The 230,686-nt window shown below is 60.7% G+C and carries 202 protein-coding genes, 3 tRNA genes and 7 pseudogenes (2 of these 212 only partly in view); 101 read left to right on the top strand and 111 right to left on the bottom strand.

What is annotated here, in order from left to right; genetic code table 11:
• A protein-coding gene (locus CAQUA_RS06280) for a hypothetical protein (RefSeq protein WP_196824029.1) crosses the window boundary here: on the bottom strand, positions 1–346 show its start. The gene continues 620 nt to the left of window position 1, outside the view; only the first 346 of its 966 coding nucleotides appear in the window; it begins with the start codon at positions 344–346; its stop codon lies off the left edge, out of view.
• A gap of 357 nt (positions 347–703) precedes the next feature.
• Here CAQUA_RS06280 and CAQUA_RS06275 point away from each other — a divergent pair, with 357 nt between their 5' ends.
• Positions 704–985 carry a hypothetical protein gene (locus CAQUA_RS06275; RefSeq protein WP_196824030.1) on the top strand — a complete coding sequence of 94 codons (282 nt, stop codon included), beginning with the start codon at positions 704–706 and terminating at the stop codon, positions 983–985.
• Between the two features lie 215 nt (positions 986–1,200).
• Here the strand turns inward: CAQUA_RS06275 and CAQUA_RS06270 are convergent.
• Positions 1,201–1,274: transfer RNA gene (locus tag CAQUA_RS06270), tRNA-Leu, on the bottom strand.
• A 396-nt stretch (positions 1,275–1,670) separates the two neighbouring features.
• Between CAQUA_RS06270 and CAQUA_RS06265 the strand changes: the two genes are divergently transcribed.
• Both CAQUA_RS06265 and CAQUA_RS06260 read left to right on the top strand, forming a co-directional pair.
• Complete coding sequence (locus CAQUA_RS06265; RefSeq protein WP_196824031.1) at positions 1,671–3,266, top strand: hypothetical protein; 1,596 nt, start codon at positions 1,671–1,673, stop codon at positions 3,264–3,266.
• Between the two features lie 150 nt (positions 3,267–3,416).
• Positions 3,417–4,481, top strand: coding sequence for a CAP domain-containing protein (locus CAQUA_RS06260; RefSeq protein ID WP_196824032.1), 1,065 nt, complete (start codon positions 3,417–3,419; stop codon positions 4,479–4,481).
• 105 nt (positions 4,482–4,586) lie between these two features.
• Here the strand turns inward: CAQUA_RS06260 and CAQUA_RS11200 are convergent.
• From CAQUA_RS11200 to CAQUA_RS06240, 5 genes and pseudogenes are all read right to left on the bottom strand, one after another.
• A pseudogene (locus tag CAQUA_RS11200) lies at positions 4,587–4,673 on the bottom strand (IS3 family transposase); the annotation flags it as partial.
• Positions 4,674–4,781: 108 nt separating this feature from the next.
• Positions 4,782–5,540, bottom strand: a complete 759-nt coding sequence (locus CAQUA_RS06255; RefSeq protein WP_070839886.1) for an ATP-binding protein — start codon at positions 5,538–5,540, stop codon at positions 4,782–4,784.
• Positions 5,541–5,554: 14 nt separating this feature from the next.
• Positions 5,555–7,162, bottom strand: coding sequence for an IS21 family transposase (gene istA / locus CAQUA_RS06250; protein ID WP_196824033.1), 1,608 nt, complete (start codon positions 7,160–7,162; stop codon positions 5,555–5,557).
• A gap of 155 nt (positions 7,163–7,317) precedes the next feature.
• A pseudogene (locus CAQUA_RS06245) lies at positions 7,318–8,579 on the bottom strand (IS3 family transposase); the annotation flags it as partial.
• Between the two features lie 101 nt (positions 8,580–8,680).
• Positions 8,681–9,937, bottom strand: a complete 1,257-nt coding sequence (locus tag CAQUA_RS06240) for a sialidase family protein (protein WP_196824034.1) — start codon at positions 9,935–9,937, stop codon at positions 8,681–8,683.
• A 28-nt stretch (positions 9,938–9,965) separates the two neighbouring features.
• On the opposite strand from CAQUA_RS06240, the gene CAQUA_RS06235 reads away from it, so the two are divergent.
• From CAQUA_RS06235 to CAQUA_RS06210, 6 genes are all read left to right on the top strand, one after another.
• Positions 9,966–10,229, top strand: coding sequence for a hypothetical protein (locus CAQUA_RS06235; RefSeq protein WP_196824035.1), 264 nt, complete (start codon positions 9,966–9,968; stop codon positions 10,227–10,229).
• A gap of 649 nt (positions 10,230–10,878) precedes the next feature.
• On the top strand, positions 10,879–11,760 hold the full coding sequence (locus CAQUA_RS06230) for an EamA family transporter (protein WP_196824036.1): 882 nt from the start codon (positions 10,879–10,881) through the stop codon (positions 11,758–11,760).
• Between the two features lie 4 nt (positions 11,761–11,764).
• Positions 11,765–14,494 (top strand): DNA polymerase I, encoded by a 2,730-nt coding sequence (gene polA / locus CAQUA_RS06225; RefSeq protein ID WP_196824037.1) that lies wholly within the window; start codon positions 11,765–11,767, stop codon positions 14,492–14,494.
• Between the two features lie 898 nt (positions 14,495–15,392).
• Entirely contained in the window at positions 15,393–16,865 is a 1,473-nt protein-coding gene (gene rpsA, locus CAQUA_RS06220; protein WP_196824038.1) for a 30S ribosomal protein S1, read from the top strand.
• A gap of 121 nt (positions 16,866–16,986) precedes the next feature.
• Positions 16,987–17,586 carry a dephospho-CoA kinase gene (coaE, locus tag CAQUA_RS06215; protein ID WP_196824039.1) on the top strand — a complete coding sequence of 200 codons (600 nt, stop codon included), beginning with the start codon at positions 16,987–16,989 and terminating at the stop codon, positions 17,584–17,586.
• A 110-nt stretch (positions 17,587–17,696) separates the two neighbouring features.
• Positions 17,697–18,071 (top strand): DUF4259 domain-containing protein, encoded by a 375-nt coding sequence (locus CAQUA_RS06210; protein WP_196824040.1) that lies wholly within the window; start codon positions 17,697–17,699, stop codon positions 18,069–18,071.
• A 93-nt stretch (positions 18,072–18,164) separates the two neighbouring features.
• On the opposite strand, the gene CAQUA_RS06205 is transcribed toward CAQUA_RS06210, so the two are convergent.
• The 9 genes from CAQUA_RS06205 to CAQUA_RS06165 form a co-directional block, all read right to left on the bottom strand.
• Positions 18,165–20,015: a choline/carnitine O-acyltransferase gene (locus CAQUA_RS06205; RefSeq protein ID WP_196824041.1), complete on the bottom strand. Its 1,851-nt coding sequence runs from the start codon at positions 20,013–20,015 to the stop codon at positions 18,165–18,167.
• 145 nt (positions 20,016–20,160) lie between these two features.
• Positions 20,161–21,834, bottom strand: coding sequence for an ABC transporter ATP-binding protein (locus CAQUA_RS06200; RefSeq protein WP_196824042.1), 1,674 nt, complete (start codon positions 21,832–21,834; stop codon positions 20,161–20,163).
• Positions 21,835–21,837: 3 nt separating this feature from the next.
• Positions 21,838–23,067: an ABC transporter permease gene (locus CAQUA_RS06195; RefSeq protein ID WP_196824043.1), complete on the bottom strand. Its 1,230-nt coding sequence runs from the start codon at positions 23,065–23,067 to the stop codon at positions 21,838–21,840.
• Complete coding sequence (locus tag CAQUA_RS06190) at positions 23,067–23,990, bottom strand: ABC transporter permease (protein WP_231375365.1); 924 nt, start codon at positions 23,988–23,990, stop codon at positions 23,067–23,069. The genes CAQUA_RS06195 and CAQUA_RS06190 overlap by 1 nt, the downstream gene beginning before the upstream one ends.
• Before the next feature lie 27 nt (positions 23,991–24,017).
• Positions 24,018–25,568, bottom strand: coding sequence for an ABC transporter substrate-binding protein (locus tag CAQUA_RS06185; protein ID WP_196824045.1), 1,551 nt, complete (start codon positions 25,566–25,568; stop codon positions 24,018–24,020).
• A gap of 2 nt (positions 25,569–25,570) precedes the next feature.
• Positions 25,571–26,380: a TetR family transcriptional regulator C-terminal domain-containing protein gene (locus CAQUA_RS06180; protein ID WP_196824046.1), complete on the bottom strand. Its 810-nt coding sequence runs from the start codon at positions 26,378–26,380 to the stop codon at positions 25,571–25,573.
• Positions 26,381–26,496: 116 nt separating this feature from the next.
• On the bottom strand, positions 26,497–27,429 hold the full coding sequence (locus CAQUA_RS06175) for a YdcF family protein (RefSeq protein ID WP_196824047.1): 933 nt from the start codon (positions 27,427–27,429) through the stop codon (positions 26,497–26,499).
• Positions 27,430–27,583: 154 nt separating this feature from the next.
• Positions 27,584–28,378, bottom strand: coding sequence for a hypothetical protein (locus CAQUA_RS06170; RefSeq protein WP_196824048.1), 795 nt, complete (start codon positions 28,376–28,378; stop codon positions 27,584–27,586).
• Positions 28,379–28,541: 163 nt separating this feature from the next.
• Positions 28,542–29,276, bottom strand: a complete 735-nt coding sequence (locus tag CAQUA_RS06165; RefSeq protein WP_196824049.1) for a hypothetical protein — start codon at positions 29,274–29,276, stop codon at positions 28,542–28,544.
• Between the two features lie 197 nt (positions 29,277–29,473).
• Between CAQUA_RS06165 and uvrB the strand changes: the two genes are divergently transcribed.
• Entirely contained in the window at positions 29,474–31,585 is a 2,112-nt protein-coding gene (gene uvrB, locus CAQUA_RS06160) for an excinuclease ABC subunit UvrB (protein ID WP_196824050.1), read from the top strand.
• 11 nt (positions 31,586–31,596) lie between these two features.
• Positions 31,597–32,073, top strand: a complete 477-nt coding sequence (locus CAQUA_RS06155) for a universal stress protein (RefSeq protein WP_196824051.1) — start codon at positions 31,597–31,599, stop codon at positions 32,071–32,073.
• A 454-nt stretch (positions 32,074–32,527) separates the two neighbouring features.
• Here CAQUA_RS06155 and CAQUA_RS06150 read toward each other — a convergent pair whose 3' ends face one another.
• The 3 genes from CAQUA_RS06150 to CAQUA_RS06140 form a co-directional block, all read right to left on the bottom strand.
• A complete protein-coding gene (locus CAQUA_RS06150; protein WP_196825551.1) occupies positions 32,528–34,840 on the bottom strand; it encodes an AAA family ATPase in 2,313 nt (770 codons plus the stop codon).
• Positions 34,841–35,014: 174 nt separating this feature from the next.
• Positions 35,015–36,247, bottom strand: coding sequence for a DoxX family protein (locus CAQUA_RS06145; RefSeq protein ID WP_196824052.1), 1,233 nt, complete (start codon positions 36,245–36,247; stop codon positions 35,015–35,017).
• 156 nt (positions 36,248–36,403) lie between these two features.
• Entirely contained in the window at positions 36,404–37,015 is a 612-nt protein-coding gene (locus CAQUA_RS06140) for an MBL fold metallo-hydrolase (RefSeq protein WP_231375366.1), read from the bottom strand.
• Positions 37,016–37,083: 68 nt separating this feature from the next.
• Here CAQUA_RS06140 and uvrA point away from each other — a divergent pair, with 68 nt between their 5' ends.
• On the top strand, positions 37,084–39,933 hold the full coding sequence (gene uvrA / locus CAQUA_RS06135) for an excinuclease ABC subunit UvrA (protein WP_196824053.1): 2,850 nt from the start codon (positions 37,084–37,086) through the stop codon (positions 39,931–39,933).
• A 46-nt stretch (positions 39,934–39,979) separates the two neighbouring features.
• Here uvrA and CAQUA_RS06130 read toward each other — a convergent pair whose 3' ends face one another.
• The gene (locus tag CAQUA_RS06130; RefSeq protein WP_196824054.1) at positions 39,980–42,172 is read right to left on the bottom strand and encodes a hypothetical protein; all 2,193 of its coding nucleotides are present in this window, start codon (positions 42,170–42,172) and stop codon (positions 39,980–39,982) included.
• Between the two features lie 330 nt (positions 42,173–42,502).
• On the opposite strand from CAQUA_RS06130, the gene infC reads away from it, so the two are divergent.
• From infC to CAQUA_RS06100, 6 genes are all read left to right on the top strand, one after another.
• Positions 42,503–43,129 carry a translation initiation factor IF-3 gene (gene infC / locus CAQUA_RS06125; protein WP_231375379.1) on the top strand — a complete coding sequence of 209 codons (627 nt, stop codon included), beginning with the start codon at positions 42,503–42,505 and terminating at the stop codon, positions 43,127–43,129.
• Positions 43,130–43,182: 53 nt separating this feature from the next.
• Entirely contained in the window at positions 43,183–43,377 is a 195-nt protein-coding gene (gene rpmI / locus CAQUA_RS06120; protein ID WP_196825554.1) for a 50S ribosomal protein L35, read from the top strand.
• A gap of 75 nt (positions 43,378–43,452) precedes the next feature.
• Complete coding sequence (gene rplT, locus CAQUA_RS06115; protein ID WP_196824055.1) at positions 43,453–43,839, top strand: 50S ribosomal protein L20; 387 nt, start codon at positions 43,453–43,455, stop codon at positions 43,837–43,839.
• Positions 43,840–44,071: 232 nt separating this feature from the next.
• Positions 44,072–45,001 (top strand): hypothetical protein, encoded by a 930-nt coding sequence (locus CAQUA_RS06110; protein WP_196824056.1) that lies wholly within the window; start codon positions 44,072–44,074, stop codon positions 44,999–45,001.
• 80 nt (positions 45,002–45,081) lie between these two features.
• On the top strand, positions 45,082–45,897 hold the full coding sequence (locus tag CAQUA_RS06105) for a TrmH family RNA methyltransferase (RefSeq protein ID WP_196824057.1): 816 nt from the start codon (positions 45,082–45,084) through the stop codon (positions 45,895–45,897).
• A gap of 132 nt (positions 45,898–46,029) precedes the next feature.
• Positions 46,030–46,281, top strand: coding sequence for a GIY-YIG nuclease family protein (locus CAQUA_RS06100; RefSeq protein ID WP_196824058.1), 252 nt, complete (start codon positions 46,030–46,032; stop codon positions 46,279–46,281).
• Between the two features lie 17 nt (positions 46,282–46,298).
• Here CAQUA_RS06100 and CAQUA_RS06095 read toward each other — a convergent pair whose 3' ends face one another.
• Entirely contained in the window at positions 46,299–46,577 is a 279-nt protein-coding gene (locus CAQUA_RS06095) for a hypothetical protein (protein WP_196824059.1), read from the bottom strand.
• Between the two features lie 96 nt (positions 46,578–46,673).
• The gene (locus tag CAQUA_RS06090; RefSeq protein ID WP_196824060.1) at positions 46,674–47,309 is read right to left on the bottom strand and encodes a dioxygenase family protein; all 636 of its coding nucleotides are present in this window, start codon (positions 47,307–47,309) and stop codon (positions 46,674–46,676) included.
• A 234-nt stretch (positions 47,310–47,543) separates the two neighbouring features.
• On the opposite strand from CAQUA_RS06090, the gene CAQUA_RS06085 reads away from it, so the two are divergent.
• From CAQUA_RS06085 to CAQUA_RS05930, 32 genes and pseudogenes are all read left to right on the top strand, one after another.
• Entirely contained in the window at positions 47,544–48,359 is an 816-nt protein-coding gene (locus CAQUA_RS06085) for a class I SAM-dependent methyltransferase (protein ID WP_196824061.1), read from the top strand.
• Between the two features lie 355 nt (positions 48,360–48,714).
• Positions 48,715–49,764, top strand: a complete 1,050-nt coding sequence (gene pheS / locus CAQUA_RS06080) for a phenylalanine--tRNA ligase subunit alpha (RefSeq protein WP_196824062.1) — start codon at positions 48,715–48,717, stop codon at positions 49,762–49,764.
• A gap of 43 nt (positions 49,765–49,807) precedes the next feature.
• Positions 49,808–52,351 carry a phenylalanine--tRNA ligase subunit beta gene (pheT, locus tag CAQUA_RS06075; protein ID WP_196824063.1) on the top strand — a complete coding sequence of 848 codons (2,544 nt, stop codon included), beginning with the start codon at positions 49,808–49,810 and terminating at the stop codon, positions 52,349–52,351.
• A gap of 110 nt (positions 52,352–52,461) precedes the next feature.
• Positions 52,462–53,505 (top strand): N-acetyl-gamma-glutamyl-phosphate reductase, encoded by a 1,044-nt coding sequence (argC, locus tag CAQUA_RS06070; protein WP_196824064.1) that lies wholly within the window; start codon positions 52,462–52,464, stop codon positions 53,503–53,505.
• Between the two features lie 17 nt (positions 53,506–53,522).
• The gene (gene argJ / locus CAQUA_RS06065; protein WP_196824065.1) at positions 53,523–54,683 is read left to right on the top strand and encodes a bifunctional glutamate N-acetyltransferase/amino-acid acetyltransferase ArgJ; all 1,161 of its coding nucleotides are present in this window, start codon (positions 53,523–53,525) and stop codon (positions 54,681–54,683) included.
• A gap of 35 nt (positions 54,684–54,718) precedes the next feature.
• Positions 54,719–55,657 (top strand): acetylglutamate kinase, encoded by a 939-nt coding sequence (gene argB / locus CAQUA_RS06060; RefSeq protein ID WP_196824066.1) that lies wholly within the window; start codon positions 54,719–54,721, stop codon positions 55,655–55,657.
• Positions 55,654–56,919 carry an acetylornithine transaminase gene (locus CAQUA_RS06055; protein WP_196824067.1) on the top strand — a complete coding sequence of 422 codons (1,266 nt, stop codon included), beginning with the start codon at positions 55,654–55,656 and terminating at the stop codon, positions 56,917–56,919. Before argB ends, CAQUA_RS06055 begins: the two co-directional genes overlap by 4 nt.
• Complete coding sequence (argF, locus tag CAQUA_RS06050; protein ID WP_196824068.1) at positions 56,920–57,924, top strand: ornithine carbamoyltransferase; 1,005 nt, start codon at positions 56,920–56,922, stop codon at positions 57,922–57,924.
• Positions 57,921–58,430 (top strand): arginine repressor, encoded by a 510-nt coding sequence (locus tag CAQUA_RS06045; protein WP_196824069.1) that lies wholly within the window; start codon positions 57,921–57,923, stop codon positions 58,428–58,430. Before argF ends, CAQUA_RS06045 begins: the two co-directional genes overlap by 4 nt.
• Before the next feature lie 11 nt (positions 58,431–58,441).
• Positions 58,442–59,653, top strand: coding sequence for an argininosuccinate synthase (locus CAQUA_RS06040; RefSeq protein ID WP_196824070.1), 1,212 nt, complete (start codon positions 58,442–58,444; stop codon positions 59,651–59,653).
• Positions 59,654–59,725: 72 nt separating this feature from the next.
• Positions 59,726–61,159: an argininosuccinate lyase gene (gene argH, locus CAQUA_RS06035; protein ID WP_196824071.1), complete on the top strand. Its 1,434-nt coding sequence runs from the start codon at positions 59,726–59,728 to the stop codon at positions 61,157–61,159.
• Between the two features lie 9 nt (positions 61,160–61,168).
• Positions 61,169–62,338 carry a hypothetical protein gene (locus CAQUA_RS06030; RefSeq protein WP_231375380.1) on the top strand — a complete coding sequence of 390 codons (1,170 nt, stop codon included), beginning with the start codon at positions 61,169–61,171 and terminating at the stop codon, positions 62,336–62,338.
• Positions 62,339–62,372: 34 nt separating this feature from the next.
• On the top strand, positions 62,373–63,971 hold the full coding sequence (locus CAQUA_RS06025) for a vWA domain-containing protein (protein WP_231375382.1): 1,599 nt from the start codon (positions 62,373–62,375) through the stop codon (positions 63,969–63,971).
• Complete coding sequence (locus tag CAQUA_RS06020) at positions 63,958–64,641, top strand: hypothetical protein (RefSeq protein ID WP_290177956.1); 684 nt, start codon at positions 63,958–63,960, stop codon at positions 64,639–64,641. Before CAQUA_RS06025 ends, CAQUA_RS06020 begins: the two co-directional genes overlap by 14 nt.
• 18 nt (positions 64,642–64,659) lie before the next feature.
• The gene (locus tag CAQUA_RS06015) at positions 64,660–64,857 is read left to right on the top strand and encodes a Trm112 family protein (RefSeq protein ID WP_196824072.1); all 198 of its coding nucleotides are present in this window, start codon (positions 64,660–64,662) and stop codon (positions 64,855–64,857) included.
• An 8-nt stretch (positions 64,858–64,865) separates the two neighbouring features.
• Positions 64,866–66,131 (top strand): tyrosine--tRNA ligase, encoded by a 1,266-nt coding sequence (gene tyrS, locus CAQUA_RS06010; protein WP_196824073.1) that lies wholly within the window; start codon positions 64,866–64,868, stop codon positions 66,129–66,131.
• Positions 66,065–67,012 (top strand): annotated as a pseudogene (locus tag CAQUA_RS06005) (hypothetical protein); the annotation flags it as partial. The gene tyrS and the pseudogene CAQUA_RS06005, both read left to right, overlap by 67 nt.
• A 27-nt stretch (positions 67,013–67,039) precedes the next feature.
• Positions 67,040–68,116: an HAD-IIA family hydrolase gene (locus CAQUA_RS06000; protein ID WP_196824075.1), complete on the top strand. Its 1,077-nt coding sequence runs from the start codon at positions 67,040–67,042 to the stop codon at positions 68,114–68,116.
• A gap of 221 nt (positions 68,117–68,337) precedes the next feature.
• Entirely contained in the window at positions 68,338–69,165 is an 828-nt protein-coding gene (locus tag CAQUA_RS05995) for a TlyA family RNA methyltransferase (RefSeq protein ID WP_196824076.1), read from the top strand.
• The gene (locus CAQUA_RS05990; protein WP_196824077.1) at positions 69,165–70,088 is read left to right on the top strand and encodes an NAD kinase; all 924 of its coding nucleotides are present in this window, start codon (positions 69,165–69,167) and stop codon (positions 70,086–70,088) included. The genes CAQUA_RS05995 and CAQUA_RS05990 overlap by 1 nt, the downstream gene beginning before the upstream one ends.
• Before the next feature lie 24 nt (positions 70,089–70,112).
• Positions 70,113–71,858 carry a DNA repair protein RecN gene (recN, locus tag CAQUA_RS05985; RefSeq protein ID WP_196824078.1) on the top strand — a complete coding sequence of 582 codons (1,746 nt, stop codon included), beginning with the start codon at positions 70,113–70,115 and terminating at the stop codon, positions 71,856–71,858.
• 52 nt (positions 71,859–71,910) lie between these two features.
• Complete coding sequence (gene steA, locus CAQUA_RS05980; RefSeq protein ID WP_196824079.1) at positions 71,911–73,122, top strand: putative cytokinetic ring protein SteA; 1,212 nt, start codon at positions 71,911–71,913, stop codon at positions 73,120–73,122.
• Positions 73,123–73,152: 30 nt separating this feature from the next.
• A complete protein-coding gene (locus CAQUA_RS05975; protein ID WP_196824080.1) occupies positions 73,153–74,115 on the top strand; it encodes a copper transporter in 963 nt (320 codons plus the stop codon).
• A 22-nt stretch (positions 74,116–74,137) separates the two neighbouring features.
• On the top strand, positions 74,138–74,803 hold the full coding sequence (locus CAQUA_RS05970) for an NUDIX domain-containing protein (protein ID WP_196824081.1): 666 nt from the start codon (positions 74,138–74,140) through the stop codon (positions 74,801–74,803).
• On the top strand, positions 74,800–75,795 hold the full coding sequence (xerD, locus tag CAQUA_RS05965) for a site-specific tyrosine recombinase XerD (RefSeq protein WP_196824082.1): 996 nt from the start codon (positions 74,800–74,802) through the stop codon (positions 75,793–75,795). The genes CAQUA_RS05970 and xerD overlap by 4 nt, the downstream gene beginning before the upstream one ends.
• Before the next feature lie 32 nt (positions 75,796–75,827).
• The gene (locus CAQUA_RS05960) at positions 75,828–76,724 is read left to right on the top strand and encodes a ParA family protein (protein ID WP_269208571.1); all 897 of its coding nucleotides are present in this window, start codon (positions 75,828–75,830) and stop codon (positions 76,722–76,724) included.
• Positions 76,721–77,539, top strand: coding sequence for a segregation and condensation protein A (locus CAQUA_RS05955; protein WP_290177948.1), 819 nt, complete (start codon positions 76,721–76,723; stop codon positions 77,537–77,539). Before CAQUA_RS05960 ends, CAQUA_RS05955 begins: the two co-directional genes overlap by 4 nt.
• Positions 77,540–77,545: 6 nt before the next feature.
• Complete coding sequence (gene scpB, locus CAQUA_RS05950; RefSeq protein WP_231375384.1) at positions 77,546–78,109, top strand: SMC-Scp complex subunit ScpB; 564 nt, start codon at positions 77,546–77,548, stop codon at positions 78,107–78,109.
• An 11-nt stretch (positions 78,110–78,120) separates the two neighbouring features.
• On the top strand, positions 78,121–79,134 hold the full coding sequence (locus CAQUA_RS05945; RefSeq protein WP_196824083.1) for a pseudouridine synthase: 1,014 nt from the start codon (positions 78,121–78,123) through the stop codon (positions 79,132–79,134).
• Entirely contained in the window at positions 79,134–79,835 is a 702-nt protein-coding gene (gene cmk, locus CAQUA_RS05940) for a (d)CMP kinase (RefSeq protein ID WP_196824084.1), read from the top strand. The genes CAQUA_RS05945 and cmk overlap by 1 nt, the downstream gene beginning before the upstream one ends.
• Positions 79,832–81,415, top strand: a complete 1,584-nt coding sequence (der, locus tag CAQUA_RS05935) for a ribosome biogenesis GTPase Der (RefSeq protein WP_196824085.1) — start codon at positions 79,832–79,834, stop codon at positions 81,413–81,415. Before cmk ends, der begins: the two co-directional genes overlap by 4 nt.
• A gap of 12 nt (positions 81,416–81,427) precedes the next feature.
• Positions 81,428–82,174, top strand: a complete 747-nt coding sequence (locus CAQUA_RS05930; RefSeq protein ID WP_231375385.1) for a CE1 family esterase — start codon at positions 81,428–81,430, stop codon at positions 82,172–82,174.
• 18 nt (positions 82,175–82,192) lie between these two features.
• On the opposite strand, the gene CAQUA_RS05925 is transcribed toward CAQUA_RS05930, so the two are convergent.
• Positions 82,193–82,984, bottom strand: coding sequence for a class I SAM-dependent methyltransferase (locus tag CAQUA_RS05925; RefSeq protein WP_196824087.1), 792 nt, complete (start codon positions 82,982–82,984; stop codon positions 82,193–82,195).
• Positions 82,985–83,056: 72 nt separating this feature from the next.
• On the opposite strand from CAQUA_RS05925, the gene CAQUA_RS05920 reads away from it, so the two are divergent.
• Positions 83,057–84,019 (top strand): CE1 family esterase, encoded by a 963-nt coding sequence (locus tag CAQUA_RS05920; protein WP_196824088.1) that lies wholly within the window; start codon positions 83,057–83,059, stop codon positions 84,017–84,019.
• A 28-nt stretch (positions 84,020–84,047) separates the two neighbouring features.
• Here the strand turns inward: CAQUA_RS05920 and CAQUA_RS05915 are convergent.
• Together CAQUA_RS05915 and CAQUA_RS05910 are read right to left on the bottom strand one after the other, a co-directional pair.
• Positions 84,048–84,191: pseudogene (locus CAQUA_RS05915) on the bottom strand (glutathione-dependent formaldehyde dehydrogenase); the annotation flags it as partial.
• A gap of 541 nt (positions 84,192–84,732) precedes the next feature.
• A tRNA-Pro gene (locus tag CAQUA_RS05910) sits at positions 84,733–84,806 on the bottom strand.
• A gap of 149 nt (positions 84,807–84,955) precedes the next feature.
• Here CAQUA_RS05910 and secA2 point away from each other — a divergent pair.
• The 5 genes from secA2 (at position 84,956) to CAQUA_RS05885 (ending at position 89,948) form a co-directional block, all read left to right on the top strand.
• On the top strand, positions 84,956–87,253 hold the full coding sequence (gene secA2 / locus CAQUA_RS05905) for an accessory Sec system translocase SecA2 (RefSeq protein WP_196824090.1): 2,298 nt from the start codon (positions 84,956–84,958) through the stop codon (positions 87,251–87,253).
• Between the two features lie 145 nt (positions 87,254–87,398).
• Positions 87,399–87,827, top strand: a complete 429-nt coding sequence (gene odhI, locus CAQUA_RS05900) for an oxoglutarate dehydrogenase inhibitor Odhl (protein ID WP_196824091.1) — start codon at positions 87,399–87,401, stop codon at positions 87,825–87,827.
• A 34-nt stretch (positions 87,828–87,861) separates the two neighbouring features.
• Entirely contained in the window at positions 87,862–88,611 is a 750-nt protein-coding gene (gene ftsR, locus CAQUA_RS05895) for a transcriptional regulator FtsR (protein ID WP_290177938.1), read from the top strand.
• A gap of 14 nt (positions 88,612–88,625) precedes the next feature.
• The gene (locus tag CAQUA_RS05890; RefSeq protein ID WP_196824092.1) at positions 88,626–89,264 is read left to right on the top strand and encodes a bifunctional nuclease family protein; all 639 of its coding nucleotides are present in this window, start codon (positions 88,626–88,628) and stop codon (positions 89,262–89,264) included.
• Positions 89,265–89,375: 111 nt separating this feature from the next.
• Positions 89,376–89,948: a MerR family transcriptional regulator gene (locus tag CAQUA_RS05885; protein ID WP_290177936.1), complete on the top strand. Its 573-nt coding sequence runs from the start codon at positions 89,376–89,378 to the stop codon at positions 89,946–89,948.
• Between the two features lie 74 nt (positions 89,949–90,022).
• Here CAQUA_RS05885 and CAQUA_RS05880 read toward each other — a convergent pair whose 3' ends face one another.
• Genes CAQUA_RS05880 through gnd form a run of 5 tightly spaced genes read right to left on the bottom strand, consistent with a single transcriptional unit; the run spans position 90,023 to position 96,698 of the window.
• A complete protein-coding gene (locus CAQUA_RS05880) occupies positions 90,023–91,450 on the bottom strand; it encodes a vWA domain-containing protein (protein WP_196824093.1) in 1,428 nt (475 codons plus the stop codon).
• 10 nt (positions 91,451–91,460) lie between these two features.
• A complete protein-coding gene (locus tag CAQUA_RS05875) occupies positions 91,461–92,531 on the bottom strand; it encodes a hemolysin family protein (protein WP_196824094.1) in 1,071 nt (356 codons plus the stop codon).
• Positions 92,528–93,925 carry a hemolysin family protein gene (locus tag CAQUA_RS05870; RefSeq protein WP_196824095.1) on the bottom strand — a complete coding sequence of 466 codons (1,398 nt, stop codon included), beginning with the start codon at positions 93,923–93,925 and terminating at the stop codon, positions 92,528–92,530. The genes CAQUA_RS05875 and CAQUA_RS05870 overlap by 4 nt, the downstream gene beginning before the upstream one ends.
• Positions 93,926–95,218, bottom strand: a complete 1,293-nt coding sequence (locus CAQUA_RS05865) for a DEAD/DEAH box helicase (protein WP_196825563.1) — start codon at positions 95,216–95,218, stop codon at positions 93,926–93,928.
• A 22-nt stretch (positions 95,219–95,240) separates the two neighbouring features.
• A complete protein-coding gene (gnd, locus tag CAQUA_RS05860; RefSeq protein WP_196824096.1) occupies positions 95,241–96,698 on the bottom strand; it encodes an NADP-dependent phosphogluconate dehydrogenase in 1,458 nt (485 codons plus the stop codon).
• 117 nt (positions 96,699–96,815) lie between these two features.
• On the opposite strand from gnd, the gene CAQUA_RS05855 reads away from it, so the two are divergent.
• A complete protein-coding gene (locus tag CAQUA_RS05855; protein WP_196824097.1) occupies positions 96,816–97,256 on the top strand; it encodes a PaaI family thioesterase in 441 nt (146 codons plus the stop codon).
• A gap of 68 nt (positions 97,257–97,324) precedes the next feature.
• Here CAQUA_RS05855 and CAQUA_RS05850 read toward each other — a convergent pair whose 3' ends face one another.
• Positions 97,325–98,446 carry a magnesium and cobalt transport protein CorA gene (locus CAQUA_RS05850; RefSeq protein WP_290177931.1) on the bottom strand — a complete coding sequence of 374 codons (1,122 nt, stop codon included), beginning with the start codon at positions 98,444–98,446 and terminating at the stop codon, positions 97,325–97,327.
• A gap of 98 nt (positions 98,447–98,544) precedes the next feature.
• The gene (locus CAQUA_RS05845; protein WP_196824098.1) at positions 98,545–99,945 is read right to left on the bottom strand and encodes an NAD(P)/FAD-dependent oxidoreductase; all 1,401 of its coding nucleotides are present in this window, start codon (positions 99,943–99,945) and stop codon (positions 98,545–98,547) included.
• 184 nt (positions 99,946–100,129) lie between these two features.
• Between CAQUA_RS05845 and CAQUA_RS05840 the strand changes: the two genes are divergently transcribed.
• Positions 100,130–101,401 (top strand): SAM-dependent methyltransferase, encoded by a 1,272-nt coding sequence (locus tag CAQUA_RS05840; RefSeq protein WP_290177929.1) that lies wholly within the window; start codon positions 100,130–100,132, stop codon positions 101,399–101,401.
• 136 nt (positions 101,402–101,537) lie between these two features.
• On the opposite strand, the gene CAQUA_RS05835 is transcribed toward CAQUA_RS05840, so the two are convergent.
• The gene (locus CAQUA_RS05835; RefSeq protein WP_196824100.1) at positions 101,538–102,284 is read right to left on the bottom strand and encodes a YceI family protein; all 747 of its coding nucleotides are present in this window, start codon (positions 102,282–102,284) and stop codon (positions 101,538–101,540) included.
• Positions 102,285–102,392: 108 nt separating this feature from the next.
• On the opposite strand from CAQUA_RS05835, the gene CAQUA_RS05830 reads away from it, so the two are divergent.
• Positions 102,393–102,764, top strand: coding sequence for an RNA polymerase-binding protein RbpA (locus tag CAQUA_RS05830; protein ID WP_196824101.1), 372 nt, complete (start codon positions 102,393–102,395; stop codon positions 102,762–102,764).
• 57 nt (positions 102,765–102,821) lie between these two features.
• On the opposite strand, the gene CAQUA_RS05825 is transcribed toward CAQUA_RS05830, so the two are convergent.
• From CAQUA_RS05825 to dop, 12 genes are all read right to left on the bottom strand, one after another.
• Entirely contained in the window at positions 102,822–103,739 is a 918-nt protein-coding gene (locus tag CAQUA_RS05825) for a polyprenol monophosphomannose synthase (protein WP_196824102.1), read from the bottom strand.
• 9 nt (positions 103,740–103,748) lie between these two features.
• Positions 103,749–105,332: an apolipoprotein N-acyltransferase gene (gene lnt, locus CAQUA_RS05820; RefSeq protein ID WP_196824103.1), complete on the bottom strand. Its 1,584-nt coding sequence runs from the start codon at positions 105,330–105,332 to the stop codon at positions 103,749–103,751.
• 11 nt (positions 105,333–105,343) lie between these two features.
• Positions 105,344–106,705 (bottom strand): lipase family protein, encoded by a 1,362-nt coding sequence (locus CAQUA_RS05815; protein ID WP_196824104.1) that lies wholly within the window; start codon positions 106,703–106,705, stop codon positions 105,344–105,346.
• A gap of 70 nt (positions 106,706–106,775) precedes the next feature.
• Positions 106,776–107,441 (bottom strand): SDR family oxidoreductase, encoded by a 666-nt coding sequence (locus tag CAQUA_RS05810; protein WP_231375781.1) that lies wholly within the window; start codon positions 107,439–107,441, stop codon positions 106,776–106,778.
• A gap of 86 nt (positions 107,442–107,527) precedes the next feature.
• Positions 107,528–110,311, bottom strand: a complete 2,784-nt coding sequence (locus tag CAQUA_RS05805) for a DEAD/DEAH box helicase (protein WP_196824106.1) — start codon at positions 110,309–110,311, stop codon at positions 107,528–107,530.
• Between the two features lie 11 nt (positions 110,312–110,322).
• Positions 110,323–111,267, bottom strand: coding sequence for a twin-arginine translocase subunit TatC (gene tatC, locus CAQUA_RS05800; RefSeq protein WP_196825565.1), 945 nt, complete (start codon positions 111,265–111,267; stop codon positions 110,323–110,325).
• Between the two features lie 72 nt (positions 111,268–111,339).
• Positions 111,340–111,648 (bottom strand): Sec-independent protein translocase subunit TatA, encoded by a 309-nt coding sequence (gene tatA, locus CAQUA_RS05795; RefSeq protein WP_196824107.1) that lies wholly within the window; start codon positions 111,646–111,648, stop codon positions 111,340–111,342.
• Between the two features lie 52 nt (positions 111,649–111,700).
• Positions 111,701–112,657 (bottom strand): helix-turn-helix transcriptional regulator, encoded by a 957-nt coding sequence (locus tag CAQUA_RS05790; RefSeq protein WP_290177923.1) that lies wholly within the window; start codon positions 112,655–112,657, stop codon positions 111,701–111,703.
• Complete coding sequence (locus CAQUA_RS05785; protein ID WP_196824108.1) at positions 112,647–113,585, bottom strand: helix-turn-helix transcriptional regulator; 939 nt, start codon at positions 113,583–113,585, stop codon at positions 112,647–112,649. Before CAQUA_RS05785 ends, CAQUA_RS05790 begins: the two co-directional genes overlap by 11 nt.
• A complete protein-coding gene (gene pafA, locus CAQUA_RS05780; protein WP_196825567.1) occupies positions 113,578–114,945 on the bottom strand; it encodes a Pup--protein ligase in 1,368 nt (455 codons plus the stop codon). The genes CAQUA_RS05785 and pafA overlap by 8 nt, the downstream gene beginning before the upstream one ends.
• 41 nt (positions 114,946–114,986) lie before the next feature.
• Complete coding sequence (locus tag CAQUA_RS05775; protein WP_196824109.1) at positions 114,987–115,184, bottom strand: ubiquitin-like protein Pup; 198 nt, start codon at positions 115,182–115,184, stop codon at positions 114,987–114,989.
• 10 nt (positions 115,185–115,194) lie between these two features.
• Entirely contained in the window at positions 115,195–116,688 is a 1,494-nt protein-coding gene (gene dop / locus CAQUA_RS05770) for a depupylase/deamidase Dop (RefSeq protein ID WP_196824110.1), read from the bottom strand.
• A 44-nt stretch (positions 116,689–116,732) separates the two neighbouring features.
• Here dop and CAQUA_RS05765 point away from each other — a divergent pair, with 44 nt between their 5' ends.
• Positions 116,733–117,206, top strand: coding sequence for a hypothetical protein (locus CAQUA_RS05765; RefSeq protein WP_196824111.1), 474 nt, complete (start codon positions 116,733–116,735; stop codon positions 117,204–117,206).
• On the opposite strand, the gene pdxS is transcribed toward CAQUA_RS05765, so the two are convergent.
• Positions 117,207–118,106 (bottom strand): pyridoxal 5'-phosphate synthase lyase subunit PdxS, encoded by a 900-nt coding sequence (gene pdxS / locus CAQUA_RS05760; protein WP_376993174.1) that lies wholly within the window; start codon positions 118,104–118,106, stop codon positions 117,207–117,209.
• A gap of 63 nt (positions 118,107–118,169) precedes the next feature.
• Between pdxS and pdxR the strand changes: the two genes are divergently transcribed.
• The 3 genes from pdxR (at position 118,170) to CAQUA_RS05745 (ending at position 120,219) form a co-directional block, all read left to right on the top strand.
• Positions 118,170–119,639 carry a MocR-like pyridoxine biosynthesis transcription factor PdxR gene (gene pdxR, locus CAQUA_RS05755; protein ID WP_196824113.1) on the top strand — a complete coding sequence of 490 codons (1,470 nt, stop codon included), beginning with the start codon at positions 118,170–118,172 and terminating at the stop codon, positions 119,637–119,639.
• A gap of 62 nt (positions 119,640–119,701) precedes the next feature.
• The gene (locus CAQUA_RS05750) at positions 119,702–119,959 is read left to right on the top strand and encodes a type II toxin-antitoxin system Phd/YefM family antitoxin (RefSeq protein WP_196824114.1); all 258 of its coding nucleotides are present in this window, start codon (positions 119,702–119,704) and stop codon (positions 119,957–119,959) included.
• Entirely contained in the window at positions 119,959–120,219 is a 261-nt protein-coding gene (locus CAQUA_RS05745) for a Txe/YoeB family addiction module toxin (protein WP_196824115.1), read from the top strand. The genes CAQUA_RS05750 and CAQUA_RS05745 overlap by 1 nt, the downstream gene beginning before the upstream one ends.
• 85 nt (positions 120,220–120,304) lie before the next feature.
• On the opposite strand, the gene arc is transcribed toward CAQUA_RS05745, so the two are convergent.
• From arc to CAQUA_RS05730, 3 genes are read right to left on the bottom strand one after another with little or no spacing between them, the layout of a single operon-like run.
• Positions 120,305–121,849, bottom strand: a complete 1,545-nt coding sequence (arc, locus tag CAQUA_RS05740; RefSeq protein ID WP_196824116.1) for a proteasome ATPase — start codon at positions 121,847–121,849, stop codon at positions 120,305–120,307.
• 31 nt (positions 121,850–121,880) lie between these two features.
• Positions 121,881–122,714 carry a tRNA (adenine-N1)-methyltransferase gene (locus CAQUA_RS05735; protein WP_196824117.1) on the bottom strand — a complete coding sequence of 278 codons (834 nt, stop codon included), beginning with the start codon at positions 122,712–122,714 and terminating at the stop codon, positions 121,881–121,883.
• An 18-nt stretch (positions 122,715–122,732) separates the two neighbouring features.
• Positions 122,733–123,944 (bottom strand): M18 family aminopeptidase, encoded by a 1,212-nt coding sequence (locus CAQUA_RS05730; RefSeq protein ID WP_196824118.1) that lies wholly within the window; start codon positions 123,942–123,944, stop codon positions 122,733–122,735.
• A gap of 27 nt (positions 123,945–123,971) precedes the next feature.
• Between CAQUA_RS05730 and CAQUA_RS05725 the strand changes: the two genes are divergently transcribed.
• Entirely contained in the window at positions 123,972–124,832 is an 861-nt protein-coding gene (locus CAQUA_RS05725; RefSeq protein ID WP_196824119.1) for a RecB family exonuclease, read from the top strand.
• Here the strand turns inward: CAQUA_RS05725 and CAQUA_RS05720 are convergent.
• The gene (locus CAQUA_RS05720) at positions 124,829–126,514 is read right to left on the bottom strand and encodes a formate--tetrahydrofolate ligase (RefSeq protein WP_196824120.1); all 1,686 of its coding nucleotides are present in this window, start codon (positions 126,512–126,514) and stop codon (positions 124,829–124,831) included. The genes CAQUA_RS05725 and CAQUA_RS05720 overlap by 4 nt on opposite strands.
• A 287-nt stretch (positions 126,515–126,801) precedes the next feature.
• On the opposite strand from CAQUA_RS05720, the gene CAQUA_RS05715 reads away from it, so the two are divergent.
• The 7 genes from CAQUA_RS05715 (at position 126,802) to CAQUA_RS05685 (ending at position 136,950) form a co-directional block, all read left to right on the top strand.
• Positions 126,802–129,387: a YncE family protein gene (locus tag CAQUA_RS05715; RefSeq protein WP_196824121.1), complete on the top strand. Its 2,586-nt coding sequence runs from the start codon at positions 126,802–126,804 to the stop codon at positions 129,385–129,387.
• A gap of 171 nt (positions 129,388–129,558) precedes the next feature.
• A complete protein-coding gene (locus tag CAQUA_RS05710; protein WP_290178888.1) occupies positions 129,559–130,557 on the top strand; it encodes an ABC transporter substrate-binding protein in 999 nt (332 codons plus the stop codon).
• 45 nt (positions 130,558–130,602) lie between these two features.
• The gene (locus CAQUA_RS05705; RefSeq protein WP_196824122.1) at positions 130,603–132,897 is read left to right on the top strand and encodes a hypothetical protein; all 2,295 of its coding nucleotides are present in this window, start codon (positions 130,603–130,605) and stop codon (positions 132,895–132,897) included.
• Between the two features lie 77 nt (positions 132,898–132,974).
• Positions 132,975–134,120, top strand: coding sequence for a hypothetical protein (locus tag CAQUA_RS05700; RefSeq protein WP_196824123.1), 1,146 nt, complete (start codon positions 132,975–132,977; stop codon positions 134,118–134,120).
• Positions 134,121–135,119: a FecCD family ABC transporter permease gene (locus tag CAQUA_RS05695; protein WP_290178886.1), complete on the top strand. Its 999-nt coding sequence runs from the start codon at positions 134,121–134,123 to the stop codon at positions 135,117–135,119.
• 32 nt (positions 135,120–135,151) lie between these two features.
• Positions 135,152–136,147 carry a FecCD family ABC transporter permease gene (locus CAQUA_RS05690; RefSeq protein WP_196824124.1) on the top strand — a complete coding sequence of 332 codons (996 nt, stop codon included), beginning with the start codon at positions 135,152–135,154 and terminating at the stop codon, positions 136,145–136,147.
• Positions 136,144–136,950 (top strand): ABC transporter ATP-binding protein, encoded by an 807-nt coding sequence (locus CAQUA_RS05685; RefSeq protein ID WP_196824125.1) that lies wholly within the window; start codon positions 136,144–136,146, stop codon positions 136,948–136,950. Before CAQUA_RS05690 ends, CAQUA_RS05685 begins: the two co-directional genes overlap by 4 nt.
• On the opposite strand, the gene CAQUA_RS05680 is transcribed toward CAQUA_RS05685, so the two are convergent.
• From CAQUA_RS05680 to mshC, 7 genes are read right to left on the bottom strand one after another with little or no spacing between them, the layout of a single operon-like run.
• Positions 136,886–138,028 (bottom strand): alpha/beta hydrolase, encoded by a 1,143-nt coding sequence (locus tag CAQUA_RS05680; RefSeq protein WP_196824126.1) that lies wholly within the window; start codon positions 138,026–138,028, stop codon positions 136,886–136,888. The two genes, CAQUA_RS05685 and CAQUA_RS05680, sit on opposite strands and share 65 nt — an antisense overlap.
• Before the next feature lie 46 nt (positions 138,029–138,074).
• The gene (gene aspA / locus CAQUA_RS05675) at positions 138,075–139,493 is read right to left on the bottom strand and encodes an aspartate ammonia-lyase (protein ID WP_196824127.1); all 1,419 of its coding nucleotides are present in this window, start codon (positions 139,491–139,493) and stop codon (positions 138,075–138,077) included.
• A gap of 18 nt (positions 139,494–139,511) precedes the next feature.
• The gene (hisG, locus tag CAQUA_RS05670) at positions 139,512–140,357 is read right to left on the bottom strand and encodes an ATP phosphoribosyltransferase (protein WP_196824128.1); all 846 of its coding nucleotides are present in this window, start codon (positions 140,355–140,357) and stop codon (positions 139,512–139,514) included.
• Between the two features lie 12 nt (positions 140,358–140,369).
• Positions 140,370–140,633: a phosphoribosyl-ATP diphosphatase gene (locus CAQUA_RS05665; protein ID WP_196824129.1), complete on the bottom strand. Its 264-nt coding sequence runs from the start codon at positions 140,631–140,633 to the stop codon at positions 140,370–140,372.
• Positions 140,634–140,667: 34 nt separating this feature from the next.
• Positions 140,668–141,315 (bottom strand): HAD family hydrolase, encoded by a 648-nt coding sequence (locus CAQUA_RS05660; RefSeq protein ID WP_196825570.1) that lies wholly within the window; start codon positions 141,313–141,315, stop codon positions 140,668–140,670.
• A gap of 33 nt (positions 141,316–141,348) precedes the next feature.
• Positions 141,349–141,729 (bottom strand): hypothetical protein, encoded by a 381-nt coding sequence (locus CAQUA_RS05655; protein ID WP_196824130.1) that lies wholly within the window; start codon positions 141,727–141,729, stop codon positions 141,349–141,351.
• A 21-nt stretch (positions 141,730–141,750) separates the two neighbouring features.
• The gene (gene mshC, locus CAQUA_RS05650; protein ID WP_196824131.1) at positions 141,751–142,959 is read right to left on the bottom strand and encodes a cysteine--1-D-myo-inosityl 2-amino-2-deoxy-alpha-D-glucopyranoside ligase; all 1,209 of its coding nucleotides are present in this window, start codon (positions 142,957–142,959) and stop codon (positions 141,751–141,753) included.
• 56 nt (positions 142,960–143,015) lie between these two features.
• On the opposite strand from mshC, the gene CAQUA_RS05645 reads away from it, so the two are divergent.
• A complete protein-coding gene (locus CAQUA_RS05645; protein WP_196824132.1) occupies positions 143,016–144,353 on the top strand; it encodes a cutinase family protein in 1,338 nt (445 codons plus the stop codon).
• Here CAQUA_RS05645 and CAQUA_RS05640 read toward each other — a convergent pair.
• On the bottom strand, positions 144,340–145,164 hold the full coding sequence (locus tag CAQUA_RS05640) for an undecaprenyl-diphosphate phosphatase (RefSeq protein ID WP_231375786.1): 825 nt from the start codon (positions 145,162–145,164) through the stop codon (positions 144,340–144,342). The two genes, CAQUA_RS05645 and CAQUA_RS05640, sit on opposite strands and share 14 nt — an antisense overlap.
• Before the next feature lie 178 nt (positions 145,165–145,342).
• Here CAQUA_RS05640 and CAQUA_RS05635 point away from each other — a divergent pair, with 178 nt between their 5' ends.
• Positions 145,343–146,302, top strand: a complete 960-nt coding sequence (locus CAQUA_RS05635; protein WP_196824134.1) for a hypothetical protein — start codon at positions 145,343–145,345, stop codon at positions 146,300–146,302.
• On the top strand, positions 146,303–147,379 hold the full coding sequence (locus CAQUA_RS05630; protein WP_196824135.1) for a quinone-dependent dihydroorotate dehydrogenase: 1,077 nt from the start codon (positions 146,303–146,305) through the stop codon (positions 147,377–147,379).
• A 76-nt stretch (positions 147,380–147,455) separates the two neighbouring features.
• Here CAQUA_RS05630 and CAQUA_RS05625 read toward each other — a convergent pair.
• Positions 147,456–147,569, bottom strand: a pseudogene (locus CAQUA_RS05625) (YbhB/YbcL family Raf kinase inhibitor-like protein); the annotation flags it as partial.
• A 99-nt stretch (positions 147,570–147,668) separates the two neighbouring features.
• Between CAQUA_RS05625 and CAQUA_RS05620 the strand changes: the two are divergent.
• The 3 genes from CAQUA_RS05620 to CAQUA_RS05610 all read left to right on the top strand — a co-directional run bounded on the left by CAQUA_RS05620 (position 147,669) and on the right by CAQUA_RS05610 (position 149,047).
• A tRNA-Leu gene (locus tag CAQUA_RS05620) sits at positions 147,669–147,754 on the top strand.
• A 53-nt stretch (positions 147,755–147,807) separates the two neighbouring features.
• Positions 147,808–148,470 (top strand): TVP38/TMEM64 family protein, encoded by a 663-nt coding sequence (locus tag CAQUA_RS05615; RefSeq protein WP_196824136.1) that lies wholly within the window; start codon positions 147,808–147,810, stop codon positions 148,468–148,470.
• A gap of 10 nt (positions 148,471–148,480) precedes the next feature.
• The gene (locus CAQUA_RS05610; protein WP_196824137.1) at positions 148,481–149,047 is read left to right on the top strand and encodes a MarR family transcriptional regulator; all 567 of its coding nucleotides are present in this window, start codon (positions 148,481–148,483) and stop codon (positions 149,045–149,047) included.
• Here CAQUA_RS05610 and CAQUA_RS05605 read toward each other — a convergent pair.
• From CAQUA_RS05605 to CAQUA_RS05595, 3 genes are read right to left on the bottom strand one after another with little or no spacing between them, the layout of a single operon-like run.
• Entirely contained in the window at positions 149,013–150,260 is a 1,248-nt protein-coding gene (locus CAQUA_RS05605) for an SPFH domain-containing protein (protein WP_196824138.1), read from the bottom strand. The two genes, CAQUA_RS05610 and CAQUA_RS05605, sit on opposite strands and share 35 nt — an antisense overlap.
• Positions 150,261–150,274: 14 nt before the next feature.
• Positions 150,275–150,706 carry an NfeD family protein gene (locus CAQUA_RS05600; protein ID WP_196824139.1) on the bottom strand — a complete coding sequence of 144 codons (432 nt, stop codon included), beginning with the start codon at positions 150,704–150,706 and terminating at the stop codon, positions 150,275–150,277.
• A 39-nt stretch (positions 150,707–150,745) separates the two neighbouring features.
• On the bottom strand, positions 150,746–151,588 hold the full coding sequence (locus CAQUA_RS05595; RefSeq protein WP_196824140.1) for a DUF3097 domain-containing protein: 843 nt from the start codon (positions 151,586–151,588) through the stop codon (positions 150,746–150,748).
• Positions 151,589–151,622: 34 nt separating this feature from the next.
• Here CAQUA_RS05595 and CAQUA_RS05590 point away from each other — a divergent pair, with 34 nt between their 5' ends.
• The gene (locus CAQUA_RS05590) at positions 151,623–152,372 is read left to right on the top strand and encodes an Rv1486c family protein (protein ID WP_196824141.1); all 750 of its coding nucleotides are present in this window, start codon (positions 151,623–151,625) and stop codon (positions 152,370–152,372) included.
• Here CAQUA_RS05590 and CAQUA_RS05585 read toward each other — a convergent pair.
• The 3 genes from CAQUA_RS05585 to CAQUA_RS05575 all read right to left on the bottom strand — a co-directional run bounded on the left by CAQUA_RS05585 (position 152,350) and on the right by CAQUA_RS05575 (position 156,058).
• Complete coding sequence (locus tag CAQUA_RS05585) at positions 152,350–153,393, bottom strand: ferrochelatase (protein ID WP_196824142.1); 1,044 nt, start codon at positions 153,391–153,393, stop codon at positions 152,350–152,352. The two genes, CAQUA_RS05590 and CAQUA_RS05585, sit on opposite strands and share 23 nt — an antisense overlap.
• Positions 153,394–153,404: 11 nt before the next feature.
• On the bottom strand, positions 153,405–155,189 hold the full coding sequence (locus CAQUA_RS05580) for a DIP1281 family NlpC/P60 protein (RefSeq protein WP_196824143.1): 1,785 nt from the start codon (positions 155,187–155,189) through the stop codon (positions 153,405–153,407).
• A 323-nt stretch (positions 155,190–155,512) separates the two neighbouring features.
• Positions 155,513–156,058 carry an Rv1476 family membrane protein gene (locus CAQUA_RS05575; protein ID WP_196824144.1) on the bottom strand — a complete coding sequence of 182 codons (546 nt, stop codon included), beginning with the start codon at positions 156,056–156,058 and terminating at the stop codon, positions 155,513–155,515.
• 225 nt (positions 156,059–156,283) lie between these two features.
• On the opposite strand from CAQUA_RS05575, the gene acnA reads away from it, so the two are divergent.
• Positions 156,284–159,064, top strand: coding sequence for an aconitate hydratase AcnA (acnA, locus tag CAQUA_RS05570; protein WP_196824145.1), 2,781 nt, complete (start codon positions 156,284–156,286; stop codon positions 159,062–159,064).
• Positions 159,065–159,247: 183 nt separating this feature from the next.
• Here acnA and CAQUA_RS05565 read toward each other — a convergent pair whose 3' ends face one another.
• On the bottom strand, positions 159,248–160,432 hold the full coding sequence (locus CAQUA_RS05565) for an HNH endonuclease signature motif containing protein (RefSeq protein ID WP_196824146.1): 1,185 nt from the start codon (positions 160,430–160,432) through the stop codon (positions 159,248–159,250).
• Positions 160,433–160,531: 99 nt separating this feature from the next.
• On the opposite strand from CAQUA_RS05565, the gene CAQUA_RS05560 reads away from it, so the two are divergent.
• From CAQUA_RS05560 to CAQUA_RS05535, 6 genes are all read left to right on the top strand, one after another.
• Positions 160,532–161,272, top strand: a complete 741-nt coding sequence (locus CAQUA_RS05560; protein WP_196824147.1) for a glutamine amidotransferase-related protein — start codon at positions 160,532–160,534, stop codon at positions 161,270–161,272.
• A 112-nt stretch (positions 161,273–161,384) separates the two neighbouring features.
• A complete protein-coding gene (locus CAQUA_RS05555; protein ID WP_196824148.1) occupies positions 161,385–161,654 on the top strand; it encodes an ACT domain-containing protein in 270 nt (89 codons plus the stop codon).
• A gap of 1 nt (position 161,655) precedes the next feature.
• A complete protein-coding gene (locus tag CAQUA_RS05550) occupies positions 161,656–163,026 on the top strand; it encodes a PFL family protein (RefSeq protein WP_196824149.1) in 1,371 nt (456 codons plus the stop codon).
• A 40-nt stretch (positions 163,027–163,066) separates the two neighbouring features.
• The gene (locus CAQUA_RS05545) at positions 163,067–163,720 is read left to right on the top strand and encodes a MerR family transcriptional regulator (protein ID WP_196824150.1); all 654 of its coding nucleotides are present in this window, start codon (positions 163,067–163,069) and stop codon (positions 163,718–163,720) included.
• The gene (locus CAQUA_RS05540; RefSeq protein ID WP_196824151.1) at positions 163,704–164,294 is read left to right on the top strand and encodes a hypothetical protein; all 591 of its coding nucleotides are present in this window, start codon (positions 163,704–163,706) and stop codon (positions 164,292–164,294) included. The genes CAQUA_RS05545 and CAQUA_RS05540 overlap by 17 nt, the downstream gene beginning before the upstream one ends.
• A 112-nt stretch (positions 164,295–164,406) precedes the next feature.
• Positions 164,407–164,970 (top strand): glutamine amidotransferase-related protein, encoded by a 564-nt coding sequence (locus CAQUA_RS05535; protein ID WP_435383919.1) that lies wholly within the window; start codon positions 164,407–164,409, stop codon positions 164,968–164,970.
• A 4-nt stretch (positions 164,971–164,974) separates the two neighbouring features.
• Here the strand turns inward: CAQUA_RS05535 and CAQUA_RS05530 are convergent, their stop codons facing one another.
• From CAQUA_RS05530 to CAQUA_RS05520, 3 genes are read right to left on the bottom strand one after another with little or no spacing between them, the layout of a single operon-like run.
• Complete coding sequence (locus tag CAQUA_RS05530) at positions 164,975–165,511, bottom strand: DUF421 domain-containing protein (protein WP_196824152.1); 537 nt, start codon at positions 165,509–165,511, stop codon at positions 164,975–164,977.
• Between the two features lie 5 nt (positions 165,512–165,516).
• The gene (locus tag CAQUA_RS05525; protein WP_196824153.1) at positions 165,517–166,170 is read right to left on the bottom strand and encodes an NAD(P)H-binding protein; all 654 of its coding nucleotides are present in this window, start codon (positions 166,168–166,170) and stop codon (positions 165,517–165,519) included.
• A 5-nt stretch (positions 166,171–166,175) separates the two neighbouring features.
• The gene (locus tag CAQUA_RS05520) at positions 166,176–166,409 is read right to left on the bottom strand and encodes a PLDc N-terminal domain-containing protein (protein WP_196824154.1); all 234 of its coding nucleotides are present in this window, start codon (positions 166,407–166,409) and stop codon (positions 166,176–166,178) included.
• Between the two features lie 71 nt (positions 166,410–166,480).
• Between CAQUA_RS05520 and CAQUA_RS05515 the strand changes: the two genes are divergently transcribed.
• A complete protein-coding gene (locus tag CAQUA_RS05515; protein ID WP_196824155.1) occupies positions 166,481–167,221 on the top strand; it encodes a glutamine amidotransferase in 741 nt (246 codons plus the stop codon).
• Here the strand turns inward: CAQUA_RS05515 and CAQUA_RS05510 are convergent.
• Complete coding sequence (locus tag CAQUA_RS05510; RefSeq protein ID WP_196824156.1) at positions 167,218–168,513, bottom strand: purple acid phosphatase family protein; 1,296 nt, start codon at positions 168,511–168,513, stop codon at positions 167,218–167,220. The genes CAQUA_RS05515 and CAQUA_RS05510 overlap by 4 nt on opposite strands.
• On the opposite strand from CAQUA_RS05510, the gene CAQUA_RS05505 reads away from it, so the two are divergent.
• Positions 168,494–168,718 (top strand): hypothetical protein, encoded by a 225-nt coding sequence (locus CAQUA_RS05505; protein WP_196824157.1) that lies wholly within the window; start codon positions 168,494–168,496, stop codon positions 168,716–168,718. The two genes, CAQUA_RS05510 and CAQUA_RS05505, sit on opposite strands and share 20 nt — an antisense overlap.
• Before the next feature lie 70 nt (positions 168,719–168,788).
• Positions 168,789–169,424 (top strand): DUF6891 domain-containing protein, encoded by a 636-nt coding sequence (locus CAQUA_RS05500; protein ID WP_196824158.1) that lies wholly within the window; start codon positions 168,789–168,791, stop codon positions 169,422–169,424.
• A 50-nt stretch (positions 169,425–169,474) separates the two neighbouring features.
• Here CAQUA_RS05500 and CAQUA_RS05495 read toward each other — a convergent pair whose 3' ends face one another.
• The gene (locus tag CAQUA_RS05495; RefSeq protein ID WP_196824159.1) at positions 169,475–171,103 is read right to left on the bottom strand and encodes an ABC-F family ATP-binding cassette domain-containing protein; all 1,629 of its coding nucleotides are present in this window, start codon (positions 171,101–171,103) and stop codon (positions 169,475–169,477) included.
• Between the two features lie 233 nt (positions 171,104–171,336).
• On the opposite strand from CAQUA_RS05495, the gene CAQUA_RS05490 reads away from it, so the two are divergent.
• Complete coding sequence (locus tag CAQUA_RS05490) at positions 171,337–172,017, top strand: hypothetical protein (RefSeq protein WP_196824160.1); 681 nt, start codon at positions 171,337–171,339, stop codon at positions 172,015–172,017.
• Here CAQUA_RS05490 and CAQUA_RS05485 read toward each other — a convergent pair.
• The 6 genes from CAQUA_RS05485 to sufB all read right to left on the bottom strand — a co-directional run bounded on the left by CAQUA_RS05485 (position 172,014) and on the right by sufB (position 177,810).
• Positions 172,014–172,499 carry a metal-sulfur cluster assembly factor gene (locus tag CAQUA_RS05485; RefSeq protein ID WP_196824161.1) on the bottom strand — a complete coding sequence of 162 codons (486 nt, stop codon included), beginning with the start codon at positions 172,497–172,499 and terminating at the stop codon, positions 172,014–172,016. The two genes, CAQUA_RS05490 and CAQUA_RS05485, sit on opposite strands and share 4 nt — an antisense overlap.
• A 33-nt stretch (positions 172,500–172,532) precedes the next feature.
• On the bottom strand, positions 172,533–172,988 hold the full coding sequence (sufU, locus tag CAQUA_RS05480) for a Fe-S cluster assembly sulfur transfer protein SufU (protein ID WP_196824162.1): 456 nt from the start codon (positions 172,986–172,988) through the stop codon (positions 172,533–172,535).
• A 93-nt stretch (positions 172,989–173,081) separates the two neighbouring features.
• A complete protein-coding gene (locus tag CAQUA_RS05475) occupies positions 173,082–174,344 on the bottom strand; it encodes a cysteine desulfurase (RefSeq protein ID WP_196824163.1) in 1,263 nt (420 codons plus the stop codon).
• A gap of 23 nt (positions 174,345–174,367) precedes the next feature.
• A complete protein-coding gene (gene sufC, locus CAQUA_RS05470; RefSeq protein WP_196824164.1) occupies positions 174,368–175,126 on the bottom strand; it encodes a Fe-S cluster assembly ATPase SufC in 759 nt (252 codons plus the stop codon).
• A 53-nt stretch (positions 175,127–175,179) separates the two neighbouring features.
• Positions 175,180–176,361 carry a Fe-S cluster assembly protein SufD gene (gene sufD / locus CAQUA_RS05465; protein WP_196824165.1) on the bottom strand — a complete coding sequence of 394 codons (1,182 nt, stop codon included), beginning with the start codon at positions 176,359–176,361 and terminating at the stop codon, positions 175,180–175,182.
• Between the two features lie 3 nt (positions 176,362–176,364).
• Positions 176,365–177,810 carry a Fe-S cluster assembly protein SufB gene (gene sufB, locus CAQUA_RS05460; protein WP_269208572.1) on the bottom strand — a complete coding sequence of 482 codons (1,446 nt, stop codon included), beginning with the start codon at positions 177,808–177,810 and terminating at the stop codon, positions 176,365–176,367.
• Positions 177,811–178,024: 214 nt separating this feature from the next.
• Between sufB and mptB the strand changes: the two genes are divergently transcribed.
• From mptB to CAQUA_RS05440, 4 genes are all read left to right on the top strand, one after another.
• Complete coding sequence (gene mptB / locus CAQUA_RS05455) at positions 178,025–179,689, top strand: polyprenol phosphomannose-dependent alpha 1,6 mannosyltransferase MptB (RefSeq protein ID WP_290178872.1); 1,665 nt, start codon at positions 178,025–178,027, stop codon at positions 179,687–179,689.
• Between the two features lie 5 nt (positions 179,690–179,694).
• Complete coding sequence (locus CAQUA_RS05450) at positions 179,695–180,681, top strand: ABC transporter ATP-binding protein (RefSeq protein WP_196824166.1); 987 nt, start codon at positions 179,695–179,697, stop codon at positions 180,679–180,681.
• A gap of 2 nt (positions 180,682–180,683) precedes the next feature.
• The gene (locus CAQUA_RS05445; RefSeq protein WP_196824167.1) at positions 180,684–181,445 is read left to right on the top strand and encodes an ABC transporter permease; all 762 of its coding nucleotides are present in this window, start codon (positions 180,684–180,686) and stop codon (positions 181,443–181,445) included.
• A 153-nt stretch (positions 181,446–181,598) separates the two neighbouring features.
• A complete protein-coding gene (locus CAQUA_RS05440; RefSeq protein WP_196825573.1) occupies positions 181,599–182,531 on the top strand; it encodes a COX15/CtaA family protein in 933 nt (310 codons plus the stop codon).
• 421 nt (positions 182,532–182,952) lie between these two features.
• On the opposite strand, the gene CAQUA_RS05435 is transcribed toward CAQUA_RS05440, so the two are convergent.
• Positions 182,953–183,873 carry a heme o synthase gene (locus CAQUA_RS05435; protein WP_196824168.1) on the bottom strand — a complete coding sequence of 307 codons (921 nt, stop codon included), beginning with the start codon at positions 183,871–183,873 and terminating at the stop codon, positions 182,953–182,955.
• A 104-nt stretch (positions 183,874–183,977) separates the two neighbouring features.
• Here CAQUA_RS05435 and CAQUA_RS05430 point away from each other — a divergent pair, with 104 nt between their 5' ends.
• From CAQUA_RS05430 to pgl, 6 genes are all read left to right on the top strand, one after another.
• A complete protein-coding gene (locus CAQUA_RS05430) occupies positions 183,978–185,153 on the top strand; it encodes a CapA family protein (RefSeq protein ID WP_196824169.1) in 1,176 nt (391 codons plus the stop codon).
• Between the two features lie 170 nt (positions 185,154–185,323).
• The gene (gene tkt / locus CAQUA_RS05425; protein ID WP_196825574.1) at positions 185,324–187,402 is read left to right on the top strand and encodes a transketolase; all 2,079 of its coding nucleotides are present in this window, start codon (positions 185,324–185,326) and stop codon (positions 187,400–187,402) included.
• A gap of 169 nt (positions 187,403–187,571) precedes the next feature.
• Complete coding sequence (gene tal, locus CAQUA_RS05420) at positions 187,572–188,672, top strand: transaldolase (protein WP_196824170.1); 1,101 nt, start codon at positions 187,572–187,574, stop codon at positions 188,670–188,672.
• 1 nt (position 188,673) lies between these two features.
• Positions 188,674–190,218 carry a glucose-6-phosphate dehydrogenase gene (gene zwf, locus CAQUA_RS05415; RefSeq protein WP_196824171.1) on the top strand — a complete coding sequence of 515 codons (1,545 nt, stop codon included), beginning with the start codon at positions 188,674–188,676 and terminating at the stop codon, positions 190,216–190,218.
• A gap of 48 nt (positions 190,219–190,266) precedes the next feature.
• On the top strand, positions 190,267–191,202 hold the full coding sequence (locus CAQUA_RS05410; protein WP_196824172.1) for a glucose-6-phosphate dehydrogenase assembly protein OpcA: 936 nt from the start codon (positions 190,267–190,269) through the stop codon (positions 191,200–191,202).
• Between the two features lie 46 nt (positions 191,203–191,248).
• On the top strand, positions 191,249–191,974 hold the full coding sequence (gene pgl / locus CAQUA_RS05405) for a 6-phosphogluconolactonase (RefSeq protein WP_196824173.1): 726 nt from the start codon (positions 191,249–191,251) through the stop codon (positions 191,972–191,974).
• 81 nt (positions 191,975–192,055) lie between these two features.
• Here the strand turns inward: pgl and CAQUA_RS05400 are convergent, their stop codons facing one another.
• The gene (locus CAQUA_RS05400) at positions 192,056–193,396 is read right to left on the bottom strand and encodes a haloacid dehalogenase-like hydrolase (protein ID WP_196824174.1); all 1,341 of its coding nucleotides are present in this window, start codon (positions 193,394–193,396) and stop codon (positions 192,056–192,058) included.
• 261 nt (positions 193,397–193,657) lie between these two features.
• Here CAQUA_RS05400 and CAQUA_RS05395 point away from each other — a divergent pair, with 261 nt between their 5' ends.
• Complete coding sequence (locus CAQUA_RS05395; RefSeq protein WP_231375395.1) at positions 193,658–194,809, top strand: glycerophosphodiester phosphodiesterase family protein; 1,152 nt, start codon at positions 193,658–193,660, stop codon at positions 194,807–194,809.
• A gap of 80 nt (positions 194,810–194,889) precedes the next feature.
• On the opposite strand, the gene secG is transcribed toward CAQUA_RS05395, so the two are convergent.
• From secG to pyrR, 29 genes and pseudogenes are all read right to left on the bottom strand, one after another.
• Complete coding sequence (secG, locus tag CAQUA_RS05390) at positions 194,890–195,126, bottom strand: preprotein translocase subunit SecG (protein ID WP_196824175.1); 237 nt, start codon at positions 195,124–195,126, stop codon at positions 194,890–194,892.
• Between the two features lie 95 nt (positions 195,127–195,221).
• Positions 195,222–196,004 (bottom strand): triose-phosphate isomerase, encoded by a 783-nt coding sequence (tpiA, locus tag CAQUA_RS05385; protein WP_196824176.1) that lies wholly within the window; start codon positions 196,002–196,004, stop codon positions 195,222–195,224.
• 40 nt (positions 196,005–196,044) lie between these two features.
• Entirely contained in the window at positions 196,045–197,262 is a 1,218-nt protein-coding gene (locus tag CAQUA_RS05380) for a phosphoglycerate kinase (RefSeq protein ID WP_196824177.1), read from the bottom strand.
• A gap of 180 nt (positions 197,263–197,442) precedes the next feature.
• Positions 197,443–198,453, bottom strand: coding sequence for a type I glyceraldehyde-3-phosphate dehydrogenase (gene gap, locus CAQUA_RS05375; RefSeq protein ID WP_196824178.1), 1,011 nt, complete (start codon positions 198,451–198,453; stop codon positions 197,443–197,445).
• A 126-nt stretch (positions 198,454–198,579) separates the two neighbouring features.
• Positions 198,580–199,587: a DNA-binding protein WhiA gene (whiA, locus tag CAQUA_RS05370; RefSeq protein WP_376993169.1), complete on the bottom strand. Its 1,008-nt coding sequence runs from the start codon at positions 199,585–199,587 to the stop codon at positions 198,580–198,582.
• A gap of 98 nt (positions 199,588–199,685) precedes the next feature.
• On the bottom strand, positions 199,686–200,684 hold the full coding sequence (locus tag CAQUA_RS05365) for a gluconeogenesis factor YvcK family protein (protein WP_196824179.1): 999 nt from the start codon (positions 200,682–200,684) through the stop codon (positions 199,686–199,688).
• A gap of 80 nt (positions 200,685–200,764) precedes the next feature.
• Positions 200,765–201,670 carry an RNase adapter RapZ gene (gene rapZ / locus CAQUA_RS05360; RefSeq protein WP_196824180.1) on the bottom strand — a complete coding sequence of 302 codons (906 nt, stop codon included), beginning with the start codon at positions 201,668–201,670 and terminating at the stop codon, positions 200,765–200,767.
• A 9-nt stretch (positions 201,671–201,679) separates the two neighbouring features.
• Positions 201,680–203,758 carry an excinuclease ABC subunit UvrC gene (uvrC, locus tag CAQUA_RS05355; RefSeq protein WP_196824181.1) on the bottom strand — a complete coding sequence of 693 codons (2,079 nt, stop codon included), beginning with the start codon at positions 203,756–203,758 and terminating at the stop codon, positions 201,680–201,682.
• Between the two features lie 10 nt (positions 203,759–203,768).
• Positions 203,769–204,311 (bottom strand): PH domain-containing protein, encoded by a 543-nt coding sequence (locus CAQUA_RS05350; RefSeq protein ID WP_196824182.1) that lies wholly within the window; start codon positions 204,309–204,311, stop codon positions 203,769–203,771.
• 12 nt (positions 204,312–204,323) lie between these two features.
• Positions 204,324–204,839 (bottom strand): 6,7-dimethyl-8-ribityllumazine synthase, encoded by a 516-nt coding sequence (ribH, locus tag CAQUA_RS05345; protein WP_196824183.1) that lies wholly within the window; start codon positions 204,837–204,839, stop codon positions 204,324–204,326.
• The gene (locus tag CAQUA_RS05340) at positions 204,829–206,100 is read right to left on the bottom strand and encodes a bifunctional 3,4-dihydroxy-2-butanone-4-phosphate synthase/GTP cyclohydrolase II (RefSeq protein WP_196824184.1); all 1,272 of its coding nucleotides are present in this window, start codon (positions 206,098–206,100) and stop codon (positions 204,829–204,831) included. Before CAQUA_RS05340 ends, ribH begins: the two co-directional genes overlap by 11 nt.
• Positions 206,097–206,699: a riboflavin synthase gene (locus CAQUA_RS05335; protein WP_196824185.1), complete on the bottom strand. Its 603-nt coding sequence runs from the start codon at positions 206,697–206,699 to the stop codon at positions 206,097–206,099. The genes CAQUA_RS05340 and CAQUA_RS05335 overlap by 4 nt, the downstream gene beginning before the upstream one ends.
• Positions 206,699–207,730 (bottom strand): bifunctional diaminohydroxyphosphoribosylaminopyrimidine deaminase/5-amino-6-(5-phosphoribosylamino)uracil reductase RibD, encoded by a 1,032-nt coding sequence (gene ribD, locus CAQUA_RS05330; RefSeq protein WP_196824186.1) that lies wholly within the window; start codon positions 207,728–207,730, stop codon positions 206,699–206,701. Before ribD ends, CAQUA_RS05335 begins: the two co-directional genes overlap by 1 nt.
• The gene (gene rpe / locus CAQUA_RS05325; protein ID WP_196824187.1) at positions 207,727–208,392 is read right to left on the bottom strand and encodes a ribulose-phosphate 3-epimerase; all 666 of its coding nucleotides are present in this window, start codon (positions 208,390–208,392) and stop codon (positions 207,727–207,729) included. Before rpe ends, ribD begins: the two co-directional genes overlap by 4 nt.
• A gap of 35 nt (positions 208,393–208,427) precedes the next feature.
• Positions 208,428–209,942, bottom strand: a complete 1,515-nt coding sequence (locus CAQUA_RS05320) for an RsmB/NOP family class I SAM-dependent RNA methyltransferase (protein WP_196824188.1) — start codon at positions 209,940–209,942, stop codon at positions 208,428–208,430.
• Positions 209,939–210,868 (bottom strand): methionyl-tRNA formyltransferase, encoded by a 930-nt coding sequence (fmt, locus tag CAQUA_RS05315; RefSeq protein ID WP_196824189.1) that lies wholly within the window; start codon positions 210,866–210,868, stop codon positions 209,939–209,941. The genes CAQUA_RS05320 and fmt overlap by 4 nt, the downstream gene beginning before the upstream one ends.
• A 70-nt stretch (positions 210,869–210,938) precedes the next feature.
• Complete coding sequence (locus tag CAQUA_RS05310) at positions 210,939–212,990, bottom strand: primosomal protein N' (protein ID WP_196824190.1); 2,052 nt, start codon at positions 212,988–212,990, stop codon at positions 210,939–210,941.
• A gap of 33 nt (positions 212,991–213,023) precedes the next feature.
• The gene (locus CAQUA_RS05305) at positions 213,024–214,373 is read right to left on the bottom strand and encodes a hypothetical protein (RefSeq protein ID WP_196824191.1); all 1,350 of its coding nucleotides are present in this window, start codon (positions 214,371–214,373) and stop codon (positions 213,024–213,026) included.
• A gap of 97 nt (positions 214,374–214,470) precedes the next feature.
• Entirely contained in the window at positions 214,471–215,694 is a 1,224-nt protein-coding gene (metK, locus tag CAQUA_RS05300) for a methionine adenosyltransferase (protein WP_196824192.1), read from the bottom strand.
• A gap of 113 nt (positions 215,695–215,807) precedes the next feature.
• Complete coding sequence (gene coaBC, locus CAQUA_RS05295; RefSeq protein ID WP_196824193.1) at positions 215,808–217,025, bottom strand: bifunctional phosphopantothenoylcysteine decarboxylase/phosphopantothenate--cysteine ligase CoaBC; 1,218 nt, start codon at positions 217,023–217,025, stop codon at positions 215,808–215,810.
• A gap of 115 nt (positions 217,026–217,140) precedes the next feature.
• Complete coding sequence (gene rpoZ / locus CAQUA_RS05290) at positions 217,141–217,446, bottom strand: DNA-directed RNA polymerase subunit omega (RefSeq protein WP_376993166.1); 306 nt, start codon at positions 217,444–217,446, stop codon at positions 217,141–217,143.
• A 91-nt stretch (positions 217,447–217,537) separates the two neighbouring features.
• Positions 217,538–218,095 (bottom strand): annotated as a pseudogene (gene gmk / locus CAQUA_RS05285) (guanylate kinase); the annotation flags it as partial.
• Between the two features lie 12 nt (positions 218,096–218,107).
• Positions 218,108–218,428 (bottom strand): integration host factor, actinobacterial type, encoded by a 321-nt coding sequence (mihF, locus tag CAQUA_RS05280; protein WP_196824196.1) that lies wholly within the window; start codon positions 218,426–218,428, stop codon positions 218,108–218,110.
• Between the two features lie 262 nt (positions 218,429–218,690).
• Complete coding sequence (gene pyrF, locus CAQUA_RS05275; RefSeq protein ID WP_196824197.1) at positions 218,691–219,545, bottom strand: orotidine-5'-phosphate decarboxylase; 855 nt, start codon at positions 219,543–219,545, stop codon at positions 218,691–218,693.
• Between the two features lie 13 nt (positions 219,546–219,558).
• On the bottom strand, positions 219,559–222,894 hold the full coding sequence (carB, locus tag CAQUA_RS05270) for a carbamoyl-phosphate synthase large subunit (RefSeq protein WP_196824198.1): 3,336 nt from the start codon (positions 222,892–222,894) through the stop codon (positions 219,559–219,561).
• 17 nt (positions 222,895–222,911) lie between these two features.
• The gene (gene carA / locus CAQUA_RS05265) at positions 222,912–224,117 is read right to left on the bottom strand and encodes a glutamine-hydrolyzing carbamoyl-phosphate synthase small subunit (RefSeq protein WP_196824199.1); all 1,206 of its coding nucleotides are present in this window, start codon (positions 224,115–224,117) and stop codon (positions 222,912–222,914) included.
• Positions 224,118–224,149: 32 nt separating this feature from the next.
• On the bottom strand, positions 224,150–225,433 hold the full coding sequence (locus CAQUA_RS05260; protein WP_196824200.1) for a dihydroorotase: 1,284 nt from the start codon (positions 225,431–225,433) through the stop codon (positions 224,150–224,152).
• 4 nt (positions 225,434–225,437) lie between these two features.
• Entirely contained in the window at positions 225,438–226,379 is a 942-nt protein-coding gene (locus CAQUA_RS05255; protein WP_196824201.1) for an aspartate carbamoyltransferase catalytic subunit, read from the bottom strand.
• The gene (gene pyrR, locus CAQUA_RS05250) at positions 226,380–226,946 is read right to left on the bottom strand and encodes a bifunctional pyr operon transcriptional regulator/uracil phosphoribosyltransferase PyrR (RefSeq protein WP_196824202.1); all 567 of its coding nucleotides are present in this window, start codon (positions 226,944–226,946) and stop codon (positions 226,380–226,382) included.
• 147 nt (positions 226,947–227,093) lie between these two features.
• Between pyrR and CAQUA_RS05245 the strand changes: the two genes are divergently transcribed.
• On the top strand, positions 227,094–228,485 hold the full coding sequence (locus CAQUA_RS05245) for a TIGR01777 family oxidoreductase (RefSeq protein WP_196824203.1): 1,392 nt from the start codon (positions 227,094–227,096) through the stop codon (positions 228,483–228,485).
• Between the two features lie 207 nt (positions 228,486–228,692).
• Here CAQUA_RS05245 and CAQUA_RS05240 read toward each other — a convergent pair whose 3' ends face one another.
• The 3 genes and pseudogenes from CAQUA_RS05240 to efp form a co-directional block, all read right to left on the bottom strand.
• Positions 228,693–229,541 (bottom strand): PPK2 family polyphosphate kinase, encoded by an 849-nt coding sequence (locus CAQUA_RS05240; RefSeq protein WP_196824204.1) that lies wholly within the window; start codon positions 229,539–229,541, stop codon positions 228,693–228,695.
• A gap of 226 nt (positions 229,542–229,767) precedes the next feature.
• Positions 229,768–230,271: pseudogene (gene nusB, locus CAQUA_RS05235) on the bottom strand (transcription antitermination factor NusB); the annotation flags it as partial.
• Positions 230,272–230,340: 69 nt separating this feature from the next.
• Positions 230,341–230,686 carry the 3' portion of an elongation factor P gene (efp, locus tag CAQUA_RS05230; protein WP_196824206.1) on the bottom strand. The gene runs 218 nt beyond the window's last position, so only the last 346 of its 564 coding nucleotides appear in the window; its start codon lies off the right edge, out of view; its stop codon occupies positions 230,341–230,343.

Genomic DNA, 230,686 nt, shown 5'->3' with positions numbered 1-230,686 from the left:
CGGCGTCGAGAACATCGCCCAAGTCGAGTGTTGCTTCGACTACCTCGGCAACGCTGCGCATGGTGGCGGCAAGTTTCGAGTTGACAGTTTCAGCAAGTGACGTAGTGCTGGGTATCGAAGCGAGAATCGACGCGTTAATTGTCGGGTTCATGTCAGGAAGAATTGATTTCGCGTCGAAACCGAAGTCCGGTTTGGGCACCGACGCGAACACGCTGGAGTCATAGGAATTCCAGACGATGTCCCGTAGCCACTGCTCAAGACGAGCACTGCGGGAGTGGTTGGTACCGGGCTGCGGTTGTGACGGCTGATCGTGGTCATAGTCGTGCTCGTCGTTGTGGTCGGTCATGGTTCGAAACGTACCCATACCCGTGTAGGCCACGTCACTCGATACCGAAAACAAGACTGCCTCGAACGCAAAACGCGCCCGGCCAAGGTGCGTGCCTCAGGCCAGGCGAGTGAAGAAGCAGGAACTGCTAGACGGTGTGGAACGTGCCGGCAGGCACATTGTGCCCCGGCTTCGAGGCGAGGGCATAGGCTTGAACTGACCGTCCAGGACGTATCTGGCTTTTCTGCTGCGCCACCCGCGATTTGCCGACAAACCTCGGTAACCATCAAAAACTCCATCGAGGACGGCGCTAGGTGGCTCCAGCAAGGGCCAGCGTACGGCACCCCGGAGTGGCAGGGTGTTTACGGCGAGCGCAACATGATTGAGTCCCGCAACGAACGCCTCAAGAACGCTAGGGGCGTCGGGATTGGCGACTCGACGGTGCGCCTGATGCGGGGTTGGGCTGGTCAACTGCTGGTGACCGCTATCTCCTGCGTAGCGGTCAACCTTCTGCTTCTCACTGCCGACTCGGCCTGGTTTGACGAGGACAGCACCGACAATGACCCGGCACCGCGCGGCCGTCGTGACGACCTCGACCGCAAGAGGAGTGAGAAGTCAATTGCAGGTACGTTCCCGAATGCGCTGCCGGTCGCGGCGTAAGCCGCATAGGCCGCAAGCCACCAGGAGAGGAGTTTTGGAGGCAGCGGCCTAGAAGCCGTGTTCGAACCATGAAAAACGCCCGGAAATCGGCTTTAACTTGCCGAACTCCGGGCTATTGACGCTCGGGAAAGCGCTTTTTTACCAGTAGGTTGCGCTGCTCCTTGCTGAAAATGAGTTTGGTGGGGGTCTAGGTAGAAGTTTTCCTCTTTCAAGTGTGCCCCAGGTGAGACTCGAACTCACACTGGACGGGTTTTGAATCCGTTGCCTCTGCCAATTGGGCTACTGGGGCGAACAGCGAAAGTCTACTCCACGGGGGATCGCGATTGGAAATCCGCCGCGCAAACACATTCTCCGTTTTGCTTTCATCTCCTACGCCCGTCGACTCCTCCACGTGTAACGCCGGTGACGCTTAAATGAATTTTTAGAGAACGCTTGAGCAAACTCGAATTGAACAAAACCTGGATGCCCGTATGTGCCGAGGCAGGCCGTTCACTTAGCTCTTCCCTTTTTGCTGGCCAGCGCTATAACCTATCGCGACCTAGGAAAACGTCTACATCTGTGCGTGAATTTCATCATAAATTAACGCTGGAAACTACGGTCGCGAAGCTGTGAAGTTTCTGGTCTAATCAGCACGGTCCAATTAAAGGTGTGAAGTTACGTTTCCACCCTCTGCAAAGGAATCTTCATGGCTTCTTCAATTCGTTCCCGCCGCATCACGCTCGCGGCCGGTGCTCTTGCTGTTGCACTCGTTGCCCCGTTGTCTCCAGCTCTCGATCTGACTGCGCTTCCGGCTGCCGTTGCTCAGAACACCGTCGATGATCCAACCAAGGCGGACTTCGTCGGTACGTTCAACACTGTGTATGATTTCTCCGCCGGTACAGCGACTGTTAAAGGCATTGAACTGCCAGACGATGTCGTTGTAGTACCTAACTACGCGGAGAGGGGCATCGGTGTAGTTAAAGCTGAGGATCGCTGGGGTGTTAAGAACGTTAACGGAAGGGTCGTTCTTACCGAGCCACAAAGCCTGACTGGTAAGGGTGGCACGTACTCCATGCCGATCCGCGTCAAAATGCCGAAGAACGGTATCCGCGCCGAGAATCTTCCGAAGAGTAATGCCGATGCTGCCGATTATGCTGAAGCGTTCAACGTGAGTGACGCTGAATTCAAATTCAATGTGGATCGCCGGCCGCAATGGGTTCACGAAATCACGGGCTTGGATGTGCGCCACGAAGTCGACTTCTCAGAAGAACCCCGGCAAACTCTGGATGCCGTGCAGATCCCGCTCAACGCGGAAACCTACACCGAGACGCGCGGCTGGACCACGTTCAACGACGGTGGACGACTTCAGATTTTGCCCCCGTCAACCTACGGTGGCGGCATCCAAGACATTGTTGTGAAACTTCGCGTCCCGGATAATGAGGATCCCACCAAGAGCTGGTCCGAAACCGTAACCGTGAGGATTAACGGTACGAAGCCAAAGGGCAGCCAATCCATCGGGGATGTTCTCGGTGGCCTCCTTGGGGGCGGCGGTGAAGGCGGTGGCGCCGGCGCTGGCGCGGTTGGAGCTATTCTCGGCCTGCTCGGCCTGGGTGGTGCAGCTGCTGGTGGCGGTGCTGGACTGTTCCCAAGCCTCACTTCATTGATCAATGTCAATGTCACTGACCCCAAGGTTGACATTCACGGTAACTCCATCAACGACAGCGGTAACCCGATCGTTGAGGTAAAGGACAACAACGCGACCGCAACCGTTGACGTTCGCGACAACGGTCGGGACAACAACGCGTTTGTTGATGTTCCGGTCAACGTCACCGACAACGTCAAGGGCAACGTGGAAGGCCGTGCATCTCTCCTTGGCGGTGGCGGCGGCAACGGTGGTGGCGACGGCGCGGGCCTCTCTTCGAAGAAGTCGAACGATTCCACGCCTTCCACGGATAACGGCACTGCTGCGAACAAGAGCTCTAACAACGCCAACCTGAAGCGTCTCCAGAGCCCAGAGTGCATCGCAAGCATCGTCGGCCTTGGTGTGCCTCTGCTGGTCATGATCCCGACGATCCTGGGCGCTCTTCGTGTCCCTGGTTTTGAAGGTGCGCAGGAAGCAGTCCGAGCAGCTGCTCACCACTTCAGCCTTCACGAGAACCAGGTTGCCGCGGGTGTTGGCGGCTTCGGTGGTGCACTTGCTCTGGCAGGTCTGGCCGGCATCATCACCCAGTGCATCCCGGCTGCTGACGAAGTTCCGCAGGCAACCGTGACCACCACGGTTGTACCGGCTCCGTCGAACTAATTCGGAGCTCGACTCTAAAAGGTCCCGCGTTCCCACCTCGAGTGGGGAGCGGGGCTTTTCGCTTGCCGACGGCACCACTGGTGAGCCCGGTCTTGCGAACCGGGCCCATTCACCAGTCCTAATCAAGCGCTCTGTCGTAACATCAGACTCATGAGTCGGTTTTCTGTTTCGCGTCGGGTGATGGCGCTGGCAATGTCGGGAGCGTTGGCTGTGACGGCTGCGTCGGCGGTAGGGCCGTCGGAAAGCTTTGTGGCGCAGGCGATCGCTGCGCCGAACATGGCGGGTTTGTCCGTCACAGATAAACAGCGCGTCGTCGCCCAAGCGGTGGAAGAGATGATCAACCTCTACCGCGTGCGCCACGGCCTGCACCCGCTCCTAGTGCACGTAGAGCTGGCGGACCAGGCGGAGAACTGGAGCCGACAGATGGCCCACTACTCCAGCCCCACGCGCTACGATGGCTTCGGACACAGCCCTGACAGCGGCAACGGGGGCTTGTCTGGGGAAAATATCGCGGCGTTTACCACGCCGGGCCGCAAACCGGCGTCGCGTCTTACGGACGCGGAATGGGCGCAGATGGCGATCGACATGTTTGAGACCTGGCGGACGTCCCCCCGTACGCACAATGACACGATGCTGGACCAAAAGCACATGGCTATGGCCGTGGGTATCGTTGTGGACAAGGAGAGTGTGTTTGGCACGACGGTTTTCTCCCATCCCGAGTTGTGGCTGCAGGGCGTGGGTGGCGGCGGCCACCGGGGCGACAGGGCGTGGGATTCGCTGTCGCGTTCCTTCGACCGCACCTACCTTCCCGGCGGCGCCTTGAACACCCTCGGCCTCGGCGGCTGGAGGGCTCCGAGCGATCCGGGGCGAAAGAACCGGGTGCTCTGGACGTCCAAAAGCGATGTTTTAGAAGGCTGGCCACTGGACCGCAGTGAAGGGCGCCCGGTGCGTTCCGACGAGCGGATCAGCCGCCCTTTGCTCGGCGGGACTGCGCCGGCACCGCACAATCCGGGCGGTGCCCCTGGTCCGGCGGCGCCCGGTTGGGGCACGAGCCCCGCTGATTTTGAAGACACAGCCGTGCTTATCGACGCGCTGTCATCGAAGCTCGGCATCCCTGAGAAAGTCGCGGTGGGGCTGTCTACTGCTGCGGTGGTGGTGCTGCTCGCAGTGGTGATCGTGCAACAGTTGGGAATCCGTCTGCCGTTTATCGGCTGACGCTATAAGGACCGGGCGGGCAAAAAAGCGTCGTTAAGCACATGCTCGAATGTGTAAACCCCGCTGCACACTGAACTAGCCCCCGAAAGTTGGACTGGTTTAATTCTAGGCGGTTAGGGCTTCAAGGGTCTGATTTCGATATTGCATCGGGGTCAGGCCCTTGAGTCGTTGTTGGATGCGTTCGGTGTTGTACTGTCAGATGCGGGTTTTTGGTACCGGTGTTCCGGAGACCCGGTACTGCCGGGTTCCGGGTAGTTGGTACCGGGGGCCGGGCCGACGGAGTCGGCCCGGCTGTTTGCTTTATTCGTCCGGTTCTATTGGGGTGGTGGCCTTGCGCATGTCGAAGTCTCCGATGCGGATTCGGTGGCCGTTGTTGAGGCGGCTAACGAGTGAATCGGCTCCGACTCTGTCGGGGAGGGCTTCGACCCAGTAGGCGGCGGCCGATTGGGAGGAGATCAGTGTTGGGAGCCGACCGTCGCGGTCGAATATGATCTTGCTCAGGTCTTCTTGCCCGCGCTGGTTGATGCTCATGGTCATAAAATCGTCGATGATAAGGACATCGACATTGATCAGTTTCCGCATCTTATCGAGGTAGTTCTGGTCAGTCGGTGAGAAGACCGCCAACATGTCTACGAGTTGGTCTAGCCGGTAGTAGGCCACGGAGTATCCGGCTTGACATGCGGCGACGCCGATGGCGCAGACTATGTATGTTTTCCCTGTTCCGGTCGGCGCGAGGATGTGAATGTTGGTCGGATTTTCCCGCCAGTTGGTCGCCGCGATTCGTTTCAGTTGGCGCATGTTGATGCCGCGTTGTTCTGCTCGGGTGACTTCAGCAAGGCTCGCGTCCGGGTATCGGAATTGTGCCTGGGTGATGGCTTTGGCGATGTTGCGTTGTTGCCGCTGTGTGTAGGCCTCTTCGACTGCTGCGAGGAAGATGTCCTCTGGTAGCGCATCCGCGTAGGCCTCGTCGTTGACAATCTCGTAGAAGACATCAGCGAAGGTCGATACGCGAAGCTTTCGCATTTTTGCCCGTACTGTTTCGTCATTGATGTTGCTCATGGTTCACGCTCCTTCTAGTTTTCGTAGTGGTCAGCAGGCCGGATGAAGACGGCGTCAGCTGCGTCGCTGGTAAGCGGGGCGCCTGGGCGTTGTTGGTTCTTCGTCGCGGGCTGTGTCCTTCGCCCTGGTGCAGCAGGGTGCTGCTGAGCGTGCGCAATGTCAGTCTGGATGCGCTTGATCACAGCCATAGTTGGAGCCAGCTTCTTTTCTAAGACCTGCTGGCACGCCGGCTCGAGGGTGGTTTTGCTGTGCTTTTTGCCCAGGTTGGCCAGCACGTTGCGAGCTTGGAGAAGTCCGCGGGGGACGGCGGCACTATTACGATCGAGGATCATCGCTATGACTGTGTGCGTTGCAGAACCGAACGACGAGGCCCAAGCCAAGAGTTCGTCGCGGGTGAGCGCCTTGTGGCCTTCGTCATCGCTGCTTGGCCCATGGTTGGGATCAGTGGAGTACCGGTATTTGAATCCGTGAAGGCGTGTGTGTTCAGCAACTAGTTGATCGCCGTTGAAGATGCTCACCAGTTGCGGGGTGAGCCTGACCGTCACTGCCTCTCCTACCAGCTGAAATGGCACAGAGTAGTACTGGTAGTCACAGGTGATGTGCCAATTACGGTCGACTTTGAGCCGCTTGTATGACACTTCCGTAAACGGTGTCGGCGGCAGATCGCGCATCACTGATGCTTCTTCTTGCTCAAAGCGCATGCGCCGTGTTGTGCCATCAGCCCGTGTCATTGCGCTGTTGATATCGGCAAGCCGGTCAGCGATTGCCTCATTGAGTTCATCGAGATTGTAGAAGACCTCGTCGCTGAAATACCCGAGTATTTTGGCGTAGGCGATTTTCACAGCACGTTCTACTGCCGCTTTGTCGCGTGGCCTGCCAGGTCTTGTCGGCACAATCGTGACCCCGTAATAGTCGGCAAACGCTGCGTAGCGGTCAGTGACCATCCGGTAGCCTGAATGCTTCCTCGGCCGGTAGGTCGCCGTAGAGGCATTATCCGGCACGATGACCGCCGGTAATTTGCCAAGATAGTTCAACGCTTTGACGTGGCACTCAATCCAAGCCGGCATCTTCTCATTCGCAGCAGCAGTGACGTACATCAGTCCTGAGTACGGGCATACCGCGATAAACAGTGACGCCTTGAATGCGGTATCACCACTGGCCTGATCCACCACCGGCACTTTGTCGCCAGCCCAGTCGACGTAAAGCTCTTGCCCCGGCTCATGGGTGACGACTTCGACAAGATCATGAGCACGGAGAAATTCATTGAGCCCACTGCAAAACTGGGAGTACTGGTACTTTGTCTTGTCCGTCGGACACGGCTGCGACAAGTAGTCCATCCACAGCTTATGCCTGGTCACGTGCTTTTTGCTTTGGAGCTTGCGTGCAAGGGCTTGAAAATCAGGCTGGTCGTAGGACATCGTCCGCTTACTCCGGCCGTCGCTGAATCGTTCATCGAACCATCCCGGTGGGAGTTGGCGGAAACGCTCTGGCGTTAGTGCCTCATCAGCGATGACTTTCTTTGCGCGGGATACTTCTCGCCGTGAACATCCCAATGCGTGTGTGATCTGCGCATAGCTTGCACCGTCAAGGCACATCGCGATGATCTGTTTGAAGTTGGCCACAAGGACCGGCTCCTTCCAAGTAGATGTTGACGCGACACCACCGGATTGTGGTGTCGCCAACATCAACTATGAAAGAAAACCCCTTGCAGTACCGAGTACGTGGAACACCGGTACCAACTACGCGGACTCGCGGTACCAACTACCCCGAATCGACAGTTGTACCACTGGATGTACTCGTCGATCGCCTGGTTGAACTCTGCGACGGTGTCGAAGACTTCCCCGTGGTACATCTCGGCTTTCAGGTGGCCGAAGAAGTTCTCCATCACCGCGTTGTCGTAGCAGTTGGCTTTACGCGACATCGACTGAACACCACCGTTATCGCCGATCAGGTCACGCCACGAGGAATGCTGGTACTGGAAGCCTTGATCGGTGTGCATCATCCACCCGGGTTCAGGTGCACACGCCGCGATTGCCTTGGATAAAGAAGCGGCGGTAAACGCTGTCGACGGCGATGTAGCCACGGTGTGGGCAACGATTGAACGGTCGAACAGGTCCATCACCGGTGACAGATAGACCTTGCGGCCTGCGACCCTGAACTCGGTGACGTCGCTGACAAAGACGGCATTTGGCTTATCTGGGGTGAACTTGCGGTCAAGTGTGTTGGCGGCAATGTGGCTGATCGTCCCGTTGTAGGAAACATATGGCCTGCGCTGGCGGACCTTGGCTCGAAGCCCCATCTCGCACATGAGCTTGTAGACGAGCTTGTGGTTGACCACCCAGCCCTGGTTGCGCAGGTCAAGGAGCACTCGTCGGTAGCCATAGCGATGCTTGTTACGCTCGAAGCTTTCCCGGATCGCGTCTTTGAGCGCAGCGTGCTTATCCGGCTCGCGCAGGCGTTTCTGGTGGTAGAAGAACGTCGATCTCGCCATGCCCGCCGCATCCAAAAGGTATTGCAGACGATGTTGTGACTTGAGGATGACAATCGCCTGGACTTTCAGGCGCGTCCCTGGTTCCTCAAGTCCCGCAATTTTTTTAAGTAGGCGTTTTCCGCTTCCAACCGTGCGATCTGGCGGCGCAGCTTCTCTTCCTCCGACAGCGGCTTCGATGCGACCGAGCCTTTGGGCCTACCCTTCGGCTTCGGTTTTAGCGCCTCATCGCCACCTTTACGCCATTTCCACGACCACCCGCTGACCAGCTGTTCTGATGACAGGCCAAATTCACGCGCAAGATCCATCGCTGTCTCACCAGCAAGGTGGCGTTGGACAATTTCCTTCTTGAAGTCGAACGAATACTGCTGCTTAGTCGGTTTCTCCACAAGACATAGCTTGCCATGCAGCGTAAACCGACGATAGAGCATACGGGCGGCGTATCTGGAGACACCAAGAGCAATGGCAGCGGCCTGGCAACCCATCCCCTGCTCGAAAAGCTCCACTAACTGTTCACGCTGAACTTCACTGAGCGAACTACGTGCTCTCAAAGGAACTGCTCCCCATTAGTCGGTAACTGATTTCTCAGTCCAACTAATGGGGAGCAGTTCACACAGGGTGCAACGGGGCTCGCGTGGTACTGCGCGGCGCGTTATGCGTTAGCTTCGAGCCAATCGATGTGGAAGCGCATGAAGCGCATCGTGCCGACGGTGGTTTCGAAGAACAGACCGTAGTGCTTGTCGTCGATCTTGGTCAGCGACGAGTAACCCATAGGGCCGATCTGGAAACGGCGGCCGTCTGACCAGGTCTTTCCGTCGTCGTAGGAAATGCGCACCGTTCCGACCGAACGGCTGCTGTTACTTGCTGCGTTGCTGAAGATCAGCACCTTGGCCTCGTCGGAACCCTGCGGCGCATCCGGGTAAGCGCGGATGATGGAGGCGTTGTTGCGGGGGTCCGGAAGAACGTTCTTGTCAAAGTTGCTCACCGGGCCGAACGTGACGCCGCCATCCTTGGAGTAGGCGATCTTGCGTCCCGTATCCGTATCGCTTCGGCGGGAGTTGTTCATCACGGTGCCGTCAGAAAGTTCAACGACCTTGTTCTCATCCATGCTGTTGCCAAACGCGCGTCCAGCTTTCCACGTCTGCCCGTGGTCGTCGGAGTAGACCATGACCGCGCGGTACTGGTTGTTACGAGGCATGCCCACGGTGGGTTGGCTCGTATCCGCAATCACGTACGGCTGGATGAGACGGCCCTTGTGCTCACCGTACTTCAGCTGGATGCCCTCGCCGGAGGTTGCAAAGCGGGAGCGCCAGGAGTTCGGCTCAGAGGTGATGTCTTTGGTGATGATGCGTGGCTCTGACCAGGTCTTGCCGTTATCCGAGGACTTCACAACAGCCGCGTGGATAGTGTCGCGCTTGTCCGGGTCCGTGCCGTGCTTCGCTGCCTGGAAGGTCACGTCGTAAGACTTGACGAAGAACAGGTAGATGTCGCCCTTTTCCTCATCCACAACGTAGGAAGGGTCGGAGTAACCGTACTTGTCGCGCTTCAGCAATCCTGATCCCGGGAATGCCTTTGCGACGACCGTCGGCTCACCCCACGTACGACCACCATCGGTCGAGCGGCGCTGCAGAATCGTGTTCGGCTGCGGGGCGTCGCGGCAGTCATCTGGGCGGCCATCCCACGCGGCCAGCAGATCACCGTTCGGCGCAGTGGTCAGAGCAGGAATGCGGTGGCAGTTGAAGCCGAACTGCTTCGGCTCAGCCAGGTTCAGTGCGTACGGCGCCGGAACGGAAGTCGGGGAGCTCGTCGACGTGCTGGTGCTTGTCGATGTGCTGGTGCTTGTCGACGATGCCGCCGAGGTGGTCGAGGTCGTCGGAGCCGCCGAGGTCGTCTGTGTCGTTGAGTTCACGGACGTCGTTGTCTGGCTCGTCGCCGGAGTGGTCGACGTGGTTTTCGGTGCGCTCGTGGTCGTGGTCTTTGACGTAGTGGTCTTCGACGTAGTGGTCGCCGAGGTCTTAGAGGTCGTGGTCTTAGACGTCGTCGTCTTCGAAGTCGTGGTCACTGAGGTCGTCGTGGACGGCGCAGGGGCCGTGGACGTGGTCGACGTCGGCTTCGTGGAAGTCGTTGACGTCGGCGTTGGCTTCTTTGCAGTGGTGGGTGAAGCCGTTACGGTGACCGTCGAGGTCGTCCTTGGGCTTTGATTCCCGCTGCTGCCCTCCACGCCTTTTGTCACACCGAAGTAGATACCGACGGAAGTCACGATGGCCAGGGCGATACCCACAATTAGGCCGCCGAAGGTCTCGATCATCCGTGCGCTATCACCCCAAAAGGTTTGATTCTGGAAGCTGCGCCGCAGATTCTGCTGCCAGTTCACGCCGATCTCCTCTCATTTCAGGATCAATCAATCCCGAGCGATACGTTTTCCCGGCTTACACTACATCCAGTCACAGGTTCCTGCCCGCTGAGCGCGGGGTTGGTTCAAGCCATCCGCCAAGGAGCCCCGAACGCGGGGCTCAAACGCGACGCCGGAGTGGGGCGCGCAGTCGATGCGCGAACGCGAGGCCCGGAAGCTCCGCGCGGAGGCGTCGCGCGGAGGCGATTCGCGAAATTTTGCACCAACTTTAGTTGGATCGCGATATAAGCCCAGTTCACGGGGTTGCAACATTATGGTGTGACATCAACAAAGACGAATTTCGCGAATCGCGGTTTTCGTGACCGGCCCAGCCCGGCCCTGCCCGGCCCAGCCCAGCCGAGCCCGGCCCCTCGTGCGACCCTGTAACCACGCGAATGTGCTGAGGGGGCTGTTTTGAGGATTCTGCTGAATCTCCGGATCGCGCTACCGTCTATGCGGTGATCACTAGGTCTGAGGAATCCCAGAGCGCGGTGGCGCGCGCGGCGCTGTTGGTGCTCGTCGGGTCGGTTGCGCTGCACACGTCGAATGCGATCGCGTCAACGCTGTTTGCTACGTACGGTTCACAGCCGGTCAGTGCAATGCGCATGATGTTCGCCGCGCTCATCTTGTTGGTCCTGGTCCGCCCGCGCGTGCGCGGCAGGTCGCGGGGGGAGTGGCTGGGCATTGTTGTCTACGGCGCGGCGATGGCGGTAATGAATGGGGCGCTCTACCACGCTATTGAGAGGATTCCTTTGGGCATCGCCAGTACGATTGAATTTCTGGGTCCGTGCGCGGTGGCGTTGGTGCAGTCGCGGCGGTGGCGTGAGGCTGCGTGCGCGCTGTTGGCGCTCGCCGGGGTGGCGCTGTTGTCCGCGGGGCCGGCTGGTTTCTTTGACGCCGCGGGGTATGCCTTCGCCGTGTGCGCGGCGGTCGCGTTCGGGGTGTACACGCTGTTCGCGCCGCTCGTGGGCAACTCCGGGGCGGATGGTTTGGCGCTGTCTATCGCAGTGGCAGCGGTGTTCACTAGTCCGTGGAGTGCGCCGGTCGTGGTCAGCGGGGGCCTGGACGTGCGCGCGGCGGTGTTGCTTGCTGCGTCCGCTGTGCTGGGAGTCGTGATCACGTTTGGCGCGGACACGTTGGCGGCGAAGATGACGTCGGCACGCGTCGTCGGCACGCTTTTTGCGATTGACCCGGCGATGAGCGCGATCATTGGCAAACTCGCGCTCGGCCAGGATCTCACGGCCGCGGCGGTTGCGGGCATCGTTGTGGTGGCGTCCGCGGGTGCGTTGCTGGTCTGGTCAGCGGAATCTGAGGATGTGTCCGAGCCACCGATAGACTAGCGGCATGACCAAACGCTTGTTGCTTATCGACGGCCACTCGATGGCATTCCGGGCCTTCTACGCGTTGCCGGCGGAGAATTTCTCAACCTCCGGGGGCCAGCACACCAACGCGGTGTATGGGTTCCTTTCGATGTTTGCCAACGTCGTGGCCGAGGAGCAGCCGACGCACCTGGCCGTGGCGTTTGACGTGGGACGCAAGACGTTCCGCACGGACATGTTCCCGGAGTACAAGGCGCAGCGCGAGGCGGCCCCGGAAGCGTTCAAAGGCCAGGTGCCCATCATCCAGGACGTCCTGGGGGATTTGGGCGTGACCACCTTGAGCAAAGAGAACTACGAGGCCGATGATGTGCTGGCGACCCTCGTTGCAGAGGCTAAGGCCGGTGCGGCGTCGGGTGATGTCGGTGCGGCGTCAGATGGTGTCGGTGCGGCGTCGAATGACGCCGCACCGTGGGAGGTCGTGATCGTCACCGGGGACCGGGACTACATCCAGCTTGTGGATGAGAACACTACGGTGCTTTATCCCACGCGCGGTGTGTCCACGCTGACCCGGTTTACGCCGGAGGAGGTCCAGGCGAAGTACGGCATGAGCCCTGCTCAGTACCCGGATTTTGCGGCCCTGCGTGGGGACCCATCGGATAACTTGCCCAAGATTCCGGGCGTGGGGGAGAAGACTGCGGCTAAGTGGATCGTGGAGTACGGCGACCTTGAAACCCTGCTATCCCGCGCGGACGAGATTAAGGGAAAGACCGGTGACGCCCTGCGTGAGCGCGTGGACCAGGTTCGGCTCAACCGCGAGCTCACTCAGATGGTCACTGACGTGGACTTGCCGGTCGGGATCAACGACTTGGAATTGAAGGCCGCCGATGTCAGCGAGGTTGCACAGGCATTCGACGATCTGGAATTTGGGGTCAACCTCCGCGAGCGTGTGCTCGCCGCCGTCCCCACCACCGGAACGATGGGCGACGGTGCTTCAACAGAAGGCGGGGAGGATGAACGCGAGCTCGTCGTCGATGACGCCCCGCTGCACGAGTGGTTAGAAGCCAGGGAGGGGCAAGGTTTGGCCCTGTATGTGCTTGGCACCGGTGCGCCGTTTAGGGGGGATGCGTCGGCGCTTGCGATCGTCGATAAGCAATGGCACGGCGTGAGCGTTGAGCTTGCGAACTTGAGCCCGCGGGAGGACGCCGCGCTTGTGCGGTGGATTGAATCGGATTCTCCGAAGTACCTCCATGGGGCGAAGGCTACGTGGCACATGCTGCAAGGGCGCGGGTTGACGCTGCGCGGCATTGCGCACGACACGATGATTGCCGCGTACCTTTTGCGGCCCGGCCAGCGGACCTATGAGCTGGCCGATGTGTACCAGCGGCACCTGCATAAGCAGCTGGCGTCGGCGGGCGAGCAGATGAGTTTGCTGGGGGACACCTCCCTGGCGGATTCAGCGGCCGCGATTTTGGAGTTGTCAGCGGCGTTGGCGGGCGAGTTGCGCGCGATTGATTCCTATGAGCTCTACGCGGATCTGGAGCTTCCGCTGGTGGAAATCCTCGCAGGAATGGAGCACGCGGGTATCGGTGTGGACATCGATGTGCTGGAGGAACAACTGCGGGACTTCGTGGACAAGGTCACGCAGGCGGAGGAAAGGGCACGATCGCTTGTCGACGAACCTTCGCTGAACCTGTCCTCCCCAAAGCAATTATCAACGGTGCTTTTTGACAAGCTGGAGCTGCCTAAGACGAAGAAGACCAAGACGGGTTACTCCACAGCTGCGAAGGAAATCGAAGCGCTAGCTGCGAAGAACCCGCACCCGTTCCTCGATGAGCTGCTGGCGCACCGCGAGTATCAGAAGATGAAGTCCACGCTTGAGGGACTGATTAAAACAGTGCAATCTGACGGTCGGATTCACACGACGTTTAACCAGACCGTGGCATCGACTGGGCGGTTGAGTTCCACCGAGCCGAACCTGCAGAACATCCCCGTGCGTACTGAGGCTGGGCGGAAGATCCGCTCCGCGTTCGTGGTGGGTTCTGGCTACGAATGCCTGCTGACCGCCGACTATTCGCAGATTGAAATGCGCGTCATGGCGCACTTGAGTGAGGACGCCGGGTTGATTGAGGCCTACCGCGAAGGCGAGGATTTGCACAACTTCGTGGGCTCCCGCGTCTTTGATGTCCCGATTGATGCCGTGACTCCTGAGCTGCGACGCCGCGTGAAAGCCATGTCCTACGGACTGGTCTACGGCTTGTCCGCGTTTGGCCTGTCCAACCAGCTGTCCATCCCGCCGGGCGAAGCGAAGGTGATCATGGAAAGCTACTTCCAGCGCTTCGGCGGTGTGAAGCGATACCTCGATGAAGTAGTCGAGCAAGCTCGCCGCGATGGCTACACTTCCACCGTCTTCGGCCGCCGCCGCTACCTGCCAGAACTGACCTCTGACAACAAGGTCGCCCGCGAAAACGCTGAGCGCGCTGCCCTCAACGCTCCCATCCAGGGCAGCGCCGCCGACATCATCAAGGTGGCAATGATCCGCGTCGAGGAAGCTCTTCGATCCGCTCCCGCCGAGCGGGCACTCCAATCCCGCGTTTTGCTTCAGGTCCACGACGAACTCGTGGTGGAAGTAGCCCCCGGCGAGCTCGATACCGTCCGCGAAATCGTCGAACGCGAAATGGACCAGGCCATCAGCCTGCGGGTCCCCTTAGAAGTCTCCGCTGGAACCGGCCGCAACTGGGACGACGCCGCCCACTAGAGTTACCAGCGTCAGCGCAACCTCATTCGAGCCCGCCGGCGTGATTCCTGACGATGTTGACACCGAGCCGGTCCCGCGGCGGCATTTCCCCAAGTCGCGTCTCGGTCAATGCCGTTGGAGTGTCACCATCGTCAGCGCCGGCGTGATTCCTGACGATGCTGACACCCAACCGTTCCCGCGGCGGCATTTCCCCAGGTGCGTCTTGAAAAATGTCGTAGGGGTGTCACCATCGTCAGGTAACGCCTTTTGTCCCGGACCTTTGGCCCTCAGTCCCGGACCTTTGGCCCCCAAGACTTCGGCGTCGCGTTCGCAGAATGAGCCCGTCGGCGGGATTCCTGACGATGTTGACACCTCGCCGCTCCCGCGGCGGCGTTTCCCCAGGTCGCGTCTGGGTCAGTGCCGTTGGGGTGTCACCATCGTCAGGATGTGAGAGGGCGTAGGCCGGGAAGGGGCGCGGAGTAGGATTCTTGATGGTGCAACCTGCGTGTTTAGTTTGCGTTCGCTGGTCGTTGGGAGTACTTTAGACACCGCGTCTCGCTGTCGCGCGTATAGCTGTGCCGTTTTGAGGAGGGGTACGGAGATACTGCGATGAGATCGAGTAAAAAGCATCAAGAACATGGTTGCCGCGAGTGGTGGTAATCGATCAACGGACTTTGATCCAGGCAGACTTGGGGCTTGACCTCGTGTTTTCGGGGCTGGCTAGAGCTGGCTTAGGTTTGGTTTGGGCCGGCTTGGGTTTGTCCGGGTCTGGCGTGAGCTGGCTTGGGTTTGGCTTGAGTCGGACCGGGTTTGGCTTGGGTGCTGGCCTAGGGAAGATCCCCGGGGTGTGGCCCGCTTGAGAGAGACGCTCCTGTTCACTTTGCTATCTCCTCATTGTTCATTCGGAGCCCATTTACTAATGCCCACTTCTACTACCCCCCAGGTTGCCATCAACGACATCGGCAGCGCTGAGGATTTTCTTGCCGCGATTGACGCAACCATCAAGTACTTCAACGATGGCGATATCGTCTCCGGCACTGTCGTCAAGGTCGACCACGACGAGGTTCTCCTCGATATCGGGTACAAGACCGAAGGCGTCATCCCTACCCGCGAGCTGTCCATCAAGCACGACGTCGACCCGGATGAGGTCGTTGAGATCGGCGATGAGATTGACGCGCTTGTCCTGACCAAGGAGGACAAGGAAGGCCGCCTCCTGCTGTCCAAGAAGCGTGCGCAGTACGAGCGTGCGTGGGGCACCATCGAGGAGCTGCAGGCCAACGACCAGCCGGTTACCGGTACGGTCATCGAGGTCGTCAAGGGCGGCCTGATCTTGGACATCGGCCTGCGCGGCTTCCTGCCGGCATCGCTGGTGGAAATGCGTCGCGTGCGTGACCTGGACCCCTACATTGGCCAGGAGCTCGAGGCAAAGATCATCGAGCTGGACAAGCACCGCAACAACGTGGTTCTGTCCCGCCGCGCATACCTGGAGGAGACCCAGTCCGCGGTCCGCTCCGACTTCCTGCACCAGCTTGAGAAGGGCCAGGTCCGCAAGGGTGTTGTGTCCTCCATCGTCAACTTCGGTGCATTCGTTGACCTCGGCGGCGTTGACGGACTGGTTCACGTTTCCGAGCTGTCCTGGAAGCACATTGATCACCCGAGCGAGGTTGTGACCGTCGGCGATGAGGTCACCGTTGAGGTTCTCGACGTTGATCTGGACCGCGAGCGCGTTTCGCTGTCCCTGAAGGCAACGCAGGAAGATCCGTGGCGCGTGTTCGCCCGTACCCACGCCGTGGGCCAGATCGTCCCGGGCAAGGTCACCAAGCTCGTTCCGTTCGGTGCGTTCGTTCGCGTCGAAGAGGGCATCGAGGGTCTCGTTCACATTTCCGAGCTGGCTCAGCGCCACGTTGAGGTGCCGGACCAGGTCGTCGAGGTTGGCTCCGAGGTCATGGTCAAGGTCATCGACATCGACCTGGACCGCCGCCGCATCTCCCTGTCGCTCAAGCAGGCAGACGAGGACTACACCGAAGAGTTCGATCCGTCCCGCTACGGTATGGCTGACTCCTACGATGAGCAGGGCAACTACATCTTCCCGGAGGGCTTCGACCCGGAGACCAACGAGTGGATGGAGGGCTTCGACGAGGCTCGCCAGGAGTGGGAAGCACGCTACGCAGAGGCAGAGCGTCTCTTCAACGCCCACACCGCACAGATCGAGCGCGACCGCGCCGCTGCCGCAGAGGCTGCAGAGAACGCAGATGAGGCTCCGTCGAACTACTCCTCTGAGTCTTCCGCGGCTGCACCGTCTGTTTCTTCCGAGGCTCCGGAAGAGGTCGGCGGCTCCCTGGCTTCCGACGAGCAGCTCGCAGCTCTGCGCGAGAAGCTCGCTGGCAACTAAGCCTTCACAGCTCACGCCCTAACGGGCTAGACAAAGGCCCGCACTTTGAGCGTTGTTTTTACGCTATGACGTAGACAACGCCGGGTGCGGGCCTTTTGCTGTTGCTGCTACCGTGGCGTTCATGATCAAAATTGGGCTCACGGGTGGTATTGGCAGTGGAAAATCGACCGTCGCGAAGCTGCTTGCTCATGAAGGGTTCCCCGTCGTCGACGCTGACCTCATAGCACGGGAGATCATGGAGCCAGGTTCGCCGGTCCTCGATGAGGTTGCTGCGGAGTTCGGAAGCGATGTGCTTGACGACGATGGGTCGTTGAACCGCGCACTTTTAGCGCAACGCGCCTTTTCGACGAAGGAATCGACCGCGAAGTTGAATGGCATTACGCACCCGGCGATTAAGGCGGAATCGCGGCGAAGGTTCGCAGAGTACGCCGCCGCGGGTCAGGCAGCGGTTGTCTACGACATGCCGTTGTTGGTGGAGCTGGGTCTGGATAAGGAGATGGACCTAGTCGTCGTCGTTGATGTGGATGTGGAAGAACGTGTCCGACGGCTGGTGGCTTCCCGTGGGCTTGATGAGTCTGATGCGCGCGCCCGCATCGCGCAGCAAGCGACAGACGAGCAGCGGCGGGCGGCAGCCGACGTTGTCATCGATAACAACGGTGATGTGGACGCGCTTGAGCCGCAGGTGAACGACTTGGTGGCCCGCATCCGGACGGAAAGTTAACAGAAAATATCATTTTGCGTGCCAGATCACACCGAAGCGTTAAGTAAAGGTCTGGTTGTGTTTAGTGTCGCGTCAGAAACATTTAACTTCCGTTGGATACATTCAACGCCATGGGAACGTGGGACGTAGGGCCTTTTGATAATGATCCAGCGGTAGAGGTGATTGACTCTCTGACCGCTGGCACGTTCCGCATGGACCAATTCCGCTTCGATTGCGGTGACAAGGCGTTATCGGTCGAACAGTTCGAAGCGATTATCGCCGTTGCTGCCATCATGAACGGCTTTGTGCCCCAGGGCCTGTCCCCAGATCGCGTCGCGTACCCGTTCACGGGTGATGACCGGTGGTGGGTGCGCGAACGAGTTGCCGCAGCGTTGCAGCCGGACGGCTCGGCGCTGTACGAGCACTGGGAAAACACCGGTGAACTTGAGCAGTGGCTCAGCGCCGTCAACGCCGCCATGCTGAAGGCGACGCCGGCGGCGTCGTAGAACCCCGGCAAGCGCCCAGCAAGCGCCCAGCAAGCGGCTACGCCCAAGGCCCCGCCAGGAGCCTCGAGCGCAGCCGCCCTTTTTTACACCTTTTTACATCTGCGCGACGAACGCCCAGAACTTCTTGGACGCCGCGGACAGGTTCTCGCGGAACTCAACGGAGTTCTCGGTGGTGTCCTTGTTCCAGGAGACGCAGTACTCGCCGTCCTCCGGCAGCGGGGTGTAGGAGATGCCGAAGCCAGCGGGGATGGTCTGCGCGAAGCAGTAGCGCACAACCTGCTGCGCGCCACCGATGGAGGTGGTGGACAAAAAGTCGCGGCGTGCAGCCGTGGCGTTGCGGTCGGTGAAGAACGGGTGCAGCTCCGCGGAGTGGTCAGACCCAGTAGCGCCGGCGGCGGAAGAATCCGAGCCCTCGGTCGTGCCGGAGCTTGGGTTCGCGGCATCAATCTCAGCGGACGCGATGGTCTCCAGCATCTGGATGTGGCGGTCAAAGCCGTTGCCGGACTTGCAGCGCTTCACCCACCCGCGGTGGGCATTCACTGCGGCTTCGAGGTCGTCCTGGGTCGCCTCGCCGTCGACAAGCTTGCGGGCGAAGGTGACGGCCTCCGGGGTTGCGGCGCGCAGGCACTCGGTGCGGCCGGCGCGGAATTCGCGCATGTCCACTGCCTCGTAGACAGCGCGCACGCGGCCGAAGGTCATCTGCTGAGCGATGGACATGATCAGCTGAGCTGATGCGTCGCGGGAGACCTTGAACGGCATTTCCGCCGGCTGCTCATTCGGCACGGTGATGATCTGGGTGTCAAAGGACTCGGCCTTGGACTGGAAGGACGCCAGCTTCTTGCGGATGACGGAAACCAGGTCCTCGGTAAGGGTCCATGTCAGCTCTTCGGGAGCGGCCTGCTCGGTGGCAGCCTCAGAATCGTCGGCCGCTGGCAGCTCGACGTTTTGCAGACGCTGCACCGAGGTCACCAGAGTGGCGCCGTCCATGCAGGAGTGCTCAACGTGTACCGCGATCCACTTGTCGTGCAGCGAGGCTTGGTAGCTCAACGGCTTGTACACCCACGCGCCGCGCGGGGAGAAGGTCGCCTTGCGGATCCGCTTGGTGGCCGAGACCCCTTCGTCGTCTAGCAGCTCAATCGTGAACAGGAAATCGCTCAGGCGGGAGTACACGTCGGCGTTGCCGTCTTGCTCAAGGATCTGGGGGAGCAGATCAGCGAGTACGCCGGAGCCGAGCAGGGACGGCGCGTTGAAGTCAACCGGGGAGGTCTTTTCCTTCTTGTCCTTGGCACGGATAGCTTCAAAAGCAGCCTTGATCGCGTGAGCGGAGACCGCGTTACCCTCAGCGTCACTGATCGGAACGGCAAAAAGACGGCCGTTAAAGAACACGCCGATTTCACGGTTGGCGGCGCCAGACTCGTTCTTCACAATGGAGTCACCGTCAGCTTCCGGGTGGCGGATAGAGCCGGCGTAGACGAACCACTGGTTGTCCGTAATACGGTTGCCGCGGCCGTCTACATCCTCCGGCAGCGTCTTGCCCGCGGCCTGAAGGTGAATTGCCGCTGCACGCTGCGTGAACTCAACCACGCGGTCAACACCGGTGGTCTCAGACGATGGATCCAGGGCCAGCTGGAAGCCCACGTTCGTGGACAGCGGGAGCGGCTCGCGGACGGTCAGGTAGCCCGCATACCATTCGTCGTGAAGCCAGTTCGTGCCCTCCGCCTCGCGCTCGGCCGCGCGCTCACGCAGCTTTGCGTCGAGCTGCGGGCCTTGGCCAGACCTGAAGTCTTCGACGATTTTCTGTGCGGACTCTAGCTTTTCCCCACTCAACACAGCGGTGAGCGCGTGGGAATATGCGTCAAGCGTAGAGTCAAGCTCCGGCACCGGCAGCGGCTTGAGGTCAGTTGTTGTGGGCTCAGGGGCGATAGCGAACTTGGCGTTGGACACGGCGAAAGCCTCCTTGATTTCTTGTGGTTTACCGTGCCCGAGTCTACCGGCGAAAGCAGTGCATTTCACTGGTGCACAAAGCGCGCTAAAGCCCCCGCCCCTCCATGCGGTGCAGGGAAGCGGGGGCTCTGGCCAGGCGGTTCGGCTACAGCGAAGGAATGTTCGCCAGCAGCTGCTGCGTGTATTCGTGCTTCGGGTTTTCCAGAACCTCGTCGACGGTTCCTTCGTCCACGATCACACCCTTGTTCAAGACCGCGATGCGCGTGGCAATGTGGCGCGCAAGCGCGATGTTGTGCGTCACAAACAGCAGCGACAGGCCGCGCTCGTGCCGTAGCTCAGCGAGGAGCTGGAGGATCGATGCTTGCACCGACACGTCCAGAGCCGAGGTCACCTCGTCGCACACCAGAACGTGCGGCGCGTTGACAAGCGCTCGACCAATCGCGGCGCGCTGACGCTCACCACCCGACAGATCACCCGGGCGGCGGTCGTAGAAGCTCTTGTCCAGCTGGACGGCCTCGAGGGTCTCCTCAACGAGCTTCCGCTGGTCCGCGCGCGAGAGCTTGCCGGACATCTCCAGCGGCACGCTCAAGGATTCGCCGATGGTGCGGCGGGGGTTGAGCGAGCTGAACGGCGACTGGAAAATGTACTGGACGTCCTGGCGCTGTTCCACGGTTCGCTCGCGGCTGCCGTGAGCAAGGACTTGCCCATTGAGAACCACGTCGCCCGTGTACCCCGGGTTCAGCCCAGCGACAGAGCGCGCCAGAGTCGTCTTACCGGAGCCAGACTCGCCGAGCAGCAGTGTCGACTCGCCCGCTTCAAGCGCCAGGTTGATGCCGTGGAGAACCTTGTTGGAGCCATAGGCCATCTCAAGGTTACGGATTTCAAGCAAGGCATTGCTTGACGACGCACTTTCGCCACCAGGTGCCGCCGCTGCGTCCGCGCTGGAAACGTTGTTGGCGCTCCATGTGTCTCCCCAGCGGTCGTTGCCAGCGATATCCTTCCGGCCTTCAAGGTCGGGGATGGCTGCGAGCAGCTTCTTGGTGTACGGGTGCTGCGGGGAGTAGAGGACGGAGCTGTAGTCGCCTTCTTCGACGATGTCGCCGCGCAGCATGACCACGACGCGGTCTGCCAGTTCCGCAACCACGGCAAGGTCGTGGGTGATGTAAAGCGACGCCACGTCGTTTTGCAACGTCATGTTGCGGATTGTTTGCAGGACGTGGTTCTGGGTGGTCACGTCCAGACCCGTCGTCGGCTCGTCAAGGATGAGAACGTCCGGGTACATGGCGAAAGCCATTGCGATACCCACGCGCTGCTGCTGACCACCGGAGAGCTGGTGCGGCCAGCGCGCCAGGTACTCATCGGTGTCCGGCAGGTCAACGTCGCGCATCACTTCGCGGACGCGGTCCGCACGCTCGCTGGCGGATTTCCCGTAGCCGTGAATGTCTAGAACCTCACGGATCTGGTCACCTACACGCATGGCGGGGTTGAGCGATAGCGCCGGGTCCTGCGGGATGTAGGCAACGCGGGCACCACGCATGTCGCGCAGCTGATCCTCGTTGAGGGACAGCACATCGATCTTCTCAGCGTTGCGCGGGTAGAGCGTGATCTCACCGTCGGTGTTCATCAGCCCGGTACGGAAGTGACCCAACGCGGCCAAACCAGCGGTGGTTTTACCGGAACCGGATTCACCCACCAGGCCAACGATTTCGCCGCGGTAGAGGTCGAAGTCGACTCCGTGGAGGATCTCATTGCCGTCGTAGGTTGCCAGCCGCAGATCGCGGACGCGCAGGACAAGGCGGTCATCAGTTCTGTTAGTCATGGTTTAACCCCTTGTCTCTTTCTCTGGTTCTTCGTCTGTCGATTTACCACTGGTAGATACAGTGCGCGTCACCACCGTGGAGCCGCCAGTTCCGGGGTCTCCACTCTGATCCGTTTCGGGAGCTCCTCTTCCAATCGTTTCGGGAGCTCCACTCTTATTCGTTTCGGGGTCCTTGGACCCCGAAACGTTGTGGATCGGCTCCGTCTTCGGCTGTTTGTTGCTTTCCGCCTTGGGGCCGGTGCGCTTGATGGGCATGGCGGTGGTGGCGGTGGCGCGCGCTGTGGCGTCGGCAAGCATGTTCGTGCCGATGGTGAGGATGGCGATCGCGATGACGGGGAGGACGACGCCCCAGGGTTGGATCGGCAAGGCGATGCGGTTTTCGTTGATCATCAGGCCCCAGTCCGCGGTAGGCGGCTGGATACCCATGCCCAAGAAGGACAGTGATGCGATTGAGCCGATGGAGTAGGTGAGGCGTAGGCCTGCTTCCACGGCGAGTGGGCCGGTGATGTTGGGCATGACCTCCCGGTTGAGGATCTTCCAGTGCGGCACGGAGTACATTTGCGCGGCGCGGATGTAGTCTTCGTTGGTCACGGACTGGGTCGCGGCGCGGGCAACGCGGGCGATGCGTGGTGCGTGGGTCAAACCGATGACTAGAACCAGAACGGTCGCGGATTCGCCGAAGATCACGATGGCCAGCATGGCGAAGATCAGCTGCGGGAACGCCAGGAAGACGTCGTTGATGCGCATGATGATCGCGTCCGTGCGGCCACCGACGTAACCGGCGATCATGCCGATGATGGTGCCCACCACCATGCCGAGCAGGGTGGCGAGGAAGGCGGTCACGATCAGGATGAGGCCGCCGGCGAGGAAGCGCGAGAGCACGGATCGACCAAGCAGATCGGTGCCGAAGAGGCCTTGGGACACGAACGGGAGACCGACGAATTCCGTTGTGGAGTAGCCGGTGATTTGTTCCGCGAAGAGGAAGCCGATCACCGTGATTAGAAGGATGATGCCGGTGAGGATCGCGCCGACCTTGCCCTCAGGCTGCGCCCACACGCGCTGGTAGAGCGGTTTGGGTTTAGAGTGCGATGTCTTCAGTGCGGTGTCGCCGGTGTCATTGGCGGTGTCAGGGGTTGTCGCCGCCTGTGCCTGCGGCGGTGCTTCGTTTAGAGCTTGGGTCTCCTTCACCGAAGCGGGGGTGTTCGAATTAGTGGTGGTGTTGTTGTTAGCCATTAGTTCGTCCTTAGCTTCGGGTTGGCCAGGATGCTCACAACGTCGGCGAGCAGGTTCACCACCACGTAGACGGCGGCGATGAGCAGGGTGACTGCTTGGACCACGAGGACATCGCGGTAGTTCACGGCGTCAATCATGGCCACACCCAGGCCGGGGTAGCGGAAGAGGTACTCAACGACCACGATGCCGCCGGCGAGCCACGCCAGCTGGATGGCAACGACCTGCGCGATCGGGCCGACGGCGTGCGGGAGAGCATGCCGGAAGATAACGCGTCGCTCAGGCACACCTTTCAGGCGCGCCATTTCGACGTAGCCGGAGTCCAGTGTTTCGATCATCGTCGCGCGGGTCATACGCGCAATGTATGGTGCAACGACGAGCGCCAACGTCAGCGTCGGTAGAACGAGCTGCTCTGGGTACGACCACACCGGGGTGCCGGCCGGGGTCATGGTGACCGACGGCAGGATCGGGAAGACCGACGTTGCAAACAGGGTGATCAGCAAAATACCCACGACGAACTCGGGCATCGCGGCCAGGATCAGGGTGACCCAGGTGATCGCCTGGTCGCGGCGGAAACCACGCCACCATGCGGCGTAGACACCAATCAAGATGCCCAGCGGCACGGCGATGAGCGCGGACAGGACCATCAGGACCAGTGAGTTCACCAGTGGGCCGCCAAGTAGATCAGCAACCGGGCCGCCCGTTGTCGTAGAGATACCAAAGTCACCGGTCAGAACGCCGCCAAGCCACAGGAAGTAGCGTTCAATCGGGGGCTTATCCAAGTCCATGTCGCGGCGCAGAGCCTCGACGCGTTCCGGTGTCGCTTGCTGGCCAAGGATGGCGGTAGCGGGATCACCGGGGAGAAGCAGCGTCGCGCAGAAGATGATGATGGACACTGCCAAGAGAATGAAGATACTAAGCGCCAAGCGCCGAATGATCATTTTGCCCATGGTTTATGCCTCCGCAATCCACATGTCGTAGAACAATGCCTGGCTCAGCGCGATACCGCTCGGGTGCGGGCGGGCGCCCATGACGTAGTGGTGGTACGCGTCGATCTGGTTTGGGAATCCCCAAATCAGGTAACCGCCGCGATCGTAGAACTCCTTTTGCAGTTCCTTGATCTTCTTACCGCGCTCAGAATCGTCGAGAACCGCGCGGGCCTCCATGAGGCGCTTCGTAAAGTCTTCGTCCACCCAGTGAGTCTCGTTGAACGGTGCGTCCGCTGTGGCGCAGCGGTTGACCTGCTCAAAGAAGTTTCGGGTGTAGTAGAAGGTCTGGCTGAATGGGTACTCCAGGTACCCATCCCAGTAGCTGGACAGTTCGATCTGGTTGATGGTGATGTCAATGCCGGCGGGCTTGACCTGCTCGACGAAGACCTGCGCGGAGCGCAGCGCGCCGGAGGCCAGCTCCGCAGTATCCAGCGTGACCGAGATGCCATCGGGGTAACCCGCTTCAGCCAGAAGACGCTTGGCCTCTTCGATGTTTTGCTCCCGCTGTGCAAATTCGTGCGGGTAGTTCGGGTCGTACAGTGCAAACATGTCGTTGCCCAGCTGGCCTTCATCGGAGAACACTTGGCGGATCATTCCCGGGCGGTCAGCGGCTACGCGGAATGCTTGGCGCACCCTCTCGTCGTCAAACGGCTCAGCGTCGATGCGCATCGTGAACGGCAACCACATGCCCGTTTCGGAGCTCACCACCTTGAGGCGCGGGTTCGACTCAATGCCGCGCACCAGCGAGTGGTTCAATGCGCCGATGGCGTCGACCTGGGAGGACATCAACGCGTTGAGCATTGCGTCATCCTGCTGGAAGTCAATGATCGTCACTTCGTCGAGGTTTGCCGGGCCGAGGAAGTAGTGCTCGTTGCGCGCCAACGTCGTCGCGCGGCCTGGCGTGAAGTCAACCAGCTTGAACGGGCCGGCACCGATCGGGTTCTCCGGGTCATAGTCCTCTGGAACGATTCCCATCTGGTACTCACAGAACACGTCGTAAAGCTCCGCGTCCGGCTGGGTTAGTTTCAGAACAAGCTTCCGGTCGCCTTCAGGAACCATTTCCTCGATGTGGGCGATCGAGCCCGCACCACTCTTGGGGTCATCCGGATCGCCGATACGCTTAAGTGTTGCGATCACGTCCTGCGGTCGAATCGGCCGCCCGTCGGAGAATTTCACCCCCTCGCGCAGCACAATTGTCCACTCCGTGGCGTCCTCATTCGGCTCGAAGGACTCCGCGAGCCGGTTTTCCAACTCGTAGTCGTAACCGCGTCGCACCAGAGTTTCGTAGAGGTTGATCACGCGCGCCGCATCCGAGGTGGATGAAGGAATGTGCGCATCCAGCTTGTCGCTCGCGGAACCACCAACGAGTCCTACTCGCAGTCGGCCGCCCTTGCGGGGAGGAGTCGAAGGGTCGATCTCCTTCACCGGGGCGGAGGAGCCACATGCCGCGAGTGCAGTCGCAGCACCTCCCACCACCGTTGCGCCGAGTAATTCTCGGCGGGTCAATTGAACCATGGCTATATGTTCTCCTTAATCCACGTGTTCAGGTAGGCCGTCACAGCGTCGTGCGCGGCTTGCGGCGTGAGCACACCTGCCAGCAGGCGCACCCCCAGCCCGTCGATCATCGCGGTGACCGCGTTGACCATGTCTTCCGGATTGGCCGTATCAAAACGACCACGTTCATACCCCTCTTTCACGATGCTGCGCAGCTGCTCTTGCCACCGGTCATACGCGATCGCGGTCGCGTGCTTCGCGTCTTCAAAAGCAGGGGAGGAGGACCAGAATTGCGCCCACGTCGCCCACTCGCGCTTCGATTCATCCGACCCGTCGAGGACGACGGCCGCAAACGCCAACAGCCGCTCGGCGGGGTCATCGATGGCGTCGATGAACGTTCGCCGTGCGGCTGCTTCTTCGGAGCACACGGCAAGCGTGGCCAAGAAGATCGCGTTTTTTGAGGGGAAGTAATACAGCACCGCTGCGGTGGACATGCCCGTCGCCTGCGCGATGTCCGCGATGGTGACGGGGGTGTACCCGTACTGCGCAAACATCGGCCACGCGGCATCCACAATCGCTCGCCGCCGCGCCGCAAAGTCCTTACGGTTCATCGCAACCTCGCGCGGAACTTCAGAGCTTTGCAGCTTATCGACGGTCACTCCCGTGATCTCCGAGAGACGCTGCCATTCCTGGGAATTGAACTTGCGAATCCCTGAGAGCGACTTGGATAGCTTCGATGGGTCCAGGCCCATCTGCGCAGCCACCTCACGGTGTTTTAGACCGGCAGCCCGAATCGCCTCGCGCGCGGCGGGGTAGGGGCTTGCGACAGTCATGCTTGCAAGCTTATTGAAACCTGTGAACGAATCGCAACGTTTTGAACGAGATTCAATTCTGTTGCGGTATGTTCTGGGGGAACCATACCCTCCTCTGGGGGTACACGCGCGGTGGGTTAGAAGGGCCGCGCTTTGCTCAGTCCGAAAGCTGTGAAACCATCTGCGATCAGCGCGAACGGCGCGAAGTAGCTTACCAGCGCATCCCGGTAGGCCTTCTGCAACTGCTCGTCCTTAGACCACTCCATGGGGGAACCGCCTTCCACGCCGTAAATAGGAACGTCGGGCCCGAAAGTGATTGTGTAATCCACCACGCCGCGGTGCAGATGGAAGTCATTGGTAACAACCGTGACGCCGCCGGAGTAGTCCGCACCAACCTCGTCGGCGATCCGCTTCGTCTGCCACGCGTTGGAGACCGTCGACCAGCTCAGTGGTTCGGCGATAACACGCTCAGCACTGATGCCGTGGTCCACAAACCACGCCTTCATGGATTCCGCCTCAACATGACCGGACGGCGTGCGCCCACCCGACATAAGAATCTGCGCGTCGGGACGATCCTGAGCCAGTTTCAGTCCCGCCTCGAGCCTCATCTCTACCGCGGGCGGCACTGTCCCATCCGGGTTCAAACCGCCACCCAAGACCACGATCAGCCCGCCGCCATCCGCCGGCGGTGCCTTCACCGGCGAGTTGAGCTGCGCAATCACAGCCTGGACCTCAGCCCGTTTTGCTGGCGACATCATGGTGAGCCAATTGCCCTTGGAGAACTCATCCCCAATGAGATCCGACAGGATTGCAAAACCTGCAAGGAAGTCATCCACCGTCCGCGGTTTCGTGGGACCCGACGCCCCAACCGGGAAGATGTCCGGCGGAATCACACTCGATCCATGCGGCACAAAATCCGACGATCCTACGGGCGGAGTACCGCCAGCAAATAACTCCGAACTAAACGGGGAACTAGAGTTCTCCGCGTTCTCAATGTAGGAGGACCCCGGGTACGCCGACGACTGCCTCTCCGCCGCAGCAGGCTCCGCCCCAGCAACCGGAGCACTCAAAGGGGACAGAAGTAGCGAGGCACACAGGCCAAAAGCAATACAACGAGTTTTCACGGATTCAGAATAACCGCGCGCGCCACCTCCGTCAGCGCAAAGAAACCATCACTGTACTGCGCTAACGTCTCCCCAAAAATGGGGGCTGCTGGATGATGGCTTAGATATTGAACGGGAGCATGTGCTTAATCTGCGGCAGCAGCAAGGCGCCAATCCCAAGCAGAGCTACCAGCGCAGCAATCACGCCTAACGCAATCTGAGCGCTCTTCGGTAAGGAACTCGTCTCTCCCTGGCTCGGCGTACCGGTGGAAGGCGACTCCGGCGTACCGGTGGAAGGTGTGCCCTGCGCTGCAGAATTTACGCACTTCTTCATGTCTGCATCGACTTGATCGTGCAGATCAACTGCAAACTTGAGTATGTGGAGCTTCGCGTTCTGCTCATCGGCTTGCTCCGGAGTACCGGGTCGTGCGGCTTCTGCATCTTGATTCGCGCCGGCGCCTTTAGAAAACGTCAGTTGTTCCTTATAGTCTTTGTACTGTTTCTGGATGTCTGCCTTCTGATTTTCCCAGTGACCTGTCTGAACAGATTCCTTCTTTGCAAATGCAACGATCACCGATCGGGCAGCAGAGGTAATTGCTGGGTCGGGGTCTACCGGGTACTTCGAGTCCGAGGCATACTTTTCGGCTTTCGTATTGTCAAAACCTTCCTTGACCAGCCGGGATTTGAAGGCTAGCTTAAAGTTTTCTGGTTTAACCTCCGCGAAGCAGAGATCCCCCTGTGCATGAACAGTCGCGGTAGCAGCGACGGTATCGGTAGGGCTAGTTTCCCGAGGATCCTCTGCCTCGACGGGATCAGAGATTGGGTCAACCACATCGCGCTGTGCGTACGCCGGTGCAACGACCAAGCTCGTGGACAGCGCTACCGCAGTGACCGCAGAAATTCTGTACTTACGCATTGTGACTTCCTTCCTTGGTAGGCCACGTGATTAGTTATCTAGATCTTTGCGTACCAAATTATCGCGTTCGCTTAGATGACGCCATAGCTGAGAGGAACTTATGCAAAAAATCCCGGACGACCAGTGGACGACCGGGAAAGTTGTGCGCCTGAGCGCTAGTTCCTTACGGAAGCATCTTTGCAATCTGCGGGGGAAGCACCTTCTTGAGTGTCGGCAGAGCCGCTCCAATCAGTCCGATGAGCGCTAAGGGAACGATAATTCCGATAGCCACCTTGGCTCCGGTGCTTAGCTCCTTGTTCTCGCCTTTTTCTGCTGAACCGCTTTTGTCGGCTCCCTTCGAGCTGCCAACGCTGGAGAGCAAAGAACTCAGGCTCTGGCCGGTCTTGCTCTTGATGCACTTAGTCATTTCCTCGTCGGCAGCGTTGAACAGCCTTTCGATAGCGCGTGCTCCAGCGAGATTCTGCTTTGCTTCCACAATCTCTTTGGAGTCTCCTGATTTCTCAGCTTCTTTGAGCTCCTCTTCTGCGGTGGCACTGTCTTTCTTTAGTTCGCTGAGCCGTGTTTTCCAATCTTGGAGGGATTCATCGTCCTTGTACCGCATTTCAAATGGAACGAAATCGAAGGTGTTCTGAATCCCTTCAAGAATGCTGGTATCTACATCATCGAGGGTTTCCGCCTTGAAATCCTTGTAGTCTGTTTCACTGAGACCAACCTCTTTAAAGGCGTCCTTGAACAGATTGTCCATGTTGTCTGACTTAGTAACTGCATAGCAGATTCCCGGGCCAACCTGAAGGTTAAAAATTTCTACGTCTGGTTCGACCTTTGCCTCTGCCGGAGCGGCTGCAACGCCGGTGACGAGTGCCGCCGCGGTGGCCGCGGCGATGAAGTGCTTGCGCATGGAGGGTCCTTTCTGGGTGAAAGTGTGGACATGGCGCGGGGTGGCGCTGGGGAGCACAGTAAAAGGTTTTACGCGGAAAGTAAATGAAACTGGGGTATAGCCCCCAGAAACCTTGGAAGTGGCTGAGGGTTCGGGGGTGGTGGGGGTCGTCGATAAGCGAGAATGCGTGATTTGCGCGTGTAGATAGACTGAAGCGCATGGCTTTTGCTGCTGAACATCCGGTCCTGTCGCACTCTGAGTTCCGCCCTGTGGGTGAGGTGGAGCGTAGTGAGAAACTCTTTGAGGTCGTCAGTGAGTTTCAGCCCTCCGGTGACCAGCCGACTGCAATCGCGGAGCTTGACCGCAGGCTTCGGGCGGGGGAGCCGGACGTGGTGCTCATGGGTGCTACGGGTACCGGTAAATCGGCGACCGCGGCGTGGCTCATTGAGCAGCAGCAGCGACCGACGCTCGTGATGGCGCCGAACAAAACGCTGGCGGCGCAGCTGGCGACGGAGCTGCGGGAGCTACTGCCGAACAACGCGGTCGAGTACTTCGTGTCTTACTACGACTACTACCAGCCAGAGGCGTACATCGCGCAGACGGATACCTACATTGAAAAGGACTCGTCGATCAATGACGACGTGGAGCGACTGCGCCACTCGGCGACATCGGCGTTGCTGTCGCGCCGTGATGTCGTTGTGGTGTCGTCGGTGTCCTGTATCTATGGTCTGGGAACGCCGCAGAGCTACCTTGATCGCTCCGTGGTGCTGCGTGAGGGCGAAGAGGTTGAACGCGATCGTTTCCTGCGGTTGCTCGTTGACATCCAGTACGAACGCAACGACGTTGACTTCAAGCGCGGAACCTTCCGCGTCAAAGGCGACACGGTGGACATCATCCCAGCCTATGAAGAGGTCGCGGTGCGCGTGGAGTTTTTCGGCGACGAGATCGACTCGCTGTATTACATCCACCCGCTGACCGGCAACGTTTTGAACAAGCGCGAAGAGCTGCGGATCTTCCCCGCCACGCACTACGTGGCCACCGACGACCGCATGGAACGCGCCGTAGAAGACATCAAAGCGGAGCTTGCGGATCGGCTCGAGGAACTGGAAAACCGCGGCAAACTGCTCGAGGCGCAGCGCCTGCGCATGCGCACGGAGTACGACCTAGAGATGATCCAACAGGTCGGGTTCTGCTCCGGCATTGAGAACTATTCGCGGCATATCGATGGGCGCGGACCCGGTTCGGCGCCGGCGACACTGATTGATTACTTCCCGGAGGACTTCCTCACCATCATCGACGAGTCCCACGTCACCGTTCCGCAGATCGGTGGCATGTACGAAGGCGATATGTCCCGCAAGCGCAACCTCGTGGAATTTGGGTTCCGCTTGCCATCGGCCGTCGATAATCGCCCGCTGACCTTCGACGAATTCGAGGACCGCGTGGGACAAACGGTCTACATGTCCGCGACGCCGGGCGATTACGAACTTGCCGCCTCGGGCGGGGAATTCGTCGAACAGGTGATTCGCCCGACCGGCCTGGTTGATCCCAAGGTCACGGTCAAGCCCACGAAGGGACAGATCGACGATCTTATCGACGAAATCAGGCAGAGAGTGGACAAGGACGAACGCGTTCTGGTGACAACGCTGACGAAGCGGATGGCCGAGGACCTGACGGACTACTTGCTCGATCACGGGATCAAGGTGCGCTACCTGCACTCTGACATTGACACCTTGCAACGAGTCGAGCTTCTCCGCCAGCTGCGCCTTGGCGAGTACGACGTGCTCGTGGGAATTAACCTGCTGCGTGAGGGCCTTGACCTGCCCGAAGTATCCCTCGTTGCGATTCTGGATGCGGACAAGGAAGGTTTCCTCCGCTCCACGAAATCACTCATTCAGACCATTGGTCGTGCCGCCCGTAACGTCTCCGGCGAAGTCATCATGTACGCGGACAACGTCACCGACTCCATGCAGGAAGCCATCGATGAGACCGAGCGCCGCCGCGAAAAGCAGATCGCCTACAACAAAGAACACGGCATCGACCCGCAGCCGCTGCGCAAGAAGATCGCAGACATCCTCGACGAGGTCTATGAGAACGAGGGCACCGAATCCGCGGACAGTTCCAAAAACGCTGGCTCCGGTGAGGAGGCCATGCTGGAATCCCGTGACACCTCCACGATGGCGAGCGATGAAATCCAAGCCCTGATTGACAAACTCACTGGGCAAATGACAGCAGCCGCCGCCGAACTGAAGTTTGAGCTCGCCGGGCGACTCCGCGACGAAATCGTGGACCTGCGCAAGGAGCTTCGCGGCGTAAAAGAGGCCGGTATATAGTTGTGGGCATTATGAGCACAGGCAGCACGGGTACCACGAGCAGCACCGACTACGACACCATCGTGGTCGGGTCCGACGGCTCGCCGTCATCCTTCCTTGCAGTTGAGCGGGCCGCAAGCATCGCCGCCGCATTCGATGCAACGCTGGTTATCGGCTGCGCCTACTACGACAGTGAGGACGAGGTCGCGCAATCCAGCGCCGTCCGCCGTGATTCCGTCCCGGTCCTCGGCGATGAGACCGCCCGCAAAAACCTCGACGCCGCCGCCGAACACGCCCGCTCCGCCGGCGCCACCAAAGTGGAAACCGTCGTGCAAAGCGGCACCCCAGTCCAAGCCCTCATGGCAATCGTGAACGAGCACAATGCCGACCTACTAGTAGTAGGCAACCGCGGGATCAACACACTGACTGGGAGACTACTCGGCTCCGTACCCGCCGACATCGCCCGCCAGTCCGACTGCGACGTCATGATCGTCCACACCGTGTCCTAGCCGCCTTCTCCTTACCCTTTCTCCCAGCCCCGGCCCGCGGCTGGGCCCTTTTTGTGGGTTCGCCGGGGGTGGATCCTGACGATGGTGACACTTTTCGCCGGTTCCGGCGCTAAAACCCCAGGTCGGCTTTTCGAAAGTGTCAGCATCGTCAGGACGCCGTCTGGCCTGTGGGTGTTAAGCCGCGGCCCGGCCTGTGGCCCGGCCTGTGGGGGGGCCGAAACTGGGATGGTGCGGGGTGTCTGCTTGCCTTGGCCGCCCGTTGTGGGGTCGCCGGGGATGGATCCTGACGATGGTGACACTTTTCGCCGGTTCCGGCGCTAAATCACCAGGTCGGCTTTTCGGAAGTGTCAACATCGTCAGGACGCTGACTGGCCGGGGAGGGAAGGCGTCTGGGGAAGGGGGGCCGGGGAGGGAAGGAGGGCCGGGGAGGGAAGGAGGACCGGGAAGGGGATGGCTAGGGCAGGTCGAGCGGGCCGATCACGGTGAGTGATTGGGTTGCGCGGGTCACGGCGACGTAGAGATCCTGCCAGCCTTGGGGTGAGGCATCGACGATGTTTTCGGGGGAGTCGACGATGACGTGGTCGTACTCGAGTCCCTTCACGTCGTGGACGTTGTCTGCGGTAACGACCGCGACGAGGCCGCCGCGGGCTTCGAGTTCGGTGCGGACAGCATCGATGTCGGTGCCGGAGGGAAGGAAATGTACCGGCTCCCCGGTGGAGCGGACGGTCACGGTGCCGTGCGGGGATTCGGCTAGCTGCGGCTGGTCAAACGAACCGGCGGCTTCGATGACGGCAAGGATCCGGTCGGCGAGTTCCATGATCTCGGCGGGAGTGCGGTAGTTCACGCTCAGCTCGTGGTAGGTGAACCGGCCAGAAACGAAGGGTTCTAGGGCATCGTCCCAGGAGTCGACGCCGGCGGGGGAGGACGTCTGGGCAGGGTCGCCAACGAGGGTCATCCACCGGGCGGGGCAGCGACGGAAGACCATGCGCCATTCCATCGGGGAGAGCTCTTGGGCTTCATCCACGATCACGTGCCCGTATGCCCAGGTCATGTCGGATTGGGCGCGTTGCGCGGTGGAGCGCACGTCGGTTTCCCGCTGGCGGGACGCCAGCGTTTCCGCATCGATGATGTCGTGGGCAGATAGGATCTCAGCTTCAAATTCGTCGTCGTTGTCGGTGTTCTCAGAGGATGCCAGGATGTCCAGTGCGTCCTCGGCTTCGGCCACGAGTTCGCGCCATTGCTGTTCCTGTTTGTCCTTTTCCTCGGCAGAGCTGGTGAGCCCGATTAGGGTATAAAGTTCGTCGATAAGCGCAGTGTCCGATGGTGTCCATGCGGTGGCGTCTTCGCGGTACAGCGCGTCTTGGGTGATGTCGTCGTAATCAAAGGCTGCGGCGGCGATTGCCTCACGGCTGCCCAGCAGGCCAGCGAGCACATCGACGGGTGTGAGCTGCGGAAAATGCTCATCAACCAGGGCGAGGATCTGCGGGTCGTCGGCTAGGTCATCGTGGAGCTGATCCACGTCCGCCCGCGACAACAAGTTGGTTCCGCCCAGCGGATCTTCACCGATGCGCGCAGCGAGTGCCTGCGCGATCGACTCCGTTAGCGCCTCAGCAAAGTAGGGCCGCGCGAGGTTGTGCGGCTTCCGCGATCGCCGCGCGCGCGTCCGCGCCTGCTTAATCATCGCTGGGGTCACGTCCAGCTCAATGCCATCGATGGTCACGGTCGTCGCTGCCGCAGGAACAGTTTGAAGGTTCTGCACCGCCCGCTTCAAAATGGCCACCATCTCACCCGACCCCTTGACCTCCCGCGCGACCAGCGATTCCGTCCGCAGCGGCCTAAAGCCAGGAACAAGATCCTGCACGGTGGACAGCACTACGCCTGTTTCACCGAGTTCAGGCAGAACCCGCGAAATGTAGTCAAGAAACGTCCGGTTCGGTCCTACGATCAACACGCCGGTGCGCGTCAGCTGCTCCCGCCACGTGTACATAAGGTACGCCACGCGATGAAGCGCAACCGCAGTTTTACCGGTTCCCGGGCCACCGCCAACGACCACGACGCCGCGCGAAGGCTCGCGGATTATCTCATCTTGCTCACGCTGGATGGTTTCCACGATCGATTGCATGTACCCCGTGCGCGGCGCATTCATCGCCCGCCGCAGCGCCGCTTCGCTGCTTACATCAGAGCTTTCGCTTATCGACGATTCCCCCACAACCTCTTTTCCCGACAACCGCTCATCGTCCACGGCTGTGACAGTCCGGCCCTTCATCCGGATGTTCCGGCGCGACAGCACGCCTTCGGGGTGTGCCGTGGTGGCTAGGTAGTAGGGCCGTGCCATGGGTGCCCGCCAGTCGAGGAGCAGTGTCCGGTAGTTGTCAGCCCGGTCGTCGAGGCCCATGCGGCCGATGTAGCGCCGATCGACAGCGCCGCCCGCGAGTTCGTTTGTCGTCGCAGCGCCGCTCTTTTCGTCGTTCGTCGCAGCGCCGCCAGGCGCTGCGACGGGGTTTTCGGGGTCTGGGTCCTCGACGTCGATGCGGCCGAATACGAGGCCGGTTTCGGCGACGTTGAGGTCGTCGAGTTTGGCGTTGAGACCGTGGTATTCGGTTTCGCGGCGCACGAGGGCGTCGGCGTCGGGGTTTTCTGGGTCGACGTCGCGTTGCACGTCGGCGAGGCGCTTTTGTGCGTGTGCGACTTCCTGATCGAGGTGGGCGAACAGGGTATCGACGTAGCGCTGCTCCTCATCGATGATGGCGTTGTCGTTGGCGCTCATGCGCTTAACGGGCTTCGACGTCGTGGAAGAGAAGTCTTCGTCGTGTTCGTGGTGTCCCACCAAGCATGCCTCCTTAACCTAAGCGCGGGAAATTCTACCTAAGAAGCGAACAACCCCACGCCGGGGAAAATTCCCGGTGTGGGGTTGCGGTGTGAGTTAAGAGGGGAGCGGAAGCTACTTCAGCTTCTTCTCAACTTTCTTCACTGCCTTCTGAGCGTTCTTCTCAGCCTTGTTGACGCGCTTCTTCCACTTGCGCTTCTGCCACCAGGACGGGGAAGCGTCCAGTTCATCCCGTGCGTGCTGCAGGTTGTCTACGGCATCCTGAGCGCGGTCCTGAAGCTTGGAGACCTTCTTGTTGACCTTGCGCTTGGTCTTGAACTTCTCCCAGTCGGAGGGGCCCAAGTCGTCGAGGGAGTTCTGCAGGTCATTGGCAACGCTCTTGGCCTTGTGCTTTGCCTTGAACTTGTCAACCTTGGAAGGCTTGAGGTCCTCGAACTGGTCTTTTGCGTCATCAGCCCAGTCCTCAACGCTGCCACGCACGTCGGAGATCAGGCCCTTAGCCTTGTGCTTGGCCTTCGCCTTCTCCAGCTTGGAGGGCTTGACGTCCTTGTAGGTGTCTTCGAGGTTGTCCTGCAGGTCGCCGATGAAGCCCTTGACCTGGCGCTTCGCCTTGTACTGTTCAAACTTGCTGGGCTTGAGGTCACCGTACTTATCGTTTGCCCAGTCGCTTGCGTCCTCAGCGAAAGACTGTGCCCTGTCAGAAGCCTTGTCGGCCCACTTGGAAGCGGTCTTCTTCCAGTCGTCCTTGTTGTCGTCGTAGTAATCAGCTGCCTGCTTTGCAGCTTCCTGAGCGCGCTCGGAAACGGTCTCAGCGGTGTCAGAGAACCAGTCGCTTGCCTTGCCCAGAGCCTTCTCGGTTTCAGTCTGGCCAGGCAGAGCCTGCTGGATGTTCTTCTTAGCGCGCTTGGATGCGTCCTGGGCGCGCCATGCCAGGCCCGGCTTACCAGCGGTGTCCTGGGAGGCGATAAGAACGCCGCCGAGGAGGGCAACGTTGGTCAGTGCACCGTTGCGCTGGCGAGCCTTCTCATCAGCGTCGGAGGCGTTCCAGAATGCGTTACGGCCCATCATTGTGGCAACGGACGACGCTGCCAGAAGACCGGAAGCCAGCCGCGGCATCTTGCCAAGGGCAAACGCGGTACCGGCGCCGACCTTGACACCGCTGTTGATTTTGACGGCGGTCTCCGGGTCAGACGGGATGAACTTCGCGTACTGGCTAGGAAGCAGGCCCTTGATCTGGCTCAGGGCGTTCTCTGCGCCGCCGGCGTGCTCAGACGCCTTGGTGAAGCTGCTTACGCCATCGGCGATGTACGCCGAAGCGAGCATCGGACGTGCGAATTTGCGGATCATAATCGTGCTATTCCTTCAATCCATTTGATGATCGGATGTACCGAATGTACCCAGTCCACTTTAGACACGTTTCGGTTGCTGGCGGGCGGATATTTTCTCTACCTGCGGTGTTGTTGTCTAAGTGTTACTTTTCTGTGGTGAATTACTGTTGGTGGACTACCACCGACGCTCGAGCCATTCGGGTAGTTTCGGGCGTTCGTCACCCAACGTGGTCGGTTCTCCGTGGCCGGGCCACACGATGACGTCGTCAGGGTATGCGTCGAAAAGCCGCGCGGTGACGTCTTTGAACAGGCGCAGGAAGTCACCGTCGGAAGCGGTTTTGCCTAGGCCGCCGGGGAAAAGGGAATCGCCAACGAAGAGATTGACTGTGCCATCAATCTCAGCGACGAGGGCGACGCCGCCGGGGGTGTGGCCACGAAGAATGTGGACGGGGAACTCATGACCGGCGAAGTTGACCGAGTCGCCTTCGGTGAGCTCGTGATCCGGAGCAACCGGCAGGGCGGGTGCATCCAGATGAGAGGCCCAGTGCGTTGCACCGGTTTCTTTAAGGATGTCGGCGAGCGCGCGTACGTGGTCGTAGTGCCGGTGCGTGGTCAAAACATCGGTGATTTCTACGCCGTTGTCACGCGCCAGGGCAAGTAGGGCTGGGGCGTCATCCGCGGCGTCGATAAGCAAGCCCTGCGTACCACAGCACAACAGGTAGCAATTGTTGTCCATGCTTGAGACGCTCGTGCGCGCGAGAGTAAGCGGGGAGGTGTTGGTAGCCATGGGTCCCACGATAGTTGTCTTCGGTAGCATCGCTAGAGGACCTATCAACTTTACGGCGGGAATGAAACGTGGCAGATAAGCTAACCGTACGCGGCGCGCGCGAACACAATCTCAAAGGAATTGATGTAGAGCTGCCGCGCGACAAAATGACGGTGTTTACTGGGCTTTCGGGGTCCGGTAAATCCTCTTTAGCCTTCGACACGATCTTCGCCGAGGGACAGCGTCGCTACGTCGAATCCCTCTCCTCTTATGCGCGCATGTTCTTGGGGCAGATGGATAAGCCTGATGTTGAATACATTGATGGCCTGTCGCCCGCGGTGTCCATTGACCAAAAATCCACCAACCGCAACCCGCGCTCCACGGTGGGAACGATTACAGAGATCTATGACTACCTGCGTTTGCTGTTCGCCCGCGCGGGCACGCCGCACTGCCCTGAGTGTGACGCGGTGATTGAGCGTCAAACGCCGCAGCAGATCGTTGACCAGGTGATGGAGCAGCCTGAGCGCACGAAATTCCAGGTGCTTGCTCCGATTGTGCGTGGCCGCAAGGGCGAGTTCGTGGACCTGTTCAAGGACCTGGCGGCGCAAGGCTTCGCGCGCGTCAACGTGGACGGGGAAACATACCAGCTCACCGACCCACCGAAGCTGCAAAAACAGATCAAGCACACGATCGACGTCGTGGTGGACCGCCTCACGGTCAAGGAAAGCCAGAAGCAGCGGCTCACGGATTCCGTGGAGACGGCGCTTAAGCTTGCCGACGGCCTGGTTGCGTTCGAATTCGTCGAACGTGATCAGGACGACGATGACCGGTACGTGATTTTCTCCGAGAAAATGGCGTGCCCGAATGGGCACACCCTGAACATCGAGGAATACGAGCCGCGTGCGTTCTCCTTCAACTCGCCGTTTGGTGCCTGCCCAGCCTGCGACGGTCTGGGGATGAGGAAGGAGATTGATACGGACCTGGTGATCCCGGACCCGGATGCTCCTGCGGTTGACGCGTTCCAGCCGTGGAACTCCAGCCCGAACAAGGGGTACTTCACCAAACTCATCGTCGCTCTCGGTGAAGCGGAGGGCTTTGATCCGCACGCGCCGTTTTCCTCGCTGCGCAAGAAAGACCGCGACCACCTTATTCATGGTTCGTCGACGAAGGTGACGGTGCGTTACCGCAACCGGTATGGCCGCCAGCGCACGTTCTCCGCTGCGTATGAGGGAGTGATCGGCTACCTCAACCGCAAGATTGAGCAAACCGACTCCGAGCGCGTCAAGGAACGGTTCCTGGCGTATACCCGCGACGTGCCGTGTCCCACGTGCGGTGGGGCTCGTCTCAAACCGGAGATTCTTGCCGTGCGGCTTGATTCATCTACGCACGGGGAGAAATCCATCGCGGGTCTGGCGGCGCTAAGCGTGGAAGACGCCAGCGAGTATCTGGACAACCTCGTTCTTGGCTACCGCGAGGAAATGATCGCCGGTGCTGTTCTGCGTGAGATTCAGGCGCGCCTGCGCTTCCTCATCGACGTGGGGTTGAACTACCTGACCCTGTCGCGTTCTGCGGGAACGCTCTCTGGCGGTGAGGCCCAGCGCATCCGCTTGGCGACGCAGATTGGTTCCGGTCTGGCTGGCGTGCTCTACGTTCTCGATGAACCTTCCATTGGTCTGCACCAGCGGGATAACCAGCGCCTGATCGCTACGCTGAAGAAACTGCGCGACATTGGCAACACGCTCGTTGTTGTGGAGCACGATGAAGACACGATTAGGGAAGCCGACTGGCTGATCGACATCGGGCCGCTGGCCGGTGAATACGGCGGGGAAGTGGTGTACCAAGGAACACCGGCTGGCATCAAGAAAGCAAAGAACTCACTGACCGGGGACTACCTCGCCGGCCGCAAGGAGATTGCGGTTCCGGAGACGCGTCGGCCCGTCGATAAGCAGCGAATGCTCCGCATCAACGGTGCGCGTGAGAACAATCTGGACAACGTGTCCGTGGATATTCCGCTTGGTGTACTGGTGTCGGTGACTGGCGTTTCGGGCTCTGGTAAATCGACTCTGGTGAACCAGATCCTGGCGCGCACGCTGCAAAACCGCCTCAATGGTGCGCGCCAAGTGCCGGGCCGCGTGAAGAATGTTGGCGGCCTTGAGCACTTGGACAAACTCGTTCAGGTGGACCAAAGCCCGATCGGTCGCACGCCGCGCTCAAACCCGGCGACGTACACGGGCGTGTTCGACAAGATCCGCAACCTCTTCGCTGAGACGCAGGAAGCGAAAGTCCGCGGGTACAAGGCCGGGCGCTTCTCCTTCAACGTCAAGGGAGGACGCTGCGAGGCGTGCCATGGTGACGGCACGATCAAGATTGAGATGAACTTCCTGCCGGACGTCTACGTGCCGTGCGAAGTGTGCCATGGTGCGCGCTACAACCGCGAGACCCTCGAGGTTCGTTACAAAGGCAAGAACATCGCAGAGGTTCTGGACATGCCGATTGCAGAAGCGGCTGAGTTCTTTGAGCCCATCAGCTCAATCCACAGGTACTTGAGCACGCTTGTCGACGTGGGGTTGGGCTACGTCCGGCTTGGTCAGTCCGCCACCACCTTGTCCGGTGGTGAGGCGCAGCGCGTGAAACTCGCAGCGGAACTGCAGAAGCGCTCCAACGGCCGCACGATCTACATCCTTGACGAGCCAACCACGGGTCTTCACTTTGAAGACATCCGCAAGCTGATGATGGTGCTCGACGGGCTCGTGGACAAAGGCAACTCGGTGGTGGTCATCGAGCACAACTTGGATGTGATCAAGTGCTCGGACTGGATCATTGACATGGGGCCTGAAGGCGGCGCCGGCGGCGGAACCGTTGTGGCTACCGGAACCCCGGAGGATGTTGCGAAGGTGGACGGATCCTTCACCGGCCAGTTCCTCGCCGACATTGTCTAAGGATCTAAGGGTGTGAGCGTCTAAGGGCGCAAGCGTGTGAGGGCGGTTAGAGCTGCGGCCCCGGCGCGGCAGGAGCTGGCTCTTGCGGTTCGTTGTTGCGCTGGGCTCTAATCACGGAGACTGCTAGCAGCAGCAAACCGGAAACGATGAACGCGAGCACACGGGTAATGCCGCTGAGCGACGCTAGATCGAAGAACACGAGCTTGACCGACGCCGCGATGGTGAGGATCAAGCCAAGCGTCAGGGCCGCGTTCTCCGCAATCGGCGGCTTGCGCGTGAGCAACAACCACGACGCGATGAGGATCCACGACACCGACACCACGGCGTGGCCGATGATGAAGCCAGTCCTCTTAGCATCCACGTCTACGAGACCCGCCAGGGAGATAGACAGGTTGACCATCGCGAGCGTGCTGAAGTAAAGGAAGCCCGCGCCCATGACTGTGGTCACCCCTGTTGATTGGTTGCGCCACAACCAGCTTTGGCTCAGCACCGCGAAGATGATTGCAAAGAGAATGACCGCGCGGATCAGGATCGGGATGACCGCCTTGGATGTCTCTGGGCCAACGAGCACCACGGGCAGAAGGTCAATAGTGAGGATGGCCAGCATGGCTCCCCACCAAACGATGACCGCGCCTCGGTTGAGTTCACGCTTTGCCATGATCGCCGCGACCGGCGCGAATGCCAGCGCAAAGATGACCAGAACCAGATATGACTTGATCAAACTGGAGCCATCTTGTGCAACCGTGCGGTTTGTTTCTCCTAATGCGAAACCAAAGTACGGCGTCAAGAAGGATGAGCCGAACAGCAGGACTGCTGGCATGAGGAATCGGTTGCCGGATCCGCTCCGGGAGCCGCGTTCGGGGGAACCACTGCTGTTTTCGGGGGAACCATCGCTGGTATCGTTCGTGCCGCCGTTCGACGCGAAGTAGATCAACGCCAGCGTGACTGCCGCGAAGACAGGGATCATCCAGTGTTCCCAATTCCTTGAATGCGTCGTCACCGCGAGGGCAAGGAGCGCAGGAACGATGATGATGGACACGGCGCGGTGAACACTAGCTCCAGGATGGAGCTGTTGCGGGCGGTTCCTTGAACCATCGTCCGGCGGGTTAGGCGCAGACTTGGCGTCGGCCGAGCCATCCAACGTTTCATCGATCGGGGCATAAAGTTCGGTGATCACGAACAGCAATGCGATCAAAAGCAGCATGGTGCCGAGCACAACGAAGTAGGAGAAAATCCCTTCCCTCGTGGTCCACCTGGGGATTACCACCATGAAGAAGAAAATGACACCAGCTGCAGTACGGATCCTGCCGACATCGAGTTTGCGTTGGTCTGCCGGAACGAGCCAGGTTGCTCCAACCGTCAGTGGAATGAGCAAGACGGTGATGATCTGTGAGACGAAGTGCGTCTTCACATCGGAAGCCGACGGAATCATGAAACCGTAGAAGTAGAAAATGAGCCCGCACACCATCAACAAAATGACGGCTGTGTTCTTCCTCCACATAGCCACTGCCAGGTGCAGTAACCACCACACTGCGTGAGCTATCGCGGCGCCGGTGATGTTGAACCATCCCACCTCATCGGTAGTCATGTAGGCGATGTCCGCAACACCAACGAAGAATGAGGTGATGTACAAGGCGGTAACGCCTACCGAGGAACCCTTGGATCTGTCCACCCAGATTCCGATGCCGAGCAGCGCGAAGGCAAACAGGGCCAGCAGGATAGCCCTCATCTGCGGGCCGATCAGGCCGGACTGGATAGCCAGAGCCACCGCGTAGCCGACACCAATGAGCGTGATCAACGATCCCAGCACCGCCAGGGTGCGCAACACCTTCTGCTCAGTGGTGAGCTGCTTTTTCGGTTTCGGCGCCGGCATCATCATCGGAGCACCGGGGTACTGGGGGTGCTGCGGCTGCATAGCTGGTTCAGGCACAGGGGCAGCAGCGTGCGCCGGCACTGGCTCGTGCGGAGGCTGCGGGGCGCCCACTGCAGCGGCCGGCGTTGGTACAGCTCGTTCCTGCGCAGGTCGTTCCTTCGCAGGTCCTGGTTGTTCCTGCGCTGGCACCGTGGAAGGAACTGAAGCGTGTGCTTCCGAGATGCGTTTACTCAGATCGTCGATAAGCGCAGAGGCTTCGCTCACAGCTAGCTTGAGGTTGTGCGTGGCGGCGTGAGCACGAGCAAGTAGAGCTTCATCTTCCGGTCCCCCCGGTGAGCGTCCACCAGGCAATGGTGGTTGAGTCATGAATCTTCACTCCCTGAAAGAATGCACAGTATGGACCACAAAGAATGGTCTTTAAAGAATGGTCCTCTGTGCGTGAACTACTGTCGGATTCTGTTTTACCCTAAAAACTCGGTAAGTATGAGTGGCGATTTGGGGCTGTGGGTCGGTTGTGCTAGATTCTTCAGCACTACCGCCTCGTGCGTCATTGGCGCACAGGTCGCAAGTGGATTTTCTCCCACCTGATGCCGCCACATAGTGGAAGGCTAAGGGTTGACTAGCGGCAGACCACGTTAGTGGGTCCCATCGCGGGACAGCACGGCTGGTTCTGTCGCGGTGGATGAATTTCCCGCGATGTGTTTTTCACTTCGCGGGTTTGTGAATTTGGGGATAAGACGCGAACGCGATGTTGGTAGCGAACATGACCATCGCCTTTATTTCACGTCTCTAGGAGTTCTCATCAGCGCTGAAGCTCGGATCAATGAACGAATCCGTGTCCCAGAAGTCCGTCTCGTCGGCCCGTCCGGCGAGCAGGTAGGCATTGTCCGCACAGATGATGCCCGCAAGCTGGCATACGAAGCCGACCTTGACTTGGTTGAGGTTGCGCCGAACGCGAAACCGCCCGTGGCCAAGATCATGGACTACGGCAAGTACAAGTACGAGCAGGCCCAGAAAGCCCGCGAGGCACGCAAGAACCAGCAGCAAACCGTGGTCAAGGAACAGAAGTTCCGGCCGAAGATTGATGAGCACGACTACCAGACCAAGAAGGCTAACGTTGAACGCTTCTTGGAGAAGGGCAACAAAGTTAAGGTGACCATCATGTTCCGTGGCCGCGAGCAATCGCGTCCGGAGTTGGGGTACCGCCTCCTAGAGCGCCTCGCCGAAGATATTTCTGAGGTGGGCCAGGTTGAGTCCCGTCCGAAGCAGGACGGACGCAACATGACGATGGTTATCGGTCCTGTTCGCAAGGGTAAGAAGTAAAGTTCTACCGGCTTAAAGCCAGTGGAATGAACAACGACAAGGGTGTTACAGACATGAAGCAGAAGACCCACAAGGGCACCGCGAAGCGCATCAAGGCTACCGGCTCCGGCAAGCTGCGCCGCGAGCAGGCCGGCAAGCGCCACCTCAACGAGAAGATGACCTCCAAGCGCCGCCGCAAGCTGTCCGGCGCCACCGACGTTGCTCCGGCAGACGTTAAGCGCACCAAGCGCCTCCTTGGCCAGGCATAAACTGCCTGCCCCACCAGCGAGCTATCGCTGATCAAGCACTTACTTATACGAACAGACTTTTAAGGAAGTATCACCATGGCACGTGTGAAGCGTTCCGTTAACGCCAAGAAGAAGCGCCGCGCAATCCTCAAGTCCGCCAAGGGCTACCGCGGCCAGCGCTCCCGCCTGTACCGCAAGGCTAAGGAGCAGTGGGTACACTCCCAGACCTACGCTTACCGCGACCGTCGTAAGCGCAAGAGCGAGTTCCGCAAGCTGTGGATCCAGCGCATCAACGCTGCAGCTCGCATGAACGACATCACCTACAACCGCCTGATCCACGGCCTGAAGCTGGCCGAGGTTGAGGTTGACCGCAAGATCCTGGCTGAGCTCGCCGTGAACGACTTCGCCGCTTTCTCCGCTATCTGCGAGGTAGCAAAGAACGCTCTGCCGGAAGACGTTAACGCACCGGTCAAGGCTGCCTAGTACAGCCCGCATAGACGCCTCTTAGGCGTCCCTGTCCCGCTGTCGACATACCTGTCGGCTGCGGGATTTTTCTATTCTTGCTTCAGTTGGGACTAATCAGAGTTCATGGCGCATTACACTGCCGGAAACGATCGGCGGGCAGCGCGGGAAGAGGCACAACATGGCGCGGCGGATAGGTCGAGCACCTGGGGAACGGGGCTGGGACGCTTTTGGGCGCGCACTTGATGCTGCTATGACTCCGCGTCATTCTGATGGCCGTGAACGAAAACTGACCGAGCACATGCAGCGGGAGACTGATCACTCGTTGCGCTTGAAAGCCATTGAGTTGACGTTCGCGACAACCGTCATGGCCATCATCGTCCTGAGCATTCTGACATTTTTTGAACCGACGATGGAATACGTATTCCCCCTAGGATTTTTTGGTTTCTTCGCGGTTCTCGGGGCGTGGGCGTCCAAGCACTCGTGGGACAAGGTTAAAAAGGGTCCTGTTGATCCTGAAGAGACTCTCCGCGAGGGAAGAAGAGCTTCGCGGCGTCATTTGGTCTCTCGCGCGCGTCACGGTGATGTCAGTGGCATTCACACGGTTCCGGTCGCGGTAGAGATCTCCGACATTCTGCGCCGAAAAGAGGTCAGAGCCCTACAGCTGGAAGAAAGCCTCGATTCATGCGTGGTGATTGAGCACGACGTTGACGTGGCGCTTAACCAGCTGACTGGCGGTGTGTCCTGCAAGGACGAGTTCTATGCCCTTGGCCCCGGCCGTGCGTCTGCTACCGCTGATTCTTCGGTGGTATCGCGCGCATTCCTCGAGTGCCTGTTCAATTCAGAAGCGCCTCACAACACGGTGCGGGTAGATCACGTCATTACCATTGGCAAGCGATCGGTGGCAGTTGCTCTACGCACATGGGGTGGACGATTCCGGCCGGGCAGCAAAGGAAAGCTTTTCGAGTGCGAGGAAAACCCGGTAGACGTCGTGCGTCTACGCGCAGAATCTGTGAACACGCTCATCGCAGCCTCGCGTGCAATCGACGCCGACAATCCGCTGGCGCTTCTGATCATCGACGGGGGAGTTGTCGACGGCGGTTCAATCACAGTTCCGCTGAAAGACGGGTCGCTGGTCGTTGCCGAATTTGATGCCGCAGTGAGCTTGTTGCGCAGCCTGTGAGCGTATGTCAGCAGCGCGGGAGCTAGCTTCTCACTTAGTATTGGGGCGATTCCGACCGTTGTTTTGGAGGGCTTTTCCACATGGCGCTTGATTTTGCTGAACCGTTCACCGAACGCACCCCGCGTGTGGTCAATGCGGCGAAATTGAAGCGCGCCGCCGGACGTAAGAAAGCAGACCGGTTCCTCGCGGAAGGGTTCAATGCAGTCGACGCCGCGGTTGCGACGGGCGCTGCTACCGATCTGTTTGTCACCGAATCAGCCGCCACTGAGTTCGCGGAGATAGTGACCACCGCCGACTACATGGACGTCTACACGCACGCGATCACGGACAAGGCTGCCGAATACTTGTCGGATACCGTGACAACGACTGGAATCTTTGCCGTTTGCAGACCCGCGCTATGGACCCTGCCGTCAATCATTAAGGGCAAACCAAAGCTCATCGCGGTGTGCGTTGAGGCCGCCGACCCGGGCAACGCGGGCACGATCATCAGGCTTGCCGACGCTTTGGGTGCCGACGCCGTGCTATTCGCCGGCGATACGGTAGACCCTGAATCCCCGAAGGTGGTGCGTTCCACTGCGGGATCGCTGTTCCACGTGCCCGTGGTGCGCGACCGGGACATCCGCCGCGCCCTTGGGCAGCTGCGCGACGCGGGCCTCCAGCTCGCCGCCACCACGATGAACGGCGAGGTGTACCTCGACGAGGCCGACGAGATCCTGGAAAAACCCACCGCGTGGCTGTTCGGAAACGAGGCGCACGGGCTGAGCGACGAGGTGGCGCAGCTCGCCGACCACAGAATCTCCATCCCTATCCGGGGCTCCGCGGAATCGCTGAACCTCTCCACCGCCGCCGCGATCTGCCTGTGGGAGTCCTGCCGGAACCTGGGGGAGGAGGCGTAATGGCCAGGCGCTACGGAAAGCACGCCCCGGCGGAGACCAGCTGGGACCTTTTGGAGGCATCGCTGCGTGATGCCCTGGTGAAGCAGGGCGAGTACAGGCCCACCTACCAGCAACGCCAAGAGGCACTTAAGGGTGGAAAAGGCTGCCGTCTATCGCGCCTACAACCTTCGCCCGTCTGCTCTTGAGCACCTACTCCACCGGCTCTTCGCCGCTGTCCGATTGGATGCGTCAATCGTGGACGAGGCGGGTGGCTCGGTTGCTGCCAACGAGTGGTTCCTAGTCCCGTTGGACGTGATTAACCGAGCCATCGAACTTATTATGTCTGGCGAGATCGTCGACTACTCCTACGACCCGGCAAGCCAGCAACTAGTCAAGGCGCGGTAAATGCGCAGTTAGGTAAGCTACCGCGGGGCAGGCATCCCGGTCGGCGGACTACCGCTGGGCCGCTTACCCGCCGGCGGGGCACCAGTCGGCGGAGTGCCGCCAGGCCCGCCCTGCGGTGGTTGGCCACCGGGGCCACCCATACCGCCGCCGGTGTTGGGGGTGGAGGTGTCGATGGCCACGTCGAGCGTCATGTCATAACCGGACTGGATGGTGCCGGTGAATTCTGGGAGTTGGTCGTCCCAGCCGTCGCTGAAAATGCTGTCTGACTCCAGCGATGTTCGTGAATAGGGTGCCACCGAGTTTTCGTAATTGTCGGTCTTGAAGGTGGCATCGCAGACCTCGGCCGGGATGGCGATCTGAGATGTGAGAATCGCGTTTGACGCGTCCGTAATCTAGTTGACGTCCGGGAAAACCTCGAAGTGGATGTGCGGGTAGCAGCCGGGCACGATCGTGGTGAACTCCACCGAACCGTCGTCGCGGGTGACCTGAACGCCGCGCAGATACGTCTCATCCTCAAGACCCTCGGAATACATCGAGTACCCGCCGGCAGCATCGCAATGCCAGATGTAGACCGCCGCGCCTACCATCGAAGCGTTGCCATTGACCATGTCGATGACGTTCATCCGCAGGGTCATCGGGATGCCGCTTGCCGTGGCGCTGCCGCCGATAGAGGAGCGAATGTCGCGGCGTTGCACACCGACCTTCTCCAGCACATCCGGGCCGTTGGACCCGTCGCCCGGGTACGGGCCGCCGGTTTCGGTTTTTGTCTCCGTCATCGTCTCCGATGGGACAGTGTTTTCAGTGGCGGTGCCTGAACCGATCGTCGATAAGCCTGTGCTTGTCCCGCTTGATGAGGCGGACGGTGAGTTAGCTGACATGCCCGGCGCGCACGCGGCGAGCGCTGCTGAACCAGCTCCGATGCCGAGAAAGCCCAAGAGCTTGCGGCGCGATAGACGGTTGTCAATCGTGGCGATGTCGAAAGTGAGCCCCTGAGGCCAGAGACGAGCCCCGCTGGTTCGCTCTTTCATGTCCCCGTTGCCCGCGACCGCGACATTCGCCGAGTTCTCGGTCAGCTCAGGGCTTCAGGCTTATCGACGCTGGCGACAACCCCCAACGGCGCCCTCAACCTCGCCGAACCCGGTGAGGCTCTGAATACGCCCACCGCGTGGCCGTTTGGCAGCAAAAGCGTTGCGTGAAACGTGATCATCATCGCATCAACATAAGGGTAGGCAAGCCTAATTGTCTGCTGTAGGGTTGGCCTCATGGGAACTAAAGGAAGTCAACCGCCACTACCGCAGAGCGACAGATCGACCAACGTTGCTGCAGGCCATTGGGTGCTCGCTCGAGCTGGGAAGCGCGTTTTGCGTCCTGGTGGTTTGAAGCTGACGAATCGTTTGTTGGATGCAGCAGAACTGCAGGACAAAAGGGTGGTGGAATTCGCGCCTGGGTTGGGGCGAACTGCCGCCAACATGCTTGAACGGGACATCGCGTCCTATGTCGGTGTAGACCAAGATGTGGATGCAGTGACACGTGTGCAGTCCGTGGTGGGATCGCGTGGCACAGTGGTCAATGCTAGTGCCGAATCCACCGGTCTTGAAAGCGATTCTGCCCAGGCGGTGGTCGGTGAGGCGATGCTGACAATGCAAGGTGAGAAAGGCAAGCGCGCAATTATTGCTGAAGCGTTCCGTTTGCTGGAGCCAGGTGGTTTGTATGCGATCCATGAGCTGGGACTTACCCCCGACACAATTGATGCAGAACTCGCTGATCAGTTGCGGAAGCGCCTAGCGAAAACGATCCGCGTGAATGCTCGCCCACTTACGCGCCGAGAATGGTGTGGGTTGTTGGAGGAGGCGGGTTTTGACATTGAATGGGTTGGAACTGAGCCGATGGCCCTACTGTCAATGCGCCGCAATCTTGCAGATGAAGGTTTTGGCGGAGTTTTGCGGATTTTGCGTAACGTAGCGAAGGATAGGGATTTGCGTCACCGTGTACTGGAGATGCGTAGAACCTTTAATGAATATCGAGACAATCTCACCGGCATCGCTATCATCGCTCGAAAACCCGATGTCAGCGGGTAGAAGAAGGGAATTGGATTCATCAGCGGACACGACCACGTGCCAGAAGCCATGCTTGGTTACATAGAAAATATGGCGGAGCATGTTGAGTACTCCCCAAACTCGACCACATCGACCAAGATCCTGCGTGCCGAGGGGGTCAACGTGGTGCTGTATATGTTGAACCGTCCTACGGCGGTTTAAAAACGGGTATTTGTCACGCTCATGACCGCAAACAGCTCGAGATTCGGCGTGCACCCGGAGTCCGCACCGTATAGATGTGGGGCACAACTTATCCTCCTAAGCGACAGTCGAATGCCCGCGGGTATGCTTGTGAACGTTTTGTGATGCCGCCGAAGTGGAAAGGTGCGGGTGTGCAGTGAGCATTGACAAACCCGAAATTGAACTGACCGAGGAGAACCTGAATCGGGCTGCGGACGAGGCTATCGCGTCCTTCGAGGCGGCAGCTGATCTGCCCGCTCTTGAAGAGTCCAGGCGGGTGCACTTGGGCGAGCAAAGCTACATCATGCAGGCGCGTAAATCGCTGGGCACGCTGCCTAAGGATCAGCGCAAGGACGCTGGGCGGCTTGTGAACATGGCGCGCGGGCGCGTCGAAAAGCGCTATGGCGAATTCCATGGCATCCGCGAAGCGGAATACCGCGAGGCACAACTCAAAGCTGAGCGCGTAGATGTCACGCTGCCAACGTCGCGTGCGCAAGCGGGCGCGATGCACCCGATCACGACGTTGAGCGAGAACATCGCCGACATCTTCATCGGCATGGGCTGGGAGGTCGCCGAAGGCCCGGAGGTCGAGGCGGAGTACTTCAACTTTGATGCGTTGAACTTCATCCCGGATCACCCGGCGCGCACGCTGCAGGACACGTTCTACGTGGGTAAGGAAGGATCCCGTCAAGTGCTGCGCACGCACACCTCGCCGGTACAGGTGCGCACGATGCTAGAGCGGGATGTCCCGATTTACATTGCGTGCCCCGGACGCGTATTCCGCACCGATGAACTGGACGCCACGCACACGCCGGTGTTCCACCAAGTCGAGGGATTGGCTGTGGACAAGGGGCTGACGATGGCGCACCTGAAGGGGACGCTTGACCACCTGGCGAAGGTCCTGTTCGGCCCGGAGACGAAGACGCGCATCCGCACTAACTACTTCCCGTTCACCGAACCCTCAGCTGAGGTTGACGTGTGGTTCCCCAACAAGAAGGGCGGCGCCGGCTGGATCGAGTGGGGTGGTTGCGGAATGGTCAACCCGAACGTGCTGAAGGCAGTTGGCATTGACCCAGAGGTGTACTCCGGTTTCGCATTCGGCATGGGCATTGAGCGCACGCTGCAGTTCCGTAACGGACTGACGGACATGCGCGACATGGTGGAGGGTGACGTTCGTTTCACTCAGCCGTTCGGCGTTCAAGCGTAAGCAGAAGGCAACAGGGTAGAGGACAAGGGCAAAGGATTTTACAATGCTGATTTCCCAGGAATGGATTACTCGCCTTCTGCAGGCGGCGGGCAACGACGGATGGAACGTTACGGCTGAAGAATTCGACGCGGGCTTCGTGCGCGTTGGTTTTGAGACCGAGGGGTATGAGCCGATTGAGGAAACCACCGGCCCGCTGGTCTACGGCCGCGTGCTGAACATCGAGGAACTCACCGGTTTTAAGAAGCCGATCCGCTACTGCAAGGTCGACGTCGGCCAGGCCAATGGCACCGGTGAGCCCCAGGGCATTGTCTGCGGTGCGCGCAACTTTAAAGAAGGCGATCTCGTTGTCGTCTCGTTGCCCGGCGCTGTGCTGCCTGGTGGTTTTGCGATCGCGGCGCGCGAAACTTATGACCACGTCTCCGAGGGCATGATTTGCTCAGCAGCGGAACTGGGGTTGGCGGACAAGCAGACGAGCGGCATCATCACGCTTCCCGACGGTTTCGGCGAGCCCGGTGAGGACGCCCGCGAAGGCCTGGGGCTGGCAGACACTGTCTTCGACGTGAACATCACTCCTGACCGCGGCTACGCACTGTCCGCTCGTGGTCTGACACGCGAGGTAGCCTCAGCATTCAACGTGAAATACGCGGACCTTGCAGCAGATCCTTCTATCGCTGGCATCGATGTCAGTGCGGTTCCGCAGCCGAGCGGGGATCTTATTCCGATCACGCTGGAACCGGAAACAAAGGCGCAGCGATTTGGTCTGCGTAAGGTCACCGGCATTGATCCCAATGTTGAATCGCCGTATTGGATGCAGCGTGAATTGATGCTGTCCGGCATCCGTTCCGTCAACGCCGCGACTGACGTGACCAACTACGTCATGATTCTGACCGGTCAGCCGATGCATGCCTTCGACGCAGAGAAAATTTCTGGTGGCCTTCGCGTTCACAATGCTTCGGGTGGAGAGCAATTTGAAACGCTTGATCACGTCAAGCGCACTTTGACGCCTAACGACGTGGTGATTTCTGATGACAGCGGTATCCAATCGCTTGCAGCGATCATGGGTGGAACCACGTCCGAAATTTCCGATTCCACCACCGACGTGTACTTCGAAGCGGCGACGTGGGATCCGCTGACCGTTGCGCGTTCCGCACGCCACCACAAGCTCAGTTCCGAGGCTTCCCGCCGCTTTGAGCGTGGTGTTGACCCGGCCATCGTCGAAGTATCCTTGGACATCGCGTGCGCGCTGCTTCAGCAGATCGCCGGGGGAGAAATTGCCGTCGAGCGAACCCTTGTGGGGGATACCCCGGTGCGAGAGACCATTTCCCTGCGCCAGTCGCGTCCTACAGAAATCATTGGCGTGGACTACTCCGCAGAGACGATCGTTCGCCGTTTGGAAGAAGTCGGTTGTGCCGTGACTGACGGGGAAGAATCCGGTGTCTTTTCCGTCACGCCGCCGACATGGCGGACTGATCTGAATGAGCCGATTGAGCTGATTGAGGAGATCGTTCGCCTTGAAGGCCTCGACGAGATTCCGCTCGAGCTCCCTACGCCGCGCGGCGGTCGTGGGCTGTCGCCTGTGCAACGCCGTCGCCGGGCCGTAACGCACGCGCTTGCATATTCCGGCTACGTGGAGATCATCCCGACGCCGTTTATGAAGAACGATGCTTTTGATGTTTGGGGTCTGGAAGACTCTGATCCGCGACGTGCCGTGGTGAAGGTTCAAAACCCGCTGGACGCGGACTACGGGGTGTTGGCTACAACGCTGCTGCCCTCCATGCTGGAGGCGGTTGGCCGAAACGTCGCGCGCGGTCGAAATGATGTGGCGCTGTACTCCGTGGCGCAGGTGGCGTTCACAACCGCCGATCAGTCGCCCATGCCTTCCGTAGCCCAACGCCCGACCCAAGAGGTTCTCACTGAACTGCTTGAGTCACTGCCGCGCCAGCAGCTGCACGCGGCCACCGTTGCGTCTGGAAACAAGGTGTTGGCTGGACCATGGGGCGAGGGCCGTGGCTACTCATGGGAGGATGCGATTGAATCCGCTCAGATTGTCGCAGCATCGTGTGGAATCGAGCTTGAAGTAGCTAACGCTGAGTACCTGCCGTGGCACCCGGGCCGATGCGCCGAGCTATCGGTGGTGGTTGCAGATGGTGAAGATGAAACTTCTAAGCAAGTCGTTGGTTACGCCGGCGAATTGCACCCACAGGTCCTGGAAAAGCTGGGGCTGCCAGAACGCACGTGCGCGATGGAAATTGACCTGACTGCGTTGCCACTGCAGGAGCGCTTCCCGGCGCCAGTCCTGTCCGCGTTCCCGTCCCTGCACCAAGACTTGGCGCTCGTCGTTGATGAAGACCAACCGGCGGAGGCGGTTCGCCGCGCTGTTGCTGAGGGGGCTGGGGAGCTCCTTGAAAGCGTTGAACTCTTTGACGTCTACCGATCTGAAGCGCTGGGCGACGGCAAGAAGTCGCTTGCGTTTGGCCTGGTGTTCCGCGCACCGGATCGCACATTGACTGATGAGGAAGCATCGGAGGCGCGCCTTGCGGCGGCGTCGGTTGCTAAGGAGCGTTTCGGCGCTGAGATGCGTGCGTAGACCGCGTCTTTTTAAGGGGCGGTCCGCCGCGTACCGTGCGCCGCGACCGCCGCTATAAAACAGGTTCTGAATAATTTTCGCTTTAATGCATAATCAGTTAGGCTAGGTGCATGTCTTTATCTGTTGCGGTAGCTGGCGCCACCGGTTACGCGGGTGGGGAGATTCTCCGGTTGCTGTTGGGCCACCCGCGGTACCTTTCAGGCGAACTCACTATCGGCGCGCTGACTGGAAACTCCAATGCAGGTCAGCCGGTCGCTGAGCTGATGCCGCACTTGCCGCAGTTGGCGGATCGTGTCATCGAGCCGACCACCGTGGAGGTTCTCAGCGGGCACGATGTGGTGTTCCTGGGACTTCCGCATGGTTTTTCCGGTGCAATTGGGGCTGCTTTGCCGGACGACGTTGTGGTACTGGATTGCGCTGCGGATTTCCGACTGGAATCCAAGAGTGATTGGGAGGACTACTACGGGTCGGATCACGCGGGGTCATGGCCGTACGGGATTCCGGAGATACCCGGTCGGCGGGAACAACTGGCGGGGTCCACGCGGATCGCTGTGCCCGGGTGTTTCCCCACTGGTGCCACATTGGCGGCGCTACCGGCGCTGATCGAGAATTTGGTTGAACCTGATTTGAACGTCGTGTCCGTGACGGGGGTATCCGGCGCGGGAAAGAAAGCCTCCGTGGGGATGCTCGGATCGGAGACCATGGGCTCGCTCAAGGCCTACAACACCGCTGGTAAGCACCGCCATATTCCGGAGATGATCCAGAATATTGCCAGCGTAACCGGCACGAGGGTGAATTTGAGTTTCACGCCGATTCTCGCGCCGCTGCCGCGCGGAATTCTCACCACCGTTACCGCTGCGGTGGTCGACGGCGTGACGGAATCGTATGTGCGCGAGGTCTACGAGCGCTTCTGTGCAGACGAGCCATTCCTCCACCTGCTTCCGCTTGGCAGCCAGCCGCAGACTCAGAACGTTGTGGGTTCGAACATGTGCCACATCCAAGTGGAGGTTGATCAACGAGCGGGCAAAGTGCTGATCACGTCCGCCATTGACAACCTGACCAAGGGCACTGGTGGTGCGGCTGTTCAGTGCATGAATATCGCAATGGGTTTTGATGAGACCGAAGGGCTGCCCCAGGCAGCTGTGGCTCCGTAGCAGGGAAAGGTACGTTAATGGCTACAACTGGTGTAACCGCGCCAGAAGGATTTAGCGCTGCGGCTGTCACAGCGGGAATTAAGCCATCGGGCAACCCCGACATGGCGCTCGTTGTTAACAACGGGCCGCGTGATGATGCGGCAGCGGTGTTCACGCGCAACCGCGTTGTCGCGGCGCCGGTGAAGGTAACCCGCGCTGCGGTTGGTGATTCGCGTTTGCGGGCCGTCCTGTTCAACGCTGGTAACGCTAATGCGTGCAACGGAGCGCAGGGCGATGCTGACGCTGTAGAGATGCAGGCGCGCGCGGCGGAGGCGCTGGGGCTCAGTGCCGATTCCGTTGCTGTGTGCTCCACGGGACTGATCGGGGAACTCATGCCCATGGACAAGGTCCGTGCAGGAATCACTGACGTTGCCGGTCAGTTGGGTGATCACGGGTCGGCTGCTGCCCGGGCGATTATGACCACGGATACGGTCCCGAAAGAAGCACACGTCATGGGCAGCGGCTGGTCTGTCGGCGGGATGGCCAAGGGCGTGGGCATGATGGCGCCGTCACTTGCCACGATGCTGGTGTTGATCACTACTGATGCGATCGTCCCGGCGTCGGTACTGGATGCAGCATTGCGCAGTGCCGCCGCAACCACCTTCAATACTCTCGACATTGACGGTGCCACATCCACCAACGACACGGTGATCGTGATGGCGTCCGGCGCGTCCGGCGTGGAGCCTAACGAAGATGAATTTGCCGCCGTCCTCTATGAGGTCTGCTTGGACCTGATGTCCCAACTGCAGGCTGATGCGGAAGGCGTGACTAAGCGCGTGAGCATCAGTGTCGAAGGCACGTCGACTGATGAGCAAGCCCTAAATGCGGCGCGGACGATCGGCCGCGACAGCCTTGTAAAGTGTGCAATGTTCGGTTCTGATCCGAACTGGGGCCGGGTGCTCGCCGCCGTGGGTATGGCGGAGGCAGATATGGACCCTGACAACATTTCGGTCTACTTCAACGGCCAAGCTGTGTGTCTCGCTTCCACCGGTGCGCCGGGTGCGCGTGAGGTGGATCTGTCGGGGATTGACGTAGACGTTCGCGTGGACCTTGGAACCGGTGGGCAGGGACGCGCGACGGTTCGCACCACGGACCTGTCTCACGCCTACGTGGAGATTAACTCGGCGTACTCCACATAAGCCATGAGTTGGCACACGAAACGATTAGAGAACACATGCATTCACACCTGACTAATGAACAACGCGCCCACGTCCTAGCAGAGGCTTTGCCGTGGTTGCAGCATTTCCGCGACAAGATCGTCGTGGTCAAATACGGCGGCAACGCCATGATCGATGAGGACTTGAAGTCCGCATTTGCAGCCGACATGGTGTTCTTACGCACCGTTGGCGCCAAGCCTGTTGTCGTTCACGGCGGCGGCCCGCAGATCTCGGCGATGCTGAAGCGGTTGGGGCTTGACGGGGGAGACTTCGTTGGCGGCTTCCGCAAAACCACCCCGGAGATCCTCGAAGTCGTGCGGATGGTGCTCTTCGGCCAGGTCGGCCGTGATCTGCTTGGCCGGATTAACTCCCACGGCCCGTACGCAGTGGGCACGTCAGGTGAAGACGCTGGTCTATTCACCGCGGAGAAGCGCTACGTGGACGTTGAAGGTGAGCTGCAAGACATTGGCCTAGTGGGCACAATCGTCGATGTTGATCCTTCAGCCGTGATGGACATTATCGACGCGGGGCGGATCCCGGTTGTCTCAAGTATTGCGCCTGGGCTTGATGGAGACGTCTACAACATCAACGCTGATTCCGCAGCGGGCGCCCTGGCCGCAGCGATTGGTGCGGAGCGCCTCGTGGTCCTGACCAACGTCGAGGGGCTCTACACGGACTGGCCGAACAAGGATTCGCTGGTGTCCAAGATTGAGATCGAGGAATTGAATGAGATCTTGCCGGATCTGGATTCAGGCATGATCCCCAAGATGGAAGCCTGCATGACGGCGGTGCGTGGGGGAGTCAAGGCGGCGCACGTTATCGACGGCCGGATTCCACACTCCGTCCTGTTGGAGCTGTTTACCATGGGTGGCATTGGCACGATGGTGCTGCCGGATGATTATGAGCGGGCGCACTACCCGGACGGAACGGTGTTTAGAAAGGATGATCTTCAGTGAGCAATGACGTTTCCGCATCCGGGGCGTCCACCCACGAGGTGCTGTTGCAGACCTATCCTGAGCCGCCGCTGAAGCTGGTGAGCGGACACGGGGCGGCCGTGACTGATGAGCAGGGCAAGGACTACATTGATCTGCTCGCTGGTATCGCGGTGAACTCACTGGGCCATGCCCACCCGGCACTGGTGGATGCTGTTGCGCAGCAGGCAGCAACGCTTGGTCACGTTTCCAACTTGTTTGCTTCCGACCCCTGCCTTGAGGTGGGAGCTGAGCTGATCAAACGTTTCGGTGATGACAGCGCGCGGGTGTACTTCTGCAACTCTGGCGGTGAGGCCAATGAGGCGGCGGTGAAGATCGCGCGCTTGACGGGACGGCCGCGGATTCTCGCCGCGGAGAATGGCTTTCATGGCCGGACAATGGGTGCGCTCTCAATCACCGGTCAGCCGTCCAAACGCGCGCCGTTTGAACCACTCATTCCGGGCGTGCAGTTCTACCGCTACGGCGACATCGATCACCTCACGGAACTTCTTCAGCTCGGTGAGGGCGGCCCGGAATCAGTAGCCGCGATTTTCCTTGAACCGATCCAAGGCGAAACGGGCGTCATCCCAGCCCCCGAGGGTTTTCTGCGGAAGGTCCGCGAGCTGTGCGATGAGCACGGGATCCTCATGATTGTTGATGAGGTGCAGACAGGCGTGGGGCGCACGGGCGCCTTCTTCGCGCACCAGCACCCGGCGATTCTGGGGTCCACGACCGATGAAAACGGGTCGAGCGAATCTTCTCCTATCGTGCCCGACGTGGTCACCATGGCGAAGGGCCTCGGCGGCGGTCTGCCGATCGGTGCGGTCATCGCTCGCGGGGAGGCCGCGAAGCTGTTCACCCCGGGGTCGCACGGAACCACGTTCGGCGGCAATCCCATCGCGTGCGCGGCGGCAACAGCTGTGCTGAGCATTATCGACGATGGATTCTGCCGTACCGTCGCCCGCCGCGGTGAGGAATTATCCGCGACGCTGGAAAAGATTGACGGTGTTGACCATGTACGTGGATCCGGGCTCATGGTAGGTGTCGTGCTGGACCAGCCCGTCGCTAAGAAATGCGTGGAGCTGGGGTACGAACATGGGGTGATCCTCAACGCGCCGTCTGATGAAGTAGTGCGCCTCACGCCGCCGCTGACGATCACTGATGAGGAACTTAAGCGTGGAGTGGAAGGGTTCGCTAGAGCTTTGGCGGACGCGATCCAGGGCACCAGTGCGAAGGAGACTGAATAAATGATCCAGCCGACTACTGGCGTGCGTCACTTTCTAGCGGATGATGACGTCACGCCCGAGGAGCAAGCGGAGATCCTTGCTCTTGCTGCGGAATTGAAGGCAGCGCCGTTTAGCCGCCGCCCGTTGGAGGGGCCGAAGGCTGTCGCGGTGCTCTTTGACAAGACGTCCACGCGCACGCGCTTTTCTTTTTACGTAGGCATTGAGCAGCTCGGCGGCACGGCTATCGTGACCGATTCCGGGAGCTCCCAAATGGGCAAGGGTGAGACCTACCAGGACACGGGCGCGGTGCTCAGCCGCTACGTGGATGCGATCGTGTGGCGCACCTACGCGCACCAGAATTTCCATGACATGGCGGAGACCGCCACCGTGCCGATTGTGAATTCGCTGTCGGATGATCTTCACCCGTGCCAGATCCTCGCGGACCTGCAGACCGTGATTGAAAACCTCTGCCCGGAGGCCGGCGCTCAAGGGCTGCGCGGTAAGAAGGCCGTGTACCTCGGCGACGGGGACAACAACATGGCCAACTCCTACATGATTGGCTTTGCCACCGCGGGCATGGACATCGCGATCGTGGCACCGGATGGCTTCCTTCCGAAGGCGGAGTTTGTTGATCGCGCTCAGGCTCGCGCGAAGCTCACCGGCACAACCGTGACGGTGACGTCGGACCTCAGTGCGGTGGACGGCGCGGACGTAGTCATCACCGACACCTGGGTCTCCATGGGTATGGAAGGTGATGGCTTGGACCGCCGCACGCCGTTCCTCCCGTACCAGGTGAACCAGGCGGTCATGGACAGGGCGAACAAGGATGCAATCTTCCTGCACTGCTTGCCCGCGTACCGTGACAGTGAGGTCACCGCGGACGTCATCGATGGCCCGCAGTCCCGCGTGTTCGATGAGGCTGAAAACCGTCTGCACGCCCAGAAAGCGTTGCTGGTGTGGTTGTTGGAGCGCAACACCAAAGAAGAAATCAATGCACGAAAGCAGGACCGCGAGGTGGCGCCATGACCGCACCGAATTCACGCACCGTCCGCCAAGCGAAGATCCTGACGATTCTTGAGCACACGCGTGTTTCTTCCCAGGTTCAGCTTTCAGAGCTGCTTCTCGACGAAGGGATTGACATTACTCAGGCGACCTTATCGCGTGACCTGGATGAACTAGGGGCAAAGAAGGTTCGCCCCACCGGCGGCGGGCGCTCGTATTACGCCGTGGGCGCGGAAGCACAATCCTTCCAGGCATCCCCGAAGGGACCCCGCGACAAACTTCGTCGTATGCTCTCCGAGTTGGTCGTCAGCGTCGATTACACCGGAAACATGGCGGTACTGCGCACCCCGCCTGGCGCCGCGCAATACCTCGCCAGCTACATTGACCGCGTGGGTCTTGATGAAGTCGTCGGTACCATCGCTGGCGACGACACAATTTTCGTTCTTGCGCGCGAACCAAAAACAGGCAAAGACATAGCAGACCACATTGCGGGGACCCGCGATGAAGAAGCACTCAACACCAAGGAGTAGATTTCCACATCATGACTAATCGCGTTGTTCTCGCATACTCGGGCGGCCTAGACACGTCTGTCGCCATTCCGTACCTCGCCGAAATGACTGAAGGCGAAGTCGTTGCTGTTTCTCTGGACCTCGGCCAGGGCGGCGAAGACATGGAGTCCGTTCGCAAACGCGCGCTGGAGTGTGGCGCTGTCGAGTCCATCGTCGTTGATGCCCGCGATGAATTTGCTAACGAGTACTGCCTGCCCACCATCAAAGCCAACGGCATGTACATGAAGCAGTACCCGCTGGTGTCTGCGATTTCCCGTCCCCTCATTGTCAAGCACCTCGTTGAGGCAGCCAAGGAATTCGGCGGCACGCACGTCGCCCACGGATGCACTGGTAAGGGCAACGACCAGGTTCGTTTTGAAGTTGGCTTTGTCAACCAGGACCCGAACCTGAAGATCATCGCCCCGGCCCGCGACTACGCGTGGACGCGCGACAAGGCTATCGCCTACGCGGAGGGCAAGGACCTGCCGATTGAGCAGTCGAAGTCCTCTCCGTTCTCCATTGACCAGAACGTCTGGGGCCGCGCGGTGGAAACCGGTTTCTTGGAGGACCTGTGGAACCCGCCCACAAAGGACCTGTACGCATACACCGACGAGCCGTCGATTGGTAATGCTCCCGATGAGGTCATCATTTCCTTCGAATCCGGTGTGCCTACCGCAATCGACGGCCGCAAGGTCACCGTGCTCGAAGCCATCGAGGAAATGAACCGCCGCGCTGGTGCCCAGGGCATCGGCCGTTTGGACATGGTGGAAGACCGCCTGGTGGGCATCAAGTCCCGCGAGGTCTACGAGGCCCCGGGCGCTATCGCTTTGATCACCGCCCACGAGGCACTCGAGGACGTCACGATCGAGCGCGAGCTCGCGCGCTACAAGAGGCTTATCGACGCCCGGTGGAGCGAGGAAGTCTACGACGGTCTGTGGTTTGCTCCGCTCAAGCGCTCCCTTGATGCCTTCATCGAGTCCACCCAGGAGCACGTCACCGGTGACATCCGCATGGTTCTCCACGCCGGCACCGCGACCGTCAACGGCCGCCGCTCCGACCACTCGCTGTACGACTTCAACCTGGCAACGTACGACACCGGCGACACCTTCGACCAGTCCCACGCCAAGGGCTTTGTCAAACTCCACGGCCTGTCCAGCGAGATTGCAAACAAGCGCGATCGCGAAGCGGGCGTGACGCTGGACTAAAGCCAACGTGAAGCTGGCCTAAAGCCAACTTCACGAAGTGAGGTCGACGGAAAATAACTAGTAGGGAGCAGCATGGATCAGCACGGGACCAATGAAGGCGCATTGTGGGGCGGCCGTTTTTCGGGCGGCCCAGCCGAAGCAATGTTTGCTTTAAGCGTTTCTACCCACTTCGACTGGATTCTTGCGCCATACGACGTACTCGCGTCGAAGGCTCACGCCAAGGTCCTGAACAAGGCTGGTTTGCTTACCGACGATGACTTGGGGCGCATGCTCGATGGTCTTGACCAGTTGGGGCGCGACCTTGCTAGTGATGCATTCGGACCGTTGCCGACGGATGAGGACGTTCACGGGGCGATGGAGCGTGGCTTGATCGACATCGTGGGTCCCGAACTCGGCGGCCGTCTGCGCGCAGGTCGTTCGCGCAACGACCAGGTAGCCGCGATGTTCCGCATGTGGTTGCGCGACGCGCTCCGCAACGTCGCACTGGATGTCTGTGATCTAGTGGATGCGCTGGCTACCCAGGCAGCCGCCCACCCTGACGCGATCATGCCGGGCAAGACGCACTTCCAGGCCGCCCAGCCGATTCTGCTGGCGCACAGTCTGCTGGCTCATGCGCACCCGTTGCTTCGTGACCTGCAGCGGATTGAAGACTTTGACAAGCGGGCTGCCGTATCCCCGTATGGCTCCGGTGCTTTGGCAGGTTCTTCGCTACCACTGGACCCGGAGGCGATTGCGGACGAGCTTGGCTTTGATTCCGCATGCGACAACTCTCTCGACGGCACATCCTCCCGCGACTTCGTATCGGAGGCAGCCTACGTACTGGCGCAGATCGCAGTTGATGTTTCCCGTTTGGCTGAAGAAATCATCGCGTGGTCCACGCCTGAGTTTGGTTACGTGACCCTTGATGACGCGTGGTCGACGGGGTCCTCCATCATGCCGCAGAAGAAGAACCCTGACGTTGCCGAGCTTGCCCGCGGCAAATCCGGCCGCTTGATCGGCAACCTCACAGGCCTGTTGGCAACGTTCAAGGCACAGCCGTTGGCGTACAACCGAGACTTGCAGGAAGACAAGGAGCCGATCATCGATTCGGTTTCGCAGCTGCGCATCGTGCTTCCGGCGATGACCGGTCTGGTGTCAACTCTTGAGTTCCATGAAGACCGGATGCGGGAACTGGCTCCGGCTGGGTTCACCTTGGCCACTGACCTCGCAGAGTGGATGGTGCGCCAAGGCGTGCCGTTCCGTGAGGCCCACGAAGCATCCGGCGCGTGCGTACGTATTGCGGAATCACGCGGCGTTGATCTCATTGATCTGACCGATGAGGAGCTGGCATCAGTGGACTCACGGCTCACACCGGAAGTACGTGACGTGCTCACCGTCGAAGGTGCCGTGGCGTCCCGTGATACGCGCGGTGGTACTGCGCAGGTTCGCGTGAACGAACAACGCGAGCGCGTCGTGGAATCCAATCAGTCTCACAGGGCGTGGGCAGAAAGGCCCGTTCGCCCTTAAACTGGCTGCATGAGCTACCAGGCCCCGCAGAGCAGTACCAACACGAAGAGTGGAAGGAAAGGAAGAGGGCTTTCCATCATCGTCGGCGTCATCTTGTTAGTGGTGGCGCTTTGGGCCGTGTTCGGAAGAAGCATTCTGCCCGGTGATGGCGAAGACATACTTAGTCGCTCAGGTAGCGGCGAGACGGTAGTTAAGGGCGTCATCGGGTCTGAGAAGCGCGATTTCTTTGAAGACCCAGACGTGGTGAAGCGTTTATCCAAACTCGGATACACGGTCGAATTCACCACCGCAGGCTCGCGTGAGATCGCTGATGATGCCGATCTGAAAAACAAAGACTTCGCCTTGCCGTCGTCTGCTCCGGCCGCGCAAAAGATCCGGGATAACCTGTCCGGGAGTTCGGTCAACTACCCGTTCTTCAGCCCCATGGCTGTGGCAACCTTCCAGCCGATCGTTGAGATCCTGCAGCGCGAAGGAGTCGTTGAACAAGCCAATGGCGGTTACATACTCAACGTGGATAAGTACATCGACCTAGCCAGGTCGAATAAACGATGGCGCGACCTTGGGTCCGAATTCCCGTCGCCACGCAAAGTGCAGATTTCCACCACGAACATCAAGAGCTCGAATTCCGCCGCGATGTACTTGTCGATTCTGGCGTGGCAGTTCCAACAGCGTGAGCCTGAAAAAGCAGATGACGTCGCGTGGTTGACCGATCAGATCACCCCGTTCTTCACTGGACAGGGTTACACCGAGTCCTCTTCGGCTGGACCGTTCGCTGATTACTTGAGCCAAGGCATGGGCTCTGCACCGATGGTCATGGTGTATGAGGCCCAGTTCTTCGGGGAGCAGCTGAAAGACAAATCCCGCATCAAGGACGACATGGTGCTCGTTCAGCTCGACCCCACGGTGTTGGCAAAGCACGGTCTTGTTGGAATCTCTGACGAGGGAAAGAACTTTGGCAAGCTGCTGGAAGAAGACGAAGAACTCCAAAAACTCGCCGCACGCCATGGTTTTAGGACGACGAGTGGAAACTACCTGGATGAAGTAATGGAAAAGCGGGGACTATCCGCGCCGCCGAACTTGGTGAATTCCGTTGATCCGCCGAACTTTGACCGCCTAGAAAAGCTCATCGAGGGTGTCATTGCGCGCTACGGCAAGCTGCCCGACGGCCCACTTGAGTAAGCCAAGGATTAAAAAAGAAGGGGAACCGCGACACATGAATGCAGTGAAAGTCATGAGCCTGAATGTCCGGGCGGTGCTGGCGCTCCTCGTAGCCGTCGCACTGGGTGCCGCGTTGGTGAGCTGTTCTAGTGACACGAAGCCAAGTGCTAAGGGAGGGTCGCTCGATATCATCGCAGCCACGGAGCTGCGCGACCTCGAGCCCTTAATGGAGGAAGCGTCGTCAGACCTGGGGTTCGACATCACCATGTCCTTCCCGGGCGGCACGATCGAGAACTCACGCAGGCTCGCGGACGGCGGCATTGAAGGGGTGGATGCGACGTGGTTTGCTACCAACCGCTATGTCGACCTGTTCAGCGCTAGCGATAAATTGTCCAGCAGCACGGAGATTGCTAAATCTCCTGTAGCGTTCGGCGTGTGGTCCGACAAGGCGCGCGAGCTCGGGTGGGATAAGAAGCAGCCGACCTGGGATGAGTTCGCCCAAGCTGCCAAAGACGGCAAGTTCACCTTCGGAATGACTGACCCGGCCACATCAAACTCCGGCTTCTCTGCGTTGGTATCCGTCGCTACAGCGATGGCCGATACCGGTGAGGCATTGTCCCAGCAGGACATCTCGATGCTGGAGGATCGTTTGCCGGATTTGTTCCAGGCGCAAACCATGGTCTCTGGTTCCTCCGGCTGGTTGGTTGAGGCCTTCGTGGACGATCCGGATAAAGCCGATGCGATCATCAATTACGAGTCCGTGCTGTTGGAGATGAACAAAAACGGTGCGACAAATGGCCGCAAGATGACCGTGGTTGTGCCGTCTGATGGTGTGATTAGCGCGGATTACCCGCTGTCAGCCCTAGCTGCGCCGACGAATGATGGTGCGAAGGAAAAGGTTCAAGCCCTGAGTGAATGGTTGCTCGACCACCAGCAAGATATTGCGGACACGTCCCGTCGCCCGGTTAAGGACGTTGACAACTTGCCGGCTGAGCTCAGCTCTCAGACGGTGATTGAGTTGCCGTTCCCGGCAAACCTTGATGTCCTGAACTCCCTGTTGGACGCCTACAACAATGAGTACCGTGCCGCAGGTGCCACGACCTTCATCATGGACACGTCTGGCTCCATGGAAGGGGAGCGCATGGTCTCGCTGAAGCAGATCATGAATTCCCTAATCGACGGGACTGCGAATACGGCGATCGGAAATGTGGGCCTCCGGAACCATGAGAAGGTGACTTTGCAGGCCTTCTCTACGACTCCGCTTCCATCAGTGACAGAGGAGTTTGACCGCAACAGTGCTGAGGTCAAGGGCTCTTTGCACAACTACATCAACGACCTGCGCCCAGATGGAAAGACCGCGATCTATGACACGTTGATGCAGACCATCGAACGCACCGATGCGGACTCCGGGATCCCGTCGATAGTGCTTCTGACTGATGGTGAAGTGACCAACGGTATGGACTACCACGCGTTCGAAAGGGCGTACCGTGACCTGTCCGTGGAAAAGAGGAAGATCCCCGTCTTTGTGATCCTTTACGGCGAAGCTAGTGAGAGCGAAATGAACGCGTTGGCGGAGCTCACGGGTGGTAAAGTATTCGACGCATTGAACGGTGACTTGGCTGAAGCATTCAAGGAGATCCGTGGATACCAGTAACCAGAATTTTTTCTTCTCCAGGAAAAACCTGGTGGGAATGGGGCTATCGGCGGTCACGCTCGTCGGTGCTGCACTAGCCCCGATTACTACTCCGATGGTCTTGCTGGCCGGCGCCGCAGCGTGGGGCGCAGGCGTCTTGCTCACGCCGCCACCGAAGCAGCCCCAGCAGAAAGCTCTCGGCCCAGGTTCTAGTGCCAGCGCGAAACCCCCGCGCAGATACGTTCCTGCCCCAGTGTTGTTGGAAGAAAAACTCACGGCAGTTGCGAAGAACCTGCGCCGCGCGGCGCCACCGCAACCCGTCCTGGACCGCATGTATGAGCTGGACACAACCTTGCGTTTCGTCTTAAGCGAGTGGGATCACATCGATTCCACCCCGGAACACCAGCAGACGGTGTGGAACATCATCGACATCTATCTGCCGGAAGTCGTAAACACCTACATCGACGCCCCGCAGTACCAATCAGCTGAAGCAGTGGCCGTTGTGACCGACTCGCTGCAGACTCTGACGGGTGCGGCGCGGCGGGTGAAAGATGGGATCTTGGACGACAACCTGCGCGCGATGGATTCTCAGGCGCGAATGTTGCGGGAAACGTTTGGGAACCTCCCGGGCCTTGACACGGGTTATCAGCAAGGTGCCACTGACGGCACTGAAAACGGCCGTCACCCCTGACGGGTAGCATGAACGATCATGACGTCGAACTCACCGTCGCTTGATCCACGATTGCTCGAAGTCCTCGCGTGCCCTCAGGATAAGGGGCCCTTGGACTACCACGCGGAGGAGCAACTCCTCGTGAACCCGCGGAAGAACATCGCTTACCGGATAGATGACGGAATTCCAGTGCTGCTTATTGATGAGGCGCAGCCGTACGAGAAGAAGGGTGAATAAGAAACGCGATGAACATCATCGATGAACTTCAGTGGCGTGGGTTGATTAACCAGTCAACCGATATTGATGCACTGGCGGAGGCAACGAAGGCCCCGATCACTCTCTACGCGGGTTTTGATCCGACGGGTCCGTCGTTGCACGCGGGGCACCTCGTGCCGCTTTTGATGTTGCGCCGCTTCCAAGAAGCTGGTCACCGTCCGATCATCGTTGCCGGCGGTGCGACTGGCATGATCGGTGATCCACGCGATGTTGGTGAGCGTTCGATGAACTCCACCGATACGGTTGCTGATTGGGCGGAGCGCATCTCCGGCCAGTTGAGCCGATTCGTGTCCTTCGATGGTGACAACGCAGCGTTGTTGGTCAACAACGCTGACTGGACCAACGACATGTCCGTCATTACGTTCCTGCGCGACATTGGCAAGCACTTCTCTTTGTCGACGATGCTCTCGCGTGACACGGTGAAGCGACGCTTGGAAAACGATGGAATCTCCTACACGGAGTTTTCCTACATGCTTCTTCAAGCGAATGACTTCGTACAGTTGCGCCGCAACTATGACTGCATCCTGCAAATCGGTGGAAGCGACCAGTGGGGCAACCTTGTTGCGGGTGTGGACTTGAACCGCCGTACGGACGGCGCATCCGTTCATGCCCTGACCGTGCCGCTGGTCACGGATTCCGAAGGTAAGAAGTTTGGTAAATCCACCGGTGGCGGGTCGCTGTGGCTCGACCCGGACATGACGAGCCCGTACCGCTGGTACCAGTACTTCGTCAACACCGCCGACGCCGATGTCATCCGCTACCTCCGCTGGTTCACGTTCCTGAACAAGGAGGAACTCGCTGAACTGGAAACCGTGGTCGCGGAAGCGCCGTTCAAGCGAACAGCCCAGAAACGTCTTGCTCAAGAAATGACGGACCTAGTCCACGGGCCAGAGGCAACGAAGGCGGTGGAGCTCGCATCCCAGGCGCTGTTCGGTCGCGCGGAGCTGACCGATTTGGATGAGGCCACGCTCGCGGCATCGGTCAGCGAAACCACGGTTGCTGAAATTGAGCCCGGCGCGCCAAGGACTATCGTCGATCTTCTTGTTGCATCGGGTCTAGCAGACTCGAAGGGTGCTGCCCGTCGTGCCGTGAAAGAGGGCGGAGCGTACGCCAATAACCAGCGCATCGATGCCGAGGACTGGGAGCCGGGTGCCGAGGATCTTCTTCATGGATCCTGGATTGTCCTGCGCCGCGGCAAGAAGAACTTCGCCGGTGTGAAAGTGATTGGTGGTTAATCGTGAGTGAGCACAGCAGGCCTTCCCGCGGCAACTACGGTAAAGGCGGCGGACGCCCCGGCGGCCGTAATGGACATGGCGGACGCAGCGGTGGTGGTCCTCGCCAGGGCGGTAATCGCAGGGATGGAGGGCGCGACGACCGGGTGAGGCATGATCGTTCGAACCCGCGCCGTGAGGGCTACCGTGAAGAGCGGATGTCGCAGAAAGAGAACGAGCCCCATTTGCCGGATGATATCGATCCGAATGATCTTGACCGCTCGGTGTTGCAGGACCTCAAGGTTCTATCGAAGGACAATGCTGACCGTGTGGCCAAGCACATGATTATGGCCGCGACGTTGATGGCGGACGATCCGCAGTTGGCGCTTGAGCACGCCCGGGCGGCGAAGAACCGCGCTGGACGGGTTGGTGTTGTGCGTGAATCCGCGGGTATTGCTGCGTATCAAGCGGGGGAGTGGAAGGAAGCACTGTCTGAATTGCGTGCTGCGCGTCGAATCAGCGGTGGCCCAGGATTGCTTGCGGTAATGGCTGATGCGGAACGCGGGCTGGGTCGTCCAGATAAGGCACTGGAGATCGGGCGTAGTCCGGAGGCGGCGGATCTTGATCCCGAGTCCCAGATTGAGTTGGGCATTGTCCTGGCCGGCGCGCGGTTGGATCTTGGGCAAGCGGATTCGGCCGTGGTGACCTTGCAGCGCCTCAACCCGTCGTTGCGGTCAACGGGACTGGCGCATGCGCGTCTTTCTTATGCCTACGCAGACGCATTGTTGGCAGCAGGACGCAAGGATGAAGCAGCGCAGTGGTTTGCTCATGCCGCTGACATCGACGTTGATGAGACGACGGATGCGCGCGAGCGCCTTGCCGAACTCAACGGCGGCGAGAACTAGACGCGAGGTTCGTGAAGGAGTTTTGACGTGACTGCACCCGATTCTTCCCGCAACTCATCCCCGGCTTCGTCGCGCAGCTCGCTCGTCGCGGAGTATGACGCGCTGCTGCTTGACCTCGATGGCACGGTATGGGCAGGGCACAACCCTATTCCGTATGCGGTAGAGGCCATTAACGCGGCGGCGCTGCCAGCGATGTACGTCACTAACAATGCCTCCAAAGGCCCTGAGGAGGTTGCGGGTGCATTGCGCGGTATTGGATTGGACGTGGCAGCGGAAAACGTGATGACGTCCGCGCAAGCGGCAGTGAAGCTCGCGGAACAGTACCTTCAGCCTGGTGACCCCGTCTACGTAGTGGGTGCGCCGTCGTTTAAAGAACTGGTGGCCGGCGCGGGTTTCCGGGTGGTTGAATCCGCGGATGACAAGCCAATCGTGGTGCTGCACGGCCATCATCCTGATAACGGGTGGCGTACGCTCGCCGAAGCTGTTCTAGCAATCAATGCTGGTGCGCGTTATCTTGCATCGAACCTTGATTCCACGCTTCCGACTGCCCGTGGCATGGCGCTGGGCAACGGGTCTATGGTCGCTGCAGTGACCAACGCTACTGGCGTGGTTCCGCAGGCCGCGGGCAAACCTGGTCCGGCAATGTTTGAGATTGCGCAGCAGACGCTTGGTAGCCAGCGCCCCCTTGTTGTTGGTGATCGGTTGGATACGGACATCGCTGGCGGGGTTGCTGCCGGGATGGATACGCTGCATGTACTCACCGGAGTGTCTGGACCGTGGGCACTGCTTAACGCACCGGTATCCCAGCGGCCCACGTTCATTGCAGAGAACATGACGGCGTTGAGCGAGTCGGCTGCTGATCTTGCACCGCAACCGCAAGGCGGGTTCACCGCGTCAGTAAATCCAGCGTCGTCTGGAACCACGCAGCGCACCGTTGTGTTAGCTGGTGGTGATGGTGATTCCACGCCGATCCAGGCATTGCGGACGGTTCTAGCCGCGGCGTGGGCGGAGGATACGGCTGATGGGAGTGGCGATCCCACCCCGGAGTTCACGGTGGAGGCGCAATCGCCTTCCGCACGCAAGGCGGTTGAATCCTGGTGGTAGATACGGATGGTGGTGCGCTAGCGACACCGGAGCGCATCACTGCGCGATTTGCCGAAGCCTTTGCGGAAGAACCGCATGAGCTGGAGGGCGAATTAGCTCAATGCGCCGCAGCACACGAGGTGTTGCGCGAAGCCCTTAGTGTTGAAGACAGCTGAGCACAACGCACCTTACTGCCCAGGAATGCGAACAGTAGCCGGGAGTTTTCGGATGGAGGAGATGCTATGCCGCCTGCACGTCGGCGCCTTGATGCGGAGTTAGTGCGTAGGAAGATTGCGCGTTCCCGCGAGCAAGCGGTGGAGTGGATCAAAGAGGGACGCGTTGAGGTTGGTGGTTTCGCTGCTACCAAGCCGGCAACGGTGGTGGCGCCGGATGCATCAATCAAGGTGAACCTTGAGGATGCTGATGAATGGGCATCACGTGGCGCACACAAGCTGTTGGGTGCGCTCGACGTCTTCGAGCCACTGGGACTAGACATTACGGGGTGCCGCGCCCTTGATGCGGGTGCATCAACAGGCGGGTTCACTGACGTGCTTCTTGCGCGTGGAGCTTCGGAAGTAGTGGCTGTGGATGTTGGCTATGGCCAGCTCGTGTGGCGTTTGCAGAATGATCCCCGCGTCACCGTGCTTGATCGCACGAACGTCCGGCACCTCACCCCGGAGCTGATCGGAGGGTCCGCGGATCTCATGGTCGGGGACCTCTCCTTCATCTCATTAGAACTCGTGCTTCCGGCCATCGCGTCGTGCATGGCTGAAGGCGCGCAGTTGCTGCCAATGGTCAAGCCGCAGTTTGAGGTTGGCAAAGACCGATTGGGCAGCGGGGGCGTGGTGCGGTCTGCGGAACTGCGCCAGGAAGTGACCGCTTCCGTTGCGCTTTTTGCCAAGTCTTTGGGGCTGAGTACGCGTGCAGTGACAGCGTCGCCGCTTCCCGGTCCGAGCGGCAACGTAGAATACTTTCTGTGGCTCACCAAGGATGGTGGTGCCAGTGCGCCCAGCAACGAAGAACTGGTTGACATGGTGGCGCGTGCAGTAAAGGAAGGACCGCAGAACTGATGGATAGCGTGGATAACCTCAATCGCCGCGTTCTGCTGGTTCCGCATGCCCGCCGTGAGGGCAACATTGCCTCCGCCGCGCGTGCTTCCGAGCTGATGATCAAGGCCGGTATTGAGGTCCGCCTCATGGCGGAGAAAGAATTACCGTTTTTGCACAACTACCCGGTTTTGCAGAGGCTTGAGACAGTGAAGCCGAGTGATACCGCAGCGACTGGGTGTGAGCTCGTGTTGGTGCTGGGCGGTGATGGTACGTTCCTCCGCGCCGCGGATGTGGCCCGCGCCCAGGACGTTCCGGTGCTGGGTATCAACTTGGGGCACATTGGATTTCTGGCGGAGTGGGAAGCCGATAGCTTGGAATCAGCGATTCGGCGCGTGATTGAGCGGTCGTACAGCGTGGCGGCTCGAATGACCATTGATGTCACGGTGCATGACGGATACGGCAGGCTGCTCGGTGAAGGCTGGGCGCTCAACGAGGCAAGCTTGGAAAATCAGGACCGGCGCGGCGTCTTGGACGCGATTTTGGAGGTTGACTTCCGCCCGGTGTCCTCGTTTGGGTGCGATGGCGTGTTGATTTCTACGCCGACCGGATCCACGGCGTACGCCTTCTCCGCGGGAGGGCCGGTGTTGTGGCCGGAGTTGGATGCGATCTTGGTGGTTCCCAACAACGCTCACGCGCTGTTTACTAAGCCGTTGGTGGTATCGCCCAGTTCCACTGTCGCGGTGGAGTCATTGGTGACAACGAGCCCGGCAGACGTCATCCTCGACGGTTTTCGTCATATCCCCATGCCGCCCGGGTCGCGCTTGGAGGTTGTGCGCGGCAGCAAGCCCGTGCGTTTGGTGCGGTTGGATGACTCGCCGTTTACGGACCGGTTAGTGAACAAGCTGCGGCTGCCTGTGTACGGGTGGCGCGGGCCCGGAGCCTAAGCAGCGCGGACAGCTTAAAGACAGATGCTTCTCGATATATCTATCACCAACTTGGGAGTCATTCCGCACGCGCAGGTGGAGTTCTCTCCTGGGCTGACCGTGCTCACTGGTGAGACGGGTGCTGGTAAGACCATGGTGGTCACGGGCTTGCGGTTGTTGTCCGGCGGCAAGGCGGATTCCTCGAAAGTAAGAACTGGTTCTGACCAGGCTGTCGTTGAGGGAGTCTTCGCTGTTGATGAAGACGACACCGCGCTCATGTCGGCGATCGCGGAAACCGGCGCACAAGCGGATGATTCCGGTGACGGTCACCATCGCGAATATGTGGCGGCCAGATCGGTGAAAGCGACGGGGCGTTCCCGCGCGCACCTCGGGGGCAGAACGGTGCCGGCGGGAACTTTGGGGGAGATCACGTCCCGGTTGCTCACCATTCATGGCCAGAACGACCAGCTGCGCTTGCTTGCACCGGCGGAGCAGTTGGGTGCCTTAGATGCGTTCGCCCCGGAGATTGAAGCAATCCGTGACGGCTATGTTTCGGCGTGGTCAACGTGGCGCGAGCTGGCCAAGGATCTGCGCCAGCGCACGGAGCAACGCCGGGAGTTGGAGCAGGAGGTCGATCGTCTTCGCTTTGCGGTGGATGAGATTAACGCCGTGGAACCTGTCGCCGGTGAAGACGAAGAACTCATTGCAACGATTAAGCGGCTCCAAGACGTGGATGCACTGCATGACGCAGCGACTCTAGCGCTGACCGCGCTCGACGGGGATCCCTCCGGTGGCGGCTATGGGGAAGAAGAACCGGCATCAACTTTGATCGGCCACGCTAGTGGCGCGCTGTCGTCGTCAAGCGATGAAGCCCTCAAAGAGCTCGGCGAACGGCTAAGCGAGGTGGCGTCGGAGCTATCGGATATTTCCGGCGAGCTTGGCCGCTACCTCGCTGGGCTGCCCAGTGATCCAGGGGAGCTGGATACGTTGCTGACCCGCCAGCAGGAGTTGAAAACCCTGACGCGTAAGTACGCCCCCGATATCGACGGGGTTCTTGCATGGCGGGACAAGGCCTTGGCGCGACTGGACAAAATCGATACGTCCGCGGAAGCCGTCGAAAAGCTTGCTGCTGCCGTGCGTGATGCGGAGAAGCAGATGGCCGCGCGGGCGAAGAAACTCACTGCGGCGCGGACCCGTGCGGCGAACGATCTGGAAAAAGCCGTGACTGCGGAATTGCGTGGTTTGGCTATGCCGAAGGCCCGCATCGCTGTGGTTGTTGAACCGCGGGAGCCAGGCCCGGATGGGGCGGACGTGGTGGAACTGCGGCTCGCGCCCAATGCGACGGCGGAGCCGCAGCCGCTGGCAACGAGTGCCTCGGGCGGTGAGCTTTCGCGCGTCATGCTGGCTCTTGAGGTGGTGCTTTCCACGCACCGCAGTGGCCACACGATGGTCTTTGATGAGGTCGACGCAGGCGTGGGTGGCCGCGCCGCGGTGGAGATCGGGAAACGGCTCGCACGCCTTGCGCGCCGCAACCAAGTCATCGTGGTCACTCACTTACCGCAGGTAGCGGCGTACGCTGACGCGCACCTTCACGTGTCAAAGAACGTAGGCGACTCCTCGGTCACATCGGGGGTCGTGCAACTGAGCGATGAGGAACGGGTAGAGGAACTGGCCCGCATGCTGGCGGGCATGGAGGATTCGGAGACGGGGCGCGCGCACGCGAAGGAACTGTTGGAAAAGGCGCGCGTTGACGTGCGGGAGACGGAAGCTGCTGAGAATCCGAAGGGTTAAGTGACGGCGCGCCTCCCTTAATTTCGCCACGTCGTCGGTAAGAATTGCGCGCATGAGCGTCTTTTCACCATCTTCCGACACCGAAGGCCGTACCGGCGTGCGCGGGGGCAACCTTCGTGACTGCACTCCGCAGGGCAAGGGCAGGGGCCTACGCAAGCTCGGCGCGGGGGACATCGCCGTTGTTGACTCGCCGGATATGAGCCGCCGCGAGGCGCAGTTCTTGGCCGACGCCCGTCCGGCCGCGGTGATTAACTTCGCGCAGTTCTCCACGGGCAAGATGCCTAATTACGGTCCTCTGCTGCTAATGGACGCGGACATCCCGCTGTTTGAAAACGCCAGCACGGAGCTGCGCGGCGCGTTCCGCGATGGCAAGAAGGGTGCGGTGCACCCCAGCGGCGACATTTACGTGGGCAAGAAGCTCGTAGCCGAAGCAGCGCCGGTGGAGCGTGATGTTGCGGATGATGCGTACGACGTTGCGCAGCGTAACCTCGTGGAGAACATGGAGGCGTTCTTCGGCAACACCACCGAGTTCATTCACGCTGAATCGCCATTGCTTGTCGACGGCGTGGGCGTGCCCGACCTCGGCGACATGATGGACGGCCGCAAGGTCTTAGTGGTCAGCCCCGCGGTGGACACGCGCGAGAAAATTGGCAACCTGCGCCACTTTATCCGCGAGTTCCAGCCCGTGATCATTGGTGTTGGCGCTGCTGCGGACACGCTGTTGGACCTGGGCTACTCCTGCGATCTCATCGTGGGTGACCCGGCGGAGATCTCCGCCGACAACCTCCGCGGCGATGCGAAGGTGATCTTGCCCGCTGACCCTGACGGGCACGCGGCTGGTCTGGAGCGCATCCAAGACCTAGGCGTTGGCGCGCGAACTTTCCCGGCCGCAACAGATTCTGCGACTGACCTGGCGATCTTGCTCGCCGTGTTCCACAACTCCGAAATCATCGTCACCGTTGGCGATGAGCTGGATCTAGACAGCATCTTCGCGCTGGAAGAGTCCGCAACCCCGGCCGCGGCACTCACTCGCCTCAAGGGCGGTTACCGCATCGTGGACGCTGCGGTCATTGAGTCCCTGTACCGCCCGTCCAACGCGGGTGGATTCGCATGGGCATGGGCAATCCTGGGCATTTTGGTGGCGCTCGCGACCGTCATCCTAGTCGTGGGGCTGACCGGTAACGGCAGCTTCAACGATAACCTCATTGACACCTGGAATAACTTCGCCCTCCACGTGCAGGGCTGGTTCAACCCGTCCCGATAGCCGGCACCCGGTTAGAAAGTAGGCGCATCAATGTCTAAACGCTCTTCCGGCAAAGCGGGATGGATGATTTCTGGCCTCGCGTGGGGTACCGCCATTGGCTTGGCTGCAGGCACGCTCGTGATCGCTCCAGCGATGGCACCGATCACCAACTTGGGCTATGACAACGTCGGTGGCGGCGCCTCGTCGTCGAAAAGCGATGGCGGCGAAGCGGAGGCGAACAAGTCCGCGGATTCCGCGAATGAGCTGCTCTCCCAGGTCTCCACTGAGCTGGTTGCAGGCACGCTGATCGACAAAGGCTTTCTCATCATCAGTACCCCGGACGCTGATCCGAAAGACGTGGACACGATCCGCTGGCTCGCGGAACAGGCTGGCGGTATCAACGCCGGAACCATCGCGCTCACGGATAAATTCATGGACTCTAAAGCAACGGATGAACTCCAAGCTGTTGTCGCGGCGTCCCTTCCGGCGGGCGCGCAGTTGGCGAAGGAGTACCAAGCACCCGGTTTCCACGCCGGTGAGGCAGTGGGCGCTGCGGTCATGATTGATCCGATGTCGCGTGAGCCGATCGCCACTGAGGAAGATCGCGCCCTGACGTTGGGCACTCTGCGCGACAAAGGGTTCTTAACGTTCGAAGATGGCACGATCAAACCCGCGCACGGGGTCATCGTGGTCACGGGCGGCAAGGAGCAAGGAGGCAACCGCGCAGATGGTGACTTTGGCGCGGTGATCACTTCTGACTTCGCGTGGGGCGTCCAGGACGCGGGTGGTTCTGCGGTGCTGGCAGGTCGACTCCCAGCGGCGGAACCAAAGGGTGCGCTCGGTCTGATCCGCGGCAACGACATTGCTAAGAAAGACGTTTCCACCGTTGATTCCACGGACACGGAAACGGGCCGCATCTCCACAGTCTTAGCGCTCGCAGAACAGATCCGGGGCGGCGTCGGCGCCTATGGTTCGGCCTCCACGGCCGTTGCGCCCGCACCGAAAAAGCCCTAAGCGACACAGCTAGGCTTGTGGCATGAGCGAAACGCCCCGCCACAGATTTGAGACGCTCGATTCGCAGTTGCTTATCGACGCACCGATTCTCGCTGTCCGACGCGACACCGTCACGATGCCAGGCGGCGGTACCGCCAAGCGCGAAATCGTCGAACACTTCGGCGCTGTCGCCGTCGTGGCCGTGAACGCGGACAATGAGATCGCCATGGTGGAGCAATACCGCCATACCGTAGGGCGCCGTTTGTGGGAATTGCCCGCCGGCCTGCTTGATATAGATGGTGAATCTGAACTCATCGCTGCCCAGCGTGAGCTGGTGGAAGAAGCAGGCGTTACCGCATCGAACTGGCACGTCCTAGTTGATCTGATCACCTCACCAGGTTTCGCGGAAGAAGCGGTTCGGGTGTTTTATGCCACTGACCTTACGATCGTCGATAAGCCAGAAGGCGAAGAAGAGGAAGCGGACATGGAACTGGCGTGGGTGTCGCTTGATCAGGCGCGCGCGATGACTCTGCGCGGTGAGATCATCAATTCGATCGCGATCTCTGGCATCCTCGCGGCGTGTGAGGTCGTGGATAAGCGCGCGGAGCCTCGTCCCGTGACCGACCCCTTTGATCTTCGTCCCACGGCGATGGCTAGCCGACGCCGTGCGGAAGGCTTTACCCCGGACATGAAGAAGCGGACGACGTGACACCCCGGGTGGTGGCGCAACTGTGGCTTGAGCACCTCGCCGTGGAACGGGGCGCGTCCCAGCACACGCTGAGCAACTACCGGCGTGACGCGAACCGCTACGTGGAATGGCTCGAATCTTGCGGCAAAGACGACCTTGCCGCGGTGACGACGACGGATGTGGAAGACTACGTCGCTGATTTACGGCGGGGATCGAAAACCAGATCACCGCTCGCAGCGTCCTCGGCTGGGCGCGCACTCGTGGTCGCCCGGGGTCTGCACAAGTTCGCTGCCGTCGAAGGCCTCGTGCCCGCCGACGTCGCAGCCAGCGTGTCGCCACCGAGCGCGGGGGAGAAGCTTCCCGACACCTTGAGTATCAACGAGGTCGCGGCACTGATTGAGTCGTGCAGCGAGGACACTCCAACCGGGATCCGGGACAAGGCTCTGTTGGAAACTCTCTACGCCACCGGCACACGCGTCTCTGAGGCGCTAGCGCTCAGCGTTGATGACGTCAGCGAGCTCGTCGCCGCTGGCAGTAGCGATGACGTGGGCGGCAGTGACGGCCAAGCTGGTCTTGACGCGGCGTTCCTGCGCGTGACGGGAAAAGGCGATAAGCAGCGCATCGTGCCCTTGGGCGGTGCCGCGCGCGGCGCGCTCGCCGAGTATCTTGTCCGCGGGCGCCCATGCTTATCGACGGGGGCGTCTCACGCACTGTTCTTAAACACCCGCGGCAAGGCACTATCGCGCCAAAGCGCGTGGGCGATCATCCAAGACGCGGCGAAACGCGCGGGGATAGATAAGAAAATCTCCCCGCACACGCTGCGGCATTCTTTTGCCACGCACTTGCTCGAAGGCGGTGCGGACGTGCGTACGGTCCAGGAGCTCCTTGGCCATTCGTCGGTGACCACCACTCAGATCTACACGCACGTGAGTCCGGAGAATCTCCGCGACGTGTGGGCTACAAGTCACCCCCGCGCAAAGGCCACAGTTACGAATTACAAGAGTGTAAGATAACGTGTGAGCTGGAAAGGATAGGTGGTGGCGCGATGGCCGGGACGACGGAAACGGGTGCAGGCGCAACGCAGGAGTCGTTGCTGCCGGAACCTACTGTTGGCCTTACAGGGCGCCCGGTGCGTGAACTCCCGCAGCCGAAGCCGCTGGACCGGCATGGCCCTGCCGTGATCATCTCCATGGTGAATCAGAAGGGCGGGGTGGGGAAGACCACGTCCTCGATCAACCTGGGTGCGTGCCTTGCGGAAGTGGGCCGCAAAGTGCTCCTCGTGGACCTTGATCCGCAAGGAGCGTTGTCTGCCGGTCTTGGTGTCACCCACGACGAAGACCAGGTGACGGTCTATGACTTGATGCTGGATAACACGGCGTCTATCCACTCAGCGATCAAGCACACGAATGTCTCAGGCTTAGACCTCGTGCCGGCCAACATTGACCTCTCCGCCGCTGAGATCCAGTTGGTCAATGAGGTGGGTCGGGAGCAGACTCTGGGCCGCGCGCTGCGGCCGGTGCGTGGCGAGTATGACGTGATCATTATTGATTGCCAACCCTCGCTTGGTCTGCTGACCGTCAATGCCCTCGCGTGCTCCCAAGGCGTGATCATCCCTATGGAGTGCGAATACTTTTCGCTGCGCGGCCTGGCCCTACTGACGGACACCGTGGAGAAGGTGCGTGACCGCATTAACTTTGACCTGGAAATCGTCGGCATCTTGGTGACCATGTTTGACCGGCGCACCACCCACGCGCGCGAGGTCATGGATCGCGTGGTTGAGGTCTTTGGGGACCGAGTCTTTGACACCGTGATCACCCGCACGGTCCGTTTCCCCGAGACCTCTGTTGCCGGGGAGCCGATTATTACGTGGGCACCGAATTCCCAGGGCGCAGAGCAGTACCGCAACCTGGCCTTGGAAGTTTTGGAGAGGACCGGCCGGTGACGCTGGCCGACGGGGTCGGGTATCAACCGGAGATCACCGGTTTCACGCTGGCGCTGGGTAACTTCGAGGGCCCCTACGATCTTCTGCTGAACCTGATCAGCGCCCGCAAGCTGGACGTCACTGAAGTCGCACTGGCTGAGGTCACCGATGAGTTCATCTCCTACGTGCGCATGCTGGGGGATCACGCGGATTTGGATGAAGTGACTGACTTTTTGGTTACCGCCGCCACCTTGCTGAGCCTGAAAGCACGCCGATTGCTTCCCAATCAGGAAGATGAGGATGCTGAGGACCTGGAGTTGCTGTCATCGCGCGACTTACTGTTCGCGCGTTTGTTGCAGTACCGCGCGTACCAAGAAGTAGCCCGTCAGTTTGCCCAGTGGCAGCTCAGCGCCCAGCGACGCTACCCGCGTGCCGTCGCGATGGAGGAGCGTTACGGTGAGCTTCTTCCACCCGTCAGTCTTGGGCACACCGCTGACTCGTTCGCGCAGCTCGCGGCAAGTGTCTTCCGGCCGACTCCTCCGGAGGAAGTCCGCGTGGACCACCTGCACGCCCAGGCTGTGTCTGTTCCGGAACAAGCTGGCAGAGTTCTTGATCAGCTCAAACTAGCTGGCGCCCACAGCTGGCTGAGCTTTAGCACGGTGACGAAAGACTGCGCGCGGTCGATGGAAATCGTCGGGAGGTTCCTGGCCATCTTGGAGCTCTACAAAGCCCAAGCCGTCGATGCGCGCCAAGAGGAATCGCTTGGTCCACTGGACTTGTCGTGGACGGGCAAAGACGTAGACCCCGCGGTGGTGGCCGCAGCGAACTGGAGCTAGCTGTCCATGGATGCTGATTACTCCACGCAGATGGTGAGCCAACTGCGCTCGCAGTTAGAGTCCGTGCTGTTAATTTTGGACACTCCAGCGACGACGGAAGATCTTGCCGGCGCGCTAGGTGCGTCGCCAGCAGACGTGCGCAGTGAACTTTTAGCGTGGAAGAACGAGTGTGACTCCCGCGGTTCCGGCATCGATGTGCGTGAAACCGCCGAGGGCTGGCGTCTTTACACCCGGCCCGCCAATGCACACGCCGTGGAGGCTTTTCTTCTCGACGGATCGTCGACGAAGCTTTCCCGTGCTGCGCTAGAAACCCTCGCGGTGGTGGCATACCGCCAGCCGGTGACGCGTGCCCAAGTCGCCGCGGTGCGCGGCGTCAATGTGGACGGGGTGATGCGCACCTTGAACCTCCGCGGCCTGATTGCGGAAGCGGAACCTGATCCCTCGACTGGTGCCCACCGATACGTGACAACAGAGTTGTTTTTGGAACAGCTTGGAATAGATTCCCTCGAACGCCTTCCGGAGCTTGCACCGCTGCTTCCGGAAGTCGATTCCATCGAGGATGCTTGGTAGCATCGGGGACCATGACTCCTCCCGCTCGCCGAGAAGGCACACCGGATAGGGGCGCTGATAAGCAAGCGCGCCCCACGAAGAAAACACCGGATGAGAAGCTGCGGCTTTCCAACGCAAAGCCGGCCAAGAAGCAACACGTTTCCCTGTCCCAACGCCAGCGCGCTGCCCAGGCTGGCAATAGTGATGGTGCCTCACAGGCCACACTGCCAGCCGATCACCCCTTGGCCGATAACTGGTGGGATGCCCCAACCGGTGGCCAACCCGCAAAGAAGGGCCTATCCAAATCCCCGAACGCCGACGTGCGTTTGCAAAAAGCCCTCGCCCAAGCAGGCGTGGCCTCCCGTCGTCACGCGGAATTGATGATTGATGAGGGCCGCGTCGAGGTCAACGGCACGATCGTGCGCGAACAGGGTGTGCGCGTGGATCCAAACGTGGACATCATCCGCGTTGACGGCGTGCGCGTGAACGTGAATGAAGATTTGCAGTACTTCGTTTTGAACAAGCCGCGCGGAATGCACACCACCATGGAAGATGAGCTCGGTCGCCCCTGCGTAGGCGACATCGTGGCCGATCGTGTCACGGCCGGTCAACGCTTGTTCCACGTTGGACGCCTTGACGCGGATACTGAAGGTCTTCTGATTCTGACCAACGATGGCGAGTTGGCTAACCGTCTCATGCACCCCAAGTACGAGGTCCCGAAGACGTATCTGGCCACCGTGAAGGGCGAAGCAAAACCAGGTCTGGTCAAGCAGCTGCGCGCGGGTATTGAGTTGGAAGACGGGATGGCAAAAGCCGATTACGTCAACATTGTGGACACCCACCAGGGTGAGTCGCTGATCTTGGTCGAACTCCACGAAGGCCGCAAGCACATCGTGCGCCGCATGTTGAAGGCGGCGGGCTTCCCGGTCCAGCGTTTGGTGCGCACAAAGATCCACACCGTGCGTTTGGGCGAGCAAAAGCCCGGCACATTGCGCGCGCTGAATGATTCGGAACTGACCTCCCTGTACAAGGTGGTGGAAATGTGATGGGCACCCCTATTTCGAACATGCCGAATGACGGCCTGATCCTTGCCGTCGATGGTCCTTCCGGCACCGGCAAGTCCACCACGTGCCGCGCGCTAGCAAAGAAGCTCGACGCGAAGTATGTGGATACCGGCGCGATGTATCGCGTAGCCACGCTTGCAGTCCTGCGCGCCGGCGTTGATCCTAACGACACCGCCGCCGTGATAGCCGCGACCCGCGAGCTTCCACTTGAGGTATCCGATGACCCGGATTCAAAGTCCGTGATTCTGGATGGGGAAGACGTCTCTGCGGAAATCCGCGGCCGCGAGGTCACACAGAATGTTTCTGCTGTTTCTGCGATCCCAGAGGTCCGCGAAAATCTCGTGGCCCTGCAGCGCAGCCTCGCGTCCGACGCGCACCGCGCGATCGTTGAGGGTCGTGACATTGGCACCGTCGTGCTGATTGACGCCCCAGCGAAGGCATTCCTCACCGCATCCCCTGAAGTCCGCGCCCAGCGCCGCTTCGACCAGGACGTCGCCGCCGGCCGCGACGCGGACTATGAGACCGTTCTAGCGGACGTCGTGCGCCGCGATGAACTCGATTCATCCCGCGCGACAAGCCCCCTGCGCCCCGCTGAGGATGCCGAAATCATCGATACCTCCGACATGGCCAAAGACCAGGTCCTCGAGGCCTTGATTCAACTGATCGAAAGGAGCGCACGATGAGCACGCGTGACTTCGACGAAGAGAGCAATGGTGTATCAGGCTTCGACGAAACCAAGTTCGTCGAAGCAGATTTCGGCGATGATGAATTTGATGAATCGGACTTCGACGAAGCGGATTTCGACGAGACTGAGTTCGTCGAAGCGGACTTTGAAGAAGCCGACTTCGACGACAACATCCTGCTGGAGGAACTGACTGAAGAGGAATGGGAGAGCATTGAGCGCTCCTATGGCTTTGCTGGTGAGCACCACGTTGAAGAGATTCTGCCAACGGTAGCTATTGTGGGCCGCCCGAATGTGGGTAAATCCACGCTGGTCAACCGATTCATTGGTCGCCGTGAAGCCGTGGTTGAAGATCACCCGGGTGTGACGCGGGATCGCGTTAGTTACATCACGGACTGGAACGGTCAGCGCTTCTGGGTTCAAGACACCGGTGGGTGGGATCCGGACGCGAAGGGTATTCACGCATCGATCGCGCACCAGTCGGAAGCGGCGATGCATGATGCGGACGTCATCGTCATGGTCGTGGATTCGCACGTGGGCGTCACGGATTCGGATGCTTTCATGGCGCGCAACCTCCAGCGCGCGGACGTTCCGGTTCTGCTGGTAGCCAATAAGTTTGAGTCCGAATCCCAGTGGGGCGACGTTGCGGAGTTCTACAGTCTGGGACTCGGTGATCCGTGGCCGGTGTCGGCCCTTCATGGCCGCGGGGGCGCGGATGTCCTCGATGAGATTGTGAAATCGTTCCCGGAGGAACCGAAGGCTGCTAGCTCCGTGACGGAGGGCCCGCGCCGCGTGGCGCTCGTCGGTAAGCCAAATGTGGGCAAATCCAGTTTGCTCAACAAGCTTTCTAACTCCAACCGTGCTGTGGTGGACAACGTGGCTGGTACCACGGTTGACCCCGTGGATGAGCTCATTCAGCTGGACCAGAAACTGTGGAAGTTCATCGACACCGCTGGCTTGCGCAAGAAAGTGAAGAACGCGCAAGGCCACGAGTACTACGCCTCGCTGCGCACGCGTGGAACGATTGACGCAGCGGAGGTGTGCGTCGTGCTAATCGACGCCTCGCAGGAGATCACGGAGCAGGACCAACGCGTGATTTCCATGGTGACTGACGCGGGCAAGGCGATTGTCATCGCCTTCAACAAGTGGGACCTCATGGATGAGGACCGCCGGTACTACTTTGACCGTGAGTTTGAGCAGTACATCGAGCCGCTGAACTGGGTGTCCACGATCAACATTTCTGCGGAGACCGGACGCGGGATCCACAAGCTGGAGCAGGAAATGATCCAGGCGCTAGAGAACTGGGATCGCCGCATTTCTACTGGACAGCTAAACAACTGGCTGCGCGACGCGATCGCCGCGAACCCGCCGCCGATGAAGAACAATCGTTTGCCCAAGCTGTTGTTCGCCACGATGGCAACGACGCGCCCGCCGACCATCGTGCTGTTCACTACTGGATTCTTAGACGGTGGCTACCGCCGTTATCTCGAGCGCAAGTTCCGTGAGCAATTCGGCTACCACGGCACCCCCGTGCGCATCGCGGTCCGCGTGCGTGAGCGCAACCCGCGCCGCAGGAAGTAGGGGCTAAAAGCGATGGGCAGCGATCAGCACGGAGGCGTGCATCGGCACTGTGAGGTCGACGGGCTACGCCGGCGCTATTACGTCCAGGTGCCGGCACACACGGCGACGGACGCAGCGTTGCCGCTTCCGCTGATTGTCGCCTTTCACGGTTCGGGTGACCATGGTGAAAGCTTTATCAATCTGGTCACGCAGCTCTACCGCGCCGACGCAGTGGTGGTGGCACCGGATGGGTACCGGAACGTCTGGGCGCCGGCCGGTTACGCCCACACAACCATTGAGCAGGACTCAGCATTCATCCGCGCGATGGTGCGCCAGGCATGCGAGTCGTACCCGGTTGACCTGAAGCGGATCTACCTCGTCGGTTTTTCCAACGGGGGTGGAATAGCGATATACAGCGCGTTTCACATCTTCGGGGCAGGGGAGATTCCCCCAGCTGCCGGTTTGTTCACCGTTGGTGGTTCCGCCCGGCGCGTCGCGCTTGCGGGGCCATTGAACTACCCGGTCCCGTACACCAACATCCATGGCGTGACTGACTCTGTCGTTCCGTACGGCGGGGGCGAGTATGTTCCGGGCGACATGGTTGTTGCTGTGGATGAAGTCGTTGACATTTTCCGCCAGCGCAATGGCAATGATGCTCCCGTGGACCACATGCAGGTGCCTGGTCTTGGCCATTATTGGCCGTTGGGCGGGCAGGGCGAGGCATGTGATGCCACGAGCGTGCTGCTTGACTTCTTCGGCATTGATCAGCGTTGTAGGTAGGCCACCCCACCACACCCTTTACATGCAGCACGCACTGCGGTCGCGCACGTAGCAAAACGCATCCGTGCGGTAGGGCAGCGGAACAAGGTCGCCGGGATCGAAGCCGAGGCGCTCAAAGAGGTACCACGACAAGTTCGCCTCCACTTTGGCGCGTGTCGCCTCGTTGGCACGGAGCCAGTATGAGCGTGAGCGGGCCAGCCGAAACAAATCATCGGTGGTGACCATCTGTACCCACTTGATGCGGCGTTCTTCGTGGAGAACCCACGGTGGATCAATGGTGGGGTAGAAGCCTTCGCGGTGGACGTCGCCGGAATGGCTGATGCGGGTGAGACGTAGCACCCAGGGGTGGGTGACATCCAAAGTGTTCCACACCAGCACCAAGCGGCCGTCGGAGCGGATAATGCGGTCGGCTTCGGTCAATGCCTTTTTCTGGTCCAGCCAATGCCATGTCTGGGCGCACGTGACGCAGTCAACGGAGGCATTGAGCATCGCGGTATTTTCCGCCGTTGCGCGCCACACGCTTATCGACGGCAGGTTAGCCCTAAGCGTCGCCACCATGTCTGCGGACGGGTCGAGTGCGTACACGGTCCTTTGAGCATCCTGGTCGGTGGTTAACAACTGAGTGAACTTTCCGGTGCCTGCGCCGATGTCCACGACCGTGGACCGGGGCGGAATCAACTCACTTAGCTCGGCCGGATAGCTTGGGCGCACGATGTCATAATTGTCGGCACCCTGCGTAAAGGCGCTCCCAGTTGCGGCGCGTGCGGCGTGGTCTTTGAACGTGGGATCCGATTTGCCGCTTGGTTTCATAGTGGATCAATGTAGTAGCTCCTGCGATGCTCGCTTGGTAGCCCAGCCAAGTTTCGGACTACTATGACGGGAGTGCCCGTACGGAAAATGCTTACGTCCTGCCTTGCTGCAGCAACCCTTTCTTTGGGCACGCTTACTGCCTGCGTGAGCGAGGAGCAGATGCTTGAAGAGCAACTGCAGACCTTCAATTCCCGCGATGAAGATATCCCGCCTGAGCCCCAGTACCAGGGCGAAGCGCGCACGGAGATTAGAACCATCAAGGCCGGTGGCCTTGAGCGGGGCTACCGCGTGTCCATCCCACCGGAGATTGAGAAACGCAGTGGGATTCCGCTTATCTTCGCGTTCCACGGGTTCGAAGGCAGCGCCAAGACCATGGAACAGTTCACGGACTTCGATGCTGCTGAAGCCGTAGTCGTGTACGCCGATGGCGTGAACAAGGCCTGGGCTCCTGCACCGTACGCGGAAACGACGGGGGAGCAAGACTTAGCTTTTTATGACCAAGTACGGGAAAAGATGATCGCGGAGTTCCCGGTCCACCCGCATAAGGTATTCGTTACCGGCTTGTCCAATGGCGGCGGTTTCGCCGCGTTTATCGGCTGCAATCGCGCCCATCAGATCGCCGGCGTGGCAACTGTCTCAGCTGCCTTCTACGAAGGCGTGTTTGATGACTGCACACCAATCCCGGTCAAGCATATTGACTTCCACGGCACGGATGATTCCGTTATGAAATACGGTGGCGGCGAGCGCCACGGCCGTCGATACATGGCCATGGAGGATGTGCTGAAGTATGCCGCGAAGCGCAACCATTGCAACCCGCAGCCCATCATCAGCCAATCCACGCGCGCCGGTGTGGAACAGAACTGGGTGCACTGCGACGCGCAGCTGCGCCACTTCAGACTCGACGGCGGCCGGCACGTCTGGCCAGGCGGTGCGCAGGAAATCGTGTTCGACGGCGCTGATGGTTTCGCCTCACGCCAGATTCTGAACTTCTTCGGCGTGAAATACCGCGCGCCCCTGGCCACCGACCTGCAATAAGGCCGTGGCCGCTCCACAGCGTTCGCAGTACAACGCGGTAGTCAAAGTGGGCGCCGATACGGCTGGCCATTTGGCCAATCGGGCCGAGCCCAAGCACGGCCAAGGTTCCGCCGTCCGGCACATAGGCATACTGCACGCCCTGCCAGGCGGTAGGCAGAACGTCGGAAAGAAAGAGGATGGCTGCATCAAGGTCGTCCTCAAGCCGTAGCGGGCCGGAAGGGGTGATTCGCGAAATTTGTATCCAACTTTCGATAGGCCACGCATCGTTGCAGGTCACAGCACTGCGTGATTTCGGTGCCATGACAGCAAATCAAAATTTCGCGAATCGGTCGTGGGCCGCGGCTACTCAACCGGCACGGATTCCCTGGACACGGTTACGCGGTCCTCGTGCAACCCGAAACCTTCGGAGAATGCGCATTGTCATTTCCTTACATCCTCACTCCGCGCGAGCCGAGGGTTTCGGTCGCGCTCCGGGCGCGACTGGGCGGCTTACCGGAGCTCGCCTAACCCGGAAGGAGCGATTCACCCGCCCGCCCGCGATGGGGCGATTCGCGAAATTTGTATCCAACTTTCGATAGGCCCCGCAACGTCGCAGGTCACAGCACTGCGTGATTTCGGTGCCATGACAGCAAATCAAAGTTTCGCGAATCGGTCGTGGGCGGCGGCCCTCGACACGCGGTCCTCGTGCAACCCGAAACCTTCGGAGAAAATTGTCGGGCTGACAGGATTTGAACCTGCGACCCCCACACCCCCAGTGTGGTGCGCTGCCAAACTGCGCCACAGCCCGTAGCTACGTAGAGATCCGTCACGTCAAAAGCGTCACGGCGTCCTCGCGGTAACTTGATAGAGATTACATCATGCGACCTGGTTCGCAGTAATCGGCAGGTCACGCGTACAGTCGGTAGAACCTATTTCTGGAGGAAGGATCGGGCCCCCATGGGCAAATTCGACTGGTTTTGGAAGGCGATGGGCTCAACTGCTGAGCGCAACAACAAAAAGTCTAAGGGCATCGTTGCGCAGGTAGAGGGCGTCGCGCAGAAGTACGCTTCGCTTGACGACGCCGCCTTGGCGGCGGCAGTGAGGGACGTCGTGCGCGACGGGAAGATCGTTGATAAGCCAGCGTTTCTTGCGATCTTGTTGGAAGCATCCTCCCGCACGATCGGGATGCGTCCGTTCAACGTGCAGAACCAGGGCGTGCTGCGCTTGCTCGAGGGCGACGTGATCCACATGGCCACCGGTGAGGGTAAGACGCTCGTGGGTGCGATGGCGGCGACGGGATTCGCGCTCACCGGTAAGCGGGTCCATGTGATCACGGTGAACAACTACCTTGCAGACCGTGACGCGGAATGGATGCGCCCCCTGGTGGAATTCTTCGGGTTGAGCGTGGCGTCGGTGACAGAATCAACGCCGCGGGAGAAGCGGCGGGAAAACTACCTCTCCGACATCGTGTACGCGCCGGTGACGGAAATCGGGTTTGACCACTTGAGGGACAATCAAATCACCCACCGCGACCAAACCGTGCAAACGGATGCGGATGTCGCCCTAGTGGATGAGGCTGACAGCGTGCTGGTGGATGAGGCGTTAGTACCGCTGGTGCTAGCGGGGTCCCAGCCCGGTAAACAAGCGACGGGGGAGATCACTGCCGCGGTGTCGAGGTTGGTGGAAGGCAAGGACTACACGATCGACGCTGACCGCAGGAACGCGTTCTTAACGGATGAGGGCGCGGCCAAAGTGGAGAAGGCGCTGGGCATCGATTCCCTCTATTCGGACGAGAACATCGGAACGATTCTGGTTCGCGTCAACCTTGCGCTGCACGCGAAAGCGTTGCTCACGCGCGACGTTCACTACATCGTGCGCGACGGCAAGATTGACCTCGTTGATGCTTCGAAGGGACGCGTGGCGGATCTTCAGCGCTGGCCCGATGGCCTCCAAGCAGCGGTCGAAGCGAAAGAGGGACTGGATGTTTCCGACGGCGGTCGCATCCTGGACTCGATTACTTTGCAGGCGCTCATGCGCCGTTACCCGCTGGTGTGCGGCATGACGGGCACGGCAGTGGAAGCAACCGACCAGCTGCGCCAGTTCTACGATCTGCACGTCTCTGTGATCGACCGTGACAAGCCACTGAAGCGGTTCGATGAAGCCGATCGGATTTACGCCACCGTGGAGGAGAAATTCGCCGCGATCGTCGATGAGATTGAGTTTGTACACAAATCCGGTCAGCCGGTTCTGGTGGGTACCCACGACGTTGCGGAATCAGAAGCGCTCGCGGCGGCGTTGGAATCTCGCGACATTAAGGTCAGCGTTCTCAACGCGAAGAATGACGCGGAGGAAGCCCGCATCGTCGCAGAAGCCGGTGACATCGGGCGGGTGACTGTATCGACCCAGATGGCGGGACGCGGCACGGACATCCGCCTCGGCGGAGCCGACGAATCAGACTACGAGGCCGTCGCCGAACTCGGCGGGCTAGCCGTGATCGGAACGTCGCGGTACCGCACGTCCCGTTTGGACAACCAGCTGCGGGGCCGCGCCGGCCGCCAGGGTGATCCGGGCCTGAGCCTGTTCTTCGTCTCGCTTGAAGACGACATTGTTACCACCGGTGGGGCAGATGTGTCAGTGACAGCGCGTCCGGATGAAACTGGCCGCATTGACTCCAAACGCGTCCAGGACTTCGTTGAACACTGCCAGCGCGTCACCGAAGGCCAATTGCTGGAAATCCATGCGCAGACGTGGAAGTACAACCAGTTGCTGGCAGATCACCGTGAGATTGTCGATAAGCGACGTGCTCAGCTGTTAGATACGGACCAGGCGTGGAAAGAGCTCGAACAACGTGCGCCCGAACGTGCGGCGGCGCTTATCGACGACCAGATCGACCGCGACACACTGGACCAAGCCGCGCGGGAGATCATGCTGTTCCACCTGGATGATGAGTGGAGCGAACACTTGGCGCACATGGATGACGTGCGCGAATCCATTCACTTGCGGGCAATTGCAAGGGAAACGCCGATCGTGGAGTTCCACCGCATTGCCGTGCGTGAGTTCAAGGATTTGGCCAACCGGGCAGTTGACCGAGCCGTGGAGACGTTCTTGGATGTCAAGATTGACCACGACGGTGCGCACCTGGAGGACGCCGGATGGAAGCGCCCGAGCGCCACGTGGACGTACATGGTTTCCGATAATCCGCTGGCGGGCCAGGGCAATTCCGTGATTTCTGGCATCGCGAGCATCTTCCGATGACCACTACGCCCCAAAGCGTCGGGTGAAGTCGGTATGATGTTTAATGATTCGACGCGTATGAAACTTTGAAGCTGAACCTTTGGAGCCTTTCGGGCGCTGATCGACGTTTAATGAAGAGCCATCTAGTAATGAGCCAGGAGAAATAATGAGCGAGAACACCGGCACGCCGGAGGCACAGGTAGAAACCACATCGGTTTTCCGCGCGGATCTTCTGAAGGAGATGGAATCGACCGCCACCGCACACGACAAGGTAGGTGGCATTGAAGGCCTGCCAGACGGCGCAGCCCTGCTGGTGGTCAAGCGTGGCCCGAACGCTGGGGCCCGCTTCCTGCTGGACCAGGACACCACCACCGCTGGCCGCCACCCGGAGGCAGACATCTTCCTCGACGACGTGACCGTTTCCCGCCGTCACGCCGAGTTCCGTCGCAACGCTGGCGAGTTCGAGGTCGTGGACGTCGGTTCGCTCAACGGCACCTACGTTAACCGCGAGCCGCGTAACTCCCAGGTGCTCTCCACCGGCGATGAGATTCAGATTGGTAAGTTCCGTCTGGTCTTCATTGCTGAGGACAACTAAGCCCCCTTTTAGATTCTAGAATCCAACAACACACGTGAGCGCTATCCGAAAAACTGCGGCCCAGCCCGCCGCACGCACAAGCAACAAGACCATGTCCATTGGCGTGGTCATTGAACGTTTGCGCGATGAGTTTCCGGACGTCACGGTGTCAAAACTGCGGTTCTTGGAATCCGAGGGGTTGATCACGCCCCAGCGAACACAGTCTGGGTACCGCCGCTTTACCGATGAGGACATTGAGCGCCTCCGCTTCATCCTGATTACCCAGCGGGACAATTACCTTCCGTTGAAGGTCATCCGCGAGCAGCTCGAAGCAATGGATGCGGGGGAGCCATCTGCTTTGTCTGGCGGGATTTCCGCTCCGGGCCTTGCCGCGATTGAGGAGATTGCGGCACCGGAGGTGTCGCCGGCTACAGCGGGCGGTCGGGTCACTGACACTGAGCTCGCGGAGCTAGCCCACGTTGAGCAGGCTTTCATCTCTGAGTTGATGGGCATTGGCTTGATCACGCCTGATGCGTCCGGTCTTTTCCGTGCTGAGGACTCCCAGATTGTTACCTCGGCCGTTGCTCTAAAGAAGCAGGGTATTGATGCCCGCCACCTGAAATCGCTGCGGCAAGCGGCGGTCCGGCAAGCAGGGCTGGTTGCCCAAGTTGCTGGCCCCGTGGCGGCCTCCGGTAAGACTGGGTCCCGCAAGAACGCTGCGGACGTGGCGCAGGAAATGACGACCCATCTGGCGAACATTCACCTTGGCGTTCTCATGGGTGAACTTCGCCGCACCCTCGGGTAGAGGGGACTTCATTCATGACCTCTGTACCGGTGACGCTGTGTGGCGTCTATCCCGTGGGCCCGGAGAACTTTCTGTGCGCCCTGCTTCATGCTGAAGAACATGGCCGCTTCATCCCGTTGTGGCTGCCGCCGTTTGAAGGTGCCAAACTAGCGGCCCGGCTAAACGAGTGGGAACCGAGGCGGCCTGATACTTTCGAGGTTCTCTTCGATGCGCTTGATCAATTGGGTGGGGGACTCGCGCGCGTAGAGATCACCGGTTATCACGAGGGTGTCTTCATGTGCGAGCTTGCAACGGAGACCGGCACCGAGCTTGATTGTCGACCGTGCGATGCTCTCGCGATGGCCAAACTCTTCGACCTTGAGATCGAAGTCGATGAGGCCGTTCTCAATCAAGCGTCACTTCGCCTCACGCCAGAGGATGCACAGGAGTTCTTCGGCATCTCACTCTCCACCGCGGACAACGGTGAAGGTTCATACTCCGCCAGCGGTGACGCCCAGGCCGACGCCGACTTCCAGGAACTGATGCGCACGCTCGGCGTCGAAGAAGGGGACATCAACCTCGATCCCGCAGATACCAGCCCCACTGATCGAGATGAATCTGAGTCTGGTGAGACTGATGTTACTCACGATGACAATGGTGAAAAAGAACTTTAAACTTAAAGTTGAACTTTAGAGTTCGGCGTGTTGCGGCCAGAAGTCTTGACCTGAGCTTTAGCATGGCCTTTAATAAGCAGTGGGTGTACTAAACTTCATGGGAGTAATTACGTGAGGAACTTTAACGAAGCCGCAGGTAGCGGCGAGATCGAATTGCCGGTTCAGGAGAGCTTGTTTGATCTCGGGCCGTCGGACGAGGTCGGTTACCGCGTTCCCATTGCATGCCAAGTCGCCGGAATCACGTACCGCCAGCTGGATTACTGGGCGCGCACGAACCTGGTTCGCCCGTCGATCCGCAGTGCCACCGGCTCAGGTTCTCAGCGCTTGTACTCCTTCAAGGATGTCTTGGTCCTCAAGATTGTTAAGCGCTTGCTGGACACCGGTATCTCCCTTCAGAACATCCGCCTTGCCGTAGACAAACTGCGTGACCGCGGCATCAATGAAATCTCCGAAATCACCCTGGTGTCTGACGGTACGACCGTCTACGAGTGCCGCAGCAGCGAAGAAATCATCGACCTGCTCGGCGGCGGCCAGGGCGTGTTCGGTATCGCAGTCCCGCAGATCGTGAAGGAACTTACCGGCACCATTTCCTCGTTCCCGTCCGAGCGCGTCACCGCGGACGAGGACGAGAACGTTGTTGCACTCGACGAGCTTGCAGAACGCCGCCGTCGCCGCTCCTCCTAGTTCGTACCCCACAAGCCGCAAGGCTTGCCCACCCCGTTGGTCTCGTGCCCGACGGGGTTATTTGTTTTTGAGGTCTATTTGTTTTTGAAGGTGCCCAGTTGCTCGGACCAGGTGAGGTTCGGGCCGCCGGTGTTGTCCGCGGCGTCGTAGAGGGCTTGGTCGGGGACTGCGCCGGGGACGGGATCGCCGACGCGGAAGACGTCGATTACTGCGCTAGCGGCGCGGGCGGTTTTGAGGGCGTCGAGGAGGGTGGCGTCATCGATTGCTTGTGTGTCCGCGGAACCGGAGGTGAGCACGATGATGCGTACGGGTGTTCCGACTCCCACCGCGTATTGGGTCGCCGCGAGAACTGCTTCACGGGTTTGCGGGGCGCCGGCGGTGTTGAAAGCAGAGACAGTGGCGGCTACTTGGCTCGCGTCAGGGGTGAGCGCGACGTTGTTGCGCCAGCCTTGGGTTACGCCGGGGTTCAGTGGCGAAGAGAAGTTCCATAGTCCCACCTGGTGGCCGGATTCGGTGATCTTGGTGGCGGCATCGCTTACCAGCCCCGCCAGGGCGTTGTAGTTGGCCGCGACGCCGTCGGAGGTGTCGACGACGAAAAGCGTGTCCATGGTCTGCGCTTGGGCATCGTGTGTGCTTCGGTCATCGTTCATGCCGTCCTCGCCGCCGGTGATGTTTTCACCGCCGGCGGGGCGTGCGGCGGCCCAGACCAGATCGGGGATTACCGGCTGGGAATCGGCCTTCCCGTCGAAGCGATCAGCACTAAAGCGCGCGAAGTCCTGGGCGGCGCGGCTTTGGTCTTCGCTGATGTTCTCGGTCGCATTGAGCGGGTAGATCGAGTAGATCACGGACACGCCATCGAGTGGGTTGAAGGTGAATCCCTCAGGGGAGGCCATTTCAGACGTCGCAATGAACTGTGTTGCTACCGGCTGGGCTTCCGCGAGCCCAGGGATTCGTTGATCAGTCAAGGCCTTTACGGCGGCTCGCTCGTTTTGCGCGAGCTGGGACGCAATGACTGCGGAGGCTTCCGGTTCATCGTTGACAGGGAACACCACGCTGGACAGTTCAACGTCCCGGGGGTTTGCGCGTTCAGCGCCGGCGAGCCCGACCTGGGCGCTCAAGGCGGGTTGGAGCTCGCCCACGGTGGTGGAACGCCCAGCAGCTTCGACTTCTTGGTGGCCTACAGCCACGTCGGGGCCCACGAAGGCAGCAGCTTCGGCTAGCGTGTCCACCACAACCGGTTGGACGCAGTAATCGCGGACGACCGGATTAGACTTCGCGTAGTCGTCGATAAGCGTGCGTGCCACCTTGTGATCCGCTGCTGCGACAGGCAAAGCTAGGTCGCCGGAGACGCAGTTGTCCTTAGCCTGTGGATTGGCGTCGCCGCCGAAAACCCCCGACTTGGCCGCGGCGATAAGCGCCATGATCAGAACTAACGCGGCGATCAGGGCGATCAGACCCTTCGAGAGGGAGTAGTTCTGCTTCTGCGATGAATGGCGTCCCATGCTTAGCCTCCTAGTGCTCTTCGTGTGTCCAGTCGGACACCGTGCCAACGTACTCTTCGATGATGTCTTCTAAAGCGAGGACTCCTACGAGCTCACCGTCTTCACGGACCTGAGCCATGTGCGCTGAGCGGCGGTGCATGGACGTCAGTGCGTCGTCCAGACTGCCCTTGCCGTCGACGATACTGAGACGGCGAATCCGATGGAAGGGGATCAGTGGATCCGCGGCTGAACCGGGCACCTCACCCTCGCTGTGGAGCAGGTCGAGGACATCTTTGACGTGGATGTAGCCGAGGAGGCCTCCGGCGCTGCCTTCTACCGGGAAGCGGGAGAAACCAGTCTCGCGCACTGCGTTTTCCAATACGGAAAGCGGAATTCCCTTCGCTGCGTACGGGAGGGTCACCAACTCGTCGAGCGGGATCATGACCTCCTTCAAGCTGCGCGATTCCGAGCCCAGGGCGTTAGCCAGGCGTACGGTTTCCTCAGCGTCAAGCAGGCCCTCTTGGTTGGATTCACGGATCATGTCGCGCAGCTGATCCTGGTCCACGGTGGAATCAAGTTCATCGCGCTGCTCAATGCCGAAGAGCTTCAGAGTCCAGCGCGCGATTTCATTGATGCCGCGGATGACTGGGCGGGTGAGTTTGACCCAGACATCCATCATGGGAGTGAGCCACACGGCCATGGTTTCTGGCCCAGCGATGGCTATGTTCTTTGGCACCATCTCCCCGAAAATGATGTGCAAAACGGTGATGATCAGCAGAGCAAGAACGAATGAAAGGGGATGGAGTAGCTGTTCCGGCACTCCTATGCTGGTGAATGGGCCCTCAAGAAAGTGCGCGATGGCGGGTTCTGCAACCTTGCCCAAAATCAACGACGCGATGGTGATGCCGAACTGCGAGCCGGCGAGGTAGAGCGAAAGGCTTTCAATGGCTGCTAGCGGCCGCTGGGCACCCTTTTTGCCCTGCGCAATAAGGGATTCAAGCCGGTCTTTGCGCGAGGACACGAGAGCGAACTCAGCAGCAACGAAGAACGCGTTTGCGGCAAGCAAACCGATGATGAGTATCGCGGCAATCCAGATGTTCACTGTTGGCTCACTCTCGCTTGAAACCGTGCCGCATCGTCGTCGCTGACCGGCGTGAGGATCGCCCGGTCAAGACGGCGGTCATCCATCACAGACACACGAGCAACCCAGCGCCCAGTGCCCCCGGATTCGAAATCCCCTTGGAAATCGTTCGTCGCCTGGGGGAGAAGGACCTTGTCACCGACCTTGGGGATCGCGCCGAGCGTGGCCATTATCAGCCCAGCCAAGGTTTCGTAGGGCCCTTCCGGCGGAATGTAGCCGGTGCGTTCCGTCAGCTCGTCCAAACGCACGAGCCCGGAGACTTCCCAGGATGTGCCGAACCGTTGGAAGTCGCGTTCATTCTCCCGGTCATCGTATTCGTCATAGACCTCACCGAGGATTTCTTCGACGACGTCTTCGATAGAGACCAGACCTTGCGTTCCGCCGTACTCGTCGGCGACCAGCACCACCTGCGCGCCCGCTGAGCGCACTTGGTTGAGCACGGCGTCACCGTCAAGCGTTCCCGGCACGACCTTGACCGGTTTGGCCAGTCGCTCCAAGGTCGTCGTTGCCCGCTGATCCCTGTCGATAGAGAACGCGTCTTTAATGTGGACCAAGCCAATGGTGTCATCCAGGTCGCCGCGGCGCACGGGGAAGCGGGAGTGCCCGGTTTCCATCGCCAGGGCAATGAGGTCTTCGACGGTGTCCGTGGCATCCAGCGAGTTGATCTTCGAACGCGGCGTCATGACCTCCTCGGCGGTGGTCTCACCGAACTGGAGGGAGCGGTCAATCATTCGCGCCGTTTGCTCGTCCAACCCGCCGGCTTCCGCGGAGCTGCGGACCATAGCGCCGAGCTCTGAACCCGACCGCGCGGACGCGAGCTCATCAGCCGGCTCGATTCCGAGTTTGCGGACGAACCAGTTCGCCGACCGGTTCATCGAATTAATGAACCATTTGAACACCGTGTTGAACGCATTCACCGGCGGCACAACGAAGCGTGCTGTGCCCAGCGGGTCCGTGATCGCGATGTTTTTGGGAACGAGCTCGCCGAACACCATCGACAAGGTCGTAGCCACGATGAGAGCAAGCACCAACGCCGTGGCTTTTGACGCGGATTCATTCAGCCCGACCAGTTCAAGCGCCGGGCCAAAGAACTGAGCCAGCACCGGCTCAGCCAGAAAACCCGTGGCCAGCGTGGTGATCGTAATGCCTAGCTGTGCCCCAGACAGCACAAAAGAAAGGTTCGAATGGTCGCGTTGCACCGCGAGAGCTGTCTTATCGCCCTTATCGCGTGCGTGCGCCTCGACCGTCGAGCGCTCCAACCCAGTCATTGCGAACTCAATTGCAACGAAGAGACCGGTCGAAGCGGTGAGCAAAATGAATCCGACTAAAGACAGAATCGAGATCACGATGTCCATTTAGGCCCTCCCACCTGGTGCGCCGCGGCGGCCTTTAGTTGCGGGGGCATTCGCTTTACGACGAGGCGTAGCAGGGCCCTTAGCGCGCGCCCCGGCCGGCTGGGTGCCGGGTGGGGGGAGGGGCTTTCCGCTTGGTTCGCGTGCGCCAGTGATCCGCACGAGCTCGTCCGAGGACGCGTTGACTTTGACCTTCGTCGCCCTCACGCCCGCTTTGGATAACAGCGCATCGACTTCGCGACGTTGGTCGTCCATGACCAAGGTCACCACCGTGCCTGACGTTCCTGCACGGGCAGTGCGCCCGGCGCGGTGCAGGTAGGCCTTGTGTTCCGCCGGTGGATCGATGTGGACAACCAGCGAGACGCCGCCGATATCGATTCCCCGCGCAGCGATGTCCGTGGCGACAAGCACCGGGACGGATCCGTCCGTGAACCCCTCGATGGCGCGGGTACGCGCACCCTGGCTTTTATCGCCGTGAAGACCCAGCGCGTTAATGCCCACGCGGCGGAGCTTGCGTACCTGCCGGTCCACGCCGTGCTTCGTACGCATGAACATGATCGTCGTGCCCTCACGCGCGGCGATCCGCAGGACTATTTCATTTCGTTTGTCCCTATCGCTCACGAGCAGCTGGTAGTGCTCCATGGTCTCTACCGCCGCCTTCACCGGCGCGGTGGAATGGGTGACAGGATCGCGCAGATATTCGCGCACAAGCTTATCGACGTCCCCGTCCAACGTTGCAGAGAACAGCAACCGCTGCCCGTCGTTAGGCGTGCGATCAAGCAGCGTGCGAACTTGCGGTAAGAATCCCATGTCCGCCATCTGGTCAGCTTCATCGATCGCGGTAATCCGCACGTCGTCAAGCGAAAGCTTTCTTTGATCAATGAGATCCTTCGCGCGCCCAGGCGTAGCGACGAGCACGTCGACGGGTGCAGCGAGCGCGCGGATCTGAGTGTTGATGTTGACCCCGCCGACGACACTGATCACGCGCATTCCCAACGCTGCGGCGGGGTCACTCAGACGATCGGAGATCTGTGCCGCTAGCTCACGCGTGGGGGCTAAAACCAGACCGCGCGGACGACCAGGTTTAGAAAAGCCCTTCTTCAGCAGCGCGAGCATTGGCAAGCCGAAGGCAAAGGTCTTCCCCGATCCAGTGGGGCCGCGTCCGAGGACGTCGCGGCCCGCCAGAACATCGGGGATCGTCGCTTCTTGGATAGGGAAGGGCTCGGCGATCCCCTGGGAAGTCACCGACTTCACAAGGTCATGGGGTAGGCCGAGGTCGGCGAACGTGGTACTCAGGAATGTCTCCTAGTAGTTGGGTCTAGTAGTCGATCTCTTCGCGCGCACCCGACCACGTCGTGTGGTACGTGCCCGCCATGTCCACGCGGCGGTACGTGTGGGCACCGAAGAAGTCACGCTGACCCTGGATCAGGGCTGCCGGGAGGCGCTCCGCGCGCAGGGAATCGTAGTAGGAGAGCGAGGAAGCAAAGACCGGAACTGGCAGACCCAGCTGGGTAGCCACCACGACGACGCGGCGCCAAGAATCCACCAAGTCTGCGAGCTCACCACGGAAGTACGGGTCGAGCAGCAGGGACGGCAGCTCCGGGTTAGCGTCATACGCCTCGCGGATGCGGTTCAAGAACTTCGCGCGGATGATGCAGCCACCGCGCCAAATCGTCGCCAGATCACGCGGGTCAATGTCCCAGTCGTAGGACTGCGAACCAGCGTTGATTTCATCGAATCCCTGGGAGTACGCAACCAGCTTCGACGCGTACAGTGCACGGCGGACGTCTTCCACGAATTGCTCGCGGTTGATTCCCAGCGATTCCAACGTGGACAGGTCGCCGGAAGGAAGGCCCGTGTCCTGGACGGCTTGACGCTGTGCAATTGCCGACGACAGGGCACGCGCGAACACTGCTTCACCAATACCGGTCGTGGGAACGCCCAGATCCAGAGCTTCCTTCACGGTCCAGCGGCCCGTGCCCTTCTGGCCTGCGGCATCGACGATCACATCGATGAACGGCTTGCCGGTCTTGGCGTCCACTTGGCGCAGAACCTCAGAAGTGATCTCAATGAGGTAGGAATCCAGGTCGCCCTGGTTCCACTCAGCGAAGATGTCTGCCAGCTCCGCTGGTTCAATACCCGCGGCGTAGCGCAGCAGGTGGTAGGCCTCACCGATCACCTGCATGTCGGCGTACTCGATGCCGTTGTGGACCATTTTGACGAAGTGGCCAGCGCCATCAGGGCCGATGTGCGTCACGCACGGAACGCCGTCAACCTTGGCCGAGATGTCCTCGAGCAACGGGCCGAGGGTTTCCCAGGACTCAGCAGGGCCACCCGGCATGATGGAAGGGCCGCGCAGCGCGCCTTCTTCACCGCCGGAAATACCAGCGCCAACGAAGTGGCGGCCTTTCTCTGCGACCTCCTGCTCACGGCGGATCGTGTCGGTGAACAGCGCGTTACCGCCGTCGATGATGATGTCACCATCATCCATTGCTTCAACCAGCTGATTAATCACGGCGTCAGTGGCGTGGCCAGCCTGAACCATGATGACCGCCTTGCGCGGTGTCTTCAACGACGCCACGAAGTCCTCAATGGATTCGGACGGGATGAAGTTTCCCTCGTGGCCGTGGTCCTCCATGACCTTTCGGGTCTTTTCCGGGGAACGGTTGAAAATGGCCACCGTGTGACCCTTGGAAGCAAAGTTACGGGCCAGGTTAGAGCCCATCACTGCCATACCAACTACGCCAATATCGGCCTTATTCTCAGCTGAAGTCATGCACTCGATAATACGCATTGCCTTCGGGGACTCCTACAACGGCGCTTAGAAATCCATTCCTCAAATCGAATCAGAAAACCTTGAACACAATTCATTTTGTTTCAGTAACCTATTGGCATGGATATCAAAGCACTTGAATCTTTCCGCGGCCGCCAGCTCTCCGAGCAGGAGCTCGCATACTTTAACGCTAACCACGTCGAGTTTGACAAGTTCATGGGCTTGACGTTCACGGAGTTTGGTCCGGACAAAATCACCGCCACCGCCGAGGTCGGTCCGCACCTTCTCCAGCCCGCTGGCCTTGTGAACGGCGGTGTGTTCGCATCACTGGGGGAGACCATCGGTTCTTTTGCCGGCCTGATGGCTTCTGGCGCCCCGGTAGTGGGCATGAACAACAACACGGATTTCCTGCGTGCTGTGAAAGAGGGCACCATTGAGGCTGAGGCCACCCCAGTGCACCTCGGCCGCCGTACACAGATCTGGCGCATCGTCATGAGCAACAACGGAAAGACCTGCGCCATCACGACCTTGCGCACGATGGTCCTTGACGAGCAGCCCTAGCCGCCAACATTAAATCTCTCTGTAGCCGTTGGCATTAAACCTTTCTGTAGCCGTTGCGAACGCAACGGCTACAGCCAGTGGTTGTGCCGGAACCACCAGTACATGAGGAGCATGCTGCCGAACATGACGGCGAGGGTGGCGGGGTAGGCCCAGACCCAGCCGAGTTCTGGCATGTATTCGAAGTTCATGCCGTACACACCGGCGATCATGGTGGGCATCGCTGCCATACCGACGACTGCGGAAATGGTGCGCATGTCCTTGTTCTGCTGCATGGAGACCTTCGCTACGGAGGCGTCGAGCAGGGAGGATAGACGTTCGTCGTATCCCATGATGTGGTCGGAGGCGATCGCGGCGTTATCTAGAACGTCACGCAGGTACTCGCGGATCGGTTTAGGTAGAAGGTCTTTGTTGAGGCTCAGGCCGGATTTGAGTGCCGGAACCAGGGGAGCGATGGCGTGGCGCATTTCTAGGATCTCACGCTTGTAGGTGTAGATCTGCTCAATGTTGACGGGCTGGCGCGGGTTGAAGACCTCGTTTTCCAGTTCATCCACGTCCTCACTGAGGTTCTGGGAGATGCGCAGGGAGTTCTCCACGATGTAGTCAGCGACTTTCCACGCGACTGCGGTGGGGCCAAGCTCAAGAATCTCTGGATCTTCTTCGAGCTCGGTCGTGAGGTCCGGAAGCTTGAAGTCGTGGCGGATGGTGATGACGAAGTTCTTGCCAATCAGCACTTGGACTTCACCGGTAGAGATGACCTCGCGGGAGTCCAGGACCTCTTCGTCGTCACGGTAGGTCACTGTTCGGATCACGCAGAAGAGCTGATCACCGTAGCGTTCCACCTTGGGGCGCTGGTGGGCACGGACCGCGTCCTCAACAATCAGCTCGTGGATCTCAAACGCTTCCGCGATCTTTTCCATTTGCTCTTCGTTAGGCGTACGAAGGGCCAGCCACACGAAGCCGTTGTCTGCTGCGTTAGCTTGCTGCAGGGCTCGGGTGTAGTGGTAGTTGCCCGGCGCGCGCTGCCCGTCAATGATCACGCGGCAGAAGTCCACGGAGCGCTCGACTGGAACCTTAAGTCCCGTCTTCTCGGTTGCCTTTGCCTTAGCGTTCGTTTTATCGGACGATTTCTCGGCTTTCGTCAGCAGTTCACGCGCTTGTTTTGCGCGCGGCAATGGGTTGATCGACGGCACAGTCACTCCTTCCGGATATGCGAAGACTTAAAATCCCGCTAGCAACCTATCAGAGGAGCTAGCGGGATGTGTAACGAAAGTTAAGTGAAACTGTTCTCTTAATTCTCGCCGTTGTAGTCGCGGACCTCAATACGCTCCTCGCCGGTCTCTTCTTGCAGACGTTTAATGCGGGAGAGCGCGGTGCGGGCGTGCATTTGCTGTTGCGTGGACGCCAGGTTGTACCGCTTAGGCGTAAGGGCGTTCAACGTCCACGTGAACATGGAGACCACGCGGTTGCGCTTGGAAACAAGGAAGGAAACGTGGACAAGCAGCCACATGATCCAGCCGAGGAACCCAGCGAACTCGACCTTGCCCATCTTCACCACGGCGTGGAAACGGGACACGATCGCCATGGAGCCCTTGTCGAAGTACTCGAACGGGGCACGCTGATCCGGGGTCTGGCCTTCTTCGACCTGCGCGCGAATCGCATCCGCTGCGTACTCACCGGACTGGATGGCCACCTGAGCAAGGCCAGGCAGGCGGTCAAGCTCCATCATGTCGCCGACGATGTAGATGTTGCGCTTCTCACCAACGGTGCAGTCCTTGTTGACTGGGACTTTACCGTTGCGCAGTACCTCAACGCCTAGCTGATCGGCGATCATCTTGCCCAGCGGCGATGCCTGAACACCAGCGGACCAGATCTTGGTGTAGGTCTCAATCGTCGTCTCATCGTTCGTCTTCGTGTTCTTGTACGTCACGGACGTTTCATCGACGTTGGTCACCATCGAGTCAAGGTGAACGGTGACGCCGATGCGCTCGAGTTCACGTTGCGCCTTGCGGCCGAGGTACTTGCCAAACGGGGGGAGTACCTGCGGTGCGCCATCGAGGAGGATGATGTTGGCGCTCGACGGCCGGAAGTGGGAGTACTCGTTACGGAAGGAACGGTGGGCCATCTCTGCCACCTGGCCAGCAAGCTCGACACCGGTCGGGCCCGCGCCCACGATGACGAAGGTGAGCAGGCGCTCACGCTCAGCCGGGTCCTCGGCAACCTCAGCGCGCTCAAACGCGGTGGTGAGGCGGCTGCGGATCTCCAACGCGTCATCCAGGGTCTTCAGACCAGGCGCGAACTCCGCGAAGTGGTCGTTGCCAAAGTAGGACTGGCCAGCACCTGCAGCGACGATGAGGGAGTCAAACTCGTAGGTGCGCGTGAACTGACCCTCGGTGAACGTCACGGTCTGAGCGTCCGTGTTGATGTCGGTGACATCGCCGCGCACGACGTCAACGTTCTTCTGACGGCCCAGCACCTGGCGGATCGAGGTAGCAATCTCACCGGTGGAGAGGATGCCGGTAGCCACCTGGTAGAGCAGCGGCGGGAAGAGGTGGAAGTTTGTGCGGCTGATCAGGGTGACATCAACGTCAACGTCTTTGAGCTCGCGGGCGGCAAACAGGCCTCCGAAGCCCGAACCGATAATGACCACGTGGTGTCGGTTGCCGGCCGGGCGGTAAGGCTTTTCAGTCATGCTCTGTGCTCCTTGGGCCATGAAGTGTTTTATCCGCTGTTGAATAATACGCGGGTTTACCAAACTTGTGCGATGTGCCTACCGAAAGCACGCCGGGATGCACCTTACGCTGTTACATATGTCGACGCACGCTGGGATTCCACCGCACCTTTCTGCGATAGACCCTAACCTATGGCCGTCGGTTGTGAACCTTCCCACTGGTACTGGTTTGAAAATGCGGGCTCGCGTTGCCGAGGCCGGGTTTGCTCGTGCGTGTGAAAAAGCGCGTATCAGCGTGGGTCTGGACGAAAACGCCGACATCATCGTCGACCACGAGGAGATGTTCAGTCGCATCGCAGATTCCGGCTGGATTGGGCTTGCGGAAAGCTACATGGCGGGCGAGTGGCGCACGCAAACCTCCGCGACGCTCGTTAGGGTCGTCGAAAAGCTCGTGCGCGAAGGCTATCGCCCGAAGACCCCACAGACCCCAGAGAGCGGGAGCTTTAGCTACGGCGGGGTGCCTCCTGAGCTTGTGGCGCGCTACGCGGGGGACGGGATGAGCGCGTTCGCAGGGCACTTTTCGACGGGGGTGGCTACGTCGCAGCGTGTCAAAAGGCGTTCGTTCGCCCCGGGAGCTGGTAAGGGCAATGAACCGGCCGCTTATTTTGCCACGGTGACGGATTATGAAGCACCGTTAGAATCTTCGGACTCATCGGGCGCTGAAAAGCTCGATTTGGCTGACGCGCAACGCAACTCTGTGGAGATGCTCCTTGATGCAGCGGGAGTCAAACCCGGTTCGCATGTTTTAGAGGTTCCAACGTCTGGTGGAGCAATCGCGATTGGCAGCGCGCTTCGCCGGGCGACGGTCGATTGCGTGGCACTGGACCCAGACAGCCTTGGAATAATCCGCGAACGCCTCGTGCTTGCCGGCTCCGAGGACTCAGTGCGCATCAGCGCGGTGGAAGCGCCTGAGCGCACGCTCGCGCGGCGCGAGGGGCTTTACGACGCGGTGGTGAGCGCGGAGTTTTTGGAAACGGTTCCTCTAGCGACGCGCGTCCGGTATCTCCAGATCTTCGACCGGATGTTGGTCACGGGTGGCCGCGCGGCTGTTCAGATGGTCGTGGGAACCGAAGAACTCCGCGGAACAGCACTCACGGCACTGGAATCGCTCCGTGCCTTTGTGTGGCCCGCGCTGGAGTACCAGCCGCTGGCGGACGTGGTGAAGGCAACGGACCGGCACACGCGCCTGCGGGTAATTGCCACGACGCACGCGCCGCGGCACCTCGAGCTGTCTTTAAAACATCAGCGCGCGATGTTCGAAAGCCAAGCGCGGGAGGCCGCCGCGGACGGGTTCGACGTTGTGTATCGGCGATTGTGGCTGTGGCAGTTTGCCATCCGCGAAGCACTGACGCGTTTAGGCGCACTGGATCTGGTTCAACTCACGTTCTCTCACCGCAACAGGAGAGGGCTGCGATAAAGGGCCGGCTTAGTAGTGGCCACGGACAGATTGGGGGCTGTAAGCCGGAGGCCTGCGCAAACCTAAAGTGACATAATGTACATTATCGGACAATTATGGACCAGGCGGTTTTTACCGCCACAGATTCTGTGAGGACCTAGCCGCGCTTTTCAAACTTGACGCGAAGGTTGATCTCGCCTTCGTCCGCGATCTTCGCCGCTACGAAATCCGGCGACTCCACGCCATAGTCTTCTCGTTTGATGGGCACGTCCGCGGCAACGACAACCTTGTCGCCCGTCCGCAGAACATTGAACTCTTGAGTGATCTGTTTCGTCGTGCCGTGAATCGTCAGATCGCCCGTCAGGGTCAGCGTGCCCACCGTCCCGTCGTCAGGCAGCTGCGTCACGTCCGCTGGCTCGCTCAGAACAAACTTGGACTCCGGGTACTCATCCGTGTGAAGAATCTTGCGCCGCACATTCTCATCGCGGACATCCTTATCGGACGTAATGGTTGCCATGTCAACGGTAATCTCGCCCGCGGTCAGAGACCCATTCTCTACGTTGAGTTGCCCCTTGACGGACTGGGTCGACCCAGACGTAATCCTTTCGTCGCCAGGCAGCAGCTCGTAGAACGTGTACCCCGCAGACGTCGCGTTTTTGCCCAGTTCACGTGAGACTTCCCACGTCCCATTCACATCAGTCGACGCCGGCTGTGCCCCTTTGGCGTCGATGCCCTCCGTCTTAATGCCCGGCGATTGGAACAAGGTGTAGAACAGCGGGACGAACGCAACCACGGTGAGAAGAATGATAATCCCCAGCACCGCAAAGATCATGATCTTTCGGGTACGGCTCTGGTGAGGCGTTCCCTGTGGTGTCCTTCGCTGTGCTGTGTTGCTCTCACTCATGACCCCAATGGTAGCCACCTAGGTGGCCGTGGGAACAATCTCTAACCCCGTGCCGTTATAATGGTGCGGTTGTAAATCAGGTGTTAGTCGGCGAAGGGATGAAAGCACATGGCTGATGGCGTATTGCGTGGTAGTCGAATGGGTGCGGTGAGCTACGAAACGGATCGTGACCATGATCTTGCTCCGCGCAGGATGGCAAAGTACCGCACGCCGTCCGGTGAGGTCTTTGAGATCCCCTTCGCCGATGACGCCGAAATTCCAGAGGAATGGCCGTGCAAGAACGGCCAAACCGGCGTTCTGATTGAGGGCGAAGGCGTGGAGTCTAAGCCGGTCAAGCCGCCGAGGACCCACTGGGACATGCTGCGCGAACGCCGCAGCATTAAGGAACTCGACGACCTGCTCGAAGAGCGCCTTGAGCAGCTACGCAAGCGTCGCCGCACCGCGGCTCGCCTGGCAAAGGAAAACAAGAGCGAGAGCTAGTTCCAACTAAACAAAAAGCGCGACCTCATTGCAGGTCGCGCTTTTCGTCGTTTTCAGCTACTTATGGGCCTTCTTCGTCGAGTGGCTCAAGCGTTGCACCTCGTAGGCACCCAGCTTGCCCATCTCACGGGTAAAGGCGCGAAGGGATTTCTCCGCGTACTTGATCTTCCCCGGGATCTTCGGGATGCCAAGCTCCTTGACCTGGTACTTGCCAAGGCGGGCAAGCTCACGGGAGAAGTCCGCAATCTGCGTCGTGCGACGGTCTGCGCCCCACTTGGTGACCTCAATCAGGGAGTCTTTGGCAAAGCTTGCGTCGAGCTTTGACTCACCCAATTCACGGTCCACGAACGTAATCGGCACTTCACGCACGTCAAAAGCCTCATTGATCGCGGCATCAGCCAACTGAACCTGGAAGATGTAGCCCTTGCGCGACAGCGAATCCAGATCAATGGCTTCCAAAACCTCACGGCGGAACGCGCGGTAGCCAGCCGTCATGTCTTTAATGTCGCCGCCGAGCGCGAGAGAGATGTAGAGGTTACCCATCTTGGATAGCAGGTAGCGCTCACGCGGCCAGTTCACTGCCTTGCCACCGCGCACGTAGCGGGAGCCGATGACCAGGTCCGCTCCCCGATCAATCTCATCTAAAAGAAGATGAAGCTGCTCCGGTGCGTGGGAGCCGTCCGCGTCCATTTGGCACAGAACCTGATAGCCGTTTTCAAGGCCGTACTCAAAGCCAGCGAGGTACGCGCCCAACAACCCATCTTTGACCTTGCGGTGCAGAACGTGAATGTGCTCATCTGCTGCGGCAAGCTCGTCTGCCTTGTCGCCGGTTCCATCCGGTGAGTTGTCATCCACCACTAGGATGTCCACTTGCGGAGTCGCGGAACGCACGCGCTCTGCAATGATCGGCAGGTTTTCCACCTCGTTGTACGTAGGGATGATCACCAAAGTGGAATCGCTTGGTGTTTCTGCCACGGGTTCTCCTTAGTAGCTTTTTGGTTCTGCATCCGCAGACTTTTCCCCATCAGCATACCCCCGACGGCTCGCGTACAGGGCCGCAGCCATCACGGCAAGCCCAACGAGGACAAGCAGCCATTGCACGTACCTGCCGTAGCGCACCGCGAACGTTACAGAATCGCGCAGCGGTAGCGTATCGACGAGGTGGGCTGGCGTGAAGATCTCAGAGATCTTGGACACTTTTCCATCGGGATAGACAATCGCAGACGCACCCGACGTGGCGGCGACAACTACTGCGCGGTCCGTTTCAATGGCGCGCATGCGACTCATGGCCAGCTGCTGGTAGGTCATGTCCGTAAACCCGAACGTGGCGTTGTTCGTCGGGGTCGTGAGGATCTGCGCGCCGTTTTTCACTGCTTCCCGGTACGCGGGATCAAACGCGACCTCGTAGCAGGTAGCTACGCCCACGACCACGTCACCCATGCGCACGGTCCCGTTTCCGGTCCCCGGCTTGAAATCCCCTGCCATGTCCACGTAGGACGAGAATTTTCGGAAGAAATCCCTCATCGGCATCCATTCACCGAACGGTTGGAGGAATTTCTTATTGTGCCTATCACCGGGCCCGGTGGCGGGATCGAAGACGACGGCGGTGTTGCGATCCCCTACTTCATCTTCGGTGAGTGTTCCCACCAGTGTCGGCGCGCCCACTTCGGTGACGGCCTTCGTGATGGCTGCGTACGCCTCTGGGTCGGCGAAGGGGTTGACATCGGAGGCGTTTTCCGGCCAGAACACTAGGTCAACCTGTCCGCCTGTCTGCTTAAGTTCGTCGGCAAGCTTCGTGGTCTCGTTGACGTGGTTCGCCAGCACTGCGCGGCGCTGGGCGTTGAAGTCAAGCCCCATGCGCGGGACGTTTCCTTGAATGGCGGCCACGGTGACCTCGTCCGTCGTCGGGCCATCCCGGTACACGCCGTACTGGCCCACCATTCCCACTACCACCGGGATGAGTGCTGCGCCCAGTGCAATTCCCGCGGGGCGAAGAGATGCGTTCTGCGCTCTACGTTGCGCTACCGCCACGATCGCGCTTGCAACCCCAGCCCCGGCGACCACGACGCCGAAGGTGACCAAGGCCGGGCCACCCCACGCGGCAAGCGATGCTAGAGGCCCGTTGATCTGCCCCCAGGCCAGGCGTACCCAGGAAAACCCGCCGTACGGGAAGGATGACAACGCCGCTTCCACAGCCACATAGACGAATGGGAAGGCGAGATAGCCGTAGCGCCAGCGCGCGACGAGCACCCCGAAAAGGCCGGTCACCATGGAATACATCGCGCAGGCAATCGACAGCGCAATCCACGGCAAGGCGCCGACGAATTCCCCAACCCACGGCAGCAACGGAAGATAGACCGCGACCGCGTGAACGAATCCGATTAGCGCGCCCGCGCGTGCCGACGGCCACTGGGCGGCTGCCCCGGCGCGGTGACCCCACGGCGAAAGAGCTGCGTAGAAGAGAGCTATACCAACGATCCCCGCAATGAAGAATCCGTGTGGCTCGTGGGAAAAATAGATGGTGATGCCGCCGAGTGCGGCAAGGACCAATCGCGCGAGAAGATTCACGCGGCCTTATTCTAGCCTTCCCGGTGCTGCGCGCCGAGATGAGCAAGCAGCCAGTTGGCGTCGTGCGGCAAGTGCCTGAAGTACGGCAGAAGGTGGTTGGCCACGTTATTGCCAAACAACTTCATGTGCTTGCGGGAATCAAGCGTGATCCCCCAGTCTTTCGCCAACGCTACCGCCGTGGAATGCGGCACCACGTCATCATTAACGCTTGCCCACAACAGCGTCGGTATGGAAACACTTCCCCGCCCGATACGGGACTTCTCCAAGTACTCCACGGTCTTCGGCAACTGATCAAGCAGTTCGGGCAGCGGTTTTCCGTTCGTCGTCATGGTCGACGTTGTGCGATAAGCAGAGTATGGGAATGAGCCCACTACACAGCGCGCACTACCCTCCGCAACGAACCGTCGGCCCTTCTCATTCATGAATGGTTCGATTTCTGCCGCCAGTTCAGGATCCGAGGCCATTATCCCGGCTAGCGCGTAGGGAAGAGCGAACGTGGCCATGTGCCCGTCACCGAACTTGAGTGTTTCCATCAGATCCGACGGCGGTGCACCGCACACCGCTGCGAGAGGTGTGAGATCCGGCGCGTAGTTTCGGCCCTCGTCAGTCGAGTTCATGTCCTCTAACCACGCGGCAACTGTGCCACCGCCTTGAGAAAAGCCCCAGAGTCCTAGGTTGCTGGTTCCCACACCGAGGTGAGCAGCTGCGCGCACCCCGTCCATGAGTGCGCGCGCACTGACCACATGGTTGCAGTACAGCTGCGTGTTTGTCTCCGGCTCACGCGGGTAATCCGTCACTACGACATCGCAGCCCGCCGCCACGAAGTAGTTGATTGCGGGCTGCTCATAGGCGCTGATGAAGTCGAATGGCTTCACCCGAAGCTGTAGTCCCACCGTCGCTGCGACAGATGGGTTGCAGTGAACAGGTGTTCCCTGCGTTCCCGGGGCGAACGCGATAGTCGGCCGCTCCCCTTTGCCCTTCCACGGGTTGCGCGAGCGGTAGACCGAGCCGGTGCACGTGAGCACCTGCCCGGTGAGACCAGTCGTGGTGTATTCAATTTGCTGCATCGTGCCACTGTTGACCGCCGAGTTGAGGCCGAGCGCACGGGCGCTGGTCGCTCTGATGAGCGCCCCGCCAGTCTCACCGGCAGCGTACTTGGTTCGACCAAAGCCCGGGTCGTGGAGCGTGCGCGGCATCAGGATCCCGCTAAGGACATCGCCCGCGTAGGGCACGTACGTACGCGCGACGAGTGAACGCGAGATCGCGCTGCGGAAAAGCTTCTGCGCACTTGGCGTCGCAGCAACAGCGCCAAGCGCAGCACAAGCACCGAATACCGCCCACGTCCGCTGTGAATTTTTCTGTGAACCGGCCACCAGTATCACCTCGTGTTATCCCTATAGAAACTTCTTCCTTTCTACAGGCAAACTATGTCCACGGCATCCACTATCGGGGCATGTGACGCCAGATCGGCCGTGGTACGCAGCGCATCACCCATGCCAGCACGCGAAGCCGGCCGGGGATCCACACCGTTGCGTTGCGATCTCGTTTAGCCGCGTGAACAACCGCATCAGCGACCTGGTCCGGGGTAACCGACATCGGTGCCGGTTTCATCCCTTCCGTCATAGACCCGATCACGAAACCGGGGCGTGCCGTGATCAAGTGAAGCGGCCCGCCGTGAAGCGCATCGGCCAGGCCTTGGCAGAACGCGTCGAGACCAGCCTTCGTCGATCCGTAAACGTAATTGGCGCGCCGCGCGCGCCAGCCAGCGATGGAGGAAAACGCAAAGATCTCTCCCCTTGCCATTTCATTTGCGAGCACTGTCAGCATGGAGACCTGCGCGGTGTAATCCACCGTTGCGATCTCCGCGGCGTGGGTTTCATCCTTTTCGGCCCGCTCTTGATCGCCCAAGATCCCAAAGGCGACGACCGCCGTGGTGATCGGCCCAGCGCTCGACGCAGCCTCCACGACGCGGCGGTGTGAGTCCAGATCGGTGGCTTCAAACGCCATGCGTTGCACACTTCGCGCCCCAGCGCCAAGCACGCGCTCTTCCACGTCGTCAAGGCGCTCCAGGTTCCGCGCGGCGAGAACAACGTGCCGTCCCGCGCACATCCTCACGGCAATCTCACCACCAATGTCGCTGGTGGCGCCAAGCAATAAAAGCGTCCCTGTCACTTCACAACACCCCTTCGTCGGTTCTAGTTACCAATCGCGACAACGCCTCGCCCAATGGCGTCGATAGCCTTGCGGGCATTGTGAATGATCTCATCGGAATAGCCTGTGACCACGATTTTCTCTAAGAGATCAATCACCTGGCGGCACCAGCGAACAAAGTCACCCGGGGTGAGCTCAGCACCCGATTCCGCCGCCGCAGCAAGAGCGTAGCCAAGCGGCGCGCCGGCGGTCCACTGGTGGATGGACAGCGCAAAACCCGGATCGGGAATGCTCGTCGGCGGCAAACGATGGCGCTGTTCGTCGCTGGCGAGCTCGCCGTGGATGCGCATTGTGTCCGTCATTGCATCAGCCATGCGGTCAGTGGCGGCCTCAGGATATCCCTGCGTCGCCTTGCGGTTTTCAAACACACACATGGACGCAACACCCGCGAGTTCCGCGGGGTCAAGCTCGTCCCAGATACCGCGCTTGAGACACTGCGCAACAAGCAGATCGGACACAGCATGAATACGCGCCAACCGCTCCCCTTCATCGGTCACCGTCGGCTCGCCGCCGTCAAGCTCCACGTAGTCATACTCAGTCAGCAGCCCAATGATGCGCTCGAACGTGCGGCCCAAGGTGTCGGTCTGTTTATCGATGCGCTTCTGCGCGCGATCCAACGATCGCTGTTCGCGGACGATCTCTTCGCCGAGGCGCGCGAGGCGCTCTCTGTCCGCCGCGGGCCAGGCGTGCGCGGGATGGTTGCGGATCGCTTCGCGCAAGGCGAGCACGCGTGACGACGGCCGGTTCCGCGACTCTTCCCGGAGCCTCTTTGGCGCGTTGAAGCGAGATCGGGAAAGTTCATTGACGATCTTGCGGGTGTGCTTGCGGGGTTTATCGGTAACGTCCCGCGGAACCTTAATGCGCCCAACGACAACCGGTGCATTCCGGAATGCCGCGGCGTCGATTCGTCCTGACCAGCCACGTTCCGTGGTGACCCAGGGACGAGGATCATCCCTCCTGCCAGCAGGCGCAACCACGGCGGCGAGCTCAGGCCGCTTCTTCGAAGGAAGCGCGATCACATCACCCACTTGGAGCTTGCCCAGTACTCGCTGCACTTCGGTGTGACGCTGCTCAATGGACTCCCGGCGCCCTTCCTTCTCTGCTTCTGAGAGCTCCTTGCGCAGGTCCAAGTACTCGACCAGAACCTCTGCTGCGTCTTCACCCTCCTCAGTTGGTGGTGCGTACTGGGCAATCGCCTCGTCGAGGTCCTCCCGAAGGCGGGACACTTTGGTGCGGAGTCGTTCAACGTCACGGACCTCCCCGACGACGGAGCGGTCCGTTTGGAACTGGGCGAAGGATTTCTCAATCAACGCGATCGAGTCATCGTAGCCATTCATCTTCAACATGTTGATGGCCATGTTGTAGCCCGGCGTGAACAGCGAAATCAACGGGTACGTGCGCGTGGACGCGAGGCCCGCTACTTCGCGCGGATCCATCGCCGGGGACCACTGCACCACTGCGTTACCAATCGTGTCAATTCCGCGCCGGCCTGCGCGTCCGGTGAGCTGCGTGTACTGCCCGGGGGTCAAGTCAGCGTGGGAATCCCCGTTGAATTTCACCAACTTTTCCAACACAACCGTGCGCGCCGGCATGTTGATGCCCAGCGCGAGTGTCTCCGTAGCAAAGACTACTTTGACCAGTCCGCGAACGAACAGCTCTTCGACGATGTGCTTGAACGCGGGGAGCAATCCTGCGTGGTGGGCAGCGAAACCCCGTGACCAGGCGGTACGCAGTTGCCTATACTGCAGGACCTCTAAGTCCTCTTCGGGGATGTCCGCTACGCCGTCGTCGGCGATTTGGGTAATGAGCTCAGCTTCCTCCGGGGTGGTCATCTCTTTTCGGCTGCGTAGGCACTGGAACAATGCCCCGTCGCACCCCGCCCGGGAGAAAATGAAGACTATCGCGGGCAGCATATCGCGGCCAGCCAAAGCGGATACAACCTCGGGACGTCCCACCGGGCGAACGCGATCCTGCGGCCGAGTGTTTCCACTCCGGGAATCCCCACCGCGTCGGCCCTGTGTACGCGACCTAAACCCTTTGCCTGATTCATAATCAGCGCGCCCCGCGTTCGCAGAGGCGGATTCAAGTCTTTCCACGACGTGAAGCAGTTCCCTGTTGACCTGGCCTGTATCAGTCCCGGGTTCGAACAACGGATAGATCTTGCGCTGCACCATCATGAACTGGTTGAGCGGAACGGGGCGGTGCTCGCTCACGATGACCTTGGTGTCCCCGCGGACTTCATCGAGCCATTCGCCGAATTCCTCGGAGTTCGACACCGTTGCGGACAAGCCGATGATGCGCACGGACTCGTCTAAGTTCAGGATGATTTCTTCCCACACCGCTCCGCGCTCACGGTCCGCAAGGTAGTGGATCTCATCCATCACCACATGCGACAGGCGATCCAACGCCGGCGAGGACGCATAGATCATGTTGCGCAAGACCTCCGTGGTCATCACCACGATCTCCGCGGAACCGTTGATGCTCACGTCCCCCGTCAGCAGGCCCACGGCATCTTCGCCATGCTTGTCGACGAGGTCATGGTACTTCTGGTTGCTCAACGCCTTGATCGGCGTCGTGTAAAAGCACTTCGTGCCGCGTGATAGGGCTAGCGAGACCGCGAACTCCCCCACAACGGTCTTTCCCGAACCCGTCGGTGCGCAGACCAGCACTCCGTGGTCTTCCTCGACGGCTTCGCACGCCTCAATCTGGAACGGATCGAGCGGAAACGACTTTGCAGCGCGATATTCGTCGAGGTGTGACATGCACACCAGCGTACGGGCTAAAGGATGTCGTCGTACGCACCAGCTCGTGGCGCGTCGTAGCTCGCTGCCTCGTGAGTAGAGCTCGGCTGTTGTCTCGTTGCGGGCGCTACCTTTTGCGCGGCCTCAATGGGTGCCGCTGCCGCAATCGGTCCGGAGGCCTCTTCATCATCGAGGTGCGACCAATCCTCGCCCTCGGAGCCGCTCTTCTTCGCACGACGTTTGTCGTTGATGCGAGTGAACTGGAAGGCCATTTCCACCAAGAACGTCAGCGACAACGCCAGCGCCACCATGGAGAACGGATCCTGGCCCGGGGTCATAAACGCGGCGAAAATGAACAAAACAACCGTGATTATGCGGCGCTTGTCTTTAACCTGCTCGTACTGCAACAGGCCCGCGAGATTAAGCATGACGATGACCAGTGGGACTTCGAAGCTCACTCCGAAAATAACGATCAGTGCCAGGACGAACCTGTAGTACTCACCACCGGATAAGGCGCTGACCTGGAATTCTGCACCGATAGACATCAGGACGTACAGGCCCTGGTCAACGATGAAGTAGGCCAGCAAGGCGCCAGCAACGAACAGAATGACGGCCAAGGTCACGAAGGTGAGAGTCCAGCGGCGTTCCCCTTTGTGGAGGCCCGGGGTGATAAAAGCCCACAACTGGCCAAGCCACACCGGCGATGACACGACCAGCCCGGCGAGGAAGCCCACTTTGAGGCGCAGCATGAACATCTCAAACGGGTTCGTGGCCAGGAGACGGCAGGACCCGTCGGCCGTCAAATCAGCGCGCAGCTCCACCGGTAGCGAGCAGTAGGGGCGGCGAATGATCTCACCCAGCGGCATGATGCCAAACGGCGCGTTCTGGTACCAGATGAAACCTAAAACGGTGCCGAGAGCAATGGCGATCAAAGAAATACCAACGCGGCGACGCAACTCCTGGAGGTGCTCCACCAGGGTCATATTGCCATCGGGGTTAGCTTTCTTTTTGCGTGTCTTAGTAGTCACAGCGTAGAGGTGCTATTACGTCCGCTCTTAGTTGGTGCGGCGTGGCTGGTTCTCCGGGCGATCCCAGAAGCCCTGCTCAGCAGCGGACTGCGCCTGGTTAGAAGCGGAACCACCAGCGGGCAACTGGCGCGGCTCGCCGTTTACCGCGGGGGCAGTGTTAGCCGCCTGACCAGCGTCATGCGCCTTGTCGTCGTTCTCCATCTCCTTGATTTCCGATTTGAAGATACGAGCGGAACGACCCATTGATCGAGCGAGGTCCGGAAGCTTCGAAGCACCGAACAGAAGCAGGATGACAAGGAGGATAAGGATGAGTTCCGTAGGCCCAAGATTCGGCATTGGACGTCCTTTCAAGATTTTCTTTCGTGAGCGACTTTAGCGCACCGCTCGTTCAAGCATAAGCCCCTTGGCCGTCTTTGCCACGTCGAGCTACTTCTTCGCGCAACTTAACTGGTGAGACTAGCTCGAGCCGGTCAGCTTGACTGAGGCAAAAGCGCACGAGCCATTCCTCGCTGCCATACGGCATGCGCGCGTCCACCCAGCTGTCCGTACCACCGTCCGTGCAGTCTGTAGCGTTGCTATTGCCTAGTTCAATCTGCCAGTAGTCAGCCAACCAGGTCGCCTCGCTTCGGATGCGCAGCTGCGCGACATTCCGGCCGGAGAAACCGAAGGGATCAGCATCATCGAAGTCCTGCGCGCTTCCTTCTGACGGGGAATCCAACAGCTCAGCGTGGCGGACCCGGTCCAGCCGGAAGGACTTTTGGGTTCCGTTCTCTACTGCAGAAAGGTATGTGTTTCCGTCCCTGTGGAAGAAGGACAACGGGGAGACGACGCGGGTGGTTGTGGTGTCCGAACTGGCTGAATAGTAGGTCACCTCCACTTGCCTGCGCTGCGTGAGAGCGAGTGCAAGGACGCCGGCGTGTCCTTCCTCATTGGGATGCACCACATCATCCACACCAGCGCTGGACATCACGGCGCGAATCTTTGCTGCCGCGCTAGTTACCGCACCGTGGTTTACCAGTGCTGGCATTGTTTCCAGCGACTCCAGGGTGAGCAACAACGCGTTCGCCTCGGTCGGTGTCATGCGCAGCGCGGTGTTGAGCCCCTGGTCATCAATAATCGTGATGCCTGTCCAGTCGGCGGCAAGGTCAATCAGCTCACCCGCGACTTTGCTTCGGCCGGAGAACTGTAACCGCCTTAGGTCCTCCATGACCTCTTCGTGCGTTTGCCCAAGGTCCCGCGCAATCTCCATCGGAGTGGAATTAGGGTGCTGGTGCAGATACGGGATCAGATTGAGTGAACGTACCAGGCCCGCAAGTTTGTTGGCGCTGTCCTTTTTAGCTACCACTATGCCCCTCCTCCGCGGCGCGGAGCAGCGCGACCACGTCCTGCGCCACGTCTTTCGGCTCCACCACTTTCACGTTGGGCGCAAAGCTGACCACCGTGCGTACCAACCAGTCGCGCTCGACGTCGCGCAGCCAGTACGTGCCGGAGTCTTCCTTGAAAGCTTTCTCCGTGAGTTCTCGGCCGGCCCCCGGCTCGATGGAAAGTACCGCATCCACTGTCGGTCCCCGCAGTGAATCCTCCACGATTTCTTGCAGGGACCGGGTGGGGTTGACAAAGGAATCTGACTTGACCTTTTTCACGTCGCGGACCCGGATCGCGCGGAAGCTCCGCTCCGCTTCCCGGTCAACGTCCCAGCCGACGACGTACGCCTTGTTGTTCAGCGCGACAATGCCCCATGGGTCCATGGTCCGTGTTTGGGGATTCGTGGTCGGCGATGGGTAGTACGCAAACCGGATGCGGGTTTTACTGCGCACGCATGCGGTCACGGCGGTGAGCACGTCCGTATCCAAACGCACTATGTCGTTGTCCAAGGCCGCCACCGGCGCATCGTCGAAACGCCTTGTGGCCCCACCCGCGGCGATCTTTGTCCAGCCGGAGCGGGCAAAAGCCCCTAAGCTACCGGCGCCGCCCAGATCACCGGCCAGACCAAGCACCGCGGCTTCCTCGTCGGTGAACTCAATCGCGGGTAGCTGGTAGGCATCCTTATCCACCCAGACTTCCCCGTCCCGGTGTCGTGCTGGAACCCCGGCGCGACGAATGGATTGCACGTCGCGCGCAACCATGCGTTTGAAGGCTTCGTCACTACGGTTCTCATAACCCTCAACGTTTTTCTGAATCCACTCGTAGTCCCGCGGACGCGACGAACCCAACAGCGCGAACGTTAAGTTGGTGAGCCGTTGGATCACCGCGTCGGAGGACTTCTCAGCCATGGTGCGTCTCCATGTACTCGATCAACGTGTCCACCCGCGGATCCACGGTCTCAAAGGGGTCAAGGAGTTCCACCGTCTGCGGCTCTGGACGGTCTACCTTGAGGTGCACCCAGTCCACATTGGTCCGAGCGTGAAGTTCGCGAGCGCGGCTCAGGAACTTCGACCGAAGCACAGCGCGGGTTGTTTCAGGCGGGAACTCTTTCGCCGCTTCGATCGCGGAATCTGTGGTCCAGCGTTCCACTAAACCTTTAGCTTGGAGCATGTAGAACAGCCCGCGGTTGCGGCGGATGTCGTGGTACGTCAGGTCAATCTGCGCGAGCTTCGGGTGTGACCACTCGCAGCCCAAACGTTCACGGTAGCGCTGGAAGAGGTTGTACTTGATCACCCAGTCAATCTCCCGGTCAACGAGCGAGAAATCTTGCTTGTCGACGGCTTCCAGCACCCGACCCCACAGATCAAGCACATGGGACAACTCGTGGTTCGGTGTGCCCTCGTCGGGGCGATTGTCCAACCACGACTTCGCTGCTTCGTAGTAGATCCGTTGGATCTCTAATGCTGTCATCTCCCCGCCGGCTTTAAGCTCAACGCGGGCCTGGCCGGTGGTGTCGAGTGAGACGTCTTTGATGGCCGTGATCGCATCGGCAAGCTCCAGCGAACGTGCATCTAACTCGGTGAACTTGGCTTCCAGCATCTCTAGAACGAGCTGCGTCGACCCGATTTTCAGCGCGAACGTCGGCTCAGCCATGTTCGAGTCACCGACGATAACGTGCATGCGGCGGAACCGCTTGGAGTCCCCGTGCGGTTCATCACGAGTGTTGATCATCGGCCGCGTCCGCGTGGTGGATGAAGACACGGCTTCCCACACCTGCTCCGCCCGCTGGGAAATGTGGAATGTGCCGTCTTTAATCATGCCCGCCCCACACAGCATCTGGCGGGTGACCAGGAACGGAATGAAGCCCTTGGCAAAGTGCTTCAGCAGTAGCTCCCTGGTGATCAAGTAGTTCTCGTGGCAGCCGTAGGAATTGAACTTGGAATCAACGTTGTTCTTGAACAGGTAGATCTGCCCGCCGATTCCTTCGTTGGCCAGCGTTTGCTCCGCTTCGGCCGCAAGATCCTCAAAAATCAGCTCGCCAGCTTTGTCGTGGTTGAGCAGCTGCGTCACCGTGTCGCATTCTGCGGTCGCGTATTCGGGGTGGGAGCCCACATCTAAGTACAGCCGCGAACCAGAGTTGGTGAAGATGTTGGACGTTTTGTGCGCCGCGATCACCGGTTTGAACAGGTAGCGGCTTACTTCATCGGGGCTCAACACCGCCGAACCGTCCCGCACCGCTGTGGCGCCGAACTCGGTTTCCACGCCCATGATTCGGCGGTAGTACACCGGCCCCCCGGAATTGTCAGGCACTACTGCCCGCCCTTTTGCACGTAGGAGCGCACGAATTCCTCGGCGTTGGAATCAAGCAGAGCATCGATTTCATCGAGCAACTCGTCAGAGCCGGCGGTCTTGATCTGCATCTGCCCCGCCGACGCCGCGTCGACGCCCTCAGAGGCGTCATCGTTTCCCCCACCGGGGCTGACTTGAATTCGCTGCTGATTAGACATACTTACTACCCTAGCGATTGTCTCCGAATGCCTCGGCGATCCCATCCACGCCACCGGCAAGGACAGGCTCTACCTCCTGGCGTGTAAACCCGTCCACGGCGCTAATATCAATCCGCTTGTGCCCGTCGGAGGTGGCCAACACAACGGTCTGCCAGCTCGACGACACCACCGAGTCCCCGAACAGCTCCGCGATCTTGCCACGCAGGTACGCCCGGGAATCAGCCGGCGGCGTATCAGCCGCGCGCTCGATCTCATCGGCGCCCACCAGCTGCTTCATCCTGCCTGAAGCCACGAGCTTGTGGTGCAAGGATTTCGCCGGATTAATATCCGCATATTGGAGATCAATCGCCTTCAACTTCGGATCGGCGATATCAACACCGCGGTCAACAAACCCCTTGATCAGCGCCCACTTCGCCGTCCAGTCAAGCCGGTCTGCTGTTGCCAACGGATCGCGCTCAAGGTCACCCAGAATCTCTTCCCACAGCTCAAGCACATGCTTATCGACGGCCGATGCTGCCGCGACCCGGCTTAAATACTCGCGCTGGATATCGATAGCGCTCAGCCTCCGGCCGTCGATAAGCCTCAGCTCATGCGACAACGTGAGATCGTGCGAGATGGCCTTGAGTTCGTCGACTGGTTCTTTAAGCTTCAGATCCGAGAAATCAACGCCGGATTCAATGGCGTCAAGCACCAGTGAGGTTGTACCCATCTTGAGTAGCGTGGCGTACTGGCTTAGGTTCGCGTCGCCGACGATGACGTGGAGACGGCCGTACGCGCTGGCGTCCGCATGCGGTTCATCGCGTGTGTTAATGATGCCGCGGTTGAGAGTCGTTTCCAGCGACATTTCCTGGAAGAAATAATCCGCGCGCTGGGAAATCTGGAACCCGTTGCGGTCCCCCTTCTCCCCAATCCCCATGCGGCCAGCCCCCGCGAAGATCTGGCGGGTGACAAAGAATGGGATCAAGCCCTGCGCGAGCTGCTCGAAATCTGTACTGCGGGAGTACAGGTAGTTCTCGTGGGCGCCATAGGATGCGCCCTTGCCATCGACGTTGTTCTTGTAGAACTTCACCGGTGGACATGGTTCTTGGCCGCCCAGAACCGAGACTCCCTCGTCGTAGAGACGCTGAATCTCAGCAGCTGTACGGTTCATGATCACGTCACCCGCGGCGTCATACACCATCGCATCCCACGCGTTGGACACTTCCGGTGAGGAGTACTCCGGGTGCGCGTGGTCAACGTAGTAACGCGCACCGTTGGGGAGAACAACGTTAGCTACTCCCAGCGCGTTCGGGTCGATCACGGGGACGGTGTGGTAGCGCTTGAGATCAAAACCGCGCGCGTCTTTGAGCGGATGCTCATCCTGGAAATCCCAGCGTGCGCGGGCCATCGTGTGCATTGCTGCGTAGGAGACCACCGCGTGGGTGGAACTCATGATAGGGCTCAAGTGCGGATCTGTAGGCGTCATGATGCCGTACTCAGTTTCGGTTCCCATAAATCGGGTCATGCAAAACAGCTTAGTTTCACCCCCAAAGCGCTTACAGTAAGCACATGCTCGAATCGCTGCAAAGCTTCACCCAGTCCCTACCGGAATGGCTCCAATGGTTCGGCGTCATGGTGATCGGTGCTATCCCCTTCCTCGAGGGTTTCCTAGCCACAGTGACCGGCATCATCGTGGGAGTATGGCCGCCCATTGCCATCGCTGCGGCAATCGCTGGGAATATGATCGCGATCTTCGTCTGCGTGCTGCTAGCAGACACAATCCGCAGCCGTTTCATCAACGACGACCACAAGGGCAACGAGGAAAAGACACAGCGCCTTCACGTGCTGTTTGAGAAGTACGGCACCCCCGGTGTCACGCTCGTGGGTAACTTCATCATCCCCAGCCACCTCGTTGCCGTAGCGCTGATTGGCTTTGGTGTTTCCCGCGAGCGCGTGCTTATCTGGCAGTTCATCTCCATCACGCTGCTCGCAGCCGTTTTTGGCACGCTCACCGCGTTCGGAGTGGACTTCCTCAGCAACTAATTACCAGCCGCGCTCGGCGAGACGGTGCGGGGCCGGAAGATCAGCAACGTTGATGCCCACCATTGCTTCGCCCAATCCACGAGAGGCCTCGGTCACAACGGCGATGTCGTCCCAGTTGGCTACGGATGTCACGATCGCCGCGGCGCGGGCCTCGGGATTGCCGGATTTGAAGATTCCGGAGCCGACAAAAACGCCGTCAGCGCCGAGCTCCATCATCAGTGCTGCATCAGCAGGGGTGGACACGCCACCGGCGACGAACAGAGGCACCGGCAGCGCACCGTTTTCCGCAACGTATGCGACGAGATCGTACGGGGCCTGGAGCTCTTTAGCCTTCACGTAGAGTTCATCCCGGTTGCCGTCCCAAATCGCCTTCAGTTCGGCGATCTCTCCTGTGATGGTGCGAAGGTGCTTCGTCGCTTCAGACACGTCGCCCGTGCCTGCCTCACCCTTCGACCGAATCATCGCCGCTCCCTCGTTGATGCGACGCAGCGCCTCACCAAGGTTTGTTGCCCCGCACACGAACGGGACTTCGAAGGTGCGCTTGTCAATGTGGTTGACGTAGTCAGCGGGACTGAGAACCTCGGACTCGTCGACGTAGTGCACTCCGAGGTGCTCTAGGATCTTCGCCTCTACGGTGTGGCCAATGCGGGCTTTAGCCATAACCGGCACGTCCACTGCGCCCAGAATGCCCTCGATGAGGTCTGGATCGGACATGCGCGCAACGCCGCCCTGGGCGCGGATGTCTGCGGGCACGCGCTCTAGAGCCATGACGGCCACTGCGCCGGCGTTAGCGGCGATTACTGCCTGTTCGGGCGTGACCACGTCCATGATCACCCCGCCCTTGAAAGTGTCGGTGAGCTCAGCGGAGGAAAGAGTCGAAGTAAAAGTCATGGTGCACAAGTCTGTCTGCTCAACTGGTAGATTACTAGTGCCAGTTCGATACCACTTCATTGGACCAGTGTGATGCTCATAGACCTCGACCGATCACGTCCGGTATCCCTCCCCGCCCAGATCGCGGCCGCGATTCGTGATGCGATCACCTCCGGTACCCTCGCGCCTGGCGACGCGGTGCCTTCTACGCGCGAGCTCGCGGGCCAGCTCGGGGTCTCGCGCGGGAGCGTAATTACCGCCTATGACCAGCTCACCAGCGAGGGGTACCTCGAAGCCAGCCAGGGCGCGCCGACCCGCGTTCACCCAAGCCTCCCGCAACAAAACACGGGCTCCGGCACCATCACCGCGACCCACGAGCCTCCCCGCACGCACGCTTTACGACGACCGGGTCTTCCCACAATCTCGCTGAAACCGTCCTCGGGGCATGCGGGATCGGTGCGTCCGGCGGCGTGGCGCAAGGCGTGGCGCGAGGCCGCGGCCGACCCAGTACCGGATAGCGATGCTGCAGGGCACCCGGACCTGCGCGCCGCGATCGCGGAGCACCTTCGCACAGCGAGGGGGATCGCCGTGACTGCGGAAGATGTGCTGGTCACCGGCGGTTCTCGAGAGGGTCTGCTGCTCATCCTCCTGGCGTATTCCAGGTCCCGCGCCAACTCCAGCGCCAACTCCAGCGCCAGATCCAGCTTCAGACCTACAGCCACGTCGCTGCGCGTGGGTGTGGAAGACCCCGGCCACCCGGGTCTGCGGAGGGTGATCGCTGCAGCGGGCCACGAGCCCGTGCCGTGCCCCATCGACGATTCCGGCGTGGTGGTGCCCGGGCTCCCCGAGGATCTCGACGCGCTCCTGGTCACCCCCGCGTTCCAGTACCCCCTGGGGGCATCTATGCCCGCTGCCCGGCGCGCAGAGCTTCTCAGCTGGGCCGCCGCAACCGGTACGACCATCATTGAGGACGATTTCAACGCGGAGCTGCGCTACCGTATCGCGCCCCAGCCGCCATTGGCGGTTGCACTATCGCCCACCACACCTGCCCATCCCAGGGTTCTCACCCTGGGCAGCTTCTCCACGCTTCTGGGGCGCTCCCTGTCGGTCGGCTACATCGTCGCACCTCGCGGAGCAGCAGCAGAACTTCTTCCCACCCGCAGGATCATTGGCATCCCTGTATCCGCGGTCGCTCAGCTCGCTGTGGCGCATTTGCTTCGCGACGGCCACGTGCGCCGCAACACCAAAGCCGTCCGCAACCGGCTCGCCGCGCGCCGGAGCACCATCCAGGCCGATGTCCTGCCGGCACTTCACGCGCGCGGCATCACTGTCACAGAGATGGCGGAGACCGGTGGTGTGGACCTGGCGCTGTCATTCCCCGATGCCGAATCCCGGGAATCCTTCACCGCCGCTCTCGCAGATCGCGGTGTTGAATGCGGACGTCTCGAGAGCCTTTGGTCTGGACAGACCGACGGCCTCATCATGAGCTTCGCGCATGTCGATGACGCAGACTTCGCCCGAGCGATTTCCCACGTCCACGCCGCGGCGTCACACCACTATTGATCTAGTTGACGGCTAAAAGTACAGTATTACGTACAGTTGAATTGCCTTGAGGAGGTGCCAGAATGAAGGTGTTGAGCTACACCGAATCCCGCGCAAACTACGCGCGTGTGCTCGATGACGTGATTAACGACTACGAAGAAGTCGTGATCACCCGAGCTGGACGTGAACCCGTCGTTATCATTCCCCTGGCAGAGTATGAATCGCTACGAGAGACCAATTACTTACTCAGTTCACCCGCGAACGCGCGCATTTTGAAAGAAAGAATTGAGCGGCTCGAACGTGGTGAAGGGGTGGAGCACGAACTTGTCGAGGATGATTAATGCGCGTTACGTGGGACGAGGACGCCTGGGGTGAGTACGTGGAGCTGCAGGCGGTTGAAAAACGTCTGGTAAAACGCATTAACCAGTTGATCCGGGATATCCAACGAAACGGCAACGAAGGCATTGGAAAACCCGAGCCGTTGCGGTTCGAACTTCACGGCTACTGGTCACGCCGGATTGATAACACGCACAGACTCGTGTACCGCATCGCGGGAGATGAGATTCGGATCGCGTCCTGCCGTTATCACTATGAGAAATGATTATCGTCGACCCGTTGCCCCATCGTCGACCCGTTGCCCAGCATTTCCCCAGGTCAGTTTTCGCTGAAACTCAACGGGTCGACGATCAGAGGACTTCAGCCTCGACGACCCGCTTGCCGGTGCGGCCGATGATCCGCGTCCACTCATCCGGGTTTGCGGTGTTGGGCATGTCCTCGCTCTCCTCCTGCTCCGCGAGCACGGCTTGACGGAGGTGCTCGGCGGTGATGCCGCTGGCAGTGCTGCCGCCGCTGGCAAAGGAGCCACCGGCCGCGATCACGTCTTTGATCGCCAGCTTCTTCGCGCGGTCCACGATGTTAGCGATCATGGCGCCGGAGACGAAGTCGGAGTAGTGCAGGATCTCCTCTGTGCCGTCGACAAGCGTGAGGCGCACGAAGGGGCGCGGGGCGAAGAGGGCCTCGACGGCGCTGGAGATGAGCTCGGAAACCTCGCCGACGTGGGGCACGTCCTCGGTGAGGTGGCGGGCGAAGATGTCGCTGGCCTCCGCGCGGGTGGGGCGATCGACGCGGATTTTGATGTCGAGGCGGCCGGGACGGAGGATCGCGGGGTCGATCAGCTCCTCGCGGTTGGTCGCGCCGATCACGATGACGTTTGCTAGGTCTTCGACGCCGTCGATTTCAGTGAGGAGCTGCGGTACGACGGTGGTCTCCATGTCGGAAGAGACACCGGAGCCGCGGGTGCGGAAGATGGATTCCATCTCGTCGAAGAAGACGATGACGGGGCGGCCCTCACCGGCGAGTTCGCGGGCGCGCTCAAAGATGAGGCGAATGCGCCGCTCCGTCTCCCCCACGTACTTGTTCAACAGCTCTGGGCCCTTGATGTTGAGGAAGTGGGCGCTTCCGCCGTCGCCGATCCGGGCTGACAGCGAGTTCGCCACAGCTTTGGCGATGAGCGTCTTGCCGCACCCGGGCGGGCCGTAGAGAAGCAGACCTTTAGGCGGCGCCAAGTGATACTGCTTGTAGAGGTCCGGGTACATGAACGGCAGCTCTACCGAATCCCGGATCGTCTCAATCTGCTCGTGCAGACCCCCGATGTCGTCGTAAGTGACGTCAGGGATCTCCTCCAGCGTGAGCTGCGCAACTTCCGTTTTGGGAATCACTTCAAACGCGAAGCCGACGCGGTTATCCACTAAAACGGTGTCACCCGCGCGAGCCTCACGTTGGAGTTTTTCTGTGAGATGCACGAGCGACTCGGAACCCTGCATATCCGCCGCGATTGCGCGGTCCCCACCGACTCGTTCGACCAGTGTGGCCAAGGTGCCAGTATCGGAAAAACCTCGCGCCTCAACGACGATAGCTCCTTCTCCCAAGCGCACGCGCACACCTGGGGTCAGAGAGGTCGGCTCCACATTCGGCGAAATATTGACGCGCAGGCGGCGCCCGCCGGTGAAGACGTCTGCCTCCTTGCCACCGCGGAACGACTCAAGGAAAACGCCGTAGGTGCACGTCGGTTTGGCCAACTCATCGACCTGCTGGGTGAGCCCCTGGAAACGATCACGGGTGACCTGAAGCACCTGCGAGAGTTGCTTGTTCCTCGCGCCAAGCGCTGCGTTCTTGCGCTTCAGCTCGCGGTTTTCGGCTGCGACTTCCAAAGGATCAATGGGCGTGGTCATGCGTTCATCTTATCGCCCCGCATGTGCACGCTTAACGACGCGCTTTGCGCTGCACCCGCGGCGGCGTCACGCCGTCGGCAAGCCTGCGCGTCCACACGAGAAACGCTGTGTGGGCGTTCATGCGGTGCTCAGGCCGAGTGGCAAGACCTTCCACCTTCCACTCGCGCAGGAGTGTTTCCCAGCTGCGCGGCTCCGTAAAGCATTGGGCTTTGCGGATGGTTTCCACCGTGTTCATCAACTGCGGGACGGTGGCTACGTACGTCATAAACACCCCGCCGGGAATCAAGATGTCTTTCACCGTGTCAATGAACAGCCACGGTTCGACCATGTCCAAAATAACGCGGTCAACGGGGCCACCAAGATCATCTTGGGTGACTTCGCCGAAATCACCCAAGCGTGGAGACCACCACTGCGGTTCACCGCCGAAGTACTCGTTCACATTGTCGCGCGCGAACACCAGGTGATCATCGCGGATCTCGTAGGAAAATACGTGTCCGTCCGGCCCCACCGCGCGCAAAAGCGACATGGTCAGCGCACCGGATCCCGCTCCCGCTTCCAGCACGCGCGCGCCCATGAAGATGTCGCCTTCCACCAGGATCTGGCCCGCGTCCTTGGGGTAAATCACGGCTGCGCCGCGCGGCATGGATAGAACGTGATCAACTAAAAGGTGCCGGAAGCACAGGTAATCCGAACCCATCGATGACTGCACCACCGACCCCTCGTCCGCACCGATGATGTCGTCGTGGGCGATGGCCCCCTTGTGCGTGTGGTAGTTCGCGCCGGGCACGAGTTCGATGCTGAAGTGTCGGCGCTTCGCGTCGGTGAGCTGCACCTTGTCGCCTGCGCGGAACGGGCCGGAGTACATAAGGGTCCTTTCTAACTGTTACTGGCCCACAAAGTATGCCGTAAGAGCGTCCTCAAACCATATCTGGTCCGTCACGCCTGCGAGTTCGCGTGCGGAGTGCATGGACAGAAGTGGGATGCCCACGTCCACGGTGGGGATACCCAGGCGTGTAGATGCGATAGGGCCGATCGTTGAGCCGCAGGGCACGGCATTGTGGCCCACGAAGGTCTGCACGGGGACACCCGCGGCGCGCGCGGCACGGATCCACACGGCTTCCGTCACCGCATCGGAGGCGTAGCGTTGGTTCGCATTGATCTTGAGCACCGGCCCATGGTTCATGAGCGGGCGGTGGGTCGGATCGTGCTTCCCCGGGTAGTTCGGGTGCACGGCATGGGCGGCGTCGGCAGACACCATCGTGGAGTGCGCAAAGACGTCCACGGGGTCGCCGATGGCGGCGGCGATCGTTGTGAGGATGCGTTCAAGCAACGGTCCGCCCGCACCCGTGACGGAGGCGGATCCAACCTCCTCATGGTTGAACGCGGCAAGTACTAGGACGTCGCGCGGTTGTTCGTGCACCGCACGACGCAGGGCGCTTGTCGACGCCCACACGCTGCTCAGGTTGTCCAACCTGCCGGCCGATAAGGTGTCGCCGATAACCTCGGGTGCCTGGGCATCGGCGCATATGAGCTCGTGCGCCACGATCTCGTCGCTGGCAACACCCGCCCGTTCGGCGACGATATCTACAAGCGGGCGGTCGGAGAGCTGCACCGGTTGCATGTGGATCTGCCTGTCGATCTCCGGAACATCACCCCGGTAAAGGTGGATGGCGAGGTTGGGCACCCGTGCGACCGGTCCGGTAGTAACCAGGCGCGTGGTGCCGTCGAGAAGCGCGATGCGTCCAGCGAATGTGAGCTCCCGGTCGAACCACGAGGTCAGTATCGGCCCGCCGTAGACCTCGACGGCGACCTGCCGGAAGCCTTCCCGCTCGACATCAGGGTCGGGCTTGACCATGAGCCCCGGTGAGTCTGTGTGTGAACCCACGATGCGGAACCCGGGGTTCGGGGTTTCGGGGATCCACCACGCGATGACGGCGCCCCCGCTCGCGTGCACGTGCCCACCTGGTGTTACGCCGAGATCCTCTGTGAAGCCCGCGCGGACCAACTCGTCGCGCACGTTCGCCGCGGCGTGGAACGCGCTCGGGCTGCGCTGAAGGAAGTCAGTGAACTGCGTGATGTCGTGCGAGGTGGCCATGGACTCCACTCTATGATGGCGGGCAATATGACTGCAGACACTCCCAGGCCACTTGCCCTCTCCCCCTCCCGCGCCAACGACTACATGCAGTGCCCCTTAAAGTATCGGCTGCGCGCCGTGGACAGGATCCCGGAGCCTAAGACGTTGGCCCAGGTCACAGGAACCCTCGTGCACGCCGTCCTAGAGGAGATGCACGGCTGGCCCCGTGAAGAGCGCACGTACCCAGCCGCGGTGAAACGCCTCAAGCCCACGTGGGCAGCGATGTGCGAGAGCGACCCCACGAATGCGGAACCCGTTGAGGACGAGTACGCACTGCTCGTCAGCGCCCGGGATTTGCTGCGCGGGTACTTCCACATGGAAAACCCGTGCGGCTTTGACTCCCACGAGCAGGAAATGTACGTCGACGCCGTGCTTCCGAACGGTGTCCCGGTGCGCGGCTTTATCGACCGGGTGGACATCGCGCCGACCGGCGAAGTCCGTGTCGTTGACTACAAAACCGGCAAGAAGCCCCACCCGCGGTACGCGTCCGAGGCGCAGTTTCAGATGCGCTTCTACGCGCTGGTGTATTGGCGCCTCTTCGGCGTGATCCCCACTCAGCTGCGGTTGATGTACCTCAAGGTGATCGACTCGCTGTTCCTCGCCCCGTCCCGCGAGGAGCTGGAGTATTTCGAGCGGGACTTAGGCGATCTGTGGAGCAAGGTTGAGGCCGACGGGCGCTCCGGTCGCTTCCGGCCGACACCGTCGCGGTTGTGCGACTGGTGCTCGTTTAAGCCTCTGTGCCCGGTCTACGGCGGCACTCCCCCGGACTATCCCGGATGGCCGGGCTCGGTTGCGGAGCTGGACGACGGCGGGTCAACGCGGATCGAGATCCCGGAGCTCGATCTTTAGAACAGCCCGCTGATCCGCCCCGCCTCATCGACGTCGATACCGTTGGCGGCTGGCACCTTGGGCAGGCCCGGCATGGTCATCACGTCGCCGGTGAGCGCCACGATGAACCCGGCTCCCGTGCGCGGCACGAGTTTACGCACATGCAGGGTGTGTCCTTCCGGCGCGCCGAGTTGCGTGGGGTCGTCGCTAAACGAGTACTGCGTCTTGGAGATACACACCGGCAGCGTGTCCCAGCCGTTGCGTTTAAGCATTGCCAGGTCGCGTTGGGCGTTCACGGAGTACTGGACGTTGTCCGCGCGGTAGATCTCCCGGGCGATGGTCTCGATCGCGTTCTCGATTCCGTCGGCTGGGTCGTAGAGCGGTGCCGAGGTTTTTTCGGTGAGATTCTCCAGCAGTGTGCTCGCCAGATCGGTAGCACCCGCGCCGCCTTTCGCCCACACGTCGGCCTCTTCCAAGGCGACGCCAAAGCCCTGCGCCCACTCGCGCATGAACGCGCGCTCGGCGTCGGTGTCGGAGGTAACGAGGTTAAGAGCCACAACCGGGGTGACACCGAACTTGCGAACGTTGCCCACGTGGCGCTCGAGGTTGGCGATGCCGTCCTTGAGGGCATCGACGTTTTCGCTGGCCAGCTCCTTCCTTTCCACGCCGCCGTTGTATTTGATTGAACGGATTGTGGCCACAATGACTGCGCCGGCAACGTCGAGACCGCCGTAACGGGCCTTGATGTCAAAGAACTTCTCTGCGCCCAGGTCGGAGCCGAACCCGGCCTCGGTGAGGACGATATCCGCGCAGCCCAGCGCGGTGCGGGTGGCAATGAGAGTGTTGCAGCCGTGGGCGATGTTAGCGAAGGGCCCACCGTGAATAAACGCCGGCGTCCCGCCGAGGGTCTGCACTAGGTTCGGGTTGATGGCCTGGCGCAGCAGCGCGGTCATCGCGCCCTCGGCATGCAGTTGGCCTGCGGTGACCGGCCTCTTATCGTAGGTGAGGCCGATGGTGATTGCGGCGAGGCGGCGCTTGAGATCCTCAAGGTCGGTGGCCAGGCCAAGAATGGCCATGATCTCGCTGGCGGCGGTGATGGTGAAGCCGGTTTCGGCGGGCACGCCGTTTCCTGGTCCCCCAAGCCCGGTGACCACGGTGCGCAGGCTGCGGTCGTTGACGTCCAGGCAGCGCTGCCATGTCACGCGACGCGGGTCGATGCCCAGTTCGTTGCCCTGCTGGATGTGGTTGTCAATGAGCGCGGCCAGCGTGTTGTTCGCGGCCGTGATCGCGTGGAAGTCGCCCGTGAAGTGCAGATTGATGTCTTCCATGGGCACCACCTGCGCGTAGCCGCCGCCGGCCGCCCCGCCCTTGATGCCCATGACCGGGCCGAGCGAGGGCTCGCGCAGCGCGACCATGGCGTTGTGTCCCAACTGCGCCAGCGCGTCGGTGAGCCCGATGAGCACCGTCGACTTGCCCTCCCCCGCCGGTGTGGGAGAAACACCGGTGACCAGCACGAGCTTCCCACCTGGACGATCACCGTTTGGCCCGGCGGCCGGCTCAAGTTCGGAGACCGACACCTTCGCCATGTGGCGGCCGTACGGGATGACCGCCTCTTTGGGAACCCCGGCCTTCGCGGCGATCTCCGCGATGGGTTCAAGGGCGTGGGCTTGTGCGATAGCGACGTCGCTTAAGGGTGTGTTCATGAGCTCCAGGGTAAGCCTGCGGCGGATCTCCATCCCGGGGCGGTTACCCCCCAATGGGTTCAGCCATGCCTGGGAAAGCAATCGAACAGCGAAACCGGCTGGAAAAGGGTGTGAGCTGGGCCGGAGCTACGGGCTGTGGTCCCCTCGCAACTACCACCTGAGTAAAACTTTCGTAGGAGCTTGTGGGTATCTGGCAGTTACGTTTAGTTTTCAGCCATTAGGTAAGCCCTCGCTAACCAAGGGTCGCCTTACCTATACGTCATTAGATTGATCGAAAGGATCCCCACATGGCTCTTCGCCTCCCCGGCCGTCGCGCAATTGCCGCAGTAGCCACCGTCACCCTGCTTTTCAGCGGCACCACCGTTACCGTCACCGCTCCCGTTGCTTTCGCGCAAACATCTTCGTCCAACGAACCCGCCATGCAGACTCCCCCGGCTGAGGCACTGGCCAAGTGGGGCAACAACCCGCCCCGCGGAAAGGCTGAGGGCTTGGGGCAGGGCAAGCTTCTCGTCTCCCCTAAGGTCGAGCCGGGAGGCCTTCTGAAAGTCCGTGGCGAGGGCTACGTCGACCGCACCTCCGACGGTAAGTACGCGACTATCGCCTTCCGCCCCTGCGACGGTGCAAATCCCAAGGGCGAAAACAAGGACATTCCGGCCTGCTACTTCGCTCCGAAGCAGGAAGCACCGATCGACGATACTAACGCCCGCGGTGACATCTACTTCGAGACCGACGGTGAGCCAGTGAAGCACGTTCCTGGCGAAGATGGGACCTTCGAGGGCACCATCCGCATCGGTGATTTGGAGCCGGGCTGGTACTGGATCCGCAACCTTGCTGGCACCGATGACGGCAAGCCCCCCCTGTCCAAGTACGCCTGGTTCGAGGTCGTTCCTGCGGGCACGTTGAGCAATGACAGCGGCGAGGTGAAGAACGAGGCAACCGTGACCGCGAAGACGAGCCGTGAGTTCAAGAACCAGGCTCCTGTGGTCTCGCTCGAGGGCGAGAAATTCACCCCTGGCTCCGAGGTCTCCGTGAAGGCTGGGGGCAAGGAGATCAAAAAAGTGAAGGTGGGCGATGACGGCTCCTTCACGCTCAAGGTCACCGACGACGGCGTTTTCCCGGCCGGTATTGTCACCGGGGTTGAGGTCACCGACGGCACCAAAACCGCCATCACTGATGTCACCGGCCTGGTGCGTGTGAAATTCGCGGGCAGCACTATCCGCGGTGGCTACCCGTGGCTCGGTGCCACCCAGAACGTTGAGGTTGCCAACCTTCCGGAGGGCGCCGAGATCTCCGGTCTTACTGCGGCTGGTAAGAACGCCGTGACCGCACCGGTGAAGACTCAGGGCGGCAAGGCAACCATCCCGAACGTGAGAATCCCTAACGACGCGGCCCTGATCAACGAGGAGGTGTCTGTCACCTTCAAGGTGGGCGACAAGGAAACCACCGTCCCGTCGGGCCAATTCATCCGCCAGTCCAACGAGAAGTTCGGTGTGGACAAGTTCGAATTCACTCGCCAAGAGCTCCGCGCCGGCCTGTACCAGTCGGTGTACTCGGCGAAGGAGAACGTCATCTTCGTCACCCGTACTTTCGGCCGTGCACCGTGGGGTGACTCGTCGATTTACAAGCTCGATGCTGACACGCTGAAGGTGATCAAGGAGATCAAACCGGTCTCCAGCGCGCCTGACCACCTGCTCCCGGGTGAGAAGGCCGAGGAAGGTGGCACCATCGCCGCATACGGCGTTGGTTTGGATGAGACGAACGACGTCCTGTGGATCACCAACACCCGCCACGACAGCGTCACCGCCTATCGTGCTTCCACTCTCGAGGTGCTCAAGACGTTCCCGATTGACGACGCGCACCACTCCCGCGATGCCGTGGTTGATCAGAAGACCGGCTTGGCCTACATCTCGTCGGCTTCTGGCAACAAGAACCAGGTCACGATCTACGACGGCAAGAAGCTTGAGAAGGTTGGCCGTATCGAACTGGAGAACTACCAGAACGTCATGTCGCTCGATTTCGACCAGGAGAAGGGCCTGCTCTACGCGGTGTCCCTGAACTCCCCGGAGTTTGCCAAGGTCGACGTGCGCAACGGCAACAAAGTCACCCGCTACAAGGTCGCCGACAAGTACATGGACCGCGGCTCCGGCATTACCGTGAACACCAAGACTGGCTATCTCTACATCGCTTCCCAGAACACCGGCAACACCATCGTGTTCAACCCCGACGCGAACAACGGGCAGGGCGAGGTGGTAGCGAACATCGCAACTGGCGCCGGCGCACTCAACGCCACCTACGACCCGAAGACCGACTACGTCTACGTGACCAACTTCTTCACTGACACGATCTCGGTCATCGACACTAAGACCAACAAAATCATCGCGCAGCTCCCGGGCGGCGAGAACACCAACCACGTGGCACTGGGTAAGCCTGGCGTGCTCTACGTCGTGAACAAGACCGGCACAGTGGACGCCGACGGCAAGCCCGTGGCTCAAGACTCGGCGGACCCGAAGAATGTGGTCACCCGCATCACGCTCAAGGAGACGACGCAGGATCCAAAGCCTGAGCCGACGACTGAGACCAAGCCGACGACTGAGACCAAGCCGACGACTGAGACCAAGCCGACGACTGAGACCAAGCCGACGACTGAGACCAAGCCGACGACTGAGACCAAGCCGGGCGATCAGGGCGGAACGAAGAAGCCGGACAAGCCAAGCTCTGAGGGCTCCAAGAGCGAGGACGGCAAGCTGAAGCCGGGCGCGATCGTCGGGATCATCTTTGGCGTGATCGCCGCCGTGGCGGGTCTTATCGGCGCCGCGAACTTCTTCTTCCCCGCTGAAGTTCAGAAGTTCATCAACCAGTTCCTGCCCCGCTAGGGACTGAGTACACCACCCAGACCTCCCTGACACCCAGGAGCTATCAAGGCTAACGCGTTAGCCAGATCCGGGGTCGCGCAGGGGCGGTGGTGAAGCGGTGGTTCTGCGGGATCGACCCACATTAACCGCAGGACCACTGCGTTCATTGCCGTAGACCTAGAAAGTTCGATTGTGAAGTTCACCAGACGCGGTTTCATTAAAGCAGCAACGGTTGCAGTTGCTATCAGTCTCGGATTGTCCGCTTGTTCGGGTGAGAATGAGGCACCGACTGTCCAGGGGTCAACCCGTGAAGTCACGGACGCGATGGACGCAGTAGTCACTGTTCCGGAAAACCCGCAGCGCATTATCGCGTTGTCCGAGCCAACGACAGACGGGCTGCTTGCCTTGGGGATCAAACCGATCGGCATCACAGCCGGTCGTGGACAGGGCGGCGTGTCCGCGTACCTGAGCGATGTCGGAGGCGACATTCCGATCGTCGGAAATGTCGGCAACCCGAACTTTGAGGCGATTGGCGCAGCAAAACCGGACCTCATCGTCGTGGACGGAACGAGTGTGAACAACAACCCGCCGGTACTCGAAGCACTGAGCCAGATCGCGCCCGTGGTGTTTACCGGATACTCCGGCGGGAACTGGCGGGACAACCTGATCTTCCTTGCTGAAGCGGTGAACAAGCAGAAAGAGGCGGTCGACGTCATCGCCGATTACGATGCGCGCGCGGCCGACCTGAAGGAGCGATTTGAAAAGTACAACCAGGAAACGTTTTCCATTGTGCGCTGGCAGGGTAACTCCTTCGCCACGATCCTGAAAGAGCTCCCCGCGGGGCGCGCACTGGAGGATGTTGGACTGCGGCGTCCGCCAGCCCAGGATCGTAAGGGACGCGGTCACTCGGAACCGGTGTCTGCAGAAAATATTCAGGACATCGATGCCGACTATATGTTCTTTGGCACCCTGGGCGGCTCGTCGGTGGGGAACCCCAACGCGGGTGGTGCCGCCGATGAAGACGCGGCCACCGACGCTGCCAAACAAGCCGAATCAGTACCGGGCTTCACCAGCCTCAAGGCTTTCAAGAACGGCAAGATCATCCCGGTTGACGGGTCCGCATGGACGTCCACCGGTGGGCCGCTGCTCATGAACCACATTCTCGACGACCTCGAGGCCACTCTTCTTTAATCCCCTGGCATCCACTGTCAATCATCGTCTCTCGGAGGCTTACTTATGACTCGACGAAACCGCCGCCTAGGCGCAGCGGCTATTGCGTTTATGCTTGCGGCGGTCTCACCAACCGTTACCGGAGTGACGCTGCATGCGCAGACTGCGCAGGCCGCCCAGTTCGGAACCACTGTAATCGACGGCAAGGTCTTCAATACCTGGACCGACGGTGAAGCTGTCCTTGAAGTGCAACGCGACGTGGAGCCGGGAAGCACAATGCGCATCCGTGGTACGGGATGGCAATCCCTGTACACCGATGTCGACGACAACGGGAATACGCGCCACTGGGGCGCAACCATCGCCTTGAAGCTTGAGTACACGCGGGCGGATGGAAGGAAAGATAGCTACGCGCGCACCGGGGACAAGGTGCTTCGGCACCCCACAAACCGTCAACCAGATCCGACGCTGTGGGAATTGTTTGATGCGGATCACGACGGATCATTCGACATGAAGACCAGCCTTCCTGCTGAGTTGCAGCCCGGTCAGCGCTTGGTGGTGCGTGCAAACAGCGGGCTTTTGGAAACGGATAAGAACCGTCGCGCCAGCACGCAGCCCCTCGTTGTGGGTGGCAAGCCCTACGAGGGTAGAGAGGAAGAGGAACCAAAGTGCGTGACCGACCTCAAAGTACCCACCGTTGAGGTGGCCAAGGAGGCCAACCCTGACGGGACTCTCACCATCACCGGTCAAGGGTGGTGCAACGAGATCGCGGGTGCACGTGAGGTGGCCGTGAAGATCGATGAGGGCGCTATCTCTCGGTTGGAGTCCAACAAGCTTCATTCCAACCTCACCATCTGGGACATCATCTACCCCGAACCGACAACGGGAAATTTCGTGTACAACATGCCGCTGCCAAACGGGACGACCTCTGGTCCGCTCGGGTCGTCACCGGCGTTCGAGCAAGGCCAACATTCATTGCGGTTCCTCACCGGAACCCTGAAAGACGGCGACCCTCAGTTCTCGGTGCCCACGCGCCCGCAGGCAAAGCAAGGCGTGGGGCAGTTCGTCGTCGGAGCGTACAAGCCGAGCGGTATTCCGGAGCCCTTGCTTGACGACGGCTCGCCGATGAGCGAGGTCACCGAGGACAAGAAGAATGGTGTGTCCGTCAAGGTCGAGAACGGGCGGATGCGCGTCGTCGTGCCCGGACGCCCCGTCGGCTCGTGGGCCTATCTGAGGGTGCACCTCCCGAATGGCTCTGCCCAACGTCCGTGGAACTACTGGGTGCAGTCTGACGCGAACGGCGTCTATGACCTCCCAGTCCCCGGCAACATGCCTCTGGGCCGGCTGAAAGTCGTCGTCCAGGGTGGTAACCAGGATGAGCAGAAGGGTGTACTCGTTGGCTGGGCATACCACGAGTTTGTGGGATCCCCCGGAGGTGGTGGCGCCAATACGCCTGCGGGCGGTACCGATGGGCAAAACTCCGGTAATCAGGGAGGGGGCGGAACGGTTACGCCGGCGGCCTCGGCGACGACCACCGCGCAACCTGCGAGTGTCGAAGACATAGCTTCCGCGATTGATGGATTCACCCGAGAGCTGGAGAACCTCGACAACATTATGGGTGGCGGGGCCGTTCAGACTGTGGCTCCTACCCCGGACGTGGAACCGGGTTCCATTGATGACGCCGGTATTTCTGTCCCCGCAGGCCGCACGACCACCATCATCGAGGAGCCGGCTGGTGGAGCTGCAGCGCAACCGGGTGTGAACCCCGGTGCGAACTCAGCTGGACCCGGTGGCGTGCGTGTGGTGCAACCGGGCGAAAGTGGATCTCAACCTGCGGCGAACGAGAGCAGCGGGGGCGACGGAGGCAACAATGTTGCCGACGATAAGCCAATGCCGGACAAGACTCCGCGCACACCGGTGAGCAAGGCAAGCAATCTGCGCAACACCAACGTCAAAGGTGTATCCGGCAGTCTCGACGGCGATCTTTTCTCGATCACGGTGCCTGGCGCCAAGGAGGGCAGCTGGGTCTTCGTCTATCACTACCCAGAAGGTGGAGAACCCCAACCGCTTGGCTGGGTGCGCGTCGGTCCCGGAGGTGTTCTTACGGTGGACACGAGCGCCCTCGGTCCGGGTGTGCACAAGTTCGCGCTCGTAAGTGAGGATGAGGCCCTCCTCGGATGGGCGGGCGTGGAGTTCGCCGTCGAGGAAGAGGGCAACGTGGCAGCCGTCCCCTACGAGCTCATGTCCCAGTCGAGAACCCTGACGCAGAACGACTGGTCACTCATTGTCGGAGCCTTGGCTGTCATCGCCACAGGCGGCATTTGGGCAAGCGCGTTTACGGCACGATCTAGGAGGTTCTCATGAAGATGCGAAGAAAAGCCACATCGGGGAATGCAGCGCGGACAATTAGCTCCATAGTTGCGGTCACCGGACTAGTAGTGATGACTAGTCCTATGGTGAGTGCTCTCCCACCGGGTGGCGCCTCCCCCAACACACCCGGCACCAGCTCGAAAGTGTGGCCCTCCCAAGTAAAAGCATGCGAAACGGTGAACTGGGAGGTACGCGGCTTTCCACCCGGCGAGATCGCGTACGTCAAAGTCGATGACGGTATGCAGTCGAAGTACGACCAGACCGTCCAGGGAACGGGCGTGATCTCCGAGGCAAGGATCAACACGAGTGGTGTGGCCACTGGCTCCTTCCAGCTGGATTGCGCGACGCCCCCGGGCAACCACTGGCTGCGGTTCCTCGCCACGGAGAATCTCCCCGGTGATCGTGGCCAACTGGGATACTCCCACCGCAGCCCCGATTTCACAGTTCCTGGAGCGTCTGGTGGTGGATCCGGTGGTGGTGGCGGCAACGCCGCGCAGTCCGGTGGTGGTGGCGGCAACGCCGCGCAGTCCGGTGGTGGGCAGAATAACGCGGGCAGGCCCGGGAATGGGGGCCTACAGGGCCAGGGGGCGCAAGCTGGCCAGGCAGCTGGGCAGAACCAGCAGACTGGTAACGGAGGCACGAACCGTGGTTCAAAACCCGCCGCTGCTGATAGCCAGGGCATGGTCGTCGTGCGTCGCGGTGGCGGCGGTGCTGGTCAGGCAGCTGGCCCTGCCGGCGCGCAGGGCGCAGCTGGGGGAAACCGGGGCGCCGGAGCAGCCGGCGCGGGAGGCTCAAGCGGCGGCCCAGCCAGCGGAAACGCCCCGGGAGGACGCGGTGCCCAGAATGGGAACGGCACGAGTGGTGGCAACGGCGCTCCCGATGCGCCAGGCAATGCTGGTGGCCCGGGCGGCGACGACCAAATCGTTGCGCAAAGCCCCAACGGCGACACCGTGATGTACGACGAGCACACGGGTCAGTATTACACCACGCAAAATAAGCCTGTTTTTCCGCTTCTTGGCGGCGTGGTCAGCGGCAGCATCCTGCTCGTTGGATTCTCTGCGATCGGAGCGTACTTATGGGTGAACCGCAGACCGAAGCACCAGGTTGTGGAGTTTGAAGATGAGCCCTGGGTATCCGGTCCCCCACTGGTTTCGGCGGGCGGATCTACCCGCTGGCCCCCCATGGACATGGACGAGGATTATGAGGTGGCTCGGTAGGTGCTTTCCGCAAAACGCGGCGCCGGCATCGTGGCGTGCTTGTGCGCCCTAATACTTTTCATCGTCGCCTCTTTCCTCGTTGGATCGAACATGATCGCTCCGGCTCGCGTCATTGAGGTTCTCCGTGCTCCGGACGGATCTTTCGAGTCCACCATCATTAACGGCCAACGCGTCCCCCGCACGATTCTGGTGATCTTGGTCGGTTCCGCTCTAGGTGTGGCCGGAGCGCTCATGCAGGCCCTTACTCGCAACCCCCTGGCAGAGCCGGGCCTCCTCGGTGTCAACGCTGGGGCGTCGTTAAGCGTTGTGCTCTCGGTGGCCATCATCGGTGTGGCGGACATCCGGCTGTACGTCTGGTTCGCTTTCCTCGGCGCGGCGATTGCCACTGTGGCGGTGTATGTGCTCGGCGGTGGCGTACGTGCGGATGCTTCCACGGCAAAGCTCGCACTGGCGGGCGTGGCCATCTCCATGGCAGTGTCTTCGCTCGTGGACTTTGTCAACCTCTCCAACAAAGAGGTCTACAACGAGTTCCGCTTCTGGGCCGCTGGCTCGGTGGAGAATCGGGGGTATCCCGTGATGTACGCGGTCATCGGGTTCATCGCCCTGGGCCTCATACTCGCTGTCATCACTGCACCCGGACTCAACGCCATGGCACTCGGCGAGGAAGCGGCCCGCGGCCTGGGTGTGAACATCGCAAGGTTGCGCACGATAGTCATGGTTGCGCTCACCTTACTGGCGGGAGCGGCGACGGCGGCGGTCGGTCCCATCATGTTCATCGGTTTGGGGGTCCCGTACATCGCGCGCTTTTTCTGCGGGCCGGACCAGCGCTGGGTCATTCCCGTCTCAGCGCTCGTCGCCCCCACCGTGTTCCTCGGGGCCGACCTCCTTGCGCGCGTTGTGGTGTACCCACAGGAGATCCCGACGGGAGTGATCACCGCGATGATCGGAGCCCCCATCTTTATCGCCATCGCGCGGCAGCGCAGGATCGAGGCGCTATGAGGCACTACTCCTTTACACCGGGCAGCTTCCACGTGAGGGTCCCCCGCCGTGTTTTCTGGGTCAACCTTATTGCCGCCGGATCATGCCTGGTGTTCGGTCTGTTCGCGTTGACACTCGGCGATTACCCGCTGAGTGTGGGCGATGTTGTGCGCGCCATCACCGGGGAGCACGCGGATCCGCTGGCGCGCTACTTCGTCCAGGATTTGCGTGCCCCCCGTGTTCTTGCGGCTCTGCTCGTGGGCGCCGCTTTAGGTCTGTCCGGCGCGATTTTCCAGTCCATCACCAAGAACCCGCTGGGAAGCCCCGACCTCACCGGCTTTACCACCGGGGCAGCGACAGGAGCAGTCAGCGCCATCATCATTTTCCAGGCGACACCGGTTGGAGTCTCCCTCGGTGCGGTGGTCGGCGGGTTTGTCACCGGTGCACTCGTTTACTCGCTCTCTCGCTCCCGCGGTGTCACCGGTATTCGCTTCGTGCTCATCGGAGTGGGGGTCTCCTTCTTCCTTCGGGGTGTAAACAGCTTGCTGGTGGTGCGCACGTCGCTGGATAGAGCGCAACAGTCACAGTTGTGGCTCGCGGGGTCATTTAACGCTGTCGGCTGGAACAGTGTGGCAGCACTTGGTGCCGTTCTTGCCGTGAGTATCCCGGTCGGCGTGGCCCTGTCGCGGCCCATGGCTGTCATGATGACGTGCGACGAGCTCGCCACATCGCTGGGGGTTCCAGTGTCACACCGCCGCGCGCAACTCCTCGCCCTCGGCGTCATCCTCACCGCCGTTGCCGTGGCGGCGGCGGGCCCAATCTCTTTCGTGGCGCTTGCGGCACCGCAGATCGCCAAGTTTCTCGCGCGTGAATCAGTAACCAGCTTCGGATCCTCGGTACTGGTCGGTGCACTCCTCGTCCTCGTGTCTGACGTCGTTGCCCAGCGCATCATTGCTCCCGCCCAGCTGCCCGTGGGCGTGGTCACCGGGGTGATGGGCGGGTTTTACCTCATCGGGCTGCTCATCTACATGGGAAGGAAGCAGAAATGAGACAGAAAGCCACCGCCAGCCTGCAAGGTCGCGGGCTTCGGGCCGGTTACGGTAGTCGCGTCATTATTGAGCATGCCGAAGTGGCCATCCCTAACGGGGAATTCACCGTGATCGTCGGCCCCAACGCGTGTGGCAAATCAACCCTGCTGAAAACACTCGCGCGAGTCATCCCACCGCTGGCCGGCGAGGTCCTCCTCAATGAGCAACCCATTACCAGCATCAAGCCGAAGGCTGTCGCCCGACAGCTCAGCTTTCTCCCCCAGTCCCCCTTGACACCCGACGGCATCACGGTGAAGGATCTGGTGTCGCGCGGGCGCTACCCATACCAGGGGCTGCTCCGGCAGTGGTCCGATGGGGATGAGGTAGCCGTGGAGGAGGCGATGGCACGTGCCGGCGTCGCCGCTCTCTCCGAAAGGTTCGTCAGCGAGCTGTCCGGGGGCCAGCGCCAGCGCGTGTGGATCGCGCTCGTGTTAGCGCAGCAAACGCCGATCGTGCTTCTCGACGAACCCACAACATACCTGGACATCACGCACCAGGTGGAGGTGCTTGATCTGGCACGCAACATGCAGCGCAGCGGCCACACCGTCGTGGCAGTGCTGCATGATTTAACCCTCGCGTTCCGCTACGCCACGCATCTTCTGGTGATGAAGAAAGGCGAGATCGTCGCCGAGGGACCTGTGGCCGATGTGGTGACTCCGCAGCTGATTGAGCACGTCTACGGCCTGGCATGCACGATCATCACCGATCCGGAGACCGGGCGGCCGATCGTGGTGCCGAAGGAAACTGCCCGAACAGTTCAATGAGACGGGCCAGGAGGTCCCCATACCACCACGCGTAGTCGTGGCCGCCATCGGTGATGCGAAGCCGAGTGTCCCAGCCGCGTGCTCGCCACTGCAGATCTAGCTGGGCGACGTGCGCGACGCTGGTGCGTTCCTGCGCGCCGACGCTGAGGTACACGGGTACGTCCGTAACGGGTTTCACGGTGTCGCTGTACCGCGCAATCCAGTCGCGGGTGGTGGTACCCAAGCTTGCCGGGGTGAGGTTCTTGCCCGGTTCGAACCAGAGCGAAGGCGACTGCGCGATCACCGCATCAAACGCACTGGGGTGTACCAGGTGGGCGAACAGCGCGCTGATGCCCCCGAGACTCTGGCCCACAATGACGCGGGGAAGGCCACGGAGCATTGGGGCGCGGGTATAGACCCATTCGAGGAAGTCACCACAGATGTAGTGAATAAAATCCTCGTCGCAGCCCAGGGTGGATAGGCGGTCCGCCCTATCCGCATTGCCGATACCGATGATGGCTACCTCCGGACCACCCGCGAGTGCCGCGGGCAGATCGACGTCGCGGAACCAGCGCTCCCCGTCGAAAAGCACGACTAATGCGCTGGGGTGTTCCGGCAGGTGGAGCCAGACCGGTTTGTGCGCGAACGGTGCGGGTGCGGGCTGCTCGGTAATGTTCGAGCTCCCCGCGAGTTCAGGGACCGTGGGCGCAAGCGGTCCCGCGATGATGCTCATGCCCGAGCGCGGGCCACCGAGGGCGAAGTAGCCCGTGACGATTCCCGTCGCTTTCTGCGTCGGCGGCGGAGTGCTGTGTGGGACTGGGCCAGCGAACTCGGTAAAGCCGTAGCTGGCGCGCAGTGTCGGCGGAAGGTTAAGCGTCAACGCGAAGAGCCCGCCGCCGATGTTCTCCATGACACCGATTGCGAAGCGGTCCTTGTCTGTGACCCGGTTGATCCACAGGTGCACACCAACGTCCGGTTCGGCGCCGGGCACAAAGTGGAGAAAGGTCACGTCATTGGTCGCGTTATCCCAGAACGGGTACGACCCTGGGGAAATCTGCGCGACGAACGCGCGCAGATCCTCCGCAGAGGCGTTAGCCAAACTATCCTTCAGGTGCGTAGCTGTGCGCAGCGCGGCAGCCGGCGGGTTAGTCAACGTAGAGCTTCCCGCGGAACTCCGGGTGCATGAGGTTTTCCTTGCTCAAGACCTGGTTGAGCATGTCTTCGTCGAGAAGCCCGTGCTCAAGGACGAGCTCGCGGACACCGCGGCCGGTGGCTGCCGCCTCTTTGCCGATCATGTCGCCGTTGTGGTGGCCGATGAACGGGTTGAGGTAGGTCACGATGCCGATGGAGTTCGCAACGTAGCCTTCGCAGACTTCAGCGTTTGCGGTGATACCGTCGACGCACTTTTCGCGCAGGGTGACCGAGGCGTTGCACATGAGGTTAATCGATTCAAACAGGCTTTGAGCGATCACCGGCTCCATGACGTTGAGCTGAAGCTGCCCAGCCTCCGCAGCCATGGAGACGGTGGTGTCGTTGCCCAAAACCTTGAAACAGACCTGGTTGACAACCTCCGGGATGACCGGGTTGACCTTGGCCGGCATGATCGACGATCCTGCCTGGCGCTCAGGCAAGTTGATCTCATTGAGTCCAGCGCGCGGACCGGAGGACAGCAGGCGCAGGTCGTTGCAGATCTTGGACAGCTTCATGGCACCGCGCTTGATCGCCGAGTGGGCCATCACGTAGCTACCGGTGTCCGACGTTGCTTCGATCAGGTCCGGCGACGTCGTGATGTTCAGTCCCGTTACTTCACGCAGGGCGGCGGTGACCTGCTCACGGTAACCAGACGGCGTATTCACGCCGGTGCCGATTGCCGTCGCGCCAAGGTTGACTTCGAGTAGGTTCTCGGCAGCTTCGGAGAGGATGCGCTGCTCTTCAGCAAGGTTCGAGGCAAACGCGGTGAATTCCGCACCAAGCGTCATCGGCACGGCGTCTTGCAGCTGGGTGCGCCCCATCTTCAAGATGTCGTTGAACTCGTCGCCCTTCGCGCGGAACGACTTCTGCAGCTCGTCTAATTCGTCCAGCAGGCGCTGGAATGCGTAGTACAGGCCCAGGTGGAAACCAGTCGGGTACGCGTCGTTCGTGGATTGGGACATGTTCACGTCATCATTGGGGTTGATCACGTCATAGCGGCCCTTTTCCAAGCCGAGGTGCTCCAGCGCAAGGTTGGCAACGACCTCATTCGTGTTCATGTTCACGGACGTTCCCGCGCCACCCTGGAAGGCGTCGGTTGGGAACTGGTCCATGCACCTGCCGTCGAAAAGAATCTGGTCGCACGCGACGATGATCGCATCAGCCTTGTCTTTCGGCAGCGTGTGCAGGCGACGGTTGGCCATCGCCGTGGCTTTCTTGACTTGCACCATGCCGCGGACGAAATCCGGGAAATCTCCAATCGTTGTGTTGGAAATTCTAAAGTTATCCATCGCGCGCACGGTGTGCACGCCGTAGTACAGGTGGTCTGGAACTTCAACGGTGCCTAGCAGGTCTTCTTCGATACGGTAAGACATACGTGAATATTTTAGAGCCTAAATGCGAGCGATACGCAGTTCAGAGGCCAAAATCGCTTCGGCGCCGACAGCGGAGAGGTCATCCATGACTTGGTTCGCGGTAGTGCGCGGAACCATCGCGCGGACGGCTACCCACCCGTCGTCGGAAAGCGGAGAAAGCGTGGGGCTGGACAGACCCGGGGTGATGGCGATCGCCGCGTCGAGGTTGTCGCGAGAAATGTTGTAGTCGAGCATGAGGTAGTTGTGCGCGTTCAAAATACCGCGGATGCGCGAGAGCACGACCTCATCGGCGTCCGTGAGCTCACGCCCAGCACGCTTAACGACGACAGCTTCGCTTGTCACGATCGGGTCCCCAAAGGGGGCGAGTCCTTGCTGGCGCAGGGTTGCGCCGGTGGAGACCACATCCGCGATCGCGTCGGCGACACCGAGCTTGATGGCGATTTCAACCGCACCGTCGAGGCGGATGACGTCTGCCGTAATGCCGCGCTCAGCCAAGTAATCAATCACCAGGTGCGGGTACGACGTGGCTAGGCGCTTGCCGTCAAGATCGTCGACGGTCCAGGTTTCTTCCGTTGGAGCTGCGAAGCGGAAGGTGGAACCGCCGAAGCCAAGCTCAAGGACCTCTTCGACATCTGCGCGGGAATCCCGGGCGAGGTCGCGGCCGGTGATGCCCAAGTCCAGGTGGCCGCCGGCGACGTAGATGGCAATGTCCTTCGGGCGAAGGAAGAAGAACTCCACGCCGTTTGCTTCATCGACGATGTTGAGGGCTTTGGTGATGCCGCGGCCTTTGTAGCCAGCTTCCTTCAACACCCGGATGGCTGCTTCCGACAGGGAGCCTTTATTGGGGACGGCAATTTTGATCATTGTGGGCTCTCCCTAGAGGTACTTGTACACATCATCGGGGCTGATGCCGCGGGCCACCATCATGACCTGCGTCCAGTAGAACAACTGGCTGATCTCCTCAGCGAGCTCCTCGTCCGACTGGTACTCAGCGGCGATCCAGACTTCGCCGGCTTCCTCGATGATCTTCTTCCCGATGGCGTGCGGGCCTTTGTCCAGGGCGGCAACCGTGCCGGACCCTTCCGGGCGCGACTGGGCTTTCTCTGTCAACTCGGCAAACAGCTCATCGAAGTTTTTCACGCGGATTACTCTAATGCATTCGTTCTAGCTCGACTCACGCGGTGCCGCCGGCGTCATTGACGGCAAACCAGGACGCAACGTCGCTGGCCGTGGCTCCCACGAATCGATTGGGGTCGAAGCGCACGACTCCGTCGGGGACGTTCTCCGCCAAGCCGAGCACACGGCAGCCTGCGGCAGCAGCAGCGCTCATGCCCGCCCAGGAGTCTTCAAAAACGAGGCAGTCGGCGGGATCTTCCCCGGCCATGGCGGCGGCGGTGAGGTACATTTCCGGGTCCGGCTTGGGGTTTGAGACTTCATCACCAGTAACGGAACCGACGAAGAATTCGCGGCCAACGGCGTCTATGCACTTGTCGGCCAGGATGCGCTCGGTGTTCGTGGTGACGTACATCGGCATGTCTTCGGCCTTGAGAGATTCAAGGAGGTCTCGCACACCCGGGTTGGGTTCCAACGGGCCGGAGAGCAGCTCAAACATGCGCTCGTACATCCACGCCTTGTAGCGCTCATAGTCGCCGTCTTGAAGCTCGACGCCAGCCCACTCCGCGCAGGTATTCAGCGTGTTCGTGAAACTCCCGCCCACCGTGGACTCGCGCAGCTCAGGCGTGAGCCTGCGGCCGAGCATCTCGGATAGCTCATAGGTAGCAATGCCCCAGATCGGCTCGGTGTCCAGCATCGTGCCGTCCATGTCCCAAAAGACGGCGTGAGGGCGTACAACCACTTAGTCCAGCTCCGGAAGGTTATTCAGCGCCTCATCATCCGCACCGGTCGATGCCGCTGCGCGGTAAGCCAGATCCTGGAGGTCAGCCTTCTCCTCCGGCTCTAACACTGCGTCCGCGTGCTGGGCGTTGAATTCGTTGAGGTTGTTAAAAAACGGTTCCACAACGGAGTTCAGTCGTTCCGAATCCGGGTCGTCCTCGATGAAGTCAAGGGCATCGAGGAACATCTCGATGAGCTTTTTCAGATCGGGCAGAACCGCGGGGTCAAACGGTTCCTCCCATAGGTCCTTATCGCTTTCTTGCAGGTACGAGCCAGTTGCAAAAGTGGTCAGGTCGTCGATGAATTCATCGACATCTGCTTGAAACTCATCGCGGATGGTCATGGACGCCATTGTGGCCTAGGTTTAGTCAATTCGCACGCCGAGAAGCCCATCGAGTGCCGTCGCGATCATGCCGGAGTGGTCGCCTGGGGCATCGTCGATAAGCGCGAGTGCCCTCTTCGTGTCCAAGTCATCGGCGAGCGACGCACGCAGCGTATCGACGATCCCTTCGGCCTCATCGCGCGAAATTTCCCGCGCAAGGTTCTCACGCCAGCGGTCAAGGCGAGTAACGGCGTGGTCAATGAGCGCGTAAGAGAAGTCGCGGTCGGTGCGGTAGTGGCCGTCGAAAACCGCCAGGCGAATGGCGCTCGGCGCATAGCCCGCGTCCAAGAGCTTGTGGACGAAAACGAGGTTGCCTAAGGACTTCGACATTTTCGTGCCGTCAAGCCCGATCATCCCGGTGTGGACGTAGTGCCCAGCCATCCGCGGCACGTCAAACGCAGCTTCCGCGTGGGCGGCAGAGAACTCGTGGTGCGGGAAAATGAGGTCGCTTCCGCCGCCTTGGATAGCAAACTGGGGGCCCAAGCGCCGCGTCGCGATCGCCGAACATTCGATGTGCCAACCGGGACGACCCAAGCCAAACGGGGACTCCCAGGCGGGCTCCCCCTCGCGGTGTCCACGCCACAGCAACGCGTCAAGCGGATCCCTCTTGCCCTCGCGCTGGGGATCGCCACCGCGCTCGGCGAAGAACTCCTCCATTGTCGCGCGGTCATAGTTGGACTCGTACCCGAACTGCTGAGTGGCGGTAATCGGCGCATAAATGTCGCCGTGATCCACCTGGTAGGCCGCCCCTTTGTGAAGCAGCACCTCAACCATCTCGGTGACTTCTTCAATCGAATCCATCGCCCCGATGTAGTCACGCGGTGGCAGCACGGACAGCGCTTCCATGTCGCTGCGGAAGAGATCAATCTGGCTGGTGCCCAGATCGCGCCAATCCACCCCGTCGCGCTCGGCGCGCTCAAACAAGGGATCATCCACATCCGTGATGTTCTGCACGTAGTGGACCCGGTGGCCGTTTGCCAAAAGTTGGCGGTAGATCAGGTCAAACGTGAGGTACGTCGCGGCGTGGCCCAGGTGCGTTGAGTCGTAGGGAGTGATGCCGCACACGTACATACCTACTTCGTCGCCGCTGGTAGTGACGGGCTTGAGTGACTGATCCGCTGTATCAAACAGGGTCAGTGGCACTGGCGTGCCGGCCACGGCGGGAACGGATAGAGCGGGCCAAGAATGCATGGGATTCACCTTACAACCAGGCCCGCGGTGAGCGGGGCGCAGCTAATCTAATCCGTGTGAAACTAGGTAGGCCTGCACTCTTCCTTTCGGCTCTTGCGCTGCTGCCCGTCGCCGCCCCTGCCCACGCCGATGAGCCGGCGGCAACGTGTCCGGCGGTGGACATCGTGTCTGTGGTGGGATCCTTCCACTCCGTGTCCAATGATGACCCGGAAGAAATCCGCGGCGTGAACGCCGGGCGCAACTTCGCGTACGAAATGGTGGAGCGTTACCCCGGGAAGGTCACCGCATGGCAGGTCCCCTACCCGTCCACCGTGACCATCATGGGGTCCTCCCTGCACTCGCGGAAGGGCGACGGACCGGAGCGCGGACTGCCTTATGGCGCATCGGTCAAGGAGGGTGTGAAAAACGGCACCGCGCACATGTCGGAACTGGCTGCGCGCTGCCCCTCGACAAAGTTCATCCTGGACGGTTATTCCCAAGGCGCGACCGTAGCCGGGGATATCGTCGCCGCCGTGGGCCAGGGGGAGGTCCCCGGTGTGACGCCCGAGAAGATCCTCGCCGCGTACCTCATCGCCGATCCCGGCCGGTCTGCGCTGACCGGGCAAACGGTCGCGCTGCGTGGCGGGGCCGAGGGCCAGCGCTTGGCAACCGGGGAAATTCTGGTGACGCTCGACCAGGGCGCGCCACCTGCCCATTACGTGGGCGCGACAGGGCCGCGTTTCGACGGGGCGTTTTCGCCTTTCGACGACCGAGTGTTGACGTTCTGCGGACCCAAGGACCCCGCGTGCTCGACTGCTCCCGGCCGATTGCCCAACCAGGTGGCCCAGGTGATGAATGAGTGGCGCGATGCCCCCGACCACCAGGCTGCGGTTGCCGCGGGACTGAAAGATCCAAAGGTGGTGGGCGTGCTGTTGCTCATCGCTGTGCCGGTGGTGTTTTTCGCCCTATTAGGGATCTTTGCTCCGATCCCCGGTGTCGTTGAATCCGCCTCTCAGATCTCCGGGCTCAATCCTGGCCAGCAGGCGGCGCTGCGTGCCTTGGCAGCAGAGCTTCGCACCATTGGAGACCTAGCCCACCGCTTCAACCAAAATCAGTCCCTGGTGGGAGCGCAAGAGCTTCCTGCCTTAGCCGAGGACGTAGACAAGCTCTCCACCGACAGCGGCAGTTCCACGTCTTCACGCATTACCAGCGCAGCGCTATCGCAGTTTGTGAAGGCCCTGAACCACCTGCATTACTTCACCGACTTCCGGCTGGAGAACCCTCAAAACAGCGCAGAGGAGTCGTCGTTAAGGCCGCTGAAGAGCGTGTACGACCACAACGCGTACCGCGTCGGCGGCACGGTGGTGGACACCTGGATCCGGGACGACATGGATGCGCGCATTAGGCAGACATAACGCCTGTGCCCAACAGCACCAACACTACGATGCCGAGCGGGATGCGGTAGGCCGCGAACCAGGCAAATGAGTGATTGGCCACGAACTTGAGCAGCCAGGCGATGGAAATGTAACCAAGGACAAAGCCAATCCCGGCGCCCACGAACAGTTGCAGGCCTGTAGCCGCCTGGCCGGCCTGCGGTGCGAAAGCATCGGGCAAGGAGAACAATCCTGAGGCCAGCACCGCGGGGATGGCAAGCAGGAAGCTGAAGCGCGTGGCCACTTCGCGGTCGAGGTTGCGGAACAACCCGCCTGAAATCGTTCCACCAGAGCGCGAGACGCCGGGGATCAACGCCAAGCATTGCCACAGGCCCATGACGATGGCGTCGGTCATGTTCAAGTCCTTTTGGGTGCGTTCTTTCTTCCCCCACCGCTCCGCGGCGATGAAGACGAAGGAGAACACAATGAGAACAGTCGCGGTGACCCACAGGTTGCGGAAGTTGTCCCGAATCAGGTCTTTGAGCAACACGCCAGCCACACCAACCGGGATGGTTCCCACGATGACCATCCACCCCATTCGGTAGTCATCGCCGCGCTTGTCAGGGTTTGCCAGACCCGCGAACCAGGCCAGCATGATCCGCCAGATGTCGCGCGCGAAGAAAACAAGCACGGCGAGCTCAGTTCCCAGCTGGATCACCGCCGTGAAACTCGCGCCCGCATCTTCGCCCCAGAACAACTCGGAGACGATGCGCAGGTGGCCAGAGGAGGACACGGGCAAAAACTCGGTGAGCCCCTGAACAATCGATAGAACGATCACCTGGGCCCAGGACATTTGAGATACGACTTCAGTCACTCGCCACACTGTAGTCCGGTTGACGGTTGATAATGTTGAACCCGTGCGTGTCTCAAAGCTATTCGTTCCCGTACTGGTAGCAGGGTTTGTTCTTACCGGTTGCCAACAAAGCCCCGATCAACCCGGTGATCAGCCTTCCCAATCTGAGACTCTGGGGATGGGTAACGCGGAGCCAGCGGACTCCCCTCCCGCCTCTGCTCCTGATGGCGAGGTAGTGGAGTTTGCGGCCGTCACCGACATGGAGCTGACCCGTGATGTTCTGGGCGTCGTCAGCGAAGGTTCCGTGAAGATCGGTTCCTTGGAGGACATCCGCAACGGCTCGGGCGCGAGCTATGAGTATGGCTCCGCGTGCGGTGATCTCACTGCCAACGCGGGCAAGTTCGTCGGCGTGTGCAACGGCACGGTGCGGGTCTTTGATGAGAAGTCAGAGACCTCCTTCACGCCGAAAGAGCCGGTCACCGTCGCCGCGATGCTTAGCGACGGCCGGGTAATCGCGGGCAGCTCGCAGACCGAGAAGGTGTGGATCTACCCTGCTGACGCCAGCGGGGAGGCGAAACCGGAGAAGTCCTTCCCCGTGGCCCGACCGAGTGATTTCGTCGTCGCTGGCGAGTTGCCGCAAGGATGGAAGTACGCCGGTAAAGAGGGCGGCGACGCTGTTGTTCGTGTGAACCGCTTTGATACGACGATTCAGGATCTCCAGCCTGCCGACGCCCGTCAGGGCGGCACGCTGCGGGTCGGTCTTGGCGTTGGGCAGGTAGCAGCCGGGCGCGAAGGGCTGGTTCTCGCCTCCGACACCACCGGCAATCAGCTCTTTGTGTACACCACGGACGAAGTGATCCGCCTCCACCAAACGGTGCCGACGCAGGATAGCCCGTTTGCCGTTGCCTGGGACAACTCGAAGTCTTTGGCGTGGGCTGCGTCGACTGCCACGAACACGGCGGCTGGCTACGACCTGTCTCACGGCGTGCCGAGGGCTACGTCATCCATTGCAACCGTGGCGAACGCCCGAAACATGGTGATTTTAGATGATGGCACAATCGTGGTGGCGTCTTTTAGCGGCGATGGCCTGCAGATCATCGCCCCTGACCAGGTGCACACCAGCAGCAAGGAGAAATAAATGGGCCTCTACGATTCCGCATTGAAGCTCATGTTCCTGCTCCCGCCGGAGCGCATCCACGGGATCATCAGCGGTGCGCTGCAAGCTTTAAACGCTGTGCCCCCGGCTCACCGCGCAATGGAGAAGGTTGTGCGCGTGCATGACCCAGTGCTGTCCCAAGAACTCTTTGGTGTCCGATTCCCCGCGCCCCTTGGCCTTGCCGCGGGGTTTGATAAGAACGCCTCTGAGCTTGACGCGTGGGGCGCGGTCGGCTTCGGGTACGTGGAGGCTGGCACGGTAACGCCACGTCCTCAGCCGGGTAACCCAGCTCCGCGCTTGTTCCGCCTTCCTGCAGACAAGGCGATCGTCAACCGCATGGGTTTCAACAACGAGGGTGCGCTCGCCGCGGCGCGCAACTTGGAGCGCCGCAGGTCCACCGACGTCGTGGGCATCAACATCGGGAAGAACAAGACCGCTACCGACGCCGTTGCGGATTACCGCAACGGAGCGTCGTTACTTGGCCCGCTGGCTGATTACGTGGTGGTCAACGTCTCCTCGCCCAACACCCCAGGTTTGCGGGACCTGCAGGCGGTGTCTGAACTTCGTCCGATTCTTGGTGCGGTGGTCGCAGCCACCGACACTCCGGTCCTGGTGAAAATCGCGCCGGACTTGAGCGACGAAGACATTCTCCGGGTCGCAGACCTGGCAATAGAGCTCGGCCTCGCCGGGATCGTGGCCACGAACACGACGATCGCACGCGAAGGGCTGAAAACCCCCGCCGCTGAGGTTGAAGCCCTGGGCGCGGGTGGTCTTTCCGGGGCGCCCCTGGCCGATCGCTCGTTGGAGGTGCTGAAGCTCCTGCGGGCGCATGTCGGTGACCAATTGGTTCTCGTGAGCGTGGGCGGCATTTCTACGCCTCAGCAGGCGTGGGAGCGTATTACCGCTGGCGCTAGCCTGCTCCAGGGCTACACGCCGTTCATCTACGGCGGCCTGGGTTGGATCCGCGACATCCACAAAGGGATCGCCGCCCAGATCAAAGCCCACGGCCTGAGCTCGATCACTGAGGCGGTGGGCAGCGGGTACCCCTGGAAGGACTAGCTGTTCTCGTACCAGCCCCACACGATCGCGCGGCCAATCGCGTGGAAATAGAGGTTGAATCCTAACTGGGTGGGGCAATGCGTTCGCCGTCGACAATGTCGGTCGAGCTGAGCTCAAATGACGGCAGATCCTTCAGGGGCGCGTAAGGATCCGGACCCGGGAAACGTGAATCATCGTATGAAGCAGTCATTCCTTCCGTTCTACCCGATCAACAGGGGATTTGGTACGTAGCCAAGTTGGGCCTATAGTTATCCGAGTGCCCAGCCGAACTGGCTGGAAAACACCCAAAGCCCGGGTGGCGGAATGGCAGACGCGCTAGCTTGAGGTGCTAGTGTCCTATTAACGGACGTGGGGGTTCAAGTCCCCCCTCGGGCACAAACACCGGCCCTTTCACGGGCCGGTTTTTTACGTAAGGCAGGAGCTCAATCGTGCGAGGAACGTCATCGCGCAAAGTAGTGCTGCTCTTAGTCGCCGTGTGTCTTTTCGTCGCGGCGTGGATCTTTCTTGACGTCCCTCCCCTGTCAGTGCTTCGCGAGTGGTCGGATCAAACGGGGCCGTGGTTTCCGGTGGTGTTTTGGTTGCTCTACGTCCTCATTACCCAGTTCCCAATCCCCCGGACAGTCATGACGGTTTCAGCGGGAATCCTCTTCGGTTCAGTCCAAGGAATCCTGCTCGCCTTAACGGCCACGACGGTCGCCGCGGTCATATCGCTTGTCCTGGTTCGCTATCTTCTGCGCGACTGGGTGGAACCGCGGTTGACGCACCCGATCGTTGAGTCGATCAACCAGCGCCTTGAAGCACGCGGCTGGCTCGCCGTGCTGAGCTTGCGCATGATTGCAGGCGTGCCGTTTTCCATCATGAACTACGCCGCCGCGCTTACGCGAGTGCGCGTCATTCCCTTCGCCGTGGCCACCCTGATCGGTTCCGCGCCAGGCACCATCCTGGTGACCATTTTCGGGGACACGCTTACCGGGGACGCCGATCCGGTGTTCATCGCCGCGATGGCGGTGCTCGCTGTCCTTGGAATCGTCGGGCTGGTCATTGACGCCCGTATGCCTGTCGGTCAAGGTTCTGGCGTAGACACAGACTAAACTTCGCTGCATGATAGCCGCCCATGCCCGCTACCGAGGCCGCGAAAAACGCCGCGCCGCATACGTCTCCGATTCGGCTGCGGCGCTTGCAACCCTGCCTGGCGTGCACGAGTTTGAGGCAGTTGGCGTCGAGGACATTCGCACGCTTGTCGACGACGCGGATGCCGCGTGCACAGTAGTCATGGCCCTGCTTTCCGACGGCGGGTGGGCCGTCGGCATCGGCATCGGTGACACGGCATCCGTTTTGGGCACCGCGAGCAGCGCGGCCGGAACCAAAGCGGGATCGGTCGGCGTACGCATCTTCCCAGCGATTCCCGACAGCACCTTAGAGGCGGATATCACCGCCGCGTTCGCGCTCATGGCCTACGTATTAAGCAAGCGCACCATCGAAGGGCGCGAGGCCACGTCGTTGGTGCGCTCAGGTCTGAATCAGAACGAGGCCGCGAAGGAGTTGGGGATCTCCAAACAGGCGATGAGCCAGCGGTTGGCAGCCGCGGGCTGGGGCGCGGAGCAAGCCGGCTGGCAGCTCGCCTATAACCTCATCACCCAGGCTGATTCCCCCACTGGTTCTGCATAGGCTGTTCGAAATCCTCGGCCGGGCGAACCCTGCTCGTTAGTGCAGCCTGCTCGCCCCCGAAAGGCTGCCCTTGCGCGGGTTCCGGTGTGCGCGGTTTCGGCGCGGTGACCTCCGATTCCAGCGGGGAATCGACCGGCTTGTTAGCAACGGCGCGTGCTTCGGCAACGGCCTTAGCGATCTCCGGGTTGTTGGACGCCTCGAACCACCGATCCGTATCGTCTTGCTCGGCGAGCTTACGCGTCTCATCGTCGACACCCGTGGGCTCGTAGCGGAAGACGCCATCGTCGTCCTTCTTGGCGTAGGCCTTGGCGAAGTCCTCCAGGGAGTTGCCAAACTGCGACGGGATCATCCACATCGTCGAGCCGTTGCCCTCTGCGATCTTCGGCAGCTTGTCCAGGTACTGGTACGCGAGCAACTCCGGTGTAACGCCGGACGTCTTGATCGCGGCGTTGACCTTCTGAATCGCCCGGGCCTCACCCTGTGCCTCGAGGAATTTCGCGGCGCGCTCACCCTCTGCTCGCAGGATCGTTGCCTGGCGCTCAGCCTCAGCGGCAAGAATTGCCGCGTGCTTCTCACCCTCAGCGGAGAGAATGCGCGCCTGCTTCTCACCCTCAGCGGTCTTAATGTCAGACTCGCGGCGACCCTCTGCCGTAAGAATCATCGCGCGCTTCTCACGATCCGCCTTCATCTGCATCTCCATCGACTGCTGGATCGACGGTGGCGGATCAATCGCCTTCAGCTCAACACGGCTAATACGCAGGCCCCACTTCGCGGTGGCGGAATCCAGCTCGCCGCGCAGGCGACGGTTGATCGTCTCACGGGAGGTCAGTGTCTCTTCCAGCGTCATGCCGCCCACGACGTCACGCAGCGTAGCCACGGAGATTTGCTCCACACCCACGATGTAGTTGTCCACGCCGTAGATTGCGCGAGCCGGATCGTTGACCTGGAAGGTGACCACCGTGTCAATCGCCACGGTCAAGTTGTCCTGGGTAATAACTGCCTGCGGCGGGAAAGACACCACGCGCTCACGCGTATCGACGCGCTCACGCACTCGGTCAACAAAGGGAACCAGGAACGTAATACCACCGGAGACGGTGCGGGTATAGCGGCCCAGCCGCTCGATTACAGCCGCTTCACCCTCGGGGATCAAGGCGATGGACTTGAACACCACCACAATGATCAGGAGGATAAGGACACCAAGGAAAATTGCCATCTTCTATCTTTCTGTTAGTCCTGCCATACAACCGCTGTTGGACCATCAATGTCCGACACCGTTACGAATTCACCTTCGCGTATAACCTGGCCGGGGTCAAGGGCACGGGCCGACCAAATAGAGCCGTCAAGCTTAATCTGCCCCCCGGTGGGCGTGATGTCTTCCAGCACGATTGCCCGGGTACCCACCAGCGCCTTCGTCGACGTATCCAATGCAGCGGGCTTATGAAAGTGCCGGTGAAGGTAAGGGCGCACGAAGAAGAGCATGGCTGCCGACGAAAGACCAAAGACCGCGACTTCAATTCCAGGGTGAAGTCCCCCGCCAGCCCACGTCACCCCAGCTGTTATGAACGCGGCTGAGGCCAGCATCAGCAGGGTGAATTCTCCGACGGCTAGTTCCAAGACCGCGAGAATCATCGCGGCGATAGCCCACACTAAAGGTCCCACAGCGACAACACTACAGTTTGGCCCCGACAATCTGGCCGACTACGCGTCGTGCTTGCTCAAATCTGGGTTGGTCACAAAGTCGACGAGGCGCTCAACTGCACCAATCAGCGTGTGGTCAAGGTCGCGGAATGTGTTCACGGAGTTATACACACGGTTCCAGCCGTCCCGCGGATCGGCCCACCCCAGCCGGCGGCAGACACCGGTTTTCCAGTCCTCGCCGCGCGGCACGTCGGGCCACGCGCGTATCCCCACCGATTCTGGTTTCACCGCCGCCCAAATATCCACGTACGGGTGGCCGGTGACCAAAACGTGGGCCCCGACGTTTTCCACCAAGCGGGATTCTTTCGTTCCCTCGATCAGGTGATCCGCCAGCACGCCAACGCGTTTGCCCGGACCCGGCTGAAACTGCCTCAACCGCGCAGGAAGGTTGTCTAAGCCCTCGAGGAACTCGACGGCGATTCCTTCCACCGCCAAATCGTGGCCCCACACCTTCTGGACAATTGCGGCATCGTGGATCCCCTCGACCCAGATGCGGGACGGCAGCGCGACCCGGGGCGCGGCGTTTTCAACGCGGCGTGAACCTGAGTTGGAGTGGCGTTGCGTGACCTGTGTTAAAGGTTTCGGCCGGATTAGGGTCGAACGGATGCCGTCGATAAGAAATGCTCCTGGCAGCAACTTGAACAGCCGTTGCGTGCCGTACCGATCTTCCAGGCGAACGAATTCCCCGTCGTAGGTGCGCTCAAAGCCCACCACCGCGCCCACGAAATCATCGCCGAAGACTTCGGCGACAATCTCGTCGGTTCCTTCGACCTCTGGGTAACTGCGGGGCTGGGTGCGGGCGTGACCTTTGAAGATATCGCCGGCGTAAGGATCTCTGCTCATAGCGCGCAACAGTCTATTAGCTAGACTGCTCCAAATGATCTCACGCCACGAGGTATATTCCCCCCTCCAGAACACCGCGGTATGGCTCGCCGCATGGCTGTACGGCGCCGAGCCGACAGACACGGTCGTGGATGCGTTGCGTGAACTGGGCGGGAGACATTCCTGGGCGGAAACGACGGGCGTTGAGTTGCTGCGTGAAGTGCGTGCCGCGACGGAGCTGAACTCCGCTGGCCCGGCCGTTCGCCTGATTCTTTCCGGCCCGGGGCAGCCCCCGGCATTGCCGCCCGGGTCCGACGCCGCCGCGGCGATGGGCGATTCAGGAGCCATCGTCCTGCGCGGTCAGAGCGTTTCCCACATTCTGGTGCCCGACTACACGCCGGATAGCGGCACGTCGTGGCGGTGGTTCGAAGAAACGGAGCGGCTCCCCGAGCCTGAATGGCTCAGCCCAGGAGAAGCAGACGCACGCTTATCGACGGCGGCGACAAGCGCCGCAACAATCATCGCCGCGACCGACGGGACCAACGCTAACGTCGCCGACCCGCGCCTGATGGTGGGCACACTTGCAGATTTTTACGACACGCCCGGCCTGCCAATGGGCGTGTCACCGCGAGCGGCCAAACTGTTCGCCCGGGCGGATAACGTCGCCGCCATTGTGGAAACCGTGACCGATCGACTCAACGACCACAGCTTCGACCCGCAGCTGCTTGGTTTATGGCGCCACATCCGCAGCGCCCGCATGGCCGGCGTTGCCGACGCCGTGATCAACTACGCCCGTGGTGGCTAACGAGGGCGCAGCAATCGTCCTTGCACGGTGCGCCGTCGACAGTGCAGCCTTGCACCGTGATCGTCGACAACGTTTCAGGAGCAGTCTGTTCAGCGGCGGCGTCGAGTAGCTCGAGGACGAGCCCAGAGAACTTCGGATCAAGGCCCACCGTTGGTGTGCGGGTGAGCTTCATGCCGTGCTCATCGCAGGTTTCCTGCAGCTCCGTGTCAAGGTCCCACACGACCTCCATGTGGTCGGTGATGAAGCCGATGGGAACGCAAATGACGTGCTTCACGCCCTGGTCGGCGAGCTCTTCCGAACGGTCACACACATCGGGCTCGAGCCATGGGGTGGCCGGGTTACCGGAGCGCGACTGCCAGACAATCTCATAGTCGCCCACCCCGGCCTTTTCCGCCACGAGGCGCGACGCCTCTTCCACCTGACGGGAGTAGAGGTTGGAATCGTTCGCGCCGCCTGCTGCATCATCAGCTGCGTTGGGCACCGAGTGCGCGCTGAAGAGCACCCTCGTGGAACCCTGATCCGCCGCGTCCCACGCTTCTTTCAGCGGTGCAGCCACCAGATCAATGAACGTGGGGTGACCGTAGAACTGCCAGAGCTTGGTGAACGTCATCTCCGGGTGCTGCTCTTTAAGCGCCGCAATGTCTTCGTCGTACTGGCGGCACGCGGAGTAACCACCCCATGCCGAGGTAGCGAAAACCGCGATGTTGGTGTGACCGTCCGCCGCGAGCTGATCAGCCGCCTCTGCCGCGAACGGGTGCCAGTTCCGGTTACCGAAGTACACCGGAAGTTCCTCCCCGCGGGTTGCGATCTCGGCTTCGAGGTTTTTGATGATCACGCGGTTTTGCTCGTTCAACGGGCTGACCCCGCCGAAGTGGAAGTAGTGCTCACCGACCTCCGCGAGCCGCTCACGCGGGATTCCGCGTCCGCGCGTCACATTCTCTAGAAAAGGAATAACCTCGTCCTCCCCCTCGGGGCCGCCGAAGGAAAGAACGAGGAGAGCGTCAAAAGAGTGTAAGGACATACCTCACGATTTTAAATGAGGCGAACAGCTTCCGGTGCCAATCCCGAGTAGCGCACTTTCGTCTTCTGAACAGTTTGCCCCGATTGGGGGGCTTCCAACATCATGCCGTCGCCCAAGTAGATAGCCACGTGCTGGTTACCGCCCGGACCCCAGAACAGAAGGTCGCCGCGCTGCGCCTCTGCCACCGGAACCTTGGTTCCACGCTGGTACTGGTAACCCGTGTAGTGCGGCAGGTCGACGCCCGCACCCGCGTATGCGTAGAGAACTAGACCGGAGCAGTCGAAGCCGGTCTTGTTGTAGTCACCGTGGCGGTCTGCGACACCACCGTCGCGAATGCCCTTGGTCGGGCCGTTCGCGTCTCCGCCGCCCCACGCATACGGGACACCAATCTGGGACTCTGCACGAGCGATTACTGCTTCGATCTGCTCATCACGGCTGGCGTTGGAGACATCCTTACGGGTTTCCTGCGTGACCTGCGCGGCATTCTTCACCTCCGGCATGACCGCGTCAGCCTCTGTCTTCTCCGCCGGGGTCGCGGCCGATGCAATCGACTGCGTGTCGTTGCCTTGCTCAGCCCCTTCGGTGTACGGATTCTCCCGAGTCTGGTGCTCCGGCTGCGACTGGCCCACAACCGCCGCGATGGCATCCGTCGCCGCCTTCTGCGCCTCCGGGTCCTTTGCAATCTCCCCCAAAGTGGACAGCAGATCAGCTGGCGTCTGTTCCGGAGCCTGTTCCGGTGCTTCAGATGGCGTTTCAGACGGTGTCTCAGCTGACGCCTCATCGACAGCGGGCTGGGTAGCTTCAGCGACACCCGCATCAGTTGCGGTGGCCTCAGCTGCGCTGGCGTCCGGGGCTTCGGCGGGCTGCGCGGGCGCTTCCGGCGCTGCCGGGGCTTCCGGCGCCTGCGGGACCTGTGGTCCTACGACAGGCGCAGGCTCTTCAGTCTGCTCCTGCGGGGTATCCGCCGGCGCTGTGCCTTCATCCGGCGTTGCTTCTACGGCCGGGACGTCCTCTGCTTGTGCTGCTGGGGACGCGGCCGGGTCCTGGGCTGCCTCAACGGCTTGCTGTACCTGAGGCGGATTGTTGACCGCGAGTGCTTCCGCTGCTGCCGGACGCTCCTCCTGGAGCTCCAGCTGTGCGGCGGCAAGCTCGTCCATAGCTGCGTCACGCTGGTCGAGCTGGCTGGATAGCTCAGCGACAGTGGCGTCGAGCGCGACCTGAGCCTCAACCTGGGCCGCTTCGGCCTGCACTGCGCGTTCATCCGCTAGTCGCGTCGTGTGACGCAACATGGATTCTTCGTTGGCAGCTTCGGTGCGCGCGGTCTCCAAACGCTCAATCGCGTCCTGTTTGTCCTTCGCCTGCTGACGCAGGTAGCGCTGCTTCTCCAACGCCTTGTCGCGGGCGTCAGCACCGCTGACGATGGACAGCGGGTTGTCAGCGCCTGAAGCGCGAAGCGCGTGGCGGGATATGTCGCCCAGCTCGCGCTTGTAACGGTCAATGTCGCTTTGGGTCTGCTCCAAGCGTTTGCGGGCCTCCGTCGCGCCTTGCCGAGCCTGCTCGGCGTACGCCTGCGCGTCGTGCAGATCGACGTAGGCCTTGTTGACCTCCTCGCTCAAAGCACCGATCTGCAGATCGAGAGAGTGAAGCGTTGCCTGCTGGGAGGTGATCTGGTTAATGAGTCCCGAAACCCGATCCTGAGCACTCACTGTTGCAGGACCAAAAAGATGTGCGGAACCGAAAACGGATAAGCCGGTGACGAATGCGGCAATGCGCACACGCCGAGCACGATAAGCCACGAGGGCACTCCTCACGCCCCATTGAGCGGTTCAAGGCATGGCAAAGCCAGCCCCGTACCGCAGTACGTCAACGCTTAACGCTTGACTAATGGGCAGTCGAATGAACATGGACGCGAGCTCACGCGCCGCAATGATCTCGAGCGATCTGCCCTGTTTCGCCACTTGGCGTGCTTCCCCACATGCCTGAAATGAAACAGTTGCGATTACTTGATGTCACTGTGACTCATGAGCCAACAGTGAAACCATAGGACACTTAACCCGTCTGGTACACAACCTTTACCAACTTTCACATTGGTAAAGGAAAATAACATGACTGTAGTTACTTAGTGGCCTGCATCTTCGTCGGACGGCCGGGTGCGTGTGAGTCTGGTCACACCCGAAGTCAGGGCTGTAGCAATGACTATCGTGAGCATCGCGAAAAGCGTTACTCCCCCAGCCACAATCCACTCCGACCCGTGGATTTCAGCGGCTTCAGCAGTACTGCCAAAGACGCGGACTCCGTTAACGAAGTCCCACTCCTTATTCATCTCATGCCTGCCAGCTTCAATCTGCGCCCGAGTCAGATTCGTGCTCACTACCCCGCTTCCCCCATGCGTGCGAACAATCACGGTCTCAAAGCCTGATGCGTCACGCACATCTTGAGCAATGTTGCGCAAAGCACCAACCTTGCGCGCCCCAGCCTCCACCACGACTATGCCCACCTGTGCATCCGCGGTCGCCGGTACGGACGGAAGGGCTGACACCAGGCCGTCGTTAAGCGTGGCATTGTCTGGGTGAGAATACGTGAACGCGACACCATCATCACCCAGCTGCTTGACGACGGAATTCAACGTGACGGCATCGATAGCCGGAGCGGAGTTGTTCGACACGACCCTCACTTTAAACGGCAAAACGGAACAGCCTTGCTACCGACGTACGGAATCTTCGGGTAATCAAAAGACGTAAACCTGCGCCAGGCTGGCTGCTGATGCGATGCAAATGAAAAGGGTGACTTACTATTGACAGTAAGGATTTCTATGTCTAGTGAGCCTTGAAACCTTCGGGCCAAAGGTTCGCGAACGGGAATTTCATTTCGATAGAGAAACGGAGCTCACATGGTTGAAAGCATCAACTCCTTTGGCGCCAAGAAGACCCTCGAAGTAGGAGATCGTACATACGACTACTACGCACTCGACGCGGTTGAAGGCATGGAGAAGCTACCCTACTCGCTGAAGGTTCTGGGTGAGAACCTCCTGCGCACCGAAGACGGTAAGAACGTCACCCAGGAACACATCAAGGCTATTGCGAACTGGGACGCTTCCGCTGAGCCGTCCATTGAAATCCAGTTCACGCCGGCTCGTGTTCTGATGCAGGACTTCACCGGTGTTCCGTGTGTCGTCGACCTTGCAACCATGCGTGAGGCCGTTTCCGGCCTAGGCGGTAACCCGGACCAGGTGAACCCGCTCAACCCGGCTGAGATGGTCATTGACCACTCCGTCATCATCGAGGCTTTCGGTTCCGACTCCGCTCTGGACAAGAACGTTGAGATTGAGTACGAGCGCAACGAAGAGCGCTACCAGTTCCTGCGCTGGGGTGCAGAGAACTTCTCCAACTTCCGCGTTGTGCCTCCGGGCACCGGTATCGTCCACCAGGTCAACATCGAGTACCTGTCCCGCGTTGTGTTCGACAACGAGGGCGTTGCGTACCCGGACACCTGCATTGGTACGGACTCCCACACCACCATGGAAAACGGCCTGGGCATCCTCGGCTGGGGTGTCGGCGGTATTGAGGCTGAGGCAGCCATGCTGGGCCAGCCGGTCTCCATGCTGATCCCGCGCGTCGTCGGCTTCAAGCTGACCGGCGAGATTCCGGTTGGCGTGACCGCTACCGACGTTGTTCTGACCGTCACCGAGATGCTGCGTGAGCACGGCGTGGTTCAGAAGTTCGTTGAGTTCTACGGCAACGGCGTGAAGGAAATTCCGCTGGCTAACCGCGCCACCATCGGTAACATGAGCCCGGAGTTCGGTTCCACCTGTGCGATCTTCCCGATCGACGAGGAGACCATCAACTACCTGCACCTCACCGGCCGCGACCAGGAGACGATCGACCGCGTTGAGGCATACGCCAAGGCACAGGGCATGTGGCTCGAGCAGGACGCTCCGGAGGCAGAGTACTCCGAGTACCTCGAGCTGGATCTGTCCACCGTGAAGCCGTCCATCGCTGGCCCGAAGCGCCCGCAGGACCGCATCCTGCTGGCCGAGTCGAAGGACACCTTCCGCAAGCAGCTGCCGGACTACAACACCGCTGGCGAAGGCCAGTCCGAGCCGGTTCGCGCTGAGAGGGTTGAGACCGTTGACTACAACGAGTCCTGGCCTGCAAACGGCGAGTCCGCTGCCGAGGGTGCTGAGGGCCGCGCTTCCAAGCCGGTCATCGTTGAGTCCCCGCAGGGTGGCGAGTACACCCTCGACCACGGCATGGTTGCCATCGCAGCTATCACGTCCTGCACCAACACCTCCAACCCATCCGTCATGGTCGGTGCCGCCCTGCTCGCCCGCAAGGCTGCAGAGCGTGGCCTGAAGGCTAAGCCGTGGGTCAAGACCATCATGGCTCCGGGTTCCCAGGTCGTCGACGGTTACTACAACCGCGCAGACCTATGGAAGGACCTCGAGGCCGTGGGCTTCTACCTCACCGGCTTCGGTTGCGCATCCTGCATTGGTAACTCCGGTCCGCTGCCGAACGAAGTCTCTGAGGCAATCAACGAGTACGACCTGACCGCTACCGCAGTTCTGTCCGGTAACCGTAACTTCGAGGGACGTATCTCCCCCGACGTGAAGATGAACTACCTGGCTTCCCCGCTGCTGGTCATCGCGTACTCCATCGCGGGCACCATGGACTTCGACTTCGAGACCCAGCCGCTGGGTCAGGATGCTGCTGGCAACGACGTCTTCCTGAGGGACGTCTGGCCGTCCGCAGAGGAGATCGAGCAGACCATCGCGTCCACCATCTCCCGCGAGATGTACGAAGCTGACTACGCAGACGTCTTCAAGGGCGATGCTCAGTGGCAGGGCCTGGACATCCCGACCGGCAAGACCTTCGCGTGGAACGAAGACTCCACGTACATCCGCAAGGCACCGTACTTCGACGGCATGCCGACGGAGCCGGAGGCAGTCGAGGACATCACGGGTGCTCGCGTTCTGGCGAAGCTGGGCGACTCGGTCACCACCGACCACATCTCCCCTGCTTCCTCCATCAAACCGGGCACGCCTGCTGCTAACTACCTGGACGACAACGGTGTTGCACGCCAGGACTACAACTCGTTCGGTTCCCGCCGTGGTAACCACGAGGTCATGGTCCGCGGTACCTTCGCTAACATCCGTCTGCGCAACCAGCTGGTTGAGGACGCCGGCGGCTACACCCTGGACTTCACCCAGGAAGGTGCTCCGCAGGCATTCATCTACGACGCGGCGATGAACTACGCCGAGAAGAACATCCCGCTGGTTGTTCTGGGTGGTAAGGAATACGGCACCGGCTCCTCGCGTGACTGGGCTGCTAAGGGCACCAACCTGCTTGGTGTGAAGGCAGTCATCACCGAGTCCTTCGAGCGTATTCACCGTTCCAACCTGATCGGTATGGGCGTGCTCCCGCTGCAGTTCCCGGAGGGTGAGTCCCACGAGTCTCTGGGCCTCGACGGCACGGAGACCTTCGACATCACCGGTGTCACCGCGTTCAACGAGGGCGACTCCATTCCGGAGACCGTTCACGTTAAGGCAACCAAGGACAGCGGCGAGACCGTCGAGTTCGACGCCAAGGTCCGCGTTGACACGCCTGGTGAGGCTGAGTACTACCGCAACGGCGGTATCCTCCAGTACGTGCTGCGCCAGATGGTGAAGAGCTAACTTCCCAGCCGCATAAGAAATCGGGTCCTTCGGGGCCCGATTTTTTTCATGCCCGCTCGGCCCGCTCGGCCGGCGCAACCCGCTCGGCCGAGATTTTGGGCGCGCCAAATCGCCGGCAGGCCTCCGCCTCCGCCTTCGCCGGCCGGTCTAGTGCTTTACGTGTAAGGTCCGCTCCGCTTCCACTCAGTGGGTGTCCATGGGCCCACCGAAAAGGGAGAACATTGCCCCGTACCGGTAGTTCGCGTGTTGAAGATTAGGAACGGCATACCCGCCGGGGGACTCCCAGGTGGGTATAGTGCCGCGCGAAATGATCTTTCCCGTCTGCCGCCGGCTCTTGCGCCGAGGCCGCGCCCCCGTCTCCCCTGGCGACGATGGAGAATCGTCGTTGATCTTGTTGTGATAGGAACACAGCGGCGTGAGGTTGTCGATGTTCGTCTCGCCACCGTTCTTCCACGCTTTGATGTGGTGGAACTGGCACGAGTCCGCGCCATGCTTGCATCCAGGCACGGGGCACACTGGCATGAGGGCCCGGAGTAGATCACGCTGTTTCTCATTGGCGTACCTGCTTGCGCGGTGGAGATTCACCGGTCCGTGGACAGGGTGGAATGTCGCAGCTTCGAGCTCAAACTCGCCGGTTGCAATGAATTCGTTGATGAACTCGGTGGCGGTCATCGTCGTGTCGTCGCTAAGCCCGAGCACCGTGTCATCGCCCTCACCCCGGAGAATCTTCACCCACTCGGGCAATGGAATGAGGAGTAACGGACGCGGCCGGGTCGTGGGGACGCCGAATCCTTGCGCGCCGGATCCCTGCGCGTCTTCGCCGCCGGAGCGCAGCATGCTTAAAAACCGGGACAGCATTTGCGGTGACGCCGCCGAATTCTCGTCGATGCCTTCGCGCAAAGTGTGCTCGAAGTCCGCGATATCGCGTTCGGGGCCCACGATAGAAATGCTTCGTAGTCCCTCGATGGAGCGTGACACGCGCACGCCGGGCGTCGGCGCTTTCTTTTTCGTCGGCACGAGCTTCTTCGCTTTGCGCTCAAGCGCGGCATAGGAGCATCGGGCGGCAAGCAGTTTGGCGCGTAGTGCCCACTTCGACCCTTCGTCGTCAAGCATCTGCAGCTTCCGCTCGACTAGAGCGAGCTGCTCTAAGCTGAAGCCCCCTGCTATTACTTGTTCTCTCACCGCGCGCCGCGCTTCGCCGTGGCCGTGCACGTGCTTGCCGTTGCCGTAGTACGTCCGGGCTAGTCGCTCCCACTCTCTGACTTGTTTCGGGCTCCTGCCGAAAGTGAGGGCGGCTTCCGCATCGAACGTGCTCAGCGCCGCAAATGCGTGCGCGTTTTCGTTCCTCAACATCTCCGCAAACTCCATACCCCGCACGCTACTTCCCACCCCGACACACCCCCCTCAAACTTTTCCACACCCTGTGGATAACCGCCCGACTGCACCCACCGGTTAGACTGATCCCCCATGACTCAGCACGCACAGAAGCTGCTCTTTTTGTCCCTGCGCAACGGCCCAATTGGCCCGGCCGTATCCCACGCGGAGTATCACGACACCCTGCGCGCCACTGGCTTGACCACAGACGACGTCGAGCTGCGCACGATCGCCGACGAGAGCGACGAGCTGGGCAGCCTCGACGGAATCGCTGGCATCGTCGTTGGCGGCAGCTCGCTCAACATCACCAACGCCGAGTACAGCCCGTGGCAGAATCACGTCCACGGCATCCTCGCCGACATCATCGAGGGCGAGGTCCCGGTCTTCTTCGTCTGTTACGGAATCAGTTGGCTCACCCACCACCTAGGCGGCACGATCAGTCACTCCCACCCTGAGGCCTCTGGCCCCACCATCGTGAGTCTCACTGACGCCGCGAGCGACGACCCCTTGCTCGCCGGCCTGCCCAAGCTTTTCACTGCGCTCACCGGTCACACGGAGAACCCCGACGGCACGCTCCCCGCTAAGCTGAGCTTGCTTGCCGACGGCCCCACCTGCCCCGTCCAGATCGTCCGCTACCGCGACCGTGTGTGGGCCACCCAGTTCCACGCGGAAATGGATGCCGCCGCGATGAAAACCCGCATGGATTTCTACTACGACTACGGATACTTCCCACAAGAAGACTACGACGACATCATCGCCGGTCTTCCCAGCGTGGACACGGTGACCTCCAACGAGATTGTCAAGCGTTTCGCGCAGCACTGCTTGTCGCACTAGCCCGCCTTAGGCGTCCTCAAATTCGAAGGGGTTCGGCGACAAGAGCACGAACTGAGTGAATTCTTCTGGTGCAGTCATGGCCCCACCGCAAGGCGGGACTACCATGTTGCGCATGCACGCCATCATCACCACGACCGGGCCCGACCGCACCGGCATCATCGCCGGCGTCGCCCAGGCCGCCGCAGAGCACGGGTTGAACATTGTCGACGTCTCGCAGACGCTCATGGACCGATTCTTCACCATGATCATGCGCGTCGAGCTGCCAGCGGACAGCTTTGACATCGCGGCCCTGCAAGCGGCGCTCACGGAGGTGGGCGCGCGGCTCGGCGTGGACATCCGGGTCCAAACCGAAGCACTGTTCACCGCGATGAACGAGATCTAGCATGGCCAGCGAACTGAACTTTCGCGCCTCCAACATCATCGACGTGATCACGATGATCGAGGACTACCGCCTGGACATCCGCACCGTCACCATGGGCATCTCGCTCATCGGCTGCACCCGCGCCACTATGGCTGCGACCGCCGACGCCGTCTACGACCGCGTCACCTCCCGCGCCGGCCGCCTCGTCGAGGTGTGCGAAGGCATCGAGCGCGAGCTGGGCATCCCCATCGTGAACAAGCGCGTCTCGGTGTCCCCTATCGCGCTTGTCGCCGCAGGTGTCGACGGCGACCCCGCCGACATCGCCCGCGCCCTCGACCGCGCAGCAACCGAGCTGGGGGTCAACTTTATAGGGGGGTATTCAGCACTGGTGGAAAAGGGGGCCACGGCAGCTGACGAGCGGTTGATCACGTCGATTCCGGAAGCCTTGGCACAGACAAGCTTTGTGTGCGGGTCGGTCAACATCGCCTCGTCGCGGGCGGGCATCAACATGGACGCCGTGCGCCGGATGGGCGAGGTGGTGAAAGAAGCGGCGGAGCTGACGGCGGACCGGTCGTCGATAGCCTGCGCGAAGCTCGTCGTCTTCGCCAACGCCGTCGGTGACAACCCGTTCATGGCCGGCGCGTTCCACGGCATCGAGGAACCGGACACCGTCGTGTCGGTCGGCGTGTCCGGCCCGGGCGTGGTGGACCGCGCGATCACGCCTCTTGCGGGCAAAAGCCTCAACGACGTCGCTGAAGAAATCAAGAAAGCTGCTTTCAAGATCACGCGGGCGGGCCAGTTGGTGGGGACGTTGGCGTCGGAACGCTTGGGGGTGCCCTTCGGCATCGTCGACCTCTCGCTCGCACCGACTGCGGAAGTCGGCGACTCGGTCGCGCACATCCTCGAGCACATGGGGCTGGATCAGGTGGGCGCGCACGGCACGACCGCCGCGCTCGCGCTGCTTAACGACGCCGTCAAGAAAGGCGGCATGATGGCCTGCTCCCGTGTCGGCGGACTCTCCGGCTCCTTCATCCCAGTGTCTGAGGACCAAGGCATGATCGACGCGGTGCGCTCCGGCTCCATCACCCTGGACAAGCTCGAGGCGATGACGTCGATCTGCTCGGTGGGCTTCGACATGGTCGCGATCCCCGGCGACACTCCCGCCGCGGTCATCGCCGGCATGATCGCCGACGAAGCGGCCATCGGCGTCATGAACCATAAAACCACCGCCGCCCGCCTCATCCCCGTCCCAGGCACGAAACCTGGCGACGAAGTCAATTTCGGCGGTCTGCTCGGTTACGCCCCCGTCATCCCCGTTAACCAGGTCAGCTGCGCGCCGTTTGTCGAAAGGGGCGGTTTCATTCCCGCACCGGTCCACGGTTTCCGCAATTAGGGCTTGACCCTCACGCGGCGTCATAGTTCACACTGGTGCCATGAAGATTTCCGACGTGGCCCGCGCCGCTGGCTGTTCCGTGCGCGCCATCCGCCACCTGCACGAAACCGGCGCCGTCCCGGAGCCTTCGCGCACGCCGGGCAATTACCGCGACTACTCGATGCGCGATCTTGCGGAGGTGCTGCGCGCCCGCGCGCTTATCGACGCCGGCGTCCCCCTCTCCCACCTACACTCCCCCGACGCCATCGACAGGTCGCTCGAGCTTATCGACGCCCAGCTCGCCCACCTCACCCGCCAACGCAACCGGTTGGTGGCGCTGCGGGAGTCACCACTGGGGATGCCGGACGATCTGCGCACAACCTTCGTCGAGGTGCTCGGCGACACAGATATCACCCGCGGCGAGATCGAGAGCTTCGACCTCATGGCTTTGGCGGGAGTGGCCACGCCCGCGACATGGGCGACGCTGCGCAACAATCTCGCGGACCCAGCCTGCGTCGCTGCGACGGGGGAGTTCGCGCGGGCGTGGGAGGCGGGGGACGTCGACAAGCTTGTGGAGCTTGTGCCGCGCGGACTCATGCGCGGCGTCGCTGACACGCTCGTGCCGGGGGATCTGCCGCTGACCGCGGCGGATACTGGGTGGCAGGCTGCGCAGCAAACAGCCCTAGAGAAGCTCGCCGGTGAGTTCCGTGCGTAAGGTCTGGGCGCTCGCGCGCCGGCACCCTGGCGTGCGGGCAGCACAGTACGAATGGAACCTTTACCGGGACCTCGTGAGGTGGGTGCGCGGCACCACGCTCGTCCCCGACGGCGCCCACGCATTCCCGCACCAGCCCGGTCGGCTCCAGTTAGTCGCGATGTTCACCGTGGTGCTCCTCGTCGAACTCGTCGTCGTCCACCTGATGCTGCCCGACGGTGCGCTCCGGATCGTCGCGCTGCTGCTGTCGGTGTGGGGCATTGTGTTCATCTGGGCGCTCATCGCCAGCGAACGCATCCGCCCCTCCTACAGCGACGACAAAACGCTGGTGCTGCGCCGCGGCCGGAAAGTATTCGCAGAAATCCCGCGGGACATCATCGCCTCACAGACGCAGTCGCGCAACCACACGTCCGAAACGGTGGTGGGCGACAACGAGCTCACCCTTGGCGGACCGGCAGGCACCGACACGCTGCTAACGCTCCTTGAGCCTATCGACGCCGCCGAAGACACCTACCCCTGGCAGAAAAAACGGACGCAGCCGGTGCGCCGCGTCCGCTTCTATGCCGGCGGAAGTTAGTACTTCTTGCCCACGATGAAGTAGCTCAGCCAGCCAATCGTGTTCACAGCGCCGATGACGGCGCCTCGAGCGCGCCGAACTCGGCCGCGTCGACCTCGAGGAGTATTCGGGCGTGCTGTTGGGCGGCAGCCCGTTCAATAACCTGGAACTACGTAAGTCGCCCTTGCAGCTGCGTGTCGAGCGCGAGATCGGCACTCTCATCGCCGAATGCATCGACCGGGACTTCCCTGTAATGGGCGCGTGCTACGGCATTGGGGCAATCAGGACGGTCATCGGTGCGACGTTGTCGGACGAGCACGCCGAGGAGGCGGGCCCGATCACGGTCTCCCGCGCTGAGGCCGAGGATGCCGTTTTGGGCGCAACGCCCCCGACATTCGACACGCGTGTCGGGCACAAAGAGGCGCTCGCCGCACTTCCCGAGGACCCCCGCGTGTCCGTCCTCGTCACCGGTGACGCTTGCCCGACCCAGATGTTCCGAGTCGGTAAGAACGTCTACGCCACGCAGTTCCACCCGGAGCTCACCGCCGAGGCGCTGGAATTCCGCCTGCGCCTGTACGCGCACCTGGGCTACACGTCGCATGAGACATTCGAGACCCAGATCGCCAAGGCTTACGACTACGACTACTCCGCCAACAATCAGATTCTGGCCAATTTCGCTCGGCGTTACCGGCGTTAGCGGGTTAGGCTTCTGGGTTCCGCTTCACGGAATCGAAAAGCTCGTTCCTCCTCGGGGCGGCGCCGTCCGCAGCGCCGATCACCGAAATCGTGCCGTCCGTCTCCAAGATGACCGCCGCCACGTCGTCCATGCACGACGAACCGCTGCCGCTCACCGCTTGCAGCACCTCTCGCCTCGTCACTCGCTCGTTCTTCATCGTCTCATCGTTGAATTCGCCGGAGTAGAAGAGCAACGCTGGATCGGACTTCACCAACTTCTCGAAGGACTCAGAGCGCAAGGCCAGTTTAGAAATCAAGTATTGCCCGCCCAGAAGCACGACAATCGCGGTGACGGCCTGAGCCAGCTTCACGTCGTTACTGGTCAGGGTGGACGCGAAAATAGATCCGATGGCGATGGTGATCACGAAATCGAAGATGTTGAACTTCGACAGTGAGCGCTTACCGCTGATGCGCAGCATCGCGATCAATGCGATGTAGATCAGCACACCCTTGGCTGCGGTGACACCGATGGTGGACCAGTCGTTGTAAAAGATGTTCTCCACCCGCTTTAGGCGTCCTCAAATTCGAAGGGGTTCGGCGACAACCCGCCAAGATCCACGGCCTCAACGATGATGTTGGCAACGAGCTCGCGCGAGGTGGTGGAATCCGCCGGCCGCTCCTCGCCGAGAACGTTCATGCCGCCCGCGGGTTCATCGGTCAACCGCGTCGGCCCCAGGATCACGTAGTCAAGCTCCGACGCAAGCAATCGCTTATCGACGGCCTTTTTCGCCTCCACGTACGCATACCAGCTGCTCCCGTCATCGTCTGCGACCGCAGTGGAAGCCCCGGCAAAGGACACCATGACCAGTTTCGGCGCGAACTCCCCGAGCTCCTCCATGGCGTCAAGCAGCGTCATCGCCGCGTCCCTGTCGACCTTATAGGTACGCTCCGGGTCTCCCCCGCCAGCGCCCGCCGACCACACCACCGTGTCGAACGGCGTGATCAACCGGGCCCAATCCTCTTCGTCCATGTCAGTGATGTCGCGGACGATGGCTGTTGCTCGATCGTCGATAAGCGAGCGTGCGTGCTCTGGGTTGCGCACGAGACCTGCGACCTTGTGCCCTGCGTCGACGAGTTTGGGGACGCTGTGCGCGCTCACCTTTCCGCCTGCGCCGATCACGAGGACGTATCTGGCGTCCTGCTCAGTAAAGTCGGGAGCCATGAGGCTTAGCGCTTTTTGCCGATGAGGAAGTAGGCCAGCCAGCCGAATGTGTTGACTACACCGATGATGGTGCTCCACAGCCACTTCGGCCCGCGGATCTTCTTCGAGTCGGTGCGGGCGAGATCGCGCAGAGCGAAGCCTTTGGCTGCGAGGTCGATGGCGCCGAAGACACCTGCGGTGGTCTTCTGCTTCGAGTTGAGGGACTTCCAAATATCGCGGAATGACTTAATCGGATTCATGTCCTAGATTCTACGCTTTTTTGTGGCGGGCGATTTAGGTCGCGCGCTTGATCCCGACTAGATTGACACAGGTGACTACGCCCTACCCGTTTCTCCTGCTGAGTACGCGCCCCGAAGATGCTGCGGCCAGCGAAGAGCTTGATAGCTTCACCCGTGCGATGCAGGTTCCCAAAGGCGCGATCGAACAGCATCGCTTGGAGCAAGAACCCCTGGGGCGGATCAACTTGGACGACTACTCGGGCATCCTGCTCGGCGGGAGTCCCTTCAACAACCTTGAGTTGATGAAGTCGCCGCTGCAGCTGCGGGTGGAGCGTGAAATCGGCACGTTGATCGCCGAGGCCATTGACCGCGACTTCCCCGTCATGGGAGCCTGCTACGGCATCGGCGCGATCGGCACGGCGATTGGGGCACGCGTTAGCGACGACTACGCGGAGGAAGCCGGAATGGTCCAGATCACTGTCACTGACGACGGCGTTGACGACCCGCTGTTCGAGGGCGTCTCGCACAAGTTTGACACCATCGTGGGCCACAAAGAAGCGCTGCACACGCTTCCCGACGATCCCCGCATCACCATTCTCGCCACCGGTGAGGCCTGCCCGATCCAGATGTTCCGTGTTGGACAAAACGTCTATGCCACCCAGTTCCACCCCGAGCTGCGCGCAGAAACCTTGGAGTTCCGCCTGCGGTTGTACGCGCACTTGGGCTACACCTCGCACGAAACGTTTGAGAGCCAGATCGCGCACTCCTACGACGGCGACTACACGGCTAACAACTTGATTTTGAAGAACTTCGCTGATCGGTACCGTCGTTAAGCAAGTGCGGAGAGATCCCGCACAACCGTAAAGTTGCGGTGGTCGGTGCGATACAGCGTGCCCTCTGGCAAGACGCCGTGCGACGACCAGCGCTCCGGGACCATGCGGCCGCGGACGCGCTCCGTGTCGGGGCGGTGTGTAGTCTGCGTGAAACCGCCGGTGTAGAACTTCACAACGGTGTACGTGTCGGGGTACTCGCCGGAAGCTGGCGCCTCGATGAAATCGACGTTCGTCGCGATGTGGCCTTTGCTCCGCCGCCCGCGGTGCGTGTGGCCGCTGTAGTGGGCGAAGACCCCCGGCACTGCCGCCTCGAGCTCCTCAACGCGCGTAGCGCTGCGCTTGTCCAACAGGAACGGCCGCGAACCAAAGGCCGTGAGCGCTTGCTGGCGCGTCAGCGGGTGGTGCGTGAAACAGATCGTGGGAAGGTGAGGATCTGACTGCAACTCGGCTTCGAACGCGGCGAGCTGCTCGTCGTGCATCGTGCCGCCAGCGGGATTGTTCGCGTCCGCAGAATCAAGGCCGATGAGGCGCAGATTTCCCTTCCGCGTTGCCCACATCTGCTGGTACGGCAGGTCAAAGAAGTCGTTCACGTTGTCGTAGAACGGATCCGCCGCATACTTCGCCGAGCTTGTCTCCGCTGTGCCCCGTGCGAGTTCCGGCGCAAGAACCGTGCCCGATTCATAGTTCGCCCGCGGGTCCTCACTGCCGCGGTGTGGGCGGTCGTGGTTGCCGCGGGTTAAGAAGTAGTCCTGTTTTTCTTTACCGTAGGCGTCGAGAAGCCTGCGTGCGACGCGCAGCTCATGCGGGCGTCCCTCAGAGGTGACATCGCCGTTGATCACCACCGCCGACGGCGCAAGCGCCGCGATCTCTTTCAACGAGTCTTCCAGCACGAAGTAGCTGTACGGCGTCTCCCCAGTGCCCTTCACGAGGTGCTCGCCCAGCCCCACGTGCGTGTCATTGAGCACCACCACCGTTTGCACGTACTCCCCCGGCGGCGGCGTCAGCGTTGTGAACACGCCGTCACGCGTCATGGGGTCAATGATTGACGTGCTGATCAAGTTCGGTACCGCGCGAACGCCATCGCTGCGCGCCTCAAAGTAGTACGACCGCCCCGGCTCCAGCCCGTCGATGGTGACCTGGTGATACGTGCGCGGCGTCGGGTCATAGTGCACCTGGGTCAGCGCGCTACGCGGCGCATCAGCCAGACGAATGTAGACCTCCGAATCCGTCGGCACCGGCACCTGCTCAATGAAATACGGCAGGTGCGCGTGGGTGTACGAAGTCCACGACAAAGTCACCGATTCTTCGGTCAAGGTCACGATGTGCAGATCCGCGGGGTACAAGCTTGACGACGGCCTATTTGGCCGCCGCACCGACGACGAACTGGATTGCGCATGTGCAACCGCAGCTCCCATCGTCACCGAAGCACCGGCCAACGCTGATGCCTTGAAGAAACTACGCCGCGAAAACGAGGACTCAGTCACGTTCGAAGCCTAACCCGAATTGCACGGTTGTGCCTGCGGAAAGCACCCGGCAGGGTCAGGCGACTGCGTTTTATACTGCTGGCATGACTGATAACGCTGTTTCACACGCCATGTTCACCAGCAAGTTCCCGCCGTCCACCAGCTACCCGGAAGCGGAGAAGCTTGAAAACGATATCTGCCTTCAGCTTGCGATGGGCACCCCACTGTCTGAGGTTGCCTACGCTTTTGAAGACGAGTTTGAGATCGAAGACGAGTGGGAAGCCATGCGCGGCGATGAGCCCAAGCCCGACGACCTGCAGGCGGTTATCGACGAAGTGGTGGCCGAGTACCGCCGCGTAGTAACCAAGCCGTCCGAAGATGCGCTCCGCCTCGAGCTCTTTGAAAGGGAACTGGGCGAGCGCAGCATCGCGTTTTCCTTCAACGAAGGCTTCGATGCGCACGAGGGTGCCGTCGAGGGCGCCGAGCGCGCGGAAGAACTCGGCTACAACGGGTACGCCTACTGCCACATGCAGGACGTCGCGCGCCTCATTGAATCGGGCGAACTCTACATCGGTTACTTCGGCATCGATGCGGAGGATGAGGACGCTGCAGTGGCGATTGGCCGCCAGGTGTTCGAGACCCTCACCGAATGCGGCTTCGTCCCGGAGTGGGATGGAACTCTGGATCAGCGGATTAGGCTTCAGAACCTTCGCTGGGAAGTGCCGGTCAAGGAAGACTAAGTACTGGGGCTAGAAACTGGGCCCCAAACTCGGGCCCAGAGACTACGTGCCTAGGCGAGTTCGACGATCTCCATGTAGTCGTCGCTCCAGATGTCCTCATCGCCCTCGGGCATGATGATCACGCGTTCGGGTTCTAGCGCCTTGACCGCGCCGGGGTCGTGGGTGACCAGCACGACGGCGCCCGTGTAGGTCTTCAGCGCGTCGAGGACCTGCTCGCGGGACTGGGGATCCAGGTTGTTGGTCGGTTCGTCGAGAAGCAGCACGTTCGCGCGCGATGAGACGAGCGTGGCGAGCGAGAGGCGCGTCTTTTCACCGCCCGACAGTGTGCCTGCGGGTTGTTCGAGCTTGTCGCCGCTGAACATGAACGCGCCGAGCAAGCCGCGCAGGTCCTGCTGGCCGGCGTCGGGGCACGCCTGGATCGTGTTCTCCCACACGGACTTGTCGGGGTCGATCGTGTCGTGCTCCTGGGCGAAGTAACCGAGTTTGAGGCCGTGGCCGGTGACAAGCCCGCCTTCGCCGTCGGTGCGCTCGACCCCGGCGAGGAGTTTCAGCAGCGTTGTTTTGCCCGCGCCGTTGGTGCCCAGGACGACCACGCGCGAGCCCTTGTCAATGGCCAAGTCAACGCCCGCGAAGACCTCCAGCGAGCCGTACATCTTGGTCAAGCCTTTGCCAAACAGCGGAGTCTTTCCGCACGGCGCGGGCTCCGGGAAGCTAATCGACGCCACCTTGTCCGCGACCCGGACCTCATCGAGTTCGTTCATCATTCGGTCAGCGCGGGCGAGCATCTGCTTGGCGGCCGCAGCTTTCGTGGCCTTTGCGCCAAGTTTGGCGGCCTGCTTCTGCAATGCGCTTGCTTTCTTCTCCGCGTTCGCGCGCTCGCGGCGGCGGCGGGCCTCGTCTTCTGCACGGGCATCCTTGTACTTGGAAAAGCCCATGTTGTAGACGTCGGCTTCAGCGCGCACGGCGTCCAAGAACCAGATCTTGTTGCAGACCTGGTCGAGAAGCTCCACGTCGTGGGAGATCATGATCAACCCGCCGTCGTGCTTGGACAGGAAGTCGCGCAGCCAGGTGATGGAGTCGGCGTCGAGGTGGTTGGTAGGTTCGTCGAGAAGCAGCGTGGTGGTGGACTTACCCGCCCCCGCGTTAGCTGCGAAGAGAATCTGCGCGAGCTCGACGCGACGGCGCTGACCCCCTGACAGTGTTTTCAGCGGCTGGTCGAGAATGCGCGACGGGAGGCCGAGGTTATCGCAGATCTGCGCCGCTTCTGCATCGGCCTCGTAGCCGCCGAGGGCCTGAAAGCGCTCCTCTAGGCGGGAGTACTTGCGGATCGCAGCGTCGCGCTTGGAGCCATCGGAGATCTCCATGATCTCCTGCTGGCGGTCCATGGAGCTGCGAATCTGATCAAGCCCACGCGCAGAAAGCACACGATCACGAGCCGTCTGTTCAATGTTTCCTTCGCGCGAATCCTGCGGAAGGTAGCCAATCTCCCCCGAACGCGTCACCGACCCACCATACGGTTCAGTCTCCCCCGACAAGATCCTCATCGTCGTCGTCTTGCCCGCACCGTTGCGACCAACAAGACCAATCCGGTCGCCAGCCTGCACGCGGAGGTGCTGGCCCGGTGCGTTAAGCAGCGTACGCGCGCCGACGCGGACTTCAAGGTCATTGGTCACAATCACAAACGGTTAGTGTACCTCCACCGTCAAACCACCCCCAGCGTGCGCCTCGACGCTGTTGCTGCGCACGAAGAAGCGCCCATTGCTCACAGTCCTTTATATGTTCCACAGCTATAGTTCAGGGTTTAGAGGTAGAACCCCCAGTTTGCTTGGAGCTGCAACTAAGAATGGCTAATTTCAAGCTAAGCGCACCACTCTGGGCGCGGACACACCTACTACCCAAGGATGGGGTTTACATGAACTCGAAGCGCGTAGCGGCAGTTGCTCTCGCCGCAGCCATCAGCGTGCCGCTGGCTCCTGCTCCTGTGGAAGCACAGCCCGTGGTGCCAAGCGTCAACCAGATCACAACCCAGATTCAGAACGAGATTGATAAGTTCCTTCGTTCCCTTTGGGCTCCGTACACCCAGCTGATCACGGCGTTCCCCCAGCTGAAGCCGATTCTTGATCCGGTGGTTAGCCGTATCCTCCCGCCGTTGCCGAAGCCCGCGCCTAAGAAGGTAGGACCGAAGACCGATGCCAACTCACTCTTTGCAGCCCTACAGCAGAGCAGGACTAGATTGGACCGTGAGGATCTGAGTACCGGCCGATACTCGAATGCCCCGTACAAACGTGACCCGAAGCTTGACCAAATGGCGCACCGTTACGCTACAGAACAAGCAAACTCCGGATACATCAACCCCAGGGGCGATAGCCTGAAGGGCTACCACAACAACACGCTGATCATCTACAACTGCTACACCGGCAGGCCTTGGGTCTCCGAGAGCGGCTACATCGACGAGTACCCCGAGAAAACCTTGGAGCAGCACGTACGCGAGGGAAGCATCACCGACCGCATTTTGTACAAGGACATCACCCGTGCTGGCACGGCGGTTGTCCACCGCCCGGGCAAGATCTGCTCGGCTGCAGTGTTCGGCTAGATCGAGAACCCGAGGGCGCGCAGCTGTTCGCGGCCGTCCTCGGTGATCATCTGGGGGGTCCACGGTGGCATCCACACCCAGTTGAGCGTGATTGCGTCAACGGTGCCGGTGCCCACCGCGGCGTCCTCGCACTGTTCCTCGATCACGTCGGTGAGCGGGCACGCGGGGGACGTCAAGGTCATGTTGATCACAGCTCGGTTACCGGTGCGCTCGGCGTCGGTGTCGGTTGCGGGGACCGTGCACTCCTCGATCCAGATGTCGTAGACGAGACCTAGGTCAACGACGTTGATGCCAAGCTCGGGGTCAATCACATCGTGGAGGTACTCCGCAACATCCGCGGCGAGTGCCTCCTGGGCCTCGGTCTGCGAGGGGCGCTCGCCCACGGCGCCGAAATTGGATGCGGATTGCTCATCCGCGGCGGTTTGGGCGAAGGCTTCGCCAGCGGTAGTAGAACCGTCGGGCGTTGCGTTGGGGGTAGTCATAATCAGATTCTCCTTTGGCCTTGGTGGGCCTAATTAAGCTTCGTCGCGGGCTTCGATAGCGTCGTTTGTCGCGGCTTCGAAGGCTTTCCAGCCGAGAAGCGCGCACTTCACGCGGGCGGGGAACTTGGCAACGCCAGCGAATGCGACGCCGTCGCCGATCACGTCGGCATCGCCTTCAACTTCACCCTTAGAGGTAATCATGTGCTCGAATTCGCCGAGCTTCATCATCGCTTCGTCGAGGGGTTTGCCAATCACTTCTTCAGTGAGCACGCTTGTCGACGCCTGGCTGATCGAGCATCCCACCGCATCGTAAGAGATGTCCTCAACGGTTTGGCCGTCCTCGGACAAGTGAACGCGAAGAGTGAGCTCATCGCCGCAGGACGGATTCACGTGGTGCACCTCAGCCTCAAACGGCTCACGGAGGCCAGCGTGCTGTGGATTCTTGTAGTGGTCCAGGATCACTTCCTGGTACATGGATTCTAGGTTCATCGTGTACCCACCATACGCTTTGTGGGTTAGGGTGCGCTAATACCGTAAGGAAGCGCCCCCACTACGCACGTGGAGCGCTCAACCTTACGACTATTAGACCCCGAAGAATTGCTTCGCGTACTCGACGGCGTCGCCGAGAGCGTCGATTTCCTCGACCGTGTTGTACAGGTAGAAGCTGGCGCGCGCGCTGGCCTGGACGCACAGCGAGCGGTGCACTGGCCACGCGCAGTGGTGCCCTACTCGAATACACACGCCGCGGGAGTCCAATACCTGACCTAGGTCGTGCGGGTGGATCCCATTGACGGCGAACGACACGGCACCGCCGCGGGCCTCGTTCGACGTGGGACCGTAGATGGTCACGCCGTCGATTGCCGAGAGGCGCTCAAGTGCGCGGGCGGTGAGGACGTGCTCGTGGCTGAAGATGTTCTCCATGCCGACGGAGTTGAGGAAATCAACGGCTGCGCCCAGACCCACGACCTGGCTGGTCATCTGCGTTCCGGCTTCGAAACGCTGCGGGGCCGGGGCGAAGGTGGAGCCATCCATCTTCACGATTTCGATCATCGATCCACCAGTGAGAAACGGCGGAAGCTCGTTGAGCAGCTCTCCCCTGCCGTACACCAGGCCTACTCCGTTGGGCCCACACATCTTGTGGCCGGAGAATGCCGCGAAATCGACGCCGAGATCGTGCAGATCCACGGGCTGGTGCGGAACCGATTGGCACGCGTCAAGCACGGTCATCGCGCCAACTGCCTGTGCTCGACGCACGATCTCTTTAACATCAGCGATAGCACCGGTGACGTTTGACTGGTGGGTAAAAGCAACCACCTTGACGCTCTCATCAAGCTCGAGGGAATCGAGGTCAATCCGACCGTCCTCGGTAACCTTGTACCACTGCAACGTTGCCCCGGTGCGGCGGGCAAGCTCCTGCCACGGAACCAGGTTTGCGTGGTGCTCCAGCTCAGTGATGACGATCGTGTCGCGTTCAGTGATCTGGTGCGCCCCTGCCCGATCGTCGCCAAGCACGTAGGCGACGAGGTTCAAGCCCTCCGTCGCGTTCTTGGTGAAAGCGATCTCCTCGCCTTTCGCCCCGACGAACGCGGCGATTTTCTCGCGCGCGGATTCGTAGGCGTCCGTCGCTTCCTCGGCGAGTTCATATGCACCACGGTGGACTGGGGCGTTCGTGTGCAACACGAAGTGTTCCTCTGCCCGCCACACCTTCTCGGGGCGCTGGCTGGTGGCGCCGGAGTCTAGGTAGACGAGCGGCGTCCCGCCGCGCACGGTGCGTGACAGGATCGGAAACTCCGCGCGGATCGCGTCGGTGTTCAGCGTGCCGTCGGAGTGTAGATATTCGCTCATCTTTACCTCGTCATATTTGCTGATTAGTTGACGAACGCCTCGTAGCCCTCTGCCTCGAGCTTCTCGGCGAGCTCGAAACCGCCGGAGTGCTTGATTACGCCGTCGGCGAAGATGTGGACGTGATCCGGGCGAACGTAGTTCAAGATGCGCTGGTAGTGCGTAATCATGAGGATGCCGCCGTTGGTTTCTTCCTGGTAGCGGTTAACGCCTTCGGAAACGACGCGCAGAGCGTCGACGTCCAGGCCAGAGTCGGTCTCATCCATCACTGCGAACTTCGGCTTCAGCAGAGATAGCTGCATGACCTCGTGGCGCTTCTTCTCACCACCGGAGAAGCCTTCGTTCACTGCGCGCTCGCTAAACGACGGATCGATCTTCAGGTCGTCGCGTGCGGTGTTGAGCTCCTTGACCCAGTCACGCAGCTTCGGTGCCTCGCCGCGAACAGCGGTCACAGCAGAACGCATGAAGTTGGAGGAGGAAACGCCAGGGACCTCAACCGGATACTGCATAGCCAGGAAGAGACCAGCGCGAGCGCGCTCGTCAACCTCGAGCTCGAGGATGTTCTCGCCGTCGAGAAGCACCTCGCCGTCGGTCACCTCGTAGCTGGGGTGGCCGGCCAGGGTGTAGGCGAGGGTGGACTTGCCGGAGCCGTTCGGGCCCATGATCGCGTGGGTCTCACCGGAGTTAATGGTCAGGTTGACGCCCTTGAGGATCGGGGTCGGGTCCTGGCCCTCTTCGAGTGGAAGGACCGAGGCGTGGAGGTTCTTGATTTCAAGAGTGGACATCAAAGAATCTTTCTGTCTCTAAAAAAGGAATTGTGTGCTGGCGGGGTACGTGTTTAGAGCTCGACGTTTTCAAGCTCACCGGTCACGCGGGCGATGAGTTCGTCGCGGACGGATTCGATCGGGATGCGGTTAAGCACCTCGTTGAAGAAGCCGCGGACGATGAGGCGGCGTGCTTCGCCATCGGGGATACCACGGGATTTGAGGTAGAACAGCTGCTCTTCGTCGAAACGACCAACGGTTGCGGCGTGGCCTGCGCCCGGGATGTCGCCGGTTTCGATCTCGAGGTTCGGGATCGCGTCGGCGCGTGCGCCGTCGGTAAGAACGATGTTGCGGTTCGCCTCGTAGGTCTCGGTGCCGGAAGCGTTGGAGCGGATCAGAACGTCGCCGACCCAGCACGTGCGTGCATCAGGGAGCTTGGATGTCACATCGCCCTGGAGTGCGCCCTTGTACAAGACGTTCGAGCGGCAGTACGGGTGGTTGTGGTCCACGAGCAGACGGTTCTCGATGTACTGGCCGTCGTCGGCATAGTAAACACCGGTCAGCTCCACGTCACCGCCGGAGCCCGCGTACTTCACGCGCGGGGTGTTGCGCACGAGCTCACCACCGAAGGTAGCAACGGTGTGGCGCAGAACCGCGTCGCGGCCGACGACGATGCTTTGGGCACCGACGTGAACGGCGTCGCTGGCCCACTCGCCGTCGACGACGACATTGACGTGAGCGTTGTCGCCGATAACGAAGTTGACGTTATCCGCGTGGGTTCCGGAGCCGGTGTACTGCACGATGACGGTAGCGTTAGCGCCTTGGCCCACCTCAACGTGGATGCCGGAGAAGGTCGTGACGTCAAGGCCAGCACCAGTCGTGGTGATCACGATCGGCTCAGTCAACTCAGCGTTTGCGGGAACGCTAACGACGGTTGCGTGCGGCATGGACGTCCACGCCTGGGCGGCGATGCGGTCGACGGGAGCGGTGGTTGCCTTCAAACGCTCGTCATCGGGAGTGACCTGCTCAACGGTCACCCCAGCGGGTGCCTCGACATCGACGATCGCGTCCGCTTGCGGAGCGAACGTCCCGTTGTGAAGACCGCGCAGGCGGCGCAGAGAAACGAAGCGCCAGATTTCATCGCGACCTTGGGGAACCTCGAAGTCGTTGACGTCGTAGGACGCGAAAAGGTCACCCTTGTTGTCGTGGAACGTCGCGTTGCCCACGCGCTCCTTTACCTGAATTTCGTCGGACACTGTTTAGCCCACCGATCCTTCCATCTGCAGCTCAATGAGGCGGTTAAGTTCGAGCGCGTACTCCATCGGTAGTTCCTTCGCGATCGGCTCGATGAAGCCGCGGACGATCATCGCCATCGCGTCTTCTTCGGAGATACCGCGCGACATCAGGTAGAACAGCTGCTCTTCGCTGACCTTGGACACCTTGGCCTCGTGGCCCAGCGTGACGTGGTCATTGCGGATGTCGTTGTACGGGTAGGTGTCCGTACGGGAGATGTTGTCCACCAGCAGGGCGTCACACTCAATGTTGGAGGTGGAGTTCTTCGCGTTCGCGTTGACCTGCACCAGACCACGGTAAGCTGCGCGGCCACCGTTGCGGGAGACGGACTTGGACACGATGTTGGAAGACGTGTTCGGCGCCATGTGAACAACCTTTGCGCCGGTGTCCTGGGTCTGGCCCTCGCCACAGAACTGAGCCGACAGAACCTCGCCCTTGGCGTAGGGGCCGGTCATCCACACGGCCGGGTACTTCATGTTGACCTTGGATCCGATGTTGCCGTCAACCCACTCCATCGTGGCACCTTCTTCGGCGCGGGCACGCTGGGTGACCAGGTTGTAGACGTTGGTGGACCAGTTCTGGATCGTGGTGTAACGGCAGCGAGCGCCCTTCTTCACGATGATCTCAACCACGGCGGCGTGCAGGGAGTCCGACTTGTAGATCGGCGCGGTGCAGCCCTCAACGTAGTGGCAGTAGGCGTCCTCATCGACGACGATGAGGGTGCGCTCGAACTGACCCATGTTCTCCGTGTTAATGCGGAAGTACGCCTGCAGCGGGATCTCCACGTTGACGCCCTTCGGGACGTAGATGAAAGAGCCGCCGGACCACACAGCCGCGTTCAGTGCGGAGAACTTGTTGTCACCAGCAGGGACGACGGAGCCGAAGTACTCCTTGAACAGCTCCGGGTACTCGCGCAAACCGGTGTCGGTGTCCACGAAGATAACGCCCTGCTCTTCCAGGTCCTCGCGGATCTTGTGGTAGACAACCTCGGATTCGTACTGAGCAGCAACACCTGCAACCAGGCGCTGCTTCTCGGCCTCCGGGATACCCAGCTTGTCGTAGGTGTTCTTAATGTCCTCGGGCAGATCATCCCACGAGTTGGCCTGGGATTCGGTGGAACGCACGAAGTACTTGATCTGGTCAAAGTCAATGCCGGACAGATCCGGGCCCCAGGTCGGCAACGGCTTCTTGTTGTAGATGTCCAAAGCCTTCAGACGCTGCTGCAGCATCCATTCCGGCTCATTCTTAGCAGCCGAGATGTTGCGAACAACTTCCTCGCTCAAACCACGCTGGGCGATCGAACCAGCCTCATCGGAATCGTGCCAGCCGTAGCTGTACGGTCCCATCGACGCAATAATTTCGTCATCGTTCATCGGCTGTTCTAAGCCGGGCGCTGGAGTCGTGGCAGTCATAAAACTCGCGCGCTCCTTTCTTCTGGGATGTGGGCCCCTTAGGTTTCTAAAGGTGTGTACCGCCAAGTGTGCCTATAGTAAGCCCCCGGTTCAAGGTCCTTACTCTTGGCCTGCAGTAATGGTACTGTCTTACGAGTCATAAGCGAAACCTCCGAAATAACTACGCCCGATAGGCTCGATTGGAGTGTCGGGCGGCTTTGTAGACTTGCTCGATGTGAAGGTCCCTACTCCCCGATTGCGCCTCCGCGCTCACTCGACGCATACCAGTGTCAAAGATGAGCTGCCGCGACTTGGTGCGCCTGGGTCTCGGTCGTCGGAGCTTCACACCGACCGCGATGTAGGAATCGCCACTCCCACCATCCGGGAGCGCAACAGATTTGAGCAACTGCGCATCGTGGGAATGATCGGCACGCTGCTGATGGCGCTCGGGGGTCTCGGCGGCGGCGCGTTGCCGGTTGTGAATAACCCCTACAACAGCTTCGCGCTTGGCGCGGTCATGGGTCGCGCCCTCCAGACGTCGTCAAGCCTTGTGCTCATTGGGGTGGCGATGGTGGTGTTCAGCTGGGTTCTGATGACGCCGTTCGTGGGCGCTCTTGGCGGCCAGCCGCTGGTTCAAGCGCGCACGTTGCTGCGCACTTTCTTCGTCTGGGTCATCCCGCTGATTGTGACGGCCCCGCTGTTCACGCAAGACATTTATTCCTACCTTGCGCAAGGCAAGATCGTCGCGCTTGGTCTTGATCCCTACTCCGCCGGCCCTACGCAGATCCTCGGTATCGAAGACCCTCTGGGCCGCTCTGTTCCGTTCATCTGGGCGGAATCCCCCAGCCCCTACGGACCCGTCGCGCTTGCCATCGCCGCGGGAATTTTCCAGCTCACGGGTGATTCGATCTTCTGGGGCGTTACAGCTCACCGGCTCGTTTCCCTCGTGGGCGTGTGCGTGGCGTCGTGGGCCATCATTGCTCTGGCGAAACGTTGCGGCGTCGCCCCGCCGACTGCCGTGTGGCTGGGCATTCTCAACCCACTCGTCATACTCCACTTGATCGCCGGCATTCACAATGAGGCGATCATGATGGGGCTTTTACTCCTCGGCGTCGAAATCGGCTTGCGCGGCATCGACATCATGTCGCGCCCGCTTGACGACGAGGAACCGGCGGTGTTCCGGGGATATACCCTGCTGATTCTTTCTGGTGTGCTGATTTCCGCTGCTGGAATGGTCAAGGTTTCGGCCTTTATCGCCCTGGGTTTCGTTGGGATGGCTTACGCCCGGAAGATCAGCGGTGCGCGGGGCCTTTTAAGAGCGATCGGGCTGCAAACCGCAGTCATGGTGGGGACGATCGCCGCGGCCACGGCGCTGACCGGAATCGGCCTCGGTTGGGTGACCGGGCAGGGCGGGGCGGCGTCGATACGCAGCTGGCTCTCCGTCAGCACGGAAGTCGGCGTGGCAGCCGGATTGATCGCGCAATTGCTGGGGTTGGGTGACCACACGGATGCGATGCTGGGAATAACCCGAACCGTCGCGTTGCTCATCGCCGCCGCGTTTTGCGTGCGAATGCTGTGGGCTACCTATCGGGGAACTATTCATCCCGTCGGTGGGCTCGGGGTGGCCACGCTGGTGTTGGTCCTCCTCTTCCCCGTGGTGCACCCCTGGTATCCACTGTGGGCGATCCTCCCGCTAGCTGCCTGGGCCAACAGGCGTGCGTTCCGCGCCTTCGTGGTGCTGTATTGCGGGACGTTCAGCTTCCTGGTTCTCCCCCGCGGCTTGGCACTACCGCCGGGCACAGTTGTCACGATTTACTTCATGTGGGCTGCTGGCATCGTCTTTGTCGCCGCACTGTGTTGGTGTGGATTGAAGCTTAGTAGATCAAAGGTTTTACACTAGCTGCGATGAGTACGTCAGATTCCGCGAAACCGACGCGTGCCGCCGCGCGTGCCACCAACGCACGAGCTGGTGAAGTAGTGCTGAGCGTGGACAACGTGGTCAAACGCTTCGGTGAGAAGACCGCGGTGAACGGCCTGAGCTTTGAGGTAGGCGCGGGAGAAATTTTTGCGCTGCTGGGCCCCAACGGGGCCGGCAAGACAACGACGATTGAGATGTGTGAGGGCTTCGGCCGCCCCGACAGCGGCCGGATAACGGTTTTGGGCCTTGATCCGCAAAAGGAGCCCGAAAAGGTCCGCTCGCGCATCGGCATCATGCTCCAAGGCGGCGGGAGCTACTCCGGCATCAAGGTTCGCGAAATGCTGAACCTCACGGCCTCCTACAACAAGGATCCGCTTGATCCGGAATGGCTCATCGAGCTCTTTGGTCTCAGCGGCGTTGCTAACACCACGTACCGGCGCTTGTCCGGTGGGCAGCAGCAGCGTCTTTCCTTCGCTCTGGCACTCATCGGACGGCCGGAATTAGTGTTCCTGGACGAGCCAACTGCCGGGATGGACGCCCAAACCCGCCGGGCCACGTGGGACCTCATTGGCGCCTTGCGTGAGGACGGGGTGACGGTGATTCTGACAACCCACATGATGCCGGAAGCAGAGGCACTGGCGGATCAAATCGCGATCATCGACCACGGGAAACTGATAGCTTGGGGCACGCCCGCTGAGATCACTTCTTCAGATCACACTCCGTTTATTGAGATCACCACGGACCGCCCGCTTGACCTCACCGAGAAGTGGCGCGATGCGTCCGGCAAGCCGGTCGTGCTCACCCGCTCCGGCGAGTTGAGCTACCAGATTGAAGGCGACCCGAGCCCTGATCTCATTGCCGCCGTTGCCCACGAGGCCGCGTGCCAAGGCGTTCTAATTCACCAGCTTGGCGTGGCCCGCAAGAGCCTCGAAGACGTCTTTCTGGACCTCACCGGACGGGAGCTGCGTAGTTAAACATGGACATCACACCAGGAACGTTCACTCCCGCGCCGCAACGCGCCAGCGTCACAGACATGGTTGCCGCACAAGGGAAGATCGAATCCAAACTTATGCTCCGCCACGGCGAGCAGCTGCTGCTCAACCTGGTCATCCCAGCAGCGATTCTTCTCGGCTCAGTTTTCGCCCCGTTCTTCGGTGAGGAGGCCACGCTCAACGACATCGTCCCCATGGTGTTCTCGGTAGCCGCCGCCAGTGCCGGGTTCACGGGCCAGGCGATCGCTCTCGCTTTCGATCGTCGATACGGCGCGCTCAAACGCACAGGCGCATCCGGTGTGCCCGCGTGGACCATCATCGCGGGCAAGATCATCGCGGTGTTCGCCACCGTGCTAATTCAGATCATCGTGCTTGGCGGCCTCTCACTGATTCTCGGGTGGAGCGTGAGCTTCCTCGGCGTTGTTTTGGGGCTGTGCACGCTCTTCATCGGTGTTACGGCCTTTGCTTCACTCGGTCTGCTCATGGGTGGCACCCTGTCGTCCGAGGTTGTGTTGGCCTGCGCGAACCTAATCTGGCTCGTGCTCTTCGCTGTCCTCGGTTGGGTTGTCTACTCCGGGCACCTGGGGGATCCCGGATTTTGGGATCTGGTCCCTTCCGTCGCACTGGCCAGCGCCATGAACGGCGCCGTGCAGGGGTCCGTGAACGCCACCGCGTGCCTCTCTCTTATAGCCTGGGCAGCCGTTTCCGTGTTCGGCGCTTCCCGCTGGTTCCGGTTTGAGGGCTAAAGCCGTTGGCTTTATGCCTTCTCGCTTCTGTCCCCTAAAATTGGTGGTGTGAGCACAGCTAACACCACTGCCCCCGCACCCCATTCCGATTTCGGCGCATCCGCGAACGATGACCGGTGGATCACCAGGCTTTCCACCCAGCGACTTCTCGCGATGCTGCTCTTGATCGCCCAGGGAGGAATCACCTTCACCGGGTCCTTGGTCCGCGTGACCGGCTCCGGATTGGGCTGTGATACGTGGCCGCTTTGCCACGAGGGCTCCCTCTTCCCCGTGCCGGGTGCAAACCCGTGGGTGCACCAGATCATCGAGTTTGGTAACCGCACGCTGACCTTCGTCGTTGCTGCTGCCTCGATCGCTGTGTTCGTGTCGGTCCTGTTAGCGCAGCGGCGCAAAGAAATTATCACCCTATCGGTGATCTCTGGTCTCGGCGTCGTCCTTCAGGCTGTGATCGGCGGAATCTCTGTTCTCATGGATCTGCGCTGGTGGGCGGTGGCAATCCACTTCCTGCCGTCGATGGTTCTGGTGTGGGTTGCAGCCATGCTCTACATGCGCATTGCTGAAAGCGATACCGGCGTGAAGACCCAAGTGTTCCCGAACGCGATCCGCACTCTCACCATCGTCGCAGCCGTCGCGCTCTGCCTCGTCCTTGTAACCGGCACTATGGTCACTGGCTCTGGTCCCCACTCCGGTGACGCCGCCGTCGGCATGGAAAACCGCCTCCAGATGGACACCCGCATGCTGGCCTACGTTCACGCTGCCTGCATGTACGTCTACCTCGGTTTCACGCTGGCCATCGCCTTGTTGCTGCGCCGCGCTAAAGCCCCGGCCGACGCGCAGCGCACCGCCTACGTTCTCATCGTCATGGTGATAGTCCAATGGGCCGTCGGCGTTAGCCAGTTCTACCTCGGCGTTCCGCGCTGGACAGTGCCTGTCCACATCATTATGAGCGCCGTCGTCGTGGCCTTCAGCGCCTTCCTCTACACGCATGGCAAACGGCGCCTGCCCCTCCTCACTGACGCACCAGCCGCCGGCGCCCCGGCCGTCAACTCCCCAGCCGTCAGCACCCCGGCCACCGAGACCCGCTAGCCACCCGCGCGCTGGCTGCGCTTCTCTTGGCCCTACTATCCGACCGGCCTTCCCCCTACCGCCCTACCGCGCCCCGCGCCCCAGCTTTCCGCCTGACATATAAGCGGAAGCGAAGTTGGCCGGGAACGCTAGAAAATGCCGAAAACAGCCCATTTTGGGGCTTCCGGGGTAACTTTGCATCACGCAGCGCGGCAAACGGCTCGATCGACAGGCATCTAAGTCTGAGCGAAGTTGGCCGGGAACGCTAGAAAACGCCGAAAACAGCGTATTTTGAGCCTTCCGGGGTAACTTTGCTTCACGTAGCGCGGCAAACGGCTCGATCGCTGGGGCTGAGCATGCAGTGATCAGACGCCTCGGACTGGCGCCGGAGTGGGGCCGGCGAGAGACGGGCGCAGGTAGGAACTGGGAGGGAACGGCCGAGTTAGAGGGCCGCGACGAACTCGCTGATGGTCTGCCAGCCAAGGACCGCGTCGACGGAAAGGCCCAAGAACAAAAGGGCTAGGTAATTGTTCGACAGGATGAAGAGCGTCAATGGCTTCACGGGTTCGCCAGCGACAACGCCGCGGTGCAGACGGGTTGCTACCACCAGGAAAATCACGCCTGACGCAACGGCTACGACCAAGTAAATCCAACCAGCGGCGGGAACGATGATCAGTGAGGTCACAACGGTTAGCCACGAGTAGATGAGGATCTGCTTCGTGGTCTCTTCCGCGGAAGCAACGACTGGCAGCATCGGAACGTTGGCGCGGGCGTAATCGTCTTTGTACTTCATGGCCAAGGCCCAGGTGTGCGGCGGAGTCCAGAAGAAGATGATCATGAACAAAACGATGGCCTGCCACCAGTGGTCGGGGGAACCATCGTGGACGTTGTCGCGGATAGCCGCCCATCCGACTAGGACCGGCATGCAACCAGCGGCACCGCCCCAGATCACGTTCTGCCAGGTCCTGCGCTTCAGCCACTTCGTGTAGACGAAGACGTAGAAGACGTTGGTGAAGATGATGAACACTGCGGCCAGCCACGACTTACACACCAGCCACAGCCACAGGACGGAGAGGATCAACAGCGCCCACGCGAAAACGGCGGCGCGGTTTTTGGTCACCTTCTGCCGGACCAACGGCCGGGCGCGGGTGCGGCCCATCAGCTGATCAATGTCATAATCCGCGACCATGTTGAAGGTGTTGGCAGCGCCGGCACCCATCCAGCCGCCAAGCAGCGTCGCCAGAATCAGCCACAGATCAACCGTGCCCCGGTTCGCCTGGAGCATCGCGGGAATCGCGGCGACGAGGAGCAGCTCAATGACCCTCGGCTTCGTCAACGCGAAATACGCCTTGATGGTCTCCAACAACAACTCCTAAAAACTCAGCAATTTCTTCGCGGCACACAAGTTTGCGCGGACACTTACGCAACGATGCTACAGCTCGAGGCATAACGGGTGATAATTATCGCATGCTCTCGCTTAGATCTGACGCACGCCGCGTATCGACGATCGCCTTTGCACCATTCATCGTCACACTCCTGGCCCTGTGTACCGCGTTTTCCCTGACCGGCTGCAAGGTCGACTCCGAAAATGTCGGGGGTGAAGGCGCCACAACGACCACGGAATCTCGTGGCGATGCAACTGTACGGGTGCGCGCGATGGGTGACATTCTGATCCACCAGGAGGTCTACGCCGATGCCGCCGTGAAAGCCGAGGCAGCGGGTAAGCAGGGTTATGACTTTGCCCCGATGTTTGATCCGGTTCGGCGGTACATGGAAAACGCTGACCTGACGACGGCGAACATGGAGGTCCCCGTTGCTGGCCCAGAGTTTGAGCTGTCAGGGTACCCGATGTTCAATGCCCCGGCGGAGGTGATTGACGCGCTGAAAGGCGCTGGCGTGGACATTGTGAATAACGCCACCAACCACACGCTTGACCGCGGGGTGGAGGGAGTCAAGGCATCAAATGCGAACATCGCGAGCTACGGCATGCCATACGTGGGTGCCTACACCTCTTGGGAGGACAAAAAGAAGCCCAGGATCTTGGATGTCAACGGGATGAAGATCGGCTTCGTGGCTTATTCCTACGGGGCGAACGGAAATGTGCTTCCAGATGGCGAGGAGTACGCGCTAAGCCTCATTGATCACGACGCGATGCGGCGGGAGATTTCAGAGCTGGACAAGCAGGTGGATGCGACGATCTGCATCATCCACGCTGGCGAAGAGTATGAGAACTATCCGAACGATTACCAAAAGGAAACCGTTGCCGTCGCGCGTGAGGCGGGCGCGGATTACGTCCAGGGCGGCCACCCGCATGTGCTTCAGCCTTTCGAGCTTTACGACGACGGGACGGGAACGTGGTTCTCCCACGGCAACTTCCTCTCGGCTCAGTATGACGAGGTGAACAAGGTCGGCGGCATCGGTGAGTACACGTTGACCAAGAAAGCAGACGGCACAGTGGAGGTGAGCGGTTACCGCTTCATGCCGACGTACACGATCGGTGAGCCGCAAACGTCTGAGTTCTCCGTCGTGCCCCTGGTGGACGCGGCAAAGATGGGGTACGTCGACGGCGAGCAATGGATGAGGGAGCTAGAAGACCTCATGAACACCTACACCCACGTCGACGTGGTGGATTACCTGGACTAGCCTGGTGACGAAAGTAGGTGCCTGCATTAGTGCACGGCGCCTGCGATTGACCTCGATTATTGGCCTCTTTTCGGAGGTCAGGAAGACAACAACGAAGTGAGGATACTGTGTCCGCTGTGACCCCGAACAATGCAAACGCTGGTGCTGGACTGCCCGAGGAACTGCGAGCGATGACCGTCCGCAATTACCCCGCGGATTGGACAGAGGCGGACACGCGCGCGGTAGACACGATCCGAGTGCTTGCTGCTGACGCGGTGGAGAACTGCGGTTCGGGCCACCCGGGCACCGCAATGTCCTTGGCGCCGTTGGCGTACACCCTGTACCAGCGCGTGCTGGTCCACGACCCGAAGGACCCGCACTGGGTGGGCCGTGACCGCTTCGTGCTGTCCAACGGCCACTCCTCCCTGACGCAGTACATTCAGCTCTACCTCGGTGGTTTCGGTTTGGAGATCGAGGATCTTAAGGCACTGCGCACCTGGGGCTCAAAGACCCCGGGCCACCCGGAGTACAACCACACCGCTGGAGTGGAGATCACCACGGGTCCCCTGGGCCAGGGTCTCGCGTCGTCCGTCGGTATGGCTATGGCTTCGCGCCGCGAGCGCGCGCTGTATGACCCGAATGCCGCCGAGGGCGAGTCGATCTTTGACCACTACATCTACGTCGTTGCTGGCGACGGTGATCTGCAGGAAGGTGTCACCTCAGAAGCATGCTCGCTGGCAGGTACGCAGCAGCTGGGCAACCTCATCGCATTCTGGGATGACAACCGCATCTCCATCGAGGACGACACGCAGATTGCCTTCACCGAGGATGTTCTGAAGCGCTACGAGGCCTACGGTTGGCAGACGCTGACCGTGGAATCCGGTGAAGATGTTGTTGCGATCCTTGAGGCCGTCGAGAAGGCAAAGGCGGAGACCAACCGCCCGACGATGATCCGTGTGAAGACAGTGATTGGCTTCCCGGCACCGACGCTGCAGAACACCGGCGCCGCCCACGGTGCTGCCCTGGGTGCTGAAGAAGTTGCGGCAGTCAAAGAGATCCTTGGGTTCGACCCGCAGGTGAACTTCCCGGTGGAAGAGGAAGTCATTGCACACACGCGTCAGCTGGTGGAGCGCGGTGCGGCGGCTCACCGCGAGTGGCAAGCGCGTTTCGACGATTGGGCGGCCGCGAACCCGGACAACAAGGCGCTCTTCGACCGCCTCACCGCGCGCGAGCTTCCCGACGGCTGGGATGCGGAGCTTCCCACCTGGGAGCCAGACGCAAAGGGTCTCGCCACCCGTAAAGCATCTGAAGCGTCGATCCAGGCACTGGCTGCCACCCTTCCCGAGCTGTGGGGCGGTTCTGCCGACCTTGCAGGTTCCAACAACACCCTGATCAAGGGCGCGGATTCCTTCGGTCCGCAGGAGATTTCCACTGACATGTTCACGGCCAACCGCAACGGCCGGAACTTGCACTTTGGTATCCGTGAGCACGCAATGGGTTCGATCATGAACGGTATTGCCCTTCACGGCGGCACACGCGTGTACGGCGGCACGTTCCTCATCTTCTCCGAGTACCTCTACCCCGCTATCCGCGTTGCCGCTCTGTCCGGCATCGACGGCTACTACGTGTTCACGCACGACTCCATCGGCCTGGGTGAGGACGGCCCGACACACCAGCCGGTAGAAACCCTGGCGGCGCTGCGCGCGATCCCGGACCTGGCAGTGATCCGCCCGGCTGACGCGAATGAGACCGCGGCGGCATGGCGCGCGGCAATCGCGGGCCGGGAGCAACCCAAGGCCTTCGCGCTTTCCCGCCAGGACCTCCCGGTGCTGGAAGGCACGAAGGAAAAGGCCCGCGAGGGTGTCGAGCGCGGCGGATACGTCTTGGTGAACGAGTCTGGTGACACCCCGGATGTGATCCTCATCGGCTCTGGCTCTGAGGTGCAGTACGCGGTTCAAGCAGCCGAGCAGCTTGAACGCGACGGTGTCTCCGCGCGCGTGGTGTCCATGCCGTCGATCGACTGGTTCCTCGAGCAAGACGAGGACTACATCCACAGCGTTCTTCCACCGGCCGTTCGTGCTCGCGTGTCGGTGGAAGCCGGTGTGGCTATGCCATGGCACCGCTTCACCGGTGACCACGGCCGCAACATCTCCCTGGAGCACTTCGGTGCGTCGGCCCCGGGCAGCGAGCTGTTCACCCGCTTCGGCTTCACCGCCGACGCAGTGGTTGCCGCTGCTCGCGAGTCGCTCGAGTCGGTTCAAGCAAACTAAGAACCGGCAAGCAATTAGGCACTTCATTGGGCGTGGGCGTTACCGCGATTTGCGCATAACGTTCACGCTTCTTCATAAAACTAGACCCAATAACTCTCTGTTTCGACGTTATCTATTAATTTCTAAACATCGGCTTTAAGTCGGCTTTACGTCCACGAAAGGAAATCCCGTGACCGCCATCGATGATCTTTTCGCCCAAGGCACCTCTACCTGGCTCGACGACCTCTCCCGTGACCGCATCACCTCCGGCAACCTGGAGCAGATTAAGAAAGACAAGTCGATCGTGGGTGTGACCACGAACCCCGCGATTTTCGCTGGTGCGATGAGCAAGGGCACTGCCTACGACGAGCAGCTAGCTGAGCTGAAGAAAGGCAACGTTGGCGTGGACGAGGCCGTCTACGCGATGTCCATCAAGGACGTACAGGACGCTTGCGATCTGTTCTTGGACACCTTCGAGGCAACGGGCGGCAAGGATGGCCGCGTGTCCATTGAGGTTGACCCACGCCACGCTGACGATGAGGAAAAGACCGTGGCCCAGGCGCAGGAGCTCTGGGACATGGTCGATCGCCCAAACGTGATGATCAAGATCCCGGCTACCGACGCGTCGCTGCCTGCCATCACGCACTCGTTGGCAAACGGCATTTCCGTGAACGTGACGCTGATCTTCTCCGTTGAGCGCTACAAGCAGGTCATTGACGCCTACAAGGCCGGTATTGCCCAGGCGAAGGACAATGGCCACGATGTGTCTGCGATCCACTCGGTGGCATCCTTCTTCGTCTCCCGCATGGACACCGAAGTGGACAACCGTCTTGACGCCATCGGTTCCGCGGAGGCACTTGCTCTGCGTGGCAAGGCTGGCGTTGCCAACGCACGTCTGGCGTACCAGCTGTTCCTCGACGAGTTCGATGAAGCCGCGATGGCGCAGCTTCCCGACGGGGCGAATAAGCAGCGCCCGCTGTGGGCATCCACCGGTGTAAAGAACCCGGAGTACCCGAAGACGCTGTACGTCACGGAGCTTGCTGGCCCGGATACCGTGAACACTATGCCGGAGCCCACCATCGACGCCGCGCTCGAGGCAAACAACATCGTCGGCGACACGCTGACCGGTAAGGCTGAAGAATCCCAGAAGATCTTTGACCAGCTCGCCGCCGTCGGCATTGATCTCGACGACGTGGTGCGCGTCCTGGAAAAGGAGGGCGTGGACAAGTTCGTCGACGCATGGCAGGAGCTGCTGGATTCCATGCTGTCTAACCTTGGAAAGGACGCATAAGGTGTCGGAATCGACACAGGCGGAGAAGTGGCAGAACCCACTTCGTTCGCGGAAAGACCGCCGCCTCCCCCGCATTGCTGGCCCGTCCGGCATGGTGATTTTTGGTGTCACCGGTGACTTGGCCAAGCGCAAGCTTCTTCCGGCCGTCTATGACTTGGCGTCCCGCGGCCTTCTTCCCGCTGGCTTCACGCTCGTTGGTTTCGGCCGCCGCGCGTGGTCGAAGGAAGACTTTGAAAACTACGTCAAAGAGCAGGTTCTTCGCGGTGCACGTACGGATTTCGACGAGCACGTCTGGAGGCGCCTCGCCGAAGGCATGCAGTTTGTCCAAGGCGCGTTCGATGATGATCAGGCTTTTGACAACATGGCCGCGCTGTTGAAGGAAATGGACGCAACCCGCGGAACCGCCGGCAACTGGGCGTTCTACCTTTCGGTACCCCCGGAGTACTTCGCGCACGTTGTTGACCAGCTCGACCGGACCGGCATGGCGCATGGAACGGAAGAACAGTGGCGCCGCGTGATCATCGAGAAGCCCTTCGGGCACAATCTCGAATCCGCCAAAGAGCTCAACAAAACGATCAGCGCCGTGTTCCCAGAACGGGCGGTCTTCCGTATTGACCACTACCTGGGCAAAGAAACGGTGCAGAACATTTTGGCAATGCGCTTTGCTAACCAGATGTTCGAGCCGATCTGGTCCTCCCGCTACGTTGACCACGTGCAGATCACCATGGCCGAGGACATCGGCCTTGGTGGTCGCGCTGGCTACTACGACGGTATCGGCGCTGCCCGCGACGTGATTCAGAACCACCTGATCCAGCTCCTTGCACTCGTGGCCATGGACGAGCCGGTCTCCTTCTCACCGCGCCAGCTACGCTACGAAAAGCTGAAGATTCTTCGCGCCACTACGCCCATCGGACCGTTTGAAGAAACGACCGCGCGTGGCCAGTACACCGCTGGGTGGCAGGGCTCCGAAAAGGTCGTCGGTCTGCGCGAAGAAGAGGGCTTTGACCCGAATTCAACAACGGAGACCTACGCGGCCTGCACTCTGGGCATCAACTCCCGCCGCTGGGCCGGTGTTCCCTTCTACCTGCGCACCGGAAAGCGCCTGGGCCGCCGCGTGACGGAGATCGCGCTCGTGTTCAAGAAAGCGCCGCACCAGCCCTTCGACCCGGGCTTGACCAGCCAGCTTGGCGCCAACACCTTGGTGATCCGCGTCCAGCCGGACGAGGGCATCCTGCTTCGCTTCGGTTCTAAGGTCCCCGGTTCCACCATGGAAGTGCGTGACGTGAACATGGACTTCTCCTACACGGAAGCATTCACAGAGGAGTCCCCGGAGGCATACGAGCGCCTCATCCTGGACGCACTGCTGGATGAGACCGGCCTCTTCCCCACCTCCGCTGAGGTGGAGCGCAGCTGGGAAATCCTCGATCCGATCCTGGACTTCTGGGCCGAACACGGCCGCCCCGATGAGTACGCCGCTGGTACATGGGGCCCACCGTCTGCGGACCACATGATGGCGGCCTCCGGCCGCGCATGGCGCCGCCCTTAATTTTCTAGAGAACCGTTGAACTAACGCCCTACAAAGAAGCACGAGACCATGATTGTCACCCTGTCCGATACGAACACTCGGGACATCGCACGACTGCTCCTCGATACTCAGGAGAACCACTCGCTGGCGACCGGCCGCGTACTCACGCTCATCGTCGTCGCGGATATCCACGACGACGTGGAGTCGATCTTGGAAAACGTCCGCGCCGCCTCCCACGAGCACCCTTCTCGCGTGCTCATGCTGATCACGGGGAACAAGGAAGGCCCCGACGCGCTTGACGCCCAGGCACTTCTCGCAGCGGATGCCGGCGCGTCTGAAATCGTGATCATGGATCTCCACGGGGATCTTGCGCGCAACCTGGATTCCGTCGTCACGCCTCTGCTTTTGCCCGATACTCCTATCGTTGCGTGGTGGCCATCGACGGCCCCCGCGCACCCTGCCGAGCACCCGCTAGGCCGGATCGCGCACCGCCGTATCACCAATGCGTATGAGGCAGTGGATGGTAACTACCTGCTGCGGCTTGCCAACGGCTACACGCCCGGGGATTCGGACATGCTGTGGTCCCGCATCACCCACTGGCGCGGTGTAGTCGCCGCGGCTTTTGACGCATACCCGCACGACAAGGTCACGGCTGTAGAGATTGACGGCCCAGACGACAACCCCAGCGTTGATATCGCGGCTGGATGGCTGTCCTCGTGCCTGGGCATTGACGTGAACCGCATCACCAGCGAGCAAACCAAGAGCGAACCCTCCCGCTACTTCCCAATTCGCCGCCTGACGCTGGAACGCGAATCGGGCCCCGTCGTCGTGAGCGTTAAGGATGACAAGACGCTCAGCGTGAAGGTGCCCGGCATCGCGGAGGCCTTCGTGGCTATGAGTACCCGCAGTGATGCGGACTGCTTGTCCGAGGAGCTCCGCCACCTCGACCCAGATTTCGCATATTCACAAGCGTTGAAGGCACTACCGAACGTCAAAGTTCACTAACATCGAACAAAAGAGCCTCCGCTAGCCCCTAAAAGGAGCGATACCAATGCTGACCGTGGAGAAGGTCCCCAACCTCGATGTGCTGGTTGATAAAGCATCCGCCCGTTTCGTGGAGACTATCTCCGCGATCACCGCGGACCCGACCGGTGGCGTGCATGGCGATGGCGCAGCCCGCGTCGTGGTCACCGGTGGCGGCGCGGGGATCAAGCTTCTGTCCCGCCTAAGCCGCGCGCGCAACATGGACTGGAGCAAGGTCCACATCTTCTTCGGGGACGAGCGCAACGTGCAGATCTATGACCCCGAATCCAATGAGGGCCAGGCACGGTACGCGCTGTTCAACCATGTCAATATCCCCGAAGGAAACATCCACGGCTACCGTCCCCGGATGTCCACCCTGCCCGATACCGCGGAGGGCTACGCCACTCAGATTGAGCACCACGCACCCAAGGGTTTCGATCTTCATCTCATGGGCATGGGCCCCGACGGCCACATCAATTCGCTCTTCCCGGATTCGCCGCAACTCGCGGAAGCAGAGAAGCTAGTCGTACCCGTCTCCGACTCCCCCAAGCCCCCGGCTGAGCGCATCACCTTGACGTACCCCGCCATTGCCCGCGCTGACCAAGTCTGGCTCATGGTGTCCGGCTCAGAAAAAGCGGAGGCAAGCTCCCAGCTTATCGACGGGGTGGTGAGCGACGAATGGCCCGTCACCCGTGTCCCCGAGCTGACGAACACGACGCTGTTCATCACCGAGGATGCACTCCCCGAGGAGTAAAGCGGACTACCCACAAAAGCGCAGACAGGAAAGGCGGCAGTTAACACTGCCGCCTTTCGATGAACTTAGTACGTTTCTAAGTTAGTTCTTCTCCAGTTCGTAGACCTTATCTTCCTGGTCAGGAATCGGGTTACCCTTGGAATCGAGGAGCGGGCCGGTGGAATCGTCTTCCTCGATGCGTCCGTTCTGGTCGCAGTCATACATCTTGTCCTGCTTGTCCTTCGGCTCGATGAACATTGGGTTGACCAACCACTTGTCATCCTCATCGAAGTAAGCCTTGCACATCAGCTCCTGCTTGTTTCGGTTAACTGCAAGACGCAGGTAGGTAGCATCGCCGACGAAGGACACGTCGGTGTTAGAGTCACCAGCGGCGAACACTTGTCGCTTCTCTTCCGGAGCGGGCTCCCAAGCGTCTGGGCCGGTGATTCCCAGGACCTCTTCGTTGACTCGGCAGCGCTTTCCTTCGATGTACGTCATGGATTTTTCTCCACCACACTGGACCATCTCGTAGCTCCACTTGTCGCCATCGAGAACAGTCTTGACACCCATCACCTTGTCCGGAGCGATACCGATCTTTTCGCCCCAGGCCTGCGCCTGAGGTTGAGGGGAAGCGGTGATGATTCGCACGTCGAAACCGTGGTTTTTCAGCACGTTGATCAGGTCGGTGATTTCTTCGTAATAACGAATCCAACCGTTGTACTCCTTGGAACCCACCTTCACCTTCGTCCCCTCAGGTGCAGCAATGTATTCGTCGCGGGTCGCACGTGCAAAGTCCGTAATCTCGTCTTCGGTGTAGCCAGCGAGCAGCTGGACCTTGAATGCGTATGCAGGCTCAATGCGACGAGCGTTGAAGTTCTGGAAAGCCGGCTTGCCGTCTGAAGTTTCAGAGTCCTCGATGATTTTCTCGATAATGTCCGCGCACTCTGCACCCTCAGGCTTGCTGGTAGGAAGAACCTCACCCTCTTGCGCGAGGCCACCACACTTATCGTTGAGCTCGGTGATAATTTCCGGAGTGAAGTACTCGTTAAGGTTCTTCCAGTCCGATTTCGGCGGCTGCTTAATCTTGTCGTTCAGAAGCATGTAGTTGATCAGGGCTTCAGCCGTGTCGTTCTTGACCACCGTGTTGTCCCAATCGAACAAGGCGAGCGGGGCGCCTTCCCGCTCCGGATCAGCGCCGCACTCACCCAAGTCTTTGATCATGTCATCGATGCGAGTGCGGTTCTCATCAAGCCAGTTAAGATCCTGCAAAAGTGCGCAGTCCTGAGCAGCTACCGTTTGGGTATTCGTTTCGGTTGTGTCAGTGGTCTTTACTTCAGTGGCCTGTTGCTCTGAGTTGCTGGAGCAAGCTGTCAGGGAAAGGCCCATCGCGGCAACCGCAGAGACGATAACACCTGCGCGGCGCATTGTGGTCTTAGACTTCATGGAAAATCCCTTCGGTAACGCGCATTGTGAATGCGCATTCAGGTTAACTACCTGCATTCTTTTTGCGCAGGATTACTTGAAGACTACTTGCGCAACGTAAACGCTTAATTAACTATAAGCAAACTCTAACTTTGGGCTCACAATCTCCTGGCCACCTCAATACACTCGATGTTGTCGGGCCTTTTCATGGGTGATGACATCGAAAGACAACCGAATAACCGTCGAAAATAAAAATGACTCCGGCAACCGAAAAGAGGAAACATGGGCACGAATCGCCGCTCAATGGGAGCTGTAGCTGTCCTGGCATCCGCCAGCTTGCTTCTGGCTTCATGCAGTAATGACGAAGGAACCGATAAGGGTAACTCATCGACTCCAGAAGATAATTCCGCATCCACATCTGTTCACGAGCAAGCCTCTAAGAACAATCGTGACGACGTTCCGCCGGTGGCCGATAATCCATCCCCCGCTGTAAAGAACTTACCGCCGCACTTCGATTTTGAGGCTCACCGTGGTGGCCGCGGCGAATGGACCGAAGAATCAAAGAAGGCTTTCGAAACCGCTCTCGAACTCAACGCTACTACTCTTGAACTCGATGTCGTGATCACCAAGGATGGAGTTCCCGCGGTCTGGCATGATCCGAAGGTCCAAGATGACAAGTGCACGGATACAAAGCCAGCAACTGAGAATGACCCTCAGTTCCCATACGTTGGCAAGCTCATGCACGAGTTGACGTGGGACCAGATCCAGACCTTGGACTGTGATCTGAAACTTTCTGAGGACTTCCCTGAGCAGGAGCCTGTTAAGGGAAACAAGATCCTGCAGCTGTCCGATGTTTTCGAGATTGCGAAATCGGAACACGATGTCTACTTCAACATTGAAACCAAGATCGAAGCTGAAGAGCGAGAGAACTCGGCCGAACCACAGGAGTTTGTCGACGCGATTCTCGCTGCTGCTGAGGAAGCTGGCACTACCGACCGCATCATGATCCAGTCATTCGATTGGCGCAGCTTGCCACTGGTGCGTGAGAAGAACCCGAACATTCCTTTAGTGGCGTTGTACGACGAAACGACATGGGTCGAAGACTCGAAATGGATCGGCGATATCGACTACAAGGACGTAGACGGCGATGTTATCGAGGCCGTGAAGAAGCTTGGTGCAGAAGTGATCTCCCCCGGCTTTGCGGTGCCTTACGAGGCTAAAGCGGGCGATGATGACTACAACCCGACCGCTACCCGTGAGTACATCACAAAGGCCCACGAGGCAGGAATTCGTGTTGTGCCGTGGACGATTAATGATCCAGACACCATGGAAGAGCAACTTGATGCCGGCGTCGACGGCATTATCACGGACTACCCCACTCGTTTGAAGAAGATCCTGGATGAACGCGGGATCAACTACGCTCGTACAAAGTAGGGAGTAACAACGTTGAAGCCGCTACCCATTCGGGTAGCGGCTCAATTTTTGCCTGAGGAGCGCGACAGAGCGCTACAAGCTTAGAGTCCGTAGGACTGAATCAGGTTCAAGCCGATGATGCACGCGATCCAGATCACGCACATCACGATGGTGTAGCGGTCCAAGTTCTTCTCAACGACCGTGGAACCGGAAAGGTTAGCCTGGACACCGCCGCCGAACAGGCTCGACAGACCGCCGCCTTTGCCCTTGTGCAAAAGCACGAAGATGCTCATCAGAACTGCGGCGAAGACCAAGATGATCTGCAGGGTCAAGACCATGGTGAGAAAACCTCCACGGGGTTAGTTGGGTAACTCGTAACATGCTACACCACCTGCCGCCGCGGATTATATCCGGCGCGGCAGGTGGTGAATCTTTACTTCACGGCGTCGCCCGCTGCGGCGCAGAGCTTTGCAAAGTCCTGGCCGTCCAGCGATGCACCGCCGACGAGACCGCCGTCGATGTCTGGCTGACCAACGATTTCACCGACGCTGTCAACCTTGACGGAGCCGCCGTAGAGAATGCGGGTGCCTGCGGCAACATCTTCGCCCGCGATGTCGGCGATGGTCCTGCGGATTGCTTCGCACACCTCCTGGGCGTCAGCGGCAGAAGCCACCTTGCCGGTACCGATGGCCCAGACAGGCTCGTAGGCGATGACCGTCTTGGCGAGCTCTTCTGCGCCCAGACCAGCGAGGGATTCCTTGGTCTGCTGAACTACGAAGTTCACGTGCTCCCCTGCCTCGCGCACGTCGAGGGATTCACCGACGCACACGATCGGGTTCATGCCGTACGCGAGTGCTGCGCGGGCCTTCTTCGCCACGATCTCATTGGTCTCATTGTGGTACTCGCGGCGCTCGGAGTGCCCGACGACCACCCAGGTGCAGTCGAGTTTGCTCAGCATCGCGCCGGAGACTTCCCCGGTGTAAGCGCCGGACTCGTGGACCGAAATGTCCTGCGCACCGAAGGTGACCTTGAGCTCGTCGCCGTTGACCAATGTCTGGACGGAACGGATATCCGTGAACGGCACGATCAGCGCCACATCGACCTGATCGTAGTAGTCGTTCGGAAGCGCGAAGGCGAGGCGCTGGGTCTGCGCGACAGCCTCGAGGTGGTCGTGGTTCATCTTCCAGTTACCGGCAATGAGTGGTTTACGTGCCATGAGACAAATCCTTTCTGTAAACGGTTAAGCGGCTCTTGTTTTAGCTGTTCAGAACTGCCACGCCCGGCAGGTCCTTGCCCTCGAGGAGCTCCAGGGATGCGCCGCCGCCGGTGGAGATGTGGGAGAACCCGTCCTCGTCGAGGCCGAGCACGCGTACCGATGCTGCGGAATCGCCGCCGCCGACCACGGTGAAGGAACCGTTGTTAGCGGTTGCGTCGATCATGGCCTGTGCAACCGCACGGGTGCCTTCTGCGAAGTTCGGCTTCTCAAACACGCCCATCGGGCCGTTCCAGAACACGGTCTTGGACTCCGCGATGATCTCTGCGTACTTCTTGGCGGTCTCCGGGCCGATGTCGGTGGACAGCCAGCCCTCCGGGATGCCGTCGAGGTCCACGATCTTCGTCTCAGCATCGTTGTCGAACTCCGCAGCAGCCAGAAGGTCAACCGGCAGAACGATCTTGTCGCCGTACTTCGCCAGCAGGTCCTTGCAGGTGTCAATCATCTCTTCCTGGAGCAGGGACTTCTGGGTGTTGTGGCCCTGGGCGGTGAGGAAGGTGTAGCACATGCCGCCACCGATGATGACCTTGTCAGCCTTCTCAGCGAGGGCCTCAATAACGCCGAGCTTGTCGGACACCTTGGAGCCGCCGAGCACGACGACGTATGGGGAAGTCGGGTTGTCCTTGACGGAAGACAGCTTGTCCAGCTCCTGCTCAACCAGGTAGCCAGCGTAGGCCGGAAGGCGCTTCGCAACGTCGTAGACAGATGCCTGGGCGCGGTGAACAACGCCGAAGCCGTCGGAAACAAATGCACCGTTGTCAGCAGCAAGGGCAGCAAGCTCATCAGCGAACGCGCCGCGCTCTGCTTCATCCTTGGAGGTTTCGCGGGCATCGAAGCGGACGTTCTCAATCAACATGACATCGCCGTCGTTGAGCCCGTTAGCGCGCTCGTGCGCATCCTCACCGGTGACATCGCCTGCGAGAGCCACGTACTGGCCGAGGCGCTCCGACAGAGCCTCCGCAACCGGTGCGAGGGAGAACTTCGGGTTAGCTTCACCCTTCGGGCGGCCCAGGTGTGCGCTCAGGATCACCTTGGCGCCACCGTCGATAAGAGCTTGGATGGTCGGCAGCGAGGCATCAATACGACCCGGGTCCGTGATCTCCCCGTCGTCGTTAAGCGGGACGTTGAAGTCAGAGCGAACAAGGATGTGGCGGCCTTCGACGCCTTCATCCAGCAGGTCCTTAAGGGTGCGGGTGGTCATGGGTATGAACTCCTGTTTTGTCGAAAAGATGTGGGGTAATGGGTAAATATCAACCGGTACCTGGCACTACGTGCCGGTGTGAAAAAACCCGGGCGTGAAGTGCGTGGCACTGCCCGGGCTTTCATATAGCGCCTTAACGTTTAAGCGCTCTTGTATTCGTAGAGCTCGGCGCGCGCTGATTTAGAGGTTGTCAGCAACGTGCTTGGTCATACGGATGTACTGCGAGGTGTAGGAGAACTCGTTGTCGTACCAGGAGATGATCTTCACCAGGTTGCCGTTGATGACGCGGGTCATACCAGCGTCGAAGATGGCGCCGTGGTTGTTGCCAATGATGTCGGAAGACACGATGAGGTCCTCGGTGTACTCCAATGCGCGACCGAACTCAGCGTCCTGAACAGCGTTCTTCACTGCCTCGTTGACCTCTTCAACGGTCACCTCACGGCCCACGTTGACGGTCAGGTCGGTTGCGGAACCCGTGATCGTCGGAACACGCATTGCAAAGCCGTCCAGCTTGCCCTCAAGCTCAGGCAGAACCAAAGCCACAGCCTTTGCTGCACCGGTCGTGGTAGGAACGATGTTCTGAGCTGCAGCGCGAGCGCGACGCAGGTCCTTGTGAGGAGCGTCCTGCAGACGCTGGTCACCGGTGTACGCGTGGATGGTGGTCATCAGGCCGTTCTCAATGCCGAAAGCATCGTTGAGGACCTTTGCAACCGGAGCCAGGGAGTTGGTGGTGCAGGATGCAGCGGAGATGATGGTCTGGTCGCTGCTGTAGTCCTTGTGGTTGACGCCCCATACGTAGGTGCCGTCAACGTTCTTGCCCGGAGCGGAGATGATGACCTTCTTCGCGCCAGCGTCCAGGTGAGCCTTAGCCTTCTCACCGTCGGTGAAGAAACCGGTGGACTCCAAAACGATGTCCACGTTCTCAGAAGCCCAGTCAACGTTCGCCGGGTCCTTCTCAGCCGTGACCACGATGCGCTTGCCGTCAACGGTGATCGACTCATCGTCATACTCAACCTCGTGGCCGAGCTTGCCGTACGCCGTGTCGTACTTCATCAGGTGTGCCAGCGTCTTGTTGTCGGTCAGATCGTTGATCTTCACAACTTCGAGGTCGCCCGCGTACTCGTTGAGGATGATGCGGAATGCGGAGCGGCCGATGCGGCCAAAGCCGTTAATACCAATGCGGGTGGTCACGTAAATCTTCTCCTTGAAATGTGGCTTATTCGTACCACTGTCCAAGTGTAGCTACGTTGGTCCACGCCTGCAGGGAGCTTTTTGTGCAGGGGCTTTTTGTAAAGGGGGGTTTTAGACTTGCGCGCCCTATTGCCCTTCGGCCTCGGTACTAACGGCCGCGTGGGTATCCGGGATTCCTAGTTCTTTCGCCCGCTTGTCAGCTAGGGAAAGAAGACGCCTGATGCGACCAGCCACCGCGTCCTTCGTCATCTGCGGATCGGCGAGGCGGCCGAGCTCTTCCAGAGACGCGTGGCGGTGTGTCACGCGCAGGTAGCCTGCGTCTGCAAGGTGCTCTGGAACGTCGTCCCCAAGGATCTGCATCGCTCGGTCAACGCGGGCTGCAGCAGCCGCGGCTGCCTGAGCAGAACGCCGCTGGTTCGCGTCGTCAAAGTTGGCGTGGTGGTGGTTGGCAGTGCGGGCTTGGCGCTTTTCGCGCTTGTCGTCCCATTCCAGGCGCGTGCGCGGCGCGCCCATGCGGCTAAGAAGAATCCCAATGGCGTCGCCATCGCGGACAAAGACGCGAACGACTCCGCGCGTGTCCTTCGTCTTCGCCGCCACGGACAACCGCCGCGCCAAGCCAATCAAAGCCAACGCCACTTCCTCGCGCGGGCAAGCGACTTCCAGCGATGAGGTTCGCCCCGGCTCGGTCAGTGCGCCCCGGGCAAGAAACGCGCCACGCCACGCGGCTTCCACCTCAGCGATGGTCCCGGACACGATTTGGCGGGGCAAACCCACGACTGCGTGGCCGGAAGCCGTGACCAGCTTGAGCCGGCGAATCACATCCGTCGCCCCGTGTGCAATGGTGACCGTGTACCGCAGGTCTTTGGAACCCGTCCCCGGGATGACTTCACTGACCTCTGCCCCAGCGTCACAGACATCGCGAATGATGTCGGCCAAGTGATCGGCCACAGCCTTTTCGGCAAAGTGCGCCACGATCTCAACGCCGCGGGCACCTTCGGTGTATTCACCTGCTACGCGCAACATGGCAGTGGCTTCTGCAATCCGGACATCGGTGTTCGCACCGCTTCCACTGCGCGCGGCAGTAGAGTTCGCGGCGCTAAGAAGTTCTTCTTTGACTTTCGGTGTCAATGCCACGCTGCCGCGCTCCTTAGCTGATTCCTTGCGTATATCCGGCCTATGCCCGGCCTATTTCTGCCGTGTGCTTACTGTCGTCGTGAGCATACCGCTTAAGCTTAATTGTCCTGAATTACTTCCATGATGGCAGCTGCGAGCTTGTGCGGATCATGCCTGTTTGTCAGCCGCCCAGAGTCATCCACTTCAACCATGTCGCAATAGGACACGGTTGCGCCCACGTTGTGCGCCGCACGATCCAGGTAGTCTTTCTCCCCTTTTGAGAAAGGAATCCCGGAATCGGCGAGGAAGTGGTCCACGTGCAGGTCCGGCGCGTGCTGGGAGAACACATGGATGTGGCGTTCGGTAGAAAACCCAGGGGTCTCGCCGGCTTCCGGTGACAGGTTCAGCACCACGACCACATCCGCGCTCGTGCGGTTCAGCGCGTCCACAATCTCTGGAATCAACAGGTGCGGGATCACGGATGAGAACCATGAGCCGGGGCCGATCGTCACAACATCGGCGTTCATGATTGCTTCGACCGCCAGCGGGTTCGCGGACGGGGCGTCGGGGATCAGCCGGACTCGGCGCACAGAACCTGGCGTGGTAGCCACCGCCACCTGGCCGCGTACAGAGCGCATCACCCGCGGGTCGTCGTCAAGCCCGGCTACGTCGGCCTCAATATCCAACGGCTCCAGCGCCGCGGGGAGCACCCTGCCGGTCGATTGCGTCCACCGCGCCACGTTATCTAACGCGGCTTGCGCGTTTCCGCAGCGCTCGGCCATGCCCGCGATCAACAGGTTGCCCACGGCGTGCCCCGCCATCGCACCGTGCCCACCGAACCGGTGCTGGAGTGTCTCCCGCCACAGCCGCCCGTCCTCAGTGTCTGGCGTGAGCGCAGACAGTGCCATCCGCAGATCACCGGGGGGCACGATCGCCAGTTCGCGCCGTAAGCGCCCCGAGGAACCGCCGTCATCAGCCACGGTCACAATAGCGCTTAACGACGACCCGTCTTCCGGCCTATGCCCATTGGCACCGATAATTTTCCGGCCGGCAAGCAGGGTTTGGTACAAGCCATGGCCACCGCCGAGGCTGACCACCGACAAGGGTCGTGCACTCATCGCGGGCGTGGCGGGAGCGTGAGACGAATCGCAGGAGGATGTTTGGGTCGAACCATTCATGTCTTTTTCAGCCTCTGGATCTAGTGCCGCGCCAGATCGCGGTGCATGACTGAAACGTCCAAATTCCCCCCGGCGGAACGCTTCCGCAGCCGACGACCGATTTCTTCACTCACAGCGACGGAACGGTGATGCCCGCCGGTGCACCCAATGCCCACGGTGACAAAGTCTTTGCCCTCATGCCGGTACCCGGCAAGCATGGAACTGAGCAGGTCCACTACGCCGTCGACAAACTCGCTCGCGCCGGGTTGGGACAACACGTAGTCCGCCACCGGCTGGTCCACACCGCGGAAGTCACGCAACTCTTCAATCCAGTAGGGATTGGGCAAAAAGCGCACGTCCAACACGATGTCCGCATCGCGCGGGGAGCCGTGCTTGAAGCCAAACGACTGGATGGTGACGTGCTGGTGGCCGTGCGCGAGTTCACCCACGGATGCTTCAATCGCGCGGCGCAGGTCATGGATGGACAGGTTCGAAGTATCAATGATCACATCCGAGGTTGCGCGCACCGCGGCGAGTTCGCTGCGCTCACGCGTGATCCCAACATGCAGCGGGAAATCTTCCTGCAACGGATGAGTTCGGCGCACGCTATCAAAGCGCTTGATCAGGACCTCATCGCGTGCTTCGAGGAAGAGAATGAATGGATCAAAACCACGCTCCCTGGCCTGGGTAATGGTGTCCATCAGGGAACCGTTGAACATGCGGGCACGCACGTCCGTAACCACAGCAACGCGATCGACGGGGGAATCCTTCGCCAGCGACAGTTCTAGGAAATCCAGGATTAACTGCGGGGGAAGGTTCTGGGAGACAAAGAAGCCTTTGTCCTCAAAGACCTTTGCGGCGCTCGACAGGCCCCCGCCGGACATGCCGGTGATGATGACGGGGCGAGGACTCGGCGACTGCTGTGGCTGCGCGTATTCCGTGGACATGCCCCCATCCTATTCAGACGCGAGGTGCTTAGCGATCGTGGCCGCCAGCTTGGGGCCGATCCCCTTCACCTCGGCGATCTCTTCGGGTGTTGCTGCTTTGAGCTTTTTCACGGAACCAAAGTGCTTCACCAGATCCGTTCGCCGGGCGGGACCTAAGCCTGGAATGCCGTCGAGCGCGGAAGCACGCATCCGTTTGGAGCGCTGCTGGCGGTGGTAGGTGATGGCAAACCGGTGCGCCTCATCACGGATCTGCTGGAGCAGGTACATGCCCTCGGAGTTGCGGGGTAGAATCACCGGCTCATCATCATCCGGTACCCACACCTCCTCGAGCCTCTTCGCCAGCCCGATCAGGGTGACATCTACGACGCCGAGCTCATCGAACACTTTCTGCGCAGCGTTGACCTGGGGCTTGCCGCCGTCGACGATGAACAATTGCGGCGGGTAGGCGAACTTCTTGTTGCCGGTCGATTCCACCACGCCGTCTGATTCTTCGTCCTCAAACGCCGTCGTGTCCAGGCTGGCGTCTTCGGGGTTTGCTAAGCGGTCTTCCGCGTGGTGCTTGAAACGCCTGCGCGTTACCTCCGCGATCGATCCAACGTCGTTGCTGCGGCCATCGCCGGCAGCTTCTTTGATCCGGTAACGCCGGTAGTCGGCCTTTTTGGGCAGACCGTCTTCAAAAACCACCAAGCTGGCCACCACGTCCGTGCCTTGGATGTGGGAAATATCGGTGCACTCAATGCGCAACGGGGCTTCATCCATCCCCAGCGCGTCCTGGATGTCCTGGATCGCCTGGCTGCGTGCCGTCAGATCGCCCACCCGCTTGAGCTTGTGTTGCCGAAGGGCCTCCCGCGCGTTGCGGGAAACGGTGTCCATCAAAGATTTTTTGTCGCCTCGTTGCGGGACGCGGATGGCCACTGGGCCCCCGCGGAGTTTCTCCAGCAACGCGGTGGTCTCTTCGAGTTCCGCTGGCAGCTTTTCGACGAGGATCTCTCGCGGCACCGGCATTGGTGGACGCGCTTTGGCGTGCGACTCCTGGTCCACGCCGCGCCGCCGCACCTTTTTCTCCGCCAGTCGCCGGTCTTCAGCGGCTTCTAATTCCGCCCGTTCCACGGCGTCGGAATAGTACTGCACCAAGAAGTTCTGCATCAGCTCCGGCAAAGCTGGATCTTCTTCTCCCTCTGCGCGGCGCTCCATGCTGCCCGGTTCATCACCAGTCTTTTCCACGACCCAGCCGCGCTGTGAGCGAATCCTGCCTTCACGCACGGTGAAAATCTGTACGGCGGCTTCCAGTTCATCCGTGTCGAAGGCGATGATGTCCGCGTCGGTGTCGATGCTCAAAACGACGGTCTGCTTTTCCATCACCTTGTTCACGGCCCCCAGGTCGTCGCGAAGCCGCGCTGCTTTCTCAAACTCTAGATTCGCGCTCGCCTCGAGCATCTGCGCGTTGAGCCCTTTGACCACCGCATCTGTGCGGCCCGACATGAACGCCATGAAGCCCGCGACAATCTCGTCGTATTCCTCTTCGTTCACCCTGCCCACGCATGGGGCGGCGCACTTGTCGATGTAGCCCAAAAGGCAAGGGCGGCCGAGTTGCTCATGACGGTTGAAGACGCCTTTGGAGCAGGTCCGCACGGGAAACACCCGCGTCAATAGGTCGAGCGTTTCACGCACTGCCCACGCGTGGGAAAACGGCCCGAAGTAACGTACTCCTTTGCGGCGCGGGCCACGGTAGAAGAACGCCCGGGGGTAGGTCTCCCCCACGCTGACCGCGAGCATCGGGTACGTCTTGTCATCGCGGTACATGACGTTGAACCACGGGTCGAAGCGCTTGATCCACGTGTACTCAAGCTGAAGGGCCTCGACCTCGCTGGCGACGACGGTCCATTCCACGCTGGAGGCTGCGAAGACCATTTGGCGCGTCCGTGGATGCAGTTGCGCGGGTGGCTGGAAATAGTTGTTCAACCGTGCCCGAAGGTTCTTTGCCTTGCCCACGTACACCACGCGCCCGGCGGAGTCGCGGAATTTGTACACCCCCGGCTCAGTGGGAATGCTGCCTGGCGCGGGCCTATATGACTGAGGATTAGCCACGGATCAGCTTCTACTCTTCGGGCATGTAGCGGGCTTCGAGCTCGCGGAATCGCTCGACGGATTCCACTGCGCGCTCTTTGTCGCCAGCCTGAATCGCCCACAGCGGCACGTACTCAAACTCGGGAAGCTCAAGCCGCGCCATCCGCGCACCACGCGGGAATGTCAGGCCGTAAATGACCACCCACGGGTAGAAACGCGTGCCCACGATGTTGCGAACTTCCACCCCGTCTGCGTTCGCGCGCACCCGAGGTCGGGTGAGCATAAACCAGGCAAGAACGGACAAGATCAGTCCCACGCCGGGGAAGGCCAGCTTGTCGGTGGTAGTCACGGTCACACCCGTGAATTCAACATCCAGCATGACGCCCATGAAGATGTGCACGGCCATCAGCACCACCACGGCAGCGATCGCGATTTTCTTCAAATACGCGGAGGCAATCTCCAGCTCCCACGGCTTCGTCGTGATCACCGCGTGCGGGTCCGCCGCGTTGTACAGCGCGATACGTTGGTCTTTGCTCACGCTTGTTTGCGCATTCGTCGTTTCGTTCTCAGCCATCACCGCACCATGCTACTTTCTGCCCGTCTCACCGGGAAAGCTCCTCACCCGGGCAAGCACGCCGGCTGTGTGGAGGGCGGCGAGCATCGCTTCGGCGCCTTTGTCTTCTTTCGCGTCCGCTCCACCCGCTCGGTCGTGCGCTTGCTGCTCATTTTCAACGGTCAGCACGCCGTTGCCAACGGGAATCTCCTCGTCCAATGCAACGCGGGTCAAGCCCTCAGTCACCGAATCGCAGACGTAGTCAAAGTGGGCTGTGTCACCGCGGATGACGCATCCCAACGCGACAACAGCGTCAAAGCGCCGCGCCGCGGCCTGCGCCACGACGGGAATTTCTAAGGCACCCGCTACGCAGAAACTCTCCACCTTCGCGCCCACGGCCCTGGCGGTGTCTTCAGCGCGTGCGCGCAGCTTATCGACGATCCCCTCGTTCCACGCCGTGTACACAACCGCGACACGCAGGCCCTCTGCTTTTCCGCTCGCTACGACGGAATCGACCGTGATGGCGGTGGGCAATCCTTTAGCTGCCATTGCGTTCCTCCCATTCACCCACGCTGGGTAGGTCATGTCCCATTCGGTCGCGCTTGGTGCGCAGGTACACGATGTTGTCGTGCGAAGGCACAATCTCGATCCGCGTTCGTCCCACGATCTGTGGGCCGTAGCCACTCAAGGCATCGACTTTGTCTGGGTTATTGGATAAGACCTCTGCTTGCTCCACGCCAAGGTCCGCGAGGATTTGCCCCGCCACCGAGTACTCACGCGCGTCCGCTGGCAGGCCTTGCTCCAGGTTCGCGTCAACGGTATCCAAACCAGTGTCTTGAAGCCGGTAGGCCTCCAGCTTTGCAATCAGTCCAATGCCGCGACCCTCGTGGCCGCGGAGATACACGATGACACCGCGACCGGCTTGCTGCACGCGGCGCATTGATTCGTGCAACTGCGGCCCGCAGTCACAGCGCAGGGAGCCAAACACGTCCCCGGTCAGGCATTCCGAGTGAACGCGCACGAGCACCGGCTCGTCCCCACCGGCCGGCGTGATGTCACCGTGCACCAGCGCAACGTGCTCTTGGCCGTCGATGTCGTTGCGGTAGCCGAACGCAGTAAACGCCCCAAACTCGGTGGGAAGCGTTGTTTCCACGCAGCGGGTAATCACGTGGTCGTGGTGGCGCCGATATGCCGCCAGATCCTCAATTGAGATCATCACCAGCCCGTGTTCGTCGGCGAAGCGGCGAAGTTCAGGCCCGCGCGCCATATCAGTCGGGTCATCCTCCGAGACGATCTCACACAGCGCACCCAGTGGCGCGCGTCCGGCGAGGCGAGCAAGATCCACAGCCGCTTCGGTGTGGCCGTTGCGGGTAAGCACACCGCCCTGCCTAGCGCGCAGCGGGACCACATGCCCCGGCCGGGTGAAGTCGCCGCGCACAGCGGAAGGATCAGCAAGGTGCATGATCGTCTCCGCGCGTGAACGAGCGGAGATACCCGTGGTGCCAGTCTTTTTATCCACCGTCACCGCATACGCAGTACCACGCACATCCTCGTTAGTGGTCGCCATCGGCGGCAGATCAAGCTCGGTCGCCCGCGCATCGTCCATGGCAACGCAGATGTATCCGGAGGAATACCGCACCATGAACGCCACCAACTCCGGTGTTGCAGCATCCGCTGCAAAGATCAGGTCGCCCTCATTCTCACGGTCTTCATCATCAACCACGACAACGGCTTCGTCCCGGGCGATGGCAGCAATCGCATCCTCGACGGGATCTAACGCAATTCGCTGGTCATCACATTGTGCGGTCATAGTGATCTATGGTAGCCCCCAACCATCTTTTCAACGTATTTGGCCACTACGTCCACTTCTAGGTTCACTGGCTCGCCGTCACTCAGCTCCCCAAATGTTGTTTCCGCCAGTGTCGTGGGGATCAACGAAACCTCGAAGAAGTCCTCTCCTACTGCGGACACGGTCAATGACGTGCCGTTAACCGCGATCGAGCCCTTCTCCACGACGTAACGCGAAAGATCCTTTGGCAGAAAGAAACGCAGTACGTCCCAGTGCGTCGTGCTCTCTCGAGCCAGTAGCACTCCCACCCCGTCTACGTGGCCTTGGACGATGTGCCCGCCCAATCGTGCTCCTGCCGCCAACGCCCGTTCCAGGTTCACCTGTGAGCCGATCTCATAGCTACCCAGCCGCGAGCGGTCCAGCGTTTCTTGCATCACATCGGCGCTGAATACACCGTCGGAACACTCAACGACGGTGAGGCACACCCCGTCGACCGCGATCGAGTCCCCCGTTTGCGCGTCCGAGGTCACCTTCGGACCGCGCACTGTCAACCGCACGGCATTGTCCAATCGCTCGAGCTTTTCAACGCTGCCTACTTCTTCCACCAAACCCGTGAACATCAGTTGTCCTTTCTGCGCAATCGGATCAGAACATCGTCGTCGGCGACGGCCACATCCTCAAGCTCATAACGCTGCGCGCTGGAAAGGGTATCAGCCAGCGGTCCGTCCATGATGCCGCGGCCAGCCCCGAGAAGCATGGGTGCTAGGTAGGCCTGAATCGCATCAACAACGCCGAGCTCAAACATGCTCCGCATGAGCGTCGCGCCGCCTTCCACCATGACGTGACGCGCGCCCGTGGCCCACAGCGCGTCAAGCGCTTCCTGTGGCGTGGCGTACTGCTCGTACCCAAGGCGGGTCAGGTTGCCCTCGGGCACGTCTCGCGTGCCGACGACCACGCGTCGCGGCTGGTTGCTGTACAAGGAGCCGTCTTCTTTCCGGGCTGTGAGCGACGGGTCGTCGGCAAGCACCGTGCCCGTGCCAACGATGATGGCGTCGCACCGCGCGCGATCCTCGTGGACCCAGGAACGGGCCATGGGACCTGTGATCCACTGGCTGGTGCCGTCCTGTGCGGCGGTAAAGCCGTCGAGGGTGGCCGCGAACTTCGCCGTCACGGAAACGCGACCGTGACGCATCGCTGTGAGCCAGGGATCCAACTGACGCACAGGGTACGGGATGTGGCGAACCGCAACCCCGTGATCGCTTAAGTACTGCGCTCCCCCGGCCGCGACCGGGTTGGGGTCGGCGTTGAGATACACCACCTTTGCTATGCCTGCCTGCACGATCGCTTCCGCGCATGGGCCGGTGCGCCCAGTGTGGTTGCAGGGCTCGAGGGTGACTACCATGTGCGCCCCACGCGCCTTTTCCCCGGCCGCGTCGAGTGCGACGCGCTCGGCGTGGCGCCCGCCCGCCGGTTCCGTGCCGCCGGTGGCGATGACGTCGATGATGTCGGGGGCATCAGGGTTCTCGCGGTAGATCACGCAACCAACCGGCGGGTTCGGGCTCGTGGAGCCCCACACCTCACCGCCCGCCTGCACCGCCTCCCAGAGGGCGGCATCTTCGTAGCGGTCGCAGTCATACGAGTAGACCCTCATGCGGTTTCCTGCACGTCGCGGGCAATTGTCCGCAACGATTCAACGGCCTGCGCGGGGTCCTGCGCACCGAATACGGCCGAGCCAGCCACGAACGATTCCACTCCGGCTTCCGCCGCCTGCGCAATGGTTGCTTCGCCGATACCGCCGTCGATCCCAATCACCGTTGATAAGCCAGCGTCCGCAATGAAATCGCGCAACGTGCGCACCTTGCTCAAGACCTCGGGCATGAACTTCTGCCCGCCGAATCCTGGCTCAACGCTCATGACCATGACTTCCTCAAAGTGCTCGAGGTCATCCAAATACGGCTCGATCGGAGTGCCAGGTTTGATGGCAAAACCCGCTTCGACGCCCAGGTCGTGCAGCTTCTTCGCGGCCTCGACGTGATCTTTGCTGGCCTCAATGTGAAAGACCAGACGGTCGCCGCCAGCGTCGATGTATGTCTCAAACCAGCGCTCGGGTTCCTCGATCATCATGTGGATGTCCAAGAATTGATCCGTGACGCGGTTCACGGCGCGCGTAACGTCCGGCCCGAAGGACAGGTTAGGCACAAAGTGCCCGTCCATGATGTCCACGTGGATCAAGTCCGCATTAGGAACTTTCTCCACGTCTGCGCCGAGCGCAGCATAGTCAGCGGCCAAGATCGACGGGGCAATGTAGATCATGCCTCTACCCTATCCAGAGACTGCCGCCTTAGCCTTTAGTTCTTGCGCAGAATCGACACGAACATCGCGTCGGTGCCGTGCCGGTGCGGCCACATTTGGACACTCGGGAACGACCCAACCTCATCCATTCCTGGCATGAGGTCACGGGCATCCAGTTCCTCGACGCCACCAGAAGCAAGTTGCTTATCGACGATCCTTCGGGTCTCACGCAGATCCGGGGAGCAGGTGGAGTAGACGATGATGCCGCCCGGGCGGGCGAGCTCAACCGCAGCTGCGAGCAACTCCGACTGCAGTGTGTTGAGCTCAGCAATGTCATCCTCCGACTTGGTCCACCGCGCCTCCGGACGTCTCCGCAGCGCGCCAAGCCCGGAGCAGGGTGCGTCGACCAGAATCCTGTCGTAGCCCGGCTCACAACCACTGTCGCGACCATCAGCGACCTTTACCGTCACCGGTAGCCCCTCTGTGATCTGTTCAACGAGCCTTGCCCGGGTCTCACTGATCTCCACGGCGTCTACTGCCGCAGCGTCAATCTCAGCGAGCGCGCCGATGAGCGCCGTTTTGCCGCCCGGGCCGGCGCACAGGTCAAGCCAGCGACCGCCATCGGTGCCCTCAAGCGGCGCTTCAACCACGGCACGGGCAATCAGCTGAGAGCCCTCATCCTGGACCGCCGCGAGCTTGTCGCGCACTGGCTGGAGCTTGCCCGGATCGCCGCCATCGAGGTACACGGCATACGGCGAGTACCTGCCCTGTTCACCGCCAGTGATCAGTGCCAGTTCCTCCGCACTCATCTCCCCCGGGCGCGCCGCGAGATGCACCACCGGACGCTGGGAGTCGGCATCAAGCGCCGCAGTGAGCTCATCTTTCAACGCGTCGCCGCTAAGGCCTTCCGCCGCGAGGGTCTCCCCAAAGGATGCTGCGATCCACGCGGGATGTGCCGTGCGAATCGCGATCTCACCGAACCCCTCGATCGAGCCATCGGTGCCAGTAGCGACTTCAGCTGCGATACGGTCCATCCACTCTTCGCTTGAGGTCCTGGTGATGGTGCGCAAGATCCCGTTGACAAACCCTTTCGCCTTGCTTTGGCCTGCTGATTCAACCAATTGCACCGAGGTATCAACGGCCGCGTGCTGCTCCACCCGCGTGTGCAGGATCTGGTACGTGCCAAGCCGAAGTGCAGTAAGCACGGCTGGGTCCAGCGACGATAGTTCACGAGACGAACACTGCGCAATCACGGCGTCCAAGACGCCAAGGTTGCGCAGCGTTCCGTAAGTAAGCTCCGTCGCGAACGCCGCGTCGCGCCCGCCGACCTTCTTCTGACGCAGGATTTGCGGCAGAACCAGGTTGCCAAAAGCATCTTCTGTCTCCACGCGGAAGACTGCTTCGAAGGCCGCCTCCCGCGCCGGGTCACCGATGGCCGGCATGTGGTCCCGCACTGCATCAGGTCTGCGATCCCCCTCGCGTACCTGGCGCGTGCCTCGACCCTTCTTCGTCTGTCCCTGTTCAGCTGCTTCGCGCGACCTGCGCGAACGCGAGCGGAATCCACCACTCATTGAAACTTCAGCCCTTCCACAACATCAGCGCTTAATCCGCGGCCCCAGTCCGCAGCGTTCATCATCTTCTTCCCTGGCGGCTGGATCGTGCCGAGAATGACATCGCCGGTTCCAGTCCCCACGCTCACGTGCTTCTTCGTCACCGTGACATCCCCCGGCTGCAGATCCGATGTTCCAGCAGGGGTAACGGGCCCTACCTTCACGCGGTCGCCGCCTAACGTCGTCCATGCCCCGGGGGCTGGCGTGAACGCACGGATTGCACGGTCAACGACTTCAACCGGTTGGGTCCAGTCAATCCGCGCGTCATCCGTAGTGATCTTCGAGGCGTACGTCCCCTCTTCCGGCTGCTTGGTCAGCTGCGCCGTGCCGTCCTCAAGCATGTCCATCGCCTCAACGAGGGCGTTCGCGCCGCCTCGAGCGAGGCGTTCGAGCAGATCACCGGCAGTGTCCTCGGGGGCAATCGGATCATTCGTACTTAAGATCACGTCCCCGGTGTCAAGCCCAGAGTCGATGCGGAACACCGATACGCCAGTGGTGTCATCGCCGGCCAGAATCGCGTGCTGCACTGGGGCTGCACCGCGCCAGTTGGGCAGGACCGAGAAATGCAGGTTCACCCAACCGTGGGTTGGAATATCCAGCATGTCATCTGGGATCAGGTTTCCGTAGGCAACCACCGGGATGCAGTCCGGGGCAAGATCACGCAGGCGTTGCCGAATCTCGTCGTTAGCCTTGAGCGTTTCCGGAGTGAGAACCTCAATGCCATGTTCCTCGGCCAACGCCTTCACGGGCGAGGGGTGCAGAGTGCGGCCGCGACTTTTGCGGGCATCGGGCCGGGTGAGAACCGTGACGACCTCGTGCCGTGAATCAATGAGTGCGCGCAAAGATTCGACAGCTGGTTCAGGTGTGCCAGCGAAAATTAGCCTCATGGCCGCTCATTCTACTGGCGGCGCTGACACCCTGTGCCTCGCGACAAGCCCGCCGGCTCGAGCCCATGCTCTAACCAATGTGGGTCGGATTGACTTGAATGCGTAAGGGAAGATCGGACTTTAGCGACGCTCGGGTCACGGTTGCCGCCCGCAACGCCTTACCCAGCTGAGTACGCGTGTTCAGCGGCGTGCGGATCAGCACACGTTGCGCTTCACCGTACTGGGCGCGATCCCATTCACCAGGAAGGTCGACCCCCGGCGGAAGATCAACCGGTCCGAGCACCTCGTGGGGTTCCGGAACACCAGAGCGATCAAGGATGCTGAGGAACTCGTCGAGCGATGCACGCGGTGAATCCACGGCCGCCATGTGGACAGCCGGCGGGAAACGAACATCTCGTCGTTGGCTCAACTCATAGCTCGCCTGCGCCTCAACGTCCCACCGAATCAGGTGTTGGACCACTTCAAGCGCAGCATCGGCGACGACGACCACTTCCCCGCCGTCGCTCACGGGCGCCACCAACGTCGCGGCATGAACCCACTTTTCAAAGGCATCCTCATGCGCCCGTAAATCAGGGCGATTGAGCAGCGCCCACGTATCCAACAGCACGGCAGCACCATACGCGCCGTCGAGCACAACCGGTTCCGCACCTGGTGTGGCCACAACGATGGCGGGGCCGTGTTCAATGTCGTCGCGGACACCCTCCCCGAAAGACGTAAGCACCTTGGTTGACGGAAACGCACGTCCGAGTTCCTCCGCCGTGCGTTCCGTGCCTAACACCACGGCACGGAGTCGGTGCGAACCACACGCGGGACACGTGTACATGGTCTCGATCCGGCCGCACCAACGGCAGGTAGGGGCGGCGGCTTCGCGTGACGACGGCAGGCCGAGCGGCCCATTGCAGGCGCGGCACCGTGCCGGTTCCCGGCAGGTACCGCACGCAAGCGTTTGGATGTAGCCCGTGCGCGGCACCTGGAACAACACTGGCTCGTTGCGCTCCAAGGCGCTGCGTGCTGCCTGAAAAGCGACACCGGGCAACCGTGCATGGCGGGCCCGGGGATCGCGTTCCAGCTCAAAGTCACTGTCCCCAGCTGCGTGAATGCGTGGTGCTCGCTGACGAAGGATCTCACGGGGCGCGGCCACGCTGCGCAGCCACCCTGCGTCGATAAGCAACTGCGTCTCCGGGGTACGCGCGAATCCCCCGATGATCAACGCACACTTCTCAATCGAAGAGCGAGTAGTAAGAACTTCCCGCGCATGGTCGTAGGGCGCCATCTGATTGACCAGCGATTCGTCACCGTCAAACATGACCACCGCGAGCTTCAAGTTGGCCACCGGGGCGTACGCCGCAGAACGCGTGCCGATCACGAGGCGCCCCTGACCATGAAGAACAGAGAGGTAGCGGGAATAGCGCGCCTGTGGTCCTTGCGAGGCGGTGAGCGTAGTGATCTGACGCGGCCCGACGATTTCGCGCAGTGCCGCGGACAGCCTGTCAACATCCCGTTGGTCCGGAACCACGATGAGAACCCCACCGCCATCGCGTGCCACCTTCGCCGCCAAAGCCGCGAGCGGCTCCGTCCAACTCGCGCCGGGCGCTACCTGCCACCCCGCACGGGGCGGGGCTGACGATTCGGCCGTCTCATTGGCAGTCTCCGCGATCACATCATCAACGAGTTCCGTACCACCCTCATACATGCTCCACGCCGATAAATCCGGTTCAGTGGACGCACCAAGCTTGTCCCAAGGAGTGTCCGTCGCCGTCTCAGCGCCCTTGGCATGACGCGGCGGAATACAGGTTCGGATGATGTCCGAACGGGTTGCCGCGTAGCGGTCCGCCAGGGCGTCGACAAGCTTGGCGATGCGCGGCGGGTACACGACCTCCGGGGAGATCACGCGCTCGATGTAGCGCAGCGTGCCTTCGAACTCCGTCTGCTCTGGGCGTTCCAGAACAATCGCGTCCACCAGACGGCCGGCGAATCGAACCCGGACCTTGACCCCTGGCGTGGCCAGGTCGGCGTCCTCTCCGCTGGCCAGATAATCAAACCCGCGGTCTAGGTGCGGAACTCCCAACAACGGCAAAACACGCACGACCACCTCGCGGGAGGGATCGTGCGTGTCTGCCATCAGCTGTACGGAACCTGGTTCTGCCGTGCGGGATTAGAAAGCGGAGTCGTAGTTTCCAGCGTCCGCACCGGCATCAGTGTCCACGTAGCTGTCGTCTGCGTAGGTCGCCGAGTCATCGACGTAGGTGTCAGCGTCGTTCACGTAAGTGTCAGAGTCCTCGACGAAGGTGTCAGAGTCCTCGACGAAGGTGTCAGAGTCGTTGATGTAGGTGTCGGAGTCGTTGACGTACGTGTCGGAGTCATCCACGTATGTCTGGGAGGAATCGATGGTGGTTTCAGAAGCATCGATGTTGGTGGAGTTCGCCTCGATGTTCGTGGTGCTGTCATCGATGAAGATCTCAGTGTTTTCGATGTTGGTCGTGCTGTTGTCCACGTACGTGTTGTTGTTCTGCACGAAGGTGGAGCTGTTGTCCACCACCACGTCATTGTCCTGGATGTAGGTCGAGCCGTTGTCCACGTAGGTCGTGTTGTTGTCCACCACGACGTCGTTGCCCTGGACGTAGGTCGTGTTGGTGTCCACGTAGGTGTTGTTGCCCTGCAGCAGGATGCTGTCTTCTGCAATCCAGACATCGTCAGCAACGCCATCGCTGTTGAAGTCAGACACCGTGTAGTCGATGTAGCCGTCGTTGTCCACGTCCACTGCGATGTAGTCCAAGTTGCCGTCACCGTCGTAGTCAAGCGCGTAGCCGTCGATCACGCCGTCACCGTCTACATCCAGAACGTATTCCTGGGCGCCATCAAACGAGCTAGACGGAGCAACTGCGTAACCGGTGTTCAGGGAGGTGGTGTCAAGGTCCGGGGAGTTAATACCCGCCTTACCGTCGCTAGGAAGGCCGATGTTCTCACCGGTGGCGTTCACGATGTCGTGGAACGCCTGTTCACCTTCCGCGAGTTGGTTGGCGCTGAGCGATCCATCATTGTGAACCTCATCCGCCACCTTGTCGGAGTCGTAGTGAATCTCCTCGTAGTTCGCGGTGCCGTCGCCGTCCGTGTCATAGAAGATCTGGTCCACGCCACCGTTTTCGTCCGTGTCCAGGTACTCCGCATCCGTCTTGCCATCGCCATCAGTGTCCACCAGGACGGTGTCTGCAACGCCGTTGCCATCGGTGTCCTTGATCGTGGCGTCAATCGCGCCATCGCCATCGGTGTCCATCTGGATCTCGTCGATGATGCCGTCGCCTGTGTTGTCCTTCTCCACGTAGTCCGCGGTGCCATCCTTGTTAGCGTCAACGCCAACCTCTTCCGGGGTGCCGTCGCTGTTGATGTCTACCACGTAGCCGTCTGCCTTGGAGTCACCGTCGACGTCTACGTAGAAGGTGTCCGCGGTGCCGTCGTTGTTGAGGTCGTCAGTGGAGATGATGCTCGGGTCGTTGTTGGTGGCCATTGGGAGTGTCCTTTCTAGGAGTGTGTGGTGTGTGTGTCGCTTATGTAATGCTGCCCGCACCCCTAGGGTTCCACGATCTTCAAAGAAATTTTGGTTTTTATTTCAAAACCGCCGCGCGAAGTTCGTCCACGCGGTTGGTCAGCTCCCACGGAAGCTCAATATCCGTGCGCCCAAAGTGACCATACGCTGCTGTTTTCGCGTAGATCGGGCGCAGGAGATCCAATTCACGGATGATCGCTGCCGGACGCAGATCAAAAACTTCTTGCACGGCCTGCTGGATGGATTCATTGGTCAGGCCGTCGGCTGCGGTACCAAACGTCTCCACATACAACCCCACTGGAGTCGCACGGCCAATTGCGTACGCCACCTGAACCTCAACGCGCTTCGCCAGCCCGGCGGCCACAATGTTCTTGGCCACCCAGCGCATCGCGTAAGCCGCGGAGCGGTCCACCTTTGACGGGTCCTTGCCCGAGAACGCGCCACCACCGTGGCGGGCCATGCCGCCGTAGGTATCCACGATGATCTTGCGGCCGGTCAATCCGGCATCGCCCATCGGCCCGCCCAGGACGAAGGATCCGGAGGGGTTAACCAGCAGCGTCGTCTCCTCGTCGAGGAAGTCACCAAGACCGGATTCCTCGAGCACGTACTTCACCACGTGCTCACGCAATTGCGGTTCGAGGGCCTCGCGCGTCAACTCCGGATCGTGCTGGGTGGAAATCACTACGGTGTCCAAGCGAACGGGGGTGTCGCCGTCGTACGCGAACGTCACCTGGGTCTTCCCATCAGGGCGCAATCCCGGAATGATGTTTTCCTTGCGCACCTGAGTCAAGCGGCGGGACAGCTTGTGCGCGGTGGCAATCGGGATCGGCATGTATTCCGGTGTCTCGTCCGTCGCATAGCCGAACATCAGGCCCTGGTCGCCGGCACCTGCCTTGTCTTCTGCCTCCGTCGATTCTTGGGAACGCACCTCAAGCGAATCCGTCACGCCGTCTGCAATCTCAGCTGACTGGTCGCCGATAGCGATGTTGACCCCGCACGTACGTCCGTCAAAACCGACCTCAGAAGACGTGAAGCCAATTTCGACGAGCTTGTCACGCACCAGTTTGGCGATGTTGGAGTACGCCTCAGTGCGCACCTCCCCCACCACGTGCACCTGGCCGGTGGTCACCAACGTTTCCACGGCAACTCGGGAAAGCGGGTCTTGCGCGAGCAGATCATCAAGGATCGTGTCCGAGATCGCATCGCAGATTTTGTCGGGGTGACCTTCGGTCACGGATTCACTGGTGAACAAGCGGTAGTACGGCTGTACGGAAGAAGTCATGCGCGCAACAATAGACCAATCTGTCTAATTTGGCAACGTGGGAACAGTCAGCTCCGTCTACCCGAAGGTCGCGCCGCTACGGTGCTCGCGCTAGCGCTCGCTGTGATTGTGGTTTAACGCTCGAAGCTCTCGATCGCGTCCCAGATTTCTGCGGCGACGACGTGTTTTGTGCCGTCCGCAATTTCCTCGACACCGCCGTCGGCGCTAAGCAGCCAGCCGCTGTTGCGCTCTTCCCCAAAGACCTTGCCGCCTTGAACGGAATTGACCATGAGCATGTCCGCACCTTTTCGTGCCAGCTTGGCCTTGCCGTACTCCAAGGGATTATCGGTCTCAGCAGCGAAACCGACGATGGTCGCGGAGGTCTCGCCGCTGTTCCGCTTCTCCACGAGGCCTTTGAGGATGTCCGGGTTCTCTACCAGCGTAATCGTTGCTAGTTGTTCGTCCGCGTGGCCTTTCTTCAGCTTGTGACCGGCCTCTTCTTCAGGGCGGTAATCCGCCACGGCCGCGGCCATGATCACAATGTCTGCATCTACTGCTGCGTCGTGTACTGCTTGATACATCTGGCGTGCTGAACGTACTTTGACGACGGTCGCGCCTGGCGGACTCAGAAGATCATCCGTGTCACCCGCGATGATGGTGACGTTGGCACCGCGGTTCACGGCGATATCCGCGAGCGCAAACCCTTGACGCCCAGAGGATCGGTTACCAATGAACCTGACCGGATCGATGTTCTCCTGCGTTCCACCGGCGCTGATCACAACGTTTTTTCCAAACAGCGAACGGTCGAACGTTCCGTGATCCATGACTGTGCGCGCCATTGCAGCGATCTGCGACGGCTCCGGTAGGCGCCCTGGGCCGGAGTCCTTCCCGGTGAGGCGCCCGTGTGCAGGTTCAAGGACAACTATGCCGCGGTCGCGCAGTGTATCTACGTTGGCCTGAGTGGCAGGATTGAGCCACATCTCCGTGTGCATCGCGGGAGCGATGACGATCGGGCACGTTGCCACGAGCACCGTGGCGGTGAGCAGGTCATCTGCTCGTCCGGCAGCGATCCGCGCAATCACGTCGGCGGTAGCCGGTGCAATGACGATCAGATCAGCTTCTTGTCCGACACGGACGTGCTGGACTTCGTCCACCTTGGTGAAGACACCGGTGTCGACGGGATTGCCCGACAAGGCCTCAAACGTCGCAGCACCGACGAAGTTCAAAGCTGACTCCGTGGGCACCACGCGCACGTTGTCACCAGCCTCAGTGAACTCCCGTACTAGATGGCAGGCTTTGTATGCTGCGATCCCGCCACTCACACCGACAACAACGTTGCGCTTTTCACTCACGCTGCACAACCTTACCGGGCTACAGCGCGCGCTGTGCGATACCGATGCCCACTTCAGACCAATGAAAAAGCGCCACCCGGGCTTAGGTGACGCTTCAGTGGACGCTCGAAATGCCCTACTGGCCTTCCTCGTGCTCCAGCAGCTCTGCCTCAACCTCACGCAGTGCGATGGACAGCGGCTTCTCGCCCGGCTCTGGGGTTACCAGTGGCCCAATGAACTCAAAGACGCCCTCATCGTGCTCCTGGTAGAAGCTGTTGATCTGACGTGCGCGCTTCGCAGCAAAGATCACAAGAGCGTACTTGGAGGAGACCTTGGTCAACAGCTCATCAATAGGCGGTGCCGTAATGCCCTCTGGGGTATCAAACACCTTGTCCTCGGCGTTCGCTGTTGTTGCCAAATCGTTGGTCACGTTCTCACTCACTTCTTCGTTATAGCTGGTTTTCTTCTGCCGCGTTAGAGTCAGCCGCATCAAGGTGGTTGTTCACTGTGTGCCCGACAACCCGCGCAGTACCGCCAAGCAGAATATCACTGATCTGCTTCACAGCCGCATCAAGCTCATTGTTCACCACAACCCCGTCAAATTCGCCTTGGGCGGCGAGCTCTTCCCGGGCCGTGTTCAAACGACGCTCGATGACTTCTTCGGGCTCGGTACCGCGGCCAGTGAGACGCTGCACCAGGATCTCCCAGGACGGCGGTGCCAGGAAAACGGTGACCGCCTCCGGCATCATGGCCTTGATATTGCGCGCACCCTCCAAGTCAACCTCAACTAAGACGGGGCGACCGGCATCGAGCGCACTGCGAACAGGTTGCGCAGGAGTACCGGAACGCTGGAGGCCGCCATGGATATCGGCCCATTCCAGCATCTCACCCGCATCAATCCGTTCCTGGAAGTTCTCCGGCGTGACAAAGAAGTAGTCACGGCCATCCACTTCCCCAGGGCGCGGGGCCCGCGTGGTCATGGACACCGAGAAGTACAAATCCTTCACATCGTCACGCAGACGGTTGACCACGGTTGACTTACCAACGGCAGAAGGGCCAGCCAAAACTACCAGCCGACCCTTCGTATTCATGACGCGCTCCAATTATGCGGAGTAGCCGAAACGCTCAAGCAGAGCACGACGCTGACGGTCACCCAGGCCGCGGAGGCGGCGGGTCTGAGCGATCTCCAGCTCCTCCATGATCTCGCGTGCCTTAACCTTGCCCACCTTCGGCATAGCCTCGAGCAGAGCAGACACCTTGGTCTTACCAACGATCTCATCGGACTCGGCCTTGTCCAGAACGTCCTTGAGCGTGGTCTCGCCGCGCTTCAGGGCAGCCTTGAGCTCTGCGCGCTGCTTACGGGCCTCAGCTGCCTTGGCAAGAGCCTCTTGGCGCTGTTCTGGGGTCAACTCGGGAAGAGCCACTTGTTTCCTCCATGTTTTCTCGGGAATAAAAGTTTGTGTACATCCAGATGTACTCGGCTGGACGTCGGCGACGCTACACGGCCAGAATGACAACCGTGCAATTCACCAATTTCCGCTTAGTTTAACACCGGATTCTCCTCAACGCGATATCCGTAGCTGTGTTTAAGCACGTCATCGCGGGGACGTGTTTAACCTACCAGGTGTTTTGCCTGCTGTGTCAAATAGGGGCCGGGCGGAGAGTTTCCACCACATAGCCCCTCTCTTATATGACGTGTTTAGCCAGCTCAACGGCACGTTTTCGGAGCTCGGCAACGTCCGGGCCCGCAGAAAGCACGGAACGCGAGACATTCGGGAACACCAAGTGTGCGTTTGCACCCGCGATCCGCGTGACGTCCTCAAGCGTTGCACCTTGAGCACCGACGCCGGGCATCAGGACCGGCCCGTTGAGGTGATCTAAAACAGGGGGTGTCTTCACCGTCGCGCCGACGACGACGCCCACGTGCCCGATCCCGGGGACCTCATTCAACCTGGCACACTCATCGACCATGAACTGCGCCAACGTCGGTGCCTGAGCAGTGTCTGAGGGCGTGGACGGTGCCCCATCCCCATCGTCGAGAAGCGTGCGCGATTGCAACGCCTCGGCTTCGGGGTTGGAGTTGGCAGCCATGATGAAGACTCCTCTTCCCTCACGACCAGCCATTTCAATCGCGGGTTGGAGGGAACCGACACCCAGATACGGGGTGAGCGTTACCGCGTCACAGGACAGCGGTGAGCTGTCGTCGAGCCACGCGTAGGCATAACCCTGCATCGTGGAGCCAATGTCACCGCGCTTCGCATCCGCGACTACCAGCGAGTCGCCCCGTAACGCAGAGATGGTTTCTTCCAGCACCGCGAAACCAGCTGAACCGAAGCGTTCATAGAACGCCACTTGCGGTTTGATCAGCGCAACGTGGCCGGAAAACGCTTCCGCGCAGCGCAGGGAGAACTCGCGCAACCCCTTTACGTCCGGGCTGAGTCCCCACGAGACCAGTAGCGTTTCGTGCGGGTCAATGCCCACGCACAGCCTGCCGTATTTGTCGCCGGCCTCAACGAGCCTGTGGCCAAACCCTGTTCCCATGGGGCTTCCTTTCTTACGCGGTGTGGTCGAGTTCCTGCAGGCTGGTCACGGTGACCTCGTTGGCGCGCAGTGCCTCGATGCCTTGGACAGCTGCGGTGATGCCCTGGACGTTGGTCATCATCGGAACGTTGTTCGCTGCTGCGGCGCTGCGGATCTCATAACCATCGTGGCGGGCACCGGAGGAACCAGCCGGGGTGTTCAGGATCAGGTCAATCTCGCCGTCCTTGATCCGGTCCACGATTGACTTGCCGTCCGCGCCCTCACGAACGTCCGATGCCTTAAGCGCAACTTCGCACTCGATACCGTTGCGGCGCAACATAGACGCCGTTCCTGCGGTGGCCACAATGTTGAAGCCCATCGTCGACAAGCGCTGGATCGGGAAGATCACGCTGCGCTTATCGCGGTTAGCAACGGAGACGAACACTGTGCCTTCCACGGGCAGTTCGCCGAAGGCCGCGTCTTCGGCCTTGGCATAGGCGACGCCGAAGCTCGGCGCCAGGCCCATGACCTCACCGGTGGACTTCATCTCCGGGCCAAGGATGGTGTCTAGGATCTCCCCTTCCGGCGTGCGGAAGCGGGCGAACGGCAGCACAGCCTCCTTCACCGCAATCGGGTGGGTCAGCGGCAGCGAGCCACCGTCGTACTCCGACGGAAGCAGGCCCTCATCCATAAGCTCAGGGATCGTCGCACCCATCATGATGCGCGACGCTGCCTTAGCCAGGTGAACACCCGTGGCCTTGGACACGAAGGGCACGGTGCGCGATGCACGCGGGTTGGCCTCAATCACGTACAAGATGTCGTCTTTCAGGGCGAACTGGACGTTCATGAGCCCCTTTACGCCGATTCCGTGCGCCAGAACCTCAGCGGAGCGACGAACCTTGTCGATGTCTTCCGGACCGATGGTCATCGGCGGCAGTGCACACGCGGAGTCACCGGAGTGGATTCCGGCTTCCTCGATGTGTTCCATCACGCCACCCAAGTACACGTTCTCCCCGTCAGACAGCACGTCGACGTCAATCTCAATCGCCGAATCCAAGAAGCGGTCCACCAGCACCGGGTGATCCGGGGTGAGCTCGGTGGCGCGGTTGATGTAGTCCTCCAGGCTCGCCTCGTCATAGACGATCTCCATGCCGCGGCCACCCAGAACATACGACGGTCGGACCAACACCGGGTAGCCGATCTTGGCTGCAACATCGCGGGCTTCGGCGAAGCTCGTCGCGGTACCAAACGCAGGTGCGGGCAGGTTACCGGACTCCAGGACCTTCCCAAACTCACCGCGGTCTTCGGCCAAGTTGATGGCCTCCGGGGTGGTGCCCACGACCGGAACCCCGGCGTCGGCAAGCCGCTGCGCAAGCCCCAGCGGGGTTTGGCCACCAAGCTGCACGATCACGCCAGCGACCGTGCCTGTTTCGCTTTCTGCACGGTAGATCTCCATGACATCTTCAAACGTCAGCGGTTCGAAGAACAGGCGATCTGCGGTGTCATAGTCAGTGGACACCGTCTCCGGGTTGCAGTTGACCATCACCGTCTCATAGCCAACGCGGGAAAGCTCAAGGGCCGCGTGAACACAGGAGTAGTCAAACTCAATTCCCTGGCCAATGCGGTTCGGGCCGGAGCCCAAGATGATGACTTTCTCCTTGTCCGATGAGTGAGCCGCGACTTCGTTTTCGGCCGCCTCGTCGTATTCGTACGCGGAGTACAGGTACGGGGTCTGCGCCTCAAACTCGCCGGCGCAGGTGTCCACGGTCTTATATACGGGGTGGATGCCCAGGGACCAGCGCAGTGTGCGCACGCCGTCCTCACCAGCAAATTCCGGACGCAACGCTGCGATCTGCGTGTCCGACAGACCGTAGACCTTTGCCTCACGCAGCAGCTCTGCGTCAAGCACCGGCGCGTCGAGAAGCTCCTGCCTAAAGTCCACCAGGGCCTGGAGCTCCGCGAGGAACCATGGGTCTATGTCAGAGGCTTCGTAGACCTGCTCGATCGACGCGCCCAAACGCAGAGCGAGCTCAACGTCGTACATTCGCTTATCGACGGGGGTGCGCAGGCTGTCCAGCACCGCGTTCACATCGGTCTCACGTCCCTCGGCGAAGTAAGAATCCGGCTTGGTCCAGAAACCGTTCGGCTTGTCTTCCATGGAGCGCATGACCTTGTTCAGGCCCTGGATGTAGTTGCGGCCAATCCCCATGGCCTCGCCCACCGCCTTCATCGACGTGCCCAGGGTCTCATCGGAGCCCGGGAACTTTTCGAAGGCGAAGCGCGGCATCTTCACGATGACGTAGTCGAGCGTCGGCTCAAATGCAGCCGGGGTGACACCAGTGATGTCGTTGGTGATCTCATCCAGTGTGTACCCGATCGCCAGCTTGGAGGCGATCTTTGCAATCGGGAAACCGGTGGCCTTGGACGCGAGCGCCGAAGAGCGGGACACGCGGGGGTTCATTTCGATGGTGATGATGCGGCCGTCGGTGGGGTTGACTGCGAACTGGATGTTGCAGCCACCGGTGTCCACACCGACCTCGCGGATAATCGCGATGCCCTGATCGCGCATCTTCTGGAACTCGCGGTCCGTCAGCGTCAGCGCGGGCGCAACAGTCACCGAGTCACCGGTGTGAACGCCGAGCGCATCTACGTTTTCAATCGATGCGATGACCACGACATTGTCGTCGCCGTCGCGCATCAGCTCAAGCTCGAATTCTTTCCAGCCAAGAATGGATTCTTCAATTAGAACATTGGCCTCAGGGCTGGCTTCTAGGCCAAGTCCTGCGATGCGCTCGAGGTCCTCCATCGTGAAAGCCAAACCGGAACCCAGGCCACCCATGGTGAACGACGGACGCACGACGACAGGCAAGCCGAGCTCCGCGACAGTGTCTTTGACCTCATCCATGGTGAAGCACACGCGCGAGCGGGCCGATTCACCACCGATCTTCTCCACGATGTCCTTGAACTTCTGACGGTCCTCACCGCGCTCAATCGCGTCGATGTTTGCACCGATCAGCTCTACGCCGTGCTTTTCCAAAATGCCCATGCGGTCAAGCTGGATCGCGGCGTTCAGCGCGGTCTGGCCACCCAGCGTTGCAAGAATCGCGTCGACCTTGTGGCCTTGGGCTGCCTCACGCTCAAGGATGCGGTCAATGTACTCCGGCTGAATCGGTTCCACGTAGGTGTGGTCAGCAAACTCCGGGTCGGTCATGATCGTCGCCGGGTTCGAGTTAATCAGCGTGACGCGCAGGCCCTCATCTTTGAGGACGCGGCACGCCTGCGTACCGGAGTAGTCAAACTCACACGCCTGACCAATGACGATCGGGCCGGAACCGATAACCAGGACGTGGTTGATGTCTTCTCGTTTCATGTCAATTCCTTTCCTGGTTAGTTGTTCTCTGCGTTTCGCTTGTGTGCTTGGTGCTCATCCATGAGGCCCACGAACTGATCAAACAGCGGGTTCGCATCGTGCGGCCCGGCAGCAGATTCCGGGTGGTACTGCACGGAGTAGGCCTTGCCGTTTTCCAGGGCAACGCCTTCCACCACTCCGTCATTAAGGCAGGTGTGTGTGATCACGGCTGGACCGAAATCAGTCTCAAACCGACCGTTGCCATCAGCGATATCCTTCGCGCTCACGCCCTCTGGGGCGCTGAGAGCGAAGCCGTGGTTCTGGCTCGTGATGTCGATCTTGCCCGTGAGGTGGTTCTTCACTGGGACGTTCACCCCGCGGTGACCGAACTTCAGCTTGTAGGTATCCAGGCCGAAAGCGCGGCCCAAGATCTGGTTGCCAAAGCAGATGCCGAACAACGGGATGCCGCGCTCAATGATGCCGCGGGTGGCCTCCACCATGGCGTCTGCCGTGGCCGGGTCTCCGGGGCCGTTAGAGATGAATACGCCGTCAGGGTCGTGGCTTTCAATTTCCTCGACCGGTGTGTTCGCAGGCACGACGATGGTTTCAATGCCGCGCTTGGCAAAGTGGGCCGGTGTGGCGGATTTAATGCCCATGTCGTAGGCCACGACGCGGTACTTCACCTCACCCTCGGCGGGAAGAACGTACGTCTCCGACGTGGAAACGTCCGCGGCCAGGTCTGCGCCCTTCATCGAGGGCTGCTCGTTCACGCGGGCCACCAGCGAGTCAACATCTTCGAGCGCGTGCTCCCCGGTAAAAATTCCGGCGGCGATCGAGCCATAGTTGCGCAGGTGGCGCACGAGCGTTCGGGTGTCTACGCCGTAGATGCCCGTGATGTTCTGGGCCTTCATCTCATCTTCCAAGCTGCGCTCCGCACGCCAGTTGGAGACCCGCTTGGCCAAGTCACGGATTACCAAGCCAGCTACCCAGATTCGGTTGTCGTGGGACTCATTGTCCTCATCGTTCCACCCGGTGTTGCCAATCTGCGGCGCCGTCGCCACCACGATCTGGCGGTGGTAGGACGGGTCCGTCATCGTCTCCTGGTAGCCGGTCATCGCGGTGGTAAATACGGCCTCACCGAACACGGCGGTGCCATCACCATCTTCGGCCGCGCCGAAGGCAAACCCCGGGAACGTTTTTCCATCAGCGAGAACCAGCACGGCTGGTACACGTGTCTTACTCATCAATAATCCTTAACTGTTCTTTCGTGCTGGTTTTAGTTCTTCAACTCGTAGGTTTGCGTTCCGCGCAGGAAGGTTGCCGTTACTCGGGCGTTGAACTCCATGCCTTCGTACGGAGTGTTGGACGCCTTCGATTCCATTTCTTTGCCGTTGGCCGTCCATGGGTTGTGCGGATCTACCAGGGTGAGGTTCGCTGGCTCTCCAACCGCGATCGGGCGTCCTTGATCAGCCAGACGCATGATCTCGGCGGGACGCTCACTCATCACCTTGGCCACAAAACGCCAATCAGCCAGGCCAGACTCCACGAAGATCTGTGCAACAGCGGCCAATGACGTTTCCATCCCCAGCATTCCGGGCTTGGCTTGGTCGAACTCAACGCACTTGTCTTCGCTGCCGTGCGGAGCATGGTCGGTGGCAACCACGTCAATCGTCCCGTCGAGAAGCGCATCGCGCAGCGCAACAGTGTCCTTATCCTCACGCAGCGGCGGGTTGACGCGGAAGACGCCGTCGTAGCTTTCCAGCTTCGCGTCCGTGAGCAACAAGTGATGCGGAGTCACCTCGGCGGAGACCTCAATCCCCTGCTCTTTCGCCCACCGTAGGAGCGCAACCGTACCTTCTGTGGAAGCGTGGCAGACGTGGTAGCGGCCGCCATAATCGCGCGTCATGATGAGGTCGCGGGCGACGATCGACTCTTCCGCCACGCGCGGCCACCCACGCAACCCCAAGCGCGCAGCGTTCGGGCCTTCATGCGCACATGCGCCTTCTGTCATGCGGTGATCCTCGGCGTGCTGCGCGAGCACCACATCATACGTCTTCGCGTATTCAATGGCGCGGCGCATCAGCTGCGGGTCGTTGACACAACGGCCGTCGTCCGAGAACATTTTCACCCCAACACCAGCCATCAGGCCGATCTCCGTCAGGGTCTCCCCCGCCAGCTTCTGCGTAATGGAACCCACAGGGTAGACGTCACAAACACCGTGTGCTTGGCCCTTGTCCCACACAGCTTCGGCGAGGAACGGCTGGTCAATCACCGGGGATGTGTTGGCCATAGTGAACACGGCGGTGAAACCACCCTTCGCCGCGGCGTTGGACCCAGTGGCGATCGTCTCCGTATCCTCCCGGCCCGGCTCCCGCAGGTGAACGTGCATATCCACCAAGCCCGGCAGCAGCACGTTGCCGCCCCCGTCGATGACCGTCTCGGCGACATCCTCGTCAAACGGGGTATCCGCGATGGCCGAAATGAGGCCATCGCCGTCGATAAGCACGTGCTTGATGTCCTCGCCGTACGGGCGGACGTTGTTTAACGCGAGAGTGCTCATGGTTTTAGGCTCCTTCCTCTCCGTTTGCCAAAAGTGTGAACAGCACGGCCATGCGGGTGTACACACCGTTCGTCACCTGGTCTAAAACAACCGTGTTGTCCAGATCGGCGACGTCAAAGTTGATCTCCATCCCGCGCAACATTGGCCCGGGGTGCATGATGATGGCCTCGCTTCCAAGCCGCTGCGCGCGGTCCTTGGACAAGCCGTACATCGTGGCGTACTCGCGGTGTGAGGGGAAGAAACCGCCGAGCATGCGCTCTTGCTGTACGCGCAGCATCATCACCACGTCGGGTGTGCCCTGACCTGAATCATCCAACGCGGCGTCAAAGTCACTGGTCACATCACACGGCCACGATTCAACGCCCATCGGCAAAAGCGTGGGCGGCGCGACCAGCGTCACGTGCGCGCCGAGTGCGGACAGCAGGTCCACGTTCGACCGCACAACGCGGGAGTGCAACACGTCGCCCACAATCAGAACCCTCTTGCCGTCCAGATCGCCCAGGTTCTGGCGCATGGTCACGGCGTCAAGCAACGCTTGCGTTGGGTGCTGGTGCGAACCATCGCCCGCATTAATAATCGCGGCGCCAGGCACCCACTCACGCAGAAGGTTCGGCGCACCAGAGGACGGGTGGCGCATGATAATCGCATCAGCACCCACCGACCTCAGCGTCAACGCCGTGTCCTTCAAAGACTCGCCCTTTTTCACGCTTGACGACGAGGCGGAGACGTTAATCACGTCCGCGCTCATCCATTTGCCGGCGGTTTCGAACGAGGACCGCGTACGGGTCGAGTTTTCGTAGAACAGCGTGAAGATCGTCCGCCCGCGCAACGTCGGCAACTTTTTCATTTCCCTGCCGTGCAGCGCTTCGCGGAACCGGTCAGCCTCATCCATCAGGCCAATGATTTCTTCACGCGATAGATCTGAAATTGAAATCAGGTGCTTCATCTATCCGTTCACTCCTTCATCGCCCCGATCCTTGATCAGCACGACCCCATCCGAGTCGTCGATAGGCGTGAGCGTTACCTTCACATCCTCGTGGCGGGACGTGGGAATGTTCTTTCCTACGTAGTCTGCGCGGATCGGCAGCTCCCTGTGCCCGCGGTCGACTAAGACAGCGAGTTGAATAGCCCGGGGGCGACCGATGTCGCTCAATGCGTCGAGTGCCGCACGGATGGTGCGCCCTGAAAACAGCACGTCATCCACTAGAACCACGATCGCATCATTGATGTCGGTGGGAATATCGGTCGGCCGCAGCGCCCTGTGCGGGCGGGCGTGCAAATCATCACGATAAAGAGTGACGTCCAAACTGCCGACCGGAACGTTCACCCCCGCGAACTCTGAAATCGCGCCCGCGATGCGGCGTGCAAGCGGGACTCCCCCTGAAGGAATTCCCAACAACACCACGGTGGGTGCGTCGGGCGAATCAACCGCTGTTTTTTCGATGACTTGGTGCGCGATGCGTGCAATCGTGCGCGACACATCATCTGCATCGAGCAGCTTTGTCACACTCATCGAACCTCCTTCCCCGCCTCTCTGTGCGGAATTTAAAGGATGTTTCCTGCGTTACCGGATCTTCCGGCGTGACCCGCGCTTTATCTCTAAGCTCAGGTACCAACAGCCAGATTACACCTTCCCCGTGACAAAGCAGGTACCCGTAAAATGTCGCTCTCCGCAATCCACGCCATCAAGGCCCCACTCGAGCAAGTCTGGGAATGGCACACACGCCCCGGCGCAGTTCAGCGCCTCACTCCCCCGTTCCTCCCAATGAAAGTGCGCGAGGGCGCCAGCAACCTCAAGGACGGGACAACCGTCTTCGACCTGCCTGCTGGCCAGAAGTGGGTGGCCAAACACGACCCGGACAAGTACAAGGAGTTCCACCAGTTCTCCGACGTCGCAGCGAACACCCCCATTAAGCAGCTCACCGGGTGGCGCCACACGCACGTCTTCACCACGAAAAAGGACGGCACAACCCGGATCAGCGACCACGTCGATGCCCGCGTGCCAGCAGCTCTGCTCAAACCAGCGTTCGCCTACCGCCAGCACCAGCTCACCCAGGACCTCGCATTCCTCGACCGGATGAGCACGCTCACCCCCACCGGCGGCGATCCGACCAAGCAACGCCTTGTAATCGCCATGACCGGTTCGCGCGGGCTCGTCGGAACAGCCCTGACCGCCCAACTCACCACCGCTGGGCATTCAGTAATTCAGCTTGTCCGCGGCGAGCCCACCGGTACACACCAACGCCACTGGGATATGGAAAACCCTGACCAGGAGATGCTCAAAGGCGTCGACGCGGTGGTTCACCTAGCGGGTGAATCAATCATGGGCCGGTTCAATGATGACCACAAAGCCAAGATCTACTCCTCCCGCGTCGGCCCCACCCGCACCCTCGCACGAGCTGCCGCCGATGCGGGCGTGCGCACCTTCGTGTCCGCCTCCGCTGTGGGCTTCTACGGCACCGACGCTGGCGATCGCGTCCACACGGAAAACGATGGCCCCGACGAAGGCTTCCTCGCCGACGTTGTCAATGACTGGGAAAAGGCCACCGTCTACGCCAAAGAAGGCGGCGTACGCACGGTGAACATCCGCACCGGACTGGCGCTATCTGGCGCCGGCGGTCTGCTGCCCGTCCTCAAACTCTCCGCGAAAACCACAATGACCGCGCGTTTCGGCGATGGCGAGTTCTGGATGAGCTGGATTGCCCTCGACGACCTGACCGACATCTACTTCCGCGCAATCGTCGACGATTCAGTCTCCGGCCCCATCAATGCCACCGCCCCCAACCCGGTGACAAACCGCGAGCTGTCCGAAACCCTCACTTCAACAGTGCACCGCCCTGAGCTCATCGGCATTCCGGACTTCGGCCCCAAGATCCTCCTCGGTGAGGAAGGCGCCAAGGAACTAGCCTTGGCCGACCAACGCGTTGAACCCACCAAACTCCGCGAACTGAACCACCACTTCCGTTACCCCACGCTCCAACAAGCTCTCAACCACGAACTCGGCCGAGAGATGCTCCTGCGCCAGCCGACGCGCGACACCCCCGTCAATTAGACGTAAACAACCGACCCCGCGCGCGGTTTTTTACCCTCGCGCGCAGGCACGCGCGTCCTCGGCCCGCACTCTTCCGGCGCGCACGCCCGGTTTCCTTGAGTGGTTCGGCCACTCAACGATGTTTGACACGGAAACCCGCAGGTCGCGGCAGAACAATTTCCTTGAGTGGTTCGGCCACTCAAGGAGAATGCCGAAAATGAATGGGAGTTAGCTTTCTTCGAGGCGGGCCAGCTCCACCGCCGGGTCGAAATCGGGGGCGGGCCATTCCAGGTTCAGGGAGCGCAGCGCGTCGACGATGAGCGACTTCACCACGGTGCGGCAGTACGTCTTGTCGTCGCTAGGCACGCAGTACCACGGCGCTACGTCAGTGGAAGTGCGCGTCATGGCGATCTCGTAGGCCTCCTGGAACTCGTCCCAGAGCTTCCGGTCGTCGATGTCGCCGGGGTTGTACTTCCAGTGCTTGTCCTCGCGCTCGATGCGCTTGCGCAGGTTCTCTTTCTGGAATTCCTTGGAGATGTGCGGCATGACTTTGATGATCTTGGTGCCGCGAGCAGCCAGTTCGTTCTCAAACTCGACGATTGCGCCGTAACGGCGTTCGATCTCTTCCGGCGGGGCCATCTGCTTCACGCGCTGGACTAGAACGTCCTCGTAGTGGGAACGGTCGAAAACGCTGACCATGCCCGGTGCGGGAAGGTGCGGCTCGAAACGCCACAGGAAGTCATGCTTGCGCTCTTCCTCTGTGGGTTTGCCAAAGGCCTTGATTCGCACTCCCTGCGGATCCATTGCATCGCCAACGACGTGGCGGATAATGCCGCCCTTGCCGGAGGTGTCCGTTCCTTGCAGAACAAGGAGAAGTGAACCCGCGTTCTCATTACCTGCACGTCCATTGGCGTACAGGCATTCTTGCAGATCAGCGATTTCTTCATCGAAATCGTTGAACGCCTTATCCACCTCACCCGGTTTCACCCCGGGAGTGGACGAAGGGTCTACGTCCGCGATACGAAAGTCTGGCGTGACGCGGAGCTTCTTGGCCTCTTCGATGGTGACCTTAGCCAACCGGATCGACTCCTTCGGGGTCGGTAATAGTGCCCACGGGCTGCTCGGCGGGTGCGGGCTGCTCGGGTTCGGCGGGGGCTGGCTCCGCGGTTTCGGCCGGGGTAGGCTGCTCGGGTTCGGCGGGGGCTGGCTCCGCGGTTTCGGCCGGGGTAGGCTGCTCAGGTTCGGCGGGGGCTGGCTCCGCGGTTTCGGCCGGGGTAGGCTGCTCAGGTTCGGCGGGGGCTGGCTCCGCGGCTTCGGCCGGGGTAGGCTGCTCGGCTTCGGCGGCGGCGTCGTCGAGAAGCGGGGCGTTGGCGGAGTGTGCCTGGATGATGTCGTCGAGGACGGCGTGGATGTAGGGGCTGGCGTTGTTGCCGGCGTACTCCTTGGCCATTTCCATGGCGTTCGCGATGGCGATGGCGCCGGGGACGTCGTCGTTGAAGAGGATTTCCCAGGTGCTTACGCGCATGATGGCGCGGTCAACGGCGGGGATGCGGCCGAGCTCCCACGCGTCGGAAAGGTAGCGCTCGATGTTGTCATCGATGTCGTCGAGCTCTTCCGCGGCACCGGCGACGATGGTGCGGGTGTACTCCGCGATCGGGGCCACGGCGTTGTTCGGATCCTCGGCAAGAGCAGCGCGATCATCAAGGATCGATACTGGATCCATGTCGCGGGTTTCTGCCTCAAAAAGAATGTCTACCGCACGGCGCCGCGCACGGTAGCGGGCGCCGTGGCGCTTGTAATCAGGCATGCGTTTCTACCTGTACTTCTTGTACTGCTTGGTTAGGTGTTCGCGTATGAGGGGTGGGTGAACAATGGTTTAGTTGTTCACGCGAGACAGGTATTCACCCGTGCGGGTGTCAACCTTGACCACGTTGCCGGTTTCCAGGAACAGCGGAACCTGGATTTCAGCGCCGGTTTCAAGAGTCGCGGGCTTGGTACCACCGGTGGAGCGGTCACCCTGCAGACCCGGGTCGGTGTGCTCGATCTTCAAGTCCACGGAGATCGGGAGCTCGCCGAAGAGAGCTTCACCTTCGTGGAAGGAGACCTGCACGCGCATGTTCTCCAGCAGGAACTTGCCTGCCTCGCCGAACTTGTCGTGGTCCAACTCGTACTGCTCGTAGGTCTTGTCGTCCATGACCACGTAGTTGGTGCCGTCGTCGTAG

The sequence above is a fragment of the Corynebacterium aquatimens genome (assembly GCF_030408395.1).
GTDB lineage: Bacteria > Actinomycetota > Actinomycetes > Mycobacteriales > Mycobacteriaceae > Corynebacterium > Corynebacterium aquatimens.
Note: the sequence above shows the minus strand (reverse complement) of the source record. Positions and strands in the feature narration are given on the sequence as shown.

What these genes read in the sequence shown, in the direction of transcription:
- CAQUA_RS06015 (WP_196824072.1), top strand. Translation starts at nt 64,660, where the DNA reads ATGACGTCGAACTCACCGTCGCTTGATCCACGATTGCTCGAAGTCCTC.
- CAQUA_RS06030 (WP_231375380.1), top strand. Translation starts at nt 61,169, where the DNA reads ATGAGCTACCAGGCCCCGCAGAGCAGTACCAACACGAAGAGTGGAAGG.
- pgl (WP_196824173.1), top strand. Translation starts at nt 191,249, where the DNA reads ATGCTGACCGTGGAGAAGGTCCCCAACCTCGATGTGCTGGTTGATAAA.
- recN (WP_196824078.1), top strand. Translation starts at nt 70,113, where the DNA reads ATGCTTCTCGATATATCTATCACCAACTTGGGAGTCATTCCGCACGCG.
- hisG (WP_196824128.1), bottom strand. Translation starts at nt 140,357, where the DNA reads ATGATCAAAATTGCCGTCCCCAATAAAGGCTCCCTGTCGGAAGCAGCC.
- carA (WP_196824199.1), bottom strand. Translation starts at nt 224,117, where the DNA reads ATGAGTAAGACACGTGTACCAGCCGTGCTGGTTCTCGCTGATGGAAAA.
- argC (WP_196824064.1), top strand. Translation starts at nt 52,462, where the DNA reads ATGTCTTTATCTGTTGCGGTAGCTGGCGCCACCGGTTACGCGGGTGGG.
- CAQUA_RS05960 (WP_269208571.1), top strand. Translation starts at nt 75,828, where the DNA reads ATGGCCGGGACGACGGAAACGGGTGCAGGCGCAACGCAGGAGTCGTTG.
- CAQUA_RS05565 (WP_196824146.1), bottom strand. Translation starts at nt 160,432, where the DNA reads ATGGAGTTTGCGGAGATGTTGAGGAACGAAAACGCGCACGCATTTGCG.
- argH (WP_196824071.1), top strand. Translation starts at nt 59,726, where the DNA reads ATGGATCAGCACGGGACCAATGAAGGCGCATTGTGGGGCGGCCGTTTT.
- metK (WP_196824192.1), bottom strand. Translation starts at nt 215,694, where the DNA reads ATGACTTCTTCCGTACAGCCGTACTACCGCTTGTTCACCAGTGAATCC.
- CAQUA_RS06155 (WP_196824051.1), top strand. Translation starts at nt 31,597, where the DNA reads ATGAGCACAGGCAGCACGGGTACCACGAGCAGCACCGACTACGACACC.
- CAQUA_RS06040 (WP_196824070.1), top strand. Translation starts at nt 58,442, where the DNA reads ATGACTAATCGCGTTGTTCTCGCATACTCGGGCGGCCTAGACACGTCT.
- CAQUA_RS05545 (WP_196824150.1), top strand. Translation starts at nt 163,067, where the DNA reads ATGAAGATTTCCGACGTGGCCCGCGCCGCTGGCTGTTCCGTGCGCGCC.
- CAQUA_RS05555 (WP_196824148.1), top strand. Translation starts at nt 161,385, where the DNA reads ATGCACGCCATCATCACCACGACCGGGCCCGACCGCACCGGCATCATC.
- CAQUA_RS05400 (WP_196824174.1), bottom strand. Translation starts at nt 193,396, where the DNA reads ATGAAGTCTAAGACCACAATGCGCCGCGCAGGTGTTATCGTCTCTGCG.
- CAQUA_RS06105 (WP_196824057.1), top strand. Translation starts at nt 45,082, where the DNA reads ATGGCGCTTGATTTTGCTGAACCGTTCACCGAACGCACCCCGCGTGTG.
- CAQUA_RS05350 (WP_196824182.1), bottom strand. Translation starts at nt 204,311, where the DNA reads ATGGCTGAGAACGAAACGACGAATGCGCAAACAAGCGTGAGCAAAGAC.
- CAQUA_RS05310 (WP_196824190.1), bottom strand. Translation starts at nt 212,990, where the DNA reads ATGGCAGACACGCACGATCCCTCCCGCGAGGTGGTCGTGCGTGTTTTG.
- CAQUA_RS05595 (WP_196824140.1), bottom strand. Translation starts at nt 151,588, where the DNA reads ATGAGCAGAGATCCTTACGCCGGCGATATCTTCAAAGGTCACGCCCGC.
- rapZ (WP_196824180.1), bottom strand. Translation starts at nt 201,670, where the DNA reads ATGTCCACGGAATACGCGCAGCCACAGCAGTCGCCGAGTCCTCGCCCC.
- CAQUA_RS06180 (WP_196824046.1), bottom strand. Translation starts at nt 26,380, where the DNA reads ATGACTGTCGCAAGCCCCTACCCCGCCGCGCGCGAGGCGATTCGGGCT.
- CAQUA_RS06130 (WP_196824054.1), bottom strand. Translation starts at nt 42,172, where the DNA reads ATGACTCAACCACCATTGCCTGGTGGACGCTCACCGGGGGGACCGGAA.
- CAQUA_RS05410 (WP_196824172.1), top strand. Translation starts at nt 190,267, where the DNA reads ATGATTGTCACCCTGTCCGATACGAACACTCGGGACATCGCACGACTG.
- CAQUA_RS05700 (WP_196824123.1), top strand. Translation starts at nt 132,975, where the DNA reads ATGACTAGTCCTATGGTGAGTGCTCTCCCACCGGGTGGCGCCTCCCCC.
- pyrR (WP_196824202.1), bottom strand. Translation starts at nt 226,946, where the DNA reads ATGAGTGTGACAAAGCTGCTCGATGCAGATGATGTGTCGCGCACGATT.
- pyrF (WP_196824197.1), bottom strand. Translation starts at nt 219,545, where the DNA reads ATGGGAACAGGGTTTGGCCACAGGCTCGTTGAGGCCGGCGACAAATAC.
- CAQUA_RS06275 (WP_196824030.1), top strand. Translation starts at nt 704, where the DNA reads ATGATTGAGTCCCGCAACGAACGCCTCAAGAACGCTAGGGGCGTCGGG.
- CAQUA_RS05655 (WP_196824130.1), bottom strand. Translation starts at nt 141,729, where the DNA reads ATGACCATCCGCGATGAGTTTCAAGCAGATGTCGATGAATTCATCGAC.
- CAQUA_RS05635 (WP_196824134.1), top strand. Translation starts at nt 145,343, where the DNA reads ATGGGTAACGCGGAGCCAGCGGACTCCCCTCCCGCCTCTGCTCCTGAT.
- CAQUA_RS05305 (WP_196824191.1), bottom strand. Translation starts at nt 214,373, where the DNA reads ATGGCCACCAACAACGACCCGAGCATCATCTCCACTGACGACCTCAAC.
- CAQUA_RS05720 (WP_196824120.1), bottom strand. Translation starts at nt 126,514, where the DNA reads ATGAACACACCCTTAAGCGACGTCGCTATCGCACAAGCCCACGCCCTT.
- ribH (WP_196824183.1), bottom strand. Translation starts at nt 204,839, where the DNA reads ATGGCAGCTAAAGGATTGCCCACCGCCATCACGGTCGATTCCGTCGTA.
- CAQUA_RS05730 (WP_196824118.1), bottom strand. Translation starts at nt 123,944, where the DNA reads ATGGCCACCTCGCACGACATCACGCAGTTCACTGACTTCCTTCAGCGC.
- steA (WP_196824079.1), top strand. Translation starts at nt 71,911, where the DNA reads ATGAGCGTCTTTTCACCATCTTCCGACACCGAAGGCCGTACCGGCGTG.
- CAQUA_RS05430 (WP_196824169.1), top strand. Translation starts at nt 183,978, where the DNA reads ATGCTCTCGCTTAGATCTGACGCACGCCGCGTATCGACGATCGCCTTT.
- CAQUA_RS05975 (WP_196824080.1), top strand. Translation starts at nt 73,153, where the DNA reads ATGTCTAAACGCTCTTCCGGCAAAGCGGGATGGATGATTTCTGGCCTC.
- CAQUA_RS05475 (WP_196824163.1), bottom strand. Translation starts at nt 174,344, where the DNA reads ATGAGCGAATATCTACACTCCGACGGCACGCTGAACACCGACGCGATC.
- CAQUA_RS05830 (WP_196824101.1), top strand. Translation starts at nt 102,393, where the DNA reads ATGGCTGATGGCGTATTGCGTGGTAGTCGAATGGGTGCGGTGAGCTAC.
- CAQUA_RS05845 (WP_196824098.1), bottom strand. Translation starts at nt 99,945, where the DNA reads ATGACTGAAAAGCCTTACCGCCCGGCCGGCAACCGACACCACGTGGTC.
- acnA (WP_196824145.1), top strand. Translation starts at nt 156,284, where the DNA reads ATGGTTGAAAGCATCAACTCCTTTGGCGCCAAGAAGACCCTCGAAGTA.
- CAQUA_RS06085 (WP_196824061.1), top strand. Translation starts at nt 47,544, where the DNA reads ATGGGAACTAAAGGAAGTCAACCGCCACTACCGCAGAGCGACAGATCG.
- fmt (WP_196824189.1), bottom strand. Translation starts at nt 210,868, where the DNA reads ATGAGGCTAATTTTCGCTGGCACACCTGAACCAGCTGTCGAATCTTTG.
- ribD (WP_196824186.1), bottom strand. Translation starts at nt 207,730, where the DNA reads ATGAGGGTCTACTCGTATGACTGCGACCGCTACGAAGATGCCGCCCTC.
- CAQUA_RS05255 (WP_196824201.1), bottom strand. Translation starts at nt 226,379, where the DNA reads ATGAAGCACCTGATTTCAATTTCAGATCTATCGCGTGAAGAAATCATT.
- CAQUA_RS05320 (WP_196824188.1), bottom strand. Translation starts at nt 209,942, where the DNA reads ATGAGTGGTGGATTCCGCTCGCGTTCGCGCAGGTCGCGCGAAGCAGCT.
- CAQUA_RS05995 (WP_196824076.1), top strand. Translation starts at nt 68,338, where the DNA reads ATGCCGCCTGCACGTCGGCGCCTTGATGCGGAGTTAGTGCGTAGGAAG.
- coaE (WP_196824039.1), top strand. Translation starts at nt 16,987, where the DNA reads ATGATCAAAATTGGGCTCACGGGTGGTATTGGCAGTGGAAAATCGACC.
- CAQUA_RS05245 (WP_196824203.1), top strand. Translation starts at nt 227,094, where the DNA reads ATGTCGCTCTCCGCAATCCACGCCATCAAGGCCCCACTCGAGCAAGTC.
- CAQUA_RS05640 (WP_231375786.1), bottom strand. Translation starts at nt 145,164, where the DNA reads ATGTCCTGGGCCCAGGTGATCGTTCTATCGATTGTTCAGGGGCTCACC.
- CAQUA_RS06090 (WP_196824060.1), bottom strand. Translation starts at nt 47,309, where the DNA reads ATGAAAGAGCGAACCAGCGGGGCTCGTCTCTGGCCTCAGGGGCTCACT.
- sufC (WP_196824164.1), bottom strand. Translation starts at nt 175,126, where the DNA reads ATGTCCACTCTTGAAATCAAGAACCTCCACGCCTCGGTCCTTCCACTC.
- CAQUA_RS06185 (WP_196824045.1), bottom strand. Translation starts at nt 25,568, where the DNA reads ATGGTTCAATTGACCCGCCGAGAATTACTCGGCGCAACGGTGGTGGGA.
- rplT (WP_196824055.1), top strand. Translation starts at nt 43,453, where the DNA reads ATGGCACGTGTGAAGCGTTCCGTTAACGCCAAGAAGAAGCGCCGCGCA.
- tyrS (WP_196824073.1), top strand. Translation starts at nt 64,866, where the DNA reads ATGAACATCATCGATGAACTTCAGTGGCGTGGGTTGATTAACCAGTCA.
- CAQUA_RS06025 (WP_231375382.1), top strand. Translation starts at nt 62,373, where the DNA reads ATGAATGCAGTGAAAGTCATGAGCCTGAATGTCCGGGCGGTGCTGGCG.
- polA (WP_196824037.1), top strand. Translation starts at nt 11,765, where the DNA reads ATGACCAAACGCTTGTTGCTTATCGACGGCCACTCGATGGCATTCCGG.
- pdxR (WP_196824113.1), top strand. Translation starts at nt 118,170, where the DNA reads ATGCTCATAGACCTCGACCGATCACGTCCGGTATCCCTCCCCGCCCAG.
- CAQUA_RS05930 (WP_231375385.1), top strand. Translation starts at nt 81,428, where the DNA reads ATGGGCAGCGATCAGCACGGAGGCGTGCATCGGCACTGTGAGGTCGAC.
- secG (WP_196824175.1), bottom strand. Translation starts at nt 195,126, where the DNA reads ATGGTCTTGACCCTGCAGATCATCTTGGTCTTCGCCGCAGTTCTGATG.
- CAQUA_RS05500 (WP_196824158.1), top strand. Translation starts at nt 168,789, where the DNA reads ATGACTGATAACGCTGTTTCACACGCCATGTTCACCAGCAAGTTCCCG.
- CAQUA_RS05660 (WP_196825570.1), bottom strand. Translation starts at nt 141,315, where the DNA reads ATGGACGGCACGATGCTGGACACCGAGCCGATCTGGGGCATTGCTACC.
- CAQUA_RS06045 (WP_196824069.1), top strand. Translation starts at nt 57,921, where the DNA reads ATGACCGCACCGAATTCACGCACCGTCCGCCAAGCGAAGATCCTGACG.
- tpiA (WP_196824176.1), bottom strand. Translation starts at nt 196,004, where the DNA reads ATGGCACGTAAACCACTCATTGCCGGTAACTGGAAGATGAACCACGAC.
- CAQUA_RS05990 (WP_196824077.1), top strand. Translation starts at nt 69,165, where the DNA reads ATGGATAGCGTGGATAACCTCAATCGCCGCGTTCTGCTGGTTCCGCAT.
- der (WP_196824085.1), top strand. Translation starts at nt 79,832, where the DNA reads ATGAGCACGCGTGACTTCGACGAAGAGAGCAATGGTGTATCAGGCTTC.
- dop (WP_196824110.1), bottom strand. Translation starts at nt 116,688, where the DNA reads ATGACCCGATTTATGGGAACCGAAACTGAGTACGGCATCATGACGCCT.
- CAQUA_RS05485 (WP_196824161.1), bottom strand. Translation starts at nt 172,499, where the DNA reads ATGACTACCCCCAACGCAACGCCCGACGGTTCTACTACCGCTGGCGAA.
- rpe (WP_196824187.1), bottom strand. Translation starts at nt 208,392, where the DNA reads ATGATCTACATTGCCCCGTCGATCTTGGCCGCTGACTATGCTGCGCTC.
- CAQUA_RS05380 (WP_196824177.1), bottom strand. Translation starts at nt 197,262, where the DNA reads ATGACCACCCGCACCCTTAAGGACCTGCTGGATGAAGGCGTCGAAGGC.
- CAQUA_RS05335 (WP_196824185.1), bottom strand. Translation starts at nt 206,699, where the DNA reads ATGTTCACGGGTTTGGTGGAAGAAGTAGGCAGCGTTGAAAAGCTCGAG.
- mshC (WP_196824131.1), bottom strand. Translation starts at nt 142,959, where the DNA reads ATGCATTCTTGGCCCGCTCTATCCGTTCCCGCCGTGGCCGGCACGCCA.
- CAQUA_RS06150 (WP_196825551.1), bottom strand. Translation starts at nt 34,840, where the DNA reads ATGAGCGCCAACGACAACGCCATCATCGATGAGGAGCAGCGCTACGTC.
- gnd (WP_196824096.1), bottom strand. Translation starts at nt 96,698, where the DNA reads ATGACTTCAGCTGAGAATAAGGCCGATATTGGCGTAGTTGGTATGGCA.
- CAQUA_RS05450 (WP_196824166.1), top strand. Translation starts at nt 179,695, where the DNA reads ATGAGTACGTCAGATTCCGCGAAACCGACGCGTGCCGCCGCGCGTGCC.
- CAQUA_RS05750 (WP_196824114.1), top strand. Translation starts at nt 119,702, where the DNA reads ATGAAGGTGTTGAGCTACACCGAATCCCGCGCAAACTACGCGCGTGTG.
- CAQUA_RS05605 (WP_196824138.1), bottom strand. Translation starts at nt 150,260, where the DNA reads ATGGCAATTTTCCTTGGTGTCCTTATCCTCCTGATCATTGTGGTGGTG.
- odhI (WP_196824091.1), top strand. Translation starts at nt 87,399, where the DNA reads ATGAGCGAGAACACCGGCACGCCGGAGGCACAGGTAGAAACCACATCG.
- CAQUA_RS05855 (WP_196824097.1), top strand. Translation starts at nt 96,816, where the DNA reads ATGGATATCAAAGCACTTGAATCTTTCCGCGGCCGCCAGCTCTCCGAG.
- CAQUA_RS05560 (WP_196824147.1), top strand. Translation starts at nt 160,532, where the DNA reads ATGACTCAGCACGCACAGAAGCTGCTCTTTTTGTCCCTGCGCAACGGC.
- infC (WP_231375379.1), top strand. Translation starts at nt 42,503, where the DNA reads ATGTGTTTTTCACTTCGCGGGTTTGTGAATTTGGGGATAAGACGCGAA.
- CAQUA_RS05775 (WP_196824109.1), bottom strand. Translation starts at nt 115,184, where the DNA reads ATGTCTAATCAGCAGCGAATTCAAGTCAGCCCCGGTGGGGGAAACGAT.
- CAQUA_RS05735 (WP_196824117.1), bottom strand. Translation starts at nt 122,714, where the DNA reads ATGTACTCCGGCCCGTTCCGCGCAGGCGACAAGGTGCAGCTCACCGAC.
- sufU (WP_196824162.1), bottom strand. Translation starts at nt 172,988, where the DNA reads ATGAACCTAGAATCCATGTACCAGGAAGTGATCCTGGACCACTACAAG.
- CAQUA_RS05585 (WP_196824142.1), bottom strand. Translation starts at nt 153,393, where the DNA reads ATGTCCTTACACTCTTTTGACGCTCTCCTCGTTCTTTCCTTCGGCGGC.
- CAQUA_RS06200 (WP_196824042.1), bottom strand. Translation starts at nt 21,834, where the DNA reads ATGACTAACAGAACTGATGACCGCCTTGTCCTGCGCGTCCGCGATCTG.
- CAQUA_RS05715 (WP_196824121.1), top strand. Translation starts at nt 126,802, where the DNA reads ATGGCTCTTCGCCTCCCCGGCCGTCGCGCAATTGCCGCAGTAGCCACC.
- cmk (WP_196824084.1), top strand. Translation starts at nt 79,134, where the DNA reads ATGGGCACCCCTATTTCGAACATGCCGAATGACGGCCTGATCCTTGCC.
- CAQUA_RS05745 (WP_196824115.1), top strand. Translation starts at nt 119,959, where the DNA reads ATGCGCGTTACGTGGGACGAGGACGCCTGGGGTGAGTACGTGGAGCTG.
- CAQUA_RS05610 (WP_196824137.1), top strand. Translation starts at nt 148,481, where the DNA reads ATGATAGCCGCCCATGCCCGCTACCGAGGCCGCGAAAAACGCCGCGCC.
- pafA (WP_196825567.1), bottom strand. Translation starts at nt 114,945, where the DNA reads ATGGGCGTGGAAACCGAGTTCGGCGCCACAGCGGTGCGGGACGGTTCG.
- argF (WP_196824068.1), top strand. Translation starts at nt 56,920, where the DNA reads ATGATCCAGCCGACTACTGGCGTGCGTCACTTTCTAGCGGATGATGAC.
- CAQUA_RS05525 (WP_196824153.1), bottom strand. Translation starts at nt 166,170, where the DNA reads ATGGCTCCCGACTTTACTGAGCAGGACGCCAGATACGTCCTCGTGATC.
- CAQUA_RS06145 (WP_196824052.1), bottom strand. Translation starts at nt 36,247, where the DNA reads ATGATCCGCAAATTCGCACGTCCGATGCTCGCTTCGGCGTACATCGCC.
- CAQUA_RS05590 (WP_196824141.1), top strand. Translation starts at nt 151,623, where the DNA reads ATGATCTCACGCCACGAGGTATATTCCCCCCTCCAGAACACCGCGGTA.
- tatC (WP_196825565.1), bottom strand. Translation starts at nt 111,267, where the DNA reads ATGACCCTGGTGGAGCACCTCCAGGAGTTGCGTCGCCGCGTTGGTATT.
- CAQUA_RS05890 (WP_196824092.1), top strand. Translation starts at nt 88,626, where the DNA reads ATGACCTCTGTACCGGTGACGCTGTGTGGCGTCTATCCCGTGGGCCCG.
- carB (WP_196824198.1), bottom strand. Translation starts at nt 222,894, where the DNA reads ATGAAACGAGAAGACATCAACCACGTCCTGGTTATCGGTTCCGGCCCG.
- CAQUA_RS05395 (WP_231375395.1), top strand. Translation starts at nt 193,658, where the DNA reads ATGGGCACGAATCGCCGCTCAATGGGAGCTGTAGCTGTCCTGGCATCC.
- CAQUA_RS06260 (WP_196824032.1), top strand. Translation starts at nt 3,417, where the DNA reads ATGAGTCGGTTTTCTGTTTCGCGTCGGGTGATGGCGCTGGCAATGTCG.
- scpB (WP_231375384.1), top strand. Translation starts at nt 77,546, where the DNA reads ATGGATGCTGATTACTCCACGCAGATGGTGAGCCAACTGCGCTCGCAG.
- aspA (WP_196824127.1), bottom strand. Translation starts at nt 139,493, where the DNA reads ATGTCTTACCGTATCGAAGAAGACCTGCTAGGCACCGTTGAAGTTCCA.
- CAQUA_RS05970 (WP_196824081.1), top strand. Translation starts at nt 74,138, where the DNA reads ATGAGCGAAACGCCCCGCCACAGATTTGAGACGCTCGATTCGCAGTTG.
- CAQUA_RS06165 (WP_196824049.1), bottom strand. Translation starts at nt 29,276, where the DNA reads ATGCGCAAGCACTTCATCGCCGCGGCCACCGCGGCGGCACTCGTCACC.
- CAQUA_RS05705 (WP_196824122.1), top strand. Translation starts at nt 130,603, where the DNA reads ATGACTCGACGAAACCGCCGCCTAGGCGCAGCGGCTATTGCGTTTATG.
- sufB (WP_269208572.1), bottom strand. Translation starts at nt 177,810, where the DNA reads ATGACTGCCACGACTCCAGCGCCCGGCTTAGAACAGCCGATGAACGAT.
- CAQUA_RS05925 (WP_196824087.1), bottom strand. Translation starts at nt 82,984, where the DNA reads ATGAAACCAAGCGGCAAATCGGATCCCACGTTCAAAGACCACGCCGCA.
- tatA (WP_196824107.1), bottom strand. Translation starts at nt 111,648, where the DNA reads ATGCCGAATCTTGGGCCTACGGAACTCATCCTTATCCTCCTTGTCATC.
- secA2 (WP_196824090.1), top strand. Translation starts at nt 84,956, where the DNA reads ATGGGCAAATTCGACTGGTTTTGGAAGGCGATGGGCTCAACTGCTGAG.
- CAQUA_RS06195 (WP_196824043.1), bottom strand. Translation starts at nt 23,067, where the DNA reads ATGGCTAACAACAACACCACCACTAATTCGAACACCCCCGCTTCGGTG.
- CAQUA_RS05445 (WP_196824167.1), top strand. Translation starts at nt 180,684, where the DNA reads ATGGACATCACACCAGGAACGTTCACTCCCGCGCCGCAACGCGCCAGC.
- CAQUA_RS06265 (WP_196824031.1), top strand. Translation starts at nt 1,671, where the DNA reads ATGGCTTCTTCAATTCGTTCCCGCCGCATCACGCTCGCGGCCGGTGCT.
- rpsA (WP_196824038.1), top strand. Translation starts at nt 15,393, where the DNA reads ATGCCCACTTCTACTACCCCCCAGGTTGCCATCAACGACATCGGCAGC.
- CAQUA_RS05870 (WP_196824095.1), bottom strand. Translation starts at nt 93,925, where the DNA reads ATGGACATCGTGATCTCGATTCTGTCTTTAGTCGGATTCATTTTGCTC.
- CAQUA_RS06210 (WP_196824040.1), top strand. Translation starts at nt 17,697, where the DNA reads ATGGGAACGTGGGACGTAGGGCCTTTTGATAATGATCCAGCGGTAGAG.
- CAQUA_RS05340 (WP_196824184.1), bottom strand. Translation starts at nt 206,100, where the DNA reads ATGACCGCACAATGTGATGACCAGCGAATTGCGTTAGATCCCGTCGAG.
- rpmI (WP_196825554.1), top strand. Translation starts at nt 43,183, where the DNA reads ATGAAGCAGAAGACCCACAAGGGCACCGCGAAGCGCATCAAGGCTACC.
- CAQUA_RS05725 (WP_196824119.1), top strand. Translation starts at nt 123,972, where the DNA reads ATGACTGCAGACACTCCCAGGCCACTTGCCCTCTCCCCCTCCCGCGCC.
- argB (WP_196824066.1), top strand. Translation starts at nt 54,719, where the DNA reads ATGCATTCACACCTGACTAATGAACAACGCGCCCACGTCCTAGCAGAG.
- CAQUA_RS05440 (WP_196825573.1), top strand. Translation starts at nt 181,599, where the DNA reads ATGCTGCTCTTGATCGCCCAGGGAGGAATCACCTTCACCGGGTCCTTG.
- arc (WP_196824116.1), bottom strand. Translation starts at nt 121,849, where the DNA reads ATGACCACGCCCATTGATCCTTTGGAAGTCGCAGCCGAAAACCGCGAG.
- CAQUA_RS06170 (WP_196824048.1), bottom strand. Translation starts at nt 28,378, where the DNA reads ATGCGTAAGTACAGAATTTCTGCGGTCACTGCGGTAGCGCTGTCCACG.
- CAQUA_RS05630 (WP_196824135.1), top strand. Translation starts at nt 146,303, where the DNA reads ATGGGCCTCTACGATTCCGCATTGAAGCTCATGTTCCTGCTCCCGCCG.
- CAQUA_RS05880 (WP_196824093.1), bottom strand. Translation starts at nt 91,450, where the DNA reads ATGGGACGCCATTCATCGCAGAAGCAGAACTACTCCCTCTCGAAGGGT.
- pheT (WP_196824063.1), top strand. Translation starts at nt 49,808, where the DNA reads ATGCTGATTTCCCAGGAATGGATTACTCGCCTTCTGCAGGCGGCGGGC.
- CAQUA_RS05810 (WP_231375781.1), bottom strand. Translation starts at nt 107,441, where the DNA reads ATGTGCGCGGGACGGCACGTTGTTCTCGCCGCGCGGAACCTGGAGCGC.
- CAQUA_RS05365 (WP_196824179.1), bottom strand. Translation starts at nt 200,684, where the DNA reads ATGAGTGCACGACCCTTGTCGGTGGTCAGCCTCGGCGGTGGCCATGGC.
- CAQUA_RS05685 (WP_196824125.1), top strand. Translation starts at nt 136,144, where the DNA reads ATGAGACAGAAAGCCACCGCCAGCCTGCAAGGTCGCGGGCTTCGGGCC.
- CAQUA_RS05785 (WP_196824108.1), bottom strand. Translation starts at nt 113,585, where the DNA reads ATGGCTGAGAAGTCCTCCGACGCGGTGATCCAACGGCTCACCAACTTA.
- CAQUA_RS05835 (WP_196824100.1), bottom strand. Translation starts at nt 102,284, where the DNA reads ATGAGTGAGAGCAACACAGCACAGCGAAGGACACCACAGGGAACGCCT.
- CAQUA_RS05260 (WP_196824200.1), bottom strand. Translation starts at nt 225,433, where the DNA reads ATGAGCACTCTCGCGTTAAACAACGTCCGCCCGTACGGCGAGGACATC.
- CAQUA_RS05550 (WP_196824149.1), top strand. Translation starts at nt 161,656, where the DNA reads ATGGCCAGCGAACTGAACTTTCGCGCCTCCAACATCATCGACGTGATC.
- argJ (WP_196824065.1), top strand. Translation starts at nt 53,523, where the DNA reads ATGGCTACAACTGGTGTAACCGCGCCAGAAGGATTTAGCGCTGCGGCT.
- CAQUA_RS06255 (WP_070839886.1), bottom strand. Translation starts at nt 5,540, where the DNA reads ATGAGCAACATCAATGACGAAACAGTACGGGCAAAAATGCGAAAGCTT.
- CAQUA_RS05765 (WP_196824111.1), top strand. Translation starts at nt 116,733, where the DNA reads ATGCTCGAATCGCTGCAAAGCTTCACCCAGTCCCTACCGGAATGGCTC.
- CAQUA_RS05520 (WP_196824154.1), bottom strand. Translation starts at nt 166,409, where the DNA reads ATGAATCCGATTAAGTCATTCCGCGATATTTGGAAGTCCCTCAACTCG.
- CAQUA_RS05490 (WP_196824160.1), top strand. Translation starts at nt 171,337, where the DNA reads ATGAACTCGAAGCGCGTAGCGGCAGTTGCTCTCGCCGCAGCCATCAGC.
- uvrB (WP_196824050.1), top strand. Translation starts at nt 29,474, where the DNA reads ATGGCTTTTGCTGCTGAACATCCGGTCCTGTCGCACTCTGAGTTCCGC.
- CAQUA_RS05945 (WP_196824083.1), top strand. Translation starts at nt 78,121, where the DNA reads ATGACTCCTCCCGCTCGCCGAGAAGGCACACCGGATAGGGGCGCTGAT.
- tkt (WP_196825574.1), top strand. Translation starts at nt 185,324, where the DNA reads ATGACCGTCCGCAATTACCCCGCGGATTGGACAGAGGCGGACACGCGC.
- CAQUA_RS06110 (WP_196824056.1), top strand. Translation starts at nt 44,072, where the DNA reads ATGACTCCGCGTCATTCTGATGGCCGTGAACGAAAACTGACCGAGCAC.
- CAQUA_RS06140 (WP_231375366.1), bottom strand. Translation starts at nt 37,015, where the DNA reads ATGGCTACCAACACCTCCCCGCTTACTCTCGCGCGCACGAGCGTCTCA.